Source organism: Variovorax paradoxus B4 (assembly GCF_000463015.1).
In the GTDB taxonomy this organism is placed as follows: domain Bacteria; phylum Pseudomonadota; class Gammaproteobacteria; order Burkholderiales; family Burkholderiaceae_C; genus Variovorax; species Variovorax paradoxus_E.
Genome location: NC_022247.1, coordinates 1,186,926 through 1,410,335, shown reverse-complemented (window position 1 = coordinate 1,410,335; position 223,410 = coordinate 1,186,926). Strand labels below are relative to the sequence as shown.

206 protein-coding genes, 1 tRNA gene and 4 pseudogenes (1 of these 211 cut by a window edge) are annotated in these 223,410 nt (G+C 67.0%); 69 read left to right on the top strand and 142 right to left on the bottom strand.

Going from position 1 to position 223,410, the window contains the following annotated elements:
- The 4 genes in view from VAPA_RS06360 to VAPA_RS06345 are tightly spaced (at most 41 nt apart) and all read left to right on the top strand, a layout consistent with a single transcriptional unit that may run on beyond the window.
- Nucleotides 1–271 carry the 3' end of a phosphatase PAP2 family protein gene (locus VAPA_RS06360; RefSeq protein WP_021005945.1) on the top strand. It extends 314 nt beyond the left edge of the window, so the window shows 271 of its 585 coding nt (coding positions 315–585); its start codon lies beyond the left edge, outside the window; its stop codon occupies nucleotides 269–271.
- Between the two features lie 41 nt (nucleotides 272–312).
- Nucleotides 313–1,290 (top strand): glycosyltransferase family 2 protein, encoded by a 978-nt coding sequence (locus VAPA_RS06355; RefSeq protein ID WP_230559010.1) that lies wholly within the window; start codon nucleotides 313–315, stop codon nucleotides 1,288–1,290.
- Nucleotides 1,287–2,900 (top strand): ArnT family glycosyltransferase, encoded by a 1,614-nt coding sequence (locus VAPA_RS06350; protein WP_021005943.1) that lies wholly within the window; start codon nucleotides 1,287–1,289, stop codon nucleotides 2,898–2,900. Before VAPA_RS06355 ends, VAPA_RS06350 begins: the two co-directional genes overlap by 4 nt.
- Nucleotides 2,893–3,759, top strand: a complete 867-nt coding sequence (locus tag VAPA_RS06345) for a ChbG/HpnK family deacetylase (protein ID WP_021005942.1) — start codon at nucleotides 2,893–2,895, stop codon at nucleotides 3,757–3,759. Before VAPA_RS06350 ends, VAPA_RS06345 begins: the two co-directional genes overlap by 8 nt.
- Before the next feature lie 73 nt (nucleotides 3,760–3,832).
- Here VAPA_RS06345 and VAPA_RS06340 read toward each other — a convergent pair whose 3' ends face one another.
- The 3 genes from VAPA_RS06340 to VAPA_RS06330 form a co-directional block, all read right to left on the bottom strand.
- Nucleotides 3,833–4,456: a flavin reductase family protein gene (locus VAPA_RS06340; protein WP_021005941.1), complete on the bottom strand. Its 624-nt coding sequence runs from the start codon at nucleotides 4,454–4,456 to the stop codon at nucleotides 3,833–3,835.
- Between the two features lie 103 nt (nucleotides 4,457–4,559).
- The gene (locus tag VAPA_RS06335) at nucleotides 4,560–5,036 is read right to left on the bottom strand and encodes a hypothetical protein (protein ID WP_021005940.1); all 477 of its coding nucleotides are present in this window, start codon (nucleotides 5,034–5,036) and stop codon (nucleotides 4,560–4,562) included.
- Nucleotides 5,037–5,090: 54 nt separating this feature from the next.
- Nucleotides 5,091–5,816 carry a hypothetical protein gene (locus tag VAPA_RS06330; RefSeq protein ID WP_051255307.1) on the bottom strand — a complete coding sequence of 242 codons (726 nt, stop codon included), beginning with the start codon at nucleotides 5,814–5,816 and terminating at the stop codon, nucleotides 5,091–5,093.
- Between the two features lie 241 nt (nucleotides 5,817–6,057).
- Here VAPA_RS06330 and VAPA_RS34390 point away from each other — a divergent pair.
- Nucleotides 6,058–6,198: pseudogene (locus VAPA_RS34390) on the top strand (aldehyde dehydrogenase family protein); the annotation flags it as partial.
- 340 nt (nucleotides 6,199–6,538) lie between these two features.
- Here VAPA_RS34390 and VAPA_RS06325 read toward each other — a convergent pair.
- From VAPA_RS06325 to VAPA_RS06290, 8 genes are all read right to left on the bottom strand, one after another.
- Nucleotides 6,539–8,008, bottom strand: a complete 1,470-nt coding sequence (locus VAPA_RS06325; protein WP_021005937.1) for an N-acyl-D-amino-acid deacylase family protein — start codon at nucleotides 8,006–8,008, stop codon at nucleotides 6,539–6,541.
- Nucleotides 8,005–8,916 (bottom strand): MurR/RpiR family transcriptional regulator, encoded by a 912-nt coding sequence (locus tag VAPA_RS06320; protein ID WP_021005936.1) that lies wholly within the window; start codon nucleotides 8,914–8,916, stop codon nucleotides 8,005–8,007. Before VAPA_RS06320 ends, VAPA_RS06325 begins: the two co-directional genes overlap by 4 nt.
- A gap of 10 nt (nucleotides 8,917–8,926) precedes the next feature.
- Nucleotides 8,927–10,237 carry an amino acid deaminase gene (locus tag VAPA_RS06315; protein ID WP_196232548.1) on the bottom strand — a complete coding sequence of 437 codons (1,311 nt, stop codon included), beginning with the start codon at nucleotides 10,235–10,237 and terminating at the stop codon, nucleotides 8,927–8,929.
- Nucleotides 10,238–10,239: 2 nt separating this feature from the next.
- Nucleotides 10,240–11,217 carry an ABC transporter ATP-binding protein gene (locus VAPA_RS06310; RefSeq protein WP_041946355.1) on the bottom strand — a complete coding sequence of 326 codons (978 nt, stop codon included), beginning with the start codon at nucleotides 11,215–11,217 and terminating at the stop codon, nucleotides 10,240–10,242.
- 143 nt (nucleotides 11,218–11,360) lie between these two features.
- Nucleotides 11,361–12,398 carry an ABC transporter ATP-binding protein gene (locus VAPA_RS06305; protein WP_021005933.1) on the bottom strand — a complete coding sequence of 346 codons (1,038 nt, stop codon included), beginning with the start codon at nucleotides 12,396–12,398 and terminating at the stop codon, nucleotides 11,361–11,363.
- On the bottom strand, nucleotides 12,398–13,237 hold the full coding sequence (locus tag VAPA_RS06300) for an ABC transporter permease (RefSeq protein WP_021005932.1): 840 nt from the start codon (nucleotides 13,235–13,237) through the stop codon (nucleotides 12,398–12,400). Before VAPA_RS06300 ends, VAPA_RS06305 begins: the two co-directional genes overlap by 1 nt.
- A gap of 5 nt (nucleotides 13,238–13,242) precedes the next feature.
- Complete coding sequence (locus tag VAPA_RS06295; RefSeq protein WP_021005931.1) at nucleotides 13,243–14,184, bottom strand: ABC transporter permease; 942 nt, start codon at nucleotides 14,182–14,184, stop codon at nucleotides 13,243–13,245.
- Nucleotides 14,185–14,213: 29 nt separating this feature from the next.
- Entirely contained in the window at nucleotides 14,214–15,788 is a 1,575-nt protein-coding gene (locus VAPA_RS06290; protein WP_021005930.1) for an ABC transporter substrate-binding protein, read from the bottom strand.
- A gap of 188 nt (nucleotides 15,789–15,976) precedes the next feature.
- On the opposite strand from VAPA_RS06290, the gene VAPA_RS06285 reads away from it, so the two are divergent.
- Nucleotides 15,977–16,366 carry a RidA family protein gene (locus tag VAPA_RS06285; RefSeq protein WP_021005929.1) on the top strand — a complete coding sequence of 130 codons (390 nt, stop codon included), beginning with the start codon at nucleotides 15,977–15,979 and terminating at the stop codon, nucleotides 16,364–16,366.
- Here VAPA_RS06285 and VAPA_RS06280 read toward each other — a convergent pair whose 3' ends face one another.
- The 3 genes from VAPA_RS06280 to VAPA_RS06270 form a co-directional block, all read right to left on the bottom strand.
- Nucleotides 16,367–16,963 carry an ATP-dependent Clp protease proteolytic subunit gene (locus VAPA_RS06280; RefSeq protein WP_021005928.1) on the bottom strand — a complete coding sequence of 199 codons (597 nt, stop codon included), beginning with the start codon at nucleotides 16,961–16,963 and terminating at the stop codon, nucleotides 16,367–16,369. It abuts the gene before it with no gap.
- Nucleotides 16,964–17,057: 94 nt separating this feature from the next.
- On the bottom strand, nucleotides 17,058–17,765 hold the full coding sequence (gene lolD, locus VAPA_RS06275; RefSeq protein ID WP_041946026.1) for a lipoprotein-releasing ABC transporter ATP-binding protein LolD: 708 nt from the start codon (nucleotides 17,763–17,765) through the stop codon (nucleotides 17,058–17,060).
- Entirely contained in the window at nucleotides 17,758–19,014 is a 1,257-nt protein-coding gene (locus VAPA_RS06270; RefSeq protein WP_021005926.1) for a lipoprotein-releasing ABC transporter permease subunit, read from the bottom strand. Before VAPA_RS06270 ends, lolD begins: the two co-directional genes overlap by 8 nt.
- Before the next feature lie 136 nt (nucleotides 19,015–19,150).
- On the opposite strand from VAPA_RS06270, the gene VAPA_RS06265 reads away from it, so the two are divergent.
- The 3 genes from VAPA_RS06265 (at nucleotide 19,151) to VAPA_RS06255 (ending at nucleotide 22,975) form a co-directional block, all read left to right on the top strand.
- Nucleotides 19,151–20,119, top strand: coding sequence for a hypothetical protein (locus tag VAPA_RS06265; protein WP_021005925.1), 969 nt, complete (start codon nucleotides 19,151–19,153; stop codon nucleotides 20,117–20,119).
- The gene (gene recJ / locus VAPA_RS06260; RefSeq protein ID WP_021005924.1) at nucleotides 20,116–21,837 is read left to right on the top strand and encodes a single-stranded-DNA-specific exonuclease RecJ; all 1,722 of its coding nucleotides are present in this window, start codon (nucleotides 20,116–20,118) and stop codon (nucleotides 21,835–21,837) included. Before VAPA_RS06265 ends, recJ begins: the two co-directional genes overlap by 4 nt.
- 124 nt (nucleotides 21,838–21,961) lie before the next feature.
- Nucleotides 21,962–22,975 (top strand): SDR family oxidoreductase, encoded by a 1,014-nt coding sequence (locus tag VAPA_RS06255; protein ID WP_021005923.1) that lies wholly within the window; start codon nucleotides 21,962–21,964, stop codon nucleotides 22,973–22,975.
- 97 nt (nucleotides 22,976–23,072) lie between these two features.
- On the opposite strand, the pseudogene VAPA_RS35080 reads toward VAPA_RS06255, so the two are convergent.
- Nucleotides 23,073–23,195, bottom strand: a pseudogene (locus VAPA_RS35080) (DUF1275 domain-containing protein); the annotation flags it as partial.
- A 120-nt stretch (nucleotides 23,196–23,315) separates the two neighbouring features.
- Between VAPA_RS35080 and VAPA_RS06245 the strand changes: the two are divergent.
- On the top strand, nucleotides 23,316–23,720 hold the full coding sequence (locus VAPA_RS06245; protein WP_021005921.1) for a YXWGXW repeat-containing protein: 405 nt from the start codon (nucleotides 23,316–23,318) through the stop codon (nucleotides 23,718–23,720).
- 86 nt (nucleotides 23,721–23,806) lie between these two features.
- Here VAPA_RS06245 and VAPA_RS06240 read toward each other — a convergent pair.
- The 6 genes from VAPA_RS06240 to petA all read right to left on the bottom strand — a co-directional run bounded on the left by VAPA_RS06240 (nucleotide 23,807) and on the right by petA (nucleotide 28,153).
- Nucleotides 23,807–23,882: transfer RNA gene (locus VAPA_RS06240), tRNA-Thr, on the bottom strand.
- 71 nt (nucleotides 23,883–23,953) lie between these two features.
- Complete coding sequence (locus VAPA_RS06235) at nucleotides 23,954–24,544, bottom strand: ClpXP protease specificity-enhancing factor (RefSeq protein WP_021005920.1); 591 nt, start codon at nucleotides 24,542–24,544, stop codon at nucleotides 23,954–23,956.
- Nucleotides 24,545–24,574: 30 nt separating this feature from the next.
- A complete protein-coding gene (locus tag VAPA_RS06230) occupies nucleotides 24,575–25,186 on the bottom strand; it encodes a glutathione S-transferase N-terminal domain-containing protein (RefSeq protein ID WP_012746352.1) in 612 nt (203 codons plus the stop codon).
- Between the two features lie 95 nt (nucleotides 25,187–25,281).
- Nucleotides 25,282–26,055, bottom strand: a complete 774-nt coding sequence (locus VAPA_RS06225) for a cytochrome c1 (protein ID WP_021005919.1) — start codon at nucleotides 26,053–26,055, stop codon at nucleotides 25,282–25,284.
- Nucleotides 26,056–26,084: 29 nt separating this feature from the next.
- On the bottom strand, nucleotides 26,085–27,521 hold the full coding sequence (locus tag VAPA_RS06220) for a cytochrome b (protein ID WP_021005918.1): 1,437 nt from the start codon (nucleotides 27,519–27,521) through the stop codon (nucleotides 26,085–26,087).
- A gap of 14 nt (nucleotides 27,522–27,535) precedes the next feature.
- A complete protein-coding gene (gene petA / locus VAPA_RS06215) occupies nucleotides 27,536–28,153 on the bottom strand; it encodes a ubiquinol-cytochrome c reductase iron-sulfur subunit (protein ID WP_021005917.1) in 618 nt (205 codons plus the stop codon).
- Nucleotides 28,154–28,436: 283 nt separating this feature from the next.
- Here petA and VAPA_RS06210 point away from each other — a divergent pair, with 283 nt between their 5' ends.
- From VAPA_RS06210 to VAPA_RS06200, 3 genes are all read left to right on the top strand, one after another.
- Complete coding sequence (locus tag VAPA_RS06210) at nucleotides 28,437–28,730, top strand: hypothetical protein (protein WP_021005916.1); 294 nt, start codon at nucleotides 28,437–28,439, stop codon at nucleotides 28,728–28,730.
- A 134-nt stretch (nucleotides 28,731–28,864) separates the two neighbouring features.
- Complete coding sequence (locus tag VAPA_RS06205; RefSeq protein ID WP_021005915.1) at nucleotides 28,865–29,485, top strand: YjbF family lipoprotein; 621 nt, start codon at nucleotides 28,865–28,867, stop codon at nucleotides 29,483–29,485.
- Complete coding sequence (locus VAPA_RS06200) at nucleotides 29,482–32,577, top strand: YjbH domain-containing protein (RefSeq protein WP_021005914.1); 3,096 nt, start codon at nucleotides 29,482–29,484, stop codon at nucleotides 32,575–32,577. The genes VAPA_RS06205 and VAPA_RS06200 overlap by 4 nt, the downstream gene beginning before the upstream one ends.
- Before the next feature lie 64 nt (nucleotides 32,578–32,641).
- Here the strand turns inward: VAPA_RS06200 and VAPA_RS06195 are convergent, their stop codons facing one another.
- The 9 genes from VAPA_RS06195 to VAPA_RS06155 form a co-directional block, all read right to left on the bottom strand.
- Complete coding sequence (locus VAPA_RS06195) at nucleotides 32,642–33,757, bottom strand: polysaccharide biosynthesis protein (protein WP_230558975.1); 1,116 nt, start codon at nucleotides 33,755–33,757, stop codon at nucleotides 32,642–32,644.
- Between the two features lie 130 nt (nucleotides 33,758–33,887).
- Nucleotides 33,888–35,129 carry a glycoside hydrolase 5 family protein gene (locus tag VAPA_RS06190; RefSeq protein ID WP_230558974.1) on the bottom strand — a complete coding sequence of 414 codons (1,242 nt, stop codon included), beginning with the start codon at nucleotides 35,127–35,129 and terminating at the stop codon, nucleotides 33,888–33,890.
- Nucleotides 35,130–35,164: 35 nt separating this feature from the next.
- Entirely contained in the window at nucleotides 35,165–36,232 is a 1,068-nt protein-coding gene (locus VAPA_RS06185; protein WP_021005911.1) for a glycosyltransferase family 4 protein, read from the bottom strand.
- 8 nt (nucleotides 36,233–36,240) lie between these two features.
- Entirely contained in the window at nucleotides 36,241–37,386 is a 1,146-nt protein-coding gene (locus VAPA_RS06180; RefSeq protein WP_021005910.1) for a polysaccharide pyruvyl transferase family protein, read from the bottom strand.
- Nucleotides 37,387–37,425: 39 nt separating this feature from the next.
- The gene (locus VAPA_RS06175) at nucleotides 37,426–38,139 is read right to left on the bottom strand and encodes a sugar transferase (RefSeq protein ID WP_021005909.1); all 714 of its coding nucleotides are present in this window, start codon (nucleotides 38,137–38,139) and stop codon (nucleotides 37,426–37,428) included.
- Between the two features lie 342 nt (nucleotides 38,140–38,481).
- Nucleotides 38,482–40,734: a polysaccharide biosynthesis tyrosine autokinase gene (locus VAPA_RS06170; RefSeq protein WP_021005908.1), complete on the bottom strand. Its 2,253-nt coding sequence runs from the start codon at nucleotides 40,732–40,734 to the stop codon at nucleotides 38,482–38,484.
- Nucleotides 40,731–41,186 (bottom strand): low molecular weight protein-tyrosine-phosphatase, encoded by a 456-nt coding sequence (locus tag VAPA_RS06165; RefSeq protein ID WP_021005907.1) that lies wholly within the window; start codon nucleotides 41,184–41,186, stop codon nucleotides 40,731–40,733. Before VAPA_RS06165 ends, VAPA_RS06170 begins: the two co-directional genes overlap by 4 nt.
- Nucleotides 41,183–42,346 (bottom strand): polysaccharide biosynthesis/export family protein, encoded by a 1,164-nt coding sequence (locus VAPA_RS06160; protein WP_021005906.1) that lies wholly within the window; start codon nucleotides 42,344–42,346, stop codon nucleotides 41,183–41,185. The genes VAPA_RS06165 and VAPA_RS06160 overlap by 4 nt, the downstream gene beginning before the upstream one ends.
- A 371-nt stretch (nucleotides 42,347–42,717) precedes the next feature.
- Complete coding sequence (locus VAPA_RS06155) at nucleotides 42,718–43,410, bottom strand: phosphatase PAP2 family protein (RefSeq protein ID WP_021005905.1); 693 nt, start codon at nucleotides 43,408–43,410, stop codon at nucleotides 42,718–42,720.
- Nucleotides 43,411–43,520: 110 nt separating this feature from the next.
- Between VAPA_RS06155 and mscL the strand changes: the two genes are divergently transcribed.
- Nucleotides 43,521–43,952, top strand: coding sequence for a large conductance mechanosensitive channel protein MscL (mscL, locus tag VAPA_RS06150; protein WP_021005904.1), 432 nt, complete (start codon nucleotides 43,521–43,523; stop codon nucleotides 43,950–43,952).
- A 20-nt stretch (nucleotides 43,953–43,972) separates the two neighbouring features.
- Here the strand turns inward: mscL and pdxA are convergent, their stop codons facing one another.
- Genes pdxA through VAPA_RS06135 form a run of 3 tightly spaced genes read right to left on the bottom strand, consistent with a single transcriptional unit; the run spans nucleotide 43,973 to nucleotide 47,135 of the window.
- Nucleotides 43,973–45,025 carry a 4-hydroxythreonine-4-phosphate dehydrogenase PdxA gene (gene pdxA / locus VAPA_RS06145; protein WP_021005903.1) on the bottom strand — a complete coding sequence of 351 codons (1,053 nt, stop codon included), beginning with the start codon at nucleotides 45,023–45,025 and terminating at the stop codon, nucleotides 43,973–43,975.
- Nucleotides 45,022–45,795, bottom strand: coding sequence for a Nif3-like dinuclear metal center hexameric protein (locus tag VAPA_RS06140; protein WP_021005902.1), 774 nt, complete (start codon nucleotides 45,793–45,795; stop codon nucleotides 45,022–45,024). The genes pdxA and VAPA_RS06140 overlap by 4 nt, the downstream gene beginning before the upstream one ends.
- Entirely contained in the window at nucleotides 45,792–47,135 is a 1,344-nt protein-coding gene (locus tag VAPA_RS06135) for an MFS transporter (RefSeq protein ID WP_021005901.1), read from the bottom strand. The genes VAPA_RS06140 and VAPA_RS06135 overlap by 4 nt, the downstream gene beginning before the upstream one ends.
- A 286-nt stretch (nucleotides 47,136–47,421) precedes the next feature.
- Here VAPA_RS06135 and VAPA_RS06130 point away from each other — a divergent pair, with 286 nt between their 5' ends.
- The gene (locus VAPA_RS06130) at nucleotides 47,422–48,582 is read left to right on the top strand and encodes a trypsin-like peptidase domain-containing protein (protein ID WP_021005900.1); all 1,161 of its coding nucleotides are present in this window, start codon (nucleotides 47,422–47,424) and stop codon (nucleotides 48,580–48,582) included.
- Between the two features lie 4 nt (nucleotides 48,583–48,586).
- Here VAPA_RS06130 and tatC read toward each other — a convergent pair whose 3' ends face one another.
- The 9 genes from tatC to VAPA_RS06085 form a co-directional block, all read right to left on the bottom strand.
- Nucleotides 48,587–49,402: a twin-arginine translocase subunit TatC gene (tatC, locus tag VAPA_RS06125; RefSeq protein WP_021005899.1), complete on the bottom strand. Its 816-nt coding sequence runs from the start codon at nucleotides 49,400–49,402 to the stop codon at nucleotides 48,587–48,589.
- Between the two features lie 78 nt (nucleotides 49,403–49,480).
- On the bottom strand, nucleotides 49,481–49,939 hold the full coding sequence (gene tatB, locus VAPA_RS06120; RefSeq protein ID WP_021005898.1) for a Sec-independent protein translocase protein TatB: 459 nt from the start codon (nucleotides 49,937–49,939) through the stop codon (nucleotides 49,481–49,483).
- Nucleotides 49,940–49,952: 13 nt separating this feature from the next.
- A complete protein-coding gene (tatA, locus tag VAPA_RS06115; RefSeq protein ID WP_021005897.1) occupies nucleotides 49,953–50,201 on the bottom strand; it encodes a Sec-independent protein translocase subunit TatA in 249 nt (82 codons plus the stop codon).
- 65 nt (nucleotides 50,202–50,266) lie between these two features.
- Entirely contained in the window at nucleotides 50,267–50,626 is a 360-nt protein-coding gene (locus VAPA_RS06110) for a histidine triad nucleotide-binding protein (protein WP_021005896.1), read from the bottom strand.
- Nucleotides 50,616–51,005, bottom strand: a complete 390-nt coding sequence (locus VAPA_RS06105; RefSeq protein ID WP_021005895.1) for a DUF4870 family protein — start codon at nucleotides 51,003–51,005, stop codon at nucleotides 50,616–50,618. Before VAPA_RS06105 ends, VAPA_RS06110 begins: the two co-directional genes overlap by 11 nt.
- Before the next feature lie 11 nt (nucleotides 51,006–51,016).
- Nucleotides 51,017–51,397: a phosphoribosyl-ATP diphosphatase gene (locus VAPA_RS06100; protein ID WP_021005894.1), complete on the bottom strand. Its 381-nt coding sequence runs from the start codon at nucleotides 51,395–51,397 to the stop codon at nucleotides 51,017–51,019.
- Nucleotides 51,394–51,792: a phosphoribosyl-AMP cyclohydrolase gene (hisI, locus tag VAPA_RS06095; RefSeq protein WP_196232561.1), complete on the bottom strand. Its 399-nt coding sequence runs from the start codon at nucleotides 51,790–51,792 to the stop codon at nucleotides 51,394–51,396. The genes VAPA_RS06100 and hisI overlap by 4 nt, the downstream gene beginning before the upstream one ends.
- Before the next feature lie 30 nt (nucleotides 51,793–51,822).
- Nucleotides 51,823–52,602: an imidazole glycerol phosphate synthase subunit HisF gene (gene hisF, locus VAPA_RS06090; RefSeq protein WP_021005892.1), complete on the bottom strand. Its 780-nt coding sequence runs from the start codon at nucleotides 52,600–52,602 to the stop codon at nucleotides 51,823–51,825.
- 21 nt (nucleotides 52,603–52,623) lie between these two features.
- Entirely contained in the window at nucleotides 52,624–53,460 is an 837-nt protein-coding gene (locus tag VAPA_RS06085; RefSeq protein ID WP_041946023.1) for a D-hexose-6-phosphate mutarotase, read from the bottom strand.
- Nucleotides 53,461–53,648: 188 nt separating this feature from the next.
- Between VAPA_RS06085 and VAPA_RS06080 the strand changes: the two genes are divergently transcribed.
- Together VAPA_RS06080 and VAPA_RS06075 are read left to right on the top strand one after the other, a co-directional pair.
- Nucleotides 53,649–54,956, top strand: a complete 1,308-nt coding sequence (locus VAPA_RS06080; RefSeq protein ID WP_021005890.1) for a dicarboxylate/amino acid:cation symporter — start codon at nucleotides 53,649–53,651, stop codon at nucleotides 54,954–54,956.
- An 8-nt stretch (nucleotides 54,957–54,964) separates the two neighbouring features.
- Nucleotides 54,965–55,882: an amino acid ABC transporter substrate-binding protein gene (locus VAPA_RS06075; protein ID WP_021005889.1), complete on the top strand. Its 918-nt coding sequence runs from the start codon at nucleotides 54,965–54,967 to the stop codon at nucleotides 55,880–55,882.
- A 28-nt stretch (nucleotides 55,883–55,910) separates the two neighbouring features.
- Here the strand turns inward: VAPA_RS06075 and VAPA_RS06070 are convergent, their stop codons facing one another.
- The 32 genes from VAPA_RS06070 to VAPA_RS05915 form a co-directional block, all read right to left on the bottom strand.
- Complete coding sequence (locus tag VAPA_RS06070; protein ID WP_021005888.1) at nucleotides 55,911–57,083, bottom strand: AAA family ATPase; 1,173 nt, start codon at nucleotides 57,081–57,083, stop codon at nucleotides 55,911–55,913.
- Between the two features lie 17 nt (nucleotides 57,084–57,100).
- Complete coding sequence (gene hisA, locus VAPA_RS06065) at nucleotides 57,101–57,844, bottom strand: 1-(5-phosphoribosyl)-5-[(5-phosphoribosylamino)methylideneamino]imidazole-4-carboxamide isomerase (protein ID WP_021005887.1); 744 nt, start codon at nucleotides 57,842–57,844, stop codon at nucleotides 57,101–57,103.
- Between the two features lie 64 nt (nucleotides 57,845–57,908).
- Nucleotides 57,909–58,565, bottom strand: a complete 657-nt coding sequence (hisH, locus tag VAPA_RS06060) for an imidazole glycerol phosphate synthase subunit HisH (protein WP_018906516.1) — start codon at nucleotides 58,563–58,565, stop codon at nucleotides 57,909–57,911.
- 19 nt (nucleotides 58,566–58,584) lie between these two features.
- Entirely contained in the window at nucleotides 58,585–59,193 is a 609-nt protein-coding gene (gene hisB, locus VAPA_RS06055) for an imidazoleglycerol-phosphate dehydratase HisB (protein ID WP_021005886.1), read from the bottom strand.
- Complete coding sequence (gene hisC, locus VAPA_RS06050) at nucleotides 59,190–60,281, bottom strand: histidinol-phosphate transaminase (RefSeq protein WP_021005885.1); 1,092 nt, start codon at nucleotides 60,279–60,281, stop codon at nucleotides 59,190–59,192. Before hisC ends, hisB begins: the two co-directional genes overlap by 4 nt.
- Complete coding sequence (locus tag VAPA_RS06045; RefSeq protein WP_021005884.1) at nucleotides 60,278–60,649, bottom strand: hypothetical protein; 372 nt, start codon at nucleotides 60,647–60,649, stop codon at nucleotides 60,278–60,280. The genes hisC and VAPA_RS06045 overlap by 4 nt, the downstream gene beginning before the upstream one ends.
- A gap of 32 nt (nucleotides 60,650–60,681) precedes the next feature.
- Nucleotides 60,682–62,052 (bottom strand): histidinol dehydrogenase, encoded by a 1,371-nt coding sequence (gene hisD, locus VAPA_RS06040; protein WP_021005883.1) that lies wholly within the window; start codon nucleotides 62,050–62,052, stop codon nucleotides 60,682–60,684.
- 19 nt (nucleotides 62,053–62,071) lie between these two features.
- Entirely contained in the window at nucleotides 62,072–62,713 is a 642-nt protein-coding gene (gene hisG / locus VAPA_RS06035; RefSeq protein ID WP_021005882.1) for an ATP phosphoribosyltransferase, read from the bottom strand.
- Nucleotides 62,710–63,999: a UDP-N-acetylglucosamine 1-carboxyvinyltransferase gene (murA, locus tag VAPA_RS06030; RefSeq protein WP_021005881.1), complete on the bottom strand. Its 1,290-nt coding sequence runs from the start codon at nucleotides 63,997–63,999 to the stop codon at nucleotides 62,710–62,712. The genes hisG and murA overlap by 4 nt, the downstream gene beginning before the upstream one ends.
- 42 nt (nucleotides 64,000–64,041) lie before the next feature.
- Entirely contained in the window at nucleotides 64,042–64,284 is a 243-nt protein-coding gene (locus tag VAPA_RS06025) for a BolA family protein (protein ID WP_021005880.1), read from the bottom strand.
- Between the two features lie 19 nt (nucleotides 64,285–64,303).
- Nucleotides 64,304–65,068 carry an ABC transporter permease gene (locus tag VAPA_RS06020; protein WP_021005879.1) on the bottom strand — a complete coding sequence of 255 codons (765 nt, stop codon included), beginning with the start codon at nucleotides 65,066–65,068 and terminating at the stop codon, nucleotides 64,304–64,306.
- Between the two features lie 25 nt (nucleotides 65,069–65,093).
- Nucleotides 65,094–66,041: an ABC transporter ATP-binding protein gene (locus VAPA_RS06015; protein ID WP_021005878.1), complete on the bottom strand. Its 948-nt coding sequence runs from the start codon at nucleotides 66,039–66,041 to the stop codon at nucleotides 65,094–65,096.
- Nucleotides 66,042–66,128: 87 nt separating this feature from the next.
- Complete coding sequence (locus VAPA_RS06010; RefSeq protein WP_021005877.1) at nucleotides 66,129–66,401, bottom strand: STAS domain-containing protein; 273 nt, start codon at nucleotides 66,399–66,401, stop codon at nucleotides 66,129–66,131.
- A 4-nt stretch (nucleotides 66,402–66,405) separates the two neighbouring features.
- Nucleotides 66,406–67,074 carry an MlaC/ttg2D family ABC transporter substrate-binding protein gene (locus tag VAPA_RS06005; RefSeq protein WP_021005876.1) on the bottom strand — a complete coding sequence of 223 codons (669 nt, stop codon included), beginning with the start codon at nucleotides 67,072–67,074 and terminating at the stop codon, nucleotides 66,406–66,408.
- A 185-nt stretch (nucleotides 67,075–67,259) separates the two neighbouring features.
- Nucleotides 67,260–68,006 carry an MlaA family lipoprotein gene (locus VAPA_RS06000; RefSeq protein WP_021005875.1) on the bottom strand — a complete coding sequence of 249 codons (747 nt, stop codon included), beginning with the start codon at nucleotides 68,004–68,006 and terminating at the stop codon, nucleotides 67,260–67,262.
- A complete protein-coding gene (gene mlaD, locus VAPA_RS05995) occupies nucleotides 68,003–68,494 on the bottom strand; it encodes an outer membrane lipid asymmetry maintenance protein MlaD (RefSeq protein ID WP_021005874.1) in 492 nt (163 codons plus the stop codon). The genes VAPA_RS06000 and mlaD overlap by 4 nt, the downstream gene beginning before the upstream one ends.
- A gap of 38 nt (nucleotides 68,495–68,532) precedes the next feature.
- Nucleotides 68,533–69,315: a lipid asymmetry maintenance ABC transporter permease subunit MlaE gene (gene mlaE, locus VAPA_RS05990; protein ID WP_021005873.1), complete on the bottom strand. Its 783-nt coding sequence runs from the start codon at nucleotides 69,313–69,315 to the stop codon at nucleotides 68,533–68,535.
- Between the two features lie 25 nt (nucleotides 69,316–69,340).
- The gene (locus tag VAPA_RS05985; RefSeq protein ID WP_021005872.1) at nucleotides 69,341–70,201 is read right to left on the bottom strand and encodes an ABC transporter ATP-binding protein; all 861 of its coding nucleotides are present in this window, start codon (nucleotides 70,199–70,201) and stop codon (nucleotides 69,341–69,343) included.
- A 65-nt stretch (nucleotides 70,202–70,266) separates the two neighbouring features.
- A complete protein-coding gene (locus VAPA_RS05980; RefSeq protein WP_021005871.1) occupies nucleotides 70,267–71,760 on the bottom strand; it encodes a glutamate synthase subunit beta in 1,494 nt (497 codons plus the stop codon).
- Nucleotides 71,761–71,794: 34 nt separating this feature from the next.
- Nucleotides 71,795–76,543 (bottom strand): glutamate synthase-related protein, encoded by a 4,749-nt coding sequence (locus tag VAPA_RS05975; protein ID WP_021005870.1) that lies wholly within the window; start codon nucleotides 76,541–76,543, stop codon nucleotides 71,795–71,797.
- Nucleotides 76,544–76,726: 183 nt separating this feature from the next.
- Nucleotides 76,727–77,422 (bottom strand): transposase, encoded by a 696-nt coding sequence (locus VAPA_RS05970; RefSeq protein WP_021005869.1) that lies wholly within the window; start codon nucleotides 77,420–77,422, stop codon nucleotides 76,727–76,729.
- A gap of 34 nt (nucleotides 77,423–77,456) precedes the next feature.
- Entirely contained in the window at nucleotides 77,457–78,338 is an 882-nt protein-coding gene (locus VAPA_RS05965) for a class I SAM-dependent methyltransferase (protein ID WP_021005868.1), read from the bottom strand.
- The gene (locus VAPA_RS05960; RefSeq protein WP_021005867.1) at nucleotides 78,335–78,910 is read right to left on the bottom strand and encodes a DUF1415 domain-containing protein; all 576 of its coding nucleotides are present in this window, start codon (nucleotides 78,908–78,910) and stop codon (nucleotides 78,335–78,337) included. Before VAPA_RS05960 ends, VAPA_RS05965 begins: the two co-directional genes overlap by 4 nt.
- The gene (locus tag VAPA_RS05955) at nucleotides 78,907–80,169 is read right to left on the bottom strand and encodes an MFS transporter (RefSeq protein ID WP_021005866.1); all 1,263 of its coding nucleotides are present in this window, start codon (nucleotides 80,167–80,169) and stop codon (nucleotides 78,907–78,909) included. Before VAPA_RS05955 ends, VAPA_RS05960 begins: the two co-directional genes overlap by 4 nt.
- Before the next feature lie 62 nt (nucleotides 80,170–80,231).
- Nucleotides 80,232–81,362, bottom strand: a complete 1,131-nt coding sequence (locus VAPA_RS05950; RefSeq protein WP_021005865.1) for a deoxyguanosinetriphosphate triphosphohydrolase — start codon at nucleotides 81,360–81,362, stop codon at nucleotides 80,232–80,234.
- A 22-nt stretch (nucleotides 81,363–81,384) separates the two neighbouring features.
- Nucleotides 81,385–82,497 carry a 3-dehydroquinate synthase gene (gene aroB, locus VAPA_RS05945; RefSeq protein WP_021005864.1) on the bottom strand — a complete coding sequence of 371 codons (1,113 nt, stop codon included), beginning with the start codon at nucleotides 82,495–82,497 and terminating at the stop codon, nucleotides 81,385–81,387.
- A gap of 33 nt (nucleotides 82,498–82,530) precedes the next feature.
- The gene (locus VAPA_RS05940) at nucleotides 82,531–83,079 is read right to left on the bottom strand and encodes a shikimate kinase (protein WP_021005863.1); all 549 of its coding nucleotides are present in this window, start codon (nucleotides 83,077–83,079) and stop codon (nucleotides 82,531–82,533) included.
- Between the two features lie 23 nt (nucleotides 83,080–83,102).
- Nucleotides 83,103–85,241 (bottom strand): type IV pilus secretin PilQ, encoded by a 2,139-nt coding sequence (pilQ, locus tag VAPA_RS05935; RefSeq protein WP_021005862.1) that lies wholly within the window; start codon nucleotides 85,239–85,241, stop codon nucleotides 83,103–83,105.
- Nucleotides 85,238–85,780 carry a pilus assembly protein PilP gene (locus VAPA_RS05930; RefSeq protein ID WP_021005861.1) on the bottom strand — a complete coding sequence of 181 codons (543 nt, stop codon included), beginning with the start codon at nucleotides 85,778–85,780 and terminating at the stop codon, nucleotides 85,238–85,240. The genes pilQ and VAPA_RS05930 overlap by 4 nt, the downstream gene beginning before the upstream one ends.
- Complete coding sequence (locus VAPA_RS05925; RefSeq protein ID WP_021005860.1) at nucleotides 85,777–86,460, bottom strand: type IV pilus inner membrane component PilO; 684 nt, start codon at nucleotides 86,458–86,460, stop codon at nucleotides 85,777–85,779. Before VAPA_RS05925 ends, VAPA_RS05930 begins: the two co-directional genes overlap by 4 nt.
- A 7-nt stretch (nucleotides 86,461–86,467) precedes the next feature.
- Complete coding sequence (locus VAPA_RS05920; protein ID WP_021005859.1) at nucleotides 86,468–87,088, bottom strand: PilN domain-containing protein; 621 nt, start codon at nucleotides 87,086–87,088, stop codon at nucleotides 86,468–86,470.
- Entirely contained in the window at nucleotides 87,085–88,164 is a 1,080-nt protein-coding gene (locus VAPA_RS05915; RefSeq protein ID WP_021005858.1) for a pilus assembly protein PilM, read from the bottom strand. Before VAPA_RS05915 ends, VAPA_RS05920 begins: the two co-directional genes overlap by 4 nt.
- A gap of 238 nt (nucleotides 88,165–88,402) precedes the next feature.
- Between VAPA_RS05915 and VAPA_RS05910 the strand changes: the two genes are divergently transcribed.
- Nucleotides 88,403–90,811 carry a penicillin-binding protein 1A gene (locus VAPA_RS05910; RefSeq protein WP_051255306.1) on the top strand — a complete coding sequence of 803 codons (2,409 nt, stop codon included), beginning with the start codon at nucleotides 88,403–88,405 and terminating at the stop codon, nucleotides 90,809–90,811.
- 18 nt (nucleotides 90,812–90,829) lie between these two features.
- Here VAPA_RS05910 and cyaY read toward each other — a convergent pair whose 3' ends face one another.
- A complete protein-coding gene (gene cyaY, locus VAPA_RS05905; RefSeq protein WP_021005856.1) occupies nucleotides 90,830–91,162 on the bottom strand; it encodes an iron donor protein CyaY in 333 nt (110 codons plus the stop codon).
- Nucleotides 91,163–91,198: 36 nt separating this feature from the next.
- Here cyaY and lptM point away from each other — a divergent pair, with 36 nt between their 5' ends.
- Together lptM and lysA are read left to right on the top strand one after the other, a co-directional pair.
- A complete protein-coding gene (gene lptM, locus VAPA_RS33790; protein ID WP_413470480.1) occupies nucleotides 91,199–91,444 on the top strand; it encodes an LPS translocon maturation chaperone LptM in 246 nt (81 codons plus the stop codon).
- Nucleotides 91,441–92,730, top strand: coding sequence for a diaminopimelate decarboxylase (lysA, locus tag VAPA_RS05900; RefSeq protein WP_021005855.1), 1,290 nt, complete (start codon nucleotides 91,441–91,443; stop codon nucleotides 92,728–92,730). Before lptM ends, lysA begins: the two co-directional genes overlap by 4 nt.
- Before the next feature lie 10 nt (nucleotides 92,731–92,740).
- Here lysA and VAPA_RS05895 read toward each other — a convergent pair whose 3' ends face one another.
- From VAPA_RS05895 to VAPA_RS05875, 5 genes are all read right to left on the bottom strand, one after another.
- On the bottom strand, nucleotides 92,741–93,409 hold the full coding sequence (locus VAPA_RS05895) for a protein-methionine-sulfoxide reductase heme-binding subunit MsrQ (RefSeq protein WP_021005854.1): 669 nt from the start codon (nucleotides 93,407–93,409) through the stop codon (nucleotides 92,741–92,743).
- A gap of 28 nt (nucleotides 93,410–93,437) precedes the next feature.
- Nucleotides 93,438–94,448: a protein-methionine-sulfoxide reductase catalytic subunit MsrP gene (msrP, locus tag VAPA_RS05890; RefSeq protein ID WP_021005853.1), complete on the bottom strand. Its 1,011-nt coding sequence runs from the start codon at nucleotides 94,446–94,448 to the stop codon at nucleotides 93,438–93,440.
- A 117-nt stretch (nucleotides 94,449–94,565) separates the two neighbouring features.
- Complete coding sequence (gene ccsB, locus VAPA_RS05885; RefSeq protein ID WP_021005852.1) at nucleotides 94,566–95,882, bottom strand: c-type cytochrome biogenesis protein CcsB; 1,317 nt, start codon at nucleotides 95,880–95,882, stop codon at nucleotides 94,566–94,568.
- Nucleotides 95,879–98,047 carry a cytochrome c biogenesis protein ResB gene (locus tag VAPA_RS05880; protein ID WP_021005851.1) on the bottom strand — a complete coding sequence of 723 codons (2,169 nt, stop codon included), beginning with the start codon at nucleotides 98,045–98,047 and terminating at the stop codon, nucleotides 95,879–95,881. Before VAPA_RS05880 ends, ccsB begins: the two co-directional genes overlap by 4 nt.
- A 116-nt stretch (nucleotides 98,048–98,163) precedes the next feature.
- Complete coding sequence (locus VAPA_RS05875; protein WP_021005850.1) at nucleotides 98,164–98,829, bottom strand: c-type cytochrome; 666 nt, start codon at nucleotides 98,827–98,829, stop codon at nucleotides 98,164–98,166.
- A gap of 70 nt (nucleotides 98,830–98,899) precedes the next feature.
- On the opposite strand from VAPA_RS05875, the gene yihA reads away from it, so the two are divergent.
- Nucleotides 98,900–99,643 (top strand): ribosome biogenesis GTP-binding protein YihA/YsxC, encoded by a 744-nt coding sequence (yihA, locus tag VAPA_RS05870; protein ID WP_021005849.1) that lies wholly within the window; start codon nucleotides 98,900–98,902, stop codon nucleotides 99,641–99,643.
- 78 nt (nucleotides 99,644–99,721) lie between these two features.
- Nucleotides 99,722–100,633, top strand: coding sequence for an alpha/beta fold hydrolase (locus VAPA_RS05865; RefSeq protein WP_021005848.1), 912 nt, complete (start codon nucleotides 99,722–99,724; stop codon nucleotides 100,631–100,633).
- 19 nt (nucleotides 100,634–100,652) lie between these two features.
- Here the strand turns inward: VAPA_RS05865 and VAPA_RS05860 are convergent, their stop codons facing one another.
- The gene (locus VAPA_RS05860) at nucleotides 100,653–101,537 is read right to left on the bottom strand and encodes an LpxL/LpxP family acyltransferase (protein WP_021005847.1); all 885 of its coding nucleotides are present in this window, start codon (nucleotides 101,535–101,537) and stop codon (nucleotides 100,653–100,655) included.
- A complete protein-coding gene (locus tag VAPA_RS05855) occupies nucleotides 101,534–102,430 on the bottom strand; it encodes a lysophospholipid acyltransferase family protein (RefSeq protein WP_021005846.1) in 897 nt (298 codons plus the stop codon). The genes VAPA_RS05860 and VAPA_RS05855 overlap by 4 nt, the downstream gene beginning before the upstream one ends.
- Before the next feature lie 216 nt (nucleotides 102,431–102,646).
- On the opposite strand from VAPA_RS05855, the gene metK reads away from it, so the two are divergent.
- The 6 genes from metK to VAPA_RS05825 all read left to right on the top strand — a co-directional run bounded on the left by metK (nucleotide 102,647) and on the right by VAPA_RS05825 (nucleotide 108,229).
- Complete coding sequence (gene metK, locus VAPA_RS05850; protein ID WP_021005845.1) at nucleotides 102,647–103,828, top strand: methionine adenosyltransferase; 1,182 nt, start codon at nucleotides 102,647–102,649, stop codon at nucleotides 103,826–103,828.
- 160 nt (nucleotides 103,829–103,988) lie between these two features.
- The gene (locus VAPA_RS05845; protein WP_080666782.1) at nucleotides 103,989–104,636 is read left to right on the top strand and encodes a helix-turn-helix domain-containing protein; all 648 of its coding nucleotides are present in this window, start codon (nucleotides 103,989–103,991) and stop codon (nucleotides 104,634–104,636) included.
- Nucleotides 104,637–104,737: 101 nt separating this feature from the next.
- Nucleotides 104,738–105,499 (top strand): ABC transporter substrate-binding protein, encoded by a 762-nt coding sequence (locus VAPA_RS05840; protein WP_021005843.1) that lies wholly within the window; start codon nucleotides 104,738–104,740, stop codon nucleotides 105,497–105,499.
- A gap of 37 nt (nucleotides 105,500–105,536) precedes the next feature.
- Nucleotides 105,537–106,187, top strand: a complete 651-nt coding sequence (locus VAPA_RS05835; protein WP_021005842.1) for an amino acid ABC transporter permease — start codon at nucleotides 105,537–105,539, stop codon at nucleotides 106,185–106,187.
- Nucleotides 106,184–106,915, top strand: a complete 732-nt coding sequence (locus tag VAPA_RS05830; RefSeq protein WP_021005841.1) for an amino acid ABC transporter ATP-binding protein — start codon at nucleotides 106,184–106,186, stop codon at nucleotides 106,913–106,915. Before VAPA_RS05835 ends, VAPA_RS05830 begins: the two co-directional genes overlap by 4 nt.
- Before the next feature lie 9 nt (nucleotides 106,916–106,924).
- On the top strand, nucleotides 106,925–108,229 hold the full coding sequence (locus VAPA_RS05825) for an NAD(P)/FAD-dependent oxidoreductase (RefSeq protein WP_021005840.1): 1,305 nt from the start codon (nucleotides 106,925–106,927) through the stop codon (nucleotides 108,227–108,229).
- 3 nt (nucleotides 108,230–108,232) lie between these two features.
- On the opposite strand, the gene VAPA_RS05820 is transcribed toward VAPA_RS05825, so the two are convergent.
- The 4 genes from VAPA_RS05820 to VAPA_RS05805 all read right to left on the bottom strand — a co-directional run bounded on the left by VAPA_RS05820 (nucleotide 108,233) and on the right by VAPA_RS05805 (nucleotide 113,982).
- Nucleotides 108,233–110,392 carry a TonB-dependent receptor gene (locus VAPA_RS05820; RefSeq protein WP_021005839.1) on the bottom strand — a complete coding sequence of 720 codons (2,160 nt, stop codon included), beginning with the start codon at nucleotides 110,390–110,392 and terminating at the stop codon, nucleotides 108,233–108,235.
- Between the two features lie 63 nt (nucleotides 110,393–110,455).
- On the bottom strand, nucleotides 110,456–110,638 hold the full coding sequence (locus VAPA_RS05815) for a hypothetical protein (protein WP_021005838.1): 183 nt from the start codon (nucleotides 110,636–110,638) through the stop codon (nucleotides 110,456–110,458).
- Complete coding sequence (locus VAPA_RS05810; RefSeq protein WP_021005837.1) at nucleotides 110,635–111,831, bottom strand: PepSY-associated TM helix domain-containing protein; 1,197 nt, start codon at nucleotides 111,829–111,831, stop codon at nucleotides 110,635–110,637. The genes VAPA_RS05815 and VAPA_RS05810 overlap by 4 nt, the downstream gene beginning before the upstream one ends.
- A 30-nt stretch (nucleotides 111,832–111,861) precedes the next feature.
- Complete coding sequence (locus VAPA_RS05805; RefSeq protein WP_021005836.1) at nucleotides 111,862–113,982, bottom strand: TonB-dependent siderophore receptor; 2,121 nt, start codon at nucleotides 113,980–113,982, stop codon at nucleotides 111,862–111,864.
- A 184-nt stretch (nucleotides 113,983–114,166) separates the two neighbouring features.
- Between VAPA_RS05805 and VAPA_RS05800 the strand changes: the two genes are divergently transcribed.
- The 3 genes from VAPA_RS05800 to groL all read left to right on the top strand — a co-directional run bounded on the left by VAPA_RS05800 (nucleotide 114,167) and on the right by groL (nucleotide 117,972).
- Nucleotides 114,167–115,771, top strand: a complete 1,605-nt coding sequence (locus VAPA_RS05800) for a phospholipase D family protein (protein ID WP_021005835.1) — start codon at nucleotides 114,167–114,169, stop codon at nucleotides 115,769–115,771.
- A 227-nt stretch (nucleotides 115,772–115,998) separates the two neighbouring features.
- Nucleotides 115,999–116,289: a co-chaperone GroES gene (locus VAPA_RS05795; protein ID WP_021005834.1), complete on the top strand. Its 291-nt coding sequence runs from the start codon at nucleotides 115,999–116,001 to the stop codon at nucleotides 116,287–116,289.
- Nucleotides 116,290–116,319: 30 nt separating this feature from the next.
- Entirely contained in the window at nucleotides 116,320–117,972 is a 1,653-nt protein-coding gene (groL, locus tag VAPA_RS05790) for a chaperonin GroEL (protein WP_021005833.1), read from the top strand.
- Between the two features lie 68 nt (nucleotides 117,973–118,040).
- Here the strand turns inward: groL and xylB are convergent, their stop codons facing one another.
- From xylB to VAPA_RS05735, 11 genes are all read right to left on the bottom strand, one after another.
- Nucleotides 118,041–119,519: a xylulokinase gene (gene xylB / locus VAPA_RS05785; protein ID WP_021005832.1), complete on the bottom strand. Its 1,479-nt coding sequence runs from the start codon at nucleotides 119,517–119,519 to the stop codon at nucleotides 118,041–118,043.
- Between the two features lie 48 nt (nucleotides 119,520–119,567).
- Complete coding sequence (locus VAPA_RS05780) at nucleotides 119,568–120,506, bottom strand: AraC family transcriptional regulator (RefSeq protein WP_021005831.1); 939 nt, start codon at nucleotides 120,504–120,506, stop codon at nucleotides 119,568–119,570.
- Between the two features lie 12 nt (nucleotides 120,507–120,518).
- Nucleotides 120,519–121,487, bottom strand: a complete 969-nt coding sequence (locus tag VAPA_RS05775; protein ID WP_021005830.1) for a carbohydrate kinase family protein — start codon at nucleotides 121,485–121,487, stop codon at nucleotides 120,519–120,521.
- Nucleotides 121,488–121,507: 20 nt separating this feature from the next.
- The gene (locus tag VAPA_RS05770; RefSeq protein WP_021005829.1) at nucleotides 121,508–122,179 is read right to left on the bottom strand and encodes a transaldolase family protein; all 672 of its coding nucleotides are present in this window, start codon (nucleotides 122,177–122,179) and stop codon (nucleotides 121,508–121,510) included.
- A gap of 339 nt (nucleotides 122,180–122,518) precedes the next feature.
- Nucleotides 122,519–123,307 carry an L-iditol 2-dehydrogenase gene (locus tag VAPA_RS05765; protein WP_021005828.1) on the bottom strand — a complete coding sequence of 263 codons (789 nt, stop codon included), beginning with the start codon at nucleotides 123,305–123,307 and terminating at the stop codon, nucleotides 122,519–122,521.
- Nucleotides 123,304–124,704 carry a D-arabinitol 4-dehydrogenase gene (dalD, locus tag VAPA_RS05760; protein WP_021005827.1) on the bottom strand — a complete coding sequence of 467 codons (1,401 nt, stop codon included), beginning with the start codon at nucleotides 124,702–124,704 and terminating at the stop codon, nucleotides 123,304–123,306. Before dalD ends, VAPA_RS05765 begins: the two co-directional genes overlap by 4 nt.
- A gap of 79 nt (nucleotides 124,705–124,783) precedes the next feature.
- A complete protein-coding gene (locus VAPA_RS05755) occupies nucleotides 124,784–125,821 on the bottom strand; it encodes an ABC transporter ATP-binding protein (protein ID WP_021005826.1) in 1,038 nt (345 codons plus the stop codon).
- 17 nt (nucleotides 125,822–125,838) lie between these two features.
- The gene (locus VAPA_RS05750; protein ID WP_021005825.1) at nucleotides 125,839–126,663 is read right to left on the bottom strand and encodes a carbohydrate ABC transporter permease; all 825 of its coding nucleotides are present in this window, start codon (nucleotides 126,661–126,663) and stop codon (nucleotides 125,839–125,841) included.
- A gap of 10 nt (nucleotides 126,664–126,673) precedes the next feature.
- Nucleotides 126,674–127,531 (bottom strand): carbohydrate ABC transporter permease, encoded by an 858-nt coding sequence (locus VAPA_RS05745; RefSeq protein ID WP_021005824.1) that lies wholly within the window; start codon nucleotides 127,529–127,531, stop codon nucleotides 126,674–126,676.
- A gap of 152 nt (nucleotides 127,532–127,683) precedes the next feature.
- On the bottom strand, nucleotides 127,684–128,994 hold the full coding sequence (locus VAPA_RS05740; RefSeq protein ID WP_021005823.1) for an ABC transporter substrate-binding protein: 1,311 nt from the start codon (nucleotides 128,992–128,994) through the stop codon (nucleotides 127,684–127,686).
- A gap of 175 nt (nucleotides 128,995–129,169) precedes the next feature.
- On the bottom strand, nucleotides 129,170–130,105 hold the full coding sequence (locus tag VAPA_RS05735) for a LysR family transcriptional regulator (RefSeq protein ID WP_021005822.1): 936 nt from the start codon (nucleotides 130,103–130,105) through the stop codon (nucleotides 129,170–129,172).
- 91 nt (nucleotides 130,106–130,196) lie between these two features.
- Between VAPA_RS05735 and VAPA_RS05730 the strand changes: the two genes are divergently transcribed.
- A complete protein-coding gene (locus VAPA_RS05730; protein WP_021005821.1) occupies nucleotides 130,197–131,171 on the top strand; it encodes a Bug family tripartite tricarboxylate transporter substrate binding protein in 975 nt (324 codons plus the stop codon).
- A 40-nt stretch (nucleotides 131,172–131,211) separates the two neighbouring features.
- Entirely contained in the window at nucleotides 131,212–132,276 is a 1,065-nt protein-coding gene (locus tag VAPA_RS05725) for a 4-hydroxythreonine-4-phosphate dehydrogenase PdxA (protein ID WP_021005820.1), read from the top strand.
- 4 nt (nucleotides 132,277–132,280) lie between these two features.
- Here the strand turns inward: VAPA_RS05725 and VAPA_RS05720 are convergent, their stop codons facing one another.
- The 3 genes from VAPA_RS05720 to tal all read right to left on the bottom strand — a co-directional run bounded on the left by VAPA_RS05720 (nucleotide 132,281) and on the right by tal (nucleotide 135,280).
- The gene (locus tag VAPA_RS05720; protein ID WP_021005819.1) at nucleotides 132,281–132,610 is read right to left on the bottom strand and encodes a DUF805 domain-containing protein; all 330 of its coding nucleotides are present in this window, start codon (nucleotides 132,608–132,610) and stop codon (nucleotides 132,281–132,283) included.
- Nucleotides 132,611–132,758: 148 nt separating this feature from the next.
- Complete coding sequence (pgi, locus tag VAPA_RS05715; RefSeq protein ID WP_021005818.1) at nucleotides 132,759–134,321, bottom strand: glucose-6-phosphate isomerase; 1,563 nt, start codon at nucleotides 134,319–134,321, stop codon at nucleotides 132,759–132,761.
- A 2-nt stretch (nucleotides 134,322–134,323) separates the two neighbouring features.
- Nucleotides 134,324–135,280 (bottom strand): transaldolase, encoded by a 957-nt coding sequence (gene tal, locus VAPA_RS05710; protein WP_021005817.1) that lies wholly within the window; start codon nucleotides 135,278–135,280, stop codon nucleotides 134,324–134,326.
- Between the two features lie 250 nt (nucleotides 135,281–135,530).
- Here tal and VAPA_RS05705 point away from each other — a divergent pair, with 250 nt between their 5' ends.
- Nucleotides 135,531–136,208 (top strand): lipocalin family protein, encoded by a 678-nt coding sequence (locus tag VAPA_RS05705; RefSeq protein WP_021005816.1) that lies wholly within the window; start codon nucleotides 135,531–135,533, stop codon nucleotides 136,206–136,208.
- On the opposite strand, the gene VAPA_RS05700 is transcribed toward VAPA_RS05705, so the two are convergent.
- Genes VAPA_RS05700 through VAPA_RS05685 form a run of 4 tightly spaced genes read right to left on the bottom strand, consistent with a single transcriptional unit; the run spans nucleotide 136,195 to nucleotide 141,192 of the window.
- Nucleotides 136,195–136,836: an HAD family hydrolase gene (locus tag VAPA_RS05700; protein ID WP_021005815.1), complete on the bottom strand. Its 642-nt coding sequence runs from the start codon at nucleotides 136,834–136,836 to the stop codon at nucleotides 136,195–136,197. The genes VAPA_RS05705 and VAPA_RS05700 overlap by 14 nt on opposite strands.
- A gap of 12 nt (nucleotides 136,837–136,848) precedes the next feature.
- Nucleotides 136,849–137,901, bottom strand: a complete 1,053-nt coding sequence (locus tag VAPA_RS05695; protein ID WP_021005814.1) for an ABC transporter ATP-binding protein — start codon at nucleotides 137,899–137,901, stop codon at nucleotides 136,849–136,851.
- 15 nt (nucleotides 137,902–137,916) lie between these two features.
- A complete protein-coding gene (locus VAPA_RS05690; RefSeq protein ID WP_021005813.1) occupies nucleotides 137,917–140,178 on the bottom strand; it encodes an ABC transporter permease in 2,262 nt (753 codons plus the stop codon).
- A complete protein-coding gene (locus tag VAPA_RS05685) occupies nucleotides 140,179–141,192 on the bottom strand; it encodes an ABC transporter substrate-binding protein (protein ID WP_021005812.1) in 1,014 nt (337 codons plus the stop codon).
- Between the two features lie 144 nt (nucleotides 141,193–141,336).
- Here VAPA_RS05685 and zwf point away from each other — a divergent pair, with 144 nt between their 5' ends.
- Nucleotides 141,337–142,806 (top strand): glucose-6-phosphate dehydrogenase, encoded by a 1,470-nt coding sequence (gene zwf / locus VAPA_RS05680; protein WP_021005811.1) that lies wholly within the window; start codon nucleotides 141,337–141,339, stop codon nucleotides 142,804–142,806.
- Between the two features lie 10 nt (nucleotides 142,807–142,816).
- Here zwf and ygiD read toward each other — a convergent pair whose 3' ends face one another.
- Nucleotides 142,817–143,749, bottom strand: coding sequence for a 4,5-DOPA-extradiol-dioxygenase (gene ygiD, locus VAPA_RS05675; protein WP_041946350.1), 933 nt, complete (start codon nucleotides 143,747–143,749; stop codon nucleotides 142,817–142,819).
- A 128-nt stretch (nucleotides 143,750–143,877) separates the two neighbouring features.
- Between ygiD and VAPA_RS05670 the strand changes: the two genes are divergently transcribed.
- The gene (locus VAPA_RS05670) at nucleotides 143,878–145,077 is read left to right on the top strand and encodes an IS4 family transposase (RefSeq protein ID WP_021005809.1); all 1,200 of its coding nucleotides are present in this window, start codon (nucleotides 143,878–143,880) and stop codon (nucleotides 145,075–145,077) included.
- A gap of 199 nt (nucleotides 145,078–145,276) precedes the next feature.
- Here VAPA_RS05670 and VAPA_RS05665 read toward each other — a convergent pair whose 3' ends face one another.
- The 7 genes from VAPA_RS05665 to VAPA_RS05635 all read right to left on the bottom strand — a co-directional run bounded on the left by VAPA_RS05665 (nucleotide 145,277) and on the right by VAPA_RS05635 (nucleotide 153,614).
- Entirely contained in the window at nucleotides 145,277–146,275 is a 999-nt protein-coding gene (locus tag VAPA_RS05665; RefSeq protein WP_021005807.1) for an ABC transporter ATP-binding protein, read from the bottom strand.
- Nucleotides 146,272–147,342, bottom strand: coding sequence for an ABC transporter ATP-binding protein (locus VAPA_RS05660; RefSeq protein WP_021005806.1), 1,071 nt, complete (start codon nucleotides 147,340–147,342; stop codon nucleotides 146,272–146,274). Before VAPA_RS05660 ends, VAPA_RS05665 begins: the two co-directional genes overlap by 4 nt.
- Nucleotides 147,343–147,364: 22 nt before the next feature.
- Complete coding sequence (locus VAPA_RS05655; protein WP_021005805.1) at nucleotides 147,365–148,276, bottom strand: ABC transporter permease; 912 nt, start codon at nucleotides 148,274–148,276, stop codon at nucleotides 147,365–147,367.
- An 82-nt stretch (nucleotides 148,277–148,358) separates the two neighbouring features.
- Nucleotides 148,359–149,945: an ABC transporter substrate-binding protein gene (locus VAPA_RS05650; RefSeq protein ID WP_021005804.1), complete on the bottom strand. Its 1,587-nt coding sequence runs from the start codon at nucleotides 149,943–149,945 to the stop codon at nucleotides 148,359–148,361.
- Between the two features lie 33 nt (nucleotides 149,946–149,978).
- Nucleotides 149,979–151,244, bottom strand: coding sequence for a M20 aminoacylase family protein (locus tag VAPA_RS05645; RefSeq protein WP_021005803.1), 1,266 nt, complete (start codon nucleotides 151,242–151,244; stop codon nucleotides 149,979–149,981).
- 1 nt (nucleotide 151,245) lies between these two features.
- Complete coding sequence (locus VAPA_RS05640; RefSeq protein ID WP_021005802.1) at nucleotides 151,246–152,226, bottom strand: ABC transporter permease; 981 nt, start codon at nucleotides 152,224–152,226, stop codon at nucleotides 151,246–151,248.
- 197 nt (nucleotides 152,227–152,423) lie between these two features.
- A complete protein-coding gene (locus tag VAPA_RS05635; protein ID WP_021005801.1) occupies nucleotides 152,424–153,614 on the bottom strand; it encodes a porin in 1,191 nt (396 codons plus the stop codon).
- 282 nt (nucleotides 153,615–153,896) lie between these two features.
- On the opposite strand from VAPA_RS05635, the gene coq7 reads away from it, so the two are divergent.
- Nucleotides 153,897–154,526 carry a 2-polyprenyl-3-methyl-6-methoxy-1,4-benzoquinone monooxygenase gene (gene coq7 / locus VAPA_RS05630; RefSeq protein ID WP_021005800.1) on the top strand — a complete coding sequence of 210 codons (630 nt, stop codon included), beginning with the start codon at nucleotides 153,897–153,899 and terminating at the stop codon, nucleotides 154,524–154,526.
- Between the two features lie 12 nt (nucleotides 154,527–154,538).
- On the opposite strand, the gene VAPA_RS05625 is transcribed toward coq7, so the two are convergent.
- Nucleotides 154,539–154,988: an OsmC family protein gene (locus VAPA_RS05625; RefSeq protein WP_021005799.1), complete on the bottom strand. Its 450-nt coding sequence runs from the start codon at nucleotides 154,986–154,988 to the stop codon at nucleotides 154,539–154,541.
- Between the two features lie 275 nt (nucleotides 154,989–155,263).
- Between VAPA_RS05625 and VAPA_RS05620 the strand changes: the two are divergent.
- A pseudogene (locus VAPA_RS05620) lies at nucleotides 155,264–156,446 on the top strand (porin).
- 91 nt (nucleotides 156,447–156,537) lie between these two features.
- Here the strand turns inward: VAPA_RS05620 and VAPA_RS05615 are convergent.
- A complete protein-coding gene (locus VAPA_RS05615) occupies nucleotides 156,538–157,308 on the bottom strand; it encodes a hypothetical protein (protein ID WP_230558973.1) in 771 nt (256 codons plus the stop codon).
- A 3-nt stretch (nucleotides 157,309–157,311) separates the two neighbouring features.
- The gene (locus VAPA_RS35075; RefSeq protein WP_230558972.1) at nucleotides 157,312–157,668 is read right to left on the bottom strand and encodes a hypothetical protein; all 357 of its coding nucleotides are present in this window, start codon (nucleotides 157,666–157,668) and stop codon (nucleotides 157,312–157,314) included.
- On the opposite strand from VAPA_RS35075, the gene ilvA reads away from it, so the two are divergent.
- On the top strand, nucleotides 157,667–159,331 hold the full coding sequence (gene ilvA / locus VAPA_RS05610) for a threonine ammonia-lyase, biosynthetic (RefSeq protein ID WP_051255305.1): 1,665 nt from the start codon (nucleotides 157,667–157,669) through the stop codon (nucleotides 159,329–159,331). The two genes, VAPA_RS35075 and ilvA, sit on opposite strands and share 2 nt — an antisense overlap.
- 15 nt (nucleotides 159,332–159,346) lie before the next feature.
- Here ilvA and VAPA_RS05605 read toward each other — a convergent pair whose 3' ends face one another.
- Nucleotides 159,347–159,988, bottom strand: coding sequence for a type II secretion system protein N (locus tag VAPA_RS05605; protein WP_021005797.1), 642 nt, complete (start codon nucleotides 159,986–159,988; stop codon nucleotides 159,347–159,349).
- A 49-nt stretch (nucleotides 159,989–160,037) separates the two neighbouring features.
- Here VAPA_RS05605 and gspG point away from each other — a divergent pair, with 49 nt between their 5' ends.
- The 15 genes from gspG (at nucleotide 160,038) to VAPA_RS05530 (ending at nucleotide 176,455) form a co-directional block, all read left to right on the top strand.
- The gene (gspG, locus tag VAPA_RS05600; protein WP_021005796.1) at nucleotides 160,038–160,478 is read left to right on the top strand and encodes a type II secretion system major pseudopilin GspG; all 441 of its coding nucleotides are present in this window, start codon (nucleotides 160,038–160,040) and stop codon (nucleotides 160,476–160,478) included.
- The gene (locus VAPA_RS05595; RefSeq protein ID WP_021005795.1) at nucleotides 160,453–160,917 is read left to right on the top strand and encodes a GspH/FimT family pseudopilin; all 465 of its coding nucleotides are present in this window, start codon (nucleotides 160,453–160,455) and stop codon (nucleotides 160,915–160,917) included. Before gspG ends, VAPA_RS05595 begins: the two co-directional genes overlap by 26 nt.
- On the top strand, nucleotides 160,914–161,288 hold the full coding sequence (gene gspI / locus VAPA_RS05590; RefSeq protein WP_021005794.1) for a type II secretion system minor pseudopilin GspI: 375 nt from the start codon (nucleotides 160,914–160,916) through the stop codon (nucleotides 161,286–161,288). Before VAPA_RS05595 ends, gspI begins: the two co-directional genes overlap by 4 nt.
- Nucleotides 161,288–161,971 (top strand): PulJ/GspJ family protein, encoded by a 684-nt coding sequence (locus VAPA_RS05585; RefSeq protein ID WP_021005793.1) that lies wholly within the window; start codon nucleotides 161,288–161,290, stop codon nucleotides 161,969–161,971. Before gspI ends, VAPA_RS05585 begins: the two co-directional genes overlap by 1 nt.
- Nucleotides 161,968–162,981 (top strand): type II secretion system minor pseudopilin GspK, encoded by a 1,014-nt coding sequence (gene gspK, locus VAPA_RS05580; RefSeq protein ID WP_021005792.1) that lies wholly within the window; start codon nucleotides 161,968–161,970, stop codon nucleotides 162,979–162,981. The genes VAPA_RS05585 and gspK overlap by 4 nt, the downstream gene beginning before the upstream one ends.
- Nucleotides 162,982–163,117: 136 nt before the next feature.
- The gene (gene gspL, locus VAPA_RS05575; RefSeq protein ID WP_021005791.1) at nucleotides 163,118–164,329 is read left to right on the top strand and encodes a type II secretion system protein GspL; all 1,212 of its coding nucleotides are present in this window, start codon (nucleotides 163,118–163,120) and stop codon (nucleotides 164,327–164,329) included.
- Nucleotides 164,326–164,859, top strand: a complete 534-nt coding sequence (gspM, locus tag VAPA_RS05570) for a type II secretion system protein GspM (RefSeq protein WP_021005790.1) — start codon at nucleotides 164,326–164,328, stop codon at nucleotides 164,857–164,859. The genes gspL and gspM overlap by 4 nt, the downstream gene beginning before the upstream one ends.
- Nucleotides 164,860–164,869: 10 nt before the next feature.
- Complete coding sequence (gspN, locus tag VAPA_RS05565) at nucleotides 164,870–165,670, top strand: type II secretion system protein N (RefSeq protein WP_021005789.1); 801 nt, start codon at nucleotides 164,870–164,872, stop codon at nucleotides 165,668–165,670.
- 2 nt (nucleotides 165,671–165,672) lie between these two features.
- On the top strand, nucleotides 165,673–167,991 hold the full coding sequence (gspD, locus tag VAPA_RS05560; protein ID WP_021005788.1) for a type II secretion system secretin GspD: 2,319 nt from the start codon (nucleotides 165,673–165,675) through the stop codon (nucleotides 167,989–167,991).
- Nucleotides 167,992–167,996: 5 nt separating this feature from the next.
- A complete protein-coding gene (locus tag VAPA_RS05555; RefSeq protein ID WP_021005787.1) occupies nucleotides 167,997–169,388 on the top strand; it encodes a GspE/PulE family protein in 1,392 nt (463 codons plus the stop codon).
- 17 nt (nucleotides 169,389–169,405) lie between these two features.
- Nucleotides 169,406–170,641, top strand: coding sequence for a type II secretion system inner membrane protein GspF (gene gspF, locus VAPA_RS05550; RefSeq protein WP_021005786.1), 1,236 nt, complete (start codon nucleotides 169,406–169,408; stop codon nucleotides 170,639–170,641).
- Between the two features lie 24 nt (nucleotides 170,642–170,665).
- Nucleotides 170,666–171,565, top strand: coding sequence for a 5'-nucleotidase (locus VAPA_RS05545; RefSeq protein ID WP_021005785.1), 900 nt, complete (start codon nucleotides 170,666–170,668; stop codon nucleotides 171,563–171,565).
- Between the two features lie 198 nt (nucleotides 171,566–171,763).
- A complete protein-coding gene (locus VAPA_RS05540) occupies nucleotides 171,764–171,961 on the top strand; it encodes a hypothetical protein (protein ID WP_021005784.1) in 198 nt (65 codons plus the stop codon).
- Between the two features lie 26 nt (nucleotides 171,962–171,987).
- The gene (locus VAPA_RS05535) at nucleotides 171,988–174,192 is read left to right on the top strand and encodes a phosphocholine-specific phospholipase C (RefSeq protein WP_021005783.1); all 2,205 of its coding nucleotides are present in this window, start codon (nucleotides 171,988–171,990) and stop codon (nucleotides 174,190–174,192) included.
- A gap of 16 nt (nucleotides 174,193–174,208) precedes the next feature.
- The gene (locus tag VAPA_RS05530) at nucleotides 174,209–176,455 is read left to right on the top strand and encodes a phosphocholine-specific phospholipase C (protein ID WP_021005782.1); all 2,247 of its coding nucleotides are present in this window, start codon (nucleotides 174,209–174,211) and stop codon (nucleotides 176,453–176,455) included.
- Between the two features lie 9 nt (nucleotides 176,456–176,464).
- Here VAPA_RS05530 and VAPA_RS05525 read toward each other — a convergent pair whose 3' ends face one another.
- A complete protein-coding gene (locus VAPA_RS05525; RefSeq protein ID WP_021005781.1) occupies nucleotides 176,465–177,718 on the bottom strand; it encodes an MFS transporter in 1,254 nt (417 codons plus the stop codon).
- A gap of 103 nt (nucleotides 177,719–177,821) precedes the next feature.
- Nucleotides 177,822–177,956 (bottom strand): hypothetical protein, encoded by a 135-nt coding sequence (locus VAPA_RS35400; RefSeq protein ID WP_021005780.1) that lies wholly within the window; start codon nucleotides 177,954–177,956, stop codon nucleotides 177,822–177,824.
- Between the two features lie 130 nt (nucleotides 177,957–178,086).
- On the opposite strand from VAPA_RS35400, the gene VAPA_RS05520 reads away from it, so the two are divergent.
- A complete protein-coding gene (locus tag VAPA_RS05520) occupies nucleotides 178,087–178,647 on the top strand; it encodes a phosphonate degradation HD-domain oxygenase (protein WP_021005779.1) in 561 nt (186 codons plus the stop codon).
- Nucleotides 178,648–178,753: 106 nt separating this feature from the next.
- Nucleotides 178,754–180,535 (top strand): ABC transporter ATP-binding protein/permease, encoded by a 1,782-nt coding sequence (locus VAPA_RS05515; RefSeq protein WP_021005778.1) that lies wholly within the window; start codon nucleotides 178,754–178,756, stop codon nucleotides 180,533–180,535.
- Here VAPA_RS05515 and queC read toward each other — a convergent pair.
- Nucleotides 180,532–181,245 carry a 7-cyano-7-deazaguanine synthase QueC gene (queC, locus tag VAPA_RS05510; RefSeq protein WP_021005777.1) on the bottom strand — a complete coding sequence of 238 codons (714 nt, stop codon included), beginning with the start codon at nucleotides 181,243–181,245 and terminating at the stop codon, nucleotides 180,532–180,534. The genes VAPA_RS05515 and queC overlap by 4 nt on opposite strands.
- 149 nt (nucleotides 181,246–181,394) lie before the next feature.
- Here queC and VAPA_RS05505 point away from each other — a divergent pair, with 149 nt between their 5' ends.
- Nucleotides 181,395–182,501 carry an acyltransferase family protein gene (locus VAPA_RS05505; RefSeq protein WP_021005776.1) on the top strand — a complete coding sequence of 369 codons (1,107 nt, stop codon included), beginning with the start codon at nucleotides 181,395–181,397 and terminating at the stop codon, nucleotides 182,499–182,501.
- 10 nt (nucleotides 182,502–182,511) lie between these two features.
- Here the strand turns inward: VAPA_RS05505 and VAPA_RS05500 are convergent, their stop codons facing one another.
- Together VAPA_RS05500 and VAPA_RS05495 are read right to left on the bottom strand one after the other, a co-directional pair.
- The gene (locus tag VAPA_RS05500; RefSeq protein WP_021005775.1) at nucleotides 182,512–182,988 is read right to left on the bottom strand and encodes a cyanophycin metabolism-associated DUF1854 family protein; all 477 of its coding nucleotides are present in this window, start codon (nucleotides 182,986–182,988) and stop codon (nucleotides 182,512–182,514) included.
- Complete coding sequence (locus VAPA_RS05495) at nucleotides 182,988–185,270, bottom strand: cyanophycin metabolism-associated ABC transporter (protein ID WP_021005774.1); 2,283 nt, start codon at nucleotides 185,268–185,270, stop codon at nucleotides 182,988–182,990. The genes VAPA_RS05500 and VAPA_RS05495 overlap by 1 nt, the downstream gene beginning before the upstream one ends.
- Before the next feature lie 139 nt (nucleotides 185,271–185,409).
- Here VAPA_RS05495 and VAPA_RS05490 point away from each other — a divergent pair, with 139 nt between their 5' ends.
- The 5 genes from VAPA_RS05490 to VAPA_RS05470 all read left to right on the top strand — a co-directional run bounded on the left by VAPA_RS05490 (nucleotide 185,410) and on the right by VAPA_RS05470 (nucleotide 191,850).
- The gene (locus VAPA_RS05490; RefSeq protein WP_021005773.1) at nucleotides 185,410–187,656 is read left to right on the top strand and encodes a cyanophycin synthetase; all 2,247 of its coding nucleotides are present in this window, start codon (nucleotides 185,410–185,412) and stop codon (nucleotides 187,654–187,656) included.
- Between the two features lie 16 nt (nucleotides 187,657–187,672).
- A complete protein-coding gene (cphA, locus tag VAPA_RS05485) occupies nucleotides 187,673–190,240 on the top strand; it encodes a cyanophycin synthetase (protein ID WP_021005772.1) in 2,568 nt (855 codons plus the stop codon).
- Nucleotides 190,241–190,408: 168 nt separating this feature from the next.
- A complete protein-coding gene (locus VAPA_RS05480; protein ID WP_021005771.1) occupies nucleotides 190,409–190,822 on the top strand; it encodes a hypothetical protein in 414 nt (137 codons plus the stop codon).
- A gap of 80 nt (nucleotides 190,823–190,902) precedes the next feature.
- Entirely contained in the window at nucleotides 190,903–191,421 is a 519-nt protein-coding gene (locus VAPA_RS05475; protein WP_021005770.1) for a hypothetical protein, read from the top strand.
- A 174-nt stretch (nucleotides 191,422–191,595) separates the two neighbouring features.
- A complete protein-coding gene (locus VAPA_RS05470; RefSeq protein ID WP_012746204.1) occupies nucleotides 191,596–191,850 on the top strand; it encodes a hypothetical protein in 255 nt (84 codons plus the stop codon).
- Between the two features lie 27 nt (nucleotides 191,851–191,877).
- Here the strand turns inward: VAPA_RS05470 and VAPA_RS05465 are convergent, their stop codons facing one another.
- Complete coding sequence (locus VAPA_RS05465) at nucleotides 191,878–192,657, bottom strand: SDR family NAD(P)-dependent oxidoreductase (protein WP_021005769.1); 780 nt, start codon at nucleotides 192,655–192,657, stop codon at nucleotides 191,878–191,880.
- 120 nt (nucleotides 192,658–192,777) lie between these two features.
- Between VAPA_RS05465 and VAPA_RS05460 the strand changes: the two are divergent.
- Nucleotides 192,778–193,644 (top strand): annotated as a pseudogene (locus tag VAPA_RS05460) (LysR family transcriptional regulator); the annotation flags it as partial.
- Between the two features lie 52 nt (nucleotides 193,645–193,696).
- Here the strand turns inward: VAPA_RS05460 and VAPA_RS05455 are convergent.
- The 10 genes from VAPA_RS05455 to VAPA_RS05410 form a co-directional block, all read right to left on the bottom strand.
- The gene (locus VAPA_RS05455; RefSeq protein WP_021005767.1) at nucleotides 193,697–194,614 is read right to left on the bottom strand and encodes a dihydrodipicolinate synthase family protein; all 918 of its coding nucleotides are present in this window, start codon (nucleotides 194,612–194,614) and stop codon (nucleotides 193,697–193,699) included.
- Between the two features lie 6 nt (nucleotides 194,615–194,620).
- On the bottom strand, nucleotides 194,621–196,372 hold the full coding sequence (locus VAPA_RS05450) for an IlvD/Edd family dehydratase (RefSeq protein ID WP_021005766.1): 1,752 nt from the start codon (nucleotides 196,370–196,372) through the stop codon (nucleotides 194,621–194,623).
- A gap of 39 nt (nucleotides 196,373–196,411) precedes the next feature.
- Nucleotides 196,412–197,443: a galactofuranose ABC transporter, permease protein YjfF gene (yjfF, locus tag VAPA_RS05445; protein WP_021005765.1), complete on the bottom strand. Its 1,032-nt coding sequence runs from the start codon at nucleotides 197,441–197,443 to the stop codon at nucleotides 196,412–196,414.
- Complete coding sequence (locus tag VAPA_RS05440) at nucleotides 197,440–198,474, bottom strand: ABC transporter permease (protein WP_021005764.1); 1,035 nt, start codon at nucleotides 198,472–198,474, stop codon at nucleotides 197,440–197,442. The genes yjfF and VAPA_RS05440 overlap by 4 nt, the downstream gene beginning before the upstream one ends.
- On the bottom strand, nucleotides 198,471–199,991 hold the full coding sequence (locus VAPA_RS05435) for a sugar ABC transporter ATP-binding protein (protein ID WP_021005763.1): 1,521 nt from the start codon (nucleotides 199,989–199,991) through the stop codon (nucleotides 198,471–198,473). The genes VAPA_RS05440 and VAPA_RS05435 overlap by 4 nt, the downstream gene beginning before the upstream one ends.
- Before the next feature lie 4 nt (nucleotides 199,992–199,995).
- Nucleotides 199,996–201,219: a multiple monosaccharide ABC transporter permease gene (gene mmsB, locus VAPA_RS05430; protein ID WP_021005762.1), complete on the bottom strand. Its 1,224-nt coding sequence runs from the start codon at nucleotides 201,217–201,219 to the stop codon at nucleotides 199,996–199,998.
- Nucleotides 201,206–202,765 (bottom strand): multiple monosaccharide ABC transporter ATP-binding protein, encoded by a 1,560-nt coding sequence (gene mmsA, locus VAPA_RS05425; protein WP_021005761.1) that lies wholly within the window; start codon nucleotides 202,763–202,765, stop codon nucleotides 201,206–201,208. Before mmsA ends, mmsB begins: the two co-directional genes overlap by 14 nt.
- Before the next feature lie 8 nt (nucleotides 202,766–202,773).
- Nucleotides 202,774–203,844 carry a multiple monosaccharide ABC transporter substrate-binding protein gene (gene chvE / locus VAPA_RS05420; RefSeq protein WP_021005760.1) on the bottom strand — a complete coding sequence of 357 codons (1,071 nt, stop codon included), beginning with the start codon at nucleotides 203,842–203,844 and terminating at the stop codon, nucleotides 202,774–202,776.
- Between the two features lie 12 nt (nucleotides 203,845–203,856).
- The gene (locus VAPA_RS05415; RefSeq protein ID WP_021005759.1) at nucleotides 203,857–204,822 is read right to left on the bottom strand and encodes an ABC transporter substrate-binding protein; all 966 of its coding nucleotides are present in this window, start codon (nucleotides 204,820–204,822) and stop codon (nucleotides 203,857–203,859) included.
- Nucleotides 204,823–204,883: 61 nt separating this feature from the next.
- Nucleotides 204,884–206,335, bottom strand: coding sequence for an aldehyde dehydrogenase family protein (locus VAPA_RS05410; RefSeq protein WP_021005758.1), 1,452 nt, complete (start codon nucleotides 206,333–206,335; stop codon nucleotides 204,884–204,886).
- Nucleotides 206,336–206,488: 153 nt separating this feature from the next.
- On the opposite strand from VAPA_RS05410, the gene VAPA_RS05405 reads away from it, so the two are divergent.
- The gene (locus VAPA_RS05405) at nucleotides 206,489–207,448 is read left to right on the top strand and encodes a LysR family transcriptional regulator (RefSeq protein ID WP_021005757.1); all 960 of its coding nucleotides are present in this window, start codon (nucleotides 206,489–206,491) and stop codon (nucleotides 207,446–207,448) included.
- Here VAPA_RS05405 and VAPA_RS05400 read toward each other — a convergent pair whose 3' ends face one another.
- Nucleotides 207,449–208,225 (bottom strand): SDR family NAD(P)-dependent oxidoreductase, encoded by a 777-nt coding sequence (locus tag VAPA_RS05400; RefSeq protein WP_021005756.1) that lies wholly within the window; start codon nucleotides 208,223–208,225, stop codon nucleotides 207,449–207,451.
- 136 nt (nucleotides 208,226–208,361) lie between these two features.
- Here VAPA_RS05400 and VAPA_RS05395 point away from each other — a divergent pair, with 136 nt between their 5' ends.
- Nucleotides 208,362–209,315: an SMP-30/gluconolactonase/LRE family protein gene (locus VAPA_RS05395; RefSeq protein WP_021005755.1), complete on the top strand. Its 954-nt coding sequence runs from the start codon at nucleotides 208,362–208,364 to the stop codon at nucleotides 209,313–209,315.
- Here VAPA_RS05395 and VAPA_RS05390 read toward each other — a convergent pair.
- From VAPA_RS05390 to VAPA_RS05380, 3 genes are all read right to left on the bottom strand, one after another.
- Entirely contained in the window at nucleotides 209,312–210,382 is a 1,071-nt protein-coding gene (locus tag VAPA_RS05390; RefSeq protein ID WP_021005754.1) for an aldose epimerase family protein, read from the bottom strand. The two genes, VAPA_RS05395 and VAPA_RS05390, sit on opposite strands and share 4 nt — an antisense overlap.
- The gene (locus VAPA_RS05385) at nucleotides 210,379–212,025 is read right to left on the bottom strand and encodes a hypothetical protein (RefSeq protein WP_021005753.1); all 1,647 of its coding nucleotides are present in this window, start codon (nucleotides 212,023–212,025) and stop codon (nucleotides 210,379–210,381) included. The genes VAPA_RS05390 and VAPA_RS05385 overlap by 4 nt, the downstream gene beginning before the upstream one ends.
- Before the next feature lie 88 nt (nucleotides 212,026–212,113).
- Nucleotides 212,114–212,989 carry a LysR family transcriptional regulator gene (locus VAPA_RS05380; RefSeq protein WP_021005752.1) on the bottom strand — a complete coding sequence of 292 codons (876 nt, stop codon included), beginning with the start codon at nucleotides 212,987–212,989 and terminating at the stop codon, nucleotides 212,114–212,116.
- 138 nt (nucleotides 212,990–213,127) lie between these two features.
- On the opposite strand from VAPA_RS05380, the gene VAPA_RS05375 reads away from it, so the two are divergent.
- Nucleotides 213,128–214,120 carry a DMT family transporter gene (locus VAPA_RS05375; RefSeq protein ID WP_021005751.1) on the top strand — a complete coding sequence of 331 codons (993 nt, stop codon included), beginning with the start codon at nucleotides 213,128–213,130 and terminating at the stop codon, nucleotides 214,118–214,120.
- On the opposite strand, the gene VAPA_RS05370 is transcribed toward VAPA_RS05375, so the two are convergent.
- The 5 genes from VAPA_RS05370 to VAPA_RS05350 form a co-directional block, all read right to left on the bottom strand.
- Nucleotides 214,090–214,641, bottom strand: coding sequence for a GNAT family N-acetyltransferase (locus tag VAPA_RS05370; protein WP_021005750.1), 552 nt, complete (start codon nucleotides 214,639–214,641; stop codon nucleotides 214,090–214,092). The two genes, VAPA_RS05375 and VAPA_RS05370, sit on opposite strands and share 31 nt — an antisense overlap.
- Before the next feature lies 1 nt (nucleotide 214,642).
- Nucleotides 214,643–215,230, bottom strand: coding sequence for a helix-turn-helix domain-containing protein (locus VAPA_RS05365; protein WP_021005749.1), 588 nt, complete (start codon nucleotides 215,228–215,230; stop codon nucleotides 214,643–214,645).
- A 46-nt stretch (nucleotides 215,231–215,276) separates the two neighbouring features.
- Nucleotides 215,277–216,947 (bottom strand): alpha/beta fold hydrolase, encoded by a 1,671-nt coding sequence (locus tag VAPA_RS05360; RefSeq protein ID WP_021005748.1) that lies wholly within the window; start codon nucleotides 216,945–216,947, stop codon nucleotides 215,277–215,279.
- Between the two features lie 43 nt (nucleotides 216,948–216,990).
- Nucleotides 216,991–218,250: a putative Na+/H+ antiporter gene (locus tag VAPA_RS05355; protein WP_021005747.1), complete on the bottom strand. Its 1,260-nt coding sequence runs from the start codon at nucleotides 218,248–218,250 to the stop codon at nucleotides 216,991–216,993.
- Nucleotides 218,251–218,382: 132 nt separating this feature from the next.
- A complete protein-coding gene (locus tag VAPA_RS05350; protein ID WP_021005746.1) occupies nucleotides 218,383–219,705 on the bottom strand; it encodes a lytic murein transglycosylase in 1,323 nt (440 codons plus the stop codon).
- A 145-nt stretch (nucleotides 219,706–219,850) separates the two neighbouring features.
- On the opposite strand from VAPA_RS05350, the gene VAPA_RS05345 reads away from it, so the two are divergent.
- A complete protein-coding gene (locus VAPA_RS05345) occupies nucleotides 219,851–220,180 on the top strand; it encodes a four-helix bundle copper-binding protein (RefSeq protein ID WP_021005745.1) in 330 nt (109 codons plus the stop codon).
- 26 nt (nucleotides 220,181–220,206) lie between these two features.
- Here the strand turns inward: VAPA_RS05345 and VAPA_RS05340 are convergent, their stop codons facing one another.
- Nucleotides 220,207–221,136 carry a LysR substrate-binding domain-containing protein gene (locus VAPA_RS05340; RefSeq protein ID WP_021005744.1) on the bottom strand — a complete coding sequence of 310 codons (930 nt, stop codon included), beginning with the start codon at nucleotides 221,134–221,136 and terminating at the stop codon, nucleotides 220,207–220,209.
- A gap of 111 nt (nucleotides 221,137–221,247) precedes the next feature.
- On the opposite strand from VAPA_RS05340, the gene VAPA_RS05335 reads away from it, so the two are divergent.
- Nucleotides 221,248–222,312: a tartrate dehydrogenase gene (locus VAPA_RS05335; RefSeq protein ID WP_021005743.1), complete on the top strand. Its 1,065-nt coding sequence runs from the start codon at nucleotides 221,248–221,250 to the stop codon at nucleotides 222,310–222,312.
- A 66-nt stretch (nucleotides 222,313–222,378) separates the two neighbouring features.
- The gene (locus VAPA_RS05330) at nucleotides 222,379–223,377 is read left to right on the top strand and encodes a tripartite tricarboxylate transporter substrate binding protein (protein ID WP_021005742.1); all 999 of its coding nucleotides are present in this window, start codon (nucleotides 222,379–222,381) and stop codon (nucleotides 223,375–223,377) included.
- Nucleotides 223,378–223,410 lie beyond the last annotated feature (33 nt).

Below are 223,410 nucleotides of genomic sequence, written 5' to 3'. Positions count from 1 at the left end.
CGTCATGTTCCTGGTGGCGCTGGCGTTCCTGCTGCGCCCCGGCCTGCGCAGGCTGGGCGTGGCGCTGCTCGCGCTGGCCGCCGCCACGGGGTGGGCGCGCATCTACGCGGGTGTTCATTTCCCGCTCGACATCGTTGCGGGCCTGCTGCTGGCTGGCGTGATTGCCGGCGCGCTGGCCATCGCGCAACGGTGCGTGCATGCCGCCATGCCGCGAGCCGGCCGCGCATCCGGCGACCAGAACACGGCTCATTCGCTCTGGAGACCCTCATGATCTCTTCGACCGCCGTGAAACCCGCGGCTTCCGCCGCCGGCATGCCGGGTGCGCAGGACGCGCCGGACGCGAAGGAAAGCAGCATTTCCTGCGTGATTCCGTGCTTCAACGAGGCCGCCAACCTGCGGCAGCTGCTGCCCCTGCTCGAAGACGTGCTCTGGAGCACGCGAATGCGCTGGGAGATCATCGTCGTGGACGACGGCAGCACCGACGACACCGCCGCCGTGGCGCAAGCCTGGTGCGAGCTGCCTGGCTTCCGGTGCATCTCGCTGTCGCGCAACTTCGGCAAGGAGGCTGCGCTCACCGCCGGCCTGGCCGCCGCCGCCGGCGACGCGGTGATCGTGCTGGACGGCGACCTGCAGCATTCGCCATCGCTCATCCACGCGATGCTCGCCCAGTGGAAGGCCGGCGCGGAGGTGGTGTATGCGGTGCGACAGCAGCGCAGCGACGAGAGCCGGCTCAAGCAGATCGGAAGCCGGCTTTTCTACAAGCTCCTCAATTCCTCGGACCGTTTCGTCGTGCCGAAGGATGCGGGCGACTTCCGGCTGATGGACAGGAAGGTGGTCGACGCGCTGATGAGCCTGCCCGAGCGCAGCCGCTTCATGAAAGGCCTGTACGCGTGGGTCGGCTTCAGGGCCGTGGCAATGCCCTACACGCCCGAGCCGCGCGCCGAAGGCACCAGCACCTTCAACGCCCGGCGGCTGCTGAGCCTTGCCATCGACGGGCTCACCGCGTTCACCACCTGGCCGCTGCGCATGGTCAGCCTGGTGGGCCTGCTGTTCGCCGTACTCGCGCTGTCGTACGGCGCCTACGTGATCCTCGATCACCTGATGTTCGGCAACTCGGTCTCGGGGTGGGCCACGATCGTCGTCAGCCTGATGTTCTTCATCGGCGTGCAGATGATCTTCACCGGCATCGTGGGCGAATACGTGGCCCGCATCTACGAGGAGGTCAAGGGCCGACCGCTCTACGTGGTCCGCTGCGCCAGCGGCGTCGGGCTCGAGGCCGACAAGCCATGAAGCGTTCCGGCAACACCGCAGGGTGGAAGTCGACCCGGCCGCTGTGGCTCGTCGCGGCCCTCTTCGCCTGGCTCACGGCCACCGCCTGGGTCCGTCCGCTGATGGCGCCCGACGAGGGGCGCTATGCCGGCGTCGCGCTGCAGATGCTGTATTCCGGCGACTGGCTGGTGCCGCGGCTCGACGGCCTGCCCTTTTTCCACAAGCCGCCGCTCTTCTACTGGATCGGCGCCGGCGCGATGGCACTGGCGGGCCCCGTCGAATGGGCGGCCCGGCTGCCTTCCATCCTGGGTGCGGTCGTGGCGGCCGCCACGCTGTTCCTCTTCCTGCGCCGCTGGTCGACGGTGCGGCTCGCACTGCTGTCCACCGTGGTGCTCGTGACCACGCCCTTCTTCTTCCTGGGTGCGCAGTTCGCAAACCTCGACATGCTGGTGGCCGGCTGCATCACGGGCACGGTGCTGCTGGCCGCCGGCGCCGTGCTGGCCAGGGAGCGCGACGAGCCCTGGCGCGCGATGCTGGCGGGCGCCTACCTGCTCGCCGCGGCCGGGCTGCTCGCCAAGGGGCTGATCGGCGCGGTGCTGCCGGTGGGGGTGCTGCTGGCCTGGTGCGCGGTCACCCGCAAGACCGCCGCGCTGCGTCTGGCCGCCTGGCTGCCGGGATGGGCGGTGCTGCTCGCCGTGGCCGGCCCGTGGTTCGTCGCGATGCAGATGAGATACCCGGAATTCTTCGATTACTTCGTGATCACGCAGCACTTCCGGCGCTTTGCCTCCTCGGGCTTCAACAACGAGCATCCCTTCTGGTTCTACCTGCCGGTGATGGCGGGCCTCACGCTGCCCTGGTTCGGCTGGCTTCTCGTGCCGCGGCGCAAGGAGGCGCAGCCTGCAGGACGCCGGCTCTCCGATGTCGACTGGCTGATGTGGATATGGCTCGCGGTCATCGTGACCTTCTTCTCGATGCCGCGCTCCAAGCTGATCGGCTATGTCCTGCCGGCGCTGCCGCCGCTGGCGTACCTGATCGCGCAGCGCGTGCTGGCGGGCCGGCCGCTGGAAGCGCTGCTGCCCAGGCTGCGCACCATGACCCTCGCGGCTGCGGCCGTGTGCGTGACCTGCATGGTGGCGATCGTGGTCTATGTGACACCGCCCGGCGCCCGGCTGCGGCTTCCGGCGGACCTGGCCGCGTCGCCCGGCGACCAGGTCGCGATGCTGGACAGCTACACGTACGAACTGCCGTTCTACTGGCGGCTGCGCAACCCGGTGCTCGTCTCGGGCGGCTGGAAGGCGGCCGGCGACGAAGGCCGCGACAACTGGCGCAAGGAACTGTTGGACGCGGCCCGCTTCGACCCCGCGCGCGCGGCCGCCACGCTCATCGAGCGGACGCAATTGGCGACTACGCTCTGCAGCCCGCGCACGAGCTGGCTGGTGGGGCCCAACAACGCGCAGCTCGCGAACCCATGGCTGGGCCGCGCGCAGCTGGTCGCGTTCAACGAGCGCATCGCGGTGTGGCGATTCGCCGGCAGCGCAGCGCGCGATCCGCATTGCCTGGACCTGTCGCCCGGGGCACCCGCGCCCGCCGCGCAAGCAACGACGGGAAAGGGAACGGATGGCAATGACTGAGACGATCGGAGTGCAGCCGCCTCCGGCTTCGCGCCATCTCTGCGTCTGCGCGGACGATTTCGGCATGAGCATCGGCATCAACTCGGCCGTCTTCGATCTCGCCGAGCAGGGCAATATCTCCGCCACCAGCGGCATGGTGCACCGCAGCGCCTGGCTCGACGGCGCGTGCACACTGAGACGCATCGATGCAGCCCGGCTGGACGTGGGCCTGCATCTGGACCTCACGCGGCCCGCGATCGCCGATGGCGCCGAACCCGGCCTGGCGGGCCTGATCGCGAGGACCTGCATGCGAGGCGTCGACGCCGACGCGCTGCGCTCGGACATCCGCGACCAGCTGGACCGCTTCGAGGGCGCCATGGGACGCGCGCCCGCCTTCGTCGACGGGCACCGGCACGTGCACCAGTTGCCGGTGGTGCGGGACCTGCTGGTCGAGGAAATCGCACGGCGCTACCCGGTGCCGCGCCCGTGGCTGCGCTGCACCGCGCCGATCCCGGGCGGTGCGACCGGCGGCTTCAAGGCCGGCGTCATCCACGCGCTGGGCGGCGCAAGCCTGCGCGCGCGGGCGCGGCAACACGGCATACCGGTGAGCCGCGGCCTGCTCGGCGTCTACGACTTTGCGGGCAGCGCGCCCGACTACCGGCGGCGCCTGTCCGCATGGATCGCCGCCAGCCGCAGCGGTGACGTGCTGATGTGCCATCCGTCCGCCGGCATATTGCCGAGCGACCCGCATGGCGTCGCGCGGCTGCGCGAGTATGCCGCCCTGAGGGACCTGGTATTTCCCGTGATGACGCGCCTCGGCGAGGTCGACATCGCGCCGCTGTCGCGGCTCTTGCGGATCGGCGAACTGGCCCCTGCGTAGACGCCGCTTCTCCATGGCGCATGCGCGTGGCGCCCTCGAAGCGCGGGCCCGTTCCCTGACCCCGGGGAACCGGTCACCCGGGAGACAGCCGGGGGCGCACGGGCGCCAGCGGCCGCGCATCGACCGCCTCGCCATCGACGATGAAATGCCCGCCCGCCACATGGTGCAGCGTGCGCAGTTCGTCGTGGCCCTCGAAGTGCCAGCGCCCCTCGGCGAACACGCGCGCATCGGCCTGCGCCGCGATCACCTCGCCCAGGAACAGGTCGTAGCGCTGCTGGATCGGCGGCTCGGGCAAGAGGCGGCATTCGAGCCAGGCCGCGCAGTCTTCCAGCAGCGGCGCGTCGGTTGCGACACCGGCGAAGGTCTGGAGGCCATAGGCCGCGAACTTGTCGTGCCCATCGCGTTCCGCGATCTCTCGGCCCGAACTGTTGCCCAGCGCATCGGTCAGGTCGAGCTGCGCGCGCGTGGGCACCTGCAGCGCGAAGGTGCCCGCGCCTTCGAGCAGCACGCGCGTCCAGGTGCTCTTGTCGAGCACGACCGCCACCTTGGGCGGATCGAAGTCCAGCGGCATCGCCCAGGCCGCAGCCATGATGTTGCGCTGGCCGTCGTGCGCGGCGCTCACGAGGACGGTGGGTCCGTGGTTCAGGAGACGGTAGGCCTTGTTCAACGGAACCGGCCGGCGGTGAGAGGCATTCATGCGCAGGGGACTCGCGAAGGCGAGTCCTGAGGATGGAGGCCCGCCAGCCTACCAGCAGGCGCCGGGTCTTGCGCGGCCGGGGGCTCAGACGCCCGGTTGCCTCTTACGCCGCATAGGCGTCGCACAGGGCGAGGTACTCATCGCCCGAAATCTCCAGTGCGGTCGCGCGGCGCAGCACGCGGGCCTTCGGCTTGGGCAGGTCGGTCTTGATCTGGATCTGCTTGCCGATGGGAATGCCCATGTAGTCCTGGTTGACCCAGGTGTTTTCGACGATGTTGTGCCATGGAAGCAGCAGGCCGTTCTCGAAGGTCAGGCCCTGGTGGCCGATGACGAACGCGGGCGTCCCGATGTTGGCCAGCGTGCGGATGCACTTGACGGCCAGCCACGCGGCCAGCAGACCGAAGCCCGCCGCAATGAGGATGCCGATGTTCTTGTCCTGCGCGCGGATGCAGAGCACGGTCAGCACGACCGCCACCACAACCCAGAGGGTGGTACCGGCGATCAGTCGCGTACGGGAGTAGAAGACGGGGCGGTCCTGGCGGGTTTTTTCCTGCTGGCTGGCGGAGCTGTAGATTTCCATTTTTTTGAGTCGCTGTATCGCTGTGTATTGGAGATGAAGGAAAAAAGAGAAGGCTCAGGCCGACGGAAGGCGCTGCATGAGGCACACCATCAGCACCGGTTCGTTGTCGATCTTCGAGCGATCGATCTTGCGGGTCCTGCCGTTGGCGACGATCACCAGGTGCTCGTCGACGTCCATGGCTTCGGCGTCGGACTGGGTGCGGATCGTGTCGATGCTCGACCACGCGATGAGCTGGCCCTTGTGCACCAGGCCGTCCGCACTCAGCGCCAGCGCACCGAAGGGCACGGTGTCGCCGGCATGCAGGCGTCGCTCGACGTCGTGCCGCAGCACCTCGCCCACGGCCTCTTCCACTTCGGCGACCAGCGCATGCGCGTCGTCCCACAGGTCGAGCCGCAGCCGCAGCGTCTTTCCGTCGCGGGTGGTGAGCAGCAGGTGGTTGCGGTTGTGGCGATGGCGCAGCCGCGTCACGTCGGCGAAGGCGACGGTCGTCGCACCGAGCTGCAGGCCGTGCGCGCCCAGGATCAGCACCTGCGGGGTTCGCAACCACGCGAAGAAGTCGTTCCCCTTCCAGCCGATCAGGTAGATTGCGGCCGGGATCGCCAGCACCAGCACGAAGAAGGCGCCCTTGTAGCGAACGAAGTCCGGTGTGATGAGGTAGGGAAGGATGTAGATCTTTGCCGGCACCAGCACCATGGCGCAGAAGACATAGATCGCGGCAAGGCCGGCCAGCACACAGTAGAACGCGTAGCGCGGAAAGATTCGGTAGTGACGAAGGGGCATGTGAAGCACCCAATGCGTCGACAACGGGCGTGGTGGCATGAAGCTGAATTGCGCGCACGAAGATACCAGCGGGAAGCGTCGCTCTCGAGGCTGCGCGAGCCTTGCGGCATCTTTTTTTTGAACAGGCACCGCCCGCCGCGAAGCTCGTTAACCAGGAAGATTTAAGTTTGATGCCCGCTTCGACACAACCGCTGCTTAAGCATTCATGGCAACTCTGCAAGCAGTGCGCGGTGTGCGGCCAGTGCACGACGAGGCGCAGATGCCCTTCGGCGGCGTCAAGTCATCGGGCTATGGGCGATTCGGTGGCAGGGCGGGTGTCGAAGCCTTCACCGAGCTGCGCTGGAGGACAGTCCGGACGACGCCGCGGCACCATCCGATTTAAGCGGTCCCCAGAAACTTCTCCAGGTCCGCGTCGTTCGGGGGTGGGGTGCGGCTCTGTTCAGGGCGCGCTCCCGCCGACGGGGTACGCGGCGAAGCGAATGTCCCCCGGCCTTCGGCCTCCTCCTTGATTTCGCTGCGCAAGGCACCCCATCGACGTGAGCGTTATGCGCAGCGGTCGTTCATCGCAGGATCAACAGCCGCGCCCCTGTGCACGGGGCATCGGGTACTCCCCGCAGCGAAATCTAGGAGGAGCCGAAGGCGGGGGACATTCGCGGAGGGGAGTACCCGGTGGCCTGCGCACGCGCCCTGAACACAAGCGACCCGAACGCATGGTGTTCAGCCTAACCACCGCGAGTCAGCATCCGCCCCGCGCGCGCGAGCACCTTCGCTTCAGCGCCGCCGCGATACGCCAGCACACCGTTCACGAACACCCGCTCCACCCCCAGGCTCACGCCGTGCGGCTTGTCGTAGGTGGCAGTGTCGGCGATGGTCTCGGGGTCGAACACCACCACGTCGGCCATGGCGCCCGTGCGCAGCAGGCCGCGGTCGGCAATGCGCAGGTTGCGTGCGGTCATGCCGCTCATCTTGTGCACGGCCTGCTCGAGCGTGAACAGGCGGCGCTCGCGCCAGTAGCGCGCGAACACGCGCGGGAACGCGCCCCACAGGCGCGGATGCGGATGGCGGTCGTGCGGCAGGCCGTCGCTGCCGATCATGGTGAGCGGGTGCGCGATGACGCGCTCCACGTCTTCTTCCTGCATCTGGAAGTAGCAGGCACCGCCGGGTTTCAGCCGCAGGCAGGCCTCCTGCTCGGTGGTGCCCCACTCGCGCGCGATGTCGGAGATCAGGCGGCCGGTCATCTCGGGGTGCGGGTCGGACCAGGTCAGCAGCACGTCGATGACGCCGTCGACCAGGTCTTCGCGCAGCACGGTGGAACCGGCCACGTAAGGGTACACGTCCATCGAGATCTTCTGCCGCTGCGCGAGCGCTTCGATCAACGGCAGCGTCTCTTTCGTGCGGCCCCAGTTGGCGGGGCCTGCGCACTTGTGGTGCGAGATGACCAGCGGCACGCCGGCGCTGAAAGCGGTGTCGCCCGCTTCGTGCAGCGCCTCGATGATCTGCTGCATCTCGCTGCGCAGATGCGTCGCGTAGACGCCGCCATGCCTTGCCACGACGCGCGCGAGCGCGGTCACTTCTTCGGCCGGTGCAGCAAACGCTTCTTCGTAGAACAGCCCCGAAGACAGCCCATGTGCGCCTTCGGCCATGCAGCCCTCGAGCAGCGCCTCCATGCGCGCCAACTCGTCGCCGCTCGCGGCCCGGTCGAGCGCTTCCATGGCCGCGAAGCGCAAGGTGGTGTGGCCCACCAGTGCCGCCACGTTGAGCGCGGGCTGCGCCGCATCGACGGCCGCGCGGTACTCGGCCATGGTCGCGTGCTTGAACGATTCGCTGCCCAGCAGCGTGAGCGGCGGCTTGGACTGCGGCGTGCGGTACGGCGCGAGCGAAATCCCGCAGTTTCCCGTCACCACGGTGGTGATGCCCTGCGACACCTTCGGCAGGCACAGCGGGTCGCGCAGCACGATGGCATCGTCGTGCGTGTGCGCATCGATGAAGCCGGGTGCAATCACCTTCGTGCGGCAGTCGACGATCTCGATGCCGGCGAGCGCAAGGCCTTCGGGAAGCCGCTCGCGCAGGCCTTCTCCGAGCGCGAGGATGCGGTCGCCCTGCAGCAGCACGTCCCCGGGCCACGAAGGACCGCCCGAGCCGTCGACCACCAGTCCGGCCTCGAGCAATATGGCTCTCGATCGATCGCTCACGATGCGCGGCCTCCGGTGTTGATGCCGCCGCCGTCCCAGCTTTGCAGCGGATGCGTGGTGGCGTCGATGCCGTGGCGCTGGAAGGCCTCGCGTGCGCGCTGCAGGCGCTGCACTGCGGGCTCGCCGCGGCGTTGCGCCACCAGCACCGTGAGGATCTCGATGGCGGTGAGGTGTGTCAGGTAGGCATCGATGCCCACGTGCATCACGGCATCGTCGGGTACCGAGAGGCCCAGCAGGAAGTCGGCCTTGGCCGCCAGGGCCGTGCCGGGCCGCGTGAGCGCGACCACCTTGGCGCCCTGTCCGCGCGCGATGTCCACCGCATCGAGCAGCGAAGGCATGCCGCCCACGTGCGAGATGGCAATGACCACGCCGCCCGGACGCTGCGCCGCACCCGCCACCTGTTGCAGGTGGTAGTCGGCCCAGGCATTGGCCGAGAGGCCGAGCCTGAAGAGGCGTGCCTGCAGATCGTTGGCCATGAACCACGACGTGGCGCCCGCGCCGTACAGGTCGACGTGCGGCGCGGCCGCGATGGCGGCCACCGCCCCTTCCAGCACCTGCATGTCGAGCTGCCCGCGCACGCCCGACACCGAGGCTGCTGCGCTGCGCGCGATCTTGCTGACGACTTCGTCGGCTGCATCCTCGATGTTCACGCGCCGGTGCAGCGGCGAGCCGCCGAGCGCCAGCTCCTGCGCGAGCGCGAGCTTGAATTCGCGCAAGCCCGCAAAGCCGAGGTCGCGGCAGGTGCGCATGATGGTGGGCACAGAGCTGCGCGAGCGCTCGGCCAGCTGCTCGAAACTCTCTTCGAGCGCGCGGTCGGGGTCTTCGAGGATCAGGTCGAGAATCGCGCGCCGCGTGGCGGGCGCGCTGCTGCGGATCTGCGCGATCTTCTGAAGCAGGGAGGGGGTCATCGCAGCGGGTTCAGAAATGCATGGCGACGGCGTCGCTCACGCGGTAGTTCTCTTCGACCACCGGCATCCAGTGCCATTTGTCGAAGGTGGTGCAGGGGTGCGAGATGCCGAGGCCGACGCGGTCGCCGACCACGGGAGCCTGCACTTCTTCGGCGGCGTCCCAGCGCAGGTAGGCGTGCTGGTCGTTGAGCGCGGTGATCTTCCAGCCGGCGGGCACGGCTTGCGCTTCGAGCATGCCGCGTGCGGCGCGCGCGATCGGCACCGGCATCGAAAGGTCGAAGGAGATGTCGCGCTTGCCCACGGCAAGAATGGCCAGGCCCGGCTCGGGCCGCGACTGCACCGTGGCCCACACTTCCATCGCAGGGCGCAGGCTCTCGCCGCAACCGCAGCCCAGGCGCTCGTCCACCGCACTCACCATGCGCTTGTAGAAGCCGTGGTCGTGCGTCACGTAGCAGCCCGAGCGCAGCAAGCCGCGCACCGGCGAACCCAGCGCGGGCTTCAGGCGCCCGGCCACGAGATCGAAGATGGCCGAGCCGCCGGCCGAAACCAGCACCTCGTCGGTTTCGAACAGCTGCTGCGTGTCGCAATGGCGCGCGATGGCTTCCACGCGGTCCATCAGCGTGTTGGCGTAGGCCGTGTCGGGCTCGCTGGAACCCGTGGCGCCCTGCCCTTCGTAGGTTTCGATGCCGACGAGCTTGACCGCATCGCTGGCACGCAGCCGCGTGGCAAGCGCCACGGCTTCCTCATGCGTGCGGCAGCCGGTACGCGCGCCCTCGACGCCGATCTCCAGCATCACCTCGAAGGGCACGCTCTCGGGATGGCGCTTCGACCAGTCCTCGATCAATGCGAGCTGCGCCAGCGAATCGACCAGGAACACCACGCGCAGATCCGCGTGCGCCTGCAGCAGCAGCTGGATGCCGGCCAGGTCTTCGTCGCTCACCACCTGGTTGGCGATCAGCGTGCGGCGCGCGCCGGCCGCCACGCCCACGCCAAGCTGTGTGACGGTGGCGAAGGTCAGCCCCCAGGCGCCGGCATCGAGCTGGCGCTGGAAGAGCTGCGGCGACATGGTGGTCTTGCCGTGCGGCGCCAGGTCGATGCCCCACTCGCGCACGCGCGACTGCATCCAGGCCAGGTTGTGCTCGAGCGCCTCGCGCTTGAGCACGGCCAGCGGCAGCGGCAGGTCGCCTGCCAGCACGTTCCATCCCGCGGCGCCGACTTCGCTGCGGCGGCGCGGCGGCTGGGTGCGGGGGTAGCCCTTGAAGCTGGTGCCCAGCAGCGGGTCGTTGAAGTCCTTGTCAGCGGTGGCGGTGGTGTCGGTCATGGTCATGCGGCAATGTTGGAGAGCAACTCTTTTCGGATGCAGGCGCTGTAGTGTCCAGTAGATATTTCGTCGAGCGGCGGCACAGTCTGCGCGCAGGCCTCGATGGCGTGCGGACAGCGGGTGCGGAACACGCAGCCCGAAGGCGGCGAGATCGGGCTCGGGATGTCGCCCTTGAGCGCGATGCGCTCGGTGGCGAGCGTGGGATCGGGCTTCGGGCTCGCGGCCAGCAGCGCCTGCGTGTAGGGATGCGAAGGCCGTGCGAACAGCTCGTCGGTGGTGGCCACCTCCATCACCTTGCCGAGGTACAGCACCACCACGCGGTCGCACAGGTACTCGACCACGTCGAGGTCGTGCGAGATGAAGAGCATGGTGAGGCCGAGCCGCTCGCGCAGGTCGGCCAGCAAGTTGATGACCTGCGACTGGATCGACACGTCGAGCGCCGACAGCGGCTCGTCGGCCACGATGAACTCGGGCTCGACCGCGAGCGCGCGCGCCACGCCGATGCGCTGGCGCTGCCCGCCCGAGAACTCGTGCGGAAAGCGGCTCGCATGCTCGGCGCGCAGGCCCACGGTTTCGAGCAGCTCGGCAATGCGCTTGTCGCGCGCCGCCGCGCCCTTGTGCAGGCCGTGCGTGGAGAGCGCCTCGCCGAGGATGGCGCTGATGCGCATCTTCGGATTCAGGCTCGCATACGGGTCCTGAAAAATGATCTGCAGCTTGCTGCGCAGCCGGCGCATGCGTTCGCCCGACAGCGCGCCGATGTCGTCGCCGCGGTAGAGCACCTGGCCCTCGGTGCGTTCGACCAGGCGCAGCACGGTGCGGCCGATGGTGCTCTTGCCCGAGCCCGATTCGCCGACCAGGCCCAGCGTTTCGCCGGGCTGGATGGCAAACGAGACGTCGTCGACCGCGCGCACCGGGCGATCGGCGGCGCCGAAATATTTCTTGAGTCCGCGGACTTCGATGAGTGGGGCGACGGTGGTCATCGTGGGCATCGGGTATGGGCTCCTTCTCCCGCTGGCGGGAGAAGGCGGGGGATGAGGGTGCTCGTGAGGGATGCGGGGGGGCACCCTCACCCCAGCCCTCTCCCGCGAGCGGGAGAGCGGGCAAGGCGGGAACAGCACGGTGCTCATGCGACCCTCGCGATCTGGGCGTCCGGCTGCACGCGAATGCAGCGCGCCTGGCGGTCCTGGCGGATGTCGATCAGCGGCGGAATCGCGGCGCTGCAGCCCGCCAGCGCATGGTCGCAGCGCGGCTCGAAGGCGCAGCCCGGCGGCGGTGAGAGCGGGCTCGACACCTGGCCGCGGATCGCGAACAGCCGCTTGGGCTTGGGCTGCCCCGGCAGGCGCGCCTTGCCCGGCAGGCAGGCCAGCAGGCCCTGCGTGTACGGATGCTCGGGCCGCGCGAACAGCGGCCGCACGGGCGCGCTCTCGACCACGCGCCCCGCGTAGAGCACCACCACGTCGTCCGCGTGGTGCGCGACCACGCCGAGGTTGTGGGTGATGAAGAGAATGCTCATGCCGGTCTCGGCCTGCAGCCGGCGCATGAGTTCGAGGATCTGCGCCTGGATGGTGACGTCGAGCGCGGTGGTGGGCTCGTCGGCAATCAGCAGCGTCGGGTCGCAGGCCATCGCCAGCGCGATCATCACGCGCTGGCGCATGCCGCCCGAGAGCTGGTGCGGGAATTCGTGGATGCGCTGCGCCGCTGCCGGAATCTCGACCAGCTCCAGCATGCGCAGCGCATGGGCCATGGCTGCCTTGCGGTCCAGGCCCTTGTGCAGCCGCACGCTCTCGGCAATCTGCTCGCCGATGGTGAAGACCGGGTTCAGGCTGGTCATCGGCTCCTGGAAGATCATCGACAGCTGGTTGCCGCGCAGGCTGCGCATCTCGCGTTCGCCGATCTGCAGCAGGTCGAGCGTCTTGCCCTCGCGGGTCACGAAAGAGGCTTGGCCGCTGACTTGCGCGTTCGCGGTCTTGGGCAACAGGCGCATCAGCGTGAGGCTGGTGACCGACTTGCCCGAGCCCGATTCGCCGACCAGCGCGGTCGTCCTGCCGGGCTGGATCGAGAAGCTCACATCGGCCACCGAACGGATCAGGCCGTCTTCGGTGGGAAAGCTGGTGCTCAGGTTGCTGACCGTGAGACGCGGGGTGGTCGTGGCGTTCGTCATCACAGGGTCTTCTTCAATTTGGGGTCGAGCAGGTCGCGCACGCCGTCGCCCAGCAACTGCAGCGAGAGCGCGGTGAAGATGATCGCGAGCCCCGGGAACAGCACCACCCAGAAGGCCTGGTGCGCGTACTGCTGGCTGCCCGCGACCATGGTGCCCCAGGTCGGGATCTCGGGCGGCACGCCCACGCCGAGGAACGACAACCCCGCCTCGGCCAGGATCGCGTAGGCGAAGATGAAGGACACCTGCACGAGGATCGGCGACATCAGGTTCGGCAGGATGTGCCGCCACAGGATGCGCGAGGTGCGCACGCCCAGCGCGCGCACCGCTTCGACGAACAGCAGCTCGCGCACCACCAGCGTCGAGGCCCGCACCACACGCGCCACGCGCGGCGTATAGACCAGCACCAGTGCGAGCACGGTGTTCATCAGCGACGGCCCGAGGATGGCCACCAGCGCAATGGCCAGCAGGATGTCGGGGAAGGACATCATCGCGTCGACCACGCGCATCAGCGGCGTGTCGAGACGGCGGAAGAAGCCAGCCATCAAGCCCAGCACCGTGCCCGCGACCACCGCGCCCAGCGCGGTGAGCGCCGCAATGGCCAGCGAGTAGCGCGCGCCGTGCACGATGCGCGAGTACATGTCGCGGCCAAGCTCGTCGGTGCCCAGCAGGTGTTCGGCGCTCGGCCCCTTCAGGCGCTGCAGCACGGCGGTGTCGTTGGGGTCGATGGAGGCGAACAGCGGCGCGCCGATGGCAAGCACCGCAATGACCAGCAGCACCAGCGCGGAAGCCATCACGATGCGGCGATGCATCAGCTGGCGGAGCATTCGGGGCATTTGCATTGTGTTCAAACCTTCACGCGCGGATCGACTACGGCGTAGAGCAGGTCGATGGAGAAATTGATCAGCACGTAGATCGCGGCAATCACGAGCAGCGCGCCCTGGATCACCGGATAGTCGCGCCGCAGTACCGCGCTCACCACCAGGTTGCCGACGCCCGGCAGGCCGAACACGGTTTCGGTGATGACGGCGCCGCCGATCATCAGCGCGACCGTGAGGCCGATCACCGTGACGATGGGCACCAGCGCATTGCGCAGCGCATGCTTGAGCACGACCGTGCTTTCGCTCAGGCCCTTGGAGCGCGCGGTGCGCACATAGTCTTCGCCGAGCACGTCGAGCATCGAGGCGCGCGTGAAGCGGATGATGAGCGCCGAGTTCAGCAAGCCCAGCACCGTGGCCGGCAGCACCAGCGCATGCAGGCGTTCGGCGAATGGCGCATCGGGCGCGCCGTAGCCAGAGACAGGAAACCAGCCGAAGGACACGGCAAAGATCTGGATCAGCACGATGCCGAGCCAGAAGCTCGGAATGCTCGCGCCGAGCATCGCGACGCCGGTGAAGAGCTGGTCGACCACGCGCCCGCGGAACACCGCCGAGACGATGCCGCACGGCACGCCGATCAGCGCCGCGATGGCCACCGCCATCAGCGCGAGCAGCGTGGTGGGCTCGGCACGCTCCCACAGCGCCTGCGTGACCGGCCGCTGCAGGAAGATCGAGGTGCCGAGGTTGCCCTGCAGCACTTCGCGCAGCCAGTAGCCGAACTGCACGGGCAGCGGCTTGTCGAGGCCGTACTCTTTCTGCACGCGGGCGATGTCGGCCGCGGTGGCCTGGTCGCCCAGCAGCACCGAGACCGGGTCGCCCGAGGCCGCGCGCGTGAGCACGAACACGAGCACCGCCACGATGGCGAGCACGACGAGCATGCCGGCGGCGCGGGAAGCAAGATAGCGAAACATGCGTGGTTGGCTCCGTGGCGCCCCGGGGTTTACTTGATCCTTGCGTTCCAGAAGAACGGCCAGGTGGCGGGCTGGTAGTTGTCCAGCGCCGGGCTCTTGGCCGAGAGGCCGTTGAACTTGCCGACGTTGATGTACGGCACTTCTTCATAAACCACCTGCTGCACCTTGCCCCACAGTGCGCCGCGCTTGGCCGGATCGCTCTCGACATTGAAGGCCTGCAGCGCCGACTTCTTGGCGGGCGAATCCCACCAGCCGGGGGCGCCGTCGCCCAGCTGCGGCGGCGAGAGCATCGGCTCGGGGAACTGGCCCGAGTGGGTCACGTAGATGTCCCACAGCTTCGGGTCGTTGCGGCGCTGCACCAGCGTGGCCCAGTCGACCACGTTCAGGTCGACCTTGAAGCCGGCGCGCTTGAGCTGCTCGGCCATCAGGAGCGACATGTTGTAGTGAAAGTCGTACTGGCGGCTGGTGAGCACGCGGATCGGCTCGCCCTTGTAGCCGGCCTTGGCCGCGGCTTCCTTGGCCTTGGATGCGTTGCGCTCGTTGTAGAGCGTGGTGCCCGCGGTCGAATAGAACGGCGAGCCCCTGGGAAAGTGGTTGCCTTCGGCCACGAAAAAGCGCATGTCGCCAAAGCCCGCGGCGAGCATTTCGCCTTCGCCGAGCGCGGACTGGATGGCCTGGCGCACGGCCTGGTTGGAAGCCACGCCTTCCTTGGTGTTGAGCACGAGATACGGGAATCCGAATGAAGGCGTCATGATCGGCACGGTCTTGCCGCCCGACTTCTCCAGCCGCGGCAGGGCCTCGACCGGCAGCAGGTCGGCAAAGTCGTACTGGCCGGCCAATGCGCCTTCGACGCGCGTGCTGGCATTGGGCACCGGCACGAAGCGCAGCTCCTCGATGGCCGCCTCGCGCTTGCCGCCGTAGCCGCTCGCGGGCTCCTTGCGCGCCGCGTATTTGTCGAAGCGCGTGAGCAGCACGAACTGGTCGGGGCGGCGCTCCTTGAACTTGTAGGGGCCGGTGCCGACGAACTCCTTCAGCGGCGAGGCGATGGAGTCCTTCGCCATGATCGCGGCCATGCCGCTGGGCAGCGCGAGTTGCGAGAGCAGCGGCGCATACGGCGCCTTCAGCACGACCTCCACGCCCAGCGCGCCCTTGGCCTTGAGGCTTTCGATTTCCTTGCCCACGGCCTTGCCGCGCGGCGACTGGTCCATCCAGCGCTGCAGGCTGGCCACCACGTCGTCGGCGTTGAGTTCGCGCCCGTTGTGCAGCATCACGCCCTTGCGCAGGGTGATGGCGTAGCTCTTGCCGTCGGCCGAGATCTTCGGCATGGTCTCGGCCAGCATCGGCACGACGTTCCACTTGGCGTCGAAGGTGTAGAGCGTCTCGTACACGTGCTGCATGATGGTTCCGACCAGGTCGGCCGTGGAAGCCATCGGGTCGAGCGTCTGCGGTTCGGCCACCATCGCCAGCGTGGCGAAGTTGCGCGGCCCCTGGGCGTGCGCGGGCTGGGAAGGCAGCGCGGCACACAGCACCGCGAGCAGGGAGGCGCCCAGCAGGCTGCGCTTCGACAGCTTGGGCAGGCGCTGGACAAGACCGGCGTGGGACATGGGGAACTCCTTCATGGGGCGAGCAGGTTTTGAAAGAAATTTTCTCTTCTGCTCGCACTTTGAAGCACTATCCATGCCAAATCATCCGTGTTAACCCTTGTTTGAGGGTTTTTCTGAAACAAATTTTCAGATTGGATCGATACTTGCAGTTCCCCTTTTTTCTTCTTTCTCACTTCAGGAGTTCTCCCATGCCGCTCGAATACCTCGGCGCCCCGCCCGTCGCCTCGGACCGCCAGGCCCGTCCCTTCTCCCCGGCCGTGCGCGCCGGCGATTTCATCTATGTGTCGGGCCAGGTGCCTGCGAATGCCGAGGGCGAGATCGTGGCGGGCGGCATCGAGGCGCAGACGCGCCAGGTGATGGAGAACCTGAAAAAGGTGCTGGCGCTGGCCGGCGCCACGCTCGACGACGTCTGCAAGAGCACCGTCTGGCTGCAGGACGCGCGCGACTTTGGTGCCTTCAACCGCATCTACATGAGCTACTTCGGTGAAAACAAGCCGGCGCGCTCGACCACCGAGGCGCGGCTGATGGTCGACGCCAAGGTCGAGATCGACGTGGTGGCCTACAAGCCCAAGGCCTGATCAGGCATGCAGCTCGGTCTTGCGCTGGATGATGCGCGAGACCAGCCCGTACTCGACCGCCTCGGCGGCCGAGAGCCAGCGGTCGCGTTCGATGTCGGCCAGCACCACGTCGATGGGCTTGCCGGTCTCCCGCGCGATCTCATGCGCGATGCGCTGCCGGGCCTTGATGATTTCCTGTGCCTGGATCGCGATGTCGGTCGCCTGGCCGCCCGCGCCACCGCTGGGCTGGTGGATCAGGAAGCGCGTGTTCGGCAGGCACACGCGCCGCTCGCGCGGCACCGCCAGGTAGAGGTGCGTGGCGGCGCTGCCCACCCATCCGGTGCCGATCATGTTCACCGGCGCGGAGATGAAGCGCACGATGTCGTGAATGGCATCGCCCGACTCCAGGTGGCCGCCGGGCGAGCTCACCAGGATGTCGATGGGTTTGTCTGGGCTGTCGGCATCGAGCGCGATGAGCCTGCGCGTCACGTCGGCGGCCACCGAGTCGGTGATGCTGCCGAAGATCAGCAGCGTGCGCGACTTGAAGGCTTTCTCTTCCAGGTAGGAATTGCGCGGCTCGGCGGTGGCTGCGGGCTGGGTGTCGTCGTCGGTTTCCATGATGCAGAAGCGCTCCTGTGATTGCACGGCATCTTGCCGGACAGGCAGACAGTTTCGCGACATTGCATGCGCCGTGGCAAGCGGCATCGGCAATTCAGCCCGCCAATCGCCCCGCCACCAGTTGCAGCACGCGGTCGCAGCGCTTCGCGAGCTCCTGGTCATGCGTGACCATCACGAATGCCGTGCGGTGCTTGTGGGCGAGCTCGATCATCAGCGCGAACACCGTGTCGGCCGTGTTGCGGTCGAGGTTGCCCGTGGGCTCGTCGGCCAGCACGCAGGCCGGCTGCGTGACCAGCGCACGCGCAATGGCCACGCGCTGGCGTTCGCCGCCCGAGAGCTCGGCCGGCCGGTGATGCAGGCGCTCGCCCAGGCCCACGCTTTCGAGGATCTTCGTGGCCGCGGCCGCCGCCTGTGCGGAGTCCATGCGCCGGATCTTGAGCGGCATCGCCACGTTGTCGAGCGCGCTGAATTCGGGCAGCAGGTGATGGAACTGGTAGACGAAGCCCAGGTGCCGGTTGCGCAGCCGCCCTTGCTCGGCCGCATCGGCATGCGCGATGTCCTTGCCGAGCAGCTCGACCTTGCCGGCCGTGGGCGCATCGAGCCCGCCCATCAGGTGCAGCAGCGTGCTCTTGCCCGAGCCCGAGGCGCCGACGATGGCCAGCGTTTCTCCGGCGCGCACGTCCAGGTCGACGCCGTGCAGCACCGTGAGGTCGATGCGCCCTTCGTGAAAGCGCTTGGTGAGGCCGCGCGCCTTCAGCACCACGCCATTGCCTGGCGCGGCGGTATCTTGTCGTTCACTCATAGCGCAGGGCCTCGGCGGGGTTGACGCGGCTCGCGCGCCAGCTGGGATACAGCGTTGCAAGAAAGGCCAGGACCAGGGAAATGATCGCAATCGGCATGATGTCGCTGCGCTGCGGGTCGCTCGGCATCTTGCTGATCAGGTAGATGTCCTTGGGCAGGAAGCTCGCATGGAAGAGCTGCTCGAGCGCCGGCACGATCACGTCGATGTTGTAGGCAATGCCCAGCCCCAGCAGCAGCCCGGCCACCGTGCCGATCACGCCGACCATCGCCCCCTGCACCACGAAGATGCCCATGATGCTGCGCGGCGAACTGCCCAGCGTGCGCAAGATGGCGATGTCGGCGCGCTTGTCGGTCACCGTCATGACCAGCGTGGACACCAGGTTGAAGGCGGCCACCGCCACGATGAGCGTGAGGATGATGAACATCATGCGTTTCTCGACCTGCACGGCCGCGAACCAGGTCTTGTTCTGGCGCGTCCAGTCGCGGATGAGGAACTGGCCCGGCAGCGTGACGGCCATCTGGTCGGCCACTTCGCGCGCCTCGTTCAGGTCCTTGAGCTTGATGCGGATGCCGGTCGGGCCTTCGAGCCGGAACACGCGCTGGGCGTCTTCCGCATGGATCATGGCCAGCGCCGAGTCATATTCGTAGTGGCCCGAATCGAAGGTGCCCACCACGGTGAACTGCTTGAGCCGCGGCACCACGCCAGCCGGCGTGACCTGGCCGCCCGGCGCCACCAGCGTGACCTGGTCGCCCGGCTGCACGAACAGCGAGCGCGCCAGTTCGCCGCCGAGCACGATGCCGAATTCGCCCGGCACCAGCTTGTCGAGCGTGCCCTTCTGTGCCGTGGTGGCAATGTCGGTCACCTCGGGCTCGAGCTTGGGCACGATGCCGCGCACCAGCGTGCCCTTCATGTCCTCGCCGCGCGCAATGAGCGCCTGCGTGGCGATGAAGGGCGCCGCGCCGATCACCTCGGGGTTCTTGCGGGCTGCGGCCGTGATGGCGTCGATGTCGGGCAGGGCCTGGCCGTCGCGCGACAGGATCTCGATGTGCGACACCACGCCGAGCATGCGGTCGCGCACCTCCTTCTGGAAGCCGTTCATCACGCTGAGCACAATGATCAGCGCCGCCACCCCCAACGCGATGCCGAGCATCGACACGCCGGAGATGAAGGAGATGAAGCCGTTGCGCCGCGTCGCCCGGCCTGCGCGCGTGTAGCGCCAGCCGAGCTTCAGTTCATAAGGAAGTCGCATATTTTCAGTTTGAGCTCAGCCAGGTGCGCCCGCGGAACCGGCTTTGCCGGGCCGCTGGGTGCGCCCCCCAGTGGGGGGGGAGGCGCCGAAGGCGCTTCGGGGGGCGTTTCATCCTAGCATCCCGGACAATAGGGAGATGGCCGAACCTCTCCCACGTCACTTGTTGATCCCCTTTGCCGGCCGCGGTTCCCCGGCTTGCCGCGCGGCACTGCCCACGCTTCGGCTGCCGAATCTCGAGGCCCTGCTCTCCCGGCTCTCGCTCGCAGAGGCCGACACGCAAGACGAAAGCACGCGTTCGCCGCCCCATGAACGGGCGCTGGCCAGGGCGCTGGGCATTTCCGCGCCCGATGGCTCCATTCCCTGGGCTGCGCTGGAAGCCAGGCAGAGCGGCATCGCAGAACCCGGCGACCGCGAAGGCTGGGGCGTGGTTTCGCTGTGCAACTGGCAGGTGGGCATCGACGACGTGGTGCTGGGCGACCCGGCCGCGATCGAGATCGATGCCGCCGAATCGGCCGCGCTGCTGGCCGCCGCCCATCCCTTCTTCGAGGAAGACGGCATTGCGCTGCACCCTTCTCCCACGCCCGGCCGCTGGCTCGCGCGCGCGCACATCTTCGAAGGCCTGGCCACGGCCTCCATCGACCGCGCGGTGGGCCACCCGATTTCGCAGTGGTCGCCGCTGGCCCATGCTGCACGGCCGCTGCGCCGCCTCCAGAACGAAATGCAGATGCTGCTCTACACCCAGCGCGTGAACGACGACCGCGCCGCACGCGGCGTGCCGCCGATCAATTCTTTCTGGCTCAGCGGCACCGGCGCCCTGGAGGCCGGCCTCCCCTTGGCCGACACCGTCCCACCGGCCGTGAGCGACGCGCTGCGCGTGGCCGCGCTGCGCGACGACGGCCTGGGGTGGGCCGAAGCATGGCAGGCGCTGGACGCGAGCAGCATCGCCACCCTGCTGGCCGACTACACCGCCGGTGTCGACGTCACGCTCACGCTGTGCGGCGACCGTACGGCACAGCGCTACGCGGTGCGGCAGCGCGGGCTGGTGGGCTGGGCCAGGAGCCTGTTCGACCGGCCGCGCGCCGCCAACGTGCTCGAGGCGCTATGAAGATCTACGCAAGGGAAATTCCGCCCCGCTCGGTCTGGGCGCTCGAGCAGGCCGGCGTGCATCCGCTGCTGGCCCGCCTCTTCGCCGCACGCGGCGTGCTGGCCAAGGACGAGCTCGACGACGGCCTGGCGCGCCTGCTGCCGCCCGACACCCTGCACGGCACGCGCGAGGCCGCGGTGCTGCTGGCCGATGCGATGGCGCTCGACAAGCGCCTGTGCATCGTGGCCGACTACGACTGCGACGGCGCCACCGCCTGTGCCGTCGCGGTGCGGGGCCTGCGCCTGCTCGGCGCAAGGAACGTGAGCTACCTGGTGCCCGACCGCGTGGTCGACGGCTACGGCCTCACGCCGCCGATTGCCGAGCGCGTGGCCGACAGCGGCGCCGACATGCTGATCACCGTCGACAACGGCATCGCCAGCGTCGAGGGCGTGGCCGCGGCCAAGGCGCGCGGCCTGCAGGTGCTGGTCACCGACCACCACCTGCCCGGCCCCGAGCTGCCGGCCGCCGACGTGCTGGTGAACCCCAACCAGCCCGGCTGCGGCTTCGAGAGCAAGAGCATCGCCGGCGTCGGCGTGATGTTCTACGTGCTGCTGGCGCTGCGCTCCGAGCTGCGCGCGCGCGGCGTCTTCACCGCGGCCACGCAACCCAAGCTCGACGTGCTGCTCCCGCTGGTCGCGCTCGGCACCGTGGCCGACGTGGTGAAGCTCGACGCCAACAACCGCCGCCTGGTGGCGCAGGGCCTGCGGCGCATCCGCGCCGGCGCGCTGCCGGCCGGCATTGCGGCGCTGTTCAAGGCCGCGGGACGCAACGCCGCGGTGGCCACCACCTTCGACTTCGGCTTCGCGCTCGGCCCGCGCATCAACGCGGCCGGACGGCTCGCCGACATGACGCTGGGCATCGAATGCCTGCTGACCGACGACGCGGGCCGCGCCGACGAACTCGCGCGCATGCTCGACGGCATCAACCGCGAGCGGCGCGACATCGAGGGCGGCATGCGCGACCAGGCGCTGCTGCTGGCCGAATCGCTGTTCGGCGCCACGGCCGACGGCAGCGAGGCGCCTCCGGCCGCCATCAGCGTGTTCGATGCCGACTTTCACGAAGGCGTGGTCGGCATCGTCGCCTCGCGCATCAAGGACCGCTTCCACCGCCCGACCTTCGTCTTTGCCGCCAGCGGCGCGCCCGGCAAGGAACACGAGCTCAAGGGCTCGGGCCGGTCGATTCCGGGCTTTCACCTGCGCGATGCGCTCGACCTGGTGGCCAAGCGCCATCCGGGCGTGCTGCTGCGCTTCGGCGGCCATGCGATGGCCGCCGGCTGCACCGTGGCGCGCGAGAAGTTCGACGTGTTCGAACAGGCGCTGGCCGAGGTGGCGCACGAGTGGCTCGACGCCGCCACGCTGACCCGCCGCCTCGACACCGACGGGCCGCTGGCGCGCGAATACATGCGCATCGACCTGGTCGACACGCTGCACCGCGAAGTGTGGGGCCAGGGCTTTGCCCCGCCCACCTTCAGCGAGGAAGTGGAAGTGGTGTCGCAGCGCCTGGTGGGCGAGAAGCACCTGGCGCTCAAGCTGCGGCACCAGGGGCAGCCGGTCGACGGCATCTGGTTCGGCCATACCGAGCCGCTGCCCGCACGCGTGAAGCTCGCCTTCAGGCTCGATGCCGACGAATGGCAGGGTGTGCGCCGGGTGCGCTTCCTGGTCGAGGGAGCTGAAATCTAGCTCGCCCCAGGTCGGCTCGGAAATCCTCGGGTCAACTTCGGTGGGCGTGCATTCGGGACGGATTCCTACGCGGGCCGCGCGACGGCGCCCTACGGTTGTCTTTCACATGCAGGAGCCCACGCACATGAAATCGACTACCGCCTCCCCCGCAACATCCACCCGGTCCCGCGCAAGCGCGCACACGGCCGCCAAGCAGCGGACCGTCCAGCGCACGCAGGACGCGAAGGACGGTGCCAAGCCCGCCGCCAAGAAGTCCAGCCAGCCCGCGCAGGCAGGGCCGCGCTCGCAGCCGGTCAATCCCCTGCCGGCGCAGCACCTGAGCAAGCCAGGGCTCGAGGCCGAGATGGCGCTGCGCCCGCGCTTCGAAGCGCCGGACTACAAGGGCAGCGGCAAGCTCGAGGGCATGGCGGCCCTGGTGACCGGCGGCGATTCCGGCATCGGCCGCGCGGTGGCGCTGCTCTATGCCCGTGAAGGCGCCGACGTCGCCATCGCCTACCTCGACGAAGACGAGGACGCCGAGGAAACCCGGCGCCACGTGGAGGCCGAAGGCGCACGCTGCATCCTCATCAAGGGCGACGTCTGCGATCCGGCGTTCTGCCGCGACGCGGTCGACCAGACGCTCGAAGCCTTCGGCAAGCTCGACATCCTCGTAAACAACGCGGCCTTCCAGCTGCACGCGGCGTCCATCGAGGACATCACCGACGAGCGCTTCGAACTCACGCTCAGGACCAATGTCTTCGGCTATTTCCAGATGGCACGCGCCGCGGTTCCGCACCTGGGCCCAGGCGCCTCGATCATCAATACCGGCTCGGTCACGGGCCTGGAGGGCAGCGCGCACCTGCTCGACTATTCGACCACCAAGGGCGCGATCCACGCCTTCACCAAATCGCTGGCCAGCAACCTGCTGCCCAAGGGCATCCGGGTGAATGCGGTGGCGCCCGGGCCGGTGTGGACGCCCTTGAATCCCGCCGACAGCCCGCCCGGGAAGATCAAGGATTTCGGCAAGAAAACCGACCTGCAAAGGCCTGCGCAGCCGGAAGAGCTCTCGCCTGCCTACGTGTTCCTGGCCGCGCCGAGCTGCGCCAGCTACATCACCGGCATCGTGCTGCCGGTCACGGGCAGCGTGGGCGCCGTCTGAATGCAGCCAGCAGCTTCTGCAGCGGCCTGGAGCGCGGCACGTCCTCCATGAGCGGCGGGATGGAGACGGCCGGCAGCGGCACCACGCAGACGAAGCCGAGGTAGGTGTTGCCCAGCACCAGCCCGTCCGCAGCCTGCGACGCGAAGCCCGTCATGTGCGAGGTGTACATGTGCAGCACCAGGAGCCCGCCCGCATTCACGGCGCCGGCGTTGAGGGTCAAGCAGCAGGCCGAGGCCCATCGCCCGCGTTTTGCTCTGCCGGCCGCCCCAAGGGAATGTGCTGATTACACTTTCCCCCCGGTTTGCGTTGTGCAGACCTGTACACACGTTCAAGGGTTCCAATGAAAGTCTCAGCTCTCCTGGCCGCAGCCGCATTCGTGGCGTTGGCCCTGCCCGCCGCGGCGCAGGTTTCGGTCCAGATCAATGTGCCCGGCCTGATCCAGGTAGCGCCTCCCGCGCCGCGCTATGAACCCATGCCGGGGCCGAGGCCCGGTCAGGTGTGGGTAGCCGGGCACTGGCAATGGAACGAACGCGCCTACGTCTGGCGTTCGGGCTACTGGCAGGCGGCACGGCCCGACTACGCGTATGCGCCGGGCCGCTGGGTCCAGGCGGACGGCGGATGGCGGTGGATGGAAGGCAACTGGCGCCGCGCAGAACCGCATCGCCACGCCGATCGCGACGATCATCCAGGCGGCGGCGGTGGATACCACTGCCCACCGGGACAGGCCAAGAAGGGGCGCTGCTGATCTTCAGCAGCGAGGATGAAAGGAGCGGGCAGATCGCCGCTTCTTTCGTGCCCGGTCAGCGCGTGTGCTTTCCGGTATTTTCGATATGGTGCCGCTTGTCGGAATCGAACTGACGACCTTCCGCTTACAAGGCGGGTGCTCTACCAACTGAGCTAAAGCGGCACGGATCTCTCTGGGGATTTTAACGGTGCGAAACCAGCCGCCCGTCGAGGCCCATTGTGCGTTGACTGCTCTTACTTCACGCGCTTGAGCGACGGACGGCTGCCGCCCCCGGCCGGCGGGCGCGGCGGCTCATCGGTGGGGTCGGCGGGCAAACCGGTGTCGTCGCCGACATCGACCATTTCATCCGCGTCTTCGCCCGTCACCAGATGAACGATCTTGCCGGCATCGCCTTCGGTGCCGCGCGAGGCGTCGCGCAGCGGCATGCGCGCAGGCCCCTGGGGCGAAGGCGCGCCGGCCGTCGGAGACGGCGCGCCACCCTCGGCGCCACTGCCGGCAGGCACCGGCGCGGGAAACGCCATGCCCTGCCCGTTCTCGCGCGCGTAGATCGCAATCACGCGGCCCACGGGCACGACGATTTCGCGCGCACTGCCCGCGAAGCGGGCCTTGAACTCGATGAAATCGTTGCCGAGCTTGAGCGAACTGGTCGCGTCGAAGCTGATGTTCAGCACGATCTCGCCGTTCTTCACGTACTCGCGCGGCACCTGGACGGTGTCGTCGACCTGCACCGCGACATAGGGCGTGAACCCGTTGTCGGTGCACCATTCGTACAGCGCCCGGATGAGGTACGGGCGGGTGGAGGACGACTCGAGCGCGTTGATCATGAAAGACAGCGGAGAACGATTGACGCAGTTTTACTTGCGCATGACCTTTTCAGAGGGCGTGAGCGCTTCGATGTAGGCCGGGCGCGAGAAGATGCGCTCAGCGTACTTCAGAAGCGGAGCCGCGTTCTTGCTGAGGTCAATGCCGTAATAGTCGAGGCGCCAGAGCAGCGGCGCAATCGCCACGTCGAGCATCGAGAAATTGTCGCCCAGCATGTACTTGTTCTTGAGGAACACGGGTGCGAGCTGCGTCAGGCGGTCGCGGATGTGCGAGCGCGCCTTTTCGAGCGCCTTCTCGTTGCCCTTGGCGGTGCGGTTCTCGAGCGCAGCCACGTGCACGAACAGTTCCTTCTCGAAGTTGAGCAGGAACAGGCGCACGCGCGCGCGGTCGACCGGGTCGCCGGGCATCAGCTGCGGATGCGGGAAGCGCTCGTCGATGTACTCGTTGATGATGTTCGACTCGTACAGGATCAGGTCGCGCTCGACCAAGATCGGCACCTGGCCGTACGGGTTCATCACGCTGATGTCTTCGGGCTTGTTGTAGAGATCGACGTCGCGGATCTCGAAGTCCATGCCCTTTTCGAACAACACGAAGCGGCAGCGGTGGGAAAAGGGGCAGGTCGTTCCTGAATACAAGACCATCATGGCGAGAGACTCCTAAAAATCAAAAAGAGTGGGTCGCGTTGGCAACCCACTCTGTGGGACCGCACGCACCAGGCGCACGGTCGGCGTGGACGGAACTACTTGACGTCTTTCCAGTACGAGGCGTTCAGTCGCCACACGAAGACCAACGACATGACGAGGAACAGCAGCACCCACACACCGATGCGGATGCGCGTGTTCTGTGCCGGCTCGGCCATCCATTGCAGGTAGCTCACCAGGTCGCCGACCGCAGTGTCGAACTGCAGCGGCGTCATGGTGCCGGGGGTCACCTGCTCCCAGCCCTTGAACACTTCGGTCTCGTGGCCATGCTGCGAAACCTTGGTGTAGACAGGACGGCGTTCGCCCTGCAGCTCCCACAGCGGGTTGGGCATGGCAACGCTCGGGAACAGGAGGTTGTTCCAGCCGGTGGCCTTGGTGTCGTCGCGGTAGTAGGTGCGCAGGTAGGTGTACAGGTAGTCCGCACCCGTGCCGCCATGGCCGGCGCGCGAGCGGGCAACCAGGGTCAGGTCGGGCGGCGTCGTGCCGAACCATTCCTTGGCCTGGCGCGCGTCGATGTTGGCCTTCATGGTTTCGCCGACCTTGTCGGTCGCGAACAGGAGGTTGTCCTTGATCTGCTGCTCGGTGATGCCGATGTCCTGCAGCCGGTTGTAGCGCATGAACGCCGCGGAGTGGCAGTTCAGGCAGTAGTTGACGAACAGCTTGGCGCCGTTCTGCAGGGAGGCGACGTCGGTGGTCTTGTTGGGCGCCTTGTCCCAGGCCATGCCGCCGGACTCGGCCGATGCGGCGGCGGAAAAGGTCAGGCCCAAGGCCAAGCCCACAACCGCGAGCCAGCCAGAAATGCTTTTCTTCATCGTGTTTCTCTCGAGCTCTCTTGGGCTTCTCAATGGGCGGCGAAGGTCACGCGCTCAGGCACGGGCTTGAACTCGCCCTTGCTGCTCCACCAGGGCATGAGCAGGAAGAAACCGAAGTAGAAAAGCGTGCCGATCTGGGAAATGGTCTGCGCGATGTCCAGCGCGAACGACCCGATGACCAGGCTGCCCCAGACGCCAGGCGCCTGGATGCCCAGGTAGCCCAGGATCAGGAAGAAGAACACGAAGACGCCGTAGACATACTTGTGCCAGCCCGGACGATAGCGGATCGACTTGACTTCGCTCTTGTCGAGCCATGGCAGGAAGAACAGGATGATGACCGAGCCGCCCATCACGAGCACGCCCCAGAACTTGGCGTCGAAGGCCTTGAGCAGGAAGATGGCCACGGCCGCCACGACGACGAGTGCGATCTTCAGGGCCGTGCTCGACTTGCCCTTGATGAAGTTCAGGACGGCGGCCGCGGCGATGATCAGCGCGAACACGTTGACCATGTCGTCGGTGGTTGCACGCAGCATCGAATAGAACGGCGTGAAGTACCAGACCGGCGCAATGTGGTTCGGCGTCTTGAGTGAATCGGCCGGGATGAAGTTGTTGTACTCGAGGAAGTACCCGCCCGCTTCCGGCGCGAAGAAGATCACGGCCGAGAAGATCGTGAGGAACACCACCACGCCGAAGATGTCGTGCACCGTGTAGTACGGATGCGACGGAATGCCGTCCAGCGGATGGCCGTCGGGGCCGCGCTTGGCCTTGATCTCGATGCCGTCGGGGTTGTTGGAACCCACTTCGTGCAGCGCGATCAGGTGGGCCACCACCAGGCCGAGCAGCACCAGCGGCACGGCGATCACGTGGAAGCTGAAGAAGCGGTTCAGCGTGGCGTCGCTCACCACGTAGTCGCCGCGGATCAGCAGCGCCAGGTCAGGGCCGATGAACGGGATGGCCGCGAACAGGTTCACGATCACCTGGGCGCCCCAGTAGCTCATCTGGCCCCATGGCAGCAGGTAGCCCATGAAGGCCTCGGCCATCAGGCACAGGAAGATCGCGCAGCCGAAGACCCAGATCAGCTCGCGCGGCTTGCGGTAGCTGCCATACATGAGGCCGCGGAACATGTGCAGGTACACCACGATGAAGAACGCCGAGGCGCCCGTCGAGTGGATGTAGCGGATGAGCCAGCCCCAGGGCACGTCGCGCATGATGTACTCGACCGAAGCGAACGCCTGGTTCGCGTCGGGCTTGTAGTGCATCACGAGGAAGATGCCGGTCACGATCTGGATCACGAGGACCAGCATCGCGAGCGAGCCGAAGATGTACCAGAAGTTGAAGTTCTTCGGCGCGTAGTACTTGCCCCACTGGTCGTTCCAGAGCTTGCTCAGCGGGAAGCGGTTGTCGACCCAGTTGAGCAGCTTCTCGCCCGCGGGCGCGTTGGGGGAAATTTCGTGGAATTCAGCCATGTTGTTCTTCTGCCTCAGGCCTTCTTGGAGTCTTCACCGATCAGGAGCTTGGTGTCCGACAGGTACATGTGCGGGGGCACAGGCAGGTTGTCGGGCGCGGGCTTGTTCTTGAAGACACGGCCTGCCAGATCGAACGTGGAGCCATGGCAAGGGCACAGGAAGCCGCCTTCCCAGTCGCTCGGCAGCGAAGGCTGCGGGCCGGCCTGCAGGCGGTCGACCGGCGAGCAGCCGAGGTGGGTGCAGATGCCCACCACCACCAGCACTTCGGGCTTGATCGAACGGTGTTCGTTCTGCGCGTACTTGGGGGTGAATTCGTCGGGGTGCCGCTTGGAGAGCGGATCGGCCAGCTGGCCGTCGAGCTTGGGAAGCTCGGCAATCTGCTCGGGCGAGCGCTTGAGGATCCAGACGGGCTTGCCGCGCCACTCGACAGTGATCTTCTCGCCGACCTTGAGGCCTGCGATGTCCACTTCGACGGCAGCGCCCGCGGCCTTGGCCTTCTCGGAGGGCTGGAACGTACTCACAAAGGGAATCGCGGTGGCCACGCCTCCCGCTACGCCGGCACAGCTGGATGCGATTAACCACGTCCGCTTGCTTGTGTCGATCCGGGGGGAGCCGGAGGTCATGTCACTCATGGGGATCCTCTAAGTCTTCTTCGCTGGAGCAGGGTCAACCGGCGATTGTAGCGGGCTGTTGCGCGCATATTCAACGGGGCCGGCCGGGAGCCGCGCGAATGCGCATTCCGGACCATGCGAAAGAGGCAATTAATAACAATGAATTAGTCCTGATTTACAAGACATTTCGACACAAGGATTTGCACGCGTAAAAGATGTCTCAAGGGCTAAATTAGTTGCGGCACACTTCGCTAACTGCTAATCTTGTCCCAACTGTTAACTGCTAATTGAGAGGATATTTGCCATGCGAATCGCCCCCCTGATTTCCGCCACTTTCATTGCTGCGCTGAGCATTTCCTCGGCCCTGGCACAAACGCCCCCGCCGGTCCAGACGCCTGGTCCCCAGCCGGCCAGCGCGACCGGCGCAACCAATTCCGCATTCGGCCGCATCACCGCACAGCAAGCTGGTGGCGTCGCGGCCGCCGTTGGACTGGCGGCTGCCGTTGGCAGCGGCAATGGCGGCAACAGCGGTGGCGGCAGTGGCACGGGCGGCACCGGCGGCACGGGCACGGGTACAGGCACGACCGGCACGAATTAAACGTGCGGGCCCTCTTCGCGGGAGGGCATTCGCCGAAGGCTCCGCGCGTTGGTCTGGCCACGCGACTTATTGAATGCTGCCTTTTGTCGGCATTTCTTTTGGGCGTTGGCGGCTGTTCTTCCGGATCCTCGGCCATGCTGGCCACGGCGCGGCATATCTATAGCGGCGGCGCCGCGACGCCCCAGCCCACTTTCAACCCGAATTACCGCTATTTGCGGGTCGCCGTCGGCGAGCAGACGGTCTTCCTGGTGCTCGGCTACATCGACCAGCGTCCCGAAGGCGCCGTCGAGGTCTGGTACAGCGGCAACGGCGAGGTCGTGAGGCTGCTCGACGGACGCCTTGTGGGAACCACCGGCCTCAGCACCGACTGGCGCGAGGTGCGCTTTTCCAGCCTGCCCGCGTGGACCGGCGATGCGAACGGCGCGGCGCCAAAGACCTACCAGCGCGAGCGCGACATGATGCCGGGCTACCGGTTCGGCATTCGCGACGAGATCGTGCGGACGCCCATTGCTGCACCGCAGCAGACCGCCCTGGCCGGCACGGCTGCCGCGTCGCTGCGCTGGTACGAGGAGCGCAGCGTTTCGCATCCGGCGAGCGCCTCGCTGCCTCCGGCACGCTTTGGCGTTTCGCAAGCGGGCGGCACGCCTCGGGTCGTCTATTCCGAGCAATGTATTTCCAATGATCTGTGTATGAGCTTCGAGCAGTGGACGCCTTCCCCCCCAGCACCCGTCGCAGCGGCGAGCGCTGGTACATGAGCAGTTCGCTCCTGCGTGGCTTCGGCAGACATCCCTGGCCTCTTCGCGCGGCGGTGGCCTGCGCACTGGCGGCGAGTTGCGCCGCCGGCGCGCAGCCTCCGTGCAACAGCCCCGTCGACAACAAATCACCCGCCGACGACGCCGACATCCGTCCCGGCGAGCGGCTGAGCGCCTGGCTGCTGCGCCAGCCGGCCGAAACGGCCTCCCCCGGATTGGCATGGCGCATCCCGCAAGAGCGCCTGGCGCAGCAGTTCCTGAAGAACAGCCTGCTGCTGCGGCTCGATGCCGCCAGCCGGCGCGTGCCGCCGGACGAGCAAGGCCGGCGCAAGCAGTTGATGGCTTGGCTGCAGGGCCTGCCGGTGACCGGCCGCGTCGCGCTCGGCATCGTCGATCCGCGCTGGCTGCAGGCGCATCCCGAAGAAGACCCGGTGCTGACGGCCGGCCAGCAGCTGGTGGCGCCCCCGCCAGCGCTGAAGACCCTCTCGGTCCTGCAGCCCGATGGGCAGCTTTGCCAGGTCGCCCATGAACCCGGCCGCACGGCGTGGGACTATGTCGCCGCCTGCAGCCCCGAGGGCAAGCGCGACTGGGCCTGGGTCGCCCAGCCCGACGGGCGCACCGCCCGCGTGGGCGTGGCGCCCTGGAATGCGCATCCCTCGAACGAGCCCGCGCCGGGCGCATGGATCTGGGCCGCGCCGCGCGGCATGGGCGACCTGGAGGCGATCTCCGAGGGCATCATCAAGTTTCTGGCCACGCAAGGACCTTCGCCGCAAGGCGGCGCGATCCTGCAGCCTTCGGCGGGTGCGGCCGTACCGGCCGCCGCCATCGCCGCACCCGCTGCACCGCCCGCCATGCCTGCCTTGCCCGACGTACCGCCGGCACCTGCCGCGCCGGCGCCATCGACGGCCATTTCCGTGCGTCCCGAAGCAGCACCGCAATACCGCGCGCTCCAGACGAGCGGCAACGACTGGGGCGAGACCGGCCTGCTGCAGACGCCGACGGCGCGCATGGGCCGGGCGGGCGACATGCGGACCTCGCTCACGCACGTCTCGCCCTACACGCGGCTGAACGTCATGTTCCAGCCGCTGGACTGGCTGGAAGCGGGATTCCGCTACACCTCCATCAGCAACCGAATCTACGGCATCGGCCTCAGCAACCAGGGCTACAAGGACAAGAGCATCGACCTGAAGGCGCGACTGTGGAAGGAGTCGGCCTACCTGCCCGAGGTGGCGCTGGGCTTTCGCGACATCGGCGGCACCGGCCTCTTTTCGTCCGAGTACCTGGTGGCCAGCAAGCGCCATGGCGACCTGGATTTCAGCCTTGGCATCGGCTGGGGCTACCTGGGGAGCAGCGGCAACATCAGCAACCCCTTCGGCTTGCTGAGCAGCCGCTTCAAGACCCGCGTGAGCGAGACGACCTGGGGCGGCGCCAACTTCGGCCGGCTCTTTCGCGGACCTGCCGCCCTCTTTGGCGGCGTGCAATGGCGCACGCCCTGGGACCCGCTGACGCTCAAGCTCGAATACGACGGCAACGACTACAAGAACGAGCCGCTCAACAACCCCCAGCGGCAGCGCTCCCCGTTCAACATCGGCCTGGAGTACCGCTACTCCCCCGGCGTGATTTTCTCGGCCGGCTTCGAACGCGGCAACAAGGTGATGGTGGGCATCACGCTGCAGACCAACTTGGCCACCATGCAGATGCCCAAGACGGCAGACCCGCCGGCGCCGAGCTTTTCGCCGGACCCGCCGGCCACCTCGCCGGGCTGGGCGGCCACCGCGGCCGACATCGAAAGCCGCACGGACTGGACCATCCAGCGCATCGCACCCCAAGGCCAGATGCTGCATGTGTGGATCACCGAAAGCGCCACCGTCTACCGGGATGTGCGGGTCGAGAAGACCATTGCCGTGCTGCATCGCGATGCGCCGGCCTCGATCAAGAACTTCGTGCTCCACTACTCGGAGCGGGGCCTGCCGATGCACGCGCAAGTGGTCAACCGCAATGAATGGGTGACGGCGCACTACCAGGCGCAGACGCCCGGCGAGGTTCGCGCGGCCAGCCAGCGCGACTATGCGCCCCCGCCCGTGGGCTCGGGCGATCCGGCCACCTTCGTTCCGCCGGGCAGCAGCGCCAACACTGCGGCCGCATCCGCAGATGCCTCTTCCGCCACGGCCGACAGCAAGGCCCTTGGCCCGTGGGAGCGCCGCAGCGACAAGTTCAGCATCGGCCTCACGCCCAGCCTCGGCCAGATCCTCGGCGGGCCCAACGCATTCCTGCTGTACCAGATCGGCGTGCAGGCGGTGGCGGAATACCGCTTCACGCCCAGCACCTGGGTCAACGGCGCGCTGAACCTGCGCATGGTCGACAACTTCGACAAGTTCACCTACACGGCGGGCAGCAACCTGCCTCGCGTGCGAACCCTCCAGCGCGAGTACGTCACCTCCAGGCGCCTGACCATGCCGGTGCTTCAGCTGACGCACGTCGGCAGGCTCTCCGACAACCAGTACTTCAGCGTGTACGGCGGTGCCCTGGAAACCATGTATGCGGGCGTCGGCGCGGAATGGCTCTACCGGCCATGGCGCAGCCGGATCGCCTTCGGCGTCGACTTCAACCACGTGCGCCAGCGCGACTTCGAACAGGACTTCGGCCTGCGCGACTACAAGGTGAACACCGGCCACGCCACGCTCTACTGGGACACCGGCTGGCACGGCGTGCTGGCGAAGATCAGCGCGGGCCAGTACCTGGCGGGCGACCGCGGCGTCACCATCGACATCAGCCGCCGCTTCGACAACGGCGTGGTGCTTGGCGCCTATGCCACCAAGACCAATGTTTCGGCCAGGCAGTTCGGCGAAGGCAGCTTCGACAAGGGCATCTACCTTTCCGTGCCCTTCGACGCGCTGCTGCCACGTTCAAACAAGTTCACCGCCAACTTCGCCTGGGCACCGCTGGTGCGCGACGGCGGTGCGCGGCTCGGCCGGATCCACCCGCTCTACGAGATGACGTCGGCCCGCGACCCGAGCGCCTACAAGTTCGCACCGCCGGACAGCGGCACGCCGGGCGCGGGCGACAACATCCTGAATTTCGAACGGCCGCGCTGACGCGGCGCGGCCGCCAGCGCCCTGCCGCGCTCACCCGTGCGGCAGGGCCTTCGAAGAAGAGGGATCAGCCGGCCTGATCCGAGCCGGCCGCGCGCATGATGAAGAACAGCCAGGCCATCATCACGGCTGCCATGCAGGCAAAGCCCAGCGTCATGGCGTTGATGGTCTGGATGTAGGAAATCGGCGTCCTGGCCGCCAGCATGGAAGCGGCGAACACCAGCGCACCGAAGATCGAGCACCACAAAAGAGCACCGGGCCGGCCGGCGGCCCTGAAACCCGTTCGCAGGCACATCGTCAGGCCGAAGATGGCGGGCGCGTAGAAGAACGGCGAAAAATCCATTCCGCCGTAGTTCTTGCCGAAGGCCAGGACCACCAGGTACGGCCCCAGCAGGCCCAGGAGAATTCCGCCGATCTCGGCCACCAGGAAACCGAAGACGACGAACTTGATGAAGAGCCGAAAAGCGTCCTTGCGCCGATCGGATTTCCAGCTGGCCGCCAGCCTGGGCAGGATGTAGTAGCCCAGCGCAAGCAGCACATACTGCATGGGCAGCAGGAAGGTGATGTAGATCTTCAGCAGCCCGCCCTGCACCGAGTCCGCGGAAGAGCCCAGCAGCAGGATGGCGCCTCCCGTCATGATCCAGCTCATGAGCTGCGAAAGACTGGCCTTCCAGCCGTAGCTGGCAGCCTCCCCGAGCGTCAGGGCCTGGGCATCGGCCGGTGCCGGCAGCGGCGCCATCACATTGCGCAGGCTCATCGCCACCAGGACGGCAAAGGGCAGCTGGATGACGGCAATCCACAGCAGCGCCTGCGTCCATGAGACAGGCTTCAGGCCAATCAGGACCGCCACGTATCCGATGCTGATCAGCACGCCGGAAGCGCAGAGCACCAGGTAGCGGCGCCCCACGAGCAGGATGCTGCGAGCGATCCAGAATATTTCATAGCCCGCGATCAGGGCCACGCCGGCCCCGCTCAGCGGGCCGGGAAAACTCGTGAACTGCCAGGCCAGGAAGCCGGCAATGGAAACCGCAAGCACGAGCGCCCAGCTCCACCAGGCAGCGGAGCGGTCCGCGTAATACCGCTTGATCAGCAGCGGCTCGTGCACCACCGCGGTATGCAGGATGTACTGGAAGCTGACGATCGCCAGGAACGCCGAGGCAATGCCGAAATCGGAGGGCGACAACGCCCGTGCCAGCGCGAAGCTCAGCAGCAGCTGGCTCGCGCTATAGATGCATTGGTCTGCAACTGCATAGATCGGACCTCCGAGGCGTTTTCGAATTCCGGACAGGGACGCCATCCTGGGCCTGTTCACCCTAATCCGAAATGGAAAGCAGGACCGGGTAGTCGGTGGCCTTGGCCGCAAAGCCTCCGTCGACAGGGCTGCCGCAGCTTCCGCGGCGCACTTGCGGGAAGAAGTCAACCCGCGTGCATTTCTTTCCCTTCTCCGCGGGAACCAGCACGTTCTGCTCGGAGCTTTGCGTCCACACCACATGCAGCAGGGAATTTCCGCGGCTCAGCACCAGCTTGTTCAGGCCGGCATTGCTCTGGTACGAAACCTTCCTGGAATTCCTGGCGATCTTGAGGAATTCGGTGAGGCTCGAAAAGGCTTCCTTTTTCTCGCCGCCCTTCGACTTGAGCCCGAAGTTGTCTTCCCTCGAAATGACGGAGGTTCCCCGGTCTTGCCAGGCATAGAGATTCAGCAGCTTGATGCCCGCGGCCACATTGGTCAGGTATTCCCGCAGGATCAGCGAAGCCTGGGTATTGCGGTCCCGAACGGGCAGGTAGGAGGCATAGCCCCACTCGGAGGCGACGATTCCGACCTTTCCGAGCTGCTGTTGGTCCAGCTTCGCGCGCAGCTTTCCATAGTCTGCGATGGCGGTTTCGGGAATGGAGCGATAAGGATGGATCGATATGTCCGTCAGGCAGTTGGCCTTGGCTGCCGACACGAAGGCATTCTCGAGCTGCGACGGAACCTGGCCCGGGCTGAAGGGAAGCTTCGCAAAGCCGAATCCCATGACGATCTTCGGCGGCGTCTTCATTTGCGCGATGCTGCTGCAGAACTCGGCGGTCGCGGTTTCAAAGCTCGAAAAAAGCGCCGGGTTCAGGAACGTCTTGTGGTCGGGCTCGTTCCACAGCTCCCAGACTGCGACCTCGGACGCGTGCGCGCTCATGAACTCGAGCGCGAACTTGGCGAACAGTTTCTCGCGCTGCCCTCCGCCCGCTTCCGCCGGGTCCTGGCCCCAGATCTCCCGGCCTCCGAACAGGGTCACGATCGCTTCGAGCCTGGCGTTTTTCACGCGCTTGATCAGGCTCGAATAGTCGACCGACGCGGGATTGACGCTCTTCAGCGGCGGCCGCGCGCCGAATCTCACGAATTCGAAACCCGATGCCCTGATCTCGTTCAGATCCTCGTTCGAGATGGTGGCCGGGTCGATCTGCACGCTCAGGGCGACCGGATATTCCGTGCCCAATTCGCCGATGCCGCGGGCCTGCGCCGAGCAGGCGACGGCCGCAAGCGCCGCCGAAGCGCACAGCAGCCGGAAAGCGTTCAGCAAACGCCCCGGGATGAAAGAAAAAGATGAAAACTTCATCACTGTACCGACTCCTTGTACAAGTCCAGGATGGCGGCGTTCATTCGGTCGGCGGTGTATTTCTCTTCGAAAATCTCCCGTCCGGCACGCCCCATCCGCTGCAGTTCCTCATCGGAGATCCGATCGATCTCGCGCAGCACGTCGTCCAGCCGATCGAGCGAAAACAACCGTCCGTTCCTGTTGTCTTCAACGATATCGACGAGGCCGCCCACGGCGGATGCAAAAACCGGTTTGCTCCTGGCCATGGCCTCGACCGCGACAAGGCCGAAGCCTTCCCACCGGGAGGGAACGATGACCGCATCGCACGACCTGTAGGCTTCTTCGAGTTCGTCCTTCTCGAGCCATCCCGCGAATTCGATCTCGCTGGAGCGCGCAAGGGAAAGATCGTTTCTGACGGCGCCCCCCACGATCACGAGCTTGAAGCCAGGCTGGACGCGGGCATAGGCGTCGAGCAAGGCGTCGATGCCCTTTTGCCGATCGAGCCGCCCCACGAACAGGATCCTTCGCGGCCGTGCCGCGGCCTTGGGCGCGATGGTGTCTTCCGGGATCGGGACGGTGAGCTGAATTCCGTTCGGAATGCATTTGCACCGCTTGATGCCGAATTTTTCGGCAATCCGGAACTCGTGGCCGCTGATGCAGATGATCGCGTCGCTCCAATGGGACAGCAGCCATTCGATCCATCGATAGATCGACTTCTTGTATGAAGGACCGACCTGATCGAAGGCCCAGCCATGGGAGCAATAGACGATCTTTGTTTCGGCCGGCACCTGGCCGAGCAGCGCCATGGCGCGAACGATCCCGCCCGGAATCGAGCTGTGCAGGTGAAGAACCGTGGGGCGCTCCGAGCGGATGATTTTCTTGATCTCGGCGGCGTAGCTCGCGAGGGCAAGAGGACTCCGGGCCGTGGGGACCACATGCGTGTCCTGGGAATTCAGCCACTCCACCGGGCCGGGCAATATGAACTTTGCCTGGCTGATCACGGGGGAGTTCTGCTGAAAGCCCGAAACCAGCCGAAGATAGGTTTCGAGCCCGCCCTTGAGCGTTTCGGCAACGTGCAATATCTTCATAGGTGCAATCAGATCAATGCATGAATCCCGGCCACGACCTGGTTTCTCAATGCGTCGAGCGCTTTCCGGTCCGGCCTGTCGTCCAGCAGGTCCAGCACCGAGGTACCCAGCTTTTCAACCCGGGGCGACAAGTCGAAGAGGTAGCGTTTTCTGCCAGTCAGTTCGAAGAATGACTCCACCTTCTTGTCCCAATTCATTCCTATGGACGGAATGTTCAAACCGTAGGCCACGATATTCGCGTGGAGCCGGTGGGCCACGATGCACGAGCAGGCGCTGATCAAGGCAACGAGCTCGTCCGGATGCCGGGGAACGAGAAAAATCGATTTCGGCGCGTCGGAGGCCGAGGAAATTTCTTCCAGGACCTTGTTGTCTTCGGAGGCACCGTTGGTGAAATAGAGCACGCGCTTTCCCTCGGCTCGCAATGCTTCGGCCAAGGTGGCAAAGAATTTCGCGGACTGCGTCGAATTGGAGCCTTCGTACTCCGAATTCATGACCAGCGCGTCGAGGCTGCTGACGCAAATTCCTATGTCCCAGCTTTTTTCCGGTGAAAGCTCGTCCGAGAAAGCATCGGCGCAAATGAGCGCCGGATCGGGTACGACCTGTATATCGCTTCTGGGGATTCGGAAGTACGTGTGCAGGTTGCTGGCCGATTCCTTGTCGCGCGTGGCGTAGAAGGCCGGCCTGGCATTTTCCAGAAATCGCTTGACGAGAAAGCGCCCCAGAAATGACCATTTCGCCGTCACGCCGACCGACAGGATCACCACCTTCTTTCCGCGCAGCAGCCTGCCCAGGAGGAACAGCTTCGCCGGAAAATTGAGCGCCACGTCGCAAAACAGCTGGCCGCCGCCAATGACGATCAGGTCCGCGTCGTCGACTGCGGCCTTCCAGTTCTTTCGCCAGCCGAGAAAATAGCCTTTGAGGCAATACAGGAACACGATCACCGACCTGATGAGCGAAGGCAGCTTCGCAAAGAGCCGGAATGCGCCGCCGCCGCGCAGGTTTTCTTCCTCGAATCCGAGCCGGCCGGCAATGTCCAGAAATTCGACTCTGGCCTGCGGATACTTCAGGCCGGCAATATGAGCCAGGGATGCCGCGATGACCCCGTCACCCAGGTTGTCGCTGAAGGGCACGGCGCAGATAAGGATCTTTTTCATCTGTGAGTCACACATCGATTGCCTTCGAAGCCGGGTCGTTCATCGCGAACCGTGGCCCACGGCGACCACCCAGATGGTCCTGATGAAGATGCCGATGTCCCGGCCGACCGAAAGCGTCTCGACGTAGGAGACATCCAGCGCCACGCGTTTCTTGTAGCTCAGCTGGTTGCGCCCGCTGACCTGCCACAGGCCGGTAATGCCGGGCCTGACGGCGCAATAGAACGACCAGTCCGCCCCGTACAGGATCTTCTGGTCGAGCATGCACGGCCGGGGGCCGACCAGGCTCATGTCGCCCACGAGCACATTCCAGAACTGCGGCAGCTCGTCCAGGCTGGTCTTGCGGATGAACTTGCCGAAGCGTGTGATGCGCGGGTCGTCTTCGAGCTTTTGATAGTCGTCCCACTGCTGGCGCGCCACGGGATCGTTCCTGAGGTGCTCCTCGAGAATCTGGGCGGAGTTCGGCAGCATCGAGCGGAACTTGTAGAACTTGAACACACGCCCTCCCCGCCCGAATCGCGGCTGGGAGTACAGGACGGGTGCGCCGGAAGTGATGAGGACACCGGCGGCTATCAGCACATAGAGCCAGCCGAAAGCGCAGAAAAAGAACAGCGCAGCGGCGATGTCCACCGCCCTTTTTCCAGCACGCAGCATGGCCGGGTGACGGACCCTGATCCATGCCAGGTCGTCCGCAATGACGCCGATCGCTTCCTCGCCTCGGGGTGCCATCGACTCCTCGTGACGGAGATTGGTCATAGGTATGCTCCGTTCTCACATTTGGAGCGCGAGCAGATTTGCAGCTGAAGAACTCTCATTGCAGGAGAACCTTTCGTCTTACAAGCAAACGCTTGCCCCTTTCGGGTTCAGTGATACATGACGGCTTGGCTGTCAGGCCAATACGGCCTTGCACGGAAGCCGTGAAGGTTGCAGCGCAGAAAAATCAATGCGCAGGCCGAGCGATCCCAATACGTAATACAAAAGAGCGACACATTTGTCCCTAGTCCTTTGTTATTAGCATTTGATTGACAGCACCTATTTAGTGCATCGTGTGATAATTATCACAATCTCGCTGAATTTTCTCAGAAACTATCCACCAGACTAGGTGGTATCCCTGTTGTTTTTGTATTTATAGTGTGTGTAACGGTAACCACCATATTTGTAGCTGCTGCTGCCCGCATGGCGCCTGGATAAGTCCATAGCATTCAAAATCACGCCATTGGCCGAGCAGCCCGCGTGCGCCAGCCTTCTGACGCTTTCGTTCAATTCGCCCAGATGCGTCTTTTCCGCTCGGGCCACGAGGAGAAGAGAGCCCGCGAGCGGCGCAACCGACGCGGTGTCCGCCGCCACCAGCACTGGCGCCGTATCGATAATCACAAGGTCGTAATCCGGCGAGAGCTTTTCCAGGATCTGGGAAAAAGAATCGCTCATGAGCAATTCCGCCGGATTGGGCGGCAGCACCCCGGTCGTAATGACGTCCAGGTTCGGCAGGATCGACGAGCGAATGGCTTTTTCGAAGCTCAGCGTGCCGGCAATCAATTCCGAAAGACCTGACGACCGGGAAAGGGAGAAGAATTGATTGACCCGGCCCTTGCGCAAGTCGGCATCGATCAGCAGCACCTTCTTTCCTGACGCAGCGGTAATGGCCGCGAAATTGACCGAGACAAAGGTTTTGCCGACTCCCGGCGTCGCGCCGGAAATAAGCAGGCGGTTGTTGGGCGCTTCCAGCATGGCGAACTGCAACGCGGTCCGCAGGCTGCGCAGGCTTTCCACCGCGGGATCCTCCGATTGCTGGAGGGCAAGAACGTGCATCCCCGGCGCCTTGTTCTCGATGTTCTTGTCGATCAACCGCTGGGCGGCGCTCAGCGGGATGCTGCTGTACACGTTGAGGCCCGTGTGCATCTCGATTTCACTCGGATTGCGAATGCCGCCGAACAGCGAGTTCTTGACAATGGCGAGCACGACGCCGGCTGCCAGCCCCAGCAGCAGGGCCAGGGCGATGATCAGCGGCCGCTTGGGCCAGACGGGCTCCTCCGGGAGGATGGCGTCGTCCAGCAGGCGCACGTTGCCGACCTTGCCTTCCTTGGCCAGCCGCATTTGCAGCGAGCTGTTCAGCAGCGACACGTAGAGGTCGGTGTTGACCTTGATGTCGCGCTGCATCTGGACGGTGTTCTGCTGCAGCAGCGGCATTTTCCGGATGCGCGAGTCGACCGCCGAGATCTGGCTTCTCCACGCTGAAATCTGCGCGTCCAGCGTCTGGAGGTTCGGATGCTTGTCGGTAAAGCGCGCGGAAAGTTCTCGCCGTTTCTGTTCCGCTTCGAGCAATTTGGATTGCAGGTCGACCGTCTGGGCCAGCGCGTTCTTGGCCTCGTCGTCGAGGCTGACGGTGCCGTTCTCGTTTCGATAGCGGTTGTAGAGGTCTTCGGATTGCTCGAGCTGCTTCTTGAATTGAGGCAGCGCGGTGTCCAGGAAGCCCAGGGTCTTTTCGGCCTCGGCAGCCTTGCGTTCGATGTTCTGGCGGACATAGAGCCGCCCGATTTCATTGAGCAACTGCGTCAGCTTTTCCGGGTTCGGGCTTTTCAGGCTGACGTCGAGAACGCCGGACTGCTTGCCTTTCTCGACGACCTTGAGGTTGTCCTGCAGCGAGAGAAGTGCCAATTGCCTGGAATACCGGGCCAGCTGGAACTGCGCGCCGGGCTTGGCGCTGACAGAGCTGACCAGCAGCCGGAGGCTGCCGCCCGGAACGCTGGCCACGAGCGGGGTTCCGACGGTGCCCTTGAGCGGGGTTTCGACGTTGGGAACGAGCAACTCGTAGCGGTTGTCCGGCCCGAGAGTCAGCATGAATTGTTTCGCTTCGAGATCCGCGGGGACATCGAACTGCGGAACCATGATCGCCTCGGCGCCGGTCACGTAGCCGGAAAAACCCAGGAAGCCCGGATCCGACAGGTCGGTGGCGCGCCGCGCAAGCCAGCTGCCCACAATGGGTGCATAGCGGGGCTGCGCGCTGATGTACAGCTTGGTGTTCTCCACCGCCTGGCCGAGGATGGCGCGCGACTTGATGATTTCGATCTCACCCGCGGCAGGCGTTTTCACGCTCAGCAGCGACGACGCCGCATCGCCCAGGAAGCTGCCTGCCGAATTGCCGGAGTCCTCGACCTGCACGGCCACGTTGGTTTCGTACATCGGCTGCCCGAAAAGGGCATAGGCCATGCCAAGCAGCAAGGTCACGGCAACCACGATGGAGATGAACCACCGATGGTCGATCAGGATGTCCAGGTACTCGACGAGTTTGAACCCATCGCTCTCCTCTTCCAGCGCTGGCATCGGCAGGGCGGCTTGCTGGGGTGCGTTCATGTCGGTTGCTGCTCAGGTTTTGTAATTTTCAAAATGCGGTCGATCCATGTCCTGGCGCCGACGTCGATGAGCGCCAGGGCGTGCTCGAAGGCCGCCTCGTCCTGTTTGTAGGGATCAGGCACGTCCTGCTTGGCGGCCTCGGCAATGCGAAAGACCTTGCCGCGCACGAAGGGGTAGGCCGACTCGAGATGGCGGCGCTGCGCCATGTCCATGACCAGGATCAGGTCCGCCTGCCGGCACAGCAGCTGGTTCACCTGCTGGGCCACGTGGCCGGAAATGTCGATGCCGCGCCCCTGCATGAGCTTCTGCGCCGTTGCGTCCGCCGGCTTGCCCACGAGAGCGCCGGTTCCGGCGGACACCACGCGAAGGTGCGGCAGGCCCGCGGCCAGAATGCCTTCCGCCATCGGGCTGCGGCAGATGTTGCCGATGCAGACTGTCAGAACGGATTTCATCTGTGGCGGCTCCAGACTTCGTCGCCGGCGTTGATCACTTGCGCAGCCGGCAGGATCAGGCTGGCCAGGCGGTTCCAGGTGACCAGTGGCACCGAGTCGATGTAGACGACGTCGCGCGGCTGCAGGGGGAAGCGCTCGGCCAGGCCCAGTGCCGCCGGGTTCTTGGCATTCAGGTGGAAGATGGCCGGCAAGCCTCTCGCGTTGTTGCGGATGACGTAGATCTGACCTGTGTTGGCCGAAGTCAGATTGGGGCCGCCTGCCTCGCCCAGCGCTTCGTTGAGGCTGAGTCTTCCGTTGTGCATGAGCAGCGCCGACGGACGGGCGATTTCGCCCATCACGAACACCTTGCTCTCGTCGCGGTGCCGCACCTGGACCACGTCGCCGTTGCGCAGCGGAATCCTGCTGGCATCGGCACCCAGGTCCTGCAGGTTGGGCAGGTTGATGAGCGTGGTCTTGTCGCCGCGAGTGAGCGTCACGAACGAGCGGTCGCCATTGGCGGTGATGCCGCCGGCCCGGCTGAGGGCCTCGGCCAGCGTCATCGGCACGTCGGTGAAGATCTGCAGCCCCGGGGTCCGCACTTCGCCTTCCACGAAGGCACGGCGGCTTCTGAACGACTGGATGCGCACCGTCACCTGCGGATCCCTGATGTAGGTGGCGATACGTTTCGCGATGAGGTCGGAGGCCTCGATTTCGGTCAGCCCCTGGAGCTTGACGCGGCCGATGTAGGGGAATGTGATCTGCCCATCCGCACCGACGATGAAGCCTGGCGCGACGCTGATGCCCGTCGGGTCCGCCTGCTGCGTGATCACTGCACCGGCGTTGGGCAGCAACTCCGGATGGTCGTAGACGATCACGCCCACGACGTCGCCCGGCCCGATGGTGTAGACCGGGGATTCACCGAAAAGCGCCTTCACATCCGGTGAAACGGCGGTCGGCTGCGACTCGGCCAGGGTACGGATCAGGGCAGGCGAAATGGAGGTGATGACTCCATCCGGTGCGCCATCGGCCGGCAGGTACTGGAACTCCGGCGGCAAGCTCTGGTCCGCCTCGTAGGCGCCCACGGAATTGAAGCCCGGTGCGCAGCCCTGCAGCAATAACGCGCCCATTAGGGCAAAACCCCACCCCATCGGGTACACGAAGCGTGTCAAATTGATCCCCATTGCTCAAATTGGTTTTCAGCAGCCGCGATTCATATGCAAGGCCCGAGCCCAGTTGATATTGAGCAGGACCTTTTTTGCCGCGGTTTGTCAAAGCAAAGCCCGCGCATCGTCGACAGGCGGGCTGGAGCGAATTGTCGCTGCCCGCACATTGACCCTTTTCCGTTTAATAGATGAAAAAAATGTGTCTATATGCGGATAGACCTGAGACGTTATGGGGTTATCTCAGAGATCAATGGCTGAAGGCCTTTTTTCATTGGGGAATGGGACTTCGATTGCACACTCGCAACTGTGTCTTGCAGTTTGCAAATGTGAACTATCAATTGACTGCCCGCGCGGAGCAATTGTGGTGCCCTGACCACAAATCATCCTCGTCAGTCGCTCCTCGAAAAGCTTTGCTCTTTTGTAAGGAACTGTGTGCCGTTCGCAGGTTTGTGCACGGCCCTGCGGTTCTGCAGGAGATCGGCGCGGGTGAACGGACGCTCGATGCCTGCCATCCAGGCCGCGAGGCTCTCCAGCGCGTCCTGTGTGGGTGCAGGCCGCCCGACTATGAAAAAGAGGAGCGGCAGCGCCAGCGCCAAGGCGAGCCAGCGGGGCGTTCGCACCTGCATGGACTGATGCCAATGCAACCGCAAGAAGCTTGCGCTTACAACTGTTCCAAGCAGGGCGCCCGTGACGACCTCCGCCGTGGAGTGAACTTCGAGGGCCAGGCGTGACACGCCAATAAAAATGCCCCATCCCCAGCCCGATAGCGCAGCCACCGTGCGCACGATTGGTGCGCGGCGCCGGGCCGCCAGCCAGAAAACGACCGGCCAGACGCTGGTTGCCAGCGCGGTGTGCCCGCTGAAACCGATGAAATCGAATTGGGCACTGCCAATGCCCCACCCCATGAAGAGAAGCTTGGACAGCATCACGATGAAGCCACAACCGCCGAATAGCAGCGTCCAGCGCACCGCCGCCGGGCGCGTGCTGCGATCGACTGCAAGCCAAACTGCAATTCCCAATGCCGCAGGCAACAGGAAGCCGCTGTCACCGAACCCGGTGGCAATTAACCAAAAATTATTCATTGCTGTGAAATAAGTGTGCTTTTCTTATTGGTGCATCCCCGCCGATCGAGCACATTCCGGAGGCATACTGGCGGCACCTTCAACCAGCGCTCCCGGAGCATATTGAAATCATGAGCATCCTCAGTGAGTTCAAGGAATTTGCCGTCAAGGGCAACGTGATCGATCTCGCGGTCGGCGTGATCATTGGTGCGGCGTTCGGGAAGATCGTCGACTCCCTCGTTGCGGACATCATCATGCCGCTCGTCGGGCTGGTGTTCGGCAAGCTGGATTTCTCGAATCTGTACGTGGTGCTGGGCTCCGCGCCGGCGGGCGTCGCCAACAGCCTGGCCGAACTCAAGAAGGCGGGGGTGCCGGTGCTGGCCTATGGCAACTTCATCACCATCGCGGTCAACTTCTTCATCCTCGCCTTCATCATCTTCATGATGGTCAAGCAGATCAACAGGCTGCGCAAAACCCAGGCGGATGCTCCCTCGGCACCGGTGGCACCGCCGGAAGACATCGCTCTCCTGCGCGAAATCCGCGACAGCCTGAAGCGCCCTTAAGCCTCCTTCGCGCGCCTTTCTCAGGCGCCCGCCAGCGTTCTGGCCATGCGCAGCGCCTCGACGAGGCTCGACGCATCGGCCCGGCCGGTGCCCGCAATATCGAATGCGGTGCCATGGTCGGGGCTGGTGCGCACCAGCGGCAGGCCCAAGGTCACGTTCACACCCTTCTCCACGCCAAGGTACTTGACCGGGATCAGGCCCTGGTCGTGGTACATGGCGATCACCACGTCGAACTCGCCGCTCCCCGGCACCCCGGGCCTGGCGCGCGCGCGCATGAAGATGGTGTCGGGCGCGTGAGGCCCGTCGGCGTCGATGCCCTCGGCACGGGCGGCCGCAATGGCCGGCGCAATGATGTCGCGCTCTTCGGAACCGAACAGGCCGCCCTCGCCCGCATGCGGGTTGAGCCCGGCCACGCCGATGCGTGGCACCCGGCCGAGCACGCGATGCAAGGCACGGTGGGTGATGCGCAGCGTCTCCAGCACGCTGCCGAAGCTCACGGCCGTGATGGCGTCGCGCAACGACATGTGAATGCTCACCAGCACGGTGCGCAACTCGTCGTTGGCCAGCATCATGCGCACCGGCATGTCGTCCACAGCGACTCCCGCGTGCGCGGCGGCCTCGGCCTGCAGCAGCTCGGTATGGCCGGGGTAGGGAAACCCGGCCGCGGCCAGTGCTTCCTTGTGCAGCGGCGCCGTGACGATGGCGGCGATCTCGCCCCGCAATGCGGCGCGGGCAGCCCAGACCACGCAGTCGCCGGCCACGCGGCCGGCTTCGGCGCTGATCCGGCCCAGCACGATGTTTTCCGCCGGCGCGGCCACCACCTGCAGCACGGGAATGCAGCCCGGCGGCACCGCGGCCGCTTCGGCGATGTGCTCGATCTGCGCCACGGGCCAGGCGGGTTGCCCCGGGGACGCCAGCGACTGCGATGCCCGGCGCATCGTGGCCACGTCGCCGGCCACGAAAGCGCCGCGCGTGGCGTCGGGCGCCTGGCGGAAGGCCTTGGCGATGATTTCCGGGCCGATGCCCGCCGGGTCGCCGAGCGTGATGGCGATGGAAGACGCCGCGCCGCTCATGCCGGATTGTCGATGTCGATGAACTCGTGCTTCAGCCCGAGCTGGGCCGCCACGTGCGCGGCCACCGCCTGGGCACCATAGCGCTCGGTGGCATGGTGCCCGCAGGCCAGGAAGGCGACGCCCATCTCGCGGGCATAGTGAGCCTGGGGCTCGGAGATCTCGCCGGTGATGAAGGCATCGGCGCCGGCAGCGATCGCGGCCTCGAAGTAGCCCTGGGCGCCACCTGTGCACCACGCAATGTTCTTGATGGGACGGTGCGCCGTATCCACGAGAGTGACGGGCCGCTTCAGCACCTTTTCCGCATGCGCGGCCAGCGCCTTGGCGCTGGGAAAGCTCTCTGCGTTTTCGAGTGCGCCCAGGAAGCCGAGCTCCTGGTCGCCAAAGCGCCCGGCCGATCCGGCATGGGCGAGCAACCCGAGCTGCAGTCCGAGCTGCGCGTTGTTGCCAAGCTCCGGATGCGCATCGAGCGGCAGGTGATAGGCGAACAGGTTGACGTCGTCGCCGAGCAGCAGGCTCAGGCGCTGCTTCATCCAGCCGGTGACACAGCCGTCCTGGCCGCGCCAGAACAGGCCGTGGTGCACGAAGATGGCGTCGGCCTCGGCATGGATGGCGGCCTCGATGAGCGCGCGGCTCGCCGTCACGCCGGAGACGATCTTCCGCACCACGGTGCGGCCCTCGACCTGCAGGCCATTGGGTCCGTAGTCCTTGAAGCGCGACGGCGCAAGGAGCAGGTCGAAGGCATGCAGCAATTCATGGCGAGTGGTGCTCATCGCGCCATTGTCGCGCTCCCGATGCCGTCGCGCATCGCATGGCCGCGCGCCGCCAATGGCCACAGGGCCAGCACGAAACCCAGCCCGGCCAGCACGGCGACGTAGTGCGCCGGCGCCATGGTGTCGTGCGGCAGCCAAAGCGTGAGGATCACGGGCGTCAGGCCGCCGAACACGGCATACGACATGTTGTAGGCGAACGAAAGCCCCGTGAAGCGCACCGGCGCCGGAAACGCGCGCACGCCCGCAATCGGCACCGTGGCGATGGTGCCCACGAACAATCCCACCAGGCCGTAGTGCCAGAACAGCGTGGCCGGCGTGCCGGGCAGGCCCGTGTAGAAGAGGTAGGCCGTTGCGAACAACCCGCCCCAGCCGATGAGCATCACGGCGCGCGTGCCGATGCGGTCGCTGGCCCAGCCGGCCAGCACGCAGCCGATGGTCAGCGTCAGCGTGGCGAGGGCATTGGCTTCCAGCGCCAGCGCGGGCTGAATGTGGTGCACCTTCTGCAGGTAGGTGGGCGTGTACAGCACCACCACGACGATCGCGGCCGACAGCACCCAGGTCAGCAGCGCCACGTAGACGCTGGCGGCGCGGTGCTCGCGCAGCACGGTGCGCAGCGGCAGCTCGCGCGCCACGGTCTTGCGGTCTGCCAGCTCCTTGAAGACCGGTGTCTCGTGCAGGAAGCGGCGCAGGTACACCGAGACGAGGCCGAACACGCCGCCCAGCACGAAGGGAATGCGCCAGGCAAAGCCGCTCACCTCCGCCGGCGAATAGTGGCGGTTGATGGCCACGGCGACCAGCGAGCCCAGCAGGATGCCGCCCGTGATGCCCGAGGTCAGCATGCCGATGCCGAAGCCGTAGCGCTGCGCCGGCACGTGCTCGCCGATGAACACCCAGGCGCCGGGCATTTCGCCGCCGATCGCCGCGCCCTGCAGCACGCGCATCGCCAGCAGCAGCAAGGGTGCGGCGATGCCGATGCTCGCGTAGGTGGGCAGGAGGCCGATGACCAGCGTGGGCGCCGCCATCAGGAAGATCGACAGCGTGAACATGCGCTTGCGCCCGAGCAGGTCGCCGAAATGCGCGATGACGATGCCGCCCACCGGCCGGGCCAGGTAGCCGGCTGCAAAGATGCCGAAAGTCTGGAGCTGGCGCAGCCAGTCGGGCATGTCGGCGGGGAAGAAAAGCGCGCCCAGCACCGTGGCGAAGAACACGTAGATGACGAAGTCGTAGAACTCCAGCGTTCCGCCGAGAGCGGACAGGGCCAGGGTCTTGTAGTCGCGCGCGCCGAGCGTGCGCGCCGGCGCCGGCTGTGCGCCGTCCGGGGAGATTGCGTGAGAAGTCATGGCTGGCAGGGAGGTCGTTGCCACGCGCCGGGCCGCACGGGATGGGAAGCGGAAATCGGCGCGCCGGCGAAACGCCTGGCCGCGTCCACCGGGTGGGCGACGCGGAAGGCCGGAGCTCGGAGCCGTGTCGGCTCGCTGTGCGATGCTAAGGGTTATCCCTTATTGGCGCTCGAGACCTTTGTCATTCTCGACCGGACCGCGCGGTTTCTGGCGGATGGGGGTTGAGGGACAATGGGTCCATGGCGCCGCATGGACGGCGTGTGTTCCCCGTTCTATCCAAAGCTTCATGAAACGCACCTGGCTGCTCTTTGCCCAAGCCGTGACCGTCCTTTTGGCGGCCTACTTCGTTGTTGCAACACTCAAACCCGAGTGGATCAACCGCCGCGCCACTTCCCTGGGTGGCGTGGTGTCGATCGTCGAGGCCCCGGCTGGCGCCCCGTCCGTGCCGGTGGCCGGCAGCCTGAGCGCGGCGGCCAAGAAGGCCTCGCCGGCGGTCGTGAGCATCAACACCAGCAAGGCCGCGCAGCGCCATCCCCGCAGCAACGATCCGTGGTTCCGCTTTTTCTTCGGCGACCAGGGCGACCAGCCCCAGGTCGGCCTGGGCAGCGGCGTGATCGTGAGCGCCGACGGCTACATCCTGACCAACAATCACGTGGTCGAAGGCGCGGACGAAATCGAGGTCACGCTCAACGACAGCCGCCACGCGCGTGGCAAGGTGATCGGCACCGATCCGGACACCGACCTTGCCGTGCTCAAGATCGAAATGGACAAGCTGCCCGCGATCGTGCTGGGCAATTCCGACGAACTCCAGGTGGGCGACCAGGTGCTGGCCATCGGCAATCCCTTCGGCGTGGGACAGACGGTCACCAGCGGCATCGTCTCGGCGCTGGGGCGCAACCAGCTCGGCATCAACAACTTCGAGAACTTCATCCAGACCGACGCGGCCATCAATCCCGGCAATTCGGGCGGTGCGCTGATCGATGTGAACGGCAACCTGCAGGGCGTCAACACCGCCATCTACTCGCGCTCGGGCGGCAGCATGGGCATCGGCTTCGCGATTCCGGTTTCCATGGCGAAGATCGTGCTCGAAGGCATCGTGAAGGACGGCCAGGTGCGCCGCGGCTGGATCGGCGTCGAGCCGAACGAACTCTCGCCCGAGCTGGCCGAAACCTTCGGCGTGAAAGCGGATGCCGGCGTCATCATCACCGGCGTGCTGCAGAACGGCCCCGCGGCCAAGGCCGGCATCCGCCCGGGCGACGTGATCACCTCGGTCGGCGAAAAGAAGACCGACAACGTGCAGGCCCTGCTGACCGCCGTGGCCGGCCTCAAGCCCGGCAGCAGCGCGCGCTTCGCGCTGCAGCGCGGCACCGACAAGATGGAACTGGACGTGACGCCGGGCCTGCGGCCCAAGAGCCCGATGCGGCAGGTGCCGAACCAGCCCGAATGACCAGTCAGGAAGACGCCGACGAATCGGCGCTTTCTTCTTCCTCTTCGGATGATTTCTTGCTGCCGGCGAAATAGCGTGCGCCGATGATGCCCACCTCGTAGAGCAGGCACATCGGCACCGCCAGCGCGAGCTGCGACACCACGTCGGGCGGCGTGAGCACCGCGGCCACCACGAAGGCCACCACGATGAAGTAACCGCGGAACGACTTCAGCTTCTCGATGGTGACCATCTCGAAGCGCACCAGCAGCATCACGACGATGGGCACCTGGAAGGCGACGCCGAACGCGATGTAGAGCGAGAGAATGGCTTCGACATACGAGGAGATGTCGGGCGTGGCCGCCACCGCCGCGGGCGTGAACTTCTGGATGAAGCTGAACATCTTGTCCAGCACGAAGAACTGCACGAAGGCGATGCCCGCATAGGCCAGCAGGCTGCCGAAGAAGATGAGCGGCAGCGCAAAACGCTTCTCATGGCTGTAGAGCCCCGGCGCAACGAACATCCAGGCCTGGTACATGAGCCATGGCAGCGCCAGCAGCACCGCCGTCATCATGAGCACCTTGAGCGGCACGAAGAACGGCGAGAACACGCCAATGGCGATGAGCTTGGCGTCCGGCGGCATGTGCGCGCGGATCGGCATCGCGATCAGGTCGATCAGCCCGCCCGGGCCGGGCCAGATGGCCAGCAGTATGCCCGCGACCGCCAGGCCGTAGACGCAATAGAGCAACCGGTCGCGCAGTTCGACCAGATGCTGCACGAACGGTTGTTCGGTGCCCGCCAGCTCGTCTTCTGCGTCTTTGTTCTTGTTGTCGGAATCGGCCATTGGAAGGAGAAAAGGCAGGAGAAAAGCGTGGCTTCGGCCGGCGTGCGGCGCACGAGGAACGCGCAGGTGGGAAAGCCGCTAGTTGATCTTGTGGGGACGGAAGCGGGCGACGCGCGCGGCACCCGAAAGCGCCTTGGTGCGCACGCCGTTGCGCGCCTTGTACCACTGCGGCGTGGCGCCCTGCTTCAGGCGCCAGTTCTTGCGGGGATGCCTGTACTCCGGCACCGCGGGCTCCGGTTCGGCCAGGGCCGAAAGCGTTTCGCCCGAGCCGGAGAACTGCTTCTCGAGTTCGCTTGCGCCACTGTGGATGCTCTGCTCGACGTCTCGCGCGGCATCTTCCATCGTGCCCTTCATCTTGCGCAGTTCGTCCAGCTCCATCGAGCGGTTGACTTCAGCCTTGACGTCGTTCACGTAGCGCTGCGCCTTGCCCAGCAGGGTGCCGACGGTGCGCGCCACCCGGGGCAGCTTTTCCGGCCCGATGACGATCAGAGCCACGACGCCGATGAGCGCCAGCTTCTCAATGCCGAGGTCGAGCACTTATGACCCGCGCTCAGGACTTCTGACGCGCTTCGACGTCGATCGCGGACTTGTCGCTGCTGGCCGGCTGGCCGGTCACTTGCGCTGCGGGAGCCGACGAAGCGGCGGGTGCATCGGTGGTGCTGCCGTCCTTCATGCCGTCCTTGAAGCCCTTGACGGCGCCACCAAGGTCGGAACCCATGTTCCGCAGCTTCTTGGTGCCGAAGATCATGACCACGACGAGCAGCACGATCAGCCAGTGCCAGATAGAAAAAGAACCCATGGAAGACTCCTAAGAATATGTCCGATTTTAGTCTGGCTGTATGTGACAGTTCGGATTAATGGGATTCAGCCGCGCAGCCATGGACGGGGGCCGCCCATGACGTGGACATGGAGATGGTGGACCTCCTGTCCACCCTCCGTGCCGGTGTTGACGAGCACCCGGTATCCGCCCTCCGGATAGGGCCTGCAGCCCTGCTCCAGCGCAAGCTTGGGGGCCAGCGTCATGATCCTGCCCATCAGCGCGGCGTCATCGGGGGTGAGTTGCGCCATCGAGGCGATGTGCCGCTTGGGCACCAGCATGAAATGCACCGGCGCCCAGGGGGCGATGTCGTGAAAACCGAACAGCTCGTCGTCCTCGTAGACCTTGCGCGAAGGAATCTTGCCTTCGATGATTTTGCAGAAGACGCAGTTCGGATCAGATGACATCTTTGGGTTCCATGGGACGGCTGTCGTTCATGCGGATCATGCCTTTCACGATCCGGTAGAGAAACCACAGCGAAATCAGGCTCCAGGCAATCCAGCCCGGCACGAGAAAGAGCAACCAGAGCCACGAGGTCACGATGTACAGCAGGCCCGCCCACAGCACCGAGCGGATGCGCCAGCTGAAATGCGTGGCCTGCCAGGTGCCGGCCGCGTCGTCGCGCTTGACGAAATCGACCACCAGCGCGACCAGCAGCAGGGCCACCGAGGCCTGCGCTCCAGGCAGGACGGCGCCAATGGCCACGATCAGGTGCAGGATATAGCTGACCCAGCCCCAGGTCTTGAGCGAGTCGTCGGGTTCCACATTCACGATGTCGTTGGCCATGGGATGTCCTTTCAATCGTTGGATGCTTCGCGGGCCTGCGCCTTGCGCAGGGCTTTTTCCTCGATGCCGCTGGTGCCCTCGCGGCGCTCGAGCTCCGCAATCACCTCGCCGGGCGAGAAACCGTAGTACGCCAGCGCGACCATGGTGTGGAACCACAGGTCGGCCACTTCGTTCACTATTTTCGTGCGGTCGCCGCCGTGGTCGGCATCCTTGGCGGCCATGACCACCTCGGTAGCTTCCTCGCCGATCTTCTTGAGAAAGGCGTCGGGGCCCTTGTGCAGCAGGCGCGCCACGTAGCTCTTCTCGGGGTCGCCGCCGCGCGCGGGCAGGCGGCTTTCGATGACCGCCGCAAGGCGTGCGAGGGCGTCCGAGGTGTTCACTGTGGCCGTCATTTGTAGATCGACTCCGGGTCTTTCAAGACCGGCTCGACCACAGTCCATCGGCCGTTCTCGTACTTGCTGAAGAAGCAGCTGTGGCGGCCGGTGTGGCAGGCAATGCCGGGCTCGTGGCCGAGCTGGGTGACCTTGAGCAGCACGACGTCGTTGTCGCAGTCGAGGCGGATCTCGTGCACGGTCTGCACGTGGCCCGATTCCTCGCCCTTGAACCAGAGTCTGTTGCGCGAGCGGCTGAAATACACGGCGCGGCCGAGTTCGGCGGTCTTTTCGAGCGCCTCGCGGTTCATCCAGGCGAACATCAGCACGTCGTTGCTGCCCTGTTCCTGCGCGATCACGGGCACCAGCCCGTTCGCGTCCCATTTCACTTCGTCAAGCCAATTCATGGCAGGTATTGTCCCACCCCGGAGCGGCCTCGAACCGGATCACATCCGAACGGGAATGCCCCGCGCGGCCATGCGGGCTTTCGCCTCGCCGACCGTGTGCTCGCCGTAGTGGAAGATGCTGGCGGCAAGCACCGCATCGGCGCCGCCGGTCTGGATGCCGTCGGCGAGGTCGTCGAGACTGCCCACGCCGCCCGAGGCGATCACCGGCACGTCGACGGCGTCGCTCACCGCACGGGTGAGTTCGAGGTCGAAGCCGCTCTTGGTGCCGTCCCGGTCCATGCTCGTGAGCAGGATTTCGCCGGCGCCGCGGCGCACCATCTCGGTCGCCCATTCGACGGCGTCGAGGCCGGTGTTCTTGCGGCCGCCATGGCTGTACACGTCCCAGCCCGCGCCGCGCGTGGCGGCTTCTTCGGGGCTGCGGCGCTTGGCATCGATGGCCACCACGATGCATTGCGAACCGTATTTCTGCGATGCGTCGTTGATGACCTGCGGATCGGCGATGGCGGCCGAGTTGAAGCTGGTCTTGTCGGCGCCCGCATTGAGCAGCCGGCGCACGTCGGCCACGGTGCGCACGCCGCCTCCCACCGTGAGCGGAATGAAGACCTGCGAGGCCACCGCCTCGATGATCGGGAGGATCAGGTCGCGGCCGTCGCTGGTGGCCGTGATGTCCAGGAAAGTGAGCTCGTCGGCACCCTGCGCGTTGTAGCGCGCCGCAATTTCGACCGGGTCGCCGGCGTCGCGCAGCTCGAGAAAGTTGACGCCCTTGACCACGCGGCCGCCGGTGACGTCGAGACAGGGAATGATGCGTTTTGCAAGCATGGTCGGTCGTAAGGGAAAAAATCAGAGAACGCGAAGCTGCTGCCAGCCCTGCCATTGGGCGCCGGACGCGAGCAGTACCTGCTCGTCAATGCGCGCAGCCTCGACGCACAGCATGTGCCTGTAGCCATCTTCGGGCATGTCGGCGAGTTTCGCACCAAGCACGGCGCCGGGGTTCCAGACCACGGTTTCGCTGCAGCTGGCACTTTGCGCAATTTCGAGCGTGCCGCTCGGCTGCACCAGGCGCAGTGGCTTCGCGGGAGCGGCATAGACGCTGTCGAACTCGGCATCGAAATGCAGCGCCGGGGCCGTTTCCACGTGGCGGTCGTCGCGCAGCGAATCCCAGCGGTTGGCACCCTGCAGCCCTTCAAGGCGCACGTGTGCAATATCGTCGACGCGCAGATAGGTGTGCAACGCCGCGGCGAAGCTGAACGGCCCGTGGCCGGTGTTGAGCAGGGTCAGCGCGGTGCGCAGCCGGCCCGCAGCCATGCCGATCTGCAGGCGCGCCTCGAAAGCGTGCGGCCAGAGCTTGCGCGTGGCTTCGCTGTCGCGCAGCCGCAAGACCAGTTCGCCGGTTGTGGCGTCGATGCCCCGGTTTTCCCAAGGCAGATTGCGCATGAATCCATGCTTGGGCAGCATGCCGCGCTGGTTGAACTGGGGGCAGCAAATGGGCACGCCGCCGCGGATCGCCGCTTGCCCGTCGAACACCGCGCGCGGGCTCAGATAGAGCCGTTCCACCCTGTCGGCGGTGGTCCAGGAGAGCAGCTGCGCCCCGTGCAGAGACACGGCGAAGGCGCTGCCGTCCGCGCCGGTGGCACGAAGCGCGGGCTGGCCGCGAAACTCGATCGAACTGATGTCCATTGGAGAATTGTAGGCAGCGGAAATTCCGTGGCACGGAATTGGCATTGGACACTTAAGGTTTCATCGCCGCCGTCCGGTGCCGGTTGCATGCAGGGGACCTTCTTGGATACCCTTTGCGGCCGCGCAAAGAAGAGGGGCCGGCCGATGCGCCCGCGCCCCGGAACCACACATACCTCGAAGGGACACACATGAAGAGAAAACTGCCGGCCGCCGCCTGGATCCTGATCGCCATGGTGCTCGGCATTCTTGTCGGCTACATGATCTTCACGAGCTTCCCGGACAAGAAGGCAGCGGCTCAGATCGCAGGCTACGTGTCGATCGTGTCGGACGTGTTTCTGCGCCTCATCAAGATGCTGATCGGCCCGCTGGTGTTCTCCACCCTGGTGGTGGGCATCGCGCACATGGGCGACGCCAAGTCGGTGGGCCGCGTGTTCGGCAAGTCGCTTGGCTGGTTCCTCACCGCGTCCCTGATCTCGCTGATCATCGGCCTGGTGATGGCCAACCTGTTGAAGCCCGGCGAGAACCTGGGCCTTCCGCTGCCGGACATCGGCGCTTCGGCCAATCTGGCGACCGCGAAATTCACGCTCAAGGACTTCGTGAGCCACATGGTTCCGAAGTCTTTCGCCGAGGCCATGGCCAACAACGAGATCCTGCAGATCGTGGTGTTCTCGATGTTCTTCGGCGTGGCGCTCGCCTCGCTCGGCGACAGGGCCAAGACACTCGTGGCCGCGATCGACGAACTCTCGCACGCCATGCTCAAGATCACGGGCTATGTGATGAAGCTGGCGCCCCTCGCGGTGATGGCCGCCATGGCCGCCACCGTTGCGGTGAACGGCCTGGGCATCCTGCTCAAGTTCGCGGTTTTCATGGGCGATTTCTACCTGGGCCTCTTCGTGCTGTGGGGCGTGCTGGTGTTCGCGGGTTTTGCATTCCTGGGCCCGCGCGTCTTCAAGCTGCTCGTGCTCATCAAGGAAGCCTTCCTGCTTTCTTTTGCCACGGCCAGTTCGGAAGCGGCCTACCCGAAGATCCTGCAGGCGCTCGACCGTTTCGGCGTGAAGCGCAAGATCTCCAGCTTCGTGATGCCGATGGGCTATTCGTTCAACCTCGACGGCTCGATGATGTACTGTACCTTCGCCGTGCTGTTCATCGCGCAGGCCTACAACATCCACATGCCCATCAGCACGCAGATCACGATGCTGCTGATCCTGATGCTCACCTCCAAGGGCATGGCCGGCGTACCGCGCGCTTCGCTGGTGGTGATTGCGGCCACGCTCAACCATTTCGACATCCCCGAGGCCGGCCTGCTGCTGATCCTGGGCGTCGATACCTTCCTGGACATGGGGCGCTCGGCCACCAACGCCGTGGGCAACTCCATCGCCACCGCAGTGGTCGCGAAGTGGGAGGGCGAACTGCTCTCCGAGAGCGACGCAGCGGTCAATGCGGGGACGCTCGACGCCGAAGCCTCGGCCACCCTCGCCCATCCCGCCCACGCGTGAAGCCCGCGATGAAAGCCAAGGCCACGCTGTCGGTTCTTCTTGCCGGCCTGCTGGTGGCCGCTGCGCTCGTCATCGCGGCGCCGGCCCGGGCGCAGCAGGCCCCCGAGACATTGACGGGCACGCTCGCCAAGGTGCGCGAGACCGGCACGATCGCCATCGGCTACCGCGAATCGTCGGTGCCGTTTTCGTTTCTCAATGCGCGCCGGGAACCCATCGGCTATTCGATCGAGCTCTGCCGCGCGCTGGTCACGGCCATCGAGGATGCAGTGAACAAGAGCCTCACGATCAAATGGGTGCCGGTGACCTCCGATTCGCGCATCGATGCGGTCGTGAGCGGCGCGGTCGATCTCGAATGCGGTTCGACCACCAACAACCTCGAGCGGCAGAAGCGCGTGAGCTTCTCGCCCACGATGTTCGTCTCGGGCACCAAGGTGCTGGTGAAGAAGGGGTCGCCGATCAAGTCGTTCCGCGACCTGGCGGGCAAGCGGGTGGCGGTGACCGCGGGCACCACCAACGAGAAGACGCTGCGCGACCTGTCGCAGAAGTTCAAGCTCGGCATCCAGCTGCTGGTGGCGCGCGACCACGCCGATGCCTTCGGGCTCGTGAAAAACGGCGAGGCCGATGCCTTTGCCACGGACGACGTGCTGCTCTACGGCCTGATCGCGCGCGACGCCGCCAAGGCCCAGTACGAGGTGGTCGGCGACTATCTCTCCTACGACCCCTACGGCATCATGTACCGCAAGGGCGATGCGCAGTTGGGCAAGGTGATCAACGACACCTTCCAGGTGCTCGCGGAGGACGGCGAGATCGAGCGCCAGTACAAGCGCTGGTTCCTGCGCAAGCTGCCCACGGGGGAGAGCATCAATCTGCCGATGAGCGCGCAGCTGGAAGCGATCATCCAGACGATGTCGGTGAAGGCGGAGTAGCCGGCGGGCCGCCCGGCGGCCGACGAGCTCACCGCGCGGGCCACTCCCAGCGCGGGGTCTCGCTCATGTCGAGATTGGCGATGCGGGTTTCGCCGAACCGCTTCTCGAGCACCACCGATTGCAGGCCGTCGCTGTCTTCGAGCGCGGCAATCAGCCGCGCGGCATGCGACACCACGATGACCTGCGACTCGCGTGCGGCCTGCGCGACGAGGCGGCCCAGCGCCGGCAGCAGGTCGGGGTGCAGGCTGGTTTCCGGCTCGTTGAGCACCAGCAGCGCCGGGGGCCGGGGCGTCAGCAGCGCGGCAATCCAGAGCAGGTAGCGCAAGGTGCCGTCCGAGAGTTCTGCCGCGGTCAGGGGACGCAGCAGGCCGTGCTGGTGCATCAGCGTCTCGAAGCGGTCTTCGACCACGCGCACCTCCACGCAGGCGCCGGGGAAGGCATCGTCCACGGCGCGGTCGAGCGCGTCGCCGTCGCCAATCTCGCGGATGGTCTGCAGCGCCGCGGCCAGGTCGGCGCCGTCGTTGGCGAGCACCGGCGTGCGGGTGCCGAGCTGCGGCTGGCGCGCGGGCGCATCGGCGTCGGAGCGGAAGTGGTCGTAGAAGCGCCAGGAGCGCATCTGCTCGCGCAATGCGAGCATCTCGGGCGCGGCCTGCGGGTCGGCGTACTCGGTCATCATGCTGGCGAAGGCTGGAATGGGCCTGCCGACGGCTTGCCAGCTCTTGCCCTCGCGCAGGCGCAGGGCCGCTCCCTTGCGATCGACCAGTTGCGCCGCGGGGCGCAACAGGGGGCCGTTCCAGATGGCTTCGTGCTTGATCTCGGGGTCGCGCGAGAAGGCCGTTGCCGGAAGGGGCGGCGGCAGGCCGATGTCGATGGCATAGCCGAAATCATCGGCCTCGGTGCCGGCGAAGCCCAGCTTCAACGCGACCGGCTCGCTGCGGGTGGTGCCCTGCACCGGCGCATCGCCGCGCAGCATGGCGGCCGAAAAGCGCTCGGGCCCGGCCCACAGGGTGGAAGAGAGGCCGCCCTCGCGCACCAGCGAGCGGATCACGCCGCCGTTGGCAATGTCCGCCAGGAGCCGCATCGCGCGGTAGACGCTGGACTTGCCGCTGCCGTTGGGCCCGGTCACCACGGTGAGCCGCCCGAGCGGCACCGTCAGCTGGCGCAGCGAGCGGTAGTTGGCGATGGCAAGCGCACAGAGCACGCGCTGTGCGCAGCGGCTCAGACGCCGGCGAGTTCGTCCGCGCGGGCCTGCGCGGCGGCGAAATCGAGGTCGCCCGAATAGATGGCCCGGCCGCAGATCACGCCTTCGACGCCTTCGGACTCGACCGCGCAGAGCTGGTCGATGTCGGCCATGTTCGACAGGCCGCCCGAGGCGATCACCGGAATGGTCAATGCCTGCGCGAGCTTCACCGTCGCATCGATGTTGATGCCCGAGAGCATGCCGTCGCGGCCGATGTCGGTGTAGATGATCGATTCGACGCCGTAGTCCTCGAACTTCTTGCCCAGGTCGGCCACCTCGTGGCCCGTGAGCTTGCTCCAGCCGTCGGTGGCCACCTTGCCGTCCCTGGCGTCGAGCCCCACGATGATGTGGCCGCCGAAGGCCACGCAGGCGTCCTTCAGGAAGCCGGGGTTCTTGACCGCGGCGGTGCCGATGATCACGTAGCGCAGGCCGTCGTCGATGTAGCGCTCGATGGTGTCGAGATCGCGGATGCCGCCGCCGAGCTGCACCGGAATGTCGTCGCCCACCTCGCGCAGGATCGCCTTGATGGCCGCGTGGTTCTGCGGTTTTCCGGCGAAGGCGCCATTCAGATCGACCAGGTGCAGCCGCCGCGCGCCGGCCTCGACCCACTTGCGGGCCATGGCGGCGGGGTCTTCGCTGAAGATGGTGGACTGGTCCATGTCGCCCTGTTTGAGGCGAACGCAGTGGCCGTCTTTGAGATCAATGGCGGGAATGAGGAGCATGGAAGTGGGCGCGAGTGTGCGGAATCCGGGCTGAGGAAGGTTCGGCCCGGTCGGAAATATAAGGTCAGGGATTCCAGTGGAGGAAATTTCGGTAGAGCTGCAACCCATGGTCCGCACTCTTCTCCGGGTGGAACTGGGTGGCAAAAATGTTATCGCGTGCGACGGCGGCGGTAAAGCATGCCCCGTAATCGGCCTCGCCCACACTGTGCCGGATGTCGGCCGGCCGCGCATAGAAACTGTGCACGAAATAGAAGTAGCTCATGTCCGGCACGCCCGCCCACACGGGGTGCGGCTGGGCCTGGCGTACCTGGTTCCAGCCCATCTGCGGCACCTTGAAGCGGCTGCCGTCAGGCTGCAGGCGGCCTGCCAGGTCGAACTTGACGACTTCGCCCGGAATCAGGCCGAGCCCGTCGGTCGGGCCCTCGTCGCTGCGCGACAGCAGCATCTGCATGCCCACGCACACGCCGAAGAGCGGCTTGCTCGCCGCGGCTTCGAGCACCGACTCCTGCAGGCCGGAATCGCGCAGTTCGCGCATGCAGTCGGGCATGGCGCCCTGCCCCGGCAGCACCACGCGCGTGGCCTTGCGCACCACCTCGGGGTCGGACGTGACGAAGACCTGCACGCCCACCTGGTCGGCCGCGTGCTGCACGGCCTGCGAGACGGAGCGCAGGTTGCCCATGCCGTAGTCGACCACGGCGACGGTATTTGCTACAGATTTCATAGCTTGGCGGCGAGGACGTTCAGAGCGAACCCTTGGTCGATGGAATGACGCCCACGGAGCGTGGGTCGAGTTCGAGCGCGCCGCGCATCGCGCGCGCAAAGGCCTTGAACACGGTTTCGCACTGGTGGTGCGCGTTCACGCCCTTGAGGTTGTCGATGTGCAGCGTGACGAAGGCGTGATTGGCGAAGCCCTGGAAGAACTCGTAGGTGAGCTGGCTGTCGAAGGTGCCGATCATGCCGCTCGTGAACGGCACGTGCATCACCAGGCCGGGGCGGCCCGAGAAGTCGATGACGACGCGGCTGAGCGCCTCGTCGAGCGGCACGTAGGCGTGCCCGTAGCGGCGGATGCCCTTCTTGTCGCCCACGGCCTTGGCCACCGCTTGGCCCAGGGTGATGCCCACGTCCTCGACCGTGTGGTGGCCGTCGATGTGCAGGTCGCCCTGGCAGTCGATCTCGAGGTCGATCAGGCCGTGGCGGGCAATCTGGTCGAGCATGTGGTCGAAAAAGCCGATGCCGGTGGAGAGCCTGGCCTTGCCCGTGCCGTCCAGGTTGACGCTGACGGTGATCTTCGTCTCGGCGGTGTTGCGGGTGACCGATGCGGTGCGATCGGCGGTCTGGGGGGTGGTCATAGTGAGGCTTCGAGTGCCGCGAGCATCCGCGCATTCTCGTCGGCCGTTCCGACGGTGAGGCGCAGGCAGTTTGCGAGCAGTTCGTGCATTTTAGAAACGTTCTTCACAAGAATCCCGCGCGCTTTCATGCCCTCGAAGGCCTTGGCGGCATCGGGCACGCGCACCAGGATCATGTTGGCGTCGCTCGGCCAGGCCTTCACGCCCGGCAGGCGGCCCAATCCCATCATGAGGCGATGGCGCTCGTCGCGGATCTGCCGCGCCTGGGCCTCGAACACCTCGGCGTGCTCGAGCGCGAACAGTGCGCATTCGCAATTGAGCACGCTGATGTTGTAGGGCGGGCGCACCTTGTCGATCTGGGCGATCAGCGCGGCCGGACCCATGAGGTAGCCGAGTCGGATGCCGGCCAGGCCGAACTTGCTGAGCGTGCGCATCAGGAGCACATGGCCATGCCGTGCGATGCGGTCGACGTAGCTCCGGGCCGCAAAAGGCTGGTAGGCCTCGTCGATCACCACCAAGCCGCCCTGCTCGCCCTGGGCCTGCACGATCCTCTCGATGGCGGCATCGTCCCAGAGATTGGCGGTGGGGTTGTTCGGATACGCCAGGTACACGATGGCCGGCTTCTCGCGTGCGATGGCCGAAAGCATCGCCGCCTCGTCGAGTTCGAAATCGGCCGTGAGCGGCACGCCAACGAAGCGCAGGCCCTGCAGTTTCGCGCTCATGGCGTACATCACGAAACCGGGCACGGGCGCGAGCACCGTGGCGCCGGGCACGTCGCAGGCAATGGCGAGCAGCGAGATCAGCTCGTCGGAGCCGTTGCCCAGCATCAGCGCAAAGCCTTCGGGCATGTGCGCATGCGTGGCCAGCGCGCGCTGCAGATCGCCGCCGCGTTCGCCCGGATAGCGGTTGAGCGCCAGCGCGCCGAGCCGCGCGCCGAGCTCGGCCTGCAATGCGGGCGGCAGGCCGAAGGGGTTCTCCATGGCGTCGAGCTTGACGAAACCGCGTGCGTCCTGCACCGCATAGGCATGCATGGACTGCACGTCGCTGCGGATGCGGTCGATCGGGCGGGCGGCAGGGGAAGAAGATGTCATCGGGTGCAGCGGTAGCTGTTTCGGAGGGCGCCGGACATGACCAGTTGAACGGGCATGTCGGCTTCGTAGCTGCCGGCGTTGCGGGTCAGCTCTGTTTGATAGAGGGAACGTGCCATCGAAGGCTCGAGGCGGCGGCCCTCGACGCAGAAGACCGGCTTCTGGCCGTTGCGCTGCGAGGCCTCCACGCCTTCGCGCAGGCCTTCGAGCACGCCGACGAGGTAGTAGCTCGCGTAGGCCTTGCCATCCTTCTCGCTGGCTTCCAGCGTGCGCAGTTCGCGGATGCTCATGGCGTGCGCCGTGCCCGCAGCCGCGAGCGCAAGCAGCCACACCGCCGCGCGCGAACGATGAAAAGAACGGCGTCGAGCCATCTTGCCTTGCTCCTGCCGGCGGTGGGCGGGCTTCAGATCCTGCGCAGGCGCATGCGCGCCGCTTCGGCGTGCGCCTGCAGGCCTTCGCCCTCGGCCAGAGTCATCGCGATGGGGCCGAGCACCTGCGCGCCGGCTTCGCTCACTTCGATGAGGCTGGAACGCTTCTGGAAGTCATAGACGCCCAGCGGGCTCGAGAAGCGCGCCGTGCCGCTCGTGGGCAGGACGTGGTTCGGGCCGGCGCAGTAGTCGCCCAGGCTCTCGCTGGTGAAGGCGCCCAGGAAGATCGCGCCCGCGTGCCGCAGCAGCGGCTCCCAGCGCTGCGGGTCGTTGCTGCTGACTTCCAGGTGCTCCGGGGCGATGCGGTTGCTGATCTCGCAGGCCTCTTCCATGCTCTTCGTATGGATGAGCGCGCCACGGCCGTTGAGCGAAGCCGCGATGATCCCGGCGCGCGGCATGCCGGGCAGCAGGCGGTCGATTTCGGCCTGCACGCGGTCGATGTATGCGGCGTCGGGGCACAGCAGGATGCTTTGCGCGAGCTCGTCGTGCTCGGCCTGGCTGAACAGGTCCATCGCCACCCAGTCGGGCGGCGTGGTGCCGTCGGCCAGCACGAGGATTTCGCTCGGGCCCGCGATCATGTCGATGCCCACGGTGCCGAACACGCGGCGCTTGGCGGCGGCCACATAGGCGTTGCCGGGGCCGGTGATCTTGTCGACCGCCGGGATGGTGGCCGTACCGTAGGCCAGCGCGGCCACGGCCTGCGCGCCGCCGATGGTGAAGGCGCGGGTGACGCCGGCCACGTAGGCGGCGGCGAGCACCAGCACATTGCGCTCGCCCCTGGTGGACGACTGCCCGCCCGAGCCGCCCGTGGCCACGCTGCCCTTCACGGGCGTGGGAACCACCATGATGATTTCGCCGACGCCCGCGACGTGGGCGGGAATCGCATTCATCAACAGGCTGGACGGATAGGCGGCCTTGCCGCCGGGCACGTAGATGCCCACGCGGTCGAGCGGCGTGACCTTCTGGCCCAGCAGCGTGCCGTCCCCATCACGGTAGCTCCAGCTCTCGCCGCTGGCCTTCTTTTGCGCCTCGTGGTAGCTGCGCACGCGGTCGGCCGCGGCCTGCAGCGCATCGCGCTGCGCGGCAGGCAGCGAGTCGAAGGCCTCCTTGAAATCGGCCTGCGTCAGTTCGAGTTCCGGCACGGCCGCGGCGCCGAGGCCATCGAAACGGCGCGTGTACTCCAGCACCGCCTCGTCCCCGCGCTTGTGCACATCGGCCAGGATGTCGGCCACCACCTTCTCGATGGCCGCATCGGCATCCGCGGACCAATGCAGCCGCGCCTTGAATTCAGCGTCGAAGCCGGCTGAAGCCGTGGAGAGGCGGACGGGGGCTGCTTTCGGAGTCATGGGAGGGTTCGGACGGAAGTCAGGCGGAAGGAATGGCCGACGCGAAGGCGTCGATGATGCGGCGGATCGGCTCGCGCTTGAGCTTGAGCGCGGCCTGGTTGACCACGAGGCGCGCGCTGATGTCCATGATGCGCTCGACCTCGACCAGGTGGTTGGCCTTGAGCGTGCTGCCGGTCGAGACCAGGTCGACGATGGCGTCGGCCAGGCCGGTGAGCGGTGCGAGCTCCATGCTGCCGTAGAGCTTGATCAGGTCGACGTGCACGCCCTTGGTGGCGAAGAAGTCGCGTGCGAGGCCCACGTACTTGGTGGCGACCCGCAGGCGCGAGCCCTGCTTCACGGCCGACGCGTAGTCGTAGTCGGCGCGCACCGCCACGCTGAGGCGGCAGGCCGCGATGCGCAGGTCCAGCGGCTGGTACATGCCCTGGTTGCCGTTTTCCAGCAGCACGTCCAGGCCGGTCACGCCGAGGTCGGCACCGCCGTACTGCACGTAGGTGGGCACGTCGGAGGCGCGCACCAGCACCACGCGCACGTCGGGCCGGGTGGTGGCCAGGATCAGCTTGCGCGATTTTTCGGGGTCTTCGGTGACCTCGATGCCGGCGGCGGCCAGCAGCGGCATCGTCTCTTCGAAGATGCGGCCCTTCGAGAGCGCCAGGGTGATCATGCGGCGGCTCCCGAAATGCGTTCGATGTCGGCGCCCAGGCCGCGCAGCTTGGCTTCCATGCGGTCGTAGCCGCGGTCCAGGTGGTAGATGCGGTCCACCAGCGTCTCGCCATCGGCCACGAGGCCGGCGATCACGAGGCTGGCCGAGGCGCGCAGGTCGGTCGCCATCACGGTGGCGCCCGAAAGCTGGGCCACGCCCTCGACCATCGCCACCTTGCCCTCGACATGGATCGTGGCGCCCAGGCGCACCATCTCGTTCACGTGCATGAAGCGGTTCTCGAAGATGGTCTCGGTGACCATCGAGGCGCCGCGCGCGATCACGTTCAGGGCCATGAACTGGGCCTGCATGTCGGTCGGGAAGCCCGGGTATTCGGTGGTGCTGAAGCTCTGCGCCTTGAGGTGCTCGCAGGCCGGGGCGCTGGAGCTGATGCGCACGCCGCCCTCTTGCGCCGCGACGGTGCAGCCGGCGTCGCGCAGCTTGTCGATCACCGCGTCCATGTGGTCGGCGCGCGCATGGCGCAGGAACACATCGCCGCCGGTGGCCGCAACGGCGCACAGGAAGGTGCCGGCCTCGATGCGGTCGGCCACCACGGCGTGCTCGCAGCCGTGCAGCTTCTCGACGCCCTGGATGCGGATGTGGCTGGTGCCGTGGCCTTCGATCTTCGCGCCCATGCGGATCAGCATTTCGGCCAGGTCGACGATCTCGGGCTCCTGCGCGGCGTTTTCGAGCAGCGTTTCGCCCTCGGCCAGCGCGGCGGCCATGAGGAAGTTCTCGGTGCCGGTGACAGTGACCATGTCGGTCAGGATGCGCGCGCCCTTCAGGCGGGTGCGCCCGGCCGGCAGGCTGGCGATCATGTAGCCGTGCTCGACCACGATCTCCGCGCCCATGGCCTGCAGGCCCTTGATGTGCTGGTCGACCGGCCGCGAGCCGATGGCGCAGCCGCCCGGCAGCGAGACCTTGGCATGGCCGAAGCGCGCGAGCAGCGGACCCAGCGCCAGCACGGAGGCGCGCATGGTCTTCACCAGTTCGTAGGGCGCCTCGGGGTTGGTGAGGTCGCCCGCATCGAGCCGTACCGTGCCGTTGTGGTCGCGCTCGGCCACGACGCCCATGTTGCGCACCAGCTTGAGCATGGTCGACACGTCCTGCAGCCGCGGGACGTTGTGCAGCGTCACGGGCTGGTCGGTCAGCAGCGCGGCGCACAGCTCGGGCAAGGCTGCATTCTTGGCGCCGGAAATGAGTACCTCGCCGCGAAGCTGGCGCCCGCCGCGAATCAGAAGTTTGTCCATCAGGAATCCAGCGAAATTAGGGCTGCTTCGGCCGCCAGTTACTTACTTGTCGAGTGCCGCCCATTCGGCCGGCGTGTAGGTCTTCATCGAGAGCGCATGCACCTCGTCCGTATGCATTTTCGCACCGAGGGTGGCATAGACCCGCTGATGGCGCTGAATGGCGCGCTTGCCCTCGAATTCGGCCGAGACGATGGTGGCGTACCAATGCCGGCCGTCGCCTTCGAGCGTGATGTGCTCGCAGGGGAGGTGGGACTGGATCAAGGCCTGGAGTTGTTCGGCGGTCATGGGGGTCTGGGAAAAGCGGTCAACCGCGGATTTTGTAGCCGATACGCAGCAAATGGACGGCGATGGCGCTCACGATCAGCCAGGCCGCGCCGACGATGCCCAGGCTGAGCCAGGGCGAGGCGTCGCTCACGCCGAAGAAGCCGTAGCGGAAGCCGTCGATCATGTAGAAGAACGGGTTCAGGTGGCTCACGCCCTGCCAGAACGGCGGCAGCGAACCGATCGAATAGAACACGCCCGAGAGAAAGGTCATGGGCATGATCAGGAAGTTCTGGAACACCGCCATCTGGTCGAACTTCTCGGCCCAGAGCCCGGCAATGAGCCCCAGCGTGCCGAGCATGGCGGAGCCCAGCAGCGCAAAAACAAGGATCCAGATCGGCGCAACGAAGCTAGGCATGGCGAAGAACATCGTGACCACGAACACGCCGAGCCCCACGGCCAGCCCGCGGATCACCGACGAGCCCACGTAGGCGAAGAACCAGCCCCAATGCGACAGCGGCGTGAGCAGCACGAACACCAGGCTGCCCATGATCTTGCTCTGGATGATCGAGGACGAGCTGTTGGCGAAGGCGTTCTGCAGCACGCTCATCATCACCAGCCCCGGTACCAGGAAGGCCGTGTAGCCGACCGAGCCATAGACCTTCACGTGGTCTTCGAGCACATGGCCGAACACCATCAGATAGAGCAGCGCGGTGAGCACCGGCGCGCCGACCGTCTGGAAACCGACCTTCCAGAAGCGCAGCGTCTCCTTGTAGAGCAGTGCGCGCCACCCTGTAACAGCCATCATAGGGCCCCCTTGCTCGGCGCGGCGCTCATCTTGCAACCTCCAGCGGTGTCTGCTCGCCCGCCATCAGGTCGATGAACACGTCTTCCAGGTCGGCCTTGCGCATTTCCACGTCTTCCACCGCGACGCCGGCTTCGCGGATCGCGGCCAGCAATTGTTCGACTTCATGGGCGTTCTGCGCCGGCAATTGCACGATGCGCCCGGTGATGCGCGCGTGCTGGGCAATGGCCCAGGGCAGCATGGCGTCGGTCTTGAAGCGCAGCACGTTGCTGGCGGCCGACTTCAGCAGCTCGCTGGTTCGATCGAGCGCAATCACCCGGCCCTGCTTGAGCATGGCGATGCGGCTGCACAGCGCCTCGGCCTCTTCGAGGTAGTGGGTGGTGAGCAGCACGGTGCTGCCCTGCTTGTTGAGCCTGGCGACGAACTGCCAGAGCGTCTGGCGCAATTCGACGTCGACCCCGGCGGTGGGCTCGTCGAGCACGATCACGGGCGGCTTGTGCACCAGCGCCTGCGCCACCAGCACCCGGCGCTTCATGCCGCCGGAGAGCTGTCGCATGTTGGCCGTGGCCTTGTCGGCCAGGCCCAGGCTTTGCAGCAGCTCGTCGATCCAGGCGTCGTTGTTCTTGATGCCGAAGTAGCCCGACTGGATGCGCAGTGATTCCCGCACGTTGAAGAAGGGGTCGAACACCAGCTCCTGCGGCACGATGCCGAGCTGGCGCCGGGCTTCGGCGTAGTCGCGCTGCACGTCGAAGCCATGGACGCTGATGGCGCCGGCCGTGGGGCGGGACAGGCCGGCAAGCATGCTGATGAGCGTGGTCTTGCCCGCGCCATTGGGCCCGAGCAGGCCGAAGAACTCGCCCGGCTCGATCTGGAAGCTGACCTCGTCGACGGCGCGCAGCCCCTGCTTGCCTTGGGCCCGCTGTTGTCTGGAGGGAGGGTAGGTCTTGGAGACCGATTGGAATGAGATCGCGGGCATGGGAGCCGGCGATTTTACGGGCCCGCCCCGCAAGCCGCTTGGCAACGGCCGGATGCCCTGACGCGGCCGCTGCCGGCCGCCGGGCAATCAGGGCGCTGCCGGCAGGAGCCCTGCGATTCCGTAGAGGGCGGCCAGTTCGCGCAGCCGCGGCGACAGCCCCTTGACCGCAAAGCCCCGGCCGAGCGCGCTGGATTCGCGGCGGCACTCCAGGAGCACCGCCAATGCCGAGGAATCGAATTGCGCCAGCGCGCTGGCGTCCACCACCGTGGACGTGTCGGCTTGCCCCGTCAGCCCCTGCTGCAGCATGCGCATGCAGGCCGGGGCTTCGTCGTGGGTGAGCTTCGAGGGCAGAACCAGCATGGCGTCAGCTCTTGCCGTTGTTGCCGTTGTTGCCCTTGTTGCGCGCGGCCAGCGCTGCAATCAGGCCGTCGATGCCGCGGGCGTTGATTTCCTGCGAAAACTGGGTGCGGTAGGTGTCGACCAGCCAGACGCCCAGCACATTGAAGTTGTAGACCTTCCAGCCGCCGCCCTGGCCGGGCGTTTTCTCGAGGCGGTAGTCGAGCTGCACCGGATCGCCGCGGCCCTTGACCTCGGTGCGAATCAGCACTTCGGTGTCTTCGGGCGACCCGCGGAACGGACGCACCGTGACCGTCTGGTCGCTCACCTGGTCGAGCGCGCCGGCGTAGGTGCGCACCAACAGGGTCTTGAATTCTTCCTGCAGCTTCTTTTGCTGCTCGGGCGTGGCCTGGCGCCATGCCGGGCCGACGGCGGAAGCCGTCATGCGCTGGAAGTTGACGTTGGGCATGATCTTGCTGTCGACCAGCACCATGATCTTGTTGACGTCGCCCGCCTTGATGGAGGTGTCGGCCTTGATGGTTTCAAGCACATCGGTCGACAAGCGCTTCACCAGCGCGTCAGGCGCTTCATCGGCGGCATGGGCCGGGCGCACGAAAGCCGTGGCGGCACCGAAAAGCAAGGCGCCGGCCAATACCAGGCGGCCAAAGCCGCGTCGTTGCAATATCTTGTTGTTCATGGCAATCCCCTCAAGTTGAAAGTCCGCGAGGCGCAAATTGAAGCTGCGCCTGCTGGAAAGAACGTGTTCGACAGGCACCCGGCCGACCGGGTTCCTGAAGCGCAGGTGAAGCCTTGAAACCGGATGCAAGCGGCAAAGCCGCCCGTCTGGCTCCGAAAAGCCTCTTTTCCGCGCCTTTTGTGCTTCTATTTCCCGCCTTCGTCGTCGGGCGGGTTGCCGTCGTAGACGTCGTTGCGGCGGTGCTGCAGGTAAGCGTCGCGCGTGAAGGTGTATTTGTCGAGCGCCGCGTCATCGAGCAGGCGGCCCGCGCGCAGGTACTTTGCCCGCGTATCGACGGCCTCCAGGAAAGCCAGCGAGTTGCGCCAGGCCACGTCGTTCATGTTGCCGAGCACGCTGCCGGCGCGGTCCACAGGCAATGCGGCCGTGTCGCGCAGGGTCGAGGGGCCGAACACCGGCAGCACCACGTACGGGCCGGCGCCCACGCCCCAGCGGCCGAGCGTCTGGCCAAAGTCTTCCTCGTGGCGGTCGATGCCGGCTTCGGTGGCAATGTCGAGAAGGCCGCCGAGCCCGAAGAAGGTGTTGACGTTGACCCGCATGAAGGTCTCGGCGCTGTTCTGCAGCTTGAGTTGGGCCACGCTGTTGGCAAAGCTCCAGACATCGCCCAGGTTGCCGAAGAAATTGCTCACGCCGGTGCGCACCATGGAGGGCAGCACGCGCACGTAGGCCTTGGCCACGGGCACGAGCACCGCCTCGTCGACCGTGTCGTTGAAGCGGGTGACCCCTCGATTCAAGGGCTCGAAGGGATCGGCCGGATTGGCGTGGGGCCCGGTTGCACATCCTGCAATGAGCGAAAAAGCGGCTGCAGCACCCACCCAGCGGGCATGTTTCGCTATGTTATTAATAGCGAAGGACGAAAAAAGGCTTGTTTTCATTTCTTGTTGGCTGTTCCCGGCGTCGAGGTATTTCCTTCGGCCGCCTTGCTGTAGAGGAACTGGCTGATCAGGTTCTCCAGCACCACGGCCGATTGGGTCGCGGTGATGGTGTCGCCGGCTTTCAGGTTCTTCTCCTCGGCGCCCGCCTCGATCCCGATGTACTGCTCGCCGAGCAGGCCACTGGTCAGGATCTTGAGCGAACTGTCCTTGGGAAAACTGTAACGGTTTTGCAATGCCAGTGTGACGCTGGCCTGAAATGACTTGTCGTCGAACGCGATGGACTCCACCCGGCCGACCACCACGCCGGCGCTCTTGACCGCCGTCTGCGGCTTGAGTCCGCCGATGTTGTCGAAACGCGCGGTGACGTTGTAGGTCTTCTGGAAATTCAGGCTCAGCAGGTTGGCCGACTGCAGCGCGAGGAACAGCAGCGCCGCGCCGCCGATCAGGACGAACAGGCCGACCCAGATGTCGTTGTTGGAACGTTGCATGGTTTGCACTCTCTAGAACGATTGAAGCCGAAGCTCCCTCAAATAGTGAACATCATGGCGGTCAACAGGAAGTCGAGCCCGAGCACCGAAAGCGACGCCATCACCACGGTGCGCGTGGTCGCGCGCGACACGCCTTCGGGCGTGGGTTGCGCTCCGTAGCCCTGCAGCAGCGCGACGAAGGTCACGGTGAAACCGAACACGATGCTCTTGATCACGCCGTTGCCCACGTCGCGCCAGACGTCGACGCCGCCCTGCATCTGGCCCCAGAACGCGCCCGGGTCGACACCCAGCATCAGCACGCCCACCACATAGCCGCCCATGATGCCGATCGCGCTGAACACGGCCGCCAGCAGCGGCATCGTGATCACGCCGGCCCAGAAGCGCGGCGCAAGGATGCGCTGCACCGGATCGACCGCCATCATCTCCATGGCGCTGAGCTGCTCGCCGGCCTTCATGAGGCCGATCTCCGCGGTGAGCGAGGTACCGGCACGCCCCGTGAACAGCAAGGCCGCCACGACCGGCCCGAGCTCGCGCACCAGGCTCAGGGTCACCAGCAGGCCGAGCGCCTCGGAAGAACCGTAGCGCTGCAGCGCGTAGTACATCTGCAGGCCCAGCACGAAGCCGACGAAAAGCCCCGACACCGCAATGATGGCCAGCGAGTAATTGCCCAGGAAGTGGATCTGGTCGCGCACCAGTCCGAAGCGCCGCAAGCTTCGTGCCTCCTGCACCAGCAGGCGCAGGAACAGCCTGGCGCCGTGGCCCAGGTCGACCAGCTTGCTGCGCACGGCAAAGCCGACGTCGGCGGGCTTCCACCAGCTCATGCCTGCCCCCTGCCCAGCGTTGCGCTCATGACCGCCCTCCTTCGTTGCCGAAGTCTTCCTCGATGCCGACGACGGGGTAGTGAAAATGCACCGGGCCGTCGGGCAAGGCATTGACGAACTGATGCACCAATGGATCGGCGCTCTCCCGCACCTCTTCAGGCTTGCCCTGCGCGGCGATGCCGCCGTTGGCCAGGATGATCACGTGGTCGGCGATGCGGAAGGTTTCTTCGAGATCGTGCGACACGACGATGCTGGTGAGCCCGAGCGTGTCGTTGAGCTGGCGGATCAGCCGCGCCGCCGTGCCCAGGGAAATCGGGTCGAGGCCGGCAAACGGCTCGTCGTACATCACGAGATCGGGGTCCAGCGCAATGGCGCGCGCCAAGGCCACGCGCCGCGCCATGCCGCCGGACACCTCGCTGGGCATCAGGTCGCGCGCACCGCGCAAACCCACGGCGTCGAGCTTCATGAGCACGATGTCGCGCACCAGCGCTTCAGAGAGCTGCGTGTGCTCGCGCAACGGAAAGGCAACGTTGTCGAACACGCTCATGTCGGTGAACAAGGCACCGAACTGGAACAGCATGCCCATGCGGCGCCGCGCCTTGTACAGTCCGGTGGCGTCGAGCTTGCCGACGTCCTGGCCATCGAAAAGCACCTCGCCGCGCTGCGCGCGCTGCTGTCCGCCGATGAGCCGCAGCACGGTGGTCTTGCCGCCGCCCGAGGCGCCCATCAGCGCAGTCACCTTGCCGCGAGGCACGGCAAACGACACACCGCCCAGGATCGCGCGTGCACCGTAGCCGAACGTAACGTCGCGGAACTCGACAAAGGGGTGTGGCAGTGGTGCGGCTGGTTCCATCTCAATAAAAAAGCCGGGCACCTTCTCAGGCATCCCGGCATGCGGTTTCCGCGAATGATAGCGGGGCCGCGGCCGGCCCCGCAAAACTGAAACAAAAATCAGCGCGGCAGGTCGCTGAATCCCATCAGGAATTCATCCACCGAGCGCGCGGCCTGGCGCCCCTCTCGAATCGCCCACACCACGAGCGACTGGCCGCGGCGAATGTCGCCCGCTGCAAACACCTTCGGCACGCTGGTGGCATAGCCGCCGATGAAGTCGACCGTTGCCTTGGCGTTGCCGCGCGCATCCTTTTCGACGCCGAAGGCGTCCAGCACGTTGGCCACCGGGCTCACGAAGCCCATGGCCAGCAGCACGAGGTCGGCCTTGAGGATCTGTTCGCTGCCGGCCACTTCCTGCATGCGGCCGTCTTTCCACTCGACGCGCACGGTCTTCAGGCCGGTGACCTTGCCGGACTTCCCATCTTTTCCATCGCCGATGAATTCCTTGGTGGAGATCGCGAACTCGCGCTCGCAGCCTTCTTCATGGCTGGAACTGGTGCGCAGCTTGATCGGCCAGTAGGGCCAGGTCAGCGGGCGGTTTTCTTCCTCGGGCGGCTGCGGCATCAGTTCGAACTGGGTGACGCTGGCCGCGCCATGGCGGTTGCTGGTGCCCACGCAGTCGGAGCCGGTGTCGCCGCCGCCGATCACGATCACGTGCTTGCCGTCGGCGCGCAGCTGGCCCTTGACCTTGTCGCCCGCGTTGACGCGGTTCTGCTGCGGCAGGAACTCCATCGCGAAATGAATGCCGTCGAGGTCGCGGCCCGGCACCGGCAGGTCGCGCGACTGCTCGGCACCGCCCGTCAGCAGCACGGCGTCGAACTCTTTCTGCAGCTGCTCGGGCGTGACGGTTTCCTTGGCCAGGTTGGTGACCTTGGAGCCCTTGCCCAGCGGATCCTTGGCAGCGCCGACCATGACGCCGGTGCGGAAGGTCACGCCCTCGGCCTTCATCTGCTCGACGCGGCGGTCGATGTGGGTCTTCTCCATCTTGAAGTCGGGAATGCCGTAGCGCAGCAGGCCGCCGATGCGGTCGTTCTTCTCGAACAGCGTCACGTCGTGGCCGGCGCGCGCGAGCTGCTGCGCTGCCGCCATGCCGGCCGGACCCGAACCCACCACCGCCACCTTCTTGCCGGTCTTGTGCTTGGCAACGCGCGGCGCCACCCAGCCTTCGTCCCAGGCGCGGTCGATGATCGCGTGTTCGATCGACTTGATGCCGATCGCGTCGTCGTTCACGTTGAGCACGCAGGCCGCCTCGCAGGGCGCGGGGCAGATGCGGCCGGTGAACTCCGGGAAGTTGTTGGTCGAGTCGAGCACCGCGAAGGCGTTTTGCCAGTCGTTGCGGTACACGAGGTCGTTGAAGTCCGGAATGATGTTGTTGACCGGGCAGCCGCTGTTGCAGAACGGCGTGCCGCAGTCCATGCAGCGCGCGCCCTGCACCTTGGCCTGCTCGGGCGTCAGGCCGACGACGAATTCCTTGTAGTGCTTGACGCGCTCAACGACGGGCTTGTAGCCCTCTTCGATGCGCTCATGCTCCATGAAGCCGGTGATCTTTCCCATCGTGCTTTCCTCTGTTCTTCGTTTTCGTTGCCGCTCAGACCGCAGCCGTCGTGGCCGGTGCGACCAACGCATGCGGCTCGAGGCCCATGTGCGCGTTGTTGCCGCTGCTCGTGAGTTCGACCTTGCGGTCGTGCAGTTCGGCGAGCGCGCGCTTGTATTCGTTCGGGAACACCTTGACGAACTTGGTGCGCGATACGGCCCAGCTGTCGAGCAGTTCGCGCGCGCGCTTGCTGCCGGTCCAGCGATGGTGCTCTTCGAGCAGCTTCTTGAGCTGGGCCTCGTCGGTCTCGCCGCCGTGCCAGACCTTGCGGTGCATGCTCGCCGTCTGCTCGGCCGAGGTCAGCACCTTGTCGAGCGACACCATCGAGAGATTGCAGCGCGAGGCGAACTGGCCGTCCTCGTCGTAGACGAAAGCCACGCCGCCGCTCATGCCGGCAGCGAAGTTGCGGCCCGTCTTGCCGAGCACCGCGACCGTGCCGCCCGTCATGTATTCGCAGCCATGGTCGCCCGTGCCTTCGACGACGGCCGTGGCACCCGAGAGGCGCACGGCAAAACGCTCGCCGGCCACGCCGCAGAGGTAGGCCTCGCCGGTGGTCGCGCCGTAGAGCGCGGTGTTGCCCACGATGGTGTTGCGCACCGCTTCGCCGCGGAAGTCGAGGCTCGGGCGCACCACCACGCGGCCGCCCGACAGGCCCTTGCCGGTGTAGTCGTTGGCATCGCCGATCAGGTAGAGCGTGATGCCGCGGGCGAGAAACGCGCCGAACGACTGGCCGCCCGTGCCTTCGAGCTGGATGCGGATCGAGTCGTCGGGCAGGCCCTGCGGATGCACCTTGGTCAGCGCGCCCGACAGCATGGCGCCCACCGAGCGGTTGACGTTGCGCGCCACCTCGATGAACTGCACCTTCTCGCCCCGCTCGATGGCCGGACGCGACTTCTCGATGAGCTTGACGTCGAGCGCACGCTCCAGGCCGTGGTCCTGGTTCTCGACGTGGTAGCGAGGCACTTCGGCCGGCACGATCGGCAGCGCGAACAGGCGGCTGAAGTCCAGGCCGGACGCCTTCCAGTGCTCGATGCCCTTGCGCATGTCGAGCAGGTCGGCACGGCCGATCAGGTCGTCGAACTTGCGGATACCGAGCTGGGCCATGATCTGGCGCACCTCTTCGGCCACGAAGAAGAAGTAGTTGACGACGTGCTCGGGCTTGCCCGAAAACTTCTTGCGCAGGATCGGGTCTTGCGTGGCCACGCCCACCGGGCAGGTGTTGAGGTGGCACTTGCGCATCATGATGCAGCCCTCGACCACCAGCGGTGCGGTCGCAAAGCCGAACTCGTCGGCGCCCAGCAGCGCGCCGATGGCGACGTCGCGGCCGGTCTTCATCTGGCCGTCGGCCTGCACGCGGATGCGGCTGCGCAGGCGGTTGAGCACCAGCGTCTGCTGCGTCTCGGCCAGGCCGATTTCCCACGGGCTGCCCGCGTGCTTGATCGACGACCAGGGCGATGCGCCCGTGCCGCCGTCATGGCCCGCGATCACCACGTGGTCGCTCTTGCACTTGGCAACGCCCGCCGCGATGGTGCCCACGCCGATTTCGCTCACCAGCTTGACGCTGATGCTCGCGTGCGGCGCGGCGTTCTTCAGGTCGTGGATCAGCTGCGCCAGGTCTTCGATCGAGTAGATGTCGTGGTGCGGCGGCGGCGAGATCAGGCCCACGCCCGGCACGGCGTAGCGCTGCTTGCCGATGTACTCGGTGACCTTGCCGCCCGGAAGCTGGCCGCCCTCGCCCGGCTTGGCGCCCTGCGCCATCTTGATCTGGATCTGGTCGGCCGAATGCAGGTACTCGGCCGTGACGCCGAAGCGCCCCGACGCCACCTGCTTGATGCGCGAACGCAGCGAGTCGCCGTCCTTCAGAGGCAGGTCGACCTCGACGTTGGCCGCGCCGATCACGCTCTTGAGCGTGTCGCCCTGCTTGATCGGGATGCCCTTGAGTTCGTTGCGGTAGCGCGCCGGGTCCTCGCCACCCTCGCCCGTGTTGCTCTTGCCGCCGATGCGGTTCATGGCAATGGCGAGCGTGGAGTGCGCCTCGGTGCTGATCGAGCCGAGCGACATCGCGCCCGTGGCGAAGCGCTTGACGATCTCGGCAGCGGGCTCGACCTCGTCCACCGGAATGGCCTTGGCCGGATCCAGCTTGAATTCGAACAGGCCGCGCAGCGTGAGATGGCGGCGGTTCTGGTCGTTGATGAGCTGCGCGTATTCCTTGTAGGTGTTCCAGTTGTTGGAGCGCGTGCTGTGCTGCAGCTTGGCGATGGCGTCGGGCGTCCACATGTGCTCTTCGCCGCGCGTGCGCCAGGCGTATTCGCCGCCGGCGTCGAGCATGTTGGAGAGCACCGGGTCGTCGCCGAACGCGGCCTTGTGCATGCGGATGGCTTCCTCGGCGATCTCGAACACGCCGATGCCCTCGACGCGGCTGGCGGTGCCGGTGAAGTACTTGTTCACCGTCTCGGTGTTGAGGCCGATGGCTTCGAACAGCTGCGCGCCGCAGTAGCTCATGTAGGTGCTGACACCCATCTTCGACATGATCTTCGACAGACCCTTGCCGATCGCCTTGACGTAGTTGTAGACCGCCTTCTCCGCGCTCATGTCGCCCGGCAGGTCGGCGTGCATGGCCGCCAGCGTTTCCATGGCAAGGTAGGGGTGCACGGCTTCCGCGCCGTAGCCCGCCAGCACGCCGAAGTGATGCACCTCTCGCGCCGAACCGGTTTCCACCACCAGGCCGGCCGTGGTGCGCAAGCCTTCACGCACCAGATACTGGTGCACGGCCGACAGCGCCAGCACGGCGGGAATCGCCACCTGCGTCGGGCTCACGCCGCGGTCGCTCACGATCAGGATGTTGTGGCCGCCCTTGATGGCGTCCACCGCTTCGGCGCACAGCGAGGCCAGCTTGGCTTCGACGCCCTCGTAGCCCCAGGCGAGCGGGTAGGTGATGTCGAGCGCGTAGCTCTTGAACTTGCCCTGCGTGTAGGTGCCGATGTCGCGCAGCTTGGCCATGTCGGCGAAGTCGAGGATCGGCTGGCTCACTTCGAGCCGCATCGGCGGATTGACCTGGTTGATGTCCAGCAGGTTGGGCTTGGGGCCGATGAAGGACACCAGCGACATCACGATCGCCTCGCGGATCGGGTCGATCGGCGGATTGGTCACTTGCGCGAACAGCTGCTTGAAGTAGTTGTACAGCGGCTTGTTCTTGCTGGAGAGCACGGCCAGCGGGCTGTCGTTGCCCATGGAGCCGATGCCCTCTTCGCCGGCCTGCGCCATCGGGCTCATCAGGAACTTGATGTCTTCCTGGGTGTAGCCGAAGGCCTGCTGGCGATCGAGCAGCGCCACCTGCGAGAGCGGCGCGGGGACCGGCTCGGCCTCGACGCTGTCCAGCTTGATGCGCAGGTTCTCGATCCACTGCTTGTAGGGCTTGCTGTTGGCGAGGGTGGCCTTGACCTCCTCGTCGTCGATCATGCGGCCCTGCTCCAGGTCGATCAGGAACATCTTGCCGGGCTGCAGGCGCCACTTGCGCACGATCTTCTGCTCGGGCACGGGCAGCACGCCCGATTCGGAGGCCATGATGACCAGGTCGTCGTCGGTCACGCAGTAGCGGGAAGGCCGCAGGCCGTTGCGGTCCAGCGTGGCGCCGATCTGGCGCCCGTCGGTGAACACGATCGAGGCCGGGCCGTCCCACGGCTCAAGCATGGCGGCGTGGTATTCGTAGAACGCGCGACGGCGCGGGTCCATGGTGGCGTGCTGTTCCCAGGGCTCGGGAATCATCATCATCACGGCCTGGCTGATGGGGTAGCCGGCCATCGTCAGCAGCTCGAGGCAGTTGTCGAAGGTGGCGGTGTCGGACTGGCCGGCGAAGCTGATCGGGTAGAGCTTCTGCAGGTCGGCGCCCAGCACGGGCGAGGACATGACGCCTTCGCGCGCCTTCATCCAGTTGTAGTTGCCCTTGACCGTGTTGATTTCGCCGTTGTGGGCAACGTAGCGGTACGGGTGGGCCAGCGGCCACTCGGGGAAGGTGTTGGTCGAGAAGCGCTGGTGCACGAGGCCCAGGGCCGAGACGCAGCGCTTGTCCTGCAGGTCCAGGTAGTAGGTGCCGACCTGGTCGGCGAGCAGCAGGCCCTTGTAGACCACGGTGCGGCTCGACATGCTCGGAACGTAGTATTCCTTGCTGTGCTTGAGCTTCAGGCGCTGGATGTTGGCGCTGGCGGTCTTGCGGATCACGTAGAGCTTGCGTTCCAGCGCGTCCTGCACGATCACGTCGTTGCCGCGGCCGATGAACACCTGGCGCAGCAGCGGTTCCTTGGCGCGCACCGTGGGCGACATCGGCATGTCGCGGTTCACCGGCACGTCGCGCCAGCCCAGCAGCACCTGGCCTTCGGCCTTGATGGCGCGTTCCATCTCCTGCTCGCAGGCTTCGCGGGAGGCGTGTTCCTTGGGCAGGAAGATCATGCCGACGCCGTATTCGCCGGGCGGAGGCAGCTCGACGCCCTGCTTGGCCATTTCCTCGCGATAGAGGCGGTCGGGCAGCTGGATCAGGATGCCGGCGCCGTCGCCCATCAGCTTGTCAGCGCCCACTGCGCCGCGATGGTCCAGGTTTTCGAGGATCTTCAGGCCCTGCTGCACGATGGCATGGCTCTTCTCGCCCTTGATGTGCGCGACGAAGCCGACGCCGCAGGCGTCGTGCTCATCGGCACCGGAATACAGACCGTGTTGTTGGAGATGTTCGATCTCGGCAGCCGTCGTCATGGCGCACTCCTTCAGTTTTTCGCAGGGATGAGAAGGATATTGCGATGCACAAAGAATGCCAAACACTTTAATAGGGGTCAGGTTCCAATTAAATCCCGACTTTTCTGGTCAGAATAAAATTGGGGACATATCAATAAAGGTAGCAAAACTTCCGCTCCCCCGCAAAGAGAAGGAAGTATCAGATCAGGAAGCGGGAGCCGATGGCGGGCGCCCGGCCTTGGCTTTGGCGACGCGGCGCTCGGTCGCCTTTTGAAGCGACGCAAGAAAATCCGCATCGCCGGCCGCCCAGCCCCGCAACGTGGCTTCGGTGAGCGTGCCCTGGTCGGCCGCGCGCACGCCGGCACGCACCAATTCGACATAAGCCGCCTCGCGGGCAAAAGGCGTGTTGCCCAGTTCCCAGTACAGCGGGTGCGGCGTCAGCAGCTTGTCGTGTCGCAGGCCGGCATAGTGCCCATGGCTGGACCATGGAAAGTCGCGCGCGTCCGACACCAGGCCGGCCCGCACCGGATTGAGATCGATGTACGCCATGCAGGTCAGCAGATAGCGGTCGGTCTGGATCAGCGTCGACCTGTAGCGCCCCTCCCACAGGGTGCCGCTGCGGCCATGGCGGTCGTTGAAATAGCGCACGTAGCTGCGCCCCACCGCCTGCATGAACTGGGGCAGCCCGGTGGTCGTGTCGGGCGTTGCCAGCAGATGGAAATGGTTGTCCATCAGCACATAGGCATGCAGCGCCACGCCGAAGCGCGGGGCTGCGTCTGCCAGCAGGCCGAGCAGCCGCTCATGGTCCGCGCGGTCGATGAAGATGGCCTGGCGGTTGTTGCCGCGCTGGATCACGTGGTGCGGCAGGCCGGCGAGCGTGAGGCGGGGCAGACGGGCCATGGCGTGACGTGACGCAACGCGCTTCAGCGAAATCTCAAGACAGGCGAAACCGCGTCTCGCCCAGGGTGTCGAGCCCGAACTGCGACAGCAGCTCGCCGAGCCGCGCCGCCGCCCCGGCCTTGCGCTGCCCGGTGTGGCGCGCCAGGATCAGTTCGTTCTTCATGCTGTGCTCCCAGCCCACCAGTTCGGTGACGGTGACGCTGTAGCCATTGGCCTCGAGGTACAGGCAGCGCAGCACGTTGGTGAGCTGGCTGCCGATTTCGCGCGTGTGCAGGGGATGGCGCCAGAGCTCGGCCAATGGCGTGCGCGACAGGGCCAGCGCCTTGGTTTCGCGCAGGCAGGCCGCCACCTCGGCCTGGCAGCAGGGCACCAGCACCATGCAGCGCGCCTTCTTCGCGAGCCCGAAGGCGATCGCGTCGTCGGTTGCCGTGTCGCAGGCGTGGAGCGCCGTGACCACGTCGATGCGCTCCGGCAGCTCGCTCGCCTGGGCCGACTGGGCCACGGTGAGGTTCAGGAAGGACATCCGGTCGAAGCCGAGCTGCCGAGCCAATGCCCGCGATTTCTCGACCAGTTCGCCGCGCGTCTCGATGCCGTAGACATGGCCGCCCTGGCGCGAGCGGAAGAACAGGTCGTAGATGATGAAGCCGAGATACGACTTGCCGGCGCCATGGTCGGCCAGCGTGGCCTCGGCGCCGCCTCCCGGCAGTTCGCGCAGCAGCTGCTCGATGAACTGGAACAGGTGGTAGACCTGCTTGAGCTTGCGCCGCGAATCCTGGTTGAGCCGGCCTTCGCGCGTGAGGATGTGCAGTTCTTTCAAAAGCTCGATGGACTGGCCCGGACGCAGGACCTCCGCCAGCTCGGCCTCGGCCTTCGCGGTCTTGGCCGTCTTCACGGCCCGGGTCGCTGGCGCATTCATGGCCGGGCGCTCCCGGGGCCCACGTCCAGCGCGGCCCAGCCGTCCGGCCCCAGTGCTTCGAGCGTCTCGATGTTGCGTTCGAAAATGGCTTCGGCCTCGGGAAACGCCTCGACCGCGCGGCTCACGCTGTCTTCGCGCAGCAGGTGCAGCGTGGGGTAAGGCGCGCGGTTGGTGGCGTTGGTGATGTCGTCAGCCGCGGTGCCTGCGAACTGGAACCGCGGATGAAAGCTCGCGAGCTGGAACACACCGTCGAAGCCCGCGCGCGCGAGCTTGCGCTCGGCGCGTGCCGTGAAATCGTTGAAGTCCAGAAAGTCGGCCAAGGTGTTGGGTGCTATCAGCAAGGTGGTGTCGCGCACGGAGGCATCGAGCGCGGCAAGTTCATTGGCCTCTGCAAGGAGCATGTCGATCAGCGCGGATTCGTCAGCGGGCAGGTACACGGCGTAGCGGATCTGCCCCTTCGCGTGCACCGCTTTCGCGAACGGGCACAGGTTGAGCCCGATCACCGCGCGTTCGAGCCAGCGCCGCATGTCGGCTTCGGCCTGGATGGCACCGATTGTCGCCGCGCCGGTCATCCCACCTCCGCCGAAGGGCGTATTTTGCCGAGTCGCCGCGCCAGGGCCATGCCGGCCAGCGAGCATGCCAGCGTGGCGGTCCACGTCCAATGCCAGCCGCCGGCACGCAGAGCCACCCAGGCGACCGCCGGCGGCGCCAGAAATTGCCCCAGGGAAGACGCCTGCTGCATGAGTCCGACGGTGGTGGAAACCGTGGACGGGCCGGGCGCCAGACGGACCCCGAGCAGGAACAGGGTCGCCGGCACCATGCCGCCGCACAGGGAAAAGACGCAGACCGCGGCATAGCGTAGCGCCGGCGGCAGGCCGAGTGCGTCGGCGCCCTGCCCCATCTGCGCGAAGGCCGCAAAGCCGCCCAGCGCCATCGCCAGGAAACCCCATTGGAGCAAGCGCTCGGGCGCAACGCCGCGCTGCAGCCAGCGGCCGCCGGCGACGTTGCCGATGATGTTCATCGCGGCCGCCGCGGCGGTGAGCACCGCACTCCAGCCGGCCGGTACGCCGGCGCCGGCGTAGATGGCCGGGAGAAAGCCGATCACTGCCATCCACTGGGCGGAATACACGGCAAAGGTCAGCGCGATCATCCAGGGCCCGCGCGCGCCGACCGTGGCGCGCAGGCGCGACGGCCATCCGCCGGCCATGCCGCCCGCCGCACCCGTGCGAAACGCGTCCGCGGGCACCGCCAGCCACAGCCAGAGCGCCGCGGCGGCCGAAACGGCCGACAGCGTCCACCACCAGTCGGCCCATCCGCCCCAGGCGATCAGCGCCGGCCCGAAGAGCAGCGCAAGCGCGACGCCCAGCGGCATGTAGGCGCCCCACACACCCAGCGCCGCCTTGTCCGCACCGGGAGGGGTCAATGCGCGGATCAGTCCCGGCCCCGGCATGACCGCCAGCAGAAAGCCGATGCCTTCGAGCGCGCGCAGGCCGAGCAGCCATTGCACCGCAAAGGCACCGCCCAGGAGCCCCGCGCCGACCGCGCCGCCCAGCAGGCTCGCCACCGTCAACACCAGCAGGCCGGTCAGCATGCTGCGGCGCAAGCCGATCGTGTCGGCCGCGAGCCCGGCCATCAATCCCAGGCTCATGCTCGCCACCTGCACCAGCGACAGCAGGAATCCGGCCTCGACCAGGTCGATGCCCAGCGACGCCTGCAGCGCCGGCACGGCGGGCGGCAGCTTGCCCAGGTGCAGCGCCGCGCTGACCCCGCCCAGCACCACGGCGAAGGCGGCGGCGGGAACGCGCGCGGATGCGACGGCCGCAGAAGCCATTGGATTGCCTTCGCCCTGACGGGCTACGGTGCGAGCTTGCTTGGGGCGGCCCGGCGCGGCGCTCATGCAATCCCCCGCCGGCCGGTCAGCCGTTCATGCTCGCGCATCGCGAAACGGTCGGTCATGCCGGCGATGTAGTCGGCCACGGCGCGGTGCCGGTCGCGGCGGTCTGCATAGGAAACAGGCATCTCGGCGGCGCGTTCCAGGTAGGCTTCGAACAGTTCCCGCACCACCTGCTGCGCCTGGTCGGTGGTCTGCGTCACCTGCGGATGGCGATACAGGTTGCGGAACAGAAAGGCCTTGAGCTCGCCGGATTGCGCCTGCATGGTTTCGCTGAACGCAACGAGGGGCGGCGCGTTGCGCACGCCGTCGGCATCGGCCGGCTTCACCGTTTCGAGGGCCGCGCGGGTGGCGTCGATCACATCGTAGACCTGGGCGCTCAGCATGCGCCGGATGGTCTCGTAGAGCACGCGCCGCCCTTCCAGCTGGGGGTATTCGGCCAGCGCTTCGCGGCGGTGGCGCTCGAACAGCTCCACCTCGCCGAGCTGCTCGACGTTGATGAGCCCGGAGCGCACGCCGTCGTCGATGTCGTGCGCGTTGTAGGCAATCGCGTCGGCCAGGTTGCAGAGCTGTGCTTCGAGGCCCGGCTGCGTGCGGTCGAGGAAGCGGCGGGCCACGCCGTTGGGCTCGCCGGCCTCCAGGCGTTCTGCATTGGCGCGCGAGCAGTGCTTGAGGATGCCCTCGCGGGTCTCGAAACTGAGATTCAGCCCGTCGTACTGCGGATAGCGATGCTCCAGGGCGTCGACCACGCGCAGGCTTTGCAGGTTGTGCTCGAAGCCGCCGTGGCCCTCCATGCAGGCGTTGAGCGCGTCCTGCCCCGCATGGCCGAACGGCGTGTGGCCGAGGTCGTGCGCGAGGGCGATCGCCTCCACCAGGTCTTCGTTGATGTGCAGGGCCCGCGCGATGGAGCGCCCCAGCTGCGCGACTTCGAGCGAATGCGTGAGCCGGGTGCGGAACAGGTCGCCTTCGTGGTTCAGGAAAACCTGCGTCTTGTAGACCAGCCGCCGAAACGCGGTGGAATGCACGATGCGGTCGCGGTCGCGCTGGAAGGCGTCGCGCGTGGGCGCCGGCGGCTCGGCATGGCGCCTCCCGCGCGAGCGCGCGGGGTGGCAGGCATAGGCCGCGAGGCTCATGGGTGCACCCCTGGCGCAGCGCTCATTCCGCCTGGCAGCACTGCGCGAGCACTTCGCGCACCAACGCGTCGGGCGCGCTGCTCACGGTGGCGGAGCCCGGCTTGTCGATCACCACGAAGCGGATCTCGCCGGCCTCGGACTTCTTGTCGACCCGCATCAGTTCGAGATAGCGCTCCGCTCCCAATGCCGGGCCGGTGGTCGGCAGGCCGGCGCGTTCGATCAGCCGCGTGAGCCGTTCGACGAACGCCGCATCGACGCCGCCGAGCCGCTGCGACAGATGCGCCGCCATGACCATGCCGCAGCCGACCGCTTCACCATGCAGCCACTCGCCGTAGCCCAGGCCCGACTCGATCGCATGGCCGAAGGTGTGGCCGAAATTGAGGATGGCGCGCAGGCCGGTCTCGCGCTCGTCCTGGCCGACGACCAGCGCCTTGATCTCGCAGCTGCGCTTGACCGCGTAGGCCAGCGCGGCGGGTTCTCGTGCCACGAGGGCATCGACGTTCGCCTCGATCCAGTCGAAGAACGCCATGTCGTGGATGGGGCCGTACTTGATGACCTCGGCCAGGCCCGCGCTCAGCTCGCGCGGCGGCAGCGTCTGCAGCGTTCCCAGGTCGCACACCACGAGCTGCGGCTGGTAGAACGCGCCGATCATGTTCTTGCCGAGCGGGTGGTTGATGGCGGTCTTGCCGCCCACCGACGAATCGACCTGCGCCAGCAGCGTGGTCGGCACCTGCACAAAGGGCACGCCGCGCATGTAGCTGGCGGCGGCAAAGCCGGTCATGTCGCCCACCACGCCGCCCCCGAGGGCGAACAGCACGGTCTTGCGGTCGCTGCCGTGGCCGAGCAAGGCATCGAAGATCAGGTTCAGGGTCTGCAGGTTCTTGTGCACCTCGCCGTCGGGCAGCTCGAGCAGGTGCACGGTGCGGAAGCGGCCGGCCAGGGCGGCGCGCAGGGCCTTGGCGTAGAGCGGCGCCACGGTGGTGTTGCTGACGATCAGCGCGCTGGCGGCCGCGGACACCGCGGCGAAGCTCAGGGGATCGTCCAGCAGGCCGGCGCCGATCAGGATCGGGTAGCTGCGCTCGCCGAGCTGGATGTCGACGCGTTCTGGCGGTACGGAAGGTGCGGGCAATGGCATGGCAGCGAGTTTAGGCGCTGCGAGCCGGCGGGTTCAGTCGGAGGGCTCTTCCGGCTGGGCGCCCGGAGCCACGATTCCGGCGAGTTCCAGCTGCATCACGATGATGTCCACCAGCATGGCGATCGAGGGACGCCCGGTGTCCACCACCTCGTGGGCCGTCTCGCGGTAGAGCGGATCGCGCGCATCGTGCAGTTCGCGCAGCCGGCCCAGCGGGTCGGCCACCTGCAACAGGGGCCGCTTGACATCGTGGCGCAGGCGCCGGAACAGGTCTTCGGGCGAGGAGCGCAGGTAGATCACGTGGAAGTGGTCCCGCAGCTGCTTGCGGTTGGCTTCCCGCAGGACGGCGCCGCCCCCCGTGGCCAGCACGCCGTGGGGCTGGGCGGCAAGGTCGGCGATGACGGCCTGCTCGAGGTCCCGGAAGGCGACTTCGCCCTCCCGTTCGAAATAATCGCGGATCGAGCAGCCGATGCGCTGCTCGATCACGTGATCGGTATCGACGAAGGGAAGGTCCAGGCGCGCGCCCAAGCGCCGGCCCACTGCGGACTTGCCGGCGCCGGGCAACCCGACGAGTGCGACCGCCACGCGGTGGCTGCTACGCCCGCGCGTCAGCGCGCGGCGTTGCGGTCGGTAATCATCTTCGGAGTGATAAAGACGAGCATTTCGGTCTTGTTGGCAACGCGTTCGCGCTTGCGGAACAGTGCACCCAGGTAGGGCACTTCACCCAGCACCGGCACGCGCGATTCGTCATTGGTTTCGGTGAGTTCGAAGATACCACCGATGACGACCGTGCCGCCGTTCTCGACCAGCACCTCGGTCTGAACGTGCTTGGTGTTGATGGCCGGGCCCGCCGAGGTGTTGACGCCGCGGGCATCCTTGCTCACGTCGAGCGTGAGGATGATGTTGCCTTCGGGGGTGATCTGCGGCGTGACCTCGAGCTTGAGCACCGCCTTGCGGAACGAAATGGAGGTGGCGCCGCTGGACGTGGCCTGCTGGTAGGGAATTTCCTCGCCCTGCTCGATCAGCGCCTTCGTCTGGTCGGCGGTGATGACGCGGGGGCTGGACACCAGCTTGCCCTTGCCGTCGGCCTCGAGTGCGGAGATTTCGAGGTTCAGCATGCGCGAGAAGCTCGAGTTGAACAGCGAGATCGCGAAGGTGCCTGCCGCATTGCCCGTGCCGCCGGCGTCGCCTGCGGGCAGGTTGATGAAGTTGGAGTTGGTCCAGGTGGTGGTCGGGCCGGTGGTGCCGGTGCCCGTGACAGGCATCACGCCCACGGTGCCGAACGCCCGGTTGCCGGACGACGAGGCAATGCGCTCGCCGGCAATGCCGCCGCCCAGCCGCACGCCGAGCGACTTGCCGAAGGTGTCGGACGCTTCCACGATGCGGGCTTCGATCAGCACCTGGCGAACCGGGATGTCGAGCTTCTGGATCAGGTCGGCCACCTGCGCCAGGCGCGAGGGAATGTCCGACACGAACAGCTGGTTGGTGCGCGACTCCGCGATCACGCTGCCGCGCGGGCTCAGGATGCGCGTGGTGGTGCCGGAGCCGCCACCACCGCCGGCCGAGGCGCCAGTGCCCGTCAAGCCTTGCGCGATGGCGATCGCCTTGGTGTAGTTGAGCTGGAACGACTGGGTGCGCACCGGCTCCAGGTTCTCGATCGCGGCCTTGGCCTCGAATTCGAGCTTTTCCTTGGCGTTGATTTCATCCTTGGGCGCAATCCACAGCACGCTGCCGTTCTTGCGCATGCCCAGGTTCTTCGCCTGCATGATGATGTCGAGGGCCTGGTCCCACGGCACGTCCTTCAGCCGCAGCGTCAGTGCCCCGGTGACCGAGTCGGAGGTCACGATGTTGAAGTTCGTGAAGTCGGCAATCACCTGCAGCAGCGAGCGGATCTCGATGTTCTGGAAGTTCAGCGAGAGCTTCTCGCCGTTGTAGCCCACGCCCTGCGTCAGCTTGGCCGGGTCCACCTTGCGGGCGCGAAGCTCCACCACGAACTGGTTTTCGCTCTGATAGGCGCTGTGCTCCCAGTCGCCCTTGGCCTCGATCGTCATGCGCACGCGGTCGCCCGACTGTTGCGAGGTGATCAGCTGGACCGGCGTGTTGAAGTCGGCCACGTCGAGGCGGCGGCGCAGCCCCTCGGGCAGGGTCGACTTGGTGAACTCGACCACGAGGTTCTTGCCCTGCTGGCGGACATCGACGCCCACCTGGTTGTTCGGCAGGTCGACGATCACGCGGCCCGTGTTGTCCGCGCCCAGGCGGAAGTCGACGTCGCGCAGCGGCAGGGTGTCGCGGTTGCGGTTCTCGGCAAAGACCGTGGGCGTGGACGACGCCAGCGCCGTGCCGGCCACGGGCTCGAGGATCACCAGCAGCGATTTGCCCTGGATCTCGGTCTTGTACGCCGTTGCCTGCTTGAGGTTCAGCACCACCCGGCTGCGCTCGCCGGCCTGGACCACATTGACGGAACGCAGGTTGCCCTGGTTCACTTCAATGGCCGAGCGCCCGATGGCATTGGTCACGCCCGGAAAATCGAGCGCGATGCGCGCCGGCGTCTGCACGGCAAAGCCGGTCGGCAAGGCCGCGAGCGGCTGGGTGAGGTCGATGCGGATCACCTCCGCGCCGGACTGCGTCGAACTGGTCACCGCCTCGATGGCGTTTTGCGCATGGGCCATAGCGAAAGCGCCAAGTGCCAGCAGACCCAGCCCTGCAGCTCGCAGCCGCTGTGCCATCGTTGATTTTTTCTGATTCATTTCGCACTCTCTTGCAGCTGCAATGTCGCCACGCGTTCGATCCATTCACCGGCGGCGTCCTGCACGATTTCACGCAAGGCGACTTCGGTTTCGTTGATACGGGTAATGCGCCCGTAGTTGAGCCCCAGGTACTCGCCGACCCGCACCTTGTAGAGCAGCTTGTCGACACGAACCAGCGCCACCGGCTGGCCGTTGCGGTTCATGCTGCCCACCATGGCCATCGAGTCGAGCGGGAAGGCCTCGAGCGCTTCCTTGCGGCGCGCCAACTCGGGCGCGATCAACTCCGACGTGCTGGGCTGGTTCGACTCGCGGCGCAGCGCCTGCGTCAGCTTCAGCAGGTTGAACGGCTCGAACGCCGCGCCCTCGGTATAGGCCTGGGGCGTGAATTTCTTGGGTTCCGTGATCGGCGGCACCGTGGGCTTCACCTGGGCGCGCTGCTCGACCATCCAGCGGCGCAGGTCTTCCTGCTCCGAATCGGCGCAGGCGCTCAGGCCCAGGGCGGCCACGACCAGCCACAGGAGATTGGTGGTCGTCCTCATTTCTTCGCCTTCGGCGCCGCGGCGCGTTTCTGGGCCGCCCGCTCTTCGTCATCGAGATAGCGGTAGGTGCGTGCCGTGGCATCCATCGTCAGGGTGCCGTCCTTGTCTTTTTGCTGCGGAGTGATCGTGAGGTTGTTCAGCGTCACGATGCGCGAAAGGCTCGCGACGTCGGCGGCGAAGGAACCGATGTCGTGGTAGCGGCCGGTCACGCGCACGGCGATCGGCAGTTCCGCGTAATAGTCCTTGACCGAAACCTGTCCCGGGCGGAACAGCTCGAACTGCAGGCTGCGCCCGAGCCCGGCCTGGTTGATGTCGGACAGCAATGCGTCCATTTCGGCCTTGCTGGGCAGCTGCTTCTCGAGCAGCGTCACGTATTGCTGCACCTGCTCGCGCTGCTTCTTCAGCAGATCGAGATTGGCGGCCAGCGCCACCTTCTTCTGGTAGTCGGCGCGGAGCGTGACCTCCTTGGCGCGCTCGCTCTCGAGCTCGTCGTTCGAGTTGGTCAGCCACAGGAACCACAGGCCGGCGAGCACCAGGGCGGTCACCGCCAGGCACAGGGCGTAGCGGGGCACCGCCGGCCATGCGGACGGATCGTTCGGGTTCAGGTTGCGGAACTGGTCGCCGAAGCTGCGCAGCGCTGCGCCGACGTCCATTTTTTGAGAGGGGCGATTGCTTGCCATGATCCGTCTACCCCTTGACTGGCGCCGCTGCAGCCAGAGCCTTGTCGGCTGCGGCCTTCTGCGCGTCGGTCGGCCGCTTGAGGCCGATGCGCATCGTGAAGTTCGCCACGCGGCGCTGGTCGCGCTGACTCAGGCTCACCGTCGCGGAAGTGATTTCGACCAGTTCGGGCTTGACCAGCCACGGGCTGTTGTTCCCCAGGTTGCGCAGCAGTTCCGAGACGCGCTCGTTCGACTGCGCCATGCCCTGCAGCGTGACGGTCTGGTTGTCCTGCTTCATGCTGGTCAGGTAGACGCCGTCGGGCAGCTGGCGAACCAGTTCGTTGAGCAGGTGCACCGGCAGGTTGCGGTCGCCCTGGAGGTCTTCGACCGCCTGCTGGCGCGCGCGCAGCGCGGCAATTTCTTCCTGCAGGGTCGAGATTTCCTTGATTTCGACTTCGAGCTTGGTGATCTCGGCCTTGAGGAAATTGTTCTTGGCCTGCTGGGCCGAGATTTGGGCTTCGAACCAGAGATAGCCTAGACCGGCGATCAAGACGCCAAGCACCGCGGCTGCGCCCAGGGTGCCGTAGAACGCTTCGCGACGCCGCTTGCGTGCGGCTTCGCGATGCGGAAGCAGATTGATGAGGATCACTGCACGAACCTCCGCATGGCCAGGCCGCAAGAAGTCAGGTAGGAAGGCGCCTCGCGCCGAACCTTCTTCTCGCGGATGTTCGGACCCAGTTCCATGCCGTCGAACGGGTTCACGAGCGAACAGGCAAACGAGGTCTGCCGCGTCACGGCGCTGGTCAGGCCCGGCAGCGAGGCCGAACCGCCCGCCAACAGCACGTAGTCCACGCGGTTGTGGGGCGTGCTGGTGAAGAAGAACTGCAGCGCGCGGGCAATTTCCTGCGCGATGCTTTCCACGAAGGGCTTCAGGACGCCCGAGCCGTAGTCGTCGGGCAGATCGCCGCTGCGCTTCTTGGCTTCGGCCTCTTCGGCCGAGAAACCATATTGGCGCACGATCAGCTGGGTCAGCTGAGCGCCGCCGAAGGCCTGGTCGCGGTCGTACAGCACTTCCTGGTTGCGCAGCACCTGCATGCTGGTGGTGAAGGCACCCACTTCGAAAAGCGCCACGACGGCGTCGAGGCCCTTGCCCGGCAATTGCTCGATCAGGCGGGCGGTCGCGAGGCGGGAGGCATAGGACTCGACGTCGAGGATCATCGCCTTCAGCCCGGCCGCCTCGGCCAGCCCTTCGCGGTCCTGGACCTTTTCCTTGCGGGACGCGGCAATCAGCACCTCGACGTCGCCGGCAGAGGCGGTGCTCTGTCCGGTGACGCAGAAATCGAGGCTGACTTCGTCGAGCGAAAACGGGATGTACTGGTTGGCTTCGGACTCGACCTGGATTTCGAGTTCCTGCTCGCTCATGCCGCCGGGAAGAATGATCTTCTTGGTAATGACCGCCGAGGGAGGCAGAGCCAGCGCGACGTTGCGGGTACGGGTACCGCTCTTGCGCACGACGCGGCGGACGGCTTCGGCCACTTCGTCGAACTTCTCGACGTTGCCGTCGGTGATCCAGCCCCGTTCCAGGGGTTCGATCGCGCAGCGCTCGAGAACCAGCTTGCCACTGGCTTCACGGCCGAGCTCGACCAGCTTCACGCTGGAAGAGCTGACATCCAGTCCGAGCATGGGGGCGTTCTGACGGCGAAACAATGATCCGAAAGCAGCCAAGTTAGGTCCCTTTACCCCTGCATTTGTAACCAATGGAAAAATTTGCGTTCGGTTGCATGCTAGCAGCAGGCGTAGCGGCGACCAAGCAACCCAGGCCGGCAAACCGGGGGACCGTTGTCAAAAGCTGACGCCGAAGCCACATTTAGTAACTTTTGGTTTAGCCCGCAACGATGCACCCGAGTTCCGCCCGTGGCAAGGGGGTGGCTTTTTATAATGTGCGGTGACTCTCCGGGCCCACATGCAAGAAACTTCACGCCCCAAAGGGCCAGCCAAGACCCCTCCCCCCGCACGCCCAGCCTGGCTGAAATGGCTGCTGCGCTTCATGGTCTGGGGATTGGGCATCGCCGCAGCCGGTGTTCTGGCGTTGCTGTGCGTGATCGCCGTCGCCCTGGCCGTTGCCTACCCCAACCTTCCCGACATCTCCGAGTTGTCCGACTATCGGCCGAAACTGCCGCTGAGGGTCTTCTCTGCAGAAGGCATCCTGATTGGCGAATTCGGCGAAGAGCGACGCAATCTAACCCCGATCGCGGCAATCCCAAAGCTCGTGAAGGAGGCGGTGTTGGCTGCCGAAGACACCCGCTTCTACGACCACGGCGGCGTCGACTACAAGGGCATGGTGCGCGCCGGCCTGGCCAACATGAACCGCGTGAAGAGCCAGGGCGCGTCGACCATCACGATGCAGGTGGCGCGCAACGTCTACCTGAGCTCCGAGAAAACGCTGACCCGCAAGATCTACGAGGTGCTGCTCACCTTCAAGCTGGAGCACCTGCTCACCAAGGACCAGATCTTCGAGATCTACCTGAACCAGATCTACCTCGGCAACCGCGCATACGGCTTCGCGGCTGCCTCGGAAGCGTATTTCGGCAAGCCGCTGCAGGAACTCTCCATCGCGCAGGCGGCCATGCTGGCGGGCCTGCCGAAGGCGCCGGGCGCGAACAACCCGGTCAACAATCCGCAGCGCGCGCGCGGCCGCCAGTTCTATGTGATCGACCGCATGCAGGACGCAGGCTTCATCACCGCCGAGCAGGCCGCCGAAGCCAAGAAAGAGGAGCTGCACCTGCGCGACGCGGCCGACCCGAACCGGCTGCATGCCGAATACGTGGCCGAAACCGTGCGCCAGTTGATGTACGCGCAGTATGGCGACAGCACCTACACGCGCGGGCTCAAGGTGTACACCTCGCTGGTGGCCGCCGACCAGGCTGCGGCATACAAGGCCCTGCGCAAGGGCATCATGGATTACGAGCGGCGCCAGATCTATCGCGGCCCCGAGAAGTTCGTCGATCTGCCGAACGACCCGAAGGAGCTCGACGACGCAGTGGACGACGCCCTGACCGACCATCCCGACAACGGTGACGTGATGGCGGCCGTGGTGCTCAAGGCCAACGCCAAGGAAATCTCGGCCGTGCGCGGCAATGGCGACCCGGTGCAGATCACGGGCGAAGGCCTCAAGCCCGCGCAGTCCGGCCTTTCCGACAAGGCGCCGCCCAACATCAAGATCCGCCGCGGCGCCGTGATCCGGGTGGTGAAGACGCCCAAGAACACCTGGGAAATCACCCAGTTGCCCGAAGTGGAGGGCGCCTTCGTCGCCATGGACCCGCGCGACGGCGCCATCAAGGCGCTGGTGGGCGGGTTCGACTTCGGCAAGAACAAGTTCAACCACGTCACGCAGGCCTGGCGCCAGCCGGGTTCGAGCTTCAAGCCGTTCATCTATTCGGCCGCGCTCGAAAAGGGCTTCACGCCGGCCACGGTCATCAACGACGGTCCCCTCTTCTTCGATGCCGGCACCACCGGCGGCCAGCCCTGGGAGCCCAAGAACTACGGCGGAGGCTACGACGGCCCGATGTCGATGCGCACCGCGCTGATGAAGTCGAAGAACCTGGTCTCGATCCGCATCCTCCAATCGATCGGCACGCGCTACGCCCAGGAATGGATCACCAATTTCGGCTTCGACAAGGACAAGCACCCGGCCTACCTGCCGATGGCGCTGGGTGCCGGCGCGGTCACGCCGATGCAGATGGCCACCGCCTATTCGGTGTTCGCCAACGGCGGCTACAAGGTCAATCCTTATCTGGTGACCCGCATCACCGACCACAAGGACAAGGTGCTGGTCGATAAGCAGCCGCCGCTGCTCAACGAAACGATCCGCGCCATTCCCCAGCGCAACGCGTTCATCATGGACACCCTGCTGCAATCGGTGGCGCGCGCCGGCACCGCGGCCAAGGCCCAGGCGATGCTCAAGCGGCCCGACCTCTACGGCAAGACCGGCACCACCAACGACTCGCTCGACGCCTGGTTCGCCGGCTTCCAGCCCACGATGACGGCCATCTCCTGGATCGGCTACGACACGCCGCGCAACCTGGGCGACCGCGAAACCGGCGGCGGCCTGAGCCTGCCGATCTGGATCAACTACATGGAGACGGCGATCAAGGGCGTGCCCGTGACCGATCTGTCCGCCACGCCGCCGTCCGGCGTCGTGAATGTGGGCGGCGAGTGGTACTACGACGACTACGCGCCAGGCCGCGGTGTCTCCAGCCTTGGCGTGGACACTCCTTCATCGCCACCGGCCGAGTCCCTGAGCGGCGTTCCGGTGAGCCCGCCCCCGCCCCCCGAGGAGCGCAATCGCATCCTCGACCTTTTCAGGAACTGAAGAAGACCTGACGATGGTTCAGGCGGCCGCAAACTCCAGCGGCTGCCCGGCCTGAAGGCTCGCCTCACGAGAAAGATTTCCGAAGAATTCCTCGCCCGTCTTGGTGTCGACCCAGGCCTTGCCGTCGTGCCGGTAGTGGTAGCCGCCGGAGCGCGCGGCAAGCCAGATCTCCTGCAGGGGCTTTTGCAGATTCACGATCAGCTGGCTGCCGTTCTTGAATGAAATCGTGATCATGCCGCCCACGCGCTGGTTGTCGATGTCGGCGTCGGTCGCGTCGTTGATGCGATCGCAGCCTTGCTCGATGGCGGCGAGTGCGGCTTCGGCGCAGTCCATGTATTCGGAGTCGGTCATTACAATTTCGTTATGTTGAATGTTCGTCAAATTCTAGTGAGCGCCCCCGCCCGCGCTGCGCTCATGGTCAGTCTTGCCGCGGCGGCGGCCGGTTTGTCTGCTTGCGGCCAGCGCGGACCGCTGTTCCTGCCGACCGATCCGGCAGCGGCCCAGCGTGCCACCTTGCCGCAGCTGCTGACGCCCGGCGGTCCACGCGCCGCTTCGGACGCAGAAGCCGCGCCCAAGCCCGCCGCGGCCGGCAGCGCCCCGGCTCCGGCCACCAGCACCGGAACCCCAAAGTGACGAACGCCTCCCCCCTTCCCGGCCATCCCCACATCGCGCATCGCGACGGCGCCCTCCACGTCGAAGGCCTTGGCCTGGAGGCGCTGGCGCGCGAGCATGGCACCCCGCTGTTCGTCTATTCGAAGCAGTGGATGCTGGACGCGCTGGCCGCCTACCAGCGCGGCTTCGAGGGCCGCAGCGCCCTGATCTGCTATGCGATGAAGGCGAATTCGTCGCTCGGCGTGCTGCGCGTATTCGCCGAAGCCGGATGCGGCTTCGACATCGTCTCGGGCGGTGAACTGGCACGCGTGCTGGCGGTAGGCGCCGATCCTGCCAAGATCATCTTCTCGGGCGTGGGCAAGACCCGCGCCGAAATGCGGCAGGCGCTCGCGGCGGGCATCGCCTGCTTCAACGTCGAGAGCGAAGCCGAGCTCGACGTGCTCAACGAAGTGGCACTGGCCGAGGGGCGCCGCGCCCCCATCAGCATCCGCATCAATCCGAACGTCGATCCGAAGACGCATCCCTACATCTCCACCGGCCTCAAGGGCAACAAGTTCGGCATTGCCCATGACCGCGCTGTCGAGGCCTATCGCCATGCCGCAAAGCTGCCGGGGCTCGAAGTGGTCGGCATCGACTGCCACATCGGCTCGCAGATCACCGAAGCCTCGCCCTACCTGGACGCCTGCGACCGGGTGCTCGACCTGGTCGAGGCCATCGAGGCGGCCGGCGTGCCCATTCACCACCTGGACTTCGGCGGCGGCCTGGGCATCGACTACAACGGCGAAGTGCCCCCCAAGGCCGATGCGCTGTGGCAGCAACTGCTCGCGCGGCTCGACGCGCGCGGCTTCGGACAGCGCAAGCTCGTCATCGAGCCCGGCCGTTCGCTGGTGGGCAATGCGGGCGTGTGCGTGACCGAGGTGCTCTACACCAAGCCGGGGGAAGACAAGAATTTCTGCATCGTCGACGCGGCCATGAATGACCTGCCGCGGCCTGCGATGTACCAGGCGTTCCAGAAGATCGTGCCGCTGCGAATCCGCGCCGGCGACGCGCCGACCTACGACGTGGTCGGCCCGGTCTGCGAAAGCGGCGACTGGATCGGCCGCGACCGCGCGCTCAACGTGGTGGCTGGCGACCTGCTGGCGGTGCTGTCGGCCGGTGCGTACTGCATGAGCATGGCCAGCAACTACAACACGCGCGGCCGTGCTGCCGAAGTGCTGGTGAGCGGCCGGAGCGCCACGCTGATCCGCCGCCGCGAGACGATGGAAGACCAGCTGCGCAGCGAGCAGATCGAAGGCCGATCCGCGTGATCTGCGCCGGTCAGCCGGTGCTGCTGCGCAGCGACTTCTCGCTGCTGCTGCCGCCGCGCATGCCCGCGGACAGCTTCGGCTTGCGCTTGCTCGCGTAGTTCCACACGCGCCATCCGAGCAGCAGCGCGATGATCGCGGCATAGACGAACACCTCGGCGAAGTTGTTCTTGCCCGCGCGCATCCAGAAGAAATGCAGCAGGCCAAGGCCGGCAATGAAATAGACCAGCTTGTGCAGCATCTGCCAGCGCTTCGCCCCCATGGCCTTGATGGCGCGGTTGAACGAGGTGGCAGCCAGCGGCGTCAGCAGCAAGAAGGCCGAGAACCCCACCAGGATGAACGGCCGCTTGGCAATGTCCTTGGCGATGTCGGCCCACTCGAAGCCCATGTCGAACCAGCTGTAGCACAGCAGGTGCAGCACCACGTAGAAATACGCGAACAGCCCCAGCATGCGGCGAAAGCGCGCGAGCGCGTTGGCCTTGGCCATCACGCGCAGCGGCGTCACCGCCAGCACGATGCAGATGAAGCGCAGGGTCCAGTCGCCGGTGGCGCGAATCAGGAACTCGGCCGGATTCGCGCCCAGCCCGTCGGTGAACGCGCCGTAGGTGAGCCGCGCGAACGGCAGCAGGCACAGCAGGAAGATGACCGGCTTGGCCGCCGGATGCATGAGCAGCTTGTTCATGGGACAAGGGCCGGGTGGCGGGGCTGGTTCAGTAGTTCTTCTTCAGGTCCATGCCCGCATAGAGCTGGCCGACCTGGGCTTCATAGCCGTTGAACATCAGCGTCTTGTTGCGCTTGGCGAAGAGTCCACCGCCGTCGCCGATGCGGCGCTCGGTGGCCTGGCTCCAGCGCGGATGGTCGACATTCGGATTGACGTTCGAATAGAAGCCGTATTCCTGCGCCGCCGCCTTGTTCCAGGCCGTGCCCGGCTCCTTTTCGACGAAGCGGATCTTCACGATCGACTTGGCCGACTTGAACCCGTACTTCCACGGCACCACGAGGCGCACCGGCGCACCGTTCTGGTTGGGCAGCACCTCGCCATACATGCCGAAAGCCAGCAGCGTGAGCGGATGCATGGCCTCGTCCATGCGCAGGCCTTCGGTGTAGGGCCAGTCGAGCACGCGCGAGCCCACGAACGGCATGGTCTTGGGGTCGGCCAGGGTCACGAATTCCACATACTTCGCGTTGCCCTGCGGCTCGACCTTCTTGATGAGCTCGGCCAGCGAATAGCCCACCCATGGAATGACCATCGACCAGCCTTCGACGCAGCGCAGGCGGTAGATGCGCTCTTCCTGCGCACTGAGCTTGAGCAGGTCTTCGATGCCGTACTTGCCGGGCTTCTTGACCAGGCCCTCGACCTCCACGGTCCATGGGCGGGTCTTGAGCGTGCCGGCGTTCTTGACCGGGTCGCCCTTGTCGGTGCCGAACTCGTAGAAGTTGTTGTAGCTCGTCGCGTCCTTGTAGTCGGTGAGCTTTTCCATCGTTTGCGCGCCCGGCACGACAGACTTCGCACCCGGAAGCAGCGCCAGCTTGTGCGGGCCCGTGGCCTGGGCGAAAGCTTCGCGTCCCGCAAAACTCGCCAGCGCGGCACCCGCTGCGCCGCCGGCCATCAGCTTGAGCAGATCCCGCCGGCCTTCGTAGACGGCGCGCGGCGTGATTTCGCTCGAGAGCGGATGGATGAAACCGCTGCTGCGACCCTGCGGGCGGAAATGGAACGACATGTGACGGCCTTTCGCGTGAATCGTTGTGCTCAGGGTAGTTCGTGGAATCCCCTGGTTCGGTTACGCGCAATCGCTGCGCGTGGTTTCAATTCTTCGCGAAAAGCCGGCAGCCGGCGCCTACAGGGTGCCGTAGCTGTGCAGTCCGCTCAGGAACATGTTCACGCCAAGGAACGCGAAGGTGGTCACCGCCAGGCCGCCCAGCGCCCACCAGGCCGCCACGGTGCCGCGCAGGCCCTTGACCAGCCGCATGTGCAGCCAGGCCGCGTAGTTGAGCCAGACGATCAGGGCCCAGGTTTCCTTCGGGTCCCAGCTCCAGTAGCCGCCCCAGGCGTCGGCCGCCCACAGCGCGCCGAGCACGGTGGCAATGGTGAAGAACGCGAAGCCGACCGTGATCGACTTGTACATCACGTCGTCGAGCACCTCGTTGGCGGGTAGCCGTGCGGCAATGCGCCTGCGGCCGAGCAGGATGCCCGCGGCAATCAGTGCGGAGATGCCCGCATAGATCACCCAGTAGCTGCCGCCGGCCTCCTGCACGCGCTGGCGGAAGGCCACCGGCACGAAGCACAGCGCCACGCCCAGGAGCCAGATCGGCGTGAGCTTGTACCAGCGCGTTTCCTGCGCCTGTTCCTTGATGAGATAGGCGAAGGCCACCATGGCCGCGAGCGCGAAGGTGCCGTAGCCGATGAAGTTGGCCGGCACGTGCAGCTTCATCCACCAGCTCTGCAGCGCCGGCACCAGCGGCTGGATCTCGTGCGCGTTGCGCACCAGCGTGTACCAGAGCAGGAAACCGACCGCCGCGCTCACCACCAGCATCACGAAGGCGCCGAGCGTGCGCGTGCCGTAGCGCGACTCGAAGTAAAGATAGAAAGCCGTCGTGAGCCAGCAGAACAGCACGAACACTTCGTACAGGTTGCTGACGGGAATGTGGCCGATGTCCGGCCCCAGCAGGTGGCTCTCGTACCAGCGCACCATGGTGCCGACGAGCGCCATGGCAACAGCCGCCCAGGCAAGGCGGGAACCGATCAGGTCGAAGGTGTCGCCCTGCTTGCCGCCGAAGAAACCGAACCAGTAGAACAGCGTGCTCATGAAGAACAGCACGCTCATCCAGAGAATGGCCGACTGGCTCGACAGGAAGTACTTGAGCCAGAACACCGTGTCCGCGCGCGCCAGGTCGCCCTGGTAGGAACTGATGGCCAGCAGCGAGGCCGCGGCCACCACGATGGCCAGCACCCGCAGCGGACGCCAGAACCAGCCGATGGCTGTGACCGCGATCATCGCGGCGGCGAGGATGGGCTTCTCGTAGGAGTCCATGGCGCCCGCATACCGTGCAAAGGCAAACAGGCCGCCTGCCAGCACCAGGGCCGCAAACACCCAGTCGAAAAGGTTGCGGCGCGAAAACCAGCTTTCGTGGAGCGTGAGGGTGGTGGTGTTCATGGTGACGCCGGTCCTTCTTTCTTCAAGGCAAGCAGCTTGTGCTTGAGGTGCTCGAACTCGCGATCGCTGTCGATGGTCTTGCGGTTGACCGAGAAAGCCATCGTGGCGGCCGTGGTGTTGTCTCCGGAGCCCGCGCCATCGGGTGTGAGCCACACCCAGAGCCGGCGCTCGCGCACGTACAGCATGGCAAAAATCCCGACGATCAGCAACAGGCAGCCCAGATAGACCACGTTCTTGCCGGGCGCGCGCGCCACCTGGAACACGCTGGCCTGCACCTGGGTGAAGTCGGTCATCATCATGGCGACCGGCGCCGGATAGAAGTACGCGTCGCTGATGGCCAGCACCGCCTGCGTCAGGAAAGCCTGCGACTTATCGTCGCTCGGCAATGCCGCGAGCCCCGCACCCTCGCGGCTCAGGTTGAGCACCTCGAACAGCACGTCGTTCAGGATGCGCACCAGCACCGCGCCGGCACGTTCGCGCTCGGCCTGGGGCACGTTGGCTTCCATGAACTCGGCAATCGCCTGCCAGCCGCCCATGGTGGTGGCGTCGGCCTTGGCGCGCTCGCTGCCGGCAAACAATGCCAGTGCGCGCGCCGCCGAAACACGCAACTGCTCGGCCATTTCGGGCCGCTTCGGATCGACCGCCTTGGCGATGTAGCGCTCGACCGCCCGGTTGCGGGTATCGGCATCGGCCAGCGCAGTGCGCATGCGCACGAAGCTGTCCATGGAGCCCTGTTCGTCGGCCGGCACGCGCAGGTAGCGGAACGGCTCCTCGGGCTTCTCGCGCATGCCGAGCAGGAACACCGGCTGGCCGTCGCCGGTATCGACCGGCACCATGTAGTTCTGGTATTCACGCGCCTGCCCCGCCGCATCGCGCAGCTTGTAGCCGATGCTCGGGCCGATGTTGCGCAGCACCTTCGGCTTGCTGGTCTTGTTGGCGGCACCCAGGCGCGATTCGATGTCGTGGCGCAGGTCGACCTTGCGCACGTCGGCGCCGCTGCCCATGGCGCCGCCGTCGGCAAAGTTCTCGACGTTGATCACGCGCAGCGCGGCGTATTCGAGCGTGAGCTTTTCGCGGCCGTTGGTAATTTCGGTGCTCGGCCCGCCGATGACGCCCTCGACCTCGAAGGGCTTGGCCGCGGCCGCCATCGGCACCGCCTTGAGCTTCACCTTGGAGCCGCCGTCGTCGAAGCTCGACTGGTAGATTTCCACGCCCTTGTAGCTGGCCGGATGGTTGACCTCGATGCGCGCGGGCACCTGGGCGCCGGTCTCGCGGTCGTGCAGCACCACTTCGCTTGCAAACAGCTTGGGCATGCCGGTCGAGTAGTAGTCGACGATGAACTTCTTGAGCTCGATCGAGAACGGCAGCTCCTGCAGCAGCACGCCGTCGGACTGCTGCAGGATGGCCACGCTGCCCTGCGAGCCCTCGGGCACCAGGATGTTGCCGCGGAAGGTCGGGTTGCGCGGCGACAGCCGGTGCTGCGGCGGCACGTCGGCAATCATGCCGCCGCCGGTGAACACGCTCTTGCCGTTGAACCAGGTCTGGGCCCGCACCACCAGGTCGCCGTCGAGCAGGCCGCCGATGCACACCAGCACGATTGCGCTGTGGGCGGCGATGTAGCCCAGCTTGTGGGCACCGCCCGCGCGCGCGGCCACCATCCAGCCGGCATCGGCATGGCCGCCCGCGGCTTCGCGTTGCTGAAGCTTGACCTTCCATCCGCCGCTCACCAGCAGCTGGCCGATGCGGTTGGCCGCCGCGGCGGGCGCCTCGTCGAGCCGGGTTTCGGCGCGCTGGCCGAAGGCCTTGAGGCTCTGCGCGCGGATGCCTTCCTTGAAGGTCTTCAGGTCGATGAAGATGCGCGGCGTGTTGCGCGCAATGCAGAGCGTCGTGCTGATCACCAGGAACAGCAGGATCAGCAGGAACCACCAGGCGCTGTAGACCGAATCGAGCTTGGCCGCACGGAACAGCTCGGCCCAGAACGGGCCGAACTGGTTGATGTAGTTGTTGATCGACTCGTGCTGCTTGAGCACGGTGCCGATGATCGATGCAATGCAGATGACGGTGAGCAGCGCAATCGCGAACCGCATCGACGAAAACAGTTCCACCGCAGCGCGGAGCACTTGCGGGCCGCGATGGACGCGAAGGCCGTGGGTGGAGACAGACATCGGTTGGTGGGAAAAAAGGAACAGGGAAAAAGCAAAGGGCGGGCCATCCAGCTGGATCGGCCCGCCCTCTGTTTGGGTTTTTTGTCGGCGGTTAGTTCACGCTGAAGCGCGTGGTATCAGCGCAGGCCGGCGATGTAGTCTGCAACAGCCTTGATTTCCCGGTCGTTGAGCTTTGCGGCCACGCCGGTCATGGGCGCGCTGTTCTGGCGCACGTTGTCCCGGAAGGCAACAAGCTGTGCCACCGTGTAGTCGGCGTGCTGGCCGCCCAGGCGCGGGTACTGCGCGGGCATGCCGGCGCCGTTGGGGCTGTGGCAGCCGGCGCAGGCCGGGATCTGGCGATCGCCAATGCCGCCGCGGTAGATCTTCTCGCCCAGCGCGACCAGGTCCTTCTCCTTGGCGAAGCCGGTCTTGACCTTCTTCGAGCCCACGAACCAGGCAATGTTGCGCATGTCCTCGTCGGACAGCTTGGCCGCCATGGGCTGCATGATCGGGCTCTTGCGCTTGCCGGACTTGAAGTCCTGCAGCTGCTTGAGGATGTACTCGGGGTGTTGCTGCGCCAGCTTGGGGTTGGCCGCGATGGCCGAGTTGCCGTCTGCGTTGTGGCAGGAAGCACAGGCCTGGGCAGCGGAATTGAACACCGCGTCACCCTTGGCGGGATCGGGCTTGGCCGGCTTGGCCGCGGCTGGTGCAGCCGGTGCGGCGGCAGGATCATCAGCCGCAAGGCTCGCGCTGGCTGCGACGCCCATGAGGGCTGCAAGCAGAAAATTGGCAAACAACTTCATATCGGGGGCTCGATTTATTGGCGCAAAACCCCGCGATTCTACAATGGCAGCCCGTTCCGAAAGCTCATTGATGACTACCCCGTCGCGCAAGCACGCTGCTCCCCCTTCCCGCGCGACCCCTGCCGTGGACCCTCTTGTCGCCGAGCGCGAGCGCACGGCGCTCGGCTGGCTGCACACGGCGCACTTCCTGACCAGCGCCCCGCAGCTCGAGCATTTGCCGGCGCTGGAGCTGCCCGAGATCGCCTTCGTCGGCCGCTCGAACGCGGGCAAGTCGACCGCGATCAACACGCTCACGCAGCAGACGCGCCTGGCCTTCGCCTCCAAGACGCCCGGCCGCACGCAGCACATCAACCTGTTCGGCGTCGGCAAGCAGAAGGCCGACGACACCGTGCTGGCCGACCTGCCCGGCTACGGCTATGCCGCCGTTCCCAGGGAAGCCAAGCTGCGCTGGCAGCGCGTCATGGGCAACTACCTGATGACGCGCGAAAACCTGCGCGGCGTGGTGCTGATGTGCGACCCGCGCCACGGCCTGACCGAGCTCGACGAGATCCTGCTCGACGTGATCCGTCCGCGCGTGGAGCAGGGGCTCAAGTTCCTCGTGCTCCTGACCAAGGCCGACAAGCTCACGCGCAGCGAGGGCGCCAAGGTGCTGTCCATTACGCGACTGCAGGCCGGCGGCGGCGAGGTCAAACTGTTCTCCGCCCTCAAGAAGCAGGGCGTGGGCGAAGCCGCCGAGCTGCTGTGGCGCTGGGCGCATCCGCCCGGGCAGGCAGAGGCAGAAGCCGAGCAGCCCGTGGAGCCGGAAGACGCCTAGGGAAACCCAGCTCGCTGCCGTCCCATGCGCGTGATCCACTATCAAAACAATAGCAACGGAAGTTGAAGGAGACAAAGCATGATCGAGACGTTCCAGCGCAGCCTGCCCAACGGAATCACGCTGAGCTGCCGCGCTACCGGCACGCCCGGGCGCCCGTTGATGGTGTTCCTTCATGGTTTTCCCGAGGCCGCGTTCATCTGGGACGAACTGCTCGAATACTTTGCCGAGCCCGCACACGGCGGCTGGCGCTGCATTGCGCCCAATCTGCGCGGCTTCGAGAAATCGAGCGCCCCCACCGAGGTGGCCGCATACAAGGCCCACCTGCTGATCCAGGACATCCAGCAGCTCGTGGCCACCGAAAGCACCGACGGCACCATGGCCGCACTGGTGGCGCACGACTGGGGCGGGGCTTTTGCCTGGGGCTATGCCAATGCCTTTCCGCAGCAGGTCGGCCGCTTGGTCATCATCAATTCGCCGCACCCAGGCACCTTCACGCGCGAACTGCGCCACAACCCCGCGCAGCAGCAAGCCAGCGCCTACATGAACTTTCTCGCGCGGCCCGATGCCGAAGCCCTGCTCTCGGCCGACGACTTCAAGCGCATGTGGCCCTTCTTCACCCTGATGAAGGCCGGCCCCGACGGCTTCGGCTGGCTCACCGAAGACGTGAAGCAGCAGTACCGCGAGGTATGGAATGCGGGCCTCACGGGCGCCTGCAATCTCTATCGCGTCACGCCGATGAAGCCGCCGCTGCCGGGCCAGACCATCGACGGCATTCCGGTGCTGCCGCGCGAGCGGCTCACCATCGACGTGCCGACCTTCGTCTTCTGGGCGCTCGACGATGCCGCGCTGCTGCCGGGCCTGCTCGAAGGCCTGGAGGACTACGTGCCGAAGCTCGAGGTCAGGAAGGTGCCCGGTGCCACCCACTGGATCGTGCACGAACAGCCGCAGCTGGTCGCGCGCGAGATCGAGGCGTTCCTGCAGCGGAACTGAAGACGCCGCAGGGCCGCCATCAATAGATGGGCGGTGCGCCTTCGGGCCGTGTCTTGAAGCGGCGATGCACCCAGTAGTACTGGGAAGGCATGGTGTCGATGTAGCCCTGCAGCCGCTGGTTCATGAGCGCCGTGTCGGCTTCGACGTCGTCGGTCGGAAAGTTCTGCCAGGCCGGCCGCACTTCGATCTCGTAGCCTCCAGGCGTGAGCTTCGCGACCACCGGCACCACCTTCGCCTTGCCCAGCCGCGCGAAGCGCGAGAGCGACGGCACCGTGGCCGCCTGCACGCCGTAGAACGGCACGAAGATCGTCTGGTCGCGGCCGAAGTCCATGTCCGGCAACAGGTACAGGAGGCCGCCCTTGCGCAAGCCTCCGAGCACCGGCTTGATGCCGTCCACGCGATTGAGCGCCGCCACGTTGCCGAAGCGCGTGCGGCCTTCGCGAATCCACTCGTCGACCATCGGATCGCGCTGGGTCGTGTAGATGGTGGCCGAGGGCCGCGCGGTGTGCATGGTCAGCGCGGTGGCTGCCGCATCGAGGCCGTAGAAATGCGGCGCGAACAGGATCATCGGCTCGTCGCCATCGGCGATCTCGCGAATCTCCCGGGCCGCGCCGACCACCTTGAGCCGGCTGGCCACCACCTTTTCAGGTGCATGCCAGAGCCAGCTGCGATCGAGCCACGACTGCGCCACGTACACGAAGGTCTCGCGCGCGATGCGGCGGCGTTCCGCTTCGGATTTCTCGGGAAAGCACACCGCCAGATTGGTATCGACCACGCGCCGCCGCGGCAAGGCGATGGTGTGCAGCACGCGGCCGAGCAATGCGCCAAAGCCGCGCACCAGCGGCAGGGGCAGCGGCGCGATCACGCGCATGAAGGCGATGCCGAGCCGGGAACCGAGACTCATCGTGCCTGCTCCCCGGACCGGGCGGCCACCGCAGTTTCGCCGCGCGGCTCCTTGAAGCGCGCGTAGTCCCACACGTACTGTCCCGGCAGGCTGTGGATCAGGCGCCCGATGCCGTCGTTCATGGCGGCAGCCGCGGCCTCGATGGGCGCGGCCGGATCAGTGAGCGGCGTGCCCACAATCGGCTCGAAACGGATCACGTAGCCCGCACCGCGCGGCAGCCTTTCGCACACGCTCAGGAAGCAGGCTGCACCGGTCTGCTGCGCGAGGCGCGGCAGCAGCGTCATGGTGTAGGCCGGCCGGCCAAGGAAGGGCGCCCATACGCCCTGCCCCAGCGGCGGCACCTGATCGGGCAGGATGCCGGTGTAGCCGCCACTGCGCAGCGTGCGGATGAGGCCGCGCACGCCGGTGTTGTTGGTGGGCAGCGTCTGCAGGCCGGGCCGGTCGCGCGAGCCGGCGGCAATCAGCTCGGCCATCCATTTCTTGCGCGCGGGACGGAACAGCGCCGTGATCGGCCCGAAGGTCTCCAGAAAGCGCTCGCCGATCGCCTGGCCGCACATTTCCCAGCTGCCCAGGTGCGGGGCCACCAGGATCACACCCTTCTTCGCCTGCATGGCGGCCTCGAAGGCCTCCACGCCTTCCCAGCGCACCACGCGCCGCAGCACGCTCTCGCCCTGGGGACGCAGCCACAGCCACGGCAGCTCGGCGGCCATCTGGCCGGCGGCGGCGATGGCGGGGCGGTACTGTTCGGGGGTGAATCCGGCACTTTCGGCATTGGCCTTGAAGCGGCGGCGGTAGTCCGGCGCGCAGCACCAGACGATCCAGCCAAGCAACGCGCCGAGCCGATGCATCAATGGCATCGGCACGCGGGCGAGCAGGCGAAACAGGGTGATCATCAAAGGGAAGGGGTCAAAAAACGGACGCGCGCGCATGGTATTGCGCGGCTCGAATAGAATGTAAATTGTCGCCGAGTTACGGAACAACTTGCAGGGCGACAAACACAAGCGCAAAAGCGATTGTGCCCCGCCGATTCGTCGGCATCTGCTAAAGCGTTCGCCAGGGCTCCGCAGAGTTGGCAACGCGCCAAATCACTTCAAGGAGCTTTGAACAAAATGGCGAACGACTTCCTCTTCACTTCCGAATCCGTTTCCGAAGGCCACCCCGACAAGGTCGCGGACCAGATCTCGGACGCCATCCTGGACGCGATCTTCGAGCAGGACCCGCGCAGCCGCGTGGCCGCCGAGACACTGACCAACACCGGCCTCGTGGTGCTCGCCGGCGAAATCACGACCAACGCGCACGTCGACTACATCCAGGTCGCGCGCGACACCATCAAGCGCATCGGCTACGACAACACCGACTACGGCATCGACTACAAGGGCTGCGCCGTGATGGTCTGCTACGACAAGCAGTCCAACGACATCGCCCAGGGCGTGGACCACGCCAGCGACGACCACCTGAACACCGGCGCCGGCGACCAGGGCCTGATGTTCGGCTACGCCTGCGACGAGACGCCCGAGCTGATGCCCGCGCCCATCTACTACGCGCACCGCCTCGTCGAGCGCCAGGCCCAGCTGCGCAAGGACGGCCGCCTGCCCTTCCTGCGCCCCGACGCCAAGAGCCAGGTCACGATGCGCTACGTGGACGGCAAGCCCCACAGCATCGACACCGTGGTGCTCTCCACGCAGCACAGCCCCGACCAGAGCGAAACGCCGACCAAGATGAAGGCCTCGTTCAACGAAGCCATCATCGAGGAGATCATCAAGCCCGTGCTGCCGAAGGAATGGCTCAAGGACACGCGCTACCTGATCAACCCGACCGGCCGCTTCGTCATCGGCGGACCGCAGGGCGACTGCGGCCTCACGGGCCGCAAGATCATCGTCGACACCTATGGCGGCGCCTGCCCGCACGGCGGCGGCGCGTTCTCCGGCAAGGATCCGTCGAAGGTCGACCGCTCGGCCGCCTACGCCGCGCGCTACGTGGCCAAGAACATCGTCGCTGCCGGCCTGGCGCGCCAGTGCCAGATCCAGGTAGCCTACGCCATCGGCGTGGCCCAGCCGATGAACATCACGGTCTACACCGAAGGCACCGGCGTGATCCCCGACGACAAGATCGCGGAGCTCGTGCGCGAGTTCTTCGACCTGCGTCCCAAGGGCATCATCCAGATGCTCGACCTGCTGCGCCCGATCTACCAGAAGACCGCCGCCTACGGCCACTTCGGCCGCGAGGAGCCCGAGTTCACCTGGGAAGCGACCACGCAAGCGGCTGCGCTGCGCGCCGCGGCCGGCCTGTAATCCCCGGGGGGCTTTCTGCCCTCCTCCCACGCAAATGCCGGCCTCGAGCCGGCATTTGCGCTTCTGGCATGCCGCTTGCGAATTTGCTGGAGATTTGCTGGCGGCGCGCGGCGTTGTGTGTAAAACTTGAGCGTCTTGTGAAAATTTTACAAAGGCCCTGGTGTCGCAATTGCCGGTTCGTCCGTCCCCCGCCCCCATTCCGGCCCCCGATGCCGGCCGGGCGCAGCGCATCCACTCGGTCATCGACCTCTGGCTCGGGGAGCAACTGCGCAGAAGGCGCCAGGCCCTCGGACGCTCGCTGCAGCAGGTGGCGCAGGCCTGCGGCATTTCGGTCAGCCTGCTGAGCCAGCTCGAACGCGGGCACCGCTCGATCTCCATGCGCACGCTCGGCGCGCTGGCGCAGGAACTGCAACTGCCCATCGAGACCCTGGTGCGCAACACCCAGTACAGCGAGGGCGAGGCCGAAGGCGCGGTGGCGCGCGCCGGCACGCACAAGCGCATCGACCTCGGCGACAAGGGCATCCACAAGGAAAACCTCACGCCGCCCGCCGCCGCGGGTGGCGTCGAGATGTACCGGGCGGTGATCGATCCGGGCGGCTCCACGGGCGACGACCTGTTCTTCACGCGCAAGGGCGAACAGGTCGGCTACGTCATCGAGGGGCAGCTCGAACTCTTCGTGCGCGAGCGCCTGCTCAAGCTGAAGGCCGGCGACAGTTTTTGCTACGACGGGGGCATGCCGCGCCGCTGGCGCAATCCCGGAACCACACCCACCACCGTCCTTTGGGCGATCACATGTTCACCCGGATAGGCCCCGTCCCGACAGCGGGGCTGTCCGACTGAAGCAAGCATCCAGGGCAAGCCATCCGGCTGCCGCATGGCATTCGGTCTTTTTTTGAAGAGGAACCCACCATGAAAATCGCTTCTTCCCTCGCGGCCTTCCTGCTGGCCGCGCTGACCCTCGCATTCGGCGGCCAGGCCTCGGCCCAGACCGTGCTCAAGGTCGGGTCCACGCCCACGGGCAACCCCTTCACCTTTCTCGACACCAAGACCAACACCATCGACGGCATCATGGCGGACATCGTCAAGGCCGTCGGCAAGACCTCGGGCTTCGAGGTGCAGATCGAGCCGATGCAGTTCTCGGCGCTGATCGGCTCGCTCACGTCCAAGCGCATCGACCTGATCTCGGCCGCGATGTTCATCACGCCGGTGCGCCAGGAGGTGGTGGACTTCTCGCAGCCGATCTACAGCTACGGCGAAGGCATCGTGGTGCCCGTGAAGGACACCACCGCCTACCGGACCTTCGCCGAGTTCAAGGGCAAGCGCATGGGCGTGCAGGTGGGCACGGCCTTCGTCGAGCCGCTGCAGAAGCTCGGCATCTTCAGCGAGGTCAAGCTCTACGACACCACCGCCGACCTGATGCGCGACGCCAATGCCGGGCGCATCGACGCGGGTGTGCTCGACTACCCCATCGCCGCCTACGCGATCTCCAAGAACGTGTTCCCGAACCTGCGCATGGTCACGACCTACCAGCCCACCATGGTCAACAGCATCGGCATCGCCACGCGCAAGGGCGACACCGAGACCATGGCCAAGGTGAACGCGGCACTCACCAAGCTCAAGGCCGACGGCAGCATCGACGCAATCCTCAAGAAGTGGGGTCTCAACAGCTGAGCGGCACTTTCTGCCTGCCCACTGACCGACCCTGCTCATGAGCACCTTCCTGCACAACGTCTGGGAGTTCCTGCCGATCCTGCTCCAGGGCGCCAAGCTCACGGTGCTGGTGACGCTGGGCTCGCTGGTGATCTCCACGCTGCTCGGCCTGGTCTGGGCCGCGATGCGGGTCTCGGGCATTCCGCTGCTCGCGAAGATCAGCGCGGGCGTGATCAACCTGCTGCGCGGCATCCCGATCATCGTGCTGCTGTTCTTCATCTACTTCGTGATGCCCGACTTCGGCATCTCGCTGACGGCGCTGCAGGCGGGCATCCTGGGCCTGGGCATCGCCTACTCGGCCTACCAGTCGGAGAACTTCCGCGCCGGCATCGAAGCGGTGGACCACGGCCAGGTGGAGGCGGCACAGGCCATGGGCATGAGCTGGCGGCTCACGATGCGGCGCGTGGTGCTGCCGCAGGCCTTCCGCATCACACTGCCCTCCTACGGCAACATCATGATCATGATGCTCAAGGACTCGTCGCAGGCCTCGACCATCACCGTGGCCGAGCTCGCGCTGCAGGGCAAGCTGATCGCCACCTCCACCTTCCAGAACGCCACCGTGTTCTCGCTGGTGGCACTGCTCTACCTCATCATGTGCGTGCCGCTCATCCTGCTGGTGCGCCACTTCGAGAAGCGGGGCAAGAAATGATCGAGATCCGCGGCCTGCAGAAATCCTTCGGCAGCCACCATGTGCTCAAGGGCATCGACGCCTCGATCGTGCAGGGCGAGGTGGTTTGCATCGTCGGGCCTTCGGGTTCGGGCAAGTCGACCATCCTGCGCTGCATCAACGGGCTCGAAAGCTATTCGGGCGGCAGCATCGACATCGATGGCCGGCGCGTGGACAGGCAGCACGCGTCGATCAAGGCCATCCGTGCCGAGGTGGCGATGGTGTTCCAGCGCTTCAACCTGTTCCCGCACCGCACGGTGCTCGAGAACGTGATCGAGGGGCCTGTCTACGTGAAGGGCGAAGACCGCGCCGCCGCCATCGTGCATGCCCGCGAGCTGCTCGCGAGCGTCGGCCTGGCCGACAAGGCCGCGGCGCATCCGCCCGAACTGTCGGGCGGGCAGCAGCAGCGCGTGGCCATTGCGCGCGCGCTGGCCATGCGGCCCAGGGCCATCCTGTTCGACGAGCCCACCTCGGCGCTCGACCCCGAGCTCGTCGGCGACGTGCTGCAGGTGATGCGCAAGCTCGCCGGCACCGGCATGACGATGGTGGTGGTCACGCACGAGATGCAGTTCGCACGCGAGGTGGCCGACCGCGTGGTCTTCATCGACGGCGGCGTGATCGTCGAACAGGGCCCTGCCGCCGAGCTGCTCAACAACCCGCAGAACCCGCGCACGCAGGACTTCCTGCGCCGCGTGCTCCATCCGCTCTGAAGGGCTTTCATGCCGAACCCGTCGCAGGAATTCTTTCCGCTCGCCCCGTCGCTCTGGGCCGCCACCGCGGCGCCCGCGCCGGCGACCACGCCGCTGGGCACCGACGCGCAGGCCGACGTGATCGTCATCGGTGCCGGCTACTGCGGCCTCAGCACGGCGCTGCACCTGGCCGAGCGCGGCGTGCGCGTGGTGGTGCTCGAAGCGAAGGAGATCGGCTTCGGCGGCTCGGGCCGCAACGGAGGCCAGGTCATCCCGGGCCTCAAGCACGATCCGAGCGAACTGCTGCGCATGTTCGGCCCCGAAGAAGGCCAGCGCCTGGTCGACTTTGCCAAGGGCACGGCCGATGCGGTGTTCGACCTGATCGACAAGCATGGCATGGACGTGCCCCGCACGCGTCAGGGCTGGATCCAGGGCGCGCACACGCCGACCGCCTTGCAGCTGGCCGAGCGCCGCACGCACGACTGGCAAGCACAGGGCGTGGCCGCGCGCCAGCTCGACCGCCACGAGACCGCGCGCCTGCTCGGCACCGACAAGTACTTCGGCGGCTGGCTCGATCCGCGCGGCGGCGGCGTGCAGCCGCTGAGCTACGCGCGCGAACTGGCGCGCGTGGCGCAGGCGGCCGGCGTGGTCATTCACACCGGCACGCCCGTGACGCAGCTCACCCAGGCCAACGGCAAATGGCAGGCCGCCACCGCGCGCGGCCCGCGCGTGACGGCCGAGCGCGTGGTGATGTGCACCAACGGCTACACCGATGGCCTGTGGCCCGGCCTGCGCAAGACCATCATCAACGCGAACTCGTTCCAGGTCGCGACCGAGCCGCTGCCCGAGGCGGCACGCAAGACCGTGCTGCCCGAAGGCCACGTCTCTTCCGATGCGCGCAACCTGCTGCTGTACTACCGCCTGGACCACGCCGGCCGCTTGCTGATGGGCGGACGCGGCACCTTCCGCGAGCCCGACGCCGGCCAGCCGGGCGACTGGTCGCACCTGGAGCACGTGGTCGCCAAGCTGTTCCCGCAGGCGGCGGGCGTGCCCATTGCCTACCGCTGGTGCGGCCATGTCGCGATCACGCGCGACTACCTGCCGCACCTGCACGAGCCCGCACCGGGCCTGCTGATCGACATCGGCTGCCAGGGCCGCGGGGTCGGCCTGCAGACGCGCATGGGCCAGGCGCTGGCGCAGTACGTCGCCACGGGGGACAAGAAGGCGCTGCCGGTGCAGCCATCGGACATGCGTCCGTTCCCGCTCTATGGCCTGCGCCGCCTCTATGTGTCGGCCGTGATCGGCTGGTACCGCATGACGGACGGCGGCGTCTGAGCCTCAGAAGCGGTAGGCGCCGCTCAGGCCCACCGTCCAGTTGCGGCCCGGCGCGGGCTCGTAGTAGCGCGCGTTGCCCTCGTTGACGATCAGCGAGCCCACGTAGCGGCGGTCGAACAGGTTGTCGACGCGCGCAAAGGCGTTGAACTCCCAGCGTTCCCATTTCTTCAGGTAGCCGGCGTACAGCGCCGCGACGGCATAGCCCGGCGCGCTGGCGGTGTTGACGTCGTTGGCCTGCATGCGTCCGAGCGCACGCATCTCGACGCCGGCCCGCCAGCCTTCGGGCGGCACCCAGCCCAGCGACGCAAAGAGCGACTGCCGCGCAATGCCCGGAATGCGGTTGCCCGCCGCCACCGTGTTGGATGCCGCGCAGGGCGACGGCGAGCAGAAGGCATCGCGGTAGCGCGCGTCAAGCCAGGTGTAGGCAAGCTGGGTGCGCCAGTGGCTGGCCGTCTCGTGCTGCCAGGCCAGTTCGAAGCCGTTGCGCCGCGTGCGGCCCGCGTTCTGGAAAGTGGCGCGGCCGCCGCTGTTGGTGTCGGTCACGATCTCGTCGCGCGTGCGGGTCTGGAACAGCGCCGCCGTCAGCAAGCCTGCGCCCAGCCGCGCCTTCGCGCCCAGCTCGACGCTGTCGTTGACGGAGGGCCGCAGCGCGAAGTTGAGCCCGCTGGCACCGCCCGCGCGGTAGGAAAGCTCGTTGAGCGTGGGTGTCTCGAAGCCACGGCCGATCGAGCCATACAGTGCGAGATCGGGCGTCGCCTGGTAGCGCAGCGAAGCCACGGGCAGCGTCTTGCTGTAGCGCGCGCTGCCGCTGTCATCGCGGTTGGCGCCCACGATGTAGCGGTCCTGCGAATCGAAGTGCACGCTGCTTCGGCGCACGCCGGCCTCGAGCGTCCATTGCTCCGCGAGGCGCCAGGTGGCCTGGGCGTAGGGATCGAGGTTCCAGACCTCGTTGCGCTCGCTGCGCCGCAGGCGGCCTTGCACGCCCAGCACGGGCGAGGCCACGCGGCCGAGGTAGTTCTCGTAGCCGCGGCGCTGTTCGCGCAGGCTGTCGTAGCCCAGGCCCGCCACCAGTTCGAGCGGCCGGTCGGCCAGTTGCAGCGCGGCGGTCCAGCGCAGATCGACCCCGCCGTACTGGCGCTTGAGGTCGATCACGCCGCCCGCATGCAGCGGGTTCTGCTGCGCCGAAGGCGGGATCGACTGGTACTGCACGGTCTTGCGCTCGCCGCCATAGACCATGAGCCGCAGCGACTGCGCGGCGCTGACTCGGCGCTCGTACAGCAGGCCCGCCTGGGTCTGCTCCACCGTCTTGCGGGTGTCGAACTGCGTGGCGAGCGGCGCGCTGCGCGGCGCCAGCGCGTACTGGTCGGCCGTGAGGCCCAGCGGATCCTGCGCGCTGACGCGCACGCTGTTGAGCACCAGCGTGAGCTTGTCGCCGTTGTCCAGCGCGATGCCGAGCTTGCCGTTCGCAATGTCGCGCCGTGCCGCACTGTGCTCGCGCCAGCCGTCGGTCTGGAAGCGGCTGGCATTCAGCAGGTAGTCGACCGCGCCCTGCGACCCGCTGGCCTGGAGCGACTGGCGCCAGGTGCCGAAGCTCCCTCCGGCCGCCGAGTACGCAAGCCGCGGCGCCCCCTCGCCCGATGCGGTGAAAGCCTGCAGCACGCCGCCGGAGGAGTTGCCGTACAGCGCGGAGAACGGACCGCGCAATATCTCGATGCGATCGAGCGAGCCGATGTCGATGTTGGAGGTCTGGCCCTGGCCGTCTGGCAGCGTGGCGGGAATGCCGTCGACATACAGCCGCACGCCGCGCACGCCAAAGGTGGAACGCGCGCCAAAGCCGCGAATCGACAGCTGCAGGTCTTGCGCGTAGTTCATGCGGTTCTGCACCTGCAGGCCCGGAACGCCGCCCAGGCCTTCGGAAAGATTGACCTGCAGCCGGCTGTCGCGCATCTCGGCGCCATCGACGCGATCGACCGAGCCGGGCACGTTGAACGGAGCGACCTCGCCGCGCGGTGTGGAGACAGTGACTTGGGGAAGACTGCCGCGGTCGGGCTGCGACTGCACTTCCTGCTGCTGCGCCTGGGCGGCAAGCGGGGCTCCCAGCAGGAGCAGGCGAACAACAGTGGCGGTTGCGGTTGTGGCGACGGCGAGAGATGCAGGCTTCATTGCGCCGATTCTGCTTCGGCGCACGCCCTTGCCCGTACTAGCAGGAACCCGATCGGGCCGGATTCAGCTTCTTCTGCGCCAGCCGTACCAGCCGGATACGGCAACGGGAACACCCAGCGCGAACCAGGCCAGCATGTCCCCCAGGCCGCCGTCGCTGAACAGCGCCGAGATCAGCCCGAAGGTGGTCAGCACGCCGAGCACGATCGGCCAGCCCCACATGTGCCAGAAGCTGTGGCGCTGCTTCATGCCTGCACCTTCATGGCAGGCGCCGGATCAGGCTGCTGCCCGCCATGCTGCGGCCTGTGCCCGGGGCCTGCCGCCACCGGTGCGGCCGGGGCAGGCACGGTGTTGCCGCGCTTGAGCCACAGGTACAGCCCGCTGCCCAGCACGATGATGGTCGCGATGTCGAGCAGCGCCCAGATGATCTGCATCGGCATGCCGGCGTAGTCGCCGAAGTGCAGCGGCTGCGACACCAGCAGCGCCGTCAGGTACCAGGGCATCTTCGGCGCCGCGGTCACCTGGGCCGTCTTGGCGTCGACCAGCACCGGCTGCAGCAGCTTCGAGGTGAAGGGTTCGTTGCCGCGCATGAAGAAGGTGGTGTGGTGCGGGCTCGAGAACGCCGTGCCGGGGAACGCGACGAAGGACAGCTTCATGTCGGGCGTCTGCTGGAGCGCGACCTCCATCGAGCGCTGCACCGATGCGCGCTGGGCCACGGGCACTGTCGGCTCGTTCTTGTAGGGCGCGAGAAGCGCGCTGAGCTGGTCGTACTGCCAGTACTTGATGACCAGGTCGGCCCAGGTGTTGATCATGCCGGTGGAGCCCACCACGAACAGCCAGACCAGCGTGACGATGCCCAGCAGGTTGTGCAGGTCGAGCCACTTCAGGCGCGGGCGCTTCTCGCGCCGCACGGTGCCGAAGTCGAGCTTGCGCATGAACGGCGCATAGAGCACCACGCCGGAGACGATGGCCACCAGCAGCAGCAAGCCCATGAAACCCAGGAACAGCTTGCCCGCGAGGCCGGCGAACAGGTCGACGTGCAGCTTGAACATCACGTACATGAAGCCTTCGTCGAGCTTGGGCTGCGCAAGCACGGCGCCGGTGCGCGCGTCCACCGCCACCGACTTGAAGTCGTCCGTGGGTGCAGGCGTTGGCGTGAGCGTGACGAACCACAGGCCGTCGTCGTCCTCCGGCTGCGAAACGAACTGCACCACGCGGTCGGGGTGCTTCGCACGCGCCGTTTCGAGCACGCGGTCCAGGCTCACGCGCGGCGTATGCGCGGGCATCTTGGGCGATTCGACCTCGGTGCCCAGCAGGTGACCGATCTCGTGATGGAAGATCAGCGGCAAACCCGTGATGCACAACAGCAGCATGAACACGGTGCACACGAGGCTGCTCCACTTGTGCACCCAGGCCCAGGTCTTGATCTTTCGGCTGTTCATGTCGTTGCTGCTCTCATCGAAAGGGAAATATCAAAAGCGATAGGTCGCGCTTGCCACGATGTTGCGGCGCGAGCCGTACCAGCAGTCGCCGCGCGCCAGACAGGTACTGAAATAGGTCTTGTCGGCCGCATTGTTGATGTTCAGGGCGTAACGCCACTTGTCTGACTCGTAGGCAAGCATCAGGTCCAGCAAGGCCACGGCAGGCAGGCGCGGTCCCACGCTGCTGCCCTCCACGTCGCGGAAACCACCCATGTAGCGCAACCCGGCACCAGCCGAGAAACCCGGCACGCCGGCGATGGAGAAGCGGTACTTGCCCCAGACCGACACCTGGTTACGCGGCATGTCGGTGAGCTTGTGATCGACGTCGATGTATGTGTAGTTGGCGATGAGATCGAGGTCACGCGCCACGGTAGTTTTGAACTCGAGCTCCAGCCCCTTGTTCTTCGTCGAATCGACTTGGCGGCCGTAGTCCGGATTGGTGCTGTCGGAGACGATGCGGTTCTTTTCCTTGAGCGAGTAGACCGAGGCGGTAAAGCTCGTCGCCGAGCCCTCCGGCTGGTACTTGACACCGGCCTCCACCTGCTCGCCGCGCAATGGCTTGAACAGCATGCCATTGGCATCGGTGCCGGCCTGGGGCGTGAAGGATTGCGTGAAGCTTACATAGGGCGACCACCCGGAAGGCAGTGTGTACATCACGCCCAGTCGGCCCGAGTCGGCGCTGGTCGTCTCCGATGCGCTGCCCGCGGTCCCCGAGGTGCTGCGGTCATGGCGCAGGCCGGCAACGAAGATCCAGTTGTTCCACTTCATCTGATCCTGCACGTAGACGCCGGCATTGCGCTGGGTGGTGCGGGGGCGGTCGGTGAACTCGGTTACCGGCACGTATCCAATACCGTAGACAGGGGCATAGGCGTCGATGGAACTGTAGGCAGAGCCCTCGCGCTTGTCCTGGCGCTGGCGCGAATACTCGGCACCGATCAACAGCGTATGGCGTAGCGCGCCGGTGTTGAAGTGGCCCTCGACGTGGTTGTCGACCCCTGTCATTCGGGTCCAGGTCAGCGACTTGTCATTGACGCGGCCGAGCAGGCGTTGGCCGACGGGGTCCAGCCCCCAGCCACCGGGCAGCGAAAAGAAATCTCCGTAGTGGTAGTGCGAGTCGTTGAACGTCCGCGACATGCGGAAGTTCTGTCGGAAAGTCCACTGGTCGTTGAATTTGTGCTCGAACAGCCAGCCGAAGGTCTTGCGCTCGGTGTCGTAGCCGTCGCCCGGCTCTCCGATGAACCGATTAACCGGCAGCGGGCCGTTGACATTCGGCAGGATGGTGCCCTGCCAAGGGAAGAACTGCGAAGTGCTGCCGGTCTTGTCCTTTTGCCACAAGCCCTGCAGCGTCAGCGAGGTCCCGGTATTGGGTCGCCAGGTGAGCGAGGGCATGATGAGCGAGCGGTCGTCCGGCACATAGTCCACCTGTGTGTCGGCCTTGCGCTGCAGCGCCACCAAACGGTACGACCAGTCACCGTCCGCCGTCAACGGGCCGGTCAGGTCGGCCTGCAGTTGCTTGCGGCCCCAGGAGCCGATCTGCACCCCCACCTCGCGATACGTCTGCTGCTGCGGACGCTTGCTGACCATGTTGACCACACCACCTGCGGTGCCGGCGCCGAACAGCATGCCCGCCGGCCCGCGCAGCACCTCGAGGCGCTCCAGCGTGTAGGGGTCGGGGCGCGCCGTCGCGGTGTACCAGCCGGAGGAATACATCTGCAGCCCGTCGAGGTAGCCGGATGGCTCGCTGCCGCGCACCAAAAAGCTGTCTGCGCGGGAGTCCAGGCCATAGGCATCGGAGCGCACGCCGGCCGCATAGTTGAGCGCATCCTGAAGATTGCCCGCGCCCTGGTCCACCATCTGGTCGCGCGTGACCACGGTCACCGATTGGGGCGTTTCGGCCAGCGGCGTGTCGGTCTTGGTGGCGGTTGCGGCGTTCCTGGCGCGGTAGCCGATCACCGGCGACGTCGCGGTTTCAGCCTCGGCGCTTGCATCGACCTTCACTTCCGGCAAGGCGCCGGGCGCCGCGGTCTGGGCCAGAACCTGGTGATGCACGTAAATCGCCATGCAGCCTGCCAGCACCGATGCGACTTTGCGCCCCGCCATGAACCTCTTCATTCCTTCTCCACTCCGAAACATTATTAAGAACGATTCGCATTCTAATAGTTATAAAGTCTCATCTGTTCCGATTTCCCCGAATCGGCAAGGGGCGTTCAGGCAATGCATGGGCTGGGCGGCGGGGCGCGGCGCAAGGCAAAGCGGCTACGATCCCGGCCGCACGTCGTGTGCGTTCGCAGGCCCCATGCTCGACAAGCTCATCGCCTCTTCGTTTCCCGCGCTGCGCGGCCTGGCGCTGTGGCTGGTGGCCGCTGGCATCGCCGTTGTGCTCGCAGGCTGCGCCGGCCTTCCTCCGCGCACGCCCGAGCCGCCGACGCTGTCGATTGCCGGCTCCCCTTCCACCACACTCGGCCGCGCAGCGGCCAGCCTGAACGCCGGGCACGACGGGCTGTCGAGCGTCCGGCCGCTGGTGGAGGCGTCCTATGCGCTCGATGCGCGGTTCGAACTGATGCGGCGGGCGCAGGCTTCCCTGGACGTGCAGACCTATCAGCTCGGCAACGACAAGACCGGTCGCCTGCTGCTGCGCGAACTGCGCGATGCCGCGCGGCGCGGCGTGCGGGTGCGCCTGCTGCTCGACGACTTCTACACGACCGGCATGGACCGCCTGCTGCTCGCCCTGGCCGCGGAACCCAACGCCGAGGTCCGGCTGTTCAACCCCTTCGTGAACGCCCGCGACCACTCGGCCACGCGCTGGCTGGAATTCTTCGGCGATTTCCGCCGCCTCAACCATCGCATGCACAACAAGCTCTTCGTGGCCGATGGCGCCATGGCCATCGCCGGCGGCCGCAACCTGGCCGACGAGTATTTCCTGCGCAGCGAGGGCGCCAACTTCATCGACTTCGAACTGATCATGGCCGGCCCCGTGGTTCCGGAAGCCGCCCGCATCTTCGACACCTACTGGAACAGCGACGTCGTCTACCCGCTCCAGCGGGTTGCAAGCGCCAGCGGTACGCCCGAGGCGCTGAAGTCCGAGTTCGAAGCCGCCACCTCGCCGGCCCACGCCCCGCCGCCCGCCGCCCTGCAGGGCACCGACCTGATGGGCGATCCGCCGCTCGGCGCCCAGCTGGCCGACATCGGCGGCGTGAAATGGATGCGCGCCGACGCCCATGCCGCGGCCGACAGCCCCAACAAGGCGCTGGGCACCCTCGCGTCACCGGCCGAATCGCTGGCGGCGCGTTTTCATGAGATGACCGCCACGGCGCGCTCGGACGTGGTGGTGATCTCGCCCTATTTCATTCCCGGCGACGAAGGCATGGCCCGCATCCGGGAGGGCCGGGAGCGCGGCGTGCGCATCAGCGTCATCACCAATTCGCTGGCGGACAGCGACGAGCCGCTGGTTAACATCAACTACAACCGCTATCGCGTCGACATGCTGAAGCTGGGCGTGAACCTGTACGAGGTCAGCACCCAGCAGCTCAAGCGCAAGCGCCAGTTCCGCGACCTGCTCAAGAAGGCACGCGGCCGCCTGCATGCCAAGCTGGCGCTGGTCGACCGCGAATGGGTGCTGCTCGGCTCCATGAACCTCGACCCGCGCTCGGCGCGGCTGAACACCGAGTTCGGCGTTCGCGTGCGCAGTTTCGAGCTGGCGCAGGCATTGCTGTACGCCTACCAGCTGGACGACATCGAGGGCGTCTACCGCGTCGTGCTGATGCCCGACGGCGAGAACGTGCAATGGATAGGCACCGGAGACGTGGACAACGAGGTGCTCGACAGCGAACCCGATTCGAGCATGCTCACGCGGCTGCAGCTGCTGCTGTTCTCCTGGTTCGTGCCGACGGACCAGTTGTAACGGTAGCTTGCCCCCTGCGGCCCGCCTCCCCATGGCACGTCCGGAAGGCTGCCGGGGCCCGCTTCTTCTGCGCCTGCCCCACTCCCCGCTCTTGAAAGTCCGCCAATTGCCCTTATGATTAGCACTCGCTGCTGATGAGTGCTAACAAGCCTCGCTTCCAGTCGATGGGCTGCCGGTCTTTCCCGCCGGCGCCCGACCACAACCCCGTTTCTTATCCAGGAGATGCAATGAAACTTCGTCCTTTGGCCGATCGCGTGATCGTCAAGCGTATCGACAGCGAAACCAAGACCGCCTCCGGCATCGTCATCCCCGACGCAGCCGCCGAAAAGCCCGATCAGGGTGAAGTCCTGGCCGTGGGCCCGGGCAAGCGCACCGACAAGGGCGACCTGACCGCACTGACCGTCAAGGTCGGCGACCGCGTCCTGTTCGGCAAGTACAGCGGCCAGACTGTCAAGGTCGACGGCGACGAACTGCTGGTCATGAAGGAAGACGACCTGTTCGCAGTCGTCGAGAAGTAATCCATCCATCCCCATTCGGAGTAATAAAACATGGCAGCAAAAGACGTAGTCTTCGGCGGTGAAGCCCGCGCACGCATGGTCGAGGGTGTGAACATCCTCGCCAACGCAGTCAAAGTGACCCTGGGCCCCAAGGGCCGCAACGTGGTGCTCGAACGCTCGTTCGGCGCCCCCACCGTCACCAAGGACGGTGTGTCGGTCGCCAAGGAAATCGAACTCAAGGACAAGCTCCAGAACATGGGCGCCCAGCTCGTGAAGGAAGTGGCTTCCAAGACTTCGGACAACGCCGGTGACGGCACCACCACCGCGACCGTGCTGGCCCAGGCCATCGTTCGCGAAGGTTTCAAGCTGGTGGCTGCCGGCATGAACCCGATGGACCTGAAGCGCGGCATCGACAAGGCTGTCACGGCCCTGGTCGCCGAGCTGAAGAAGGCTTCCAAGCCCACCACCACGTCGAAGGAAATCGCGCAAGTCGGCTCGATCTCGGCCAACAGCGACGAAACCATCGGCAAGCTCATCGCTGACGCGATGGACAAGGTCGGCAAGGAAGGCGTGATCACCGTGGAAGACGGCAAGTCGCTGGACAGCGAACTCGACGTCGTCGAAGGCATGCAGTTCGACCGCGGCTACCTGTCGCCCTACTTCATCAACAACCCCGAGAAGCAATCGGCGCTGTTGGACAACCCCTTCGTGCTGTTGTTCGACAAGAAGATCAGCAACATCCGCGACCTGCTCCCCACGCTGGAACAAGTCGCCAAGGCTGGCCGTCCGCTCCTGATCATTGCCGAAGAAGTCGAAGGCGAAGCCCTGGCTACCTTGGTCGTGAACACGATCCGCGGCATCCTGAAGGTCGTGGCTGTCAAGGCACCTGGCTTCGGCGACCGCCGCAAGGCCATGCTGGAAGACATCGCCATCCTGACGGGCGGCAAGGTCATCGCTGAAGAAGTGGGCCTGACGCTCGAAAAGGTGACGCTGGCCGACCTGGGCCAAGCCAAGCGCATCGAAGTGGGCAAGGAAAACACCATCATCATCGACGGTTCGGGCGCTGCGGCCGACATCGAAGCCCGCGTGAAGCAAGTGCGCGTGCAGATCGAAGAAGCCACCAGCGACTACGACCGTGAAAAGCTGCAAGAGCGCGTGGCCAAGCTGGCCGGCGGCGTGGCAGTGATCAAGGTTGGCGCTGCCACCGAAGTCGAAATGAAGGAAAAGAAGGCACGTGTGGAAGATGCATTGCATGCCACCCGCGCTGCAGTGGAAGAAGGCGTCGTGGCTGGCGGCGGCGTGGCTCTGCTGCGTGCCAAGCAAGCCGTGGGCGACTCGATCAAGGGCGACAACGCCGACCAGGACGCCGGCATCAAGCTGGTGCTCAAGGCCATCGAAGCACCCCTGCGCGAAATCGTGAACAACGCCGGCGGCGAAGCCTCGGTGGTGGTGAACGCTGTGTTGGCCGGCAAGGGCAACTACGGCTTCAACGCTGCGAACGACACGTACGGCGACATGCTCGAGCTGGGCATCCTGGACCCCACGAAGGTCACCCGCACCGCACTGCAGAACGCCGCCTCGGTGTCCTCGCTGCTGCTGACGACCGAAGCCATGGTCGCAGACGCACCGAAGGACGAGGCCGGTGCCGGCGGCGGCATGCCCGACATGGGCGGCATGGGCGGCATGGGCGGCATGGGCATGTAATGCCCCGCTGAGCTCTACTGCTCACCAAAACAAAAAGGGCCGCGCAAGCGGCCCTTTTTCATTGCGCGCTACGTTGATCGAAACTGCTCGCGCAGCGCCATGTAGAGCACCTGGAAGCGCGCATGCCGCGACTTGTGCGCGCCGGCCCCTTCGGTGGACGGCACCAGTTGCTGCCTGACCGGTGGCAGCGTGCAAGCTTCGGCCACGGTGCCGCCGTCGGCCAGCCACGCGAGCCGCGCCGCGCCCAGCGCCCCGCCCGTCTCGCTGCCCGCATAGAGCGTGAGCGGCACCTGGAAGATGTCGGCCAGCAACTGGCCCCACCAGACGCTGCGCGCGCCACCACCCACCAGCGCCACTTCGCGCAGCGGCATGTCGGCCGGCAGGCGCAGGGTGTCGAAGCCATCGCGCAGCCCGAAGCTCACGCCCTCGACCACGGCATAAGCGATCTCCGCCGGCCCGTGCGCATGCGTCAGCCCGAACAGCACGCCCTGCGCGTTCGGGTTGTTGTGCGGAGAACGCTCGCCCGAGAGATACGGCAGGAACAGCGGGCAGCGCGCGCGCTGCGCGGGGGCGACCGACGCCGCCGCTTCGAGCAGCGCGGCCTCGTCCGCGAACCTGAAGGTCTTGGCGGCCCAGCTCACGGCGCTCGCGGCCGAGAGCATCACCGACATCTGGTGCCAGCGCTTCGGCAGCGCATGGCAGAAGGCATGCATCGCCTGCGCGGGGTTCGGCAGGAAGCGGTCGGTCGAGACGAAGACCACGCCCGAGGTGCCGAGCGACACGAAGCCCTGCCCCGGTTCCACCAGCCCCATGCCGACGGCGCTGGCGGCGTTGTCGCCCGCGCCACCGGCGATGGGCACGGCAGCGCCGCTGCCCACGCCCCAGCGCGCGGCAAGCTCGGGCTTGAGCTGCGCCGACACTTCGCTGCCCTCGACCAGCCGCGGCATGTGGCCGCGTGTGAGCCCGGCGGCCGCGAGCAGTTCGTCCGACCAGTCGCGCGCGCCGACGTCGAGCCACAGCGTACCGGCCGCATCGGACATCTCGCTGACGGCCTCGCCGCTGAGCATGAAGCGCAGCCAGTCTTTGGGCAGCAGCACGCGCGCCACGCGGTCGAAGATTTCAGGCTCGTGCTCGCGCACCCACAGCAGCTTGGGCGCAGTGAAACCGGGCATCGCGAGGTTGCCCGCGATCTCGCCCAGGCGCGGCACGGCGCGCGTGAGCGCCTCGCATTGCGCTCCGCTGCGCCCGTCGTTCCAGAGGATGGCGGGGCGCAGCACCTCGCCCGCGGCATCGAGCAGCGTGGCGCCGTGCATCTGCCCCGACAGGCCGATGGCCCGCACGGCAGACAGCGCCCCGGCATGCGCGCCCCGCAGCTGCGCCATGACCTGTTCGAGCGCCTGCCACCACTGGCCCGGCGCCTGCTCCGACCAGAGCGGCTGCGGCCTGTCGACCGTGAGCGGCGCGCGTGCCACGCCGACGATCCGGTGATCGTCGGCGAGCAGCAGCGCCTTGAGCTCGGACGTGCCGAGGTCGAGTCCCAGATACAAGATGGTGCTCCCTGATTGCGCCTTGAAAAAAAGCGTGTGGTCCCGGCGTCAGCCGAAACGGGTGTCGGCCTGGCGCCTGAATTCGCTCGGCGTCATTCCCTTGATCTCGAGAAAGCGCCGGTTGAAATTGGCCACGTTGTTGAAGCCGACCTGGTAGCAGATGTCGGTCACGTAGTGGTCGGTCTGCATCAGCAGGTGGCAGGCGCTGTTGATGCGCACGCGGTTGACGAAGTCGGTGAAGCTGTTGCCGGTGGAGCGCCGGAAGAAGCGGCTGAAGCGGCTTTCGCTCATGCCGAGCTCGGCTGCCACGTCCGACATGGAGATCGGCTCCGCCATGTTGCTGGTGATGCGGTTGACGATGTCGTTGATCTGGTCGACCTGCGCATCGCCTTCGATGCCGTGCGCACCCTGCATCTGCACGCTCGAGAGCAGCCGGTAGTCGGTGCATTGCGCGAGGTCGGCCATGAACTCGAGGAACAGCCCGAGCCGGCGCACGCCGCGCGCGGCCTTGATGTTGTCCCAGTGCGTCTGTGCCTGCTGCGACATGCCGAAGAACTCGATGCCGTGCCGCGCCCGTTCGAACAGCTGCATCACGTCGCGCAGCTCCGGAATCTCGGCCGCGGCGCGCTCGATGGGCTCGTGGCGGAACTGGATCACCCGGTCGCGCCCCGCGGCGCCGCCTTCGGGCACGTCGAGCGAAATCCAGTTGTGCGGCAGCCGCGGCCCGCAGAGCACGAGGTGCCCGGGCTGGAACGGCCCGATCCAGTCGCCGATGAAAGCCTTGCCCGAGGTCTCGGTGATCAGGTGCAGCTCGTAGTCTTCATGGAAGTGCCATCGCACCAGCGGGCTCGGGAAGCCGTGCGCCAGGCAGCGCACCAGGCCGGTTTCGGGGGCCTCGTAGCCCAGCGACGGGGAGCGCGCAATGTCGCGCTCCAGCTCGGGTTGGCGCTGACGGGGAATCGAGCGTTTGCGTGTGGACGTTGTCATGGCAGCACGGGGTCAAAGCCGGGAAGCGACGGCCTCATTGTCTTCCTGCGCCAGCGCGGCGTGAACCGCTTCGAGCGTGGGCGGATCTGCACCTTCGCGGGTGCAGTTGAGGGCGGCGGCGGTGGCGGCGAAGCGCATCACCTCGCGCCAGGCGTCGTCGCCCAGCTCGCCGAGCTGGGCCGGGTGCTCGACGCCGTGCGCGAGCAGCGAAACCGAGAGCCCGGCCGTGAAGGTGTCGCCCGCGCCGATGGTGTCGACCACCTTGACGCGCGGCGCCGCCACGACGAGCGGCGCGTGCCCCGTGCGCCAGAGCGTGGCGCCCGCGCCGCCGCGCGTGACGATCACGGCATGCGCGCCGGCCTGGAGGCACTCCGCGGCCAGCGCATCGACCGGCTGGCCGGGGGCCAGCAGTTCGGCATCCTCGTCGCTGAGCTTGACCAGGTCGGCCATGGCCAGCCAGTCCGTCACGCGCTCGCGGTAGGCGGCCATGTCGGGAATCAGACTGGGCCGCACGTTCGGATCGAACACGATCACGCGGCGTCCGGCATTGGCCGTGACCAGCTCGGCAATGCGCGTGGCCGCCGGCTCCTGCAGCAGCGAGATCGAGCCGAAATGAAGAAAGCGGCACTCCGCCGGCAACTGCGGCAGCGGCTCGGGCGCCCAGGTGGCGTCGGCGCTGCCGCGCGTGTAGAAGGCATAGCGGTTGGTCTGCGGCGTGCGCTCGACGAAGGCCAGGGTCGACGGCGCATCGCTGCGCAGGATGAGGCGGGTGCCCACGCCGTTGCGTTCGAGAAAACGCATGAGCCGTTCGCCGAACAGGTCGGTCGACAGCTGCGTGAGAAAACCGGTGGGCTGGCCCAGGCGCGCGCAGGCTACGGCCGTGTTGAGCGGCGAGCCACCCTCGTGGCCCAGGAACGCGAGCGTGCCGGCCTCGCTGGCGGTGAAATCGATGAGGGCTTCGCCCGTGAGTGCAATGCGCATGGTTCTCGGATTCTCTTCTGTCAGGACAAGGCGCGTGCCTCGGCCAGGAAGCCGCGTTCGGCGGCCAGCGTGGCGGGATGGTCGAGCAGCTCGGCAAAGAGGCGCGGCGGGATCGTGATCGCGCCCACGCCCAGCGCCAGCAACGAAAGATACGCCTCGCGCGATCGGACGCTGGCCACCAGCAGCCGCGTGCCCGACGAAGGGCGCCGCGCCACCAGCGCCTGCATCTGCGCAATCAGCGCGAGCCCATCGGCGCCGGCATCGTCGAGCCGCCCGAGGTAGGGCGCCGCATAGGCCGCGCCCAGTTGCGCCGCGAAGTGCGCCTGCTCGGGCGCATACACGGCCGTCCACGTGACGGGCACGCCTTGCGCGATGAGCCGCGCGCCGGCGTCGAGGCCCTGGCGCGTGGCGGGAATCTTCACGACCAGCTGGCCCCGGTCGAAGTGCGAGAGCAAGGCCTCCGCGTCTTCGAGCATGCCGTCGACCTCGCTCGAATACACCTGCGCCTGCACCTGCCGCGCGCCCAGTTCGATGCAGCGTTTCAGCAAACCGGGCACTTCGCCGCGGCCGATGCCCGCACGCTTGAGCAAGGTCGGGTTGGTCGTCACGCCATGCACCACCGGGTGCGGCAGGCAGAGCTGCAGTTCAGCCAGGTCGGCGCTGTCTAGGTACAGATGGAAGTCTTCGTTCATGGATTGGGTGATGCAACGGAAGTCTTGCGTTCGGGGCGCGATTGTTCGGGACGCGTGCACAGGCCACCGGGCACTCCCCTGCGCGAATGTCCCCCGCCTTCGGCTCCTCCTTGATTTCGCTGCGGGGAGCACCCGATGCCCCGTGCACCAGGGCACGCTCTGGGTGTACCGCTGATCAACGACCGCTCTGTCCAACGCTCCCGTCGATGGGGTGCCTTGCGCAGCGAAATCCAGGAGGAGGCCGCGGGCCGGGGGACATTCGCTTCGCCGCGTACCTCGTCGGCGTGATCGCGCCCTGAACGCCCCACAACGCAACGAATCGACAAACAAGCTTTCATCTCAACTCATGACATTGCCGCCATCGACATTCAAGGTCTGCGCCGTGATGTAGCGCGCCTCGTCGCTGGCCAGGAATACCGCCGCGCCCGCGATGTCGGCCGGCACGCCCATGCGGCCGAGCGGCACCTCCAGGCCCACGCGGCGCTTCTTCTCGCCCGGCGCCAGCCCTTCGGCCTTGGCGAACAGGCTGTCGACATGGTCCCACATCGGGGTGTCGACCACACCGGGTGCAATGCCGTTGACGCGGATGCCATGCGGTGCCATGGCCAGCGCGGCACTCTGCGTATAGCTGATGACGGCCGCCTTGGTCGCGCAGTAGTGCGACACCAGCGCTTCGCCGCGCCGCCCCGCCTGCGAGGCCATGTTGATGACCGATGCGCCCTGCGTGCCCGCCTCCACCATGTGCCGCAGCACGGCCTGCATCACGAAGAACATGCCCTTCACGTTGACCGCGAACAGGCGGTCGAACGAAGCCTCGTCGCTGTCGAGCAGCGGCGCCAGATCGAACACGGCAGCGTTGTTGAACAGCGTGTGGATCGGCCCGAAGGCGACCTGCGCCTCGGCCAGCATGTGGGCGATGGCCTGTGTGTCGGTCACGTCGGCCGCGATGTAGGCGAGCTTGTCGGGGTGGCGCTGCTGCAGCGCCCGCACGGCCTCGGGCGCCGCCGCCGCGCGGTCGACCACGCTGCAGCGCGCGCCCTCCGCAATGCAGGCCTCGGCCACGGCCAGGCCGATGCCGCCACCGGCGCCGGTCAGCAGCACGTGACGGTTCTTCAAACGTTCGCTCATGTCGTTGCTCCAGGGTTCAAGAAATTTGCCGCGCGCCCGCTCGCTGCGCGCACGGCGTCGACCAGCCGCGCATCGCCCGCGGCGGCGCCCCACAGGCCCACGTCCGAACACAGCGCGAGCACCGGATCGGCGGCATCGCAGATCGCGTGCGCCACGGCCTCGTCCATGCCCTGGTCCTGGTAGGCATAGGGCAGCGCGCCGCGATGCCAGCGCTGCAGGAAGGCCAGGAACAGCGCGGGCAGCATCGCGACGCTGTCGATCGGCTGCCCCGCGGCGAGCCGCTCGCGCACGGTGGGCGCGATGAAGCCCGGGATCTTCGAGAAGCCGTCGGCCGCCACGCGCTGGTTGGTGTCGCGGATCGCGGGGTTGCCGAAGCGGTCGAGCACCACGTCGCGGTAGGCCGCGAGGTCGATCGGGCTCGGGCTGAGGCATGGGATCACGTCGTCCGTGACGTAGTCGAACGCCATCTTGCGGATGGCCGCGTCGTGCGTGCCTTCGTGGATGAAGTTCAGCCCTGCCAGCGTGCCCGCCCAGGCGATGCAGCTGTGCGTGGCATTGAGAATGCGGATCTTGGCCTCTTCATAAGGCTGCACCGATTCGACCAGCTCCACGCCCACGCGGCCCCAGTCGGGCCGCCCGGCCGCGAAGTTGTCCTCGATCACCCACTGGATGAAGCTCTCGCCGGTGATCGCGGCCGCATCGTCGCGGCCCGTCGCGGCTTTCACGCGGGCGCGCAGCTCGGGCGGCGGGCGCGGCGTGATGCGGTCGACCATCGCGTTCGGGCAGGCGGTGTTCGCCTGCACCCAGGCAAGCAGCCCGGTATCGCCCGCGCGTTCGATGAACTCGAGCAGCCCGGCGCGGAAGCGGTCGCCGTTGTGGCGCAGGTTGTCGCAGTTGAGCAGCGTCACCGGGCCGGCCTGCGCGGCCTTGCGCGCGCGCAGGATCGCGCAGACGGCGCCGTAGATGGTCACGCCCTCGACGCCCTCATTCCATGAACCGCCGCGCCGCGCGCGCTCGATGTCGGCCGCGAGATCGGCGAACGACAGGTCCAGCCGGCCCTTGGTGTCGAGGTAGTAGCCGGCCTCGGTCACGGTGAAGGACACGATGCGGGTGGACGGCGCCGCACCGCGCGCAACCACCGCGGCCAGCGAGGGCTCCCACGACAGCACTTCGCGGATGGCCTCGATCTGTTCGTAGCGATATTCGCCGGCCGGCGACACGGTTTCGAGCGTGTAGCGCCCGCCCTGCGCCTGCAGCGCGGCGACGACCTCGGCCATGTCGGGCCGGATGTTGGCGCCCGAGAGCGACCAGCGGGTGTCGCCCGCATCGATCAGCCGCTGCAAATAGACGGCCTGGTGGGCCCGATGGAACGAGCCGAGTCCAAGGTGAAGCACCATGAACTCCGAAGGAGCGGGGGGTGGAGTTGGCGCATCGAGAGGCGCTGCTGCGAGGGTCACGGGAATGTTCCGGAAGAAGTCAAGCGGAGACCGAACGGCCTTCGCGGTTGAACAGATGAAGCACCGACGGATCGAGCTCGACCGCCACGTCGTCGCCCGCATGCAGCGGCGTGCGCTCGTTCTGGCGCGCGATCAGCGGCACGCCGCCCACGTCGACGTGGATCAGCGTGTCGGCGCCCAGCGCCTCGATCAGTTCGACACGGCCCGGCACGCCCGCGGCGGCGGCCTGCTTCGGATGCACGCGCAGGCCTTCGGGCCGCACGCCCAGGAAGCCGTCGCTCGGAAGGCGCCCGCCGGTGGCGGCGGAAAAACTCGGAATGGCGCTTGCCGCCACCATGTTCATCGACGGCATGCCGATGAACTGCGCGACGAACTGGTTGGCCGGGTGGTCGTAGAGTTCGAGCGGCGTGCCGACCTGCTCGATGAGCCCGTCCCTGAGCACCACCACGCGGTCGGCCAGCGTCATGGCCTCGACCTGGTCGTGCGTCACGTAGATGGTGGTGGCGCCGAGCGCGCGGTGCAGCTTGTGGATCTCGACGCGCGTGTTGCCGCGCAGCGCCGCATCGAGGTTGGACAGCGGTTCGTCGAACAGGAACACCTTGGGGGCGCGCACGATGGCGCGCCCGATGGCCACGCGCTGGCGCTGGCCGCCCGACAGGTCCTTGGGCGTGCGGTCGAGGTACTGCGTGAGGTTGAGCGTCTTGGCCGCGTACTCGACCTTGGTCCTGATCTCGGCCTTCGGAACGCCCGCGAGCTTGAGCGCAAAGGACATGTTGTCGTACACGCTCATGTGCGGATAGAGCGCATAGCTCTGGAACACCATGGCCAGATCGCGCTTGCCCGAAGGCGCCCAGGTGATGTCCTTGCCGTCGAGCAGCAGCTTGCCGCTGGTGATGGGCTCGAGCCCGGCAATGAGGCGCAGCAGCGTCGACTTGCCGCAGCCCGAAGGGCCGACGAAGACGATGAACTCGCCCTTCTGGATCTCGAGGTCCACACCCTTGATGATGTCGACGTCGCCGAAGCTCTTCTTGATGTCTTTGAGTTGCAGGTAGGCCATGAGATGTCTCCCTTTCTTTACTTGACGGCGCCGAAGGTCAGGCCCTGGACGAGCTGCTTCTGGCTGAACCAGCCGAACACGACGATGGGCGCAATGGCCATCAGCGAGGCGGCCGACAGCTTGGCCCAGAACAGGCCCTCGGGGCTGGAGTACGAGGCGATCAGCGTGGCCAGCGTGCCGGCCTTGGCCGAGCTGAGGTTGAGCGCCCAGAAGGCCTCGTTCCAGCTCAGCACCAGGCACAGCAGGCCGGTCGATGCGAGGCCGCCCACCGACAGCGGCAGCACGACGTGGCGGAACTCGGTCCACAGGCTGGCGCCGTCCATGCGCGCGGCCTCGAGGATCTCGTTCGGAATGTCCTTGTAGGCGCTGTAGAGCATCCACACCATGATCGGCAGGTTCGACAGCGTGAACACGACCGTGAGCGCGGTCAGCGAGTCCAGCAGGCCCGCGGTCTGCGCGAGCACGTAGATCGGCACCAGCGCGCCGACGGCCGGCATCATCTTGGTGGAAAGCATCCACATGAGGATGTCGCGCGTCTTCTTCGTGCGGAAGAAGGCCATCGAGTACGCGGCGGGCGCCGCGATCAACAGGCCGATGATGGTCGAGCCCAGGCTGGTGATGAGCGAGTTGCGCGCATACAGCAGGTAGTCGCTGCGGCGCTGCACTTCGCTGAAGTTGCCGAGCGTGGGCTCGAAGATGAAGAGCGGCGGCACATGGATCGCCTGCAGCTCCGTCTTGAAGGCCGTGAGGAACAGCCAGCCGAGCGGAAAGAACAGCAGCAGCGCCACGGCCCACGCACCGGCGGTGCGCAACAGTTGCGGAAGGAAATTGCTGGGTTGCATGGTCGTTCCTTCAGTCCAGGTTCTTGCCGATGATGCGGATCAGGAACACGGCCACGATGTTGGCCAGCACCACCGCGAACAGCGCACCGGCCGAGGCCACGCCCACGTCGAAGTTCATCAGCGACTGCTTGAAGATCAGGTAGGTCATGTTGGTGCTCTCGTTGCCCGGGCCGCCGTTGGTGGTGATGGCGATCTCGGCGAACACGCTGAGCAGAAAGATCATCTCGATCATGATCACCACCGCCATCGGCCGGCCGAGGTGCGGGATGGTCAGGTAGAAGAAGCGCTGGAACGTGCTCGCGCCGTCCATGCGCGCGGCTTCCATCTGCTCGCGGTCGAGCGACTGCAGCGAGGTGATGAAGATCAGGCAGGCGAACGGCAGCCACTGCCAGGCCACCATGACGATCACCGAGAACAGCGGCACGTCGGTGAGCCAGTCGACCGGTGTGGCGCCGAAGAAGCGCCACACGTCGGCCAGGATGCCGTAGATGGGGTTCATCATCATGTGCTTCCACAGCAGCGCGTTGACCGCGGGCATGACGAAGAAGGGCGAGATCAGGAGCACCCGCACGATGCCGCGGCCCGGAAAGGGTTCGTTCACCAGCAGCGCGAGCAGCACGCCGAACACCACCGTGATGACGATCACGCTGCCGATCAGCATCAGCGTGTTCCAGGTGGCGGGCCAGAAGTCCGGATCGGTGACGAAGTAGTGAAAGTTCTCGATGCCCGCGAAGGTGCGTTCGCCGGGCTGCATGAGGTTGTAGTTCACGAACGAGAAGTACAACGTCATCGCGAGCGGCACGATCATCCACAGCAGGAGCGTGAGCACGGCGGGCGCCATCAGGGCCCGGGGCAGGAGTCGTTTCATGAGGAAGTTCCTTCTCGTTGTCTCTGGCTCCTTCCCCCTCTGGGGGAAGGCGGGGATGGGGGCTTCCGGATCAAGCCCTGCGGCGATTGGTGCGCCGCGTGCCCCACCGGTGCCCTCCCCCGGAAGGGGAGGAAGCAAGAAAGAAAGCCGGCTTACTTGTAGTACCCGGCCTTCTTCATCTCGCGCTCGGCCGCCGTCTGCGAGGTCTTCAGCGCCTGATCGACCGTGACCTTGCCCGACAGCGCGGCGCTCATCTGCTGGCCCACTGCCACGCCGATGGCCTGGAACTCGGGGATGGCCGCGTACTGCACGCCGACGTACGGCGACTTGGGCAGCGTGGCGTCGCTGAGGTTGGCGGTGTCGATGGCCTTCTTCTCGGCCGCGGCGAACTTGGCGACCTTCTGGAACTCGGGGTTCGCATAGGTCGACTTGCGCGTGCCGGTAGGCACCGTGGCCCAGCCATGCTCCTTGGCGACCAGGTTCACGTACTCCTTGGAAGTGGCCCACTTCACGAAGGTCTGCGCGGCCGCGCCCTTGGTCGAACTGGCGGGGATGGCCAGGTTCCAGGTCCACAGCCAGTTGGCGCCCTTGGGCGTGACGGCCACGGGTGCCTGTGCAAACGCGACCTTGTCGGCCACCTTCGACTGTTTCGGATCGCTGATGAACGAGGCCGCGATGGTCGCGTCCACCCACATGCCGCACTTGCCCTCGTTGAAGAGCGCGAGGTTCTCGTTGAAGCTGTTGGCCGAGGCGCCGGGCGGGCCGTAGGCCTTCATCATGTCGACGTAGAAGTTGATCGCGTCCTTCCACGGCTTAGTGTCGATCTGCGGCTTCCACTGCATGTCGAACCACTGGCCGCCGTTGGTGTTGACCAGCGTGGTCAGGAAGGCCATGTTGTCGCCCCAGCCGGGCTTGCCGCGCAGGCACATGCCGTACACGCCGGCCTTCGGGTCGTGAATCTTGCCGGCCAGTTCCTTCACCTGCGCCCAGGTGGGCTGCTCGGGCATCTGGAAGCCGACCTTGTCGGCCAGGTCCTTGCGGTACATGAGCATCGAACTCTCGCCGTAGAACGGCGCGGCGTAGAGCTTGCCTTCGTACGAGAGGCCGGCGCGGATGGCGGGCAGCAGGTCGTCGGCGTCATAGGCGGCGTCGGTGGCAATCGGCTGGAGCCAGCCCTTCTTCGACCAGATCGGCGCCTCGTACAGGCCGATGGTCATCACGTCGAACTGGCCGCCCTTGGTGGCGATGTCGGTGGTCACGCGCTGGCGCAGCGTGCCTTCTTCCAGCGTGACCCACTTGAGCTTGATGTCGGGGTTGGCCTTTTCGAAGAAGGGGGTGAGCTTCTGCATCTCGATCATGTGGCCGTTGTTGACGGTCGCGATCACGAGTTCGGTGGCGGCCTGGGACACGAGCCCCGTGCCGGCGAGTGCGAGAACGAGGCCCGCTTTCAGAAAACGCTTCATGTTGTCTCCTAGAGGTGAGCGACGCCCTCTGTTTGGGTCGCCGTGGCGGGATTCTGGAGAAACGCGCTTGCGGGTTTGGTACTTCGCTGGCCAGCCCTGGTACTTTCATGCACCAGTTGGCTAGGATATTCCCTAGTTAACGCAATACAGCATGGAAAATCTCGATCCAAAGGCTTCAGGCGCCGCCCAGCAGCTGGCGCCGGAACTGCGCCGCGGCCGGTGAGAGCGCGCGGTCCTGCCGGGTGACGAGGCAGATCGGCGGCACGCGCACCGGCAGCTCCACCGGCACCGTGCGCAGCACGCCCAGCCGGGCGTAGTGACTGGCCTGCGAAGCCGGCATCACGGCCGCCATGTCGGAGTTCTCGAGCAAGGCGGTGATGGCGATGGGCGATGCCGTTTCGATGATGTCGAGCCGCGCCTGGATGCCCGCCTCCCGCATCGCCGCCTCGAAGCGCCCGCGCTGCGGCGAGCCCGGCGGCTGCAGCACCCAGGACCAGTTCGCCATCTCGGCCAGCGTGACGGTGGCGCGCTCGAACACCGGGTGCGTGGTGCGCACCACGACCACCTGCGATTCGCCCAGGAGCGGCACGCTCGCGTACTTCGCCTCGTCATGGCCGTCGGTGAGCCGGCCCAGCACCAGGTCGACATCGCCCTGCTCCAGCTGCGCCTGCATCACGTCGCTGGTCTCGACCACCACCGACACGGCCACCTGCGGATGGCGGCGGTGGTACTCGACCAGCGCCGGTGCCAGCAGTTCGGGCACGGCGCCCGGCACGCTGCCCACGCGCAGCGAACCGCTGAGGCCCGAGCGCAGCGCGAGCATTTCCTCGCGGGCGCTGCCGAAGTCGCTGAGCACGCGGCGGGCATAGCGGATCAGGATTTCGCCGTAGGGCGTGGGCTCCATGCCGCGCGCGAGGCGTTCGAAGAGCTTTTCGCCCAGCGAATCCTCCAGCTGCTGCAGCAGCTTGGTGGCGGCCGGCTGGCTGATGTTCATGGCCTCCGCCGCGCGGCCCAGGTGGCGGTGGGCGTCGAGCCGGGCCAGCAGGAGCAGCTGGCGCGGCCGCACATGGAGCATCAGCGATGCGTCGGTCAGGCCGGAACCGGAGGTCATGCACAAAAGTATATGGAGTTTCGGACTTTTTCGATTGGATCGGGCGCACAAAGCTCCCTAAGCTCGCGCCAAACAAGCAGGAGACACCCCGATGAAGCTTTCTTTTCTTGCCCGCGCGGCGAGCATGGCCGCGCTGGCGCTGATGGCCGGCACCGCCGGTGCACAGCCGGCCTATCCCGACAAGCCGCTGCGCATCATGGTCGGCGCCTCGCCCGGCGGCGGCACCGACATCCTGGCGCGGGTGCTGGCCGACAAGTTCGCGCCGGTCCTCAAGCAGCCCGTGACGGTGGAGAACCGGCCCGGCGCCTCCAACACCATTGCCGGCGAACTCACGGCGCGCGCCGCGGCCGACGGCACCACGCTGCTGCTGGCCACCAACACCGCGCAGGCGGTGGCGCCCCACATCCTCAAGCTCAAGTACGACCCGCTGAAAGACCTGCAACCGATCGGCCTGGTGGCCGTGATGCCCAACGTGCTGGTGGTCTCGGCCAGCTCGCCCTACAAGTCGGTGAAGGACCTGGTGGCGGCCATGGGCGCCAAGCCGGGCGGCTTCAAGTACGCATCGTCGGGCATCGGCAGCACGCAGCACGTGGGCGGCGAAGCCTTCAACCTGGCCACCGGCATGAAGTCGATCCACGTGCCCTACAAGGGCAGCTCGCAGGCCCACATCGACATCATCGGCGGCGAGGTCGACATGATGTTCGACAGCACCTCCTCCGCCATGGGCCAGATCAAGGCCGGCAAGTTCCGCGCGCTGGCGGTGAGCGCGCCGCAGCGCTCGCCCGAGCTGCCCGACGTACCCACGCTGGCCGAGCAGGGCATCAAGGGCGCCGATGTGTCCACCTGGTACGGCCTCTATGTGACGGCCGGCACGCCGCGGCCCGCGGTCGAGCGGCTGAACGCCGAGCTCGTGCGCACGCTGAAGCTGGCCGACGTGCAAACGCGCATCAAAGCCCTGGGCGGCGAGCCCGGCACGCTGACCGGCGAAGCCTTCGCGGCGATGAACAGGCAGGAGTTCGACCACTACGGCCAGCTCGTGCGCGACGCCAACATCAAGGCCGAATGAGGCCTTCCCTCCTTGTTTCCTCCACTTCATTCCTGACGCCATGTCCACCCCATCGAAGACCCCGAGCGTGATCTCCGCCAAGCCCCGCATCGCCGTGCTGCTCGGCGACCCCGGCGGCATCGGCCCCGAGATGGCTGTGAAGCTGCTCGCGCGCCAGCGCAACCTGGACGCCGCGCGCGTGCTGCTGATCGCCGACCCCGTGGTGCTGGCCGCGGGCGAGCGCGTGGCGGGCATGAAGCTGGACCCGCTGCGGGTCCACGGATTCGATGACCTGCGCTTCGAGGACGGCCGCCCCACCCTGCTCCTGCACGACTGGATGGAGGGCCGGGAGCCGGTGCTCGGCGAGTCGAACGAGGCCTCGGGCCGCGCTTCCTTCGAGGCGCTGGAACTCGCCACCGCGGCCGTGCGGCGCGGACAGGCCGAGGGCATTCTCTTCGCGCCGCTCAACAAGCATTCGCTGCGCCTGGGCGGCCTGGTGCACGAGGACGAGCTGCGCTACATGCAGGAGCGCTTCGCCGTCACGGGCTTCGTCTGCGAGTTCAACCTCACGGGATCGCTGTGGACCTCGCGCGTGACCTCGCACATTCCGTTGAAGGACGTGGCGAGCCACATCACGGTGGAGGGTGTGAGCGATGCGGTGAAGATCATTGCATCGGCCCTGCGCCGTGCGGGCGTGGCACAGCCGCGCATTGCGGTGGCGGGGCTCAACCCGCATGCGGGCGACGGCGGCTCCATCGGCATGGAAGAAATCGAGATCATCGCGCCGGCCATCGAGCGGCTGCGCGCCGAGGGCTTCGATGCGCGCGGTCCGTTCTCGCCGGACACGGTGTTCATCGGCGCGCGCCGCGGCGACGTGGACGCCGTGGTGTCGATGTACCACGACCAGGGCCAGATCGCGATGAAGCTCATGGGCTTCGAGCAGGGCGTGACGCTGCATGGCGGCCTGCCCGTGCCGGTGGCCACCTCGGCCAGCGGCAGCGCCTTCGACATCGCGGGCAAGGGCGTCGCGCAGATCGAAGGGCTGCAGCAGGCCTTCGACCTGTGCGTGCGCATGGCCGGCGGTGCGCCGGTGCGCGCGCCCACCAGCGCGGAAGTTGCCGCCTGACCGCTCAGGCGGCGGGCGCCCCGTGCGGGTTGGCCTCGGGCTGCGACGGCTGCACGTAGAAATAGATCAGCACGAGATTGACGATCGGAATGAGCATCAACAGCTGGAGCCAGCCGCTCTTGCCGATGTCGTGCAGGCGGCGCGCGCCCACGGCCAGCACGGGCAGCAGGAAGCCCAGCGCCGCGATGAAGTACACATATTCGTGGATCAGGCTCGCCACGATGAGAACGATGACCTCGGCCAGCACGAACCACCAGTACTCCGAACGCGATGCGCGCCCCTTGAAATCGGCGTATTTGCTGAAACAGGTCTTGACCGCTGTTTGAAAGTCCATTGATCGACTCCTCTTGATTGAATCCCAGGGAAATTCCCCGGGCCGATCATATCGGTGCGTCTTTCAGCGGCAAATTCGGCCATCGGTTCGCAAACAAACGGCCTATGGATTGGCCCATTTCGGCCGGTTGCCCCGGCCTTTCAGCGAATCAACCCCGGATGCCCAGGCGTTTCAACAGGCCAGCCGTCGAGGCGTCGAGCCCCATGACGTCGCCCGAGGCAAGGCGCGGCTCGATGTCCTTCGCGAGCACCTTGCCGAGCTCCACGCCCCACTGGTCGAAGCTGTTGATGCCCCACAGCGCGCCGCTGGTGAACACGCGGTGCTCGTACAGCGCAAGGAACGCACCCAGCGACTCGGGCGTGAGCTTCTCGAACACGAAGAAGGTGCTCGGCCGGTTGCCCGGGAAGTTCTTGTGGCCGCCGGCATCGAGCTTGCCGACCATCAGCGCCTGCGCCTGCGCGAGCGCGTTGGCCAGCAGCTTGGGGTGATGGCCTTCGAGATCGTGCGCCGCATCGCGCACCGCCACGAATTCGAGCGGGATCACGTCGGTGCCCTGGTGCAGCATCTGGAAGTAGGCATGCTGGCCATTGGTGCCGGGCTCGCCCCAGAGCACGGGCGAAGTGCCCAGGACGGCGGGCAGCGGCGCGCCGCTCGCATCGACCTGTTTGCCGTTGCTCTCCATCTCGAGCTGCTGCAGGTACGCCGGCAGGCGCTTCAAGGCGCTGTGGTACGGCGCGATGCCGCGGCTCGTGAACTTGTGGAAGTTGCGGTACCAGACGTCGAGCAGGCCCAGCCGCACCGGCAGGTTCTTCTCGAGCGGCGCGGTGCGGAAGTGCTCGTCCATCGCGTGCGCGCCCGCCAGCAGCCGGCGGAAGCCGTCGGCGCCGATGGCCAGCGCAATCGGCAATCCGATGGCCGACCACAGCGAATAGCGCCCGCCCACCCAGTCCCAGAAACCGAAGGTGGTGTCGATGCCGAATTGCCTGGCGGCCTCGACGTTGGTGGTGAGCGCGGCGAAGTGGCCGGCAATGTCGGTGCCGCCCGACTGCTCGTACCAGCGCCTGGCCGAGAGCGCGTTGGTCATCGTCTCGGCCGTGGTGAAGGTCTTGGAGGCAATGAGAAACAGCGTGTGCTCCGGCGCGAGGTCACGCAGCACGCCCGCCAGCTCGTGGCCGTCGACGTTGGAGACGAAGTGGAAGCGCTTGCCCGGTGCGGCGAACTCGGCCAGTGCCAATACCGCCATCTGCGGCCCGAGGTCGGAGCCGCCGATGCCGATGTTGACCACGTCGGTGATCGTGTGGTCGGCGCGCACCTTCTCGGCATAGGCCAGCATCGCGTCGAGCGTGGCGTGCACTTCGCGCAGCTCGCCCGCCGTCTTGCCCACCGCCGCATCCGCGGGGGCGCGCAGCAGCGTGTGCAGCACGGCGCGGTCTTCGGTGTTGTTGATGCGCTCACCCGCGAACATCGCGTCGCGGTGCGCCTCGAGGCCGCATTCGCGGGCCAGCGCGAGCAGCAGCTCTTGCGTGCGCGCATCGATCAGGTTCTTCGACAGGTCGACGAACACGTACGGCGCCTCCTGGCTGAAGCGTTCGAAACGGCCGGCGTCGTCGACGAAGGCGTGGCGCACGTCGAACTGGCGGCCTGCGGTCTCGAAGGCAGCCTGCAGTTGCGCCCAGGCGGGCGCGCGGTCGCAGCGAAGGGTCATGGCCATGCTTACTTGCCGCTTTCCTGCATGAGTTTTTCGAGCTTCACGGCATCGGCCGCGAAGGCACGGATGCCTTCGGCGAGCTTCTCGGTGGCCATGGCGTCTTCGTTCAGCGCGAAGCGGAAGCCGGCCTCGTCGTAGCTCAGTTTCGGCACGTCGGCCCTTGGCGCGGCGGTGGCATCGAGCGCATGCGCGAGCGGCTCGTTGTTCGCAGCCAGCTCGGCCAGCAGCTCGGGGCTGATGGTCAGCAGGTCGCAGCCGGCCAGGGCCTGGATCTGTCCCACATTGCGAAAGCTGGCGCCCATCACCTCGGTCTTGATGCCGTGCTGCTTGTAGTACTCGAAGATCTGGCGCACCGATTTCACGCCGGGATCGTTCGCCCCCGCATTGGCGGCCTCGTTCCATTGGACGCCGGCCGACTTCTTGTACCAGTCGTAGATGCGGCCCACGAAGGGCGAGATGAGCTGCACGCCGGCCGCACCGCAGGCCACGGCCTGCGCGAACGAGAACAGCAGCGTGAGGTTGGTGCGGATGCCCTTGTGCTCCAGGGCGCGCGCCGCCTCGATGCCCTCCCAGGTGGAGGCCACCTTGATCAGCAGGCGCTTCTCGGTGTCGATGCCTTCGGCCCTGTAGAGCGCCACGATGCGCTCGCCGCGCGCAATGGTGGCGGCCGTGTCGAACGAAAGGCGCGCGTCGACTTCGGTCGACACACGGCCCGGAATGATCGAGAGGATTTCAGTGCCGAAGCGCACCAGCAGCCGGTCGATGACCTCGTCGAGCGGCTTGCCCGCGTGCTTGCTGACGGCTTCGTCGAGCAGCGGCCGGTATTCGGGCTTCTGCACCGCCTTCAGGATGAGCGACGGATTGGTGGTCGCATCTTGCGGCTTGGAAATGGCAAGTTGCTTGAAGTCGCCCGTGTCGGCGACCACGGTGGTCCATTGGCGGAGAGCATCGAGTTGGTTCATGGAGAAAGATTATCCAGTGCGGGTGATGACAAGTCCTGCACGCAGTTGCGCCGGGGCCGATGTTTTCATGCAAACCGTAGCACGGGTTTTCACCGCCCTCCATCAGCCTGCCGCCGGCAGGGTTGTAAGTGGCCAGCCGGCCACGCTGCCCTACAGCGGCTGTGGTCCGCCGCTGACGGCGCGGCGTCCCGGTCGAGCGCTAGGCTGGGTGTTTCCGATTGATGCTTTCGACCACAGGAGTGCCACGCCCATGCCTTTTCGCCATCGCTCCGCCGCGGCTGCCGCCGCCAGCCGCGCGCCATTCGATGACCGCCGCACCAGCCAGGCCATCGGCACCCTGGCCACGGCCTTCGTGGTGGGCGGCGTCGCAACCTGGATCGCCATGGGTGCGGGCCGCACTGCGCGTGCGCAGCTGCCCGGGCCGGCCGATGGCGCGCCCCTCATGCGTGCGCCGCTGCAGGTGGTGGCGCCGGTCGATCTGCAGCGCTATGCCGGCATCTGGCACGAGCAGGCCCGGCTGCCCAACCGCTTCCAGAAACAGTGCGCCGGCCCCGTGAGCGCCGAGTACACGCCGCAGCCCGATGGCACCGTGCAGGTCCTCAACCGCTGCGTGCGGCCCGACGGCCATTTCGACGAGGCGGTGGGAACGGCCCGCGTGGTGCCGGTGGCGGGCCAGCCCGGCGCGGGCCGGCTCGAAGTGCGCTTTGCGCCCTCGTGGCTGAGCTGGCTGCCGATGGTGTGGGGCGACTACTGGATCCTGAAGCTCGACCGCGACTACCAGGTGGCGCTGGTCGGCACGCCCGACCGCGAATACCTCTGGGTTCTTTCGCGCGCGCCGCGCCTCGAGGACGACGCGCTGCAGGCCGAGCTGGACTACGCCGCCAGCCTGGGGTTCGACACGTCGAAGGTGGTGCTCACCGGCCGATAGGCGGGACAGCCGGCAGATGGCGCGCCAGCTGCGCCGCCAGCGCTGCGGGGTGGGTGCAATGGATGGCGTGCCAGCCGAAGGCGCGCGCGGCCTCCACATTGGCGGCCGAATCGTCGATGAACACCGTCTCCGCGGGGTCGAGCGCATGGCGCACCGCCAGCAGCTCGTAGATTTCGCGCTCCGGCTTGATGAACTTCACGTCGCCTGAAAACACGCCTCCGTCGAAACGCCGCATGAAGCCGTGCCGGCGTTCGACCGCGCGCGCGTACGGCGCCGGCATGTTCGAGAGGTAGTACAGGCGCAGCGCCTCGCCGGCCTCGCGTCGGGCAAAAAGCCGCTCCAGCAGTTCCACGGTGACGGCAATGGGCTCGAGGCGCTCTCCGAGCGTGCCGAGCATGGCGTCGAGCCGGGCGGCCGGCAGCGACAGCCGCTGGGCCATGCGCGCAATGGACTCCTCCAGCGAGCGCGTGCCGCAGTCGAAGCTCATCCAGTCGTCATGGTGGAAGAGCGCACGGCCCAGCGCCGCTGCGGCAGCTTCCGTGGGGGCATGCTCGGGAAGATGGGTCTGCACCAGCCGGGTGGGCTCCCATGCCAGCAGCACGGCGCCAAGATCGAAAACCACGTTCATGGCGCCATTGTTTCACGCGCCGGGCACCACGCTGACGCCGTGCGCCGCCAGCGACAGCGTGGCCTCGGCGCCCGCGGCCAGCGGCCTCGAAAGGTCGGTCGACACCACGAATACCGGCCCCAGTGGTGTATCGAAGCCGTACTCGTAGAAGCTGCCGAGGTAGGCCGCCTTGCGCAGCGTGGCGGGCAGGCCCGCGGCCGCGCCGGCGGCGCCGATCTCCCAGGCCTCGGGCCGCACCGCCACCTTCACCGCGCCGGGCGCCACCGCATGGCGGGGCTGCAGCCGCAGCGGGCCGAGCGTGACGCTGCCGTCGGCTTGCGCCATGGCCGGGAACACCATGGCCTCGCCCATGAAGCCGGCGACGAACTCGCTCTCGGGCCGGGCATAGAGCTGCTCGGGCGTGCCGCGCTGGGCGATCACGCCGTGGTCCATCACGATGATCTGGTCGCTCACGGCCAGGGCCTCGCTCTGGTCGTGCGTGACGTAGGCCACCGTGAGCTTCAGCCGCTGCTGCAGCGCGCGGATTTCCTCGCGCATTTCGCGCCGCAGGCGGGCGTCGAGGTTGGACAGCGGCTCGTCGAACAGCAGCACCGCCGGCTCCAGCACCAGTGCGCGCGCCAGTGCAACGCGCTGCTGCTGGCCGCCCGAGAGTTCGCTGGGCAGCCGCTCGTCGAAGCCGACCAGCCCCACGCCCTTGAGCGCGCCGCGTGCCCGCGAGGCGGCCTCGTCCTTCTTCACGCCGCTCATGCGCAGGCCGTAGCCCACGTTCTCGATCACGTTCATGTGCGGGAACAGCGCGTAGCTCTGGAACATCATGCTCACGTTGCGCTCGGCCGGGCCCAGCGTGGTCACGTCGCGCCCGCCCATGAAGATCGAGCCCGAGGTGGCCGATTCGAGCCCCGCGATCATGCGCAGCGTGGTCGTCTTGCCGCAGCCCGAGGGCCCGAGGATGGTGGTGAGCGTGCCGACCGGCACCTCGAAGCTGATGCCCTTGACCGCCAGCGGCCCGTTCCTGTCGGAGCCGTAGCGCTTGGTGACGTTGCGGAATTCGATGCCGTTGCTCATGTGTTCATCTCTCGATCAATGCACCACGGGCGCAGCGACCATCGGCACCCCCGCCTTGCGCCGCCCCAGCCTGCGCTCCCCCACCACGAACTGCACCAGCGCAATCGCCAGCGACATCAGGATCATCAGCACCGTGCAGTAGGCCAGCGCGATGCCGTAGTCGCCGTTGCCCACGCGGCCGATGATGTAGGTGGTGGCCAGTTCGTTCTCGGCCGTGACCAGGAAGATCACCGCGCTCACCGTCGTCATGGCGCGCACGAAGCTGTAGACCAGCGCGGCCACCAGCGCGGGTTTCAGCAGTGGCAGCACCACCTTGAAGAGCGTCTGGGCCGTGGAGGCGCGCAGCATCAGCGAGGCTTCGTCCAGCGAGCGGTCCAGCTGCTTGAAGGCCGCCGTGCCGGCCCGCACACCCACCGGCAGGTTCCGGAACATGAAGCACAGCACGATGATCAGCCCGGTGCCCGTGAGCTCGAACGGTGGCACGTTGAAGGCCAGGATGTAGCTCACGCCCAGCACCGTGCCCGGAATGGCAAAGGCCAGCAGCGCGCCGAACTCGAAGACGCCCTGACCCTTGAACTCGTTGCGCGCGAGCAGCCAGGCAATCAGCAGGCCCAGCGCGGCGGTGATGGGTGCCGAGATGCCCGCGAGCTTGAGCGTGGTGAGCAGCGAATTCCACGCGGTGCCGGCCCACACCAGGCCGAACTGGCCCCACTCGAGCGCAAATGCATTCTTGAAGTGATCGAGCGTGAAGCTGTAGTCGCGCCCCCAGGTCTGCACGAAGCCGCCCGCGAAGGCGAACAGGTAGACCACCGCGGTGAAGGCGATCCAGGGCAGCGCGATGCAATGGATCGTGCGCCGCACGCCGTCGGGCAGCGCCATCGCAATGCCCGCATCGCCCTTGCCGCTCACGGTGGTGTAGTTCTGCCTGCCGAGCACGCCGCGCTGCAGCGCGAACACGCCGAGCGCAAAGATCGTGAGCACCCACGCCAGAGAAGCCGCGCGGCCCTGGTCGTACTGCGCGCCGACGATGGCAAAGAAGATGTCGGTCGACAGCACCGAGAACTGGCCGCCCACCACCACGGGATTGCCGAAGTCCGCAATGCTCTCGATGAAGCCGACCAGGAAAGCATTGGCCAGCCCGGGCTTCAGCAGCGGCAGCGTGATGGTGAAGAAGGTGCGGCGCCGGTCGGCGCGCAGCATCTGCGCGGCCTCTTCCAGGCTGGGCGCAATGCCCTGCACCACGCCGCGCATGATCATGAAGGCAATGGGCGTGAAGGCGAACAGCTGCGCCACCAGCACGCCTGGCATGCCGTAGAACCAGCGCGTCGGCTCGATGCCGAACAGGCTCTCGAGCAGCTGGTTCACGATGCCCGCGCGGCCGAACAGCAGGATCAGCCCCAGCCCCACCACGAAAGGCGGCGTGATGATCGGCAGCAGTGCCAGCACCCGCAGCGCACCCTGGCCGCGCTTGCTGCCGCGCTCGGCCATCAACGCCATCAAGGTGCCCAGGAAGGTGGTGCCGGCGGCCGTCAGCAGCGCCAGCACGAGCGTGTTCCAGGCCACGCCGCAGCGCACGCCGCCGGCCAGGCAGCCCACGCCCCAGACGCGTTCGGCGAACACGCGCGCGGCAAAGGCCGTGATCGACCAGCGGCCGTCTTCGTCGAAGAACGCACCCGCGAGTGCCTTGCTCACCGGGTAGGCGATGAACAGCGCCATCAGCACCCCGCAGCCGATGACCGCTGCAGCCACGAACAGATCGCCCTTGAAGAGCCCGAGCCGCGCGATGCCGAAGGCCGCCAGCAACGTGAGCGCGGTGAGCGCCACGAAGCCGCCCGCGCCGATGCCGAACTGGTTGATCGCGAGTTCGCCGAACTGCGCATTGAGCGCCGCAAAGCTCCAACCGCGCGCGCCGATGGTGAAGCCGGCAATGGCAAGGCCGAAGGCACCGATGGCGCCGCCCGCCAGCAGCCAGCGCCCCTGTGCACGGCCGGCCGGCCGCCAGGCCCCCATGGCGCACATCGCCAGGCCGGCAAGCCCGAAGAAGAGCCAGCTGCGCCCTTGCGTGACCGCCTGCATCAGGCCGTTGGCGCCCTCGGCCTGGCCAAAGACCTGCGGAATGGCTTCGTACCAGGTCGAATCCTGGATCGCATACCAAGGCAGCAACAGGTAGGCCGCGAAGCCCAGCGCCACCCAGGCCCTGATCCAGCGCTGCGACCGCCGGGCGGCGGCCACCGACGCCGGGTTGACCGGCGCGCCGCCGATGGAAGGGGCTTGCACTTAGCGCGGCAGCGAATTGACGTCTTTTTCCCAGCGCGCGATCAGGCGCCGGCGCTCGGCGCTGGCACCGTACTTCGCATAGTCGTAGTTGATGAACTTGATCTTCTTGAAGTCGGGGATGCGCGGGTCGAGCTTGGCATTCGCGTTGCTCGGCAGCTGGAACTGCTTGTTGGCGGCGCCGAGCTCCTGCGCGCCGGGCGTGAGCGCCCATTCGTAGAACTTCTTCGCAGCCTCAAGGTTGCGGGCGCCCTTGATGATGCTCATGGAGCCGATCTCGGCGCCGGTGCCGTCGCTGGGCGTGATCGTCTCGACCGGAAAGCCCTGCATCTTCTCGCCCGGGCCGTCGTGCACGAAGCTGATCGACACGGCCGTTTCACCGCGCGCCACCGCCTTGATGGGACCGGTGCCGGAACGGGTGTACTGGCCCACATTCCTGTGCAGCGCCTTCAGGTAGTCGAAGGCCTTGTCCTCGCCCATCAGCTGCACCAGCGTGGCGATCATGGTGTAGGCCGTGCCGCTGGACGCAGGGTTGGCCACCTGGATGTCGCCCTTGTATTCGGGCTTGAGCAGGTCGGCCCAGGTCTTGGGCACGGGCAGCTTCTTCTTGGCGAGCAGTTCGGGGTTGTAGCCGAAGCCCAGCGGGCCGGAGTAGATGCCCACGGTCCTGTAGCCCGACTGCCTGGCCTGCTGCTGGGCCCAGGGATGGAGCTGCGCCAGCGTGGGCGACTTGTATTCGAGCGTCAGGCCCTGTTCGGCCGCCTGCAGGTGCGGGTCTCCGGTGCCGCCGAACCAGATGTCGGTCTTGGGGTTGTCCTTCTCGGCAATGAGCTGGGCCAGCGCCTCGCCCGAGCCCTTGAGCGACATGTTGATGCGGGTACCGGTGGTACGCGCATACACGGTGGCAATCACGTTGCACCATTCGGCCTGGACCGAGCAGATCACGTTGACCGTGCCCTGCGCCGACGCGGCGGCCGACAAACCCAGCAATGCCGCTGCAGTAAAAAGCTTCTTCATGTGAAATCCCCGCCTCGAAAACAAAAATAGGCCTTTCGGCCGGGGTGGAGCGTAGCTTTCGTACAGGTTTCATGAATCGGTACAAGTACCATTCGGTTGAAACAGAGAGCCCACTCGGCACCAAGACAAAAGGAAATTCGACCCATGAGCTTCGATCTCGTTCTGTTCGGCGGCACTGGCGATCTCGCATGGCGCAAGCTCATGCCGGCGCTGTTCCAGGCCTTCAGGCACGGCAGCCTCCCGAAAGACGGACGCATCGTCGGCGTGGCGCGCGACGACCTCTCGGACGACCAGTACCGCGAGCTGATCCAGTCGCGCTTCAATGCCGTCGAAGGCGCCAAGCGCCCTTCGGCCGAGGAGTTCGAGAAGTTCGCCTCGCTGCTGCACTACCTGCGCATGGACCTGTCCAAGCCGGCCGACTACGCGCGGCTTGCCCACCTGCTGAAGCAGCGCAACGCGGACACGGTGGTGATGTACGTGGCCACGGCGCCGGCGCTCTTCACCCAGGTGGTCGAGCAGATCGCCACGGCCGGCCTCAACGGCCCGTCGACCCGGGTGGTGCTCGAGAAGCCGCTGGGCCACGACCTGGCGTCCAACCGCGCGATCAATGCCGCGGTGTGCAAGGTGCTCGACGAGAAGCAGGTCTTTCGCATCGACCACTACCTGGGCAAGCCCTCGGTGCAGAACCTGTTCGCCATGCGCTTCGGCAATGCGCTGTTCGAGCCCATCTGGCGCCGCGAGCACATTGCCAACATCCAGATCACCATCGCGGAAGACCTGGGCGTCGAAAAACGCGGCGCCTTCTACGACCAGACCGGCGCGCTGCGCGACATGGTGCAGAACCACGCGCTGCAGCTGGTCTGCGCCATCGGCATGGAGCCGCCGATCAACTCGCATGCGGATGCCATCCGCGACGAGAAGCTCAAGGTGCTGCGCGCGCTCAAGCCCTGGACGCCCGAGACACTGGGGCTGCATGCCATTCGCGGCCAGTACGCGGCCGGCACGGCCTACGGCGAACGCGTGCCCGGCTACAAGGACGAGCCGGGCGTCGACCCCGAGAGCCGCACCGAGACCTTCGTGGCGCTGCGCACCGAGATCGCCAACTGGCGCTGGGCCGGCGTGCCGCTCTACATCCGCACCGGCAAGCGGCTGGCCTCGCGCGACGCGCGCATCGAGGTCAACTTCCGGCCCACGCCGCATGCGATCTATCGCGCGCCCTCCGGCGCGGTCAACAAGCTGGTGATCAATCTCCAGCCGCGGGACGGACTGGAACTGCACATGCTCGCGCAGGCACAGGACAACCGCCAGCGCAGCAACGGCCACCACAGCACCGCGCAACTCGCGCCCGTGCAGCTTGACCTCGACTTCGACAAGCGCTTCGGCGCCGAACGCGTGGGCGCCTACGAACGGCTGCTGCTCGACGTGATCGACGGCCGCCTGAACCTGTTCGTGCGCAGCGACGAGCAGGAAGAGGCATGGCGCTGGGTCGAGCCGCTGATCGACAGCTGGGCATCGGACGGCGGGCCGCGCCCCTACGCCGCCGGTACCTGGGGCCCGAGCGCCTCGAGCGCAATGATTGCGCGCGACGGCTTCTCGTGGAGCGAGGAACAGTAGGCCGGCGCGCTCAGCCGAACTGGATGCAGCGCATGCTCAGCGTGCCCGACTGGAATCCCTCGTAGACCGTTTTCGCGCGCTCGCTCGTCCCCGCGGCGCCGAGCGCGTAGAGAAACGGAAAATAGTGGTCCGGCATGGCGACCGCGATCGACGCGCCTTCGAGCTTTTCATAGCCGACCAGCGCGCGATCGTCCCGCCCCGCGAGCGCGGCCTTCACCGCGTCGTCGAACGACTGCGCCCAGGGCCGGCTGGCCATGAGCCCATCGGCCGTGCCGCGGTCGGTGGCCCGCAGGTTGTGCACCACGTTGCCGCTTCCCATCACGAGCACACCCTTGTCGCGCAGGGCCGCCAGGTCGCGGCCGACTGCGTAGTGAAAAGCCGCCGGCTTGTCGTAGTCGATGCTGAGCTGGAAAACCGGAATGTCGGCCTTCGGATAGAGGTGCTTCAGCACCGTCCATGTTCCGTGATCCAGGCCCCACTGCTGGGTGCCGACCACCGCGGCCTGCTTCACCGCGGCGACGGTTTCGCGCGCGAGCGCGGGATGGCCCGGCGCCGGGTATTCGATGTCGAAAAGCGCCTGCGGGAAACCGCCGAAGTCGTGGATCGTCTTCGGCCGCTCCTGCATTCCGACGCCGGTGGCGCCGCGGCTCAGCCAGTGGGCCGAAACGCTCAGGATGGCCGAGGGCCTCGGAAGCTCGCTGCCCCATGCGGACAGCCGGCGCGTGAAGGCGTTGTCGGCCAACGCATTCATGGGCGAGCCGTGGCCGATGAAGATGACCGGCATCCGCTGCGACGGGGCCCCGGCGGCGGCGTGCGACAGCGAACAAAGCGAAGCCAGCGTTGCGGTCGCCCCGAGCGCGGACCCCATGAGAAAGCCGCGGCGGCCCAGCGCCGACCGGATCGCCGGGCTGCCGCCGGTGCGTGTGTTCTTCTTCATGGTCATGCCCGCACTCTGCGCAGGCTTGTCGCGCACGTCAGTGCGTTTACGCACATCCAGGGCTAGATGCAATACTGTTTAGATAAATAATTCTGTGCGACAATCTGATTCCGTCTCCATTACGGACGGAATCGATGGCACGAACAAGGAAGGCACTACCGGCTCGAGTTGACACGGCGCACCTGATCAGCGCCGGGGTACTTGCGGCGGTGTGTCCGCGCCCGCTGATCGACGAGGTGCTGGCCGAGACGGGCAAGGCCAGCCAGCGCGAGCGGCTGCTGCCGGCTGCGGCGGTGGTGTACTACGTGATGGCGCTGGCTCTGTGGCGCGAGGCGCCGCTGGAGGAAGTGCTGCGCGTGGTGTGCGAGGGTCTGCACTGGCTGGGCGGCGGGCAGGCCGAGGCCGTGCAGGCCAGCAAGTCCGCGATCTCGCAGGCGCGCACCCGCCTGGGACCCGAAGTGATGCGTCGCCTGGCGCAGCGCGTGCTGCGCCCGCTGGCCGCGCCCGGCGCACCTGGGGCGTGGTATCGCGAGCAGCGCGTGATGGCGCTGGACGGCAGTTGCCTGGACGTGGCCGACGAGCAGGCCAATGCGCAGTTCTTCGGCTACCCCACGGCCGTGCGTGGGCAAAGCGCTTTCCCGCAAGCGCGCGTGCTCGGGCTGGTCGAATGCGGCACGCACGCCGTCGTGGCGGCGGACATCGCCTCGTACGCGCGCAGCGAGAAAGCGATGGCCGCCGAGGTGCTGCCCGACTGGTTGCACAAGGACATGCTGCTGCTGGCGGATCGGGGCTTTTACAGTTTCAAGCTGTGGCAATTGGCCGCGGGCAGCGGGGCTGCACTGCTGTGGCGCGTGAGCGCCACGATCAAGCTGCCAGCACAGCAGGTGCTGGCCGACGGTTCGTACCTGAGCACCGTCTACGACAGTGCCGACAGCGCTCGGCGTCACGGCACGACCGTGCGCGTCATTGAGTACGCGCTGCAGAACTCGGCCACCCCCACCAAAGACAGCTACCGATTGATCACCACCCTGCTCAACGCCGATCGAGCACCGGGCCTGGAGCTGGCAGCGCTGTACCACGAGCGCTGGGAAATCGAGGGTGTGTTCGATGAGTTCAAGACGCACTTGCGGGGCGCCAGCACGGTGCTGCGCAGCAAGACACCGGACCTGGTGCAGCAGGAGCTTTGGGGGCTGCTGCTGGCGCACTTCGCCGTGCGCCAGCTCATGGCGCAAGCGGCTTGGCAGCAGGAGCTCGATCCGGACCGCTTGAGCTTCATGCACGCCGTACGCGTGATCAAGCGAAAATTGCCGCAAGCAGCGGCCGTTCCCCCCTGAGCGCCTCGAAAGTTGGCGCGACGCGCTGCTCGCCGAGATCGCCCGCGGCCGCTGCGTGAGCAGCCGCGGGCGCTACAACCCGCGAGGGGTCAAGCGCAAGATGAGCAACTTCAAAGTGCGCCGTCGCGGCGCCGAGCTCCACCGCAGGCATGAGCCGACGCCGGCGTTGCGCGCGCTTCGTATCTGAACAGTATTTGGGCTAGATGCGCCCTTCTTCCACCGCATGGCAGGCCACCTGCACGCCCTTGATGCTCAACAGCTTCGGCCGCTCGGCCGAGCACCGCGCATTCGCATGCGGGCAGCGCGGATGAAACGCGCAGCCGGTCGGCGGGTTCAGCGGATTCGGCACTTCGCCCTGCACCGGCGTGCGCGAGCGGCCGGTGTGCTTCATCTGCGGAATCGCGTCGAGCAGCATGCGCGTGTAGGGATGCTGCGGCTCGGCAAAGAGCTTCTGCTTGTCCGCCACCTCGACCAGCCGGCCCAGGTACATCACGCCGACCTGGTCGGCCACGTGCCGCACCACCGCGAGGTTGTGCGAGATGAAGAGATAGGTCAGGCCCTGCTGGCGCTGCAGGTCCTTCATGATGTTGAGCACCTGCGCCTGCACGCTCACGTCGAGCGCCGAAGTGGGCTCGTCGCACACCAGGAACTCGGGTTGGGTGGCGAGTGCGCGTGCGATGGAGATGCGCTGGCGCTGGCCGCCCGAGAACTGGTGCGGATACTTGCTCATGTCCAGCGGCGAGAGGCCGACCGACTTGAGCAGCTCGCCCACGCGCTCGCGCAGCTCGGCCTTGCCGTGGAGGATGCCGTGCTCGCGCAGCGGCTCGCCGACGATGTCTTCCACGATCCAGCGCGGGTTCAGGCTCGCGTACGGGTCCTGGAAGATCATCTGGATGCGGCGGCGCAGCTTGCGGCCTTCGGGGGTCTTGAACGCAGCATGCGCATCCTGCCCATCGAACTGCAGGCCGCCGCGCGTGGGCGCGTAAAGGCCGACCAGCAGCCGCGCCACCGTGCTCTTGCCGCAACCCGATTCGCCAACCAGCGCGAGCGTCTTGCCGCGCTCGATCGAAAAGCTCACGCCGTCCACCGCATGCAGCAGCACGCGCGGCTTGCGTTCGAGCACGCGGTTGAGCCAGGGCGGCGACACGTCGAAGGTGCGAGCGAGGTCGTGCGCCACCACGAGCGGTTCGGTGCTCATCGGGTCACCTCCGCAAGCGGTGCGGCGGCATCGGGCACGGCGCGCTCGCCGGCCAGCTGCGCATCGTGGTGCTGGGCCGCCAGCTCGGCCTGGCCCTGGTGCGGATCGGTGGCATCGTGCAGCCAGCATGCGGCGCGCGTGGCGCCGGCATGCATGAGCTCGGGCCGCTCGGTCAGGCAGCGTGCAAACGTGCGCGGGCAGCGCGGGTTGTAGGCGCAGCCCTGCGGGATGGCATTGAGCCGCGGCATGGCGCCGTCGATCTGGTTGAGCCGTTCGCGGTCACTCGCCATGTCGGGAATCGAGGCCATCAGGCCCGAGGTGTAGGGATGCGCCGGCTGGTGGATCACTTCGTGCACCGGGCCGATCTCCGCGATGCGGCCCGCGTACATCACGGCCACGCGGTCGCAGGTTTCCGCGATCACGCCCATGTCGTGCGTGATCAGCATCACGGCAGCGCCGCGGTCCTTGCAGATGCGCTTGAGCAGCTGGATGATCTGCGCCTGGATCGACACGTCGAGCGCCGTGGTCGGCTCGTCGGCCACGATGAGCTTGGGCTCGGCCGCCAGCGCCAGGGCAATCACCACGCGCTGGCGCATGCCGCCGGAGAACTGGTGCGGGAAGTGGTCGATGCGCTGCTCGGCGGCCGGAATGCCGGTGTCCTGCAGCAGGCCGATGGCGCGGTGCCGCGCCTCGGCTTCGGTCACCGGCAGGTGGGCGCGGATGGTTTCCACCAGCTGCCGGCCGACGGTGTAGAGCGGGTTCAGCGAGGTCAGCGGATCCTGGAAGATCGCGCCGATCTTGCGGCCGCGAATGGGTCGCATCGCATCGAAGCCGAGGTTGTCGATGCGCTGGCCTTCGAGCAGGATTTCCCCGCTGGCCACGCGGCCCGGAGGCTCGAGCAGGCCGATGATGGCCGCGCCCGTGAGCGACTTGCCGGCACCCGACTCGCCGACCACGCCAAGGATTTCACCGGGCGCGATGTCGAAGGAAATTCCGTCGAGCGCGCGCAGCGTGCCGCGGCGGTGCGGGAACTCGACGACGAGATTCTTGACCTGGAGCAGCGTCATGGTGGCGTTGTCCTTTTTTCCATCAGCGCAGGCGCGGGTTCAGCGCGTCCCGCAGCCAGTCGCCCAGCAGGTTCACGCTGAGCGCGATCAGCACCAGCATCAGGCCCGGGAACACGGTGATCCACCATTCGCCCGAGAACAGATACTGGTTGCCGATGCTGATCAGCGTCCCCAGCGAAGGAGAAGTCGGCGGCACGCCGACGCCGAGGAACGACAGGGTCGCCTCGGTGATGATGGCCGTGGCGACCTGGATGGTGGCCAGCACCATCACCGGCCCCATCACGTTGGGCAGCACGTGGCGCAGCATGATGCGCAGCGGCGCCACGCCGGTCACGCGGGCGGCCTGCACGTATTCCTTGTTGCGCTCCACCAGCGTGGAGCCGCGCACCGTGCGCGCGTACTGCACCCAGCCGGTCAGCGAGATGGAAATGATGAGCACGCCGAAGGCCAGCGACTCATGCGCATTGGGGAACAGCGCACGGCCGACGCCGGCAATCAGCAGCGCCACCAGGATGGGCGGGAACGACAGCATCACGTCGCACAGGCGCATGAGGAACGAATCGAGCCAGCCCCCAAGAAAGCCGGCCAGCAGGCCGAGCACCACGCCCACCGTGATCGAGAGCGCCACCGACACCACGCCGACGATCAGCGAGATGCGCGCGCCGTAGATCACGGCCGAGAGGATGTCGCGGCCCTGGTCGTCGGTGCCCAGCAGGTACTTGGAGGAGCCTTCGGCGCTCCATGCGGGCGGCAGGCGCGCGTCGCCGAGTTCGAGCGTCGCAAGGTCGAAGGGGTTGTGCGGCGAGACCCATCCTGCAAAGACCGCGCAGAACAGGCAGGCCAGCGCGATGAGCGCCGCCGCCATGGCCACGGGTGAAGTGCGAAAGCTGTAGCCGACATCGCTGTCGAGCCAGCGGGCAAATGTTTTTTTCATCGTGAGGCAAAAGGATGGGCCCGCAAGAAGCGGGCCCAGGATCGAGCCGTTCAGGCCGCCCATTGGCGGGCGGCCGGCGGGGTCACGGCTTGATGCTCATCCACTTGAAAGGCATGTAGTTGTCGGCCATCTGCGTCAGCGCCACCTTCTTGCTCACGCCCCAGGCCAGCGCCTGCTGGTGCAGCGGCAGGTGGCCGACATCCGCGGCGTGCAGGTCGAAGGCTTCCTTGATCATCGCGTCGCGCTTGGGCTTGTCGGTTTCCGACTGGATCTTCTTGGTCAGCTCGTCCACCTTCGGGTTGCAGTAGGCCCCCAGGTTGAACTGGCCGGCGCCGGTCTTGTCGTCCGGGCAGGCCATCAGCGCGGTCAATGCGTTGTGCGAGTCGTAGGTGGTCGGGGTCCAGCCCAGCAGGTAGAAGCTGGTGTCGCGGCGCAGGATCTTCGGGAAGTAGGTGCCCTTGGTTTCCGCTGCGAGGTTGATCTTGACGCCGATCTTCGCGAGGTTGGAAGCCACGCTCTGGCAGATCTGGCCATCGTTCACGTAGCGGTCGTTCGGGCAGTTCATCGTCACTTCGAAACCGCTGGGATAGCCGGCTTCGGCCAGCAGCTTCTTGGCAGCCTCGACGTCGTAGGGCAGGCGCTTGTCCTGCGCTTCGTTCCAGCCGTTGATGCCGGGGCCGACCATCAGCGCCGTGGGGCGCGATGCGCCGCGCATCACGGTGCGCTGGATGCCGACGATGTCGATGGCCTGGTAGAAGGCCTGGCGCACGCGCTTGTCCTTGAACGGGTTCTTGCCCTTGACGCTCGAGTACAGCAGCTCGTCGCGCTTCTGGTCCATGCCCAGGAAGATGGTGCGCAGTTCGGGGCCGGAGATGACGCGCGCATTGGGGCTCGCGTTGATGCGCGCCACGTCCTGCACCGGCACCGGCTCCATCACGTCGATTTCGCCGGACACCAGCGCCGCGACGCGGGTGGCGGGATTGGCGATGGGCGTGAAAATGATCTCTTGCGCGTTGCCCTCGATCTTGCCCCAGTAGGTGGGGTTGCGGACGAACACCGTGCGCACGTTGGGCTGGCGCTCCCGCACACGGTACGGGCCGGTGCCGTTGGCCTTGAACGAGGCAGTGTTCTCGATGCCCTTGCGGCGGTCGACGGGTGTGACGGCCTTGTTCTCTTCGCACCACTTCTTGCTCATGATCATGAGCTGGGTGATGACATCCGGAAGAATGGGGAACGGGCCCTTGGTCTCGATCTCGATGGTGTGCGCGTCGACCTTGCGGACTTCCTTGATGTCCGTGGTGTTGGACTTCATGTCCGAGCCTTCGCCGGCGGCGCGGGCGAAGCTGAAGAGCACGTCGTCGGCCGTGAAAGGCGTGCCGTCGTGGAACTGGACGTTCTTGCGCAGTTCGAAGCGCCACACGGTGGGCGAGGTCTGCTTCCAGCTGGTCGCCAGGAGCGGTGCAACGCTCAGGTCCTTGTTTCGGCCGACCAGCGTTTCATAGACGTTGGCGGTGGTGCTGAGCTGCAGCGACTCATTGAGCGAGTGCGGGTCGAGCGACAGCGCGTCCCCCTGGTTCGCAACGCGAATGGTCTGCGCGCCGGCCATCAGGCTGGTGGCGCCCAGCATGCACAAAACTGCGACCGCAGCCGCCTTCTTCTGGAAACTCATGGGAACACTCCTCGGGTTGGAATCGGAAACACATCAAGGCGTCGCGGTAGCGGCGTCTTTCACGGGCTGCTCGCTGCGGGTAGCAGCCAGCGGCATGCCCTGCTCGATCAGCCCCGCATGCAATGCGGCGCCGAGCGGCAGGATCTCGTCGTTGAAGTCGTAGCGGCTGTTGTGCAGGAACGCGCCGCACTTGGCGTCCTGGCCGATGCGCAGGTAGGCGCCGGCCTTTTTCTGCAGCATGAAGGAGAAGTCTTCGGCGCCCATGCTGGGCTCCATGCTGCGGTCCACGTTCTTCGCGCCGACCAGCGACTCGGCCACGTCGGCCGCGAACATCGCCTCCGGCGCGGTGTTGATGGTGGCTGGATAGATGCGCTCGTATCTGATCGTGGCGGTTGCGCCGAAGCCGGCGGCGATGGCCGTGCACAGCTCGGTCAGGCGCTGCTCGACCTGCGCCTGCACGCGCGCGCTGAAGGTGCGCACAGTTCCTACCAGCGTGGCCTCGCCCGGAATCACGCTCATGGCGCCCAGGTCGCCGGCCTGCACCGCGCAGATGCTGACGACCGCCGCGTCGATCGGCCGCACGCTGCGCGACACGATGGTCTGCGCGGCGGTGATGATGTGCGCGGCGACCACCACGGGATCGACGGTCTGATAGGCATGCGCGCCGTGGCCACCCTTGCCCTTGATCTCGATCGTCACGCGGTCGGCCGCGGCCATCATGGCGCCGCGGTTGATGCCCACGGTGCCGGCGGGCATGGCGGGCCAGTTGTGCATCGCATAGACCGACTCGACCGGAAAGCGGTCGAACAGGCCGTCCTCGATCATCACGCGTGCGCCGGCAAAGCCCTCTTCGCCGGGCTGGAAGATCAGCACCGCGGTGCCGTCGAAGCTGCGGGTTTCGGCAAGGTAGCGCGCGGCGCCGACCAGCATGGCCGTGTGCCCGTCGTGTCCGCAGCCGTGCATCAGGCCGTCGTTGGCGGAGCGCCAGCCGAAGTCGTTGTCTTCGCGCATGGGCAGCGCGTCCATGTCGGCGCGCAGGCCGATCATTCGCCCGCTTGCCGTGGACCGGCCTCGGATGACGCCCACCACGCCGGTCTTGCCGATGCCGTCATGGATCTCGTCCACGCCGCAGGCACGCAGCGCTTCGCGCACGCGGCCGGCCGTGTAGACCTCTTCGAAGCCGAGCTCGGGGTGGGCGTGCAGGTCGCGGCGAAAGGCCGTGATCTCCGGATAGAAGCTCGCGATGTGCGCAAACGCCCGTCCCGAGGCCTGCAATCGCGGTGCTGCGGCAACCGTCATTTCAATGTCCTCCGGCCTTGCCAACGCGCAGCCGCGGGTCGACCACGAAATACAGCAGGTCGACCACGAGATTGATCACCACGAAGATCAAGGCAATGAGGCACAGGTAGGCCGCCATCACCGGAACGTCCGCAAAGGTCACGGCCTGGATGAACAAGAGCCCCATGCCGGGCCACTGGAACACCGACTCGGTGATGATGGCAAAGGCAATGAGGCCACCGAGCTGCAGCCCGGTGATGGTCATCACCGGCACCAGCGTGTTCTTGAGCGCATGGCCGAAATGAATGGCGCGGTTCGTCAGGCCGCGCGCGCGCGCAAACTTGATGTAGTCGGTGCGCAAGACCTCGAGCATCTCCGCACGCACCAGCCGCATGATCAAGGTCAGCTGGAAGATCGCGAGCGTGACGGCCGGCAGGATGATGTGATGCCAACCGTCGGCCCGGAACAGACCGCTGCTCCACCAGCCGAACTGCACGGTTTCGCCGCGTCCGAAACTCGGGAACCAGCCCAGCAGCACCGCGAACACGAGGATCAGCAGGATGCCGATCAGGAAGGTGGGAAGAGACACGCCGAGCAGCGACACGGTCATGAACACCTGGCTCAGGAAAGTGCCGCGGCGCAGCGCGGTGTACACGCCCATCGGGATGCCGATGAACAGCGCCAGCACGGCTGCCACGAGCGCGAGTTCGAGCGTGGCCGGAAAGCGCTCGCCGATGAGGCGCGACACTTTCGCGCCCTGGCGCAGGCTCAGGCCGAACTCGCCCTGGGCTGCATTGACGAGAAAGTGCCAGAACTGCACGAAGAAGGGCTGGTCGAGCCCCAATGCGGCGCGCAGCTCGCGGATCTGTTCTGGCTTGGCATCCTGCCCCAGCAGAAAAACGACAGGGTCGCCCACATATTGAAAGAGGAGAAAGGCAATGAACGCGACCGCGATCATGACGATCACGGCCTGGATCAGGCGGCGCAGGACGAAGGCAATCATTCAGCAAACAAAGTGAACAGGCATGCTAGCAGTGCAAGGTGCGTGCCCGCACGGTGGTTCCCCGGGGGTGCACGCAGATGGTGCGCTTCGCCTGAGCCCATGCACCACCAGCGAAGCCACAAATAAAAAAGCCACTCGACTTTCGTCGAGTGGCTTTTGAGTCTTTCGATTCAAAGCTGGCGAAGGCCAGCCTCAAATTAGAAAGCGTGACGGATACCGAAGTCGTAGCCGGTGGAGTTCTTCGGGGTGAAGACGGCGTTGTTGATGAAAGCCGGGCCACCAACGGTCAGAGCTGCACCGTTCTTGTTGCTCACGCGAGCGATCGTTGCGTACAGAGCCGTGCGCTTCGACAGGTTGTGCACGTAGCCCAGAGCCAGCTTGTTGGCCTTCGGGTCAGCAGCTTCAGGCGCGAACAACACCACAGGAGCGTTGTTGTCGTACTTGACGTGCGAGTACGAAGCGCGGATCAGGCCAGCACCGACCGGCACGGTCACGCCGAGCAGGTAGCCGGTGAGGTCGACGTCAGGACGGCCGCCGAGGAACGGGGTGACTTCGTAGTCGACCTTGTTCTTGGACTTCGACACTTCACCGAAGAGCTTCACGGGACCGAAGTCATACGAAGCGCCGAGGTTCAGCGTGTTGATCTTGGTGGTCGTGCCGACGTAGAACTGGTCGCCAACCGTGCTGCTGCCGTAAGCAACTGCAACGTCCAGAGGACCGTTGGCGTAGCCGAAGCGACCTGCGATGTTGCGGCCGGTGCGCGAATTGTTCGCGACGTCAGGCGTAGCCAGACCGGGGCTGTACTTGGTCTTCTCGCTGAAGCCGTACTGCAGCTGACCGTAGAAGCCACCCAGGTTCGGCGGCAGGAAGTAGCCGATGGTGTTGCTGGCGCGGGTGGGGTGACCGAAGTCGCCGGCGGCCGTCTGGATCAGGTTGGTGCCAACGCCGTTGGTGCCGAACGGATCGAACACGGTGTTGTTCCAGAACGTCGGGGTGTAGTCACGGCCGAGGCGGACTTCACCGAAACCACCCGACAGGCTCACGGTCGAACGACGATTGAACGTCGAAACACCGGTAGCGCCATCATCGTTGGTGATCGGAGCTTCGAGCCAGAAGCTGGCTGCCAGGCCACCACCGAGGTCTTCCGTACCACGGAAGCCCAGACGGCTGGAGTTGTAGCCCGAGTTGGCCAACTCACGGCGGCTGACCTTGACGCTGCCTTGGTTCAGGTAGAACGGGTTCAGGAACGTGGCACCGTTCAGGTCACGCGAGGTGCTCGAGTAGCCGCTGATCGACGCGTCGACCACGCCGAACAGCGTGACGGACGACTGAGCCGAGGCAACACCGGCAACAGCCAGGGCAGCCAGAGCAACTAGAGATTTTTTCATTGCAAGTTTCTCCAAGGTTAAACATAGGGCTCCGGTGCGAAGGGCTCACCGTGACTGGCACTTTTGTGCTCCCACCGGACCCCGGGCCAACCTCCTTTTGGGAAGTTGATGCTATTGCACCAGAGCCGCTGCGGCAGGGCAAAACAAATCGCCCGAAATCTCCGGCGGCCCGCGCGTTTCGTTGCAGTCCTGCAACAAAGGACTTGGGCGCCCTCACAAACCACGATGTGAAATGAAGCAACTGTTTCGCACTGCTCTTTCCGCATACGTTCAAATATGGGGATGACTTTTACGCTCGACCCCGTTCTGACTGCGGCTGACGCGGCATTGCGTACTCTTTTTGCCCGGCCCCATGCAACGCGGTCCACGCCCCCGCCCGTCCAGCCACCCGGAGAGCTGACCGATTCGGAGCGGCGCGAAGCCGGCGCATTGATGCGGGTGAATCACGTGGGCGAGGTGTGTGCGCAGGCGCTTTACACCGCCCAGGCCGCGGTGGCGCGCGACCCTGTCCTCCGGGCCCGCTTGCTCGAGGCCTCGCACGAAGAAACCGATCACCTGGCCTGGACGCGGCAGCGGCTGGACGAGCTCGGCGCCCGGCCTTCGGTTCTGAACCCGCTCTGGTATGCGGGTGCTTTCGGCCTGGGCCTGGTGGCCGGACGCCTGGGGGATCCGCTGAGCCTCGGGTTCGTTGCAGAGACCGAACGCCAGGTGGAAGCTCACCTGGAGAGCCATCTCGGCCGCCTGCCGCCCGCCGACAGTGCGTCCAGGGCCGTGGTCGAGCAGATGAAGATCGATGAGGCACGGCACGCCGCGCAGGCCGTGGATGCCGGAGCTGCGGAATTGCCGGCCCCGGCCAAGGCCCTGATGCGGTTCGCCTCCCGCGTGATGACCACGGTGGCGCACCGGATCTGAGGCCTTGCGGGCTCAGGTTTCGATCAGGTCGAAGCTGGTGGTGATCTCGGCGGTCTTCGCGAGCATGATGCTGGCCGAGCAGTAGGTTTCGTGGCTCATGGCAATCGCGCGCTCGACGGCAGCGGCAGGAATTCCCTTGCCCGCCACCGTGAAATGCATGTGGATCTTGGTGAAGACCTTGGGATCCTTTTCCGCGCGTTCACTGGTCAGCTTGACGCTGCAGCGCTCGACGCGGTGGCGGCCGCGCTTCAATATCAGCACCACGTCGTAGGCGGTACAGCCCCCGGTGCCCGCGAGCACCGTTTCCATGGGCCGGGCCGCCAGGTTCTGGCCGCCGTTCTCGGGTTTCGCGGCATCCGGCGCCCCGTCCATCATCAAGACATGGCCGCTGCCCGTCTCGGCCACGAAACCCATGGCCGAGCGGGTTCCGGCATCGCCGGTCCAACTTACTGTGCATTCCATCTTCGTCAGATCCATTCAGGATGTTCGGCAAAAAAGCACGCTGACACCACTTTCTGTGTGGGAAAAGCGTCACTTGCTTGTTGCAACGCAACAAACAACCGATATACTTTATTTCATCGCGTACGAAACCGTGCGCACCGGTTGTCTCCTCCACCCTTCCAATTGGTGGATTTAGCCCCGAGCTGCAAAGCTCGGGGCTTTTTTCTTTCCGGGCCCGCAGCGCCGTGGGCCCACTCTAGTTTTTTTGGCCGAAAAGGGCAGTTGCTCTGGCTGCCCTGGCTGTTGCCGGTGTTGCCTCGGCTCAGTCGTCCGTCACGCTGTTCGGCGTGGTCGACGCGTCGATCAGCGGCCACTCGAACAGCTCGCGCGACCTGAACAACGGCGTGACGTACAACGCCTTCGGCCTCCCGGTCGCCCATGACCCGTTCTAGGTCAACCGGGGCAGCGTCCGGACCAGCAGCCGCGGCATGTCCCACTCGGGCGACAACTCCAGCCGCCTGGGCTTCCGTGGCACGGAAGACCTCGGTGGCGGCCTGGCAGCCAGCTTCTGGCTCGAAGCCCCGGTCGCCAACGATGACGGCAGCCAGGGTGTTGCCACCTTCTCCCGCCGCTCGACGGTGAGCCTGTCAGGTGGCTTCGGTGAAGTCCGCCTCGGCCGCGACCCGACCCCCACGTTCCACAACAACTCCGTGTTCGATCCGTTCGGCACCAACCTCATCCAGACGGCCACCAGCGCATTTGGCAACCCCACCCGCGCCCGCAACTCGGTCGGCTACTTCCTGCCGCCGAACCTCGGTGGTTTCTACGGCCAGGTGATGTACGGCTTCCATGAGAAGACCAAGTACAGCCCGGGCCTGGCCGCGCCCGACGAGGCCAACAACTCGCGCACCGGCCGTTACGTGGGCGGCCGCTTCGGCTATGCCCACGGCCCCCAGGGTGTTGCACTGGCTTGCGGCAGCAACACCGTGGGCGGCGACTACGACGCCGGCACGACCACCAAGGTCAACACCTTCAACCTCGGCGCTTCGTATGGCTTCGGTCCTGTGAAGCTCTTCGGCGAACTGTCCCGGGCCCGGGAGAAGACCGACATCGACGGCGACGTCTTCGCCCGGCCGGCTTCCGTGGCATCGAACAAGCTCAATGGCTGGCTGCTGGGCGTGACGGTTCCGGTGGGCGCCGGCCTGATCCGCGCATCGTATTCGGCCGTGAAGTACAGGACGGAAGACAACAACCTGTTCCTCAACGAACCGGACCCGAAGGCGAACAAGCTGGCGCTGGGCTACGTGCACACCCTGTCGAAGCGCACGGCCCTGTACGCAACGGTCGCTCGCATCAGCAGCAAGAACGGTGCGGACCTGAGGGTCAGCGGCGATTTCAACCCGAAGTTTCATCAGCAGCAACGTCTTCACCCCGAAGACCTCGACCGGCTACGACTTCGGCATCGGCCACGCCTTCTGATCACCGTCTGATTCCGATGCTGGCGCCAGCGAGTTCGAGTCAATCCAGTATCAAGCCGCCCAGCGCAAGCCGGGCGGCTTTTTGGCTTTGCTCAAATCGCCCGGCCGCGCCTGCTTTGCAGCAACCCCACATTCATTTCTCCGCTCAGAACCGACGCGTAGAAACGTTCGACCATGTTCACGCTCGTGCGCGCATTGCGCGCCAAGGTCAGCATGTCGATGCCCTGGCCATACAGCAGCCGCAAGGTGATGACTGTGTGACGCAGGCAATAGAGCGTCCTCGATTGGCCCAGCGGCCCCTTCTGGAGCGACGTGGCTTCGAGCGCCCAGTGAAAGAGAAAGTTGAGCACCGCCAACGCGTGCTCGCGGTTCTTCAATTGCGGCATGAAGATGTAGCCTTCCGCGCCGCCAAAGCCCTGCTCGCGGCGGTGGGCGAGCAGGCATTCATAGACCCGCACCGCCGGGCGCAGGCTCACGATGGGCTGGCTGTGCCGCTTGGTCTCGGGCAGGTTCATTCGCAGGTAGACGTGCTTGCCGCGCACGGTTTCTATGTGCCTGTGCTTCATGAGCTTGATGTCGCTCGGACGAACGAAGGTGTTGACCATCCAGCGAATCAGCCACGGCAGCTCCTGCGGCATGACGAGCAGCTCGCGCGCGATCCAGAAGCGCGCGCCGGAGGCCAGCTGATCAAGCACCGGATGCGGCTGTCCACGCAGCCTGCGCGCGGCCGCCACGACGCTCCGGTACTCCGCAACGCTGAAGCTCCCGCGCGGCTGGCTGCGCACCTTGACCTTCGGGAAGGGCGGCACGTCGCGAAGCGCGCCGATGTTCACGCCATGCATCACCACCTTGCGCAGCAGCACGAGCTACTGCGCGACCGTCGCGCTGGTGAAGCCTTGCGCCCCCAGATGGTCGATCAGGCGCTGCGCATCGCAAGTGGCGAATGCCTGGGCCGGCACGGCACCCAGCAACGGGACGACATGCGCCCGCAATCTGTTGCCCATCACTTGCCAGGTGGCTCGTCCGATTTCGCCTCGCTGCACGCGCGCCGCCTCTGCCTGCATCAATCCTTTGGAAAGGTCGCTGACAGAAACGGTTGACAGATTTGGCTCATTTGCTGAATGACTGGCGGGCCCGTGGCTCGCGGGATAGGTGCGCGCAAAAAAACCGGAATCGTTCGCCGCCGGGGCTCTCCGGATGAGGTTTATGACATTTGTGTCCATGCCATATCCCGTACGCAATCCCGATGCCTCTTATCATCGTCATTTATCAAATGCAACTCCCTTGGAAAAAAACGTGCGCGACGTACCTGTGCCGGCACTGACGCCCGCCGACTATCTCAAGAAAATTCTGAACGCCCGTGTTTACGATGTGGCGGTCGAGACGGGGCTTGAGAAAGCCAATGCGCTCAGCGAAAGGCTCGGCAACACCGTGCTGCTCAAGCGCGAAGACCAGCAACCGGTTTTCAGCTTCAAGCTGCGGGGCGCCTACAACAAGATGGCGCACCTCACACCCGAGCAGCTGGCGAGCGGCGTCATCTGCGCATCGGCCGGCAATCACGCGCAAGGCGTGGCGCTGGGCGCGCGCAAGCTGGGCACGCGCGCCGTGGTGGTCATGCCGGTGACCACGCCCAGGCTCAAGATCGATGCGGTGCGCGGTTTCGGCGGCGAAGTCGTGCTGCATGGCGACAGCTATTCCGATGCCTACCTGCACGCGCTCGAACTGCAGGCCCAGCAAGGCCTGACCTTCGTGCACCCCTTCGATGATCCCGACGTGATCGCGGGCCAGGGCACCATCGCCATGGAAATCCTGCGCCAGCACCAGGGCCGGCTCGACGCGGTCTTCGTGGCCATCGGCGGCGGCGGGCTCATCTCGGGCGTGGCCAACTACATCAAGGCGGTGCGCCCGGAGATCAAGGTGATCGGCGTGCAGATGAACGACTCCGACGCCATGATGCAATCGGTGGCGGCGCGCCAGCGCGTGAGCCTGCCCGACGTCGGACTGTTCTCGGACGGCACGGCGGTCAAGCTCGTGGGCGAAGAGACTTTTCGCATTGCCAGCGACCTGGTCGATGAATACATCGCGGTCGACACCGATGCCGTCTGCGCGGCCATCAAGGACGTGTTCGTCGACACCCGCAGCATCGTGGAGCCGGCGGGCGCGCTCGCGGTGGCCGCCATCAAGCAGTACGTGGCCGGGCACGGCCGCCATGGCGAGACCTACGCGGCCATCCTGTGCGGCGCCAACATGAACTTCGACCGGCTGCGTTTCGTGGCCGAGCGCGCGGAGGTCGGCGAGGAGCGCGAGGCGCTGTTCGCGGTGACCATTCCCGAAGAGCGCGGCAGCTTCCGCCGCTTCTGCGAACTGGTGGGCGAGATGCCGGCCAGCGAGTCGCAGGAAACAGGCTCCATCGGCGGCGCGCTGCGCAACGTGACGGAGTTCAACTACCGCATCAGCGACGCGGCCAAGGCGCATGTGTTCGTGGGCCTGACCACCTCGACGCGTGGCGAATCGACGACCATCGCGCAGACCTTCATTGCCCACGGCTTCGACGCGCTCGACCTCACGCACGACGAACTCGCCAAGGAACATCTGCGGCACCTGGTGGGCGGGCGCACGAGCCTTGCACATGACGAGCGGCTGCTGCGCTTCGTGTTTCCGGAGCGCCCGGGCGCGCTGCTCAAGTTCCTGAGCCTGATGCGGCCGAACTGGAACATCAGCCTCTTCCACTACCGCAACCAGGGCGCCGACTACGGCCGCATCCTGGTGGGCTTGCAGGTGCCCGCCGGCGACGCGGCGGCCTTCGACGCCTTCCTCGAAACGCTGGGCTATCCGTACGTCGAGGAAACGGCGAATCCGGCGTATCGGCTGTTCCTGCAGGCCTGAGCGGCCGCCTGGCTTTTACTGCGCAGGCTGCGCGGGGGACTGCTGCACAGACCCCGGCGGCGGCGATGGCGGCGCCTGCGGCGGTGCGGCACCGGCGGCAGGCGGCGCCACCACGGCGGGCACCGTGGCCGGAAAAAGCCCGCTGGGCCTGGCCGTGGGCGTTGGCGAGGCCGGCATCCCCGGCGGGACCGGGCTGCCGACGCTGATCGGCGCACGCACGGGCAGCTGCAGCGTGAAAGCCGCCGGCCCCTGTGCGCTGGTGCCGAGCGTCGCCGCGCGCACCCCGACCGACTGCAGCACGTAGTTGTCGCCGACACGCGAACCGACGCGGAACGGACGCGGCGGCTTGCCGTCGATGGAAATCAGCGCGGCGCCCTGGTTGAGCGAATCCGCCACCACGCCGGACAACGCAAAGCGGCTGGCCGCCTCGGGTGCGGCGGGCGCCGCTTCGTTGGCCGAAACCACGCCAAGCAGCCGCGCGACCGCATCCGCGTCGGCCGAGACCGATGCCCGGGGCATGGTGGCCGCCGCGGCCACGGGCTCGGGCGGCGCCGCGAGCCGCAGCCCCCAGAACACCGCCGCACCGGCGGCCAGCGCCCAGAGTCCCGTGGTTGCAACGGGGGCATGCCAGCGCGCGGCGGAATAGGGACTTGTCATGGGCGCGGATTATCATGCAGCGCGCCTTCCGAACCATGTCATCCAAGCTATGAAAAAAATCCTACGCGACGCTACCCGCGCTGCCCAGCGCGGCTTCACGCTGATCGAGTTGATGGTGGTGCTGGTCATCATCGGCGTGCTGGCCGCACTGATCGTGCCGAACGTGATCGAGCGCGCCGACGACGCCCGCGTGACCGCCGCCAGGACCGACATCAACAACCTGATGCAGGCGCTCAAGCTCTACCGCCTGGACAACCAGCGCTATCCGACGGCCGAGCAGGGCCTGCCGTCGCTGCTCGTGCGCCCGACCGTCGGGCCGGCCGCGCCCAACTGGAAGCCCTACGTCGAAAAGCTGCCGAACGATCCGTGGGGACATCCCTATCAATACATGAATCCGGGTATCAAGGGCGAAATCGACGTGCTCTCGCTCGGCGCCGATGGCCAGGCCGGCGGCGAGGGCAAGAATGCCGACATCGGCAGCTGGCAGTAGGCGCGCGGGCGGCTTCACGCTGCTCGAGCTGATCGTGGTGATCGCAATCATCGCGATCGCGACGGCCGGTGTGAGCTTCGCGATGCGCGACACCAACGCGGCCCGGCTCGACCGCGAGGCCGACCGGCTGGCTGCGCTGCTCGAATCGGCCCGCGCCCAGTCGCGCGCGAGCGGTGTCGCGGTGCGATGGCGCATCGTGGAGGGCGGCAGCTTCGTATTCGACGGCCTTCCGCCCGATGCGCTGCCCAGCGGCTGGGTCGCCAGCGGCATCAGCGCCCAGGCTTCGCTGGCCGGTGGCGCGCCGGTTGCGGTGGTGCAACTCGGCCCCGATCCGATCATCGCCGCGCAGCAGATCACGCTGTATTCCGAAGGCCCGCCCGCGCGGTCGCTGCGCATTGCCACCGACGGCCTGCGGCCGTTCACCGTGAGCACGCCATGATGTCCCGGCGCCATTCGGCATGCAGCGGATTCACGCTGATCGAAGTGCTGATTGCGCTCGGCATCGTCGCGCTGGCGCTCGCGGCGGGTTCGCAGGCCACGATGTCGCTGACACGCAATGCACAGCGCCAGTCCGACCTGCTGCTGGCCGACCTCTGCGCGGAAAACGAGCTCGCCAAGGCGCGGCTGGCCAGGCAGATGCCGGCCGTGGGCGATTCAGGCTCGATCTGCGTGCAGGCCGGCGTCTCGTTCAACGTGACCACCTCCACCATCGCCACGCTCAACCCCAACTTCCGGCGCGTCGACGTGCAGGTGCGAGACGAGGCCGACGCGCCGGTGCTGCGCATCTCGACCGTGGTGGGCCGCTTCTGATGCGCCGCTTCGCAAGCCGGCGAGCCCGCCGCGGCTTCACGCTGATCGAGCTGCTGGTGGCCATTGCCGTGATGGCGCTGCTGGCGCTCGTGAGCTGGCGCGGCCTGGACAACATGTCGCGCGCCACGACGCAGAACCAGCAGCGCGCCGACGCGGTGCTGACGCTGCAGACCACGCTCTCGCAATGGGGTGCCGACCTCGACGCCGTGACCCCGATCGCGCAAACCCGCCCCATCGACTGGGACGGCCGCGTGCTGCGGCTCACGCGGCGCGGCAGCGATGCGGGGGCACCCGCCATGCTGGTGGTGGCATGGACGCTGCGCTCCGGCAACGACGGGGTCCGCTGGCGGCGCTGGCAGTCGCCGCCCTTCACCACGCGCAGCGAATGGCAGCAGGCGTGGAACATGGCCTCTTCGTGGGCGCAGGAAGGCGGCGGCGGAGACGTCGCGCTGATGCCGGTCGCCAGCTGGCAGCTCTACTACTTCCGCGAGAACGCCTGGACGCCCGCGGGCGAACTGCCGGCCAGCGCGCCCAATCCGGCGAACCCGGCCAACCCGGCTGGCGCCCTCGTGAACATGCCGGACGGCGTTCGCCTGGTGCTGAACCTGTCTCCGGGCGAAGGTCTGGCGGGCACGCTCACGCGCGACTGGGTCAAGCCCACGGTGGGAGCGCCACGGTCATGACGGCGTTGCGCGCTTTCTCCCGGGGGCATCCGCATCCGCGCGCCCACCGGCAGTGCGGCGCCGCGCTGCTCGCGGCCATGCTGACCGTGATGCTGGTCGCCACCTTCTCCGCCGCGGCGCTGTGGCAGCAATGGCGTGCGTCCGAAGTCGAGGCCGCCGAGCGCGGACGCGTGCAGGCGGCGTGGGTGCTGATCGGCGCGCTCGACTGGTCGCGCCTGATCCTGCGCGAGGACGGCCTCACCGGCGGGCCCGACCACCTGGCCGAGCCCTGGGCCGTGCCGCTCGCGGAAGCACGGCTCACGAGCTTTCTGTCGGCCGAGAAAAACGTGGCCAGCGACAACCTCGAAGGACTGCCCGACGCCTTCCTGTCGGGCCGCATCGTGGACGCGCAATCCAAGCTCAACGTGCTGTCGCTGGTCGATGGCAACAAGCCGGTGCCGGCAAGCATCGCCACCTTCACCAAGCTGTTCAACATCCTGGGCCTGCCCGCCTCGGAGCTCAGCGCGATGACGGCCTCGCTCGTGCGCGCGCTGGCCACCGGCACCGACGCCGCCGGCGGCGATGCCGGCGCGGCGCCGCTGATGCCGCAGGAGGTCTCGCAGCTGGTGTGGCTCGGCCTTTCGCCCTCGACCGTGGCTGCCCTCGAACCCTACGTGACGATCCTCCCGATACGCACGCCGCTCAACATCAATACCGCCAGCGCCGAGGCCATCAGCGCCAGCCTGCCATCGCTGAGCATCAGCGATGCGCGCCAGCTGGTGGAAAAGCGCACCCGCTCGTACTTCAAGCAGATCGCCGACGCCAACGCCGCGCTCCCGAGTAACGGCACGCCATTCAACGCCGGCCAGCACAGCGTGAGCACCCAGTTCTTCGAGGTCTACGGCAGGCTGCGGCTCGACCGCACCTGGGTCGAGGAGCGCTCGCTGCTGCAGCGCGACGGCGTCACCGTGAAGACGATCTGGCGCAACCGCGGCGCCGGCCTCGCAACAGCCACTCCGGCTAAACCCTGAGTGCAGCTTCCTTTCTTCATTTCTGTTGCATCAATACATCGCCTAGAGCCCGTCGCATCTACGTCAAACGCTACAAATAAAGTAGCAATGGCACCATGGACGCCCCCCTACAATCACCCGCCCTCCTGAAATCGAAATGACCCCGCTGTTGCTCATCGCCCCTCTCGCCCCGGCCGACGCCGCGGGCGAGTACGACTGGGCCCAGGCAGGCGACGACGGCATCGCCTTGCGCAACCATGGCCGCGCGCTGCTCGCGCTGCTGCCGGCCAGCGCGGAAGTCACGCTCGGCATTCCGGCCGCGGCGCTTTCCTGGCACCGCGTCACGCTGCCCAAGGGCAGCATGAGCAGCGCATCGAAGCTGCGTGCCGTGCTCGACGGCCTGCTCGAAGAACATCTGCTGGACGATCCCGAAGCCTTGCACTTCGCGCTCGAACCCGAGGCCAGGGCCGGCGCGCCGGTCTGGGTGGCGGCCTGCAACCGCATCTGGCTGCGCGCGCTGGTGCAGGGCCTGGAGTCGGCCGGGCGGCGCGTGGTGCGCATCGTTCCCGAGTTCGCTCCGCAGCCCGCGGACGGTCCGCCCCTGCTGCAGGTCACCGGAGAAGCCGAGGCACCGCAGCTCACGGTGTGCGACACCGACGGCGTGGTCTCGCTGCCGCTCGCGGGCGCCGGGCTCGCGCTCGCCGCCGGCCTGCCGCTCGACACCGCCGTGATCACCGCCGAGCCCGCCGTCGCGCAAGCCGCCGAGCATCTGCTCGAGCGCCGCCTACCCATCGTGCAGGCGCCCCAGCGCTGGCTTCAGGCCGCGCGCTCGCCCTGGGAGCTCGCGCAGTTCGACCTCGCCGTGACGGGGCGTGCCCGCGCCGGCAAGAAATTTGCATCGGTGGTCCAGACGCTGCGCTATGCGCCCGAGTGGCGCGCCGCACGCTGGGGCATCGTCGCCCTGCTGCTGACCCAACTGATCGGCCTCAATGCCTGGGCCTGGAAGGAGCGCAATGCACTCGAGGCCAAGCGCCAGGCCGTCAGGACCATGCTGACCCAGACCTTCCCGTCCGTGAAACTCGTGGTCGACGCGCCGCTGCAGATGGCGCGCGAGGTCGCGGCGCTGCAGCAGGCCGTGGGCGATGTCGCAGGCAGCGATCTCGAACCGATGATCGGCGCGCTCGCTCCCAATCTTCCGCCGGCCAGGACGCCCAGCGCCATCGACTACAGCGCCGGCCAACTGCGCCTGCGCGGCCTGGGCCTGCAGCCTTCCGAGCTCACGCGGCTGTCCGGCGCGATGGGCCCGCGCGGCTACAGCGTGCGCGCCGAGGGCGATCTGCTCCTGGTGCAGGCCGAGGCTGCGCGATGAACTTCGGCGGACAGCTCCAGGCCCGATGGGCCGCCCTCGAACTGCGCGAGCGGCGCATGGTCGCCATCGCGGCCGCGCTCGTGGTGCTTGCCCTGCTGTGGTGGATTGCGCTCGCCCCCGCGCTGCGCACGCTGGCCGCGGCGCCGGCCGACCATGCGCAACTCGACGCGCAGCTGCAGCAGATGGCCCTGCTGCAGAACCGCGCCAAGGCGTTGCAGGCGCAGCCCCGGCTGAACCGGGACGACGCGCTGCGCGCCCTCGAAACCTCGGTGCGCCAGAGCCTGGGCACCAATGCCCAGCTCATGACGGCCAGCGGCGATGGCGCCGCCACCATCACGATGCGCGCCACGCCGGCCGATGCCGTGGCCCAGTGGCTGGCGCAGGCGCGCGGCAATGCCCACGCGGTGCCGCGCGAGGCCCACCTGACCCGTGCGGCCGCCGCGCCGCCGGCCGCCGGCAGCAAGGACCCGCAGCCCGCGAAGGTGCGCTGGGAGGGCACGCTCGTGATGGCGCTGCCCGCAGCCCGTTGAGCACGGCCGCATGGTGACGCGCTCCTCCCTTTCCGAATCCGCGCCGCGCCGCGGCTGGCGCTGGGCCGTGCTCGGCATCGTGCTGGGGGCACTGCTGGCGCTGGTGCTGTTCGCACCGGCCCGCTGGCTGGCCATGGCGCTCTCGAGCTGGAGCCAGGGCCGGCTGCTGCTCGTCAACCCGCGCGGCACGGTCTGGAACGGCACGGCGGCCGTGGTGCTTGCCAGCGGTGCCGGCGGCGCCGAGGCGGTGTCGCTGCCCGGCTCGCTCAACTGGCGCATGCGGCCCGCCTGGAGCGGCATGTTCGCCGTGCTCGACCTGCCCTGCTGCGCGGCCCGGCCGCTCGAACTCAAGGCCAGCCCGCGCGCGAACGGCATGCAGCTTCAATGGGGCGACGGCAGTTCGCGCTGGCCCGCCACCTTGCTGACCGGCCTGGGCGCGCCCTGGAACACGCTCAGGCTCGAGGGCACGCTCGACCTCTCCACCCGGGCCCTCTCCATGCAGTGGGACGGTCCCGTGCTGCGCATCGCGGGCCAGGCCACGCTCGATGCCACCGATGTGTCGTCCAGCCTGTCGACGCTCAAGCCGATGGGCAGCTACCGCCTCACGCTCGAAGGCGGCAGCCGCCCGAGCCTGCTGCTGAGCACCCGCGAAGGCAGCCTTCAGCTGAACGGCAGCGGCAGCTGGAACGGCACCGCCTTTCGCTTCAATGGCGAAGCCAGCGCCGCGGCCGGCCGCGAAGACGCGCTTTCCAATTTGTTGAACATCATCGGACGGCGCGACAACGCGCGTTCGATCATCACCCTGGGTTGATCATGATGAAGCCACTGACTTCGCCCGGCAGCCGCCTCGCCGTCGTTGCACTCGCAGCGCAGATGCTGGTTGCCGCCACCTTCCTGCAGGCCGTGCCGACCGCGTTCGCGCAGACCGGCGATGCGCCGCGCCGGGGCGAGCCCATCACGCTCAACTTCGCCAACGCCGACATCGAGGCCGTGGCCCGCACCATGGCGGTGGTCACCGGCCGTGACGTGGTGGTCGACCCGCGCGTCAAGGGCACGATGAATCTCGTCACCGACCGCGCCATCGCGCCGGCCGCGGCGTTCAACCAGTTCGCTTCCGCGCTGCGGCTGCAGGGCTTCGCGGTGGTGGAGGCCGAAGGACTCTACAAGGTGGTGCCCGAAGCCGACGCCAAGCTCCAGACCCAGACCGTCAATACCGCTACGCCCAGCGCCGGCTCGGTGGCCGGCAACCAGATCGTCACCCAGATCTTCAGGCTCAACTACGAGTCGCCGAACAGCCTGCTGCCGGTGCTGCGCCCGCTCATTCCGCCCAACAACACCATCAACGTGAACCCGGGCAACAACTCGCTCGTGATCACCGACTACGCGGACAACATGCGCCGGCTGGCGCGCATCATCGCGGCGCTCGACGTGCCCAATGCGTCGGACATCGAGGTGATCCCGCTCAAGCATTCGATTGCCACCGACATGCTGCCGCTGATCACCCGGCTGGTCGATGGCAGCGGCTCGGGCGCAACACCGGGCGCCGCCGCGCCGGGCACGGCCGACGCGTCGTTCCGCACCACCCTGCTGGCCGACCCGCGCAGCAATGCGCTGATCCTGCGCGCGGCCAATCCGGCGCGTGTGGCGCTGGTGCGCACGCTGGTCGAAAAGCTCGACCGCGCGCCCGCCGAAAGCAGCAACGGCGCGGCCGGCAACATCTACGTGGTCTATCTGAAGAACGCCGATGCGGTGCGGCTGGCGGCCACGCTGCGCGCCGCCATGGCGGCGAACCAGCTGCCCGGCACGCCGGGCGCGCCAGGCGCCACGGGTGGCAGCCAGGCGCAGCCGCAGGCCAGCGCACCGCAGGCCATGCAGCAAGCCAGCCTCGGCGGGCAAACCGGCTCGGCGGCCGCCAACGCACCGCTGAACAATGCCAACCAGCCGTCGACCGGCGGACAGATCCAGGCCGACCCGTCGACCAACTCGCTGATCATCACGGCGCCCGAGCCGCAGTACCGCCAGATGCGCGCGGTGATCGACAAGCTCGACGGCCGGCGCGCACAGGTCATGATCGAAGCGCTGATCGTCGAGGTCAGCGCCAAGAAGGCCGCCAACTTCGGCGTCCAGTGGCAGAGCGCGCTGGGCAACAACGCGGTCATCGGCACCAATTCAAGCCTGGCCAGCGCGAACATCCTGGCGCTGACCCAGGCCCTGGCCACGCGCGACGTCGCCAACGTTCGGCCGTCTTCCGGCCTGAACCTGGGCATTGCCGGCAAGATCGGCGGCCAGTACATCCTGGGCGCCATTGCGAACTTCTTCAACAGCGACGGCGACGCCAACGTGCTCTCGACGCCCAACCTGCTGACGCTGGACAACGAGGAAGCCAAGATCGTCATCGGCCAGAACGTGCCCTTCGTCACGGGCCAGTACGCCAGCACCTCGGGCTCGGTGGGCATCAACCCATTCACCACGGTGGAGCGCAAGGACGTGGGCCTCACGCTGCGCGTGCGCCCGACCATCAACGAGAACGGCACCGTGAAGATGACCATCTTCCAGGAAACCTCGACCGTCGACCAGAACACGGTCAGCAATTCCAACGGCCCGACCACCAACAAGCGCTCGATCGAGTCCAGCGTGCTGGTGGAAGACGGCGGCCTGGTCATGCTCGGCGGACTGCTGTCGGACGACTACAACAACACCATCGAGAAGGTGCCCGTGGCCGGCGACATTCCGGTGTTCGGCAACCTGTTCAAGAACGAGATCCGCTCGCGCACCAAGAGCAACCTGATGATGTTCCTGCGCCCGGCGGTCATGCGCGACGGCGCCTCGACCGAAGCCTTTGCCTACGACCGCTACGACGAGATCCGCGGCATGCAGCAGCGCGCGCAGCCGAACACCGACAACGTCATGCTGCGCGGGGTGGATTCCGCACCCGTGCTACCGGAAGCCCCGCCGCCCCGCGCGGGCAATCGCGATACCGGCAGCAACAGCAACGGCAGCGACCGCATCCAGGGCACGCAGCTCATCCCGCCGCCGCGCCCACCCGCCGACACGCGTACCTTGCGCCCGAGCCCGCTGCGCGGCGCCCTGCCGCCCACGGCCGACCCGACCAGCTCGCGCGAACTGCCCTGAAGCCCATGCGCCACCCCCTGCCCTACGCGTTCGCACGCAGCCAGCAGCTGCTGCTCGAAGAAGCCGACGACGGCAGCCACACGCTGTGGATGTCGAGCCATCCCGCGCGCAGCGCGGTCGGCGAGGTCACGCGCAAGTACGGCGTGCAGGCCTTCGAGGTGCTGGCCGACGGCCCGCTCGCGCAGCGCATCAGCGCGGCCTATGCGCAGGGCGAGTCGAGCGCCGCCGCGGTGGTGAGCGAGGTGCAGAGCGACGCCGATCTCTCGCGCATGATGCAGGAGCTGCCAGCGGTCGAGGACCTGCTGGAAAGTGCCGGCGACGCGCCCATCATCCGCATGCTCAACGCGCTGCTCACGCAGGCCGCGCGCGATGGCGCGAGCGACATCCACATCGAACCCTACGAGCGCACCTCGTCCGTGCGCTTTCGCATCGACGGCACGCTGCGCGAGGTGGTGCAGCCCAACCGCGCGCTGCATGCCGCGCTGATCTCGCGCCTGAAGATCATGGCCGACCTCGACATCTCCGAGAAGCGGCTGCCGCAGGACGGGCGCATCAGCCTTCGCATCGGCACGCGCGCGGTCGACGTGCGCGTCTCCACGCTGCCCAGCGCGCACGGAGAGCGCGCGGTGCTGCGCCTTTTGGACAAGACCGAATCCAAGCTCACGCTCGAATCGGTCGGCATGCAGGGCGACACGCTGGAGCGCTTCGAGCGCCTCATCGCGCAGCCGCACGGCATCATCCTGGTGACCGGCCCCACGGGCTCGGGCAAGACCACCACGCTGTACGCCGCGCTGGCCCGGCTGGACGCGAGCCGCAGCAACATCATGACGGTGGAAGACCCCATCGAATACGAGTTGCCGGGCGTGGGCCAGACGCAGATCAACGCCAAGATCGAGCTCACCTTCGCGAAGGCGCTGCGCGCCATCCTGCGGCAGGACCCGGACGTGATCATGATCGGCGAGATCCGCGACTTCGAGACCGCGCAGATCGCCATCCAGGCCTCGCTCACCGGCCACCTGGTGCTTGCGACGCTGCACACCAACGACTCGGTCAGCGCCGTCACGCGCCTGACCGATATGGGCGTGGAGCCCTTCCTGCTGAGCTCGTCGCTCCTGGGCGTGCTCGCGCAGCGCCTGGTGCGCAAGGTCTGCACGGCCTGCGCCGGCGCCGGATGCGAGGTGTGCGGGCAAACCGGCTACCAGGGGCGCACCGGCATCTTCGAGCTGCTGGTGGCCAATGACGAAGTGCAGGCGCTGATCCACGGCAAGGCCGCCGAGAGCCAGCTCTTCGAAGCCGGCGCACGCGGCGGCCTGCGCTCGATGCGCGAGGACGGCGAACGGCTGGTGCAGGCCGGCATCACCTCGCGCGCCGAGCTGGTGCGGGTCACGCGCGAATAGCTTCACTCGGCCTTCCCATGCCCGCCTATTCCTTCGAAGCCATCGATGCCAGCGGCCAGTCGCGCGAAGGCGTGCTCGAGGCCGACACCGCGCGCAGCGCGCGCAGCCTGCTGCGTGCGCAGGCGCTCATTCCGCTGTCGGTCACCCCAGTGGGCAGCAGCCACGTCAACGGCACCGGCAATGGCGGCCTGCGCCGCTGGCTGGGCGGCGGCGCCAGGATCTTCAGCTCCACCGGCCTCGCGGTCTGGACGCGCCAGCTCGCGGGCCTCGTGTCCTCCGGCCTGCCGCTCGAACGCGCGCTGACCGCACTCACCGACGAAGCCGAGACCGAGCCGCAACGCAACCTGGTCGCTTCGCTGCGCGCCGAGGTCAACGCGGGCTCGCCCTTTGCACGAGCGCTGGCGGCTCACCCCCGCGAGTTCTCGCCCATCTACACCGCGGTCATCGGCGCGGGCGAGCAAAGCGGCAACCTCGGCCTCGTGCTCGACCGGCTCGCCGACGACCTCGAGGAACGGCAGGCGCTGCAGCAGAAACTCATCGGCGCGGCGCTCTATCCGGCCATCGTCACGCTGGTGGCGATCGTGATCGTGATCTTCCTCGTGAGCTACGTGGTGCCGCAGGTGGCGCAGGTGTTCGCGGGCACCAAGCGCTCGCTGCCCTTCCTCACCACCGTCATGCTGTCGCTGAGCGCGGCGGTGCGCAACTACGGGTGGTGGATGCTGGGCGGCGTGGTGCTCGCCGCCATCGCTGCGCGATTGGCGCTGGCGCAAGAGGACTTCCGCCTGAAGTTCGACGCCGCCTGGCTCCGGCTGCCGCTGGTCGGCAAGCTCGCGCGCGGCTACAACGCAGCGCGCTTCGCCAGCACGCTGGCCATGCTGGCGACCGCCGGCGTGCCGATCCTGCGCGCGCTGCAGGCGGCCTCCGAAACGCTGGGCAACCGCGCCATGCGCGCGGATGCGCTCGACGCGCTGGTGCTGGTGCGCGAAGGCGCGCCGCTGGCCTCGGCACTGGCGCAGAAAAAACGGTTTCCCGGACTGGTCTCGATGTTCGCGCGGCTGGGCGAACAGACCGGCACGCTGCCGCTGATGCTGCAGCGCGCCGCCAACCAGCTGGGCGCCGAAGTGCAGCGCCGCGCGATGCACCTGGCCACCATCCTGGAGCCGCTGCTGATCGTGGCCATGGGCGGCGTGGTGATGCTCATCGTTCTGGCGGTGATGCTGCCTATCATCCAGCTCAACCAGTTCGTCAAGTAAGTCCGCCAGGAAGCACTGCACGCCATGCCCGTCACCCTCGAAGACAAACTCGTGGTCGCGATCTCGTCGCGCGCGCTGTTCAACCTCGAAGAAGAAAACAGGATCTTCGAGGCCGGCGACAACGAGGGCTACATGAAGCTGCAGCTCGACCGCATCGACGTGCCGGCGGCGCCGGGCATCGCGTATTCGCTGATCCGCAAGCTGCTGCGCTTCAACGACGACGGCGTGCAGCGCGTCGAGGTGGTGATCCTCTCGCGCAACGATCCGGTCTCGGGCATGCGCATCTTCCGCTCGAGCGCGGCCGCCGACATCAAGCTGCAGCGCGGCGTGTTCACGCAGGGGCGCCCGCCCTTCGGCTACCTGCGGCCGCTGCGCGCGCACCTGTTCCTGTCGGTCAATGCGCACGACGTGCGCGAAGCGCTCGGCGCGGGCTTTCCGGCCGCGCGCGTGCTGGTCGAATCGGTGAAGGCCAGCGATGCCTGGCCCAACGAGGTGCGCATCGCCTTCGACGGCGACGCGGTGCTGTTCTCCGACGAGGCCGAGCGCGTGTTCCAGGCCGAGGGCCTGGACGCCTTCCAGGCGCACGAGCTCAGCAAGGCCGACCTGCCGCTGCCCGAAGGGCCCTTCAAGCCGCTGCTGACGGCGCTGCATCGCCTGCAGATGGCGGGCAACGCGCAGATGCGCATCCGCACCGCGCTGGTCACCGCGCGCAGCGCCCCCGCGCACGAGCGCGCGATCCGCACGCTCATGAAGTGGAACATCCGCGTCGACGAGGCGATGTTCCTCGGCGGTCTTCCGAAGGGTGAATTCCTGCGCGAGTTCGAACCCGATTTCTTCTTCGACGACCAGACCGGCCACGTCGATGCCGCGGCACGCCACGTGCCCGCGGGCCACGTCTCGAGCGGCATCAGCAACGAGCGCTGAGCGATCCCGTGGCGCTTGCCGCGCCTCGGCCTTGTCATCGCCCGTTCATGGCGATGTAACGCGATCTCCCTAGTCTTGCGGCCTGTCCGCTGCGCGGTGCTTCGCGATGCTTTCCGGCGTCGCGTCGTCCAGCCCGCGCGGCCTTTTTTCGACGCTCTGCTTCCGAGCGCCCACGCAACGACTCCCAAGGAATCTCCCATGCGACTTTCATCCCTGCCTGCGCGGCTCGTTCCCGCGCTGATCCTGGCCTGCGCCCTTTCCGCCTGCGGTGGCGGCAGCGGCGGTGGTGGCGGCTTCTTCGGCGGCCTGCCTGTCGTGGGAACTCCGACGCCGACCACACCCACCACGCCGCCGCCCGACACCGGCATGAAGCCCGAGATGCGCTGCGCACCCTGATCGCCACGAACCGCCAGAACAACACCATGACCTCACGCCGCAGTTTCCTCACAGGCACCGCCACCACCGGCGCCGCCGCGCTCGCGCTCTCGGCCTTCCCACCGAGCATCCGCCGCGCGCTTGCCATCCCCGCCAACAACAAGACCGGCACCATCAAGGACGTCGAGCATGTCGTCATCCTGATGCAGGAGAACCGCTCGTTCGACCACTACTTCGGCACGCTCATGGGCGTGCGCGGCTTCGGCGACCGCTTTACCATTCCGCTGCCCAAGGGACGCAGCGTCTGGCAGCAACTCGACGATGCCGGCAAGGAAGTGCTGCCCTATCACCTCGACGGCTCGAAGGGCAATGCGCAGCGCGTGGCTGGCACGCCGCACAGCTGGAGCGATGGCCAGGATGCGTGGGCTGGCGGGCGCATGTACGAATGGGTGCGGTACAAGAAAACCAAGACCGCGCCTTTCACGCAATCGATGGGCTACCTCGAAGAGGCGGAACTGCCCTTCCAGTTCGCACTGGCCAACGCCTTCACGCTCTGCGACGCGTACCACTGCAGCATGCACACCGGCACCAATTCGAACCGCATGTTCCTGTGGACCGGCACCAACGGCCCCACCGGCGCGAACGTGGCCACGGTCAACAACGAGTGGGATTCGATCGACAGCTCGGCCAACGGCTACAGCTGGAAGACTTACCCCGAGCGGCTGCAGGAAGCCAAGGTCAGCTGGATCGTCTACCAGAACATGCCAGAGAACTTCGGCGACAACTCGCTGGCCGGCTTCAAGCAATACCGGCTCGCGAACGAAGCCTCCGGCAAGCCCGTGAGCAACGACGCGATCTCGCCCGCCTACGACCCAGCCAGCGACGACGCCGGCAATCCGCTCTACAAGGGCATTGCCAACACCATGCCGGACGGCGGTTTTCTCGAGCAGTTCCGCCAGGACATCAAGAACGGCAAGCTGCCCCAGGTGTCGTGGATCGTCGCGCCCGCAACCTATTCCGAGCACCCCGGCCCTTCGAGCCCGGTGCAGGGCGGCTGGTACATCCAGGAAACGCTCGACGCGCTCACCGCCGTGCCCGACGTGTGGAGCAAGACCGTGCTCTTCATCAACTTCGACGAGAACGACGGCTACTTCGACCACTGCCCTTCGCCGGCCGCGCCTTCGATCAACGCCGACGGAACGCCCGCAGGAAAGACCACGCTGCCGCCCGAAGCGCTCAAGCCCGAGTACTTCAACCACCCGAATCCACCCGGCACCACCGATCAGCCGCCGCCCGACGGCCGGGTCTACGGCCCCGGCGTGCGCGTGCCGATGTATGTGGTGTCGCCCTGGAGCCGCGGCGGCTGGGTCAACTCGCAGGCCTTCGACCACACCTCGGTGCTGCGCTTCATCGAAGCGCGCTTCGGGGTGAAGGAGGCCAACATCTCGTCCTTCCGCCGCGCGGTGTGCGGCGACCTCACGAGCGCCTTCAACTTCGCCACGCCCAATACGGAAGCGCTGCCCACCCTCTCGGGGCGCACGACCAGGGCCGACGCCGACAAGCTGCGCACCGACCAGCAGGCCCTGGCGCAAGTGGCACTGCCGCCCGACCCGCTGCTGCCGCGCCAGGCCGCCGGCACGCGGCCCTCGCGCGCGCTGCCCTACGAGCTGCACACGAGTGCCCGCAGCGATGCCATCGGCGGAAAGATCCAGCTGCTGTTCGCGAACACCGGCACGGCCAGCGCGGTGTTCCACGTCTACGACAAGCTCAACCTCGACCGCCTGCCGCACCGCTACATGGTCGAGCCCGGCAAGGCGCTCGACGACACGTGGAATGCGATGCGCGACGACAGCGGCTTCTACGACCTCTGGGTGCTGGGCCCCAACGGCTTCCACCGCCACTTCAAGGGCGACCTGAACGCGCTTCGCGCCGGTGACGTCGCCCTGCCCGAAGTGCGCGTGTGCTACGACATCGCCAACGGCAACGTGTACCTGGAGATGCTCAACGGCGGCAAGAGCGCCTGCAAGTTCACCGTGCGTGCCAAGGCCTATCGAACCGACGGCCCGTGGACCGCAACGGTGGAAGGCGGCGCCAAGGCCGAACTGCACTGGGACCTGGCGGCCAGCGGCGCGTGGTACGACTTCACCGTGGCCTGCGATGCCGACACGAGCTTCGTGCGCCGCTTTGCCGGCCGCGTCGAGACCGGCAGGCATTCGGTGAGCGATCCGGCGATGGGCATGGCCGATCTCTGAGAGAGCTGCACGGACCATGAACTCGCGCCGCAGATTTCTCACAGGCACCGCCACCACCGGCGCCGCCGCGCTTGCGCTCTCGGCCTTTCCGCCGAGCATCCGCCGCGCGCTTGCCATTCCCGCCCACAACAAGACCGGCACCATCAAGGACGTCGAGCATGTCGTCATCCTGATGCAGGAGAACCGCTCGTTCGACCACTACTTCGGCACGCTGGCCGGCGTGCGCGGCTTCGGCGACCGCTTCACGATTCCTCTGCCTGCGAGCCGCAGCGTCTGGCAGCAGCTGGACGCCACCGGCAAGGAAGTGCTGCCCTATCACTTCGACAGCAGCAAGGGCAATGCCCAGCGCGATGGCGGCACACCCCACGACTGGGCGGACAGCCAGGGCGCTTGGGACGGCGGCCGCATGTACCAATGGCCACGCTACAAGACCAGCAAGGCCATGGGTTATCACAAGGACGCGGAGATCCCGTTCCAGTTCGCGCTCGCCAACGCCTTCACGCTCTGCGATGCGTACCACTGCAGCATGCACACAGGCACCGACGCGAACCGGTCCTTCCATCTCACCGGCACCAACGGCGCGAGCGCGGCCCACACGGCCTTCGTCAGCAACGAATGGGACTGGATCGATGGCCGTCCCGGCTCGGTGGGCACCGGCTACACCTGGAAGACCTATGCGGAACGCCTCGAGGCAGCGGGCGTGCGCTGGATCAGCTACCAGAACATGCCCGACGAATGGGGCGACAACATGCTGGGCGCCTTCCGGCAGTTCCGCCAGGCGAACCTCGATTCGGGCTTTCCGGTGTCCAGCGGCGGCGAGCCGAACACGCCCTATGCCGATACCGGCCAGCCGCTGCCCTACCATGCCTACGATCCGGCCACCGACGACGCGAAGAGCCCGCTGTACAAGGGCGTGGCCAACACGCTGCCAGGCACGCGGCCCGAAAACTACCTCGACGCCTTCAGGCGCGACATCCGCGAGGGCAAGCTGCCCCAGGTCTGCTGGATGAACGCACCGTCGATCTACTGCGAACATCCCGGCCCGTCCAGCCCGGTGCAGGGCGCATGGTTCCTGCAGGAAGTGCTGGATGCGCTCACCGCCGTGCCCGAGGTCTGGAGCAAGACCGTGCTGCTCGTGAACTTCGACGAGAACGACGGCTACTTCGACCACCTCCCCTCGCCCTCGGCACCTTCGCCGAACGGCGACGGCAGCTTTGCCGGCAGGACCACGCTGCCCGAAGCGGACCTGGGCCCCGAATACTTCACCCATGCGGCGCCGCCCGGCAGCACCAGGCAGCCTGCGCCCGACGGCCGCGTCTACGGCCCCGGCCCACGCGTGCCGATGTACGTGATCTCGCCCTGGAGCCGCGGCGGCTGGGTCAACTCGCAGGCTTTCGACCACACCTCCGTGCTGCGCTTCCTCGAGGCGCGCTTCGGCGTGCAGGAACCCAACATCGGCGCCTTCCGGCGCGCGGTGTGCGGCGACCTCACGAGCGCGTTCAACTTCGCCAATCCCAACGGCGAGCCGCTGCCGACGCTCGCCGGCCGCAGCACGCGGGACCAAGCCGACCAGCTGCGCCTGAGCCAGGAGGCGCTGGGCCAGGTGCCGCTGCCGCTCGATCCGCAACTGCCGCGCCAGGCCACCGGCACGCGCCCCTCGCGTGCGCTGCCCTACGAGCTGCATGCCAGCGCGCGCGCCGATGCGGCGGCTGGCACCGTGCGGCTGCTGTTCTCGAACACGGGTACGACAGGCGCGGTGTTCCATGTCTACGACAAGCTCAACCTCGACCGCCTGCCGCGCCGCTACATGGTCGAGCCCGGCAAGACGCTCGACGATGCGTGGAACGCGATGCGCGACGACAGCGGCTTCTACGACCTGTGGGTGCTCGGGCCCAACGGCTTTCACCGCCACTTCAAGGGCGACCTGAACGCCCTTCGCGCAGGCGGCGTGGCCGTGCCCGAGGTGCGCGTGTGCTACGACATCGCCAACGGCAATGTGTACCTGGAGATGCGGAACGGCGGCAAGAGCGCCTGCAAGTTCACCGTGCGTGCCAAGGCCTATCGAACCGACGGCCCGTGGACCGCAACGGTGGAAGGCGGCGCCAAGGCCGAACTGCACTGGGACCTGGCGGCCAGCGGCGCGTGGTACGACTTCACCGTGGCCTGCGATGCCGACACGAGCTTCGTGCGCCGCTTTGCCGGCCGCGTCGAGACCGGCAGGCATTCGGTGAGCGATCCGGCGATGGGCATGCCCGATCTCTGACAGCGCCAGCTACGCCGCGGCGGTGCGAAGCCGCAGATGCCGGACCCTGAACAGCAGCATCGCCGCGATGCTGACGTTCAGCAGGTTCCAGCCGATGCCATTGAGGAACGCCGCGTGGTAGCTGCCGGTCAGGTCGAACACCTTGCCCGACATCCAGCCGCCCAGCGCCATGCCGAACAGCGTGAACATCAGCACCGTGCCCACGCGCGCACCGGCTTCCTCGGGCGGAAAGTGCTCGCGCACGATGATCGCGTAAGACGGCACGATGCCGCCCTGGAACAGCCCGAACAGCGCCGAGATCACATAGAGCGACACCAGCCCGTCGAACGGCAGGAACAGCAGCAGCGCCATGCCCTGCAGCACGCCGCCCAGCAGCAGCGTGCGCAGCCCGCCGATGCGATCGCAGATCGCGCCCGACACCAGCCGGCTCACCACGCCGAAGCCCAGCATCAGCGACAGCATCTGCGCACCCTGCGCCGGGCCGTAGCCGAGGTCGCCGCAATAGGCCACGATGTGGACCTGCGGCATGGCCATGGCCACGCAGCAGGCCACGCCCGCCACGCACAGCAGGCCCTGGGCCGTGCCCATGCTGAAGCCGAAAGGCCGCGTCATGTCGCGCCGCGGCTTGGCATGGCCCGCATGGCCGGCCGGCACGGCCGCCAGTGCCGGCGGCCGCGCGCGGAAAAAGAGCGCAAGCGCCGCCATCGCCAGGCCGCAGAAGAGGCCCATGCCGATGTAGGTCTGGCGCCAGCCGACCGTCTCGATGAAGTGCTGCGCGATCGGTGGCCAGATGGCGCCGGCCACATAGTTGCCGCTCGCGCACACCGCCACCGCGATGCCGCGCCGCTTGACGAACCAGAGCGAGGTGTCCGCCACCAGCGGCGCGAAGGCCGCGGCACTGCCGAGCAGGCCGACCAGCACGGCCTGCGCCACGATGAAGGACACGATGCCGTCGGCCATGCCGCAAGCGACATAGCCGACGCCGAGGCCCAGCGCGCCGATCAGCAGGGGCCACATCACGCCGAAGCGGTCGGCCAGCCGTCCCATCAGCACGCCGCCCACTCCGAAGCCGAGCATCAGCAGGGTGTAGGGCAGCGAGGCGTCGGCGCGCGCAATGCCGAACTCGGCCTGCACGGCGGGCAGCATCACCGAGACCACGTACATGCCGCTGCTGCCGACCGTCATGACCAGCAGCGTCAGGCCGAGCCGCAGCATGGCGTAGGGCGAATCCGCCTCGTGGGCGCTTGTCTCGGATGTCTTCATTGTTTTTGCTCTGCGTCGAGGATACCCCCGCACGCGAATGCGCATGGATGCGCGCGCGCAATGACCGGCGGCGCCCGGCCGCCTGCGCGCCGATGGCGGCAAATCAGCCCGTGAACAGGACCGGCATCACGACATCCGCCGAAGCCTTGGGCACCGGCACGCCGGGCTTGGGCTTGTCGTCGCAGCCGGCCGACACCAGGCCGATGCAGAACAGAAGAACAAGGACTGTGCTTCTCATGCGGCGGATGCTATGCCCGCCTTCATGCAAGTCAAGTCGGACGCCGCGCCGACCGCGCAGCGCCGCGGCATGGCACCCCACGGGGCTTCGTCATGCCGGTGTCATTGCGGTGCGCGAAGCTGGCAGGTCCATGACACTCGACCTCGCCGAGATCGCCCGCCTGTTCGCCGAACGCGGCAGGGTCGCCTATGCGGGCGAGCCGGTGTCGCAGCTCGAGCATGCGCTGCAGTGCGCATGGCTTGCCGAGCAGGCCGGCGCGGGCGATGCGCTGGTCACGGCGTCGCTGCTGCACGACCTCGGCCACCTGCTGATCGCCGAGCACCAGACCCTGGCGCGCTCGCCCACCGAACTGGGCATCGACGACCGCCACCAGTACATCGCCATGCCCCTGCTGCGCGGCATCTTCGGCGCCGAGGTGCGCGAGCCGATCCGGCTGCATGTGGACGCCAAGCGCTACCTTTGCGCGACACGGCCCGGCTACTTCTCCCGGCTCTCGCCCGATTCGGTGCGCAGCCTCGCGCTGCAGGGCGGCGTGATGGACAACGCTGCGGCGCAGCGCTTTGCCGATCAGCCCTGGGCCGGCGATGCGGTGCGGCTGCGGCTGTGGGACGAGGAGGCGAAGGTGCAGGGGCTCGACACGCCGCCGCTCGAACACTTCCTGGAGATCGCGGCGCGGGTCCTGCTGCACTGAGCACTTGTCGGCGTGCCGGGGCCGGTTCAGTCCCGCTTAAGGAACATTTGACTACCATGGTTTCCTCACGATGTCCGGCGCGCCCGCGCCCAGCGAGGAAATCTGCATGTCTTTATCCGTTCCGGCGCGCGCCGCCACGTTCGCCCAAGTCCTGCGCCGCGTCTTCGCGCTCGCGGCGCCCTACTTCCGTTCCGAGGAGAAATGGCGCGCCCGCGCCATGCTGCTGGGCATCGTCGCGCTGAACCTGTTCTATGTGTACGTGGCGGTGCTGGGCAACCAGTGGTACGGGCGCTTCTACGATGCGCTGCAGAACAAGGATTCGGCGGTCTTCTGGCGCGAGGTCGGCGTCTTCGGCTGGATCGCCTTCGCCAACATCGCGGTGCAGGTGCTCAAGTTCTATGTGACGCAGCTGCTGCAGCTGCGCTGGCGCACCTGGATGACGCGCGACTACCTGTCGCGCTGGATGTCCGACCGCACCTTCTATCACCTCGAACTCGCGCGCTATGCCAACAACGATGGCCAGGCGCCGGACAACCCCGACCAGCGGATCCAGGAAGACATGCAACTGTTCACCGACTACACGATGACACTGTCGATGGGCCTCCTGAACGCCGTGGTCACGCTGGTGAGCTTCGTCGGCATCCTGTGGGCGCTGTCGGGCAGCTTCGCGTTCTCGATGGGCGGCAGCAGCTACCAGATCGCGGGTGCGATGGTCTGGCTGGCGGTGGCCTACTGCGTGGTGGGCACGGTCATCACGCACTTCATCGGCCGCCCGCTCATTGGCACCAACTTCCGGCAGCAGCGCTTCGAGGCCGACTTCCGGCACCACCTGGTGCGGGTGCGCGAGTACAGCGAGGCCATTGCGCTGGACAAGGGCGAGAAGGTCGAACACGGCCAACTCGACCTGCGCTTCGGCAGCGTGCTGCGCAACTACCTGGTGCTCATCAAGCAGCAGAAGAACCTGATCACCTTCACCTCGTTCTTCGGACAGGCCGCGGTGATCTTCCCGTTCCTGGTGGCCGCGCCGCGGTTTTTCAGCGGTGCCATCCAGCTCGGCCAATTGATGCAGATCTCGTCGGCCTTCGGCAAGGTGCAGGATTCGCTCAGCTGGTTCGTCGACAACTACGACCGCGTGGCGGTCTGGCGCGCAACCACCGACCGACTCACCAGCTTCGACGATGCCATGCGCGCGCACGCCGCGCGAAGCCAGTCGCTCGAGCGCGACGGCACCGCGCCGGTGCTGCAAACCGGCGACCTCACGGTGGCGCTGCCCAACGGCACTTCGCTCCTCGCAGGGGCGGCGCTCGCGGTCCAGCCGGGCGACAGCGTGCTGCTGCAGGGTCCTTCGGGTAGCGGCAAGTCGACCCTGTTCCGCACCTTCGCCGGCATCTGGCCGTTTGCGCGCGGCCATGTGAGAGTGCCCGAGGGCGCGGTGTTCATGCCGCAGCGGCCCTACGTGCCGGACGGCACCCTGCGCAACGCGCTGGCCTACCCCCAGCCGGCCGCGAACTACAGCGATGCCGAGCTGCGCCAGGCACTGGTCGACGCGCTGCTGCCCGACCTCGCGAGCCGCCTCGACGACAGCGATGCCTGGAGTCAGAAGCTCTCGGGCGGCGAGCAGCAGCGGCTGTCCATCGCACGCGTGCTGCTGAAGAAACCATCATGGCTCTTTGCCGACGAGATCACCAGCGCGCTCGACGCCGAGGCCGAGGGCGTGCTCTACAAGCGGCTCTCCGACCGGGTGAAGGCCGCGGGCGGCGCCATGGTGTCGATCGCGCACCGTGCGGCGGTCGGCGATTTCCACAACCAGCGCTGGGCACTGGTACCCCAGCTCGAAGGCGCACCGGCGGGCGGCGCGCGCTACCGGCTGGAGACTGCGGCTACCTAGGATTGCTGGAGGCGAGCGGCGTAGCGCTCCCAGCCCTTCTTGCGCAGGTCGCAGGCGGGGCACTCGCCGCAGCCATAGCCCCAGGCCTGGCGATGTTCGCGGTCACCAAGGTAGCAGGTGTGGGTTTCTTCCACGATGAGGTCGACCAGCGGCTCGCCGCCCAGGCGGTGCGCCATCTGCCAGGTCTCGGCCTTGTCGATCCACATCAGCGGCGTCTCGATGACCAGGCGGCGCTCCAGCCCGAGCGAGAGCGCGAGCTGCATGGCCTTCATGGTGTCGTCGCGGCAGTCGGGGTAGCCGGAGAAGTCGGTCTCGCAGACGCCGGTGACGATCACCTGCAGCCCGCGCCGGTAGGCCAGCGCACCGGCCAGCGTGAGGAACAGCAGGTTGCGTCCGGGCACGAAGGTGTTGGGCAGGCCGTCGGCCTGCATTTCGAAGGCCACTTCCTCCGTGAGCGAGGAGCCGCCGAGCTGGGCCAGCGCGGCCAGCGTGAGCACGTGGTCTTCGCCCAGGCGCGGTGCCCAGTCGGGAAAGCGCTCGCGCATCTTCGCGCGGATGGTGCCGCGCACGTCGAGCTCGACGCGGTGCCGCTGGCCATAGTCGAAGCCCAGCGTCTCGACGCGCTGGTACTTGGACAGCGCGTCCGCGAGGCAGGTGGTCGAATCCTGGCCACCGGAGAACAGGACGAGGGCGGTGGTGTGCAGGGGCATGTCCGTCTCTTCAAAACCGCGATTTTCGCAGGCTCTGCGGCGCAGCGTGGCGCCGCGCCAACAACCACGGCTGCGCAGGCACCGCGGCGCACCACAAAAGTACTATCTCGGGCAGAATCCGCGCGATTCGACAGGAGAGGCCGCTCAGCATGCGCGAACAAAGGTCGATCAACGACCTCGACGATTACCTGGAGACCCGCAATTTCGCAGCACTCGATGGGCTGCGAGCCGTTGCCGTCTTCCTCGTTTTCGGGTTCCACTTCGGCGGGCCGCGTTGGGACAAGTTCTCCGGCTGGCTCGGCGTGCACGCCTTTTTCGTGCTCTCCGGCTTCCTGATCACCACGCTGCTGCTGCGCGAGCGCGATGCCACAGGCGCGGTGTCGCTGAAGGCGTTCTACATCCGTCGCGCAGCCCGGATCCTGCCGCTCTACCTTCTCGTCTACCTGCTGGTGCTCGGCCTGAGCTATGTCGCCCAGGGTGCGGCCTGGGAGCAGATGAAGGCGGCAACGCCCTACTACCTCACGTTGCTGAACGAGTTCGCCGAATTCGCGCCGCTGCAGATGACCTGGACCCTGGGCATCGAGTGGAAGTACTACCTGGTGTGGCCGGCGCTGTTCGCACTGTTCGGTTCCACGGCCGCCTCGCGCTTCGGGACCGCCGCGTGCAGCCTCGCACTGCTGGCTGCCGTCTGGATGACGGGCGCCCACCCGGCCGGATTCTCGCCCTGGCACTACCTTGGAATGCTGGTGGGCTCGACGGTGGCAATGGCGATGCACACGCGCCGGACCTTCGCATGGATGCGCGGCCTCATGACGCAGACGGCCGCCATCGCGATTGCGCTGGCCCTGTTCCTGGTGCACCGCAAGTCGCTCGCGATCAGCGCCCGGTTCGGCGAGCCGCAGCTCATCGCGTTGTACGTGGTGCTGGTGGGCCTGTGGCTGCCTTCGCTGGTTGTGGCGAACAGCTGGCTGCGCCAGCTTCTTTCGTCGCGCTTCGTGCTGTTCGTGGGGCACCGCTCGTACGCGATGTACCTGGTGCAGTACCTGGCGGCGCAGGCCGTGATCGGCATCTCGCCCACCACGGTGGCGGGGGCAACACTGCTGTTCGCGTCCTTCGGCGTGGCGCTGGTTGCCTCCGACTTTCTCTACCGCCGGTTCGAGAAGCCGATCACCGACTGGGGCCACCGGCAGGCCCGGGCGGCCACCCAGCCGGCACCCGCATTGCCGGCCGCACCGGGCGGCGCGGCGTCGGCCTGAACGCGGCGGTCTAGAGAAAGCGCTCCAGCAGCTTGCGCGAGGCGCGGTCGAGCACCTTCACGTCGGGAATGCGGAACTGCACGCCGTGCGCGCTGGCAATCAGCAACGCGCCGCCTTCGAGCCGGCGGATGTCTTCCTCGGCCTTGAGCACGAAGCTGGTGTCGCCGCGGTCGGTGCTCACGGTCCAGGTGCTGGGCACGCCGAAGCTCGACACGCCGTGCAGCTTCAGCAGCGTGGGCGCGAAGTCGCGCACCGCCAGCTCCTGTTCGAGCAGCGCCCGCGTCGCCGCAGGCAAGGCTTCGACGCGGTCGATCCAGACCAGTTCGCGGCCCTCGCTGCCGACCAGCGACACGCCTTCGCCCGGCGCGCTGAGCGGAAAGGCGCGCACGGGCGTCACGCCCGCATGGCGCTCGCCCTGCGCATCGGTCAGCACCAGGCGACCGAAGGCATCGCGCTCGAGATCGAAAGTGGGATTGGTGTCGCTCATCACGCTTCTCCGGCCGGGTGGGCTGCATGGCTGATGACCAGCGGCAGCTGCGCGCCGGCGCGTTCTTCGACGGCGCCTTCGCTCGCGTCCTCGTCGCCCTGGCGCAACTGCGCCTGGTAGAGCCGCCAATAGGCGCCCTGCCTGGCCATCAAGTCGTCGTGCGGGCCGACCTCGACCACCTCGCCGCGGTCCATGACCACCAGCCGGTCGGCCTTGCGCAGCGTCGACAGCCGGTGCGCAATGGCGATGGTGGTGCGGCCCTGCACGAGGTTGTCGAGCGCCTTCTGGATTTCCTTCTCGGTCTCGGTGTCCACGGCCGAGGTGGCCTCGTCGAGGATCAGGATGCGCGGGTCGATCAGGAGCGCGCGCGCAATGCTGATGCGCTGCCGCTCGCCGCCCGACAGGCCCTGGCCACGCTCGCCCACGAGCGAGTCGTAGCCGTGCGGCAGGCGCAGGATGAAGTCGTGCGCATGCGCGGCGCGCGCGGCGGCCACCACTTCCTCGCGCGTGGCGTCGGGCTTGCCGTAGGCGATGTTCTGCGCGATGGTGCCGAAAAACAGGAATGGCTCCTGCAGCACCAGCCCGACGTGGCGCCGGTAATCGGCCACGGCAAAGCGGCGGATGTCGGTGCCGTCGACCTTGATGGCACCGTCGGTCACGTCGTAGAAGCGGCAGATCAGGTTGACCAGCGTGCTCTTGCCCGAGCCGCTGTGGCCCACGAGGCCGATCATCTCGCCGGGTTCGATGGTCAGGTCGAGGTCGTGGATCACGGCGCGCGAACCGTAGCGAAAGCCCAGCCCGCTCATTTCGATGCGGCCCTGCACGCGCTCGATCTTCACCGGGTTGGCCGGCTCGGGCACGTTGCTCACGTGGTCGAGGATGTCGAAGATGCGCTTGGCGCCGGCCGCCGCCTTCTGCGTGACCGAGACGATGCGGCTCATCGAGTCGAGCCGCGTGTAGAAGCGGCCGATGTAGGCAATGAAGGCGGTGAGCACGCCCACGGTGATGCTGCCGCGCGCCACCTGCCAGATGCCGAAGCCCCAGACCACGAGCAGGCCGATTTCGGTCAGCAGCGAGACGGTGGGCGTGAACAGCGACCAGGTGCGGTTGAGCTTGTCGTTGACCTGCAGGTTGTAGGCGTTGGCCACGCGGAAGCGCTCGGCTTCGCGGCGCTCCTGCGCAAAGGCCTTGACCACGCGGATGCCCGGGATGGTGTCGGCCAGCACGTTCGTCACCTCGGACCACACGCGGTCGATCTTCTCGAAGCCGGTGCGCAGCCGGTCGCGCACCACGTGGATCATCCAGGCGATGAAGGGCAGCGGCACCAGCGTGACCACGGCCAGCAGCGGGTTGATGGAGACCAGGATGACCGCGGTCATCACGATCATCAGCACGTCGTTCGCGAAATCCAGCGCGTGCAGCGAGAGGAACACGTTGATGCGGTCGGTTTCCGAACCGATACGCGCCATCAGGTCGCCGGTGCGCTTGCCGCCGAAATAGTCGAGCGGCAGGGTCAGCAGATGCTCGTAGGTGGTGGTGCGCAGGTCGGCGCCGATGCGCTCCGAAACCAGCGCCAGCAGGTAGGTGCGCGCCCAGCCCAGGCCCCAGCCGACCAGCGCCGCGCCCAGCAGCCCGCTCAGATAGAGCCCGACGCGGGACGGATCGATCTTCTGCCCGTTCTGGAACGGAATCAGGATGTCGTCCATCAGCGGGATGGTCAGGTAGGGCGGCACCAGGGTCGCGGCCGTGGAGATCAGGGTCAGCAGGAACCCTGCGATCAGCTGTTTGCGATAGGGCTTGGCAAAGCGGCCCAGCCGCAGCAGCACCCAGGTCGAGGGCGGCGTCTGGAGCTCGGCGTCGGGCAAGGCCAGGTCATCGCCGTCGGGTTCGGCTGTCGCCTCGGCGACAGTGCCGTTTTCGCGCTGGCCGAAGAGCTTGAGCAGCCGCAGCGCGGCCGGCTGGCTGGCCAGCGTGTAGCGCCAGCGTGCCAAACGGCCCTCGGCGCCCTCCAGATCGAGCGTTCCAACGCCCGAATGGTCGCTCAAACGCAGGCGGAGGGACGAATCCGATAGTGTCCACTCACACCACGCGCCGCCGGGTTGCAGCGCCAGCAGCCGCCGATCGGTCAGGGCCACGAGCCCAAAGGTAAACAGAAGTTCATCGTCGAGGTCAACCGGTAGTGTGACCAGAACGTTTTCCGCGGCTGCGAGCCGGCTTTTCAGCGCGTCTGAGGCCGCCTCGGTTTCGCCCTCCCGGGTGCCGACTGGATCGTGATGTTGCATTGTGTTTCTTTGACTCTTGCCCGTCGCGGGCCGCATGGACCGCGTCATGGCGTCCTTTGTCGGGCGCCGATTCTGACCGATTGCCATGGGCGCGCTTGAAGGCGCCGCGGTGCTCGGCCAAAGCACATCGAACGTTTGCATGACCCGTTTCGACGACATCCGCCTGCTGCGCATCAACTATCTGCGCGGTCCCAACCTCTGGACCTACCGGCCCGTGCTGGAAGTCTGGCTCGACCTGGGCCAGCTGGAAGACTACCCCTCCAACAAGATCGACGGCTTCACCGACCGGCTCACGACCCTGCTGCCGGCGCTCATCGAGCACCACTGCGGCGTGGGCGAGCGCGGCGGCTTCATCCAGCGGCTGACCGAAGGCACCTGGTCGGGCCATGTGCTGGAGCACGTGGTGATCGAGCTCCTGAACCTGGCCGGCATGCCGACCGGCTTCGGGCAAACCCGCAGCACCTCGGAGCACGGCGTCTATCGCATGGTGTTCCGCGCGCGCGACGAGCAGGTCGCCCGCGTCGCGCTGGCCGAAGGCCACCGCCTGCTGATGGCGGCCATCAACAACGACCCCTTCACCGCCGATGACGTGCAGAAGGCGGTCGATGCCGTCAAGGCCAAGGTCGAGGACTGCTACCTGGGCCCGAGCACCGCGGCCATCGTGTCCGCCGCCACCGACCGCGGCATTCCGCACATCCGGCTGAACAGCGGCAACCTGGTGCAGCTGGGCTACGGCGCCAACCAGCAGCGCATCTGGACTGCCGAGACCGACTACACCAGCGCCATCGGCGAATCGATTGCCAGCGACAAGGAGCTCACCAAGTCGCTGCTCGCGAGCTGCGGCGTGCCCGTGCCCGAGGGCCAGGTGGTGGCCAGCGCCGAAGAAGCCTGGGAAGCCGCCGAGGACATCGGCCTGCCGGTGGCCGTGAAGCCGTCGGACGCCAACCACGGCCGCGGCGTGTCGCTCGAGCTGACGACCCGCGAGGAAGTCATGGCCGCCTTCGCGGTGGCCGAGCCCGAAGGCAGCGACGTGATGGTCGAGCGCTTCATCCGCGGCCACGAACACCGCCTGCTGGTGGTGGGCGGCGAGGTGGTGGCGGCCGCGCGCGGCGAGATCATCACCGTGACGGGCGACGGCAAGAGCACCGTCGCCGAGCTGATCGAGAAGCAGCTCAACAGCGATCCGCGCCGCGGCGCCGAAGAGGAATATCCGCTCGACCTGATCGTTCTGGAGACCGACGCCAAGCTGCAGCTCGAACTCAAGCGCCAGGAACTCGACGGCGCCTCGGTTCCGGCGGCCGGCCGCGTGGTCACGATCCAGCGCAACGGCAACATGGCCAACGACTGCACCGACCAGGTCCATCCCGAAGTCGCGCATGCCGCCGTGCTGGCCGCGCGCGTGGTGGGCCTGGACATCGCGGGCATCGACCTCGTGGCGCAGGACATCGGCAAGCCGCTCGGCCCGCAGCGCGGCGCCATCGTCGAAGTGAATGCCGGCCCCGGCCTGCTGATGCACCTGAAGCCGGCCGTCGGCTCGCCGCGCCCGGTGGGCCGTGCGATCTGCGACCACCTGTTCCCGGGCGATGCGCCGGGCCGCATCCCCGTGATCGGCGTGGCCGGCTCGCGCGACACCGCGGTGCTCGCGCGCCTGGTCGCGTGGCTCATCAACCTGGGCGGGCGCCACACCGGCCTCGCCTGCCGCGACGGCCTGTTCCTCGAACGCCGCCGCGTCGATGCGCGCGACAGCGCCAACTGGGACGCCGGCCACCGCCTGCTCGTGAACCGCGCGGTGGAAGCGGTGGTGATCGAGAACGGCGCCGAAACCATCCTGCGCGACGGCCTGGCCTACGACCGCTGCGAAATCGGCATCGTGACCGACCTCGAAGGCGCCGAGGCGCTGGCCGACTACGACATCACCGAGAGCGACCAGATGGTCAAGGTGCTGCGCACGCAGGTCGACGTGGTGCTCGGCGAAGGCACCGCGGTACTCAACGCGGGCGATCCGCGCGTCGCCGGCCTGGCGCCGCTGTGCGACGGTGCCGTCATTCTCTACGCGGCCGACCCGCAGGCCGTCGCGCTCACGGCGCACCAGGCCGCCGGCGGCAAGGCCGTGCTGGTGCGGCAGGACCGCGTGGTGCTGGCCAACGGCAGCAGCGAGTCCTTCCTGCCCGGCCTCGGCCGCCTGACCGTCTGGCGCGCCACGCACGCGGGCGTCAGCCTGGAGAGCCTGCTGGCCGCCGTGGCCGCGGCCTGGGCGCTGGGCATTCCGCTGAACCTCATCGGCGCAGGCGTGGAGGCCTTCGAGGCCGACCTGCAGGCGGCGCTGGCCTCACTGCAGCTTTCGCAGACCCAGCCGCTTTCGTCCCCCCAACTGCAACTCGCCTGAAGCGCACCGCCGCCCCATGAAAGTCACCCGTATCCGCGCCCTGCGCGGCCCCAATCTCTGGAGCCGCCACACCGCCTTCGAAGCGGTGGTTGCCTGCGAAGGCGATGAAAACGCCATCAGCCGCCTGCCGGGCTTCGAAGCACGCCTGCGCGCACGGTTTCCCACCATCGGCGAGCTGCATCCGATGGTGCTGGGCCAGCCGCTGGCACTGGCGCACGTGCTCGAGAACGCCGCCGTGGCGCTGCAGGCCCAGGCCGGCTGCGCGGTCAACTTCGGCCACACCTCGCCCACGGTGGAAGACGGCGTCTACCAGGTCGTCTTTCAATACAGCGAAGAAGCCGTGGGCCGCCGCGCAATCGAACTGGCCGAACAGCTGATCGCGGCCGCGCTGGCCGACACCGCCTTCGACGCCGGCGCCGCCATCACCGAGCTGCGCGACCTCGACGAATCGGAGCGCCTCGGCCCGAGCACCGGCTCCATCGTCGACGCCGCCGTGGCGCGCGGCATTCCCTACCGCCGCCTGACCAGCGGCAGCCTGGTGCAGTTCGGCTGGGGCTCCAGGCAGCGCCGCATCCAGGCGGCCGAGGTCGACAGCACCAGCGGCGTGGCCGAATCGATCGCGCAGGACAAGGAACTCACCAAGCAGCTGCTCAACGCCGCCGGCGTGCCGGTGCCGCTGGGCCGCCCGGTCTCCGATGCGCAGGACGGCTGGGCCGCGGCCATGGAAATCGGCCTGCCCGTGGTGGTGAAGCCGCAGGACGGCAACCAGGGCAAGGGCGTCACCGTCAACATCACGACGCAAGAGCAACTCACGGCCGCCTACGACTCGGCCGCCGTGTACGGCGAAGTCATGGTCGAGAAATTCCTGCCCGGCTTCGACTTCCGCCTGCTGGTGGTGGGCGACCGCCTGGTGGCCGCCGCGCGGCGCGACCCGCCGCACGTGATCGGCGACGGCAGCGCCACCGTGCGCCAGCTGGTGGACACCGTGAACCTCGACCCGCGCCGCGGCGAAGGCCACGCCACCTCGCTCACCAAGATCCGCCTGGACGACATCGCCATCGGCCGGCTCGAGGCCCAGGGCCTCACGCCCGACAGCGTGCCCGCGCGCGGCCAGCGCGTGGTGCTGCGCAACAACGCCAACCTGTCCACCGGCGGCACCGCCACCGACGTGACCGACACCGTGCATCCCGAAGTGGCCGCGCGCGCGGTCGATGCGGCGCAGATGGTCGGGCTGCACATCTGCGGCGTCGACATGGTGTGCGAGAACGTGCTGCGCCCGCTCGAGGAACAGCACGGCGGCGTGGTCGAGGTGAATGCCGCGCCCGGCCTGCGCATGCACATCTCGCCCTCCTTCGGCCGCGGCCGCGCGGTGGGCGAGGCCGTCATGGACACCCTCTTCGCGCACGGCGACGACGGCCGCATCCCGGTGGTGGCCGTCACAGGCACCAACGGCAAGACCACCACGGCGCGCCTCATCAACCACCTGCTCTCGTCGAGCGGCCTGCGCACCGGCATGACCAACACCGACGGCGTGTACGTCGACGGCCGCCAGACCGACAGCGGCGACTGCAGCGGCCCCAAGAGCGCGCGCAACGTGCTCATGCACCCCGACGTGGATGCGGCCGTGTTCGAAGTGGCGCGCGGCGGCGTGCTGCGCGAAGGCCTCGGCTTCGACCGCTGCCAGGTGGCCGTGGTCACCAACATCGGCAGCGGCGACCACCTGGGCCTGAACTACATCACCACCGTCGAAGACCTCGCGGTGCTCAAGCGCGTGATCGTGCGCAACGTCGCGCCCGACGGCTATGCGGTGCTCAATGCCGCCGACGTCAACGTCGCCGCCATGGCCGCCGGCTGCCCCGGCCACGTGATCTTCTTCACCGCCGACCGCCAGCATCCGGTGATGGCCACGCACCGCGCGCAGGGCAAGCGCACCGTCTACATCGACCAGGACACGCTGGTGGCGGCCGAAGGCTCCTGGCGCGAGCGCATCGCGCTGCGCGACGTGCCCATCACGCGCGGCGGCACCATCGGCTTCCAGGTCGACAACGTGATGGCGGCCGTGGCCGCCGCATGGGCCGTGGGCCTCGACTGGGACACCATCCGCAGCGGCCTCGCAAGCTTCCTGAACGACGCGGCCGGCGTGCCGGGGCGCTTCAACGTCATGGACTACCGCGGCGCGACCGTGATCGCCGACTACGGCCACAACACCGACGCCATGCGCGCGCTGGTCTCGGCCGTGGACACCATGCCGGCCAACAAGCGCTCGGTGGTGATCAGCGGCGCGGGCGACCGGCGCGATTCCGACATCCGCGACCAGACCGCCATCCTCGGCCAGGCCTTCGACGACGTGATCCTCTACCAGGACGCAGCCCAGCGCGGTCGTGCCGACGGCGAGGTGATGGCACTGCTGCGCCAGGGCCTGCAGGGCGCGGCGCGCACGCGCTACATCGACGAGATCCGCGGCGAATTCGTCGCCATCGACACCGCACTGGCGCGCCTGCAGCCCGGCGACCTGTCGCTGATCCTGGTCGACCAGGTCGAGGAAGCGCTGGCGCACCTGGCGCAGCGCATCGCGGCGGGCTGACGCGCCCCGGGCCGGCCACGCCGGCCCATGCCGGACACGTCCCACACGCAGGGGCGAGTCCGGCCGGGCCTGCTGTCTGTGCAGTCCCACACCCTGCATGCGTTGCGCCGGACCACACTGTGTGTCCGGTCGCGCTTTCGGAGGGCGCGCCCTAACCAGGAGCACCCGATGACAACAACAGTTCGTTCCGCCCTTTCTGCTGCCGCGCTTTTTGCAGCAAGCGGCTTCCTTTTTCTGGGCCCATCGCTCGCCCAGGCGCAGGCGCCCGGCACGGCCGCGCGCGCGCAGCAGGAGCGCGCCACCTGCGACGGCGTGCAGCAAGACCGTGCGGCGTGCCTGCGCGAAGCCGGCGCTGCACGCCAGGAAGCGGGGCGCAACGGCCTCACGAGCGCCAGCCCCGGCCGCTACGACGCCAATGCAATGGCGCGCTGCCGCGAACAGCCTGCGGCCGACCGCGCCGACTGCGAGGCCCGCCTGCAGGGCGGCGCACGCACCAGCACCGAAGGCAGCGTGATGGGCGGCGGCGTCATCCGCGAAACGGTCACCCCGCTGCCGGCGCAACCGGCCGCACCCACGCGCTGATGAACACCGGCCGCGCGGAACCCGATGCGGCCCACCCTGTCCAACAGTTTCATGTCTCAGGTCACTCCAAGGAGCACCCCATGAACAGCACCACCCGTTCGATGATTGCCGCCCTGATTGCCGTGGGCGGCCTTGCCGCCGCCACGTCGGCCTCGGCCCAGCCGCGCCGCGGCGACTCCACCTACCAGCAGGAGCTCGCGGTCTGCGGACACAACCAGCAGGACCGCGCAGCCTGCATCCGCGAGGCCGGCGCCGCACGCCAGGAAGCCGCGCGAGGCGGATTGACCAGCGCGCCCGACTACCAGCGCAATGCCCTCGCGCGCTGCGGACTCCAGCCACCGGCCGACCGCGCAGACTGCGAGGCACGCGTGATGGGCGGCAGCGGCAATACCCGCGGCAATGTGGAGGGCAGCGTGATGGGCGGCGGCGTGATCCGCGAATCGGTCACCACCGTCGTCATGCCCGCACCCGCCGCGATGCCGGCGCCGATGCCCGCGCCTTCGCGCGTTCCGCCACCGGCCATTGCGCCCATCGCACCGATGGAACCGATGCCCATGCCGGCGCCGATGCCGGCGCCGATGCCGGCGCCGATGCGCTGAAGCAGCCTGCCCCGTGGTTTGATACCCCCGTCGCCCAGCCCGGGCGGCGGCGGATACATGCATGCATCACCCGCCCGCAAGGGCAATGACCCTCGCTTGTCACAAGACTGTCATAAAGCATGAGGGCGTGCTAGCTATAGTTCTCGGTCTCTGCCTACCGAGGAACACTATCCCATGAATGCCATCAAGGTCGCTCGCCGATTCATAGAAACGGACCCGGCCAACGAGTCGGCCAAGATCCTGGCGCAGCTCGTGTTGGCGCTCGAATCCGAACGCAGCTTCGAACTGGTCACGCTCTACAGCCTCGACTACAAGAGCTTCGAGCTCGCCATGGACATCCTGAAGGAATGGCGGCTCGACCGCTACTACGCGAGCAAGTCCAAGCTGTTCGACCTGTCGCTGCAAGTGAGCGAACTCGAGAAGAGCTGAGCGAAACCCGCTGGGGACGCCGCGTGCTCAGACCAGCATCCCTCCGGACACTTCGATGCGCTGGGCGTTCACCCAGCGATTGCCCTCCCCCAGCAAGCCCGCGATCGCACCGCCGATATCGTCCGGCCGGCCCGCGCGTCCCAGCGCGGTGAAACTGGCGACCATCGCGTTCACCTGCGGGTTGTCACGCACCATGCCTCCACTGAAGTCGGTTTCGATCGCACCCGGCGCGATCGTGTTGGCCGCGATGCCGCGCGCGCCGAGTTCCTTCGCGAGGTAGCGCGTGAGCGTTTCCACGCCGCCCTTCATCGCGGCGTAGGCGGACGCACCGGCCATGGAGAACCGGGTGAGCCCCGACGACACGTTGACGATGCGCCCGCCGTCGTTGATGAGCGGCAGCAGCTTTTGCGTGAGGAAGTACGTGCCCTTGAAGTGCACGTTGTAGAGCATGTCGAACTGTGCTTCTGTCGTGTCCTCGAAATTCGCGTGCAGGCCCACCCCGGCGTTGTTCACCAGGAAGTCGAAGCGCTCGCGCTGCCAGGTGGCAGCCAGCGCCGCCTTCACCGAATCCGCGAATGCGGCGAAGGTCTTGCTGTCGCCGACGTCGAGCCTGAGTGCGACTGCGCGGCGCCCCTTCGCCTCGATCTCCGCCACCACCGCCTGCGCGCTGGCGTCGTTCGACACGTAGGTGAGGATCACGTCGACGCCATCGACGGCGAGCGCCAGTGCGGCGCTGCGGCCGAGGCCGCGGCTGCCGCCGGTAATGAGTGCGATGCGGGACGGGTGAGGGAGTGTGGAAGCTGTCATTTCAAAGTCCTCGATGGGTTGATCGGCAAGTCGATGGGTGGACTTTAAAAATTACCGGCAGAAAGATAAATTCCGCGAAACTACGCACACTGTTATCCAACAAGGAAACAATCCTCGGCCATGAACACCGACGAATTGCGCATCTTTTCGAGGGTGGCCGGGCTCGCGAGCTTCAGTCGCGCCGCGGACCAGCTCGGCCTGACCCGCGCGCGCGTGTCGGTGGCCGTGCAGCAACTCGAAGAGCGGCTCGGCACGCGGCTCCTGCAGCGCACGACGCGCAGCGTGCGGCTCACCGAGGACGGAGGGCGCTTCCTCGAACGCTGCAAGGACTACCTGGCCGAGGGCGAGCAGCTCGCCACCATGTTCCATTCGCACGCCGGCGGCCTCACGGGGCGACTGCGCATCGATCTGCCTAACGTGGTGGCGCGCGACCTCGTCATTCCGCGCCTGCCCGAATTCCTGGCGCGGCATCCCGCGCTCGAAGTCGGCATCAGCACCTCGGACCGCCGCGTCGACCTCGTGCACGAAGGCTTCGACTGCGTGTTGCGCGTCGGCATGCTCGGCGACTCGGAACTCGTCGCGCGGCCGCTCGGTGCCATGCGGATGGCCAATACCGCGAGCCCTGGCTATCTGCGCGCGCACGGCACGCCCCGCACGCTCGACGACCTGGCGCAGCACCGCGTCGTTCATTTCGCGCAGACGCTCTCCTCCAGCGCTGCAGGCTGGGAATACCTCGACCCCGCCGATGGCTTGTACAAGACATGGCCCGTGCGTGCGACCGTCACGGTGAATGGCACCGACGCCTACCAGGCGGCCGCGCTGGCCGGCCTGGGTCTGATCCAGGCGCCGGTCGCAGGCCTGGAGGCGAGCCTCGCCGCCGGCGCGCTCGTGCAGGTGATGCCGGAGTTCAACGCGCGCCCAATGCCGGTTTCGCTGCTCTACGCCAACCGGCGCCAGCTGGCACCACGCGTGCTGGCCGTGATGGACTGGCTCACCGAAATCGTCGCGCCCTACTTCGTCGAAGGGCGCGGCGCTGCTGTCAACGCCCCCAGCGCAGCACCAGCGGATCGAGCCGCTTCGCCGTCTCGATCAGGCCGGCGCGTGTCTCGGGGTGCATCGCCGGCAGCGGATGCCGCGGCGCCTCGCAGGCGATCACGCCGCCCTCCTTCATGAGCGACTTGCAGGCCAGGAGGCCGGCCTGGCGGTTCTCGTAGTTGATGAGCGGCAGCCACTGCTGGTAGAGCGCAAAGGCCTTGTCGCGGTCGCCCGCGCGGTGTGCCTCGATGATCGGGCGGATGCCGTCGGGATAGCCGCCGCCCGTCATCGAGCCGGTGGCGCCGGCATCGAGGTCGGGCATCAGCGTGATGGCTTCCTCGCCGTCCCACGGGCCTTCGACGGCATCGCCGCCCAGGCGGATCAGTTCGCGCAGCTTGGACGCGGCTCCCGGGGTCTCGATCTTGAAATACGCCACCTGTTCGATCTCGCGCGCCATGCGTGCCAGAAAGGCGGCCGACAGCAGCGTGCCGCTCGCGGGCGCGTCCTGGATCATGATCGGGATGTTCACCGCATCGGAGAGGCCGGCATAGAACTCGAAGATCTGCGGCTCCGGCACGCGGAAGGTGGCGCCGTGGTAGGGCGGCATCACCATCAGCATGGCAGCGCCCATGTCCTGCGCACGCCGGCTGCGTTCGGCGCAGATGCGGGTGCTGTAGTGGGTGGTGGTGACGATCACCGGCACGCGGCCCGCCACATGCTCGAGCACCGTGCGCGTGAGCACCTCGCGCTCTTCGTCGGAGAGCACGAACTGCTCGGAGAAGTTGGCGAGGATGCAGAGTCCGTCGGAACCCGCGTCGATCATGAAATCGACGCAGCGCTTCTGGCTCTCGAGGTCGAGCGCGCCCTGTTCGGTGAAGGTGGTCGGCACCACCGGGAAGATGCCGCGGTATCTGGGGGTCATGATGGATCAGTGTGAGTGGCGGGGAACGGCGGAACCTCTGCAGCCCACCAGAAAATCGAAGTCGCAGCCTTCATCGGCCTGCAGCACGTGGTTGACGTAGAGCTTCTGGTAGCCGCCGCCGCGCGTGCTCATGGGCTGCGCATCGGTGCTGGTCAGCGAAGCCAGGCGCGAGGCGAGTTCTTCGTCGCTGATGTCGAGGTGCAAGCGGCCCGCATCGCAGTCGAGCTCGATCCAGTCGCCGTCGCGCACCGCCGCGAGCGGTCCGCCGTCGGCCGCCTCGGGCGCGACGTGCAGCACCACCGTGCCGTAGGCCGTGCCGCTCATGCGCGCATCCGAGATGCGCACCATGTCCTTGATGCCTTGGCGCAGCAGCTTGGGCGGCAGCCCCATGTTGCCGACCTCGGCCATGCCGGGGTAGCCCTTGGGGCCGCAGTTCTTCATCACCAGCACCGAGTTCGCATCGACCTCGAGGCTCTCGTCGACGATGCGCTCCTTGTAGTGCTCGAGGTTCTCGAACACCACCGCGCGGCCGCGGTGCTTCAGCAGCTCGGGCGATGCGGCCGAGGGCTTGAGCACCGCGCCGCGCGGCGACAGGTTGCCGCGCAGGATGCGAATGCCGCCGTCGGCAATCAGCGGCTTGTCGAGCGGGCGAATCACCTCGTCGTTGAGGCTCGGCGCCTCGCGCACGTTGTCCCAGATCGACCGGCCGTTGACGGTGAGCGCGCCCGGGTGCGGCAGCAGGCCGCTCTCGCCAAGGCGCCGCAGCACCGCGGGCAGGCCGCCCGCGTAGTAGAACTCTTCCATGAGGAAGCGACCCGAGGGCAGGAGGTCGACGATGGTCGGCGTGTTGCCACCGATGCGCGTCCAGTCCTCGAGCTCGAGGTCGACGCCGATGCGCCCCGCGATGGCCTTCAGGTGGATCACCGCATTGGTCGACCCGCCGATGGCTGCGTTGACGCGAATGGCGTTTTCGAAAGCCTCGCGCGTGAGAATCTTCGACAGCGTGAGCCCCTCCATCGCCATCTCGACCGCGCGCATGCCCGACATCTGCGCGAGCACATAGCGCCGCGCATCGACCGCCGGAATGGCCGCGTTGTGCGGCAGCGAGGTGCCCAGCGCCTCGGCCATGCAGGCCATGGTCGAGGCCGTGCCCATCGTGTTGCAGGTGCCGGCCGAACGCGACATGCCGCCTTCGGCCGAAAGGAACTGGTGCAGGTTGATCTCGCCGGCCTTGAGCGACTCGTGCAGCTGCCACACGGCCGTGCCCGAGCCGATGTCCTTGCCGTCGAGCTTGCCGTTGAGCATCGGCCCGCCCGTGACCACGATGGCCGGTATGTCGCAGCTCGCCGCCCCCATCAGCAATGCGGGCGTGGTCTTGTCGCAGCCCGTGAGCAGCACCACCGCATCGACCGGGTTGCCGCGGATGGCTTCCTCCACGTCCATGCTCGCAAGGTTGCGCGTGAGCATGGCTGTCGGCCGCAGGTTCGATTCGCCATTGGAGAACACCGGAAACTCGACCGGAAAGCCGCCCGCCTCCGAGATGCCGCGCTTCACATGTTCGGCAATCTTGCGGAAGTGCGCGTTGCAGGGTGTGAGCTCCGACCAGGTGTTGCAGATGCCGATGATCGGGCGGCCGTCGAACTCGTGGTCCGGTATGCCCTGGTTCTTCATCCAGCTGCGGTACATGAAGCCGTTCTTGTCGGCCGAGCCGAACCATTCGGTCGAGCGCAGCTTCTTCTTGGGGTTTTGGTCCGGCATGCGGAAATTTCCTGAAAGCGAGAGAAAGAAGAGAAAGCGTCAGCGCCGTGGCGCACGCGAGGTGAAGAAGCGCTGCAGCAGGCAGAACACGAACAGCAGCGCACCGACGACGATGCGCGTCCACCAGGAGCTCAGCGTGCCGTCGAAGGAGATCAGCGTCTGGATGATCCCGAGCATCAGCACGCCGAACAGCGTGCCCGCCACGTAGCCCACGCCGCCCGTGAGCAGCGTGCCGCCGATCACCACCGCCGCAATCGCATCGAGCTCCAGCCCCAGCGCATGCAGGCCGTAGCCCGAGAGCATGTAGAAGGTGAAGATCACCCCCGCCAGCGCCGAGCAGAAGCCCGACAGCGTGTAGACGCCGATGAGCGTGGAGCGCACCGGCAGGCCCATGAGCATGGCCGACTGCTCGCTGCCGCCGATGGCGTACACCGCGCGGCCAAAGGGCGTGCAGTGCGCGATGAACACCGCCGCCAGCAGCACGGCGATGGCGATCACCGCGCTGATCGACAGCGAAGCCTCGCCCCAGACCGGAATGCGGATCTGCGAGACCTCGGCATAGAACGCGTTGGTGATGCTGATGGAGTCGATGCTGATCAGGTAGCAGAGCCCCCGCGCCAGGAACATGCCCGCCAACGTGACGATGAAGGGCTGCAGCCTGAAGCGCTCGATGAGCAGGCCCATGAACGCGCCGAATGCGGTGCCCATGGCCAGCACCAGCGGGATCACCACCGCCGGGCTCCAGCCGTGCTTCTCGACCAGCGAGGCCGACACCATCGTGGTGAGTGCGATCACCGAACCCACCGAGAGATCGATGCCGCCCGAGAGGATCACGAAGGTCATGCCCACGGCCACGACGATCAGGAACGCGTTGTCGATCAGCAGGTTGAGGAACACCTGCGCGGAGAAGAAGCCGTCGTAGAACACCGAGCCCAGCGTGGCCACGAGCACGAACAGCGAGATGGTCGCGGCCAACGGCAGGTACTTGGGATTGAACCCTGCCTTGCCCCCTCTCCCGCGTGCGGGAGAGGGCTGGGGTGAGGGTACAGCCGACTCGATCACCGCGCTCATGGCCTGGCCCCCTCATGCACCGGCCGCTGCACCAGCGTCCGTACTTCCGCCCTGAACTCCGGCGACTGCAGCAGCATCACCGCGAACACCACCACGGCCTTCACGACGAGGTTGATCTCCGGCGGCACGCCCAGCGAGTAGATGGCATAGGTCAGCGTCTGGATGATGAGCGCACCGATCACGCTGCCCATGAGGCTGAAGCGCCCGCCCGTGAGCGCGGTGCCACCCAGCGTCACGGCCAGGATCGCGTCGAGCTCCAGCAGCTGGCCTGCGTTGTTGCCGTCCGCGCTCTTGACGTTGGAGCTGATCAGGAGGCCCGCCACGCCCGCGCACAGGCCGCAGAACGCATAGGCGCCCACGATGAGCCTGCGCGCCTGCACGCCCGCCACGCGCGCGGCCGTCGGGTTGATACCCACCGCCTGGATGAAAAGCCCCAGCGCCGTGCGCGTGATCGCCAGGTAGAGCAGCACGAACACCGCGGCCACGATGAACAGCGAGAACGGCAGGCCCAGCAGGTAGCCGCTGCCGAGGAAGAAAAAGGGCTTGTAGTAGATGGTGATGATCTGCCCGTCGGCGATGAGCTGCGCAACGCCGCGGCCCGCCACCATGAGGATCAGCGTGGCGATGATCGGCTGCATGCCGACCTTGGCCACCAGCATTCCGTTCCAGAGGCCGCACAGCAGCGCAACGCCGAGGGCCGCGAGGATCGCAAGCGGCATCGGGAACCGGCTCACGTCGCTCGCCACCGAGCCGCCGATCATCCAGGCCGCGACGGCCGCCGCAATGGCCACCACCGCGCCCACCGAAATGTCGATGCCGCGCGTGGCAATCACCAGCGTCATCCCCAGCGACACCAGCACCAGCGGCGCCGCGCGGTTCACGATGTCGATCAGGCTGCCGTAGAGATGGCCGTCGCGCCATTCGAGGTGCAGGAAGCTGGCGTTGAACGCGGTGTTGACCGCGAGCAGAAGAAGCAGCGTGACGATGGGCCAGGCGAGGCGGTGCCTCATGAGTGATGAAAGGCGGGTCATGTGGCTGCAATCATTTCGTAGACCTCGTCTTCGGTCGCGCCGCCCGGCAGCTCGCCCACCTTCTTGCGGTCGCGCAGCACCACGATGCGATGCGCGACGCGCACCACCTCGCTCATCTCCGACGAGATGAAGATCACCGCCATGCCCGCCTTCGCGAGCCGCAGGATCTCTTCCATGATTTCCTGCTTGGCTGCCACGTCGATGCCGCGCGTGGGCTCGTCGAGGATCAACAGGCGCGGCTCGGTCGCGAGCCAGCGCGCGATCATGGCTTTTTGCTGGTTGCCGCCCGAGAGCAGGCCGATGGGGGTTTCGACGCTCGCGGTCTTGATGCCCAGCGATGCGACGAAACGCTCGGCGATCGCCGTCTGCTCGGCGCGCGACAGGAAGCGCCGCACGCCGAGGCGCGCCTGCAGCGCGAGCGCGATGTTCTCGCGCACCGACAGCTCGGCCACGATGCCGTCGGTCTTGCGCTCTTCGGGGCACAGCGCGAGCCCTTCGCGGATGGCGTCGGCGGGGTTCGAAAAGCTGACGGAATGGCCATCGACCCTCAGCACCCCGCGGTCGGGCGCTTCGAGCCCGAACAGCAGGCGAGCGAGCTCGGTGCGGCCGGCGCCCAGCAGGCCCGCGATGCCGACCACCTCGCCGGCGCGCACGCGCAGGTCGGTGGCCTGCAGTTGCCCTGCCTGGCCGAGGCCCTCGGCCTGCAGCAAGGCGGGCGCAGCTTCATCGAAGGCCGGCAGCGCCGCGGGCCGGGCCGACTGGGCGGCCAGCTCGCGCCCCAGCATCGCGGCAATCAACGCCTGCGGGCCGAAGTCCGCGGCGCGCCACTCGCCCACCCAGTTGCCGTTGCGCAGCACCGTGATGCGGTCCGACACCGCATACATCTGGTTGAAGAAGTGCGTCACGAAGACGATCGCGAGCCCTTCGCTGCGCAGGCGCCGCAGCACCTCGAACAGCTTCTCGACCTCGTCGTCGTCCAGGCTCGAGGTCGGCTCGTCGAGGATCAGCACCTTCGACGACACGCCCAGCGAGCGCGCGATGGCCACCATCTGCTGCACCGCGACCGAATAGCTCGACAGCAGCCGGCTCACGTCGATGTCCAGGCCGATGCGCGCCAGCAGTTCTTCGGCGCGCCGGTTCACCGCCGCCCAGTCGATGCGAAAACCCTGCACCGCGCCGCAGCGCGGATAGCGGCCTGCAAACACGTTCTCGGCCACCGAGAGGTTCGGGCACAGGTTGACCTCCTGGTAGACCGTGCTGATGCCGAGCTTCTGCGCCTCGAGCGGCGAGGCGGGATGGATGGGTCGTCCGTCGAGGTGCATTTCGCCGCCGCTCGACGGAAGAACCCCCGTGAGCACCTTGATGAGCGTCGACTTGCCCGCGCCGTTCTGTCCCATCAGCGCATGGATCTCGCCGGGGTACAGCTTCAGCTGCACGTCGCGCAGCACCGGGATGCCGCCGAACTGCTTGTGGATGCCCCGCAGTTCGAGCACGGGGCTGATGCTGCTCTGGCTCATGCGCCTACTTGTTCTTGTTGTAGACGTCGATGAACACCGCCGCCAGCAGCACCAGGCCCTTGATGACCTGCTGGTAGTCGATGCCGATGCCCAGGATCGACATGCCGTTGTTCATCACGCCCATGATGAAGGCGCCGATCACCGCGCCCATCACCCGTCCCACGCCGCCCGAAGCCGAAGCGCCGCCGATGAAGCAGGCCGCGATCACGTCGAGCTCGAAGCCCAGCCCCGCCTTGGGCGTGGCCGTGTTGAGCCGCGCCGCGAACACCAGGCCGGCGAGCGCGGCCAGCGCGCCCATGTTGACGAAGGTCAGGAACGCGAGCCGCTGCGTCTTCACGCCCGACAGCCGCGCCGCCTTCTCGTTGCCGCCCAGCGCATAGATGCGCCGGCCGATGGTGGTGCGGTTGGTGACGAAGTCGTACACCACGATCAGCACCGCCATGACGATCAGCACATTGGGCAGGCCCTTGTAGGTCGAGAGCAGGTAGCTGAAGAAAAGGATGATGGCCGCGAAGAACAGGTTCTTCACCAGGAAGAACACATAGGGCTCCGTCTCCATGCCGTGCGCCGCGAGCTTGGCGCGCCCGCGCAGCTTGAAGAACACCAGCGCCGCCGCGGCCAGCGCGCCCACCACCAGCGAGGTGATGCGCAACCCGCCGGCATCGAGGCCGCCCAGCGGATCGGGAATGAAACCCGAGCTCAGCCGCTGGAACTCGACCGGGAACGGCCCCACCGACTGCCCCGCCAGCAGCGCCAGCGTGAGCCCCTTGAACACCAGCATGCCCGCAAGCGTGACGATGAACGACGGGATCTTGCGAAACGCGACGAACCAGCCCTGCGCCGCGCCGATGACCGCGCCCGCCGCAATGCTGATGATGGCCGTCGGCACGAAGTGCCATTCGTACTCCACCATCAGCACCGCCGCCAGCGCGCCGATGAAGCCGCAGACCGAGCCCACCGAAAGATCGATGTGCCCCGCCACGATCACCAGCAGCATGCCCAGCGCCATGATGACGACGTAGCTGTTCTGCAGCAGCAGGTTGGTGAGGTTCAGCGGCCGCAGCAGCGTGCCGTCGGTCAGCACCTGGAACAGCACCATGATCGCGACCAGCGAGATCAGCATGCCGTATTCGCGCAGGTTGTTCTTCAGGAAGCCGGCGTGCAGCTTCGGGGCAGCTTCTGCCATGGGGACCGCGGCGTTCACCGCGTTGGCGTCAGGCTGCGACATGGACGGAACTCCCTGCGCTCACGATGGCATGCATGATGCGCTCCTGCGAAGCCTGGGCGGCCGGAAATTCGGCCACGAAGCGGCCCTCGTTCATCACGTAGATGCGGTCGCACATGCCGAGCAGTTCCGGCAGTTCGGAAGAAATCATGAGAATGCCTTTGCCCTCGCTCGCGAGCTGGTCGATGATGGTGTAGATCTCGTACTTGGCGCCCACGTCGATGCCGCGCGTGGGTTCGTCGAGAATCAAGAGTTCGGGTTTGGTGAAGAGCCATTTGCTGAGCACCACCTTCTGCTGGTTGCCGCCCGACAGGTTCACCACCAGCTGTTCCACGCCCGAAGAGCGGATGTTGAGTGCACGGCGGTAGTCGCTCGCCACCTTGAATTCGCGCGCGTCGTCGATCACCATCGAACTGGAGACCGCCTCCAGGTTGGCCAGGCTCACGTTCTTCTGGATGTTTTCCTCCAGCACCAGTCCCAGCCCCTTGCGGTCTTCGGTGACGTAGGCAATGCCATGGTCGATGGCCTTGCGCACCGTGCCCACGTCCACCGGCTGGCCGTGCATCAGCACCGAGCCGCTGATGCGCTGCCCGTAGGACTTGCCGAACACGCTCATCGCGAGCTCGGTGCGGCCCGCGCCCATGAGGCCCGCAATGCCGACGATCTCGCCCTTGCGCACATGCAGGTCCACGCCCTTGATCTGCTCGCGGTCGGCATGCAGCGCGTGGTGCACGCGCCAGTCGCGCACCTCGAACACGGTCTCGCCGATCTTCGGATCGCGCTGCGGATAGCGGTGCGCCATGTCGCGCCCGACCATGCCGCGGATGATGCGGTCCTCGCTGATCGGCTGGCCGCGGCAGTCCATGGTCTCCACCGTGGCGCCGTCGCGCAGCACGGTGATGGAGTCGGCCACCTTGGCAATCTCGTTGAGCTTGTGCGAGATCAGGATCGACGCGATGCCCTGGCGCTTCAGCTCGAGCAGCAGCATCAGCAACGCGTCGCTGTCGTTCTCGTTGAGGCTGGCCGTGGGCTCGTCGAGGATCAGCAGCTTGACCTCCTTGGCCAAGGCCTTGGCAATCTCCACCAGCTGCTGCTTGCCCACGCCCAGGTCGGTCACCAGCGTGGTCGGCGGCTCTTTCAGGCCCACCTTGGCGAGCAGCTCGCGCGTCTTCGCATAGGCCGCGAACCAGTCGATCACGCCGCCGTGCGAAATTTCGTTGCCGAGAAAGATGTTCTCGGCAATGGACAGCAGCGGCACCAGCGCGAGCTCCTGGTGGATGATGATGATGCCGAGCTTCTCGCTGTCGGCAATGCTCCTGAAGCGGCGCAGCTCGCCCTCGAAGTGGATCTCCCCGGTGTACGAGTCGCACGGGTAGACGCCGCTCAGCACCTTCATGAGCGTCGACTTGCCCGCGCCGTTCTCGCCGACCACCGCGTGGATCTCGCCCGCGCGCACCGCCAGGTTGACATCGCTGAGCGCCTTCACGCCGGGAAATGTCTTGGTGATGCCGCGCATCTCGAGGATGCTGCGCGTATCCGCTGCTGCCATTGCTACGCTCACTTGACCTGGCTTTCCTTGTAGTAGCCGCTGTCGACCAGCACCTGCTTCCAGTTGCCGCCGTCCACGCTCACGGGCTTGAGCAGGTACGAGGGCACCACCTTGATGCCGTTGTTGTAGGTCTTGGTGTCGTTCACCTCGGGCGTCTTGCCCGACAGCATGGCGTCGACCATGGCCACCGTGACCTTGGCCAGTTCGCGCGTGTCCTTGAACACGGTCGAGGTCTGTTCCTTGCGCAGGATCGACTTGACCGAGGGAATCTCCGCGTCCTGGCCCGAGACGATGGGCATCGGCTGCGACGCCGAGCCGTAGCCCACGCCCTTGAGCGACGAGAGAATGCCGATCGAAAGCCCGTCGTACGGCGACAGCACCGCATCGACGCGGTCCTTGCTGTAGTAGGCCGACAGCAGGTTGTCCATGCGCGCCTGCGCCACCGCGCCGTCCCAGCGCAGCGTGCCGACCTTGTCCATGCCCATCTGCTTGCTGCGCACCACCAGCTTGCCGCTCTTGATGTACGGGTCCAGCACCGACATCGCCCCGTTGTAGAAGAAGAAGGCGTTGTTGTCGTCGGGCGAGCCGCCGAACAGCTCGATGTTGAACGGGCCCTTGCCGCTCTTCAGGCCGAGCGCCGCCTCGATCGACTGCGCCTGCAGCACGCCGACCTGGAAGTTGTCGAAGGTGGCGTAGTAGTCGACGTTCTTCGAGCCCTTGATGAGCCGGTCGTAGGCGATGACCTTCACGCCCTTGTCGGCCGCCTTCTGCAGCACGTCGGACAGCGTGGAGCCGTCGATGGCCGCGATGACCAGCACCTTGGAGCCCTTGGTGACCATGTTCTCGATCTGCGCGAGCTGGTTCGGAATGTCGTCATCGGCGTACTGCAGGTCGGTCTTGTAGCCCTTCTCCTTGAAGTACTTGACCATGTTGGCGCCGTCGGCGATCCAGCGGGCCGACGACTTGGTCGGCATCGAGATGGCGATCGGGCCCTTGTCCTGCGCATGCGCGAGCGGCGCAATGCCGGCGATGGCCAGTGCGATGCCTGCGAGCGAGGCCTTGAGGAAGTTGCGTTTCATGGGTGTGGGCTCTCAGTACTTGCGATTGGGGAATTCCTTGGCGGCGACTTCCATGGGGAAGATCGTCTCCTCGGTCACGATGCGCTTGGGCAGCGGCTTGCCGGCCTTGATGTCCTTCACCGCGCTCATCAGCTGGGGCCCGAGCAGCGGGCTGCATTCGACCGACACGTTGAGCTTGCCGGCGATCATGGCTTCGAAGGCGCCCTTGACGGCATCGATCGAGATGATCGTGATGTCCTTGGCCGGCTTCAGGCCCGCTTCCTCGATGGCCTGGATGGCGCCGATGGCCATGTCGTCGTTGTGCGCGTAGAGCACGTTGATCTTCTTGCCCTCGGCCTTCAGGAAGGCTTCCATCACTTCCTTGCCCTTGGCGCGCGTGAAGTCGCCGGTCTGCGAGCGCAGGATCTTGAACTTGGGGTCGGCCTTGATGATTTCCTCGAAGCCCTTCTTGCGGTCGATGGCCGGGGCCGAGCCCACGGTGCCCTGCAGCTCGACGATGTTCACGTCGCCCTTCTGGTCCTTCATCTTCTCGACCAGCCAGCGGCCCGCCTTGCGGCCTTCCTCGACGAAGTCGGAGCCCATGAAGGTCACGAAGAGCGTGTCGTCCTTGGTGTTCACCGAGCGGTCGGTCAGCACCACCGGGATCTTCGCGGCCTTGGCTTCGCGCAGCACGGTCTCCCACCCCGATTCGACCACCGGCGAGAAGGCGATCACGTCGACCTTCTGCGCAATGAACGAGCGGATGGCCTTGATCTGGTTTTCCTGCTTCTGCTGCGCGTCGGAGAACTTGAGCTCGAAGCCGGCTTCCTTGGCCGAGGCCTTGATCGACTCGGTGTTGGCAGTGCGCCATTCGCTCTCGGCGCCCACCTGACTGAAGCCGAGCACGATCTTCTTCTGCGCCAGCGCGGTGGCGGGCAGGAGCCCGCCGAGCGAGGCGGCGGCGAGCGCGATGTTGAGGGTGCGGCGATTGAGTTTCATTGGAATGTCTCCTTCTTTCTGAGTGCTATGTTTGCTTGCTGATGAAAACCGTCCGTGGTGGTCAGGCCAGCATGTAGCCGGTCTTGACCGTCGTGTAGAACTCCGCGGCGTGGCGCCCTTGTTCGCGCGGCCCGTAGCCCGACCCCTTGCGCCCGCCGAAGGGCGCGTGGAAGTCCACGCCCGCCGTCGGCAGGTTGACCATCGTCATGCCGACTTCGGCATGACGCCTGAAATGCATCGCGTGCTTGAGCGAGTTGGTGCAGATGCCCGCGCTCAGGCCCGAGGGCGTGTCGTTGCACAGCGCCAGCGCCTCGTCGTAGTCGGCGGCGCGCAGCACGCAGGCCAGCGGGCCGAAGATTTCCTCGCGCGCGATGCGGTGCTCGGGCCTCGCCAGGAAGAGCGCGGGGCTCATGTAGTGGCCGGCCGTGGTGCGCTGGAGCGGCTCGCCGCCCCACACATGCTCGGCGCCCTCTTCGCGCGCAATGCCGACCCAGGCCAGGCTGCGCGCCAGCCGCTCTTCGTCGACCAGCGGCCCGATGTCGACCCCGCGCTCGAGCGCGTGGCCGATCTTCAGTGCCTTGAGGCGCTCGCGAAGCCGCGCGACGAATGCGTCGTGCACCGCGGCCTCGACGATGAGCCGGCTCGATGCCGTGCAGCGCTGGCCGTTCGAGAAGTAGGCGCCCTGCACCGCGCAGTCGACCGCATGGTCGATGTCGGCATCGGCCAGCACGACAAGCGCGTTCTTGCCGCCCATCTCGAGCTGCACCTTGGCGCGCCGCGCGGCCGCGGCCTGGAGAATGCGTTCGCCGTTGCGCGCGGAGCCGGTGAAGCTCACGGCATCGACCAGCGGGCTGTCGACCAGCGCCTGGCCGGCTTCGCGGCCGCTGCCCATCACCAGGTTGAACACGCCCGCGGGCAGCGCGGCGCGGCTGATGATCTCGGCCAGCGTCCAGCCGCAGGCCGGCACCAGTTCGGCCGGCTTGAACACCACGCAGTTGCCATGCGCGAGCGCCGGCGCGATCTTGGTCGCCGGCACCGCCAGCGGCGAATTCCACGGCGTGATGAGCCCGGCCACGCCCACCGGCTCGCGCGTGACGTCGACCTGCACGCCCGCGCGCACCGAGGCCATGTTCTCGCCGCCGCCGCGCAGTGCCTCGCCCGCGAAGAACTTGAACACCTGCCCCGCGCGCGCCGCCTCGGCCACCGCCTCGGGCAGGGTCTTGCCGACCTCGCGCGCCAGCAGCAGGCCCAGCTCGTCCTTGCGCGCCAGCAGTTCGGTGCCGATGCGGTCGAGCACGTCGGCCCGGCGCTGCGGCGTGCTGTGGCTCCAGTGGGAAGAGGCATCGGCGGCCGCGCGGATCGCGGATTCCACCTGGCGGCGATCGGCGCGTGCGTATTCGGCCACCACTTCGCTCGTGTCCGAAGGATTGGCGCTCACACCCGTGGTCGCGCTGGTTTCCCAGCGGCCGTTGATGTATTGCCGCACGTTCTGATGGATTTCGCCGTGGATCACCTGCGCGCCGACCTTGTCTCTCGTTTTGGAAGTGCGGCGAGTCTATGAACAGAATTGATATCGATCCAATCATTTTTTAGACAAAATGCATATCAATCGCTGGATTCTGGAAAACCCTCTCAGCCCAAAGCTCTAACCAACGACCCACGAGACATGACCAACTACAACCACTGGTTCATCCGCGCCCGCCTCAAGACGCGGCAGCTGCTTTTGCTGGTGGCGCTGGCGGAGGAAGGCAACATCCACCGCGCGGCCCAGGTGCTCAACATGACCCAGCCAGCGGCCTCCAAGCTGCTGAAGGACCTGGAAGACGTGCTGGAGGTGCCGCTGTTCGACCGGCTGCCGCGCGGCATGCGGCCCACCTGGTACGGCGAAACCATGATCCGCCATGCCCGCGTGGCACTGGCCAGCCTGAACCAGGCGCACGACGAACTCACCGCGCTCAAGGCCGGCCGCTTCGGCCAGGTGGGCGTGGGCGCCATCACCGCGCCCGGTCTCACGCTGATGCCGCCCGCGGTGGCGATGGTGAAGCGCGAGCAGCCCGACCTGCGCGTGTCGCTCGAGATCGAGACCAGTGCGGTGCTGATCGAGCGGCTCGAGCAGGGCAAGCTCGACATCCTGGTGGCGCGGCTCTTCGCCGAGCACGACAAGTCGCAGCTGCGCTACGAAGCCTTGGCGGAGGAGCCGGTGTGCGCGCTGGTGCGTCCCGGACATCCGCTCATGGGCGTGAGCGGCCTCACGCTGCGCGACGTGGTGGGCGCCGGCTGGATCGTGCCGCCCGCGGGCAGCGTGCTGCGCCACCGCTTCGAGCTGATGTTCCAGGAGGAAGGGCTGGTGCCGCCGAACAACATCATCGAAAGCTCGGCCCTGCTCTTCATCACGCGCATGCTGCAGCAGAGCGACATGGTGGCCGTGCTCGCATCCGACGTGGCGCGCTACTACGCCGCGCACGGCATCGTGTCGCTGCTGCCGCTGGACATGCCCTGCCACATGGACGCCTTCGGCATCATCACGCGCACCGACCGGCTGCTGTCGCCGGCCGCGAAGGTGATGATGAAGGCGCTGAAGACCGCGAGCCTCAGCGTCTACGGCCGCAAGCTCGAAATGGACTGATCAGGTCCAGCCCGCGTCGACTGTGAATTCCTGCGCGGTGCACATCTTCGCGTCGTCCGACGCCAGGAACAGCACCATGCGCGCGATGTCTTCGGGCATCAGCTTGTCGGGCAGGCACTGGTTGCGCTTGAGCTCCTCTTCGCCTTCGTCGTCGAGCCAGAGCTGCACCTGCCGCTCGGTCATCACCCACCCCGGCGACACGGTGTTGATGCGGATGCGGTCGCGGCCCAGTTCCACCGCGAGGCCGCGCGTGAGGCCGTTGACCGACGACTTGGCAATCGCATAGCAGGGGTAGCCCGAGCCCTTGGTCTGCCAGCCCGTGGAGCCCAGGTTGACGACCGAGCCGAAGCCCAGCCGCCGCATGCCCGGCACCACCGACTGGATCGCGAACAGCGCGGGCCGCTCGTTGATGGCCATGCGGTTGTCGTAGTAATCGGGCGTGACCGATTCGAGCGTGTGGCGGTCGTCGCTCGCCACGTTGTTGACCAGCACCGCGAAGTCGCCGAGCTCGGCGGCCGCATCGGCCACGGCCTGCTGCAGCGCGCCGATGTCGCGCACGTCGCAGGCGCGCCACCACGGCGCCGCATGGCCTTCTTGCGCGATGCGCTGCGCGAGCGCGGCGCTCGCGCCCTCGGCAATGTCGACGAAGGCCACGCGCGCGCCCTGCGCGGCGAACGCGGCCACAATGGCCGCGCCAATGCCGCTGCCGCCGCCGGTGACGAACACCGTGCGTCCCTTCAGGCTGGGATGAATCGAAAGCTGCGGGGAATCCTTCAAGATGCGTGTCTCCAGGGAGCTGGCTGTGACATTGCAAAATCAATATCACTTGATGCCATAAAGTTAGGTTTCTATTATCAATATGCCTTGATACGATCCGCCGCGTCAAGGACCGAGACAACGAAGGCGCAAGACAATGACCCAGACCGGCAGCAGCACATCCACTCCCGCACCCCTCGGCGTGCCATCGATCCTCGGCGAACCCGAGTGCCTGTGGCCCGCGGGCGCCACGCTCGGCGAGGGTACGCTGTGGTCGCCGCGCGAACGGGCGCTCTACTGGATCGACATCCTCGAAAGCCGCCTGTACCGGCTCGATCCGGCGAACGGTGCGCGCCGGAGCTGGCAGTTCGACGAGGAGATCACCGCGCTGGCCGAGCGCGCGGACGCGCCGGGGCTGATCGTCACCATGCGCCGCGGCTTCGCGTTCTTCGACCCCGCGGTGGATGCACCGCCGCGCTACCTGCACCAGCCCGAAACCGACCGGCCCGGCAACCGCTTCAACGACGGCAAGTGCGACCGGCAGGGCCGCTTCTGGGGCGGCACCATGGACTTCGATTGCGTGGCGCCGACCGGCGCGCTCTACCGCTTCGACGCCGATGGCCGCTGCACGCGCCACGACGATGGCTTTGCCGTGACCAACGGGCCGACCTGGTCGCTCGACGAACGCACGATGTACTTCAACGCCACGGTCGAAGGCTGCGTCTATGCCTACGACTTCGACAGCGCAGCCGGCACGGTGGGCAACAAGCGGGCGTGGCTTCGCTTCGCGCGGGGCGACGGCCTGCCCGACGGCATGACGACCGACGCGGCCGGCCGGCTCTGGATTGCACGCTGGGGCGGCCATTGCGTGAGCTGCCACGACCCGGTGAGCGGCGCCGAACTGTGCCGCATCGAACTGCCCGCGAGCAACGTCACGGATTGCGCCTTTGGCGGCGAGGACCTGTGCACGCTCTACATCAGCACCGCGCGCAGTGGGCTCACGGCTGGGCAGCTCCAAGCGGAGCCGCTGGCCGGCGGGTTGTTCTCGGTTCGCATTGGAAGCCCCGGCCTGCCCGCGGCCGAGTTCGGCGCCGCAGCGGCCAAAGCCTAGGCCAGTGTGCCGAAGCGGTGCAGCGTGGTGCTGCTGAACACTTCGTTCGGCCGCAGCGCCGTCGAAGGAAAGTCCGGCTGGTTCGGCGAGTCGGGGTAGTGCTGCGTTTCCAGGCACAGCCCGGCGCCGCGCCGGAAGCTCTCTCCATCGGGGCCGCGCAGGCTGCCATCGAGAAAGTTGCCCGAATAGAACTGCACCGCCGGCTCGGTCGTGTGCACTTCCATCACGCGCCCGGAAGGCGGGTGCTCGAGCCGAGCCGCCAGCGCCATGCCGGCCGGCTCGCGGTCGAGCACCCAGTTGTGGTCGTAGCCGCCGGCCGTGCGCAGTTGCTCGTGCGGCGCATCGATGCGCTCCCCGATGGGCGTGGCCACGCGAAAGTCGAACGGTGTTCCGGCCACCGGCGCGAGGCCGAGGGGAATCAGGCCCGCATCCACCGGGCAATAACGGCTCGCGGGAATCGTGAGCCGCTGGTCCAGCACCGCGCCTTCGCCCGCGAGGTTGAAGTAGTCGTGATGGCTCAGGTTCAACACCGTCGGCCGGTCGGTCATGGCGCGGTAGTCGATGCGCCAGGCGTTCTCGGTGGTGCTGAGCGTGTAGCGCACCGTCACCTGCACCTCGCCGGGAAAGCCTTCTTCGCCGTCGGCGCTGGTGTAGCGAAGGTCGATGGCGATTTCGCCCGCCGCGCTGTCCGCCGGCACCGGCTCGATCTGCCAGAAGCGCGTGCCGAAGCCCTGGTGACCGCCATGCAGCGAGTTGGCGCCGTTGTTCAGGTCGAGCTGGTGTGCAACGCCATCGAGCGTGAAGCGCCCACCCGCGATGCGGTTCGCATAGCGCCCGACGATGGTGCCCAGGTGCGGATGGGGGCCGAGGTAGTCCGCGAGCGTCGGCAGGCCGAGCACGATGTTGCCGCTGTGCCCGTGGCGGTCCGGCACGCGCAATGCGGTGACGATGCCGCCATGGTTGATGGCGCCCAGGCGCAGGCCGAGGCCGTTGTCCAGGGTGTATTCGGTCACGATGCGCCCGTCGGGCATGCGGCCGAATTCGCGGGTGGCGATGCTGCTGTTCATCGGCGGTGCTTCCAGTAGGCAATGAGCCCGGACAGATAGTGCTCCACGTCGTCGATGCGCACGCGGAAGCTGTGGTGCTTGATGAAGAACGAACCGGCAATGCGCTCGGGGTTGCGGAAGAACATCGCGAGCTCGGGCCAGAAGTAGCCGTTGGCCAGGTAGCGCGCGCGATGCTCGAGCGCGCGGTCGAACCTGGCGCGGTCGAAGCCCTCGAGCAGCAGGCGCAGCGCGGGGTCGGCGGCAAGGCGCTCCACCATCTCGCGCGCGGCCATCATCAGCTCGAGCAGGGTCGGAAAGGTGGTGATGCGCTCCAGCACGAAGTCCAGGTAGTCGGCCACGTTGCGCAGGCCGAACTGGTAGTAGCGCGTTTCGGGCCTGTAGCGCGTGAGCTCGTTCACGCAATAGCTCAGCCAGTGATCGTGCGCGCGCCAGTGCTCCGCGGCAATGAAATGCTCGAAGGCCTTCTCGACCACGGCGAGCCAGCGCTCGTCGCGCGTGAGCCCGTACAGGCGCATCAGGCCGAAGGCGGCTTCGCCGTCGTAGTAGATGACGCGGAATGCGTCCTTCACCTCGAGCGACGGGTAGTTCAGCACGTGCACGAAGCGCCCGCTGGCCGGGTCCTGCATGGCCTGGATGCCGAGCGCGAGCTGCTCCATCAGCGGCAGGTACTGCGGATCGCCCGTGAGCTCCGTGTACTTGACGAGCGCCAGCAGGCACACCGCGTTGCCGCCGAGCTTGATCTCGTCGCCGATGTCCAGCAGGTAGGCCGCGCGCGTGCCATCGGGCAGCTCGACCTGGCGGATCAGCCGCTGCGTCAGCAGCGACAGCGAGCGGTCGATGGCCGCCTTCTGGCTGTCGCTGCGGGTCAGCTCCCAGGCCTCGAGCAGCGCGTAGGTCGAGCTCGCGTGGCGCAGGGTGTTGTAAGTGGGAATCGCGCGGTCGAAACACGGGAACCAGCCGTAGTGGAACTCGCCCGTGGGCTTGACCTGCGCCGCGAGATAGTCGCTGGCGCTGTCCACGAGGCGGCGCACCTGGCCGGCGCTCCACTCGGGCAGCATTCGATAGCCCGCCGACTGCCCCTCGGGCGTGATCGGCCACGCACCTTCGGCATCGGCATAGGCGGCCCGGGTGACGAAGCACCACACCGGCGCCGTGTCGTCCTGCGGAAAATCGAGCTCGGCACCGAAGCGCCGCTTTGCATGAAGGCGCAGGTTGCCCGGATTGGGCTCGGCATGCTCCACGGTGCCGTTGTAGAAGATGGCGCTGCCGTTGATCTCCGGCGCGAGCAGCGCCACGTCGAACTTCGCGTCGAAGGACACGCCCCGGTTGAAGTAGTTGCGCTTGGTGCGCGCCAGGCGGGCCTTCAGCGCGCCCCAGCTCATGGGCTCGACCTGGTCGACCAGCTCCACGCGCACGTGGCGGGGCTGCATGCCGATGCGCTGCGCGAGCGCAATGGCTGCATCGCTGGCCTTTTGCCAGGCCTGCTCGGCGCTTTCTGCACGCCCGGCGACCACGCGCGCTCGGCTCGCGCCGTCGCCCATGGCAATGAAGGCCACGCAGCCGGCCTCGGGCGTGGCGGCGGCGCCGGGCAGCGTGCCGTCCGGGGCGGCCAGGAGCTGCCTGGCGCGGTTCAACAGATCCATGGGAAGAGTCGGTTCTTGGGTCATGCAGGCGCGAATGATGACAGGGCGCGCGCACTCTGCAAATTTGGCAGGCCTCCCCGCGCGCCGCTCAGGTCCAGGTTTCGAGCACCGCGCCGCGCACCGCCTCGACGGCGCTCGCGTGCCGGCCTTCGGCTGCGAGCCAGCAGAGCCAGGTGCGCGAGCGCCAGCCGTTCCAGATCGCGAGCTCGCCGTTGCGCTCGCCCTGCTCGGCCTGGTCGAGCCGCAGAAGGCCCGCGCCCATGCCGCTTGCGACCATGCTGCGCACGGCGCTTTCGCTGTCGGCCGTGCGCCCTTGCCGGTAGTCGCGGCCGGCGCCCGCAAAGAGCTTCTCAAGGTGCGTGCGCAGGATGCACGAGGGCGGCGTTCCCACCCACGGCAGGCGGGTGAGCTCGTCGAGCGTGAGGCCGGGGTGGGCCTCGGAAACCGGCCGCGGCAGCGTCACGACCAGCTCGACCGGAACGAGGCGCAGCAGCTCCATGCCTTCGACCTGCTCGCTGTCGCTGAGCGCGTAGGCGCAGTCGAGCTCGCCGCGCTGCACCGCCGCCAGCGTCTCGAACGACAGGCCCTGCCGCAGCTGCAGCGTGACCTGCGGATGGCGCTCCGCAAGCTTGACCAGCACCTCGCCCAGTCGCAGCGCCACCGGGTCGACCACGGTGCCGAAGCGCACCACGCCTTGCGCCGCGCCACGGAGCTGCTCGGCGGCCGAGCGCATGCGCATGGCCGAGGCCAGCGTGCGCTCGGCTTCCTCGAGCAGGCTGCGGCCGGCCTGCGTGGGCACCATGCCGCGCGGCGTGCGCTCGAACAGCTTCACGCCCAGCTCATCTTCCAGTGCCTTGAGCTGGGCGCTGACGGCCGGCGCGCTGGTGAACACGCGCTCGGCGGCGCGGGTGAGGCTGCCCTCCTTCGCAATGGCGACGAAGGTCTTCAGTTGGTAGAGCTCCATGGCACAAATTGTGAGCGCTTGCGCGGCCTGCGTCCGTTCGTTTTTTCGGAGCGCCCGGTCCAAAGAAGCGAATGGCCGCAGGGCGTGAAAAAGCCGAAGCTTGGCGCCATCGATTCAATGCAACGAGGCCCGCACACCATGTCCACCAATCCACGCCCGCTCGGCATCGCCGCGCTGCTGCTCGCCACCTCCGGATGGGGCGCCATGTTCCTTGTCGGCAAGGGCGTTCTGCAGCACGTCGAACCCGTGTGGCTCACGCTGATCCGCTACAGCATGTCGGCCCTGCTGTTCGCCGCGCTGCTGCTGCCGCGCGGCGCGGCGCCCTGGCGCAAGCTCCGCCGGCACGCGGGCCCGCTGGCGCTGCGGGGCGCCGCGGGCTTCGGCGTCTTCAGCGTGATGCTGTTCGTCGGGCTCGCGCATTCGGTGCCGTCGCACGGCGCGGTGATCGTGGCCACCACGCCCATGACCACGCAGCTGGTCCGCTGGGCCTTCGACGGCGTGCGGCCCGCGCGACTGGCGCTGCTGGCGACGGCGCTCGCGCTCGCGGGCGTCGCCATGGTATCGGGCCTCTTCTTCGGTGCGGCTTCCCCATCCGCCGGTTCGACGCTCTTCGGCGACGCGGTGGCCTTTGCCGGCACGCTGGGCTGGATCTGGTACACGCGCGGCGCGGCGCGCTTTCCCGCGTTCGACGTGGTCGAGTATTCGGCCCTCACGGTGCTGGCTTCCTGGCCGCTGCTGCTGGCGGGCGCGCTGATCGCCACCGCCCTTGGCGCCAGCCATGCACCCAGTGCCGAGGGCCTGCGCCTGTCGTGGCACGCGCTGCTGTTCGTGGGCCTGGTGCCGTCCGCCATCTCCGTGCTGGCCTTCAACTACGGCGTTCGCACGCTGGGCGCCGTCACCGGCACGGCGTTCCTGAATTTCGTCCCGGTGTCGGCGCTGTTGATGGGCGTTGCGCTGGGCAAGCTGCCATCGGCCAACGAGTTGGCCGGCATGGCGATGGTGGTCGGCGGGCTGCTGCTGCATACGGCCGCGAGCCGCAGGGTGGCAGCCGCACCCGCGGCGCGCTCCGCGGGCGGCAACAGCGCGGGAGGCACCGCGGGCTATTGCGCCTGCGGCGCCAGCGCGCGATAGAAGTAAGCGGTGTCGCACGGCGCGCCGCCGGGCAGCAACGCATAGCCCGGAATTACGCCGACGCGCGTCCAGCCGAGCCGGGTGTAAAGCCGCTCGGCCTCGGCGCTGGAGGTGTCGAGCACGAGCAGGGTCTTTCCGTGTTCGAGCGCGAGCAGCTCGGCGGCCTGCATCAGCAGCGCGCCGATGCCCTGGCGCCGGGCGCGCCGGTGCACGAGCACCTTCGACACCTCGGCGCGGTGCGGCTGGTTCTCGGGTTGCTCGAGCACCAGCTGCACGGTGCCGACAATGCCCTGCGCGTCTTCCGCCACCAGCAGCGCGCGCTCGCCGCTTGCCACGCCTTCGGCCACGCGGTGCCAGAAGGCCTGTGCGCGCTCGGGCGTGAGCGGCAGCATGAAGCTCACCGAGGCGCCGCCTTCGACGCAGTCGACGAGCACGTCGGCCAGCTGCCGGACATGCGCGTCGCCGACGCTGGAGAGAAGGCGGATGCGTGGCGCGGAGGTTGTTGCCGCAGGTTGAGTCATGTCATCTCCATGAAGAGGGCGAGGTCGCGATCACGACGGCATAGCGCGCGATCTGCCGGGTGGGGTTGTAGTAGCTCGTGGGACGGTCGAGCACCAGCGCAAGGCAGTCGCCCGCGCCGAGCCGATGGCGGTCGTCGCCGAGCGTGACTTCGATGGTTCCTTCGAGCACCCACACCTGCTGGTGAACCTGGGGTTCCCGCGCGCCGGTTTCATAGGCCACGCGCGCCTTGGGCGGAAAAAGAATCTCGACGATGTGGATCGGCGATGCGGAGCCGCCGGGCGACACGTTCCGGCGCACATAGCCCGAATGCGGATCGCGCCATTGCGGCTGGTCGGCCAACCGGGACACCGGCCCCGACGCGGGCACCGGCGCCTCGAACAACGAAGCCAGCGGAACGCCGAGGCCGGTTGCAAGTTTTTCGAGCAGCACCGCCGTCGGGCTGCTTTCGCCGCGCTCGATGAGCGAGATCATCGAGCGGCTGACGCCGCAATGCGCCGCCAGCGCATCGAGAGAAAGGCCGCGGTCGGCGCGCAGGTCTCGCACGCGCTGCGCGATGCGGTCGTTGAGGCTTGGTGGCTGGTTTTCCATGATGTTGGATAAATATCTAGCATCATGGAGGAAAAGTCAAGACGAGCTATTGACCGGCCTGGCCGCCTGGGTCGCTTTTCGGCCTTGACGAAGGCTCCCACGAATCGGGCGTGGTGGCGACCAACTCCTTGAGATTGGACCAGGGCTTTGCGCCCGGCACGATGGTGCCGCCCACGATCGCGACCTTCGCGAAGGCCACCATGCGCTCGCGCAGGTACTGCCTGTCACTTTCGGGCCAGGTCTCGATCGAATGAGGTGCGCGCGCCACCACGATTTCACGCGCGCCAGGGATGCGGTCGTAGGCGGCCACGGTGCCCTGCAGCGTTTCCGCACGGTCCCACAGGCCCTTGCCGAAGAAGGCGGCTGGCCACTTGTGCATGCCCGCGAGCGGCGCCGAATTCGGATAGAAGAGGATGTGATGGTCCGCCGCCATTCCGCCGAGAAACAGGTTGCGGTCGGCCAGGTCGGGCGATGCGGGCAGGTAGCCCGCGCCGCTCGCAAACGAAGACAGCAGGATGGCGCCCTTGATGTTCGAGAACCCCTTGGGCGGCTGGCATTCGGGCACCGGCATGTCGTAGCTGCACGCGCCGGAAAAGTTCCTGGCCATGGCCCATGCGGTCGACATCGAGCCGCGCGAATAGCCGCCGAGCAGGATCGGAATGCGCGTCGACTTCATGCCGCCCAGCAGCTTGCCGGCCGCCTCGTTGCCTTCGAGCACGCGGCCGTCGGGCGTGAGAAGCCGCAGGCCGTTGCCGGTGTCGAATTGCGCCAGCACGCGGAAGACATCCTCGCCCTGCTCCAGCGTGTGGGTGTCGCTGAACCCACCCGAGATGCCCTCGCCGCGCCGGTCGTAGGCCAGCACGTCGAAGCCCGCCTGGTTGAGCGCATCGAGGTTCTCGCGCCACCAGCGCTGGCCCATGGTCTCGGTGGTGGCGTTCGGAAATTTGACGTCGACCGCCCGGCCCGTGGCCGGGTCGATGCGGTAGGGCTTTTCGTCGGGGTGCTGGATCGCGGTGAGCTGCCCGCCGCCGCCCGGCGCCATGATCGCCAGCGCGCGCATCCTGCCGCCCTTGCCGTCGTCGACGCCGCGGCCTTCGATGTACCAGCCGCGCAGCTTGACCGGATCGTCCATCTTCAGGTCGATGCGCTCGAAGGTGTCGCGCGGCACGGTGAACTCGACCACGAAGGTGCTGGCATCGGCGCGCGCAATGGCCTCGACATAGGGCGCCTTTGCGAAGAACGCCGGGCGCCGGATCTGCCGCAGGTCGACGAGCCCTTCCGGATCGATCTTGCCGGAGGGATCGACCACGCCGGTCGAACGCGTCGCGCGCGCCTTGTTCGGCGGCAGCCAGCGCTGCATCTGCGCATCGATGCGCGCGAAGCAGGCGGCATCGGCCTTGCAGGTGCGCCAGCGCTCCTTCAGGCGCGCATCGGTGAATTCGTCGACGTGGTAGTCGCTCCCGGCATACCCTGCGGGCGGCCGATAGGCGTTGACGCCGAGCGGTACGCACACGGTGCGGCCGTTGGACTGCGGCAGCCGGTAGCCGGGCAGTTCCTGGTTGCGATCGGTGCCCACCCAGGCGCGGCAATCGGTGGGCGGCGGCTCCGCCCTCGCGCTTCTGGAAACAGCATTCCCGTGCGAAGAGCAGCCGCCGATAGCCAGGGCCACTGCGAGCACCGCGCCTGCGGCCGGGCCGATGCGGGAGAACGTGCGCATGTTCCTGTCTCCTTTCGATCCCGCGCCCGGCGCGGTTCCATCGCTACAAAAGCATGAATGCCGCGGCGGCCACGAGCGTGGGTCCGAGCGCGCCCAGCAGCAGCCCGCCGGCGCCGATGGTCTCATCGGAGAAGCCGCGCTTGAGCAGCGCGACGCCCGCGGGATTGGGCGCGTTGGCAATCACCGTCAGGCCGCCGCCGGCCACCGCGCCGGCCACGAGCATGTACTTCGATTCGTCCGAGATGTTCGAGATCAGCGACCCGAGGTAGGTGAGCGCCGCGTTGTCGGTGATGGCGGTGAGGCCCAGCGCGCTGAAGAACAAGGCCAGCGGCTCCAGGCTGGAAACCACCGGCTCCAGCCACCAGCGCTGCATGCCGCCGAGCACCACCAGGCCGGCAAGGAAAAATCCGACGAGCAACGCTTCCTTGATGATCAGCGGACTCTGGTGGCGTTCGTAGGCCTGCGTGAACCCGAGGAACATCAGGAAGAGCCCGAGGAACGCCACCGGATGATGCGCGAACAGCACGATGCCGGCCAGCAGGACCAGGTGCGTCAGGGCCACGGCGGGCGGCACGGGCGCTTCGGACAGTGCCGTGTCCGCGGCCGATGCGGCGGGCAGGTGCTTGCGCAGCACGATGGTGGCCACGGTGGCGTTGACGAGCACGGCCACGGCGGCCTTCCAGCCGAAGGTGGCGAGCATGAAGGCGCTGTCCCACTGCCAGGTCGAGGCCACCATCAGCACGGGCGGCGCGGCATAGGAAGTGAGCGTGCCGCCAATCGACACGTTGACGAACAGCACGCCCAGGGCGAGGTACTTCACCGCTTCGGGCACCTTCGGCCTGAAGATCTGGGGCGCGAGCATGAGCGCCGCAATGGTCATGGCCGCGGGCTCGGTGACGAGCGAGCCCAGCAGTGGAACGGCCGCCAGCCCGAGCCACGCCGCCGCGACGGGCGTGGGCAGCGGCAGCACGCGCGCAATGATGCTCACCCCCGACATGACCGTGCGCAGCACGGGCCGGGAGGCGGCAACCACCATCACGACGAAGACGAACAGGGGTTCGGTGTAGTTGCGCGACTCCGCATAGTCGAGCGCGCCGTCGCCTCCGACCAGCAGGGCCATGGCGAGAACGAGCACGATGGCCCAGAAGCCGAAGACGACTTCCACCTCGCCCAGCAGGTGGAACAGGCCGGCGTGCCGGGGAAAGCGGTGCGACAGCCGTTCGAACTGCTTGACGGCAAAGGTGTGAAGGAGCGCCACGGCGAAGATGGCTGCTGCAACGTACTGGATGGTGGGCTCTTGCATGGGGAGGGATGACGTGACTGATCCGCGTGGCGGCCCGACCATCGCATGAACCTGCGGCGCCGCAAAGAAAGACAAGCGGCCCCGCACCCGGCCCCAGTTTAACGGGGCGCGCAACAACGCAAGCTGCGCCCGCTAGGGCTGCTGCAGGCGTTGCAGCATCTCAGCGCTCGGATAGCCGTCCGCGGGCAAGCCGACGCTGCGCTGGTAGCGGCGCAGCCCTTCGCGCGTGGCGGGCCCCATGACGCCGTCGGCCGCACCAGTGGCAAAGCCGCGCTGGCTGAGCGCGGTCTGCAGCTCGGTCAACTGACTGCGAGAGAGCGCCGAGAGGTTTCTTGGCCACGGCGCCTGCACATCCGCGCCGCCGCCGAGGCGCTGCGCGAGAAGGCCCACCGCGAGCGCATAGTTGGTCGAGTTGTTGTAGCGCAGCACGGCGCGAAAGTTCGGCCCGACCAGGAAGGCCGGCCCCTGCGCGCCCGCGGGCAGCAGCACCGCGCCATCGGCAAACTCCGGCAGCGGCCGATCGTCCACGGCCCTGACCCCCTCGGCCGCCCATTGCGCGGTCGGCTGGCGCACAGCCATGTCGGCGCGGCCGTAGTCGAAGCCCGCCGGCAGTTTGACCTCCACGCCCCACGGCATGCCGGCCTGCCAGCCCGAACGCGAGAGAAAGTTCGCGGTCGAGGCCACCACATCGGGCATGCTGCCCCAGATGTCGCGCCGCCCATCGCCGTCGGCATCCACCGCGTAGGCCAGAAAGTTCGATGGCAGGAACTGGGTCTGGCCCATGGCGCCCGCCCAGGAGCCGATCATGCGGTCGCGCGCGATGTCGCCGCTGTCGAGGATCTTCAGCGCCGCCAGCAGTTCGCGGCGAGCCCAGTCTTCGCGCCGTCCCTCGAAGCCGAGCGTCGCCAGCGCGTCGATGACCGGGGTGCTGCCGTAGTTGCCGCCGTAGTTGCTTTCCATGCCCCAGATGGCGACGACGATGGCGCCCGGCACGCCGTAGCGCGCGGCGGCCGCATCGGCTTCGGCGCGAACCTGCAGCAGCTTGTCCTGGCCCGTCGCAATGCGCTGCGGCGAGACGGTGTTGTCGAGATAGTCCCAGACCGTGCGCGTGAACTCGGGCTGGGCACGGTCCAGTTCGATGACCCGCGGGAGGAACTGCACCTGGTCGAAGGCGCTTTGCAAGGTTGCCTCGCTGATGCCCGCTGCGCGTGCAGTGACGCGGTAGTCTGCAACCCACTTGGCGAAGCGCTGCTGCTCAAGCGCGGCAGCATCCGGGCCTGCGGGCGTGGTGGGCGTGGGTGTGGTTGCGGGCCGCGCACCCGCTGTCGAGCCGGGCGGCTGCGTTGTCGATCCCGATGGCGCGGAAGCGCAGCCTGCGACAAGCGCCGCGATGGCCGCGGCCACAAGGGCGAGGCGGGTGGACTGCAGGAATGAGGTGCTGCTGGCTGGATGCATCCGCGGATTTTCACCCGTGCTGCACGGCGGCAAGCCGTTCTCACGCGCCGACGCGCCCCTTTCCTACACCTGCGGTGGGCAGGCAAGCGAGCATGGGCCGTCAGCAGCAGCGAACTCCCGCGGCTCGAATCTCAAGGGGAATGTAATGCCACATCAAACCTACGCCGCATGCATCGAGGCGTGCAACGGCTGCGCCACCGCATGCCATCACTGCGCCGCGTCCTGCCTGAAGGAGCCCGACGTCCAGATGATGGCCCGGTGCATCGCGCTCGACATGGATTGCGCGGCTGCCTGCCAGTTTGCGGCGGCCGCCATGGCGCGCGGCAGCGAGCATGCGAAGGCCATCTGCGCGCTGTGCGCCGACATCTGCGACGCCTGCGGCGAGGAATGCGCCAGGCACAAGCACGAACACTGCCAGGCGTGCGCCAAGGCCTGCCGGGATTGCGCGGCCGCGTGCCGCGCCATGGCGCGCTGAACGGTTGCAGCGGACCATGCTGCCGGCTATGCCTTGCCGGACGCCGCCTGCTGCGTGAATGAAAGCGCCAGGAAATCGACGAAGGCCCGCACGCGCGCGGCCAACTGGTGCCGCTGCGGATACACCGCGTAGATGTCCGCATCGGGCGTGAAGTACTGCGGCAGCACCTGCACCAGGCGGCCGTTGCGCAGGTAGCGGTTGATGTCCCACTCGGCCCGCATCAGGATGCCGTGGCCATCGAGCGCCCAGTTCACGGCGATCTCTCCATCGTTGGTCGCCAGGTTGCCGCGCGTCTTGATGGACTCGGTGCGCGCATGGCGGCCTCTTCCGCTCGCCAGGCGCCAGACACCGTAGGCTTCCTCGCCCTGGCGAATGCCGATGCAGTTGTGCCTGGCCAGGTCGTTCGGAACCTTCGGCATGCCACGCGCCGCCAGGTAGGCGGGAGACGCGCACAGCAGCCGCCGATTGGACGCGATGTGCCTCGCCACCACCCGGCTGTCCGGCGGCGCGCCGAAGCGCACGCAGACGTCGAACAGGTCTTCGCTCGGCGCCGGTGGATTGACCGAAAGCTGCAGCTGCACCTCCACTGCCGGATGCTTGCGCACGAAGCGCGAAATCAGCGGCGCGACATGGCTGCGCCCGAAGCCCAGCGTGGCATTCACCCGCAGCAGGCCGCGGGGCGTCGCGCGGGACACGCCCAGGAGCTCCTCCATGCCATCGATCTCGCCGAGGATCCGGCGCGCATGCTCCAGGTACAGCTCGCCCTCCGGCGTGAGGCTCATGCGGCGCGTCGAGCGGTTGACCAGCAGCACGCCTGCGCGCGATTCCATCAGCGCCAGGTGCTTGCTGACCGCGGGCGTGGTGATGCCCAGCTCCCGCGCGGCGGCGCTCAGGCTGCCCGCGCTGGCCAGGGTGGAAAAGAAACCGAGATCGGTCGGAAGGATGGCGCTGCTCATCGTGGCCCCACTGTTGAATTCAGGTTAACGATGGGTTCACTTTAGCGCCGATTCCGCAGGCTCCTGATTCTTACAGTGGGACCTCTTCCCAACCTCCCGCAGACATCGCCAATGAAGACGTACAAGATCGCAACCATCCCCGGAGACGGCATCGGCAAGGAAGTCGTGCCCGCGGGCCGGAAAGTGCTGGAAGCGCTGGCCTCGGCCGACAGCAGCTTCCGGTTCGAGTTCGAGAACTTCGGCTGGGGCGGCGACTACTTCCGCGAGCACGGCGTGATGATGCCGGACGACGGCCTCGACGCGCTGCGCGGCAAGGACGCGATCCTGTTCGGCTCGGCAGGCGATCCGCACATTCCCGACCACATCACGCTCTGGGGCCTGCGCCTGAAGATCTGCCAGGGCTTCGACCAGTATGCCAACGTGCGCCCGACGCGCATCCTGCCCGGCATCGACGGCCCCCTCAAGCGCTGCGGCCCGGACGACCTCAACTGGGTGATCGTGCGCGAGAACTCCGAAGGCGAGTACGCCGGTGTCGGCGGCCGCGTGCACCAGGGCCATCCGATCGAAGCCGCCACCGACGTGTCGATGATGACCCGCGCCGGCGTGGAACGCATCATGCGCTTCGCCTTCAGGCTGGCGCAGTCGCGCCCCCGCAAGCTCCTCACGGTCATCACCAAGAGCAACGCCCAGCGCCACGCCATGGTGATGTGGGACGAGATCGCGCTGCAGATCTCCAGGGAGTTTCCGGACGTCACCTGGGACAAGGAACTGGTCGATGCATCGACCGCGCGCATGATCAACCGGCCGGCATCGCTCGACACCATCGTCGCGACCAACCTGCATGCGGACATCCTCAGCGACCTGGCCGCCGCGCTCGCAGGCAGCCTGGGCATCGCACCGACCGGCAACATCGACCCTGAGCGCCGCTACCCGTCGATGTTCGAGCCGATCCACGGCTCCGCCTTCGACATCATGGGCAAGGGCCTGGCCAACCCGGTCGGCACCTTCTGGTCGGTCGTGATGCTGCTGGAGCACCTGGGCGAGGCTGAGGCCGCCCGGCGTGTCATGCAGGCGGTGGAAGCCGTGACGGCCGACCCCGCGCTGCACACACGCGATCTCGGCGGCAGCGCCACCACGGCGCAGGTCACGCAGGCCGTGTGCGCGCGGCTCGCATAGAGAACATCCATTTCACACCGCAACCGCAAGAAGAACGGCGCAGACCGTCAGCCTGGAGACAAAGACATGATGAAGCCACGATTCGCCATCGAGCGCCGCGCCCTCACGGGAGCCGCCTTGGCAGCCCTCGGCCTTTCCATTGCGTCCTGGGCCGCCGCCCAGGAGCCATGGCCGGCCAAGCCGATCAGCCTGATCGTGCCCTTCCCCTCCGGCGGTACAACCGACGTGCTGGCTCGCGCGCTCGCCGATGCACTGTCCAAGAGCCTGGGCCAGCCCGTGATCGTGGAAAGCAGGCCGGGCGCCGGCGCCACCCTGGGCGCCGACTATGTCGCGAAGGCCAGGCCCGATGGCTACACGCTGCTGATGGGCGCGGTGCACCACACCATCGCGACCAGCGTCTACAAGAAGCTGCCCTACGACTTCCAGAAGGACTTCGCGCCCATCACCACGGTGGCGATGGTGCCGAACGTGCTGGTGGTCAACGCTTCGCTCACGCCGGCCAGGTCGGTCGCCGAGCTGGTTGCCCTCGCCAAGTCGTCCTCCAAGGAGCTGGCCTACGGCTCCAACGGCAACGGCACGGCGCAGCATCTCATCGGCACCCAGTTCCAGGCCAGCACCGGCGTCAAGCTGCTGCACGTGCCGTACAAGGGCAGCGGTCCGCTCACCACCGACCTGCTGGGCGGACAGGTGGAGATGTCCTTCGACACCATCACGCCCGTGCTGCAGCACATCAAGGGCGGCAAGCTGCGCGCGCTGGCCGTCACCACCGCGAAGCGCTCCGCCGTGCTGCCCGACGTGCCGACGCTCGAAGAGGCCGGGCTCAAGGGCTTCGACATCGGAACCTGGTTCGGCGTGCTGGCGCCGGCGGGAACGCCGAGGGACATCGTCGCAAAGCTCCACCTCGAGATGGCCAGAATCATCAAGTCGCCGGACTTCACCGACCGCATGCGTGCAATCGGCGCCGACCCGATCGGCGACAGCTCCGCCGAGATGGCAGTCCGCATCCGCGAGGAGACGGCGAAGTTCGCGAGGCTGGTCAAGGATGGCAAGGTCGCGGTCGAATAGGCGCTGCGCACGCCGGCGCCATCGATCCACGGC

Excerpts from the sequence above, each read along its gene's own strand:
- VAPA_RS06025 (WP_021005880.1), bottom strand. The coding sequence starts at position 64,284 with ATGACCGCCGAACAACTCCAGGCCTTGATCCAGTCCCACCTCCCCTGC.
- VAPA_RS05970 (WP_021005869.1), bottom strand. The coding sequence starts at position 77,422 with ATGGCCCGTCTGCCCCGCCTCACGCTCGCCGGCCTGCCGCACCACGTG.
- VAPA_RS06205 (WP_021005915.1), top strand. The coding sequence starts at position 28,865 with ATGCTGGCCACGGCGCGGCATATCTATAGCGGCGGCGCCGCGACGCCC.
- gspK (WP_021005792.1), top strand. The coding sequence starts at position 161,968 with ATGACGGCGTTGCGCGCTTTCTCCCGGGGGCATCCGCATCCGCGCGCC.
- mscL (WP_021005904.1), top strand. The coding sequence starts at position 43,521 with ATGAGCATCCTCAGTGAGTTCAAGGAATTTGCCGTCAAGGGCAACGTG.
- VAPA_RS05395 (WP_021005755.1), top strand. The coding sequence starts at position 208,362 with ATGACCCAGACCGGCAGCAGCACATCCACTCCCGCACCCCTCGGCGTG.
- VAPA_RS05835 (WP_021005842.1), top strand. The coding sequence starts at position 105,537 with ATGAGCACCTTCCTGCACAACGTCTGGGAGTTCCTGCCGATCCTGCTC.
- VAPA_RS05880 (WP_021005851.1), bottom strand. The coding sequence starts at position 98,047 with ATGTCTGTCTCCACCCACGGCCTTCGCGTCCATCGCGGCCCGCAAGTG.
- VAPA_RS05360 (WP_021005748.1), bottom strand. The coding sequence starts at position 216,947 with ATGCGCACGTTCTCCCGCATCGGCCCGGCCGCAGGCGCGGTGCTCGCA.
- VAPA_RS06175 (WP_021005909.1), bottom strand. The coding sequence starts at position 38,139 with ATGACCAATCTCCGTCACGAGGAGTCGATGGCACCCCGAGGCGAGGAA.
- VAPA_RS05345 (WP_021005745.1), top strand. The coding sequence starts at position 219,851 with ATGCCACATCAAACCTACGCCGCATGCATCGAGGCGTGCAACGGCTGC.
- VAPA_RS05745 (WP_021005824.1), bottom strand. The coding sequence starts at position 127,531 with ATGAAACGACTCCTGCCCCGGGCCCTGATGGCGCCCGCCGTGCTCACG.
- petA (WP_021005917.1), bottom strand. The coding sequence starts at position 28,153 with ATGAGTGACATGACCTCCGGCTCCCCCCGGATCGACACAAGCAAGCGG.
- cyaY (WP_021005856.1), bottom strand. The coding sequence starts at position 91,162 with ATGACCGACTCCGAATACATGGACTGCGCCGAAGCCGCACTCGCCGCC.
- VAPA_RS05505 (WP_021005776.1), top strand. The coding sequence starts at position 181,395 with ATGCGCGAACAAAGGTCGATCAACGACCTCGACGATTACCTGGAGACC.
- VAPA_RS06130 (WP_021005900.1), top strand. The coding sequence starts at position 47,422 with ATGAAACGCACCTGGCTGCTCTTTGCCCAAGCCGTGACCGTCCTTTTG.
- gspN (WP_021005789.1), top strand. The coding sequence starts at position 164,870 with ATGGTGACGCGCTCCTCCCTTTCCGAATCCGCGCCGCGCCGCGGCTGG.
- VAPA_RS05960 (WP_021005867.1), bottom strand. The coding sequence starts at position 78,910 with ATGACCGGCGCGGCGACAATCGGTGCCATCCAGGCCGAAGCCGACATG.
- VAPA_RS05705 (WP_021005816.1), top strand. The coding sequence starts at position 135,531 with ATGCCTTTTCGCCATCGCTCCGCCGCGGCTGCCGCCGCCAGCCGCGCG.
- ccsB (WP_021005852.1), bottom strand. The coding sequence starts at position 95,882 with ATGAACACCACCACCCTCACGCTCCACGAAAGCTGGTTTTCGCGCCGC.
- VAPA_RS06020 (WP_021005879.1), bottom strand. The coding sequence starts at position 65,068 with ATGATGGCTGTTACAGGGTGGCGCGCACTGCTCTACAAGGAGACGCTG.
- VAPA_RS05625 (WP_021005799.1), bottom strand. The coding sequence starts at position 154,988 with ATGGAATGCACAGTAAGTTGGACCGGCGATGCCGGAACCCGCTCGGCC.
- VAPA_RS05370 (WP_021005750.1), bottom strand. The coding sequence starts at position 214,641 with ATGACTCAACCTGCGGCAACAACCTCCGCGCCACGCATCCGCCTTCTC.
- VAPA_RS05735 (WP_021005822.1), bottom strand. The coding sequence starts at position 130,105 with ATGACCTCCGGTTCCGGCCTGACCGACGCATCGCTGATGCTCCATGTG.
- VAPA_RS05335 (WP_021005743.1), top strand. The coding sequence starts at position 221,248 with ATGAAGACGTACAAGATCGCAACCATCCCCGGAGACGGCATCGGCAAG.
- VAPA_RS05670 (WP_021005809.1), top strand. The coding sequence starts at position 143,878 with ATGGCACGAACAAGGAAGGCACTACCGGCTCGAGTTGACACGGCGCAC.
- VAPA_RS06345 (WP_021005942.1), top strand. The coding sequence starts at position 2,893 with ATGACTGAGACGATCGGAGTGCAGCCGCCTCCGGCTTCGCGCCATCTC.
- gspD (WP_021005788.1), top strand. The coding sequence starts at position 165,673 with ATGATGAAGCCACTGACTTCGCCCGGCAGCCGCCTCGCCGTCGTTGCA.
- recJ (WP_021005924.1), top strand. The coding sequence starts at position 20,116 with ATGAAGATCTACGCAAGGGAAATTCCGCCCCGCTCGGTCTGGGCGCTC.
- VAPA_RS05635 (WP_021005801.1), bottom strand. The coding sequence starts at position 153,614 with ATGAAAAAATCTCTAGTTGCTCTGGCTGCCCTGGCTGTTGCCGGTGTT.
- VAPA_RS05950 (WP_021005865.1), bottom strand. The coding sequence starts at position 81,362 with ATGAGCCTCGCGGCCTATGCCTGCCACCCCGCGCGCTCGCGCGGGAGG.
- VAPA_RS06085 (WP_041946023.1), bottom strand. The coding sequence starts at position 53,460 with ATGGACATCAGTTCGATCGAGTTTCGCGGCCAGCCCGCGCTTCGTGCC.
- VAPA_RS05855 (WP_021005846.1), bottom strand. The coding sequence starts at position 102,430 with ATGATCACCCTGTTTCGCCTGCTCGCCCGCGTGCCGATGCCATTGATG.
- VAPA_RS05650 (WP_021005804.1), bottom strand. The coding sequence starts at position 149,945 with ATGAGTTTCCAGAAGAAGGCGGCTGCGGTCGCAGTTTTGTGCATGCTG.
- VAPA_RS05605 (WP_021005797.1), bottom strand. The coding sequence starts at position 159,988 with ATGACAAGTCCCTATTCCGCCGCGCGCTGGCATGCCCCCGTTGCAACC.
- VAPA_RS05770 (WP_021005829.1), bottom strand. The coding sequence starts at position 122,179 with ATGAACGAAGACTTCCATCTGTACCTAGACAGCGCCGACCTGGCTGAA.
- VAPA_RS06265 (WP_021005925.1), top strand. The coding sequence starts at position 19,151 with ATGGCCGAACCTCTCCCACGTCACTTGTTGATCCCCTTTGCCGGCCGC.
- VAPA_RS05795 (WP_021005834.1), top strand. The coding sequence starts at position 115,999 with ATGAAACTTCGTCCTTTGGCCGATCGCGTGATCGTCAAGCGTATCGAC.
- cphA (WP_021005772.1), top strand. The coding sequence starts at position 187,673 with ATGAAAGTCACCCGTATCCGCGCCCTGCGCGGCCCCAATCTCTGGAGC.
- metK (WP_021005845.1), top strand. The coding sequence starts at position 102,647 with ATGGCGAACGACTTCCTCTTCACTTCCGAATCCGTTTCCGAAGGCCAC.
- chvE (WP_021005760.1), bottom strand. The coding sequence starts at position 203,844 with ATGAAACGCAACTTCCTCAAGGCCTCGCTCGCAGGCATCGCACTGGCC.
- hisF (WP_021005892.1), bottom strand. The coding sequence starts at position 52,602 with ATGCTTGCAAAACGCATCATTCCCTGTCTCGACGTCACCGGCGGCCGC.
- VAPA_RS05810 (WP_021005837.1), bottom strand. The coding sequence starts at position 111,831 with ATGAACAGCCGAAAGATCAAGACCTGGGCCTGGGTGCACAAGTGGAGC.
- VAPA_RS05530 (WP_021005782.1), top strand. The coding sequence starts at position 174,209 with ATGAACTCGCGCCGCAGATTTCTCACAGGCACCGCCACCACCGGCGCC.
- VAPA_RS05330 (WP_021005742.1), top strand. The coding sequence starts at position 222,379 with ATGATGAAGCCACGATTCGCCATCGAGCGCCGCGCCCTCACGGGAGCC.
- pgi (WP_021005818.1), bottom strand. The coding sequence starts at position 134,321 with ATGGCCATGACCCTTCGCTGCGACCGCGCGCCCGCCTGGGCGCAACTG.
- groL (WP_021005833.1), top strand. The coding sequence starts at position 116,320 with ATGGCAGCAAAAGACGTAGTCTTCGGCGGTGAAGCCCGCGCACGCATG.
- VAPA_RS06270 (WP_021005926.1), bottom strand. The coding sequence starts at position 19,014 with ATGCGACTTCCTTATGAACTGAAGCTCGGCTGGCGCTACACGCGCGCA.
- VAPA_RS05380 (WP_021005752.1), bottom strand. The coding sequence starts at position 212,989 with ATGGAGCTCTACCAACTGAAGACCTTCGTCGCCATTGCGAAGGAGGGC.
- mmsA (WP_021005761.1), bottom strand. The coding sequence starts at position 202,765 with ATGGCAGCAGCGGATACGCGCAGCATCCTCGAGATGCGCGGCATCACC.
- VAPA_RS06010 (WP_021005877.1), bottom strand. The coding sequence starts at position 66,401 with ATGCTGGTTCTGCCCTCGAAGCTCACCCACGACGAAGCCCCGGCCTGC.
- VAPA_RS05910 (WP_051255306.1), top strand. The coding sequence starts at position 88,403 with ATGCAAGAAACTTCACGCCCCAAAGGGCCAGCCAAGACCCCTCCCCCC.
- VAPA_RS05775 (WP_021005830.1), bottom strand. The coding sequence starts at position 121,487 with ATGCGCATTGCACTCACGGGCGAAGCCCTCATCGATTTCACCGCCAGC.
- VAPA_RS06280 (WP_021005928.1), bottom strand. The coding sequence starts at position 16,963 with ATGGAAACCGACGACGACACCCAGCCCGCAGCCACCGCCGAGCCGCGC.
- VAPA_RS05545 (WP_021005785.1), top strand. The coding sequence starts at position 170,666 with ATGCCCGTCACCCTCGAAGACAAACTCGTGGTCGCGATCTCGTCGCGC.
- VAPA_RS05415 (WP_021005759.1), bottom strand. The coding sequence starts at position 204,822 with ATGAAACTCAATCGCCGCACCCTCAACATCGCGCTCGCCGCCGCCTCG.
- VAPA_RS06255 (WP_021005923.1), top strand. The coding sequence starts at position 21,962 with ATGAAATCGACTACCGCCTCCCCCGCAACATCCACCCGGTCCCGCGCA.
- ygiD (WP_041946350.1), bottom strand. The coding sequence starts at position 143,749 with ATGACCATGAAGAAGAACACACGCACCGGCGGCAGCCCGGCGATCCGG.
- VAPA_RS06290 (WP_021005930.1), bottom strand. The coding sequence starts at position 15,788 with ATGTCCCACGCCGGTCTTGTCCAGCGCCTGCCCAAGCTGTCGAAGCGC.
- VAPA_RS05860 (WP_021005847.1), bottom strand. The coding sequence starts at position 101,537 with ATGAGTCTCGGTTCCCGGCTCGGCATCGCCTTCATGCGCGTGATCGCG.
- VAPA_RS06005 (WP_021005876.1), bottom strand. The coding sequence starts at position 67,074 with ATGAACAACAAGATATTGCAACGACGCGGCTTTGGCCGCCTGGTATTG.
- VAPA_RS05520 (WP_021005779.1), top strand. The coding sequence starts at position 178,087 with ATGACACTCGACCTCGCCGAGATCGCCCGCCTGTTCGCCGAACGCGGC.
- VAPA_RS06000 (WP_021005875.1), bottom strand. The coding sequence starts at position 68,006 with ATGAAAACAAGCCTTTTTTCGTCCTTCGCTATTAATAACATAGCGAAA.
- pdxA (WP_021005903.1), bottom strand. The coding sequence starts at position 45,025 with ATGAGCGGCGCGGCGTCTTCCATCGCCATCACGCTCGGCGACCCGGCG.
- VAPA_RS05665 (WP_021005807.1), bottom strand. The coding sequence starts at position 146,275 with ATGAGCACCGAACCGCTCGTGGTGGCGCACGACCTCGCTCGCACCTTC.
- VAPA_RS05450 (WP_021005766.1), bottom strand. The coding sequence starts at position 196,372 with ATGCCGGACCAAAACCCCAAGAAGAAGCTGCGCTCGACCGAATGGTTC.
- VAPA_RS06305 (WP_021005933.1), bottom strand. The coding sequence starts at position 12,398 with ATGACGAACGCCACGACCACCCCGCGTCTCACGGTCAGCAACCTGAGC.
- VAPA_RS06170 (WP_021005908.1), bottom strand. The coding sequence starts at position 40,734 with ATGAACGCACCCCAGCAAGCCGCCCTGCCGATGCCAGCGCTGGAAGAG.
- gspL (WP_021005791.1), top strand. The coding sequence starts at position 163,118 with ATGACCCCGCTGTTGCTCATCGCCCCTCTCGCCCCGGCCGACGCCGCG.
- gspM (WP_021005790.1), top strand. The coding sequence starts at position 164,326 with ATGAACTTCGGCGGACAGCTCCAGGCCCGATGGGCCGCCCTCGAACTG.
- VAPA_RS05820 (WP_021005839.1), bottom strand. The coding sequence starts at position 110,392 with ATGAAGCCTGCATCTCTCGCCGTCGCCACAACCGCAACCGCCACTGTT.
- VAPA_RS06335 (WP_021005940.1), bottom strand. The coding sequence starts at position 5,036 with ATGGAAATCTACAGCTCCGCCAGCCAGCAGGAAAAAACCCGCCAGGAC.
- VAPA_RS05755 (WP_021005826.1), bottom strand. The coding sequence starts at position 125,821 with ATGGCCTACCTGCAACTCAAAGACATCAAGAAGAGCTTCGGCGACGTC.
- VAPA_RS05495 (WP_021005774.1), bottom strand. The coding sequence starts at position 185,270 with ATGCAACATCACGATCCAGTCGGCACCCGGGAGGGCGAAACCGAGGCG.
- VAPA_RS05720 (WP_021005819.1), bottom strand. The coding sequence starts at position 132,610 with ATGGACTTTCAAACAGCGGTCAAGACCTGTTTCAGCAAATACGCCGAT.
- VAPA_RS05740 (WP_021005823.1), bottom strand. The coding sequence starts at position 128,994 with ATGAAGCGTTTTCTGAAAGCGGGCCTCGTTCTCGCACTCGCCGGCACG.
- VAPA_RS05365 (WP_021005749.1), bottom strand. The coding sequence starts at position 215,230 with ATGGAAAACCAGCCACCAAGCCTCAACGACCGCATCGCGCAGCGCGTG.
- VAPA_RS06235 (WP_021005920.1), bottom strand. The coding sequence starts at position 24,544 with ATGATCAACGCGCTCGAGTCGTCCTCCACCCGCCCGTACCTCATCCGG.
- VAPA_RS06315 (WP_196232548.1), bottom strand. The coding sequence starts at position 10,237 with ATGACCGACACCACCGCCACCGCTGACAAGGACTTCAACGACCCGCTG.
- tatA (WP_021005897.1), bottom strand. The coding sequence starts at position 50,201 with ATGGGTTCTTTTTCTATCTGGCACTGGCTGATCGTGCTGCTCGTCGTG.
- VAPA_RS05895 (WP_021005854.1), bottom strand. The coding sequence starts at position 93,409 with ATGAACAAGCTGCTCATGCATCCGGCGGCCAAGCCGGTCATCTTCCTG.
- msrP (WP_021005853.1), bottom strand. The coding sequence starts at position 94,448 with ATGTCGTTCCATTTCCGCCCGCAGGGTCGCAGCAGCGGTTTCATCCAT.
- VAPA_RS06230 (WP_012746352.1), bottom strand. The coding sequence starts at position 25,186 with ATGATGGTCTTGTATTCAGGAACGACCTGCCCCTTTTCCCACCGCTGC.
- VAPA_RS05725 (WP_021005820.1), top strand. The coding sequence starts at position 131,212 with ATGTCCACCCCATCGAAGACCCCGAGCGTGATCTCCGCCAAGCCCCGC.
- VAPA_RS06285 (WP_021005929.1), top strand. The coding sequence starts at position 15,977 with ATGCCGCTCGAATACCTCGGCGCCCCGCCCGTCGCCTCGGACCGCCAG.
- VAPA_RS05750 (WP_021005825.1), bottom strand. The coding sequence starts at position 126,663 with ATGCAACCCAGCAATTTCCTTCCGCAACTGTTGCGCACCGCCGGTGCG.
- VAPA_RS05780 (WP_021005831.1), bottom strand. The coding sequence starts at position 120,506 with ATGACAACGTCCACACGCAAACGCTCGATTCCCCGTCAGCGCCAACCC.
- gspG (WP_021005796.1), top strand. The coding sequence starts at position 160,038 with ATGAAAAAAATCCTACGCGACGCTACCCGCGCTGCCCAGCGCGGCTTC.
- gspI (WP_021005794.1), top strand. The coding sequence starts at position 160,914 with ATGATGTCCCGGCGCCATTCGGCATGCAGCGGATTCACGCTGATCGAA.
- hisC (WP_021005885.1), bottom strand. The coding sequence starts at position 60,281 with ATGACATCTTCTTCCCCTGCCGCCCGCCCGATCGACCGCATCCGCAGC.
- VAPA_RS06075 (WP_021005889.1), top strand. The coding sequence starts at position 54,965 with ATGAAAGCCAAGGCCACGCTGTCGGTTCTTCTTGCCGGCCTGCTGGTG.
- VAPA_RS05830 (WP_021005841.1), top strand. The coding sequence starts at position 106,184 with ATGATCGAGATCCGCGGCCTGCAGAAATCCTTCGGCAGCCACCATGTG.
- lolD (WP_041946026.1), bottom strand. The coding sequence starts at position 17,765 with ATGAGTGAACGACAAGATACCGCCGCGCCAGGCAATGGCGTGGTGCTG.
- VAPA_RS05435 (WP_021005763.1), bottom strand. The coding sequence starts at position 199,991 with ATGAGCCAGAGCAGCATCAGCCCCGTGCTCGAACTGCGGGGCATCCAC.
- VAPA_RS05925 (WP_021005860.1), bottom strand. The coding sequence starts at position 86,460 with ATGGCAAGCAATCGCCCCTCTCAAAAAATGGACGTCGGCGCAGCGCTG.
- VAPA_RS05985 (WP_021005872.1), bottom strand. The coding sequence starts at position 70,201 with ATGCCTGAGAAGGTGCCCGGCTTTTTTATTGAGATGGAACCAGCCGCA.
- VAPA_RS05355 (WP_021005747.1), bottom strand. The coding sequence starts at position 218,250 with ATGCAAGAGCCCACCATCCAGTACGTTGCAGCAGCCATCTTCGCCGTG.
- VAPA_RS05390 (WP_021005754.1), bottom strand. The coding sequence starts at position 210,382 with ATGAACAGCAGCATCGCCACCCGCGAATTCGGCCGCATGCCCGACGGG.
- VAPA_RS06210 (WP_021005916.1), top strand. The coding sequence starts at position 28,437 with ATGCGAATCGCCCCCCTGATTTCCGCCACTTTCATTGCTGCGCTGAGC.
- VAPA_RS05555 (WP_021005787.1), top strand. The coding sequence starts at position 167,997 with ATGCGCCACCCCCTGCCCTACGCGTTCGCACGCAGCCAGCAGCTGCTG.
- VAPA_RS35400 (WP_021005780.1), bottom strand. The coding sequence starts at position 177,956 with ATGAGAAGCACAGTCCTTGTTCTTCTGTTCTGCATCGGCCTGGTGTCG.
- VAPA_RS05730 (WP_021005821.1), top strand. The coding sequence starts at position 130,197 with ATGAAGCTTTCTTTTCTTGCCCGCGCGGCGAGCATGGCCGCGCTGGCG.
- VAPA_RS05375 (WP_021005751.1), top strand. The coding sequence starts at position 213,128 with ATGTCCACCAATCCACGCCCGCTCGGCATCGCCGCGCTGCTGCTCGCC.
- VAPA_RS05350 (WP_021005746.1), bottom strand. The coding sequence starts at position 219,705 with ATGCATCCAGCCAGCAGCACCTCATTCCTGCAGTCCACCCGCCTCGCC.
- VAPA_RS35075 (WP_230558972.1), bottom strand. The coding sequence starts at position 157,668 with ATGGACACAAATGTCATAAACCTCATCCGGAGAGCCCCGGCGGCGAAC.
- coq7 (WP_021005800.1), top strand. The coding sequence starts at position 153,897 with ATGACTTTTACGCTCGACCCCGTTCTGACTGCGGCTGACGCGGCATTG.
- ilvA (WP_051255305.1), top strand. The coding sequence starts at position 157,667 with ATGCCATATCCCGTACGCAATCCCGATGCCTCTTATCATCGTCATTTA.
- VAPA_RS06135 (WP_021005901.1), bottom strand. The coding sequence starts at position 47,135 with ATGACTTCTCACGCAATCTCCCCGGACGGCGCACAGCCGGCGCCGGCG.
- VAPA_RS05455 (WP_021005767.1), bottom strand. The coding sequence starts at position 194,614 with ATGACCCCCAGATACCGCGGCATCTTCCCGGTGGTGCCGACCACCTTC.
- VAPA_RS05645 (WP_021005803.1), bottom strand. The coding sequence starts at position 151,244 with ATGACGGTTGCCGCAGCACCGCGATTGCAGGCCTCGGGACGGGCGTTT.
- VAPA_RS06340 (WP_021005941.1), bottom strand. The coding sequence starts at position 4,456 with ATGAATGCCTCTCACCGCCGGCCGGTTCCGTTGAACAAGGCCTACCGT.
- VAPA_RS06350 (WP_021005943.1), top strand. The coding sequence starts at position 1,287 with ATGAAGCGTTCCGGCAACACCGCAGGGTGGAAGTCGACCCGGCCGCTG.
- VAPA_RS05500 (WP_021005775.1), bottom strand. The coding sequence starts at position 182,988 with ATGAGCGACACCAATCCCACTTTCGATCTCGAGCGCGATGCCTTCGGT.
- VAPA_RS05470 (WP_012746204.1), top strand. The coding sequence starts at position 191,596 with ATGAATGCCATCAAGGTCGCTCGCCGATTCATAGAAACGGACCCGGCC.
- VAPA_RS06045 (WP_021005884.1), bottom strand. The coding sequence starts at position 60,649 with ATGGCTCGACGCCGTTCTTTTCATCGTTCGCGCGCGGCGGTGTGGCTG.
- VAPA_RS06100 (WP_021005894.1), bottom strand. The coding sequence starts at position 51,397 with ATGACGGCCACAGTGAACACCTCGGACGCCCTCGCACGCCTTGCGGCG.
- VAPA_RS05825 (WP_021005840.1), top strand. The coding sequence starts at position 106,925 with ATGCCGAACCCGTCGCAGGAATTCTTTCCGCTCGCCCCGTCGCTCTGG.
- murA (WP_021005881.1), bottom strand. The coding sequence starts at position 63,999 with ATGGACAAACTTCTGATTCGCGGCGGGCGCCAGCTTCGCGGCGAGGTA.
- dalD (WP_021005827.1), bottom strand. The coding sequence starts at position 124,704 with ATGGTGCTTCACCTTGGACTCGGCTCGTTCCATCGGGCCCACCAGGCC.
- mmsB (WP_021005762.1), bottom strand. The coding sequence starts at position 201,219 with ATGTCGCAGCCTGACGCCAACGCGGTGAACGCCGCGGTCCCCATGGCA.
- yihA (WP_021005849.1), top strand. The coding sequence starts at position 98,900 with ATGACTACCCCGTCGCGCAAGCACGCTGCTCCCCCTTCCCGCGCGACC.
- VAPA_RS06140 (WP_021005902.1), bottom strand. The coding sequence starts at position 45,795 with ATGAGCACCACTCGCCATGAATTGCTGCATGCCTTCGACCTGCTCCTT.
- VAPA_RS05640 (WP_021005802.1), bottom strand. The coding sequence starts at position 152,226 with ATGATTGCCTTCGTCCTGCGCCGCCTGATCCAGGCCGTGATCGTCATG.
- VAPA_RS06105 (WP_021005895.1), bottom strand. The coding sequence starts at position 51,005 with ATGGCCAACGACATCGTGAATGTGGAACCCGACGACTCGCTCAAGACC.
- VAPA_RS06180 (WP_021005910.1), bottom strand. The coding sequence starts at position 37,386 with ATGAAAAAGATCCTTATCTGCGCCGTGCCCTTCAGCGACAACCTGGGT.
- VAPA_RS05525 (WP_021005781.1), bottom strand. The coding sequence starts at position 177,718 with ATGAAGACATCCGAGACAAGCGCCCACGAGGCGGATTCGCCCTACGCC.
- VAPA_RS05930 (WP_021005861.1), bottom strand. The coding sequence starts at position 85,780 with ATGAGGACGACCACCAATCTCCTGTGGCTGGTCGTGGCCGCCCTGGGC.
- tal (WP_021005817.1), bottom strand. The coding sequence starts at position 135,280 with ATGAACCAACTCGATGCTCTCCGCCAATGGACCACCGTGGTCGCCGAC.
- VAPA_RS06295 (WP_021005931.1), bottom strand. The coding sequence starts at position 14,184 with ATGTTTCGCTATCTTGCTTCCCGCGCCGCCGGCATGCTCGTCGTGCTC.
- queC (WP_021005777.1), bottom strand. The coding sequence starts at position 181,245 with ATGCCCCTGCACACCACCGCCCTCGTCCTGTTCTCCGGTGGCCAGGAT.
- VAPA_RS05800 (WP_021005835.1), top strand. The coding sequence starts at position 114,167 with ATGCTCGACAAGCTCATCGCCTCTTCGTTTCCCGCGCTGCGCGGCCTG.
- VAPA_RS06355 (WP_230559010.1), top strand. The coding sequence starts at position 313 with ATGCCGGGTGCGCAGGACGCGCCGGACGCGAAGGAAAGCAGCATTTCC.
- VAPA_RS05840 (WP_021005843.1), top strand. The coding sequence starts at position 104,738 with ATGAAAATCGCTTCTTCCCTCGCGGCCTTCCTGCTGGCCGCGCTGACC.
- VAPA_RS05805 (WP_021005836.1), bottom strand. The coding sequence starts at position 113,982 with ATGAAGAGGTTCATGGCGGGGCGCAAAGTCGCATCGGTGCTGGCAGGC.
- VAPA_RS06245 (WP_021005921.1), top strand. The coding sequence starts at position 23,316 with ATGAAAGTCTCAGCTCTCCTGGCCGCAGCCGCATTCGTGGCGTTGGCC.
- pilQ (WP_021005862.1), bottom strand. The coding sequence starts at position 85,241 with ATGAATCAGAAAAAATCAACGATGGCACAGCGGCTGCGAGCTGCAGGG.
- hisD (WP_021005883.1), bottom strand. The coding sequence starts at position 62,052 with ATGACTCCGAAAGCAGCCCCCGTCCGCCTCTCCACGGCTTCAGCCGGC.
- mlaE (WP_021005873.1), bottom strand. The coding sequence starts at position 69,315 with ATGAGCTGGTGGAAGCCCGCCGACGTCGGCTTTGCCGTGCGCAGCAAG.
- VAPA_RS05695 (WP_021005814.1), bottom strand. The coding sequence starts at position 137,901 with ATGAGCAACGGCATCGAATTCCGCAACGTCACCAAGCGCTACGGCTCC.
- VAPA_RS05685 (WP_021005812.1), bottom strand. The coding sequence starts at position 141,192 with ATGAAGAAGCTTTTTACTGCAGCGGCATTGCTGGGTTTGTCGGCCGCC.
- VAPA_RS05815 (WP_021005838.1), bottom strand. The coding sequence starts at position 110,638 with ATGAAGCAGCGCCACAGCTTCTGGCACATGTGGGGCTGGCCGATCGTG.
- VAPA_RS05955 (WP_021005866.1), bottom strand. The coding sequence starts at position 80,169 with ATGGCTTCTGCGGCCGTCGCATCCGCGCGCGTTCCCGCCGCCGCCTTC.
- VAPA_RS05765 (WP_021005828.1), bottom strand. The coding sequence starts at position 123,307 with ATGAGCGAACGTTTGAAGAACCGTCACGTGCTGCTGACCGGCGCCGGT.
- VAPA_RS05660 (WP_021005806.1), bottom strand. The coding sequence starts at position 147,342 with ATGACGCTGCTCCAGGTCAAGAATCTCGTCGTCGAGTTCCCGCACCGC.
- VAPA_RS06015 (WP_021005878.1), bottom strand. The coding sequence starts at position 66,041 with ATGCCCGCGATCTCATTCCAATCGGTCTCCAAGACCTACCCTCCCTCC.
- VAPA_RS05465 (WP_021005769.1), bottom strand. The coding sequence starts at position 192,657 with ATGACAGCTTCCACACTCCCTCACCCGTCCCGCATCGCACTCATTACC.
- gspF (WP_021005786.1), top strand. The coding sequence starts at position 169,406 with ATGCCCGCCTATTCCTTCGAAGCCATCGATGCCAGCGGCCAGTCGCGC.
- yjfF (WP_021005765.1), bottom strand. The coding sequence starts at position 197,443 with ATGAGCGCGGTGATCGAGTCGGCTGTACCCTCACCCCAGCCCTCTCCC.
- VAPA_RS05440 (WP_021005764.1), bottom strand. The coding sequence starts at position 198,474 with ATGACCCGCCTTTCATCACTCATGAGGCACCGCCTCGCCTGGCCCATC.
- VAPA_RS06300 (WP_021005932.1), bottom strand. The coding sequence starts at position 13,237 with ATGCAAATGCCCCGAATGCTCCGCCAGCTGATGCATCGCCGCATCGTG.
- VAPA_RS05490 (WP_021005773.1), top strand. The coding sequence starts at position 185,410 with ATGACCCGTTTCGACGACATCCGCCTGCTGCGCATCAACTATCTGCGC.
- hisG (WP_021005882.1), bottom strand. The coding sequence starts at position 62,713 with ATGATCACCCTGGCGCTCTCGAAGGGCCGCATCTTCGAAGAGACGATG.
- VAPA_RS05965 (WP_021005868.1), bottom strand. The coding sequence starts at position 78,338 with ATGAATGCGCCAGCGACCCGGGCCGTGAAGACGGCCAAGACCGCGAAG.
- VAPA_RS05875 (WP_021005850.1), bottom strand. The coding sequence starts at position 98,829 with ATGAAGTTGTTTGCCAATTTTCTGCTTGCAGCCCTCATGGGCGTCGCA.
- VAPA_RS06165 (WP_021005907.1), bottom strand. The coding sequence starts at position 41,186 with ATGAAATCCGTTCTGACAGTCTGCATCGGCAACATCTGCCGCAGCCCG.
- VAPA_RS05655 (WP_021005805.1), bottom strand. The coding sequence starts at position 148,276 with ATGAAAAAAACATTTGCCCGCTGGCTCGACAGCGATGTCGGCTACAGC.
- VAPA_RS05595 (WP_021005795.1), top strand. The coding sequence starts at position 160,453 with ATGCCGACATCGGCAGCTGGCAGTAGGCGCGCGGGCGGCTTCACGCTG.
- tatC (WP_021005899.1), bottom strand. The coding sequence starts at position 49,402 with ATGGCCGATTCCGACAACAAGAACAAAGACGCAGAAGACGAGCTGGCG.
- VAPA_RS05515 (WP_021005778.1), top strand. The coding sequence starts at position 178,754 with ATGTCTTTATCCGTTCCGGCGCGCGCCGCCACGTTCGCCCAAGTCCTG.
- zwf (WP_021005811.1), top strand. The coding sequence starts at position 141,337 with ATGAGCTTCGATCTCGTTCTGTTCGGCGGCACTGGCGATCTCGCATGG.
- VAPA_RS06155 (WP_021005905.1), bottom strand. The coding sequence starts at position 43,410 with ATGAATAATTTTTGGTTAATTGCCACCGGGTTCGGTGACAGCGGCTTC.
- hisH (WP_018906516.1), bottom strand. The coding sequence starts at position 58,565 with ATGAAATCTGTAGCAAATACCGTCGCCGTGGTCGACTACGGCATGGGC.
- VAPA_RS05865 (WP_021005848.1), top strand. The coding sequence starts at position 99,722 with ATGATCGAGACGTTCCAGCGCAGCCTGCCCAACGGAATCACGCTGAGC.
- VAPA_RS05405 (WP_021005757.1), top strand. The coding sequence starts at position 206,489 with ATGACCAACTACAACCACTGGTTCATCCGCGCCCGCCTCAAGACGCGG.
- VAPA_RS06110 (WP_021005896.1), bottom strand. The coding sequence starts at position 50,626 with ATGTCATCTGATCCGAACTGCGTCTTCTGCAAAATCATCGAAGGCAAG.
- VAPA_RS06160 (WP_021005906.1), bottom strand. The coding sequence starts at position 42,346 with ATGGGGATCAATTTGACACGCTTCGTGTACCCGATGGGGTGGGGTTTT.
- VAPA_RS06185 (WP_021005911.1), bottom strand. The coding sequence starts at position 36,232 with ATGAAGATATTGCACGTTGCCGAAACGCTCAAGGGCGGGCTCGAAACC.
- VAPA_RS05340 (WP_021005744.1), bottom strand. The coding sequence starts at position 221,136 with ATGAGCAGCGCCATCCTTCCGACCGATCTCGGTTTCTTTTCCACCCTG.
- VAPA_RS05980 (WP_021005871.1), bottom strand. The coding sequence starts at position 71,760 with ATGGGAAAGATCACCGGCTTCATGGAGCATGAGCGCATCGAAGAGGGC.
- VAPA_RS05975 (WP_021005870.1), bottom strand. The coding sequence starts at position 76,543 with ATGACGACGGCTGCCGAGATCGAACATCTCCAACAACACGGTCTGTAT.
- VAPA_RS05475 (WP_021005770.1), top strand. The coding sequence starts at position 190,903 with ATGAACAGCACCACCCGTTCGATGATTGCCGCCCTGATTGCCGTGGGC.
- VAPA_RS06200 (WP_021005914.1), top strand. The coding sequence starts at position 29,482 with ATGAGCAGTTCGCTCCTGCGTGGCTTCGGCAGACATCCCTGGCCTCTT.
- VAPA_RS06320 (WP_021005936.1), bottom strand. The coding sequence starts at position 8,916 with ATGACCCCCTCCCTGCTTCAGAAGATCGCGCAGATCCGCAGCAGCGCG.
- VAPA_RS05700 (WP_021005815.1), bottom strand. The coding sequence starts at position 136,836 with ATGAACGTGGTTTTCGATCTTGGCGCCGTGCTGCTGGCATGGGAGCCC.
- VAPA_RS06310 (WP_041946355.1), bottom strand. The coding sequence starts at position 11,217 with ATGACCACCGTCGCCCCACTCATCGAAGTCCGCGGACTCAAGAAATAT.
- VAPA_RS06225 (WP_021005919.1), bottom strand. The coding sequence starts at position 26,055 with ATGAAGAAAAGCATTTCTGGCTGGCTCGCGGTTGTGGGCTTGGCCTTG.
- aroB (WP_021005864.1), bottom strand. The coding sequence starts at position 82,497 with ATGCCATTGCCCGCACCTTCCGTACCGCCAGAACGCGTCGACATCCAG.
- VAPA_RS06080 (WP_021005890.1), top strand. The coding sequence starts at position 53,649 with ATGAAGAGAAAACTGCCGGCCGCCGCCTGGATCCTGATCGCCATGGTG.
- VAPA_RS05480 (WP_021005771.1), top strand. The coding sequence starts at position 190,409 with ATGACAACAACAGTTCGTTCCGCCCTTTCTGCTGCCGCGCTTTTTGCA.
- hisB (WP_021005886.1), bottom strand. The coding sequence starts at position 59,193 with ATGACCACCCCCCAGACCGCCGATCGCACCGCATCGGTCACCCGCAAC.
- VAPA_RS05540 (WP_021005784.1), top strand. The coding sequence starts at position 171,764 with ATGCGACTTTCATCCCTGCCTGCGCGGCTCGTTCCCGCGCTGATCCTG.
- VAPA_RS05385 (WP_021005753.1), bottom strand. The coding sequence starts at position 212,025 with ATGGATCTGTTGAACCGCGCCAGGCAGCTCCTGGCCGCCCCGGACGGC.
- mlaD (WP_021005874.1), bottom strand. The coding sequence starts at position 68,494 with ATGCAACGTTCCAACAACGACATCTGGGTCGGCCTGTTCGTCCTGATC.
- hisA (WP_021005887.1), bottom strand. The coding sequence starts at position 57,844 with ATGCTCCTCATTCCCGCCATTGATCTCAAAGACGGCCACTGCGTTCGC.
- VAPA_RS05585 (WP_021005793.1), top strand. The coding sequence starts at position 161,288 with ATGCGCCGCTTCGCAAGCCGGCGAGCCCGCCGCGGCTTCACGCTGATC.
- VAPA_RS06220 (WP_021005918.1), bottom strand. The coding sequence starts at position 27,521 with ATGGCTGAATTCCACGAAATTTCCCCCAACGCGCCCGCGGGCGAGAAG.
- VAPA_RS06330 (WP_051255307.1), bottom strand. The coding sequence starts at position 5,816 with ATGCCCCTTCGTCACTACCGAATCTTTCCGCGCTACGCGTTCTACTGT.
- VAPA_RS05535 (WP_021005783.1), top strand. The coding sequence starts at position 171,988 with ATGACCTCACGCCGCAGTTTCCTCACAGGCACCGCCACCACCGGCGCC.